Source organism: Enemella dayhoffiae (genome assembly GCF_002250625.1).
In the GTDB taxonomy this organism is placed as follows: Bacteria; Actinomycetota; Actinomycetes; order Propionibacteriales; family Propionibacteriaceae; genus Enemella; species Enemella dayhoffiae.
Genome location: NZ_NMVQ01000034.1, coordinates 56,730 through 280,103, shown reverse-complemented (window position 1 = coordinate 280,103; position 223,374 = coordinate 56,730). Strand labels below are relative to the sequence as shown.

202 protein-coding genes, 2 tRNA genes and 1 other RNA gene (1 of these 205 cut by a window edge) are annotated in these 223,374 nt (G+C 69.6%); 123 read left to right on the top strand and 82 right to left on the bottom strand.

What is annotated here, in order from left to right:
- The coding region (gene infB, locus CGZ93_RS13960; RefSeq protein ID WP_094364778.1) for a translation initiation factor IF-2 at nucleotides 1–2,014 on the top strand (2,014 nt) is incomplete at its 5' end.
- Nucleotides 2,015–2,163: 149 nt separating this feature from the next.
- Here the strand turns inward: infB and CGZ93_RS19555 are convergent.
- Nucleotides 2,164–2,253, bottom strand: coding sequence for a PspC domain-containing protein (locus tag CGZ93_RS19555; protein WP_229117457.1), 90 nt, complete (start codon nucleotides 2,251–2,253; stop codon nucleotides 2,164–2,166).
- Nucleotides 2,254–2,387: 134 nt separating this feature from the next.
- Nucleotides 2,388–2,876 (bottom strand): DinB family protein, encoded by a 489-nt coding sequence (locus CGZ93_RS13950; RefSeq protein ID WP_094364738.1) that lies wholly within the window; start codon nucleotides 2,874–2,876, stop codon nucleotides 2,388–2,390.
- Nucleotides 2,877–2,940: 64 nt separating this feature from the next.
- On the opposite strand from CGZ93_RS13950, the gene rbfA reads away from it, so the two are divergent.
- Entirely contained in the window at nucleotides 2,941–3,393 is a 453-nt protein-coding gene (gene rbfA, locus CGZ93_RS13945) for a 30S ribosome-binding factor RbfA (protein ID WP_094364737.1), read from the top strand.
- On the top strand, nucleotides 3,390–4,280 hold the full coding sequence (gene truB, locus CGZ93_RS13940) for a tRNA pseudouridine(55) synthase TruB (protein ID WP_094364736.1): 891 nt from the start codon (nucleotides 3,390–3,392) through the stop codon (nucleotides 4,278–4,280). The genes rbfA and truB overlap by 4 nt, the downstream gene beginning before the upstream one ends.
- A 567-nt stretch (nucleotides 4,281–4,847) precedes the next feature.
- Here truB and CGZ93_RS13930 read toward each other — a convergent pair.
- Entirely contained in the window at nucleotides 4,848–7,898 is a 3,051-nt protein-coding gene (locus CGZ93_RS13930; RefSeq protein ID WP_094364734.1) for a glycoside hydrolase family 70 protein, read from the bottom strand.
- Nucleotides 7,899–8,074: 176 nt separating this feature from the next.
- Here CGZ93_RS13930 and CGZ93_RS13925 point away from each other — a divergent pair, with 176 nt between their 5' ends.
- Entirely contained in the window at nucleotides 8,075–8,992 is a 918-nt protein-coding gene (locus CGZ93_RS13925) for a bifunctional riboflavin kinase/FAD synthetase (RefSeq protein ID WP_094364733.1), read from the top strand.
- A gap of 11 nt (nucleotides 8,993–9,003) precedes the next feature.
- On the opposite strand, the gene CGZ93_RS13920 is transcribed toward CGZ93_RS13925, so the two are convergent.
- Both CGZ93_RS13920 and CGZ93_RS13915 read right to left on the bottom strand, forming a co-directional pair.
- On the bottom strand, nucleotides 9,004–9,312 hold the full coding sequence (locus CGZ93_RS13920; RefSeq protein ID WP_229117456.1) for an AzlD domain-containing protein: 309 nt from the start codon (nucleotides 9,310–9,312) through the stop codon (nucleotides 9,004–9,006).
- The gene (locus CGZ93_RS13915) at nucleotides 9,309–10,028 is read right to left on the bottom strand and encodes an AzlC family ABC transporter permease (protein WP_094364731.1); all 720 of its coding nucleotides are present in this window, start codon (nucleotides 10,026–10,028) and stop codon (nucleotides 9,309–9,311) included. The genes CGZ93_RS13920 and CGZ93_RS13915 overlap by 4 nt, the downstream gene beginning before the upstream one ends.
- Before the next feature lie 107 nt (nucleotides 10,029–10,135).
- Between CGZ93_RS13915 and CGZ93_RS13910 the strand changes: the two genes are divergently transcribed.
- The 7 genes from CGZ93_RS13910 to CGZ93_RS13880 all read left to right on the top strand — a co-directional run bounded on the left by CGZ93_RS13910 (nucleotide 10,136) and on the right by CGZ93_RS13880 (nucleotide 18,088).
- Nucleotides 10,136–10,684: a helix-turn-helix domain-containing protein gene (locus tag CGZ93_RS13910; protein ID WP_094364777.1), complete on the top strand. Its 549-nt coding sequence runs from the start codon at nucleotides 10,136–10,138 to the stop codon at nucleotides 10,682–10,684.
- 11 nt (nucleotides 10,685–10,695) lie between these two features.
- Nucleotides 10,696–11,799, top strand: a complete 1,104-nt coding sequence (gene prfB, locus CGZ93_RS13905; protein WP_094364730.1) for a peptide chain release factor 2 — start codon at nucleotides 10,696–10,698, stop codon at nucleotides 11,797–11,799.
- A 506-nt stretch (nucleotides 11,800–12,305) separates the two neighbouring features.
- Entirely contained in the window at nucleotides 12,306–12,992 is a 687-nt protein-coding gene (ftsE, locus tag CGZ93_RS13900) for a cell division ATP-binding protein FtsE (protein WP_094364729.1), read from the top strand.
- 63 nt (nucleotides 12,993–13,055) lie between these two features.
- Nucleotides 13,056–13,958: a permease-like cell division protein FtsX gene (gene ftsX, locus CGZ93_RS13895; RefSeq protein ID WP_094364728.1), complete on the top strand. Its 903-nt coding sequence runs from the start codon at nucleotides 13,056–13,058 to the stop codon at nucleotides 13,956–13,958.
- Between the two features lie 161 nt (nucleotides 13,959–14,119).
- A complete protein-coding gene (locus tag CGZ93_RS13890) occupies nucleotides 14,120–15,544 on the top strand; it encodes a M23 family metallopeptidase (RefSeq protein ID WP_094364727.1) in 1,425 nt (474 codons plus the stop codon).
- 170 nt (nucleotides 15,545–15,714) lie between these two features.
- Nucleotides 15,715–16,185 carry an SsrA-binding protein SmpB gene (gene smpB / locus CGZ93_RS13885; RefSeq protein ID WP_094364776.1) on the top strand — a complete coding sequence of 157 codons (471 nt, stop codon included), beginning with the start codon at nucleotides 15,715–15,717 and terminating at the stop codon, nucleotides 16,183–16,185.
- Nucleotides 16,186–16,228: 43 nt separating this feature from the next.
- Nucleotides 16,229–18,088 carry a DUF2207 domain-containing protein gene (locus tag CGZ93_RS13880; protein WP_176451771.1) on the top strand — a complete coding sequence of 620 codons (1,860 nt, stop codon included), beginning with the start codon at nucleotides 16,229–16,231 and terminating at the stop codon, nucleotides 18,086–18,088.
- A 55-nt stretch (nucleotides 18,089–18,143) separates the two neighbouring features.
- Here CGZ93_RS13880 and CGZ93_RS13875 read toward each other — a convergent pair whose 3' ends face one another.
- Entirely contained in the window at nucleotides 18,144–18,518 is a 375-nt protein-coding gene (locus tag CGZ93_RS13875; protein ID WP_094364725.1) for an FKBP-type peptidyl-prolyl cis-trans isomerase, read from the bottom strand.
- Nucleotides 18,519–18,630: 112 nt separating this feature from the next.
- Here CGZ93_RS13875 and CGZ93_RS13870 point away from each other — a divergent pair, with 112 nt between their 5' ends.
- From CGZ93_RS13870 to CGZ93_RS19550, 11 genes are all read left to right on the top strand, one after another.
- Nucleotides 18,631–19,311: a DUF1707 and DUF4870 domain-containing protein gene (locus tag CGZ93_RS13870; protein ID WP_176451770.1), complete on the top strand. Its 681-nt coding sequence runs from the start codon at nucleotides 18,631–18,633 to the stop codon at nucleotides 19,309–19,311.
- 52 nt (nucleotides 19,312–19,363) lie between these two features.
- Nucleotides 19,364–19,732, top strand: a transfer-messenger RNA (tmRNA) gene (ssrA, locus tag CGZ93_RS13865).
- Between the two features lie 691 nt (nucleotides 19,733–20,423).
- Nucleotides 20,424–21,197 (top strand): dioxygenase family protein, encoded by a 774-nt coding sequence (locus CGZ93_RS13855; protein ID WP_094364723.1) that lies wholly within the window; start codon nucleotides 20,424–20,426, stop codon nucleotides 21,195–21,197.
- A 23-nt stretch (nucleotides 21,198–21,220) separates the two neighbouring features.
- Entirely contained in the window at nucleotides 21,221–21,775 is a 555-nt protein-coding gene (locus CGZ93_RS13850; protein ID WP_094364722.1) for a YqgE/AlgH family protein, read from the top strand.
- Between the two features lie 127 nt (nucleotides 21,776–21,902).
- Nucleotides 21,903–22,643, top strand: a complete 741-nt coding sequence (locus CGZ93_RS13845; RefSeq protein WP_094364721.1) for a hypothetical protein — start codon at nucleotides 21,903–21,905, stop codon at nucleotides 22,641–22,643.
- A complete protein-coding gene (locus CGZ93_RS13840) occupies nucleotides 22,643–23,875 on the top strand; it encodes a hypothetical protein (RefSeq protein WP_094364720.1) in 1,233 nt (410 codons plus the stop codon). The genes CGZ93_RS13845 and CGZ93_RS13840 overlap by 1 nt, the downstream gene beginning before the upstream one ends.
- A 12-nt stretch (nucleotides 23,876–23,887) precedes the next feature.
- On the top strand, nucleotides 23,888–24,916 hold the full coding sequence (locus CGZ93_RS13835) for a WXG100 family type VII secretion target (protein ID WP_094364719.1): 1,029 nt from the start codon (nucleotides 23,888–23,890) through the stop codon (nucleotides 24,914–24,916).
- A 99-nt stretch (nucleotides 24,917–25,015) separates the two neighbouring features.
- Nucleotides 25,016–25,714 (top strand): MtrAB system response regulator MtrA, encoded by a 699-nt coding sequence (gene mtrA, locus CGZ93_RS13830; RefSeq protein ID WP_267489739.1) that lies wholly within the window; start codon nucleotides 25,016–25,018, stop codon nucleotides 25,712–25,714.
- A gap of 52 nt (nucleotides 25,715–25,766) precedes the next feature.
- Entirely contained in the window at nucleotides 25,767–27,395 is a 1,629-nt protein-coding gene (gene mtrB / locus CGZ93_RS13825) for an MtrAB system histidine kinase MtrB (protein ID WP_267489738.1), read from the top strand.
- On the top strand, nucleotides 27,392–29,140 hold the full coding sequence (locus CGZ93_RS13820) for a GerMN domain-containing protein (RefSeq protein ID WP_094364718.1): 1,749 nt from the start codon (nucleotides 27,392–27,394) through the stop codon (nucleotides 29,138–29,140). The genes mtrB and CGZ93_RS13820 overlap by 4 nt, the downstream gene beginning before the upstream one ends.
- A gap of 67 nt (nucleotides 29,141–29,207) precedes the next feature.
- Nucleotides 29,208–29,996 carry a ComF family protein gene (locus tag CGZ93_RS19550; protein ID WP_094364717.1) on the top strand — a complete coding sequence of 263 codons (789 nt, stop codon included), beginning with the start codon at nucleotides 29,208–29,210 and terminating at the stop codon, nucleotides 29,994–29,996.
- On the opposite strand, the gene CGZ93_RS13810 is transcribed toward CGZ93_RS19550, so the two are convergent.
- From CGZ93_RS13810 to CGZ93_RS13800, 3 genes are read right to left on the bottom strand one after another with little or no spacing between them, the layout of a single operon-like run.
- Complete coding sequence (locus tag CGZ93_RS13810; protein ID WP_094364716.1) at nucleotides 29,886–31,646, bottom strand: [protein-PII] uridylyltransferase family protein; 1,761 nt, start codon at nucleotides 31,644–31,646, stop codon at nucleotides 29,886–29,888. The two genes, CGZ93_RS19550 and CGZ93_RS13810, sit on opposite strands and share 111 nt — an antisense overlap.
- Before the next feature lie 14 nt (nucleotides 31,647–31,660).
- On the bottom strand, nucleotides 31,661–31,999 hold the full coding sequence (locus CGZ93_RS13805; RefSeq protein WP_094364715.1) for a P-II family nitrogen regulator: 339 nt from the start codon (nucleotides 31,997–31,999) through the stop codon (nucleotides 31,661–31,663).
- Nucleotides 31,996–33,387 (bottom strand): ammonium transporter, encoded by a 1,392-nt coding sequence (locus tag CGZ93_RS13800; RefSeq protein ID WP_094364714.1) that lies wholly within the window; start codon nucleotides 33,385–33,387, stop codon nucleotides 31,996–31,998. The genes CGZ93_RS13805 and CGZ93_RS13800 overlap by 4 nt, the downstream gene beginning before the upstream one ends.
- 432 nt (nucleotides 33,388–33,819) lie before the next feature.
- Here CGZ93_RS13800 and hpf point away from each other — a divergent pair, with 432 nt between their 5' ends.
- From hpf to CGZ93_RS13765, 7 genes are all read left to right on the top strand, one after another.
- Nucleotides 33,820–34,455 carry a ribosome hibernation-promoting factor, HPF/YfiA family gene (gene hpf, locus CGZ93_RS13795; protein WP_094364713.1) on the top strand — a complete coding sequence of 212 codons (636 nt, stop codon included), beginning with the start codon at nucleotides 33,820–33,822 and terminating at the stop codon, nucleotides 34,453–34,455.
- Between the two features lie 38 nt (nucleotides 34,456–34,493).
- Nucleotides 34,494–35,624: an aminotransferase class V-fold PLP-dependent enzyme gene (locus CGZ93_RS13790; protein WP_094364712.1), complete on the top strand. Its 1,131-nt coding sequence runs from the start codon at nucleotides 34,494–34,496 to the stop codon at nucleotides 35,622–35,624.
- Entirely contained in the window at nucleotides 35,621–36,013 is a 393-nt protein-coding gene (locus CGZ93_RS13785) for a PPOX class F420-dependent oxidoreductase (RefSeq protein ID WP_176451769.1), read from the top strand. Before CGZ93_RS13790 ends, CGZ93_RS13785 begins: the two co-directional genes overlap by 4 nt.
- Nucleotides 36,014–36,022: 9 nt before the next feature.
- On the top strand, nucleotides 36,023–37,222 hold the full coding sequence (locus tag CGZ93_RS13780) for a winged helix-turn-helix domain-containing protein (RefSeq protein WP_094364710.1): 1,200 nt from the start codon (nucleotides 36,023–36,025) through the stop codon (nucleotides 37,220–37,222).
- A gap of 67 nt (nucleotides 37,223–37,289) precedes the next feature.
- Nucleotides 37,290–37,691, top strand: a complete 402-nt coding sequence (locus tag CGZ93_RS13775) for a hypothetical protein (protein ID WP_094364709.1) — start codon at nucleotides 37,290–37,292, stop codon at nucleotides 37,689–37,691.
- A gap of 98 nt (nucleotides 37,692–37,789) precedes the next feature.
- A complete protein-coding gene (gene secA, locus CGZ93_RS13770; RefSeq protein WP_094364708.1) occupies nucleotides 37,790–40,630 on the top strand; it encodes a preprotein translocase subunit SecA in 2,841 nt (946 codons plus the stop codon).
- 64 nt (nucleotides 40,631–40,694) lie between these two features.
- Complete coding sequence (locus CGZ93_RS13765; RefSeq protein ID WP_176451768.1) at nucleotides 40,695–41,630, top strand: polysaccharide deacetylase family protein; 936 nt, start codon at nucleotides 40,695–40,697, stop codon at nucleotides 41,628–41,630.
- Here CGZ93_RS13765 and CGZ93_RS13760 read toward each other — a convergent pair.
- Nucleotides 41,612–42,106 (bottom strand): Rv3235 family protein, encoded by a 495-nt coding sequence (locus CGZ93_RS13760; RefSeq protein WP_094364706.1) that lies wholly within the window; start codon nucleotides 42,104–42,106, stop codon nucleotides 41,612–41,614. The genes CGZ93_RS13765 and CGZ93_RS13760 overlap by 19 nt on opposite strands.
- A 156-nt stretch (nucleotides 42,107–42,262) precedes the next feature.
- Here CGZ93_RS13760 and CGZ93_RS13755 point away from each other — a divergent pair, with 156 nt between their 5' ends.
- From CGZ93_RS13755 to CGZ93_RS13740, 4 genes are read left to right on the top strand one after another with little or no spacing between them, the layout of a single operon-like run.
- Nucleotides 42,263–43,942, top strand: a complete 1,680-nt coding sequence (locus CGZ93_RS13755) for a wax ester/triacylglycerol synthase family O-acyltransferase (protein WP_094364705.1) — start codon at nucleotides 42,263–42,265, stop codon at nucleotides 43,940–43,942.
- Nucleotides 43,935–44,444: a DUF6912 family protein gene (locus CGZ93_RS13750; RefSeq protein ID WP_141211218.1), complete on the top strand. Its 510-nt coding sequence runs from the start codon at nucleotides 43,935–43,937 to the stop codon at nucleotides 44,442–44,444. Before CGZ93_RS13755 ends, CGZ93_RS13750 begins: the two co-directional genes overlap by 8 nt.
- Before the next feature lies 1 nt (nucleotide 44,445).
- Nucleotides 44,446–45,306: a non-homologous end joining protein Ku gene (ku, locus tag CGZ93_RS13745; protein WP_094364703.1), complete on the top strand. Its 861-nt coding sequence runs from the start codon at nucleotides 44,446–44,448 to the stop codon at nucleotides 45,304–45,306.
- Nucleotides 45,306–45,698 carry a pilus assembly protein CpaE gene (locus tag CGZ93_RS13740; RefSeq protein ID WP_094364702.1) on the top strand — a complete coding sequence of 131 codons (393 nt, stop codon included), beginning with the start codon at nucleotides 45,306–45,308 and terminating at the stop codon, nucleotides 45,696–45,698. The genes ku and CGZ93_RS13740 overlap by 1 nt, the downstream gene beginning before the upstream one ends.
- Nucleotides 45,699–45,701: 3 nt before the next feature.
- On the opposite strand, the gene CGZ93_RS13735 is transcribed toward CGZ93_RS13740, so the two are convergent.
- Nucleotides 45,702–46,493, bottom strand: coding sequence for a class I SAM-dependent methyltransferase (locus CGZ93_RS13735; RefSeq protein WP_094364701.1), 792 nt, complete (start codon nucleotides 46,491–46,493; stop codon nucleotides 45,702–45,704).
- Nucleotides 46,494–46,585: 92 nt separating this feature from the next.
- On the opposite strand from CGZ93_RS13735, the gene CGZ93_RS13730 reads away from it, so the two are divergent.
- Complete coding sequence (locus CGZ93_RS13730; protein ID WP_094364700.1) at nucleotides 46,586–46,864, top strand: hypothetical protein; 279 nt, start codon at nucleotides 46,586–46,588, stop codon at nucleotides 46,862–46,864.
- A gap of 3 nt (nucleotides 46,865–46,867) precedes the next feature.
- Here CGZ93_RS13730 and CGZ93_RS13725 read toward each other — a convergent pair whose 3' ends face one another.
- A complete protein-coding gene (locus CGZ93_RS13725) occupies nucleotides 46,868–47,335 on the bottom strand; it encodes a DUF2505 domain-containing protein (RefSeq protein WP_094364699.1) in 468 nt (155 codons plus the stop codon).
- A gap of 141 nt (nucleotides 47,336–47,476) precedes the next feature.
- On the opposite strand from CGZ93_RS13725, the gene CGZ93_RS13720 reads away from it, so the two are divergent.
- Nucleotides 47,477–52,324 (top strand): NAD-glutamate dehydrogenase, encoded by a 4,848-nt coding sequence (locus CGZ93_RS13720; RefSeq protein ID WP_229117455.1) that lies wholly within the window; start codon nucleotides 47,477–47,479, stop codon nucleotides 52,322–52,324.
- Complete coding sequence (locus CGZ93_RS13715; RefSeq protein WP_229117454.1) at nucleotides 52,321–53,178, top strand: PHP domain-containing protein; 858 nt, start codon at nucleotides 52,321–52,323, stop codon at nucleotides 53,176–53,178. The genes CGZ93_RS13720 and CGZ93_RS13715 overlap by 4 nt, the downstream gene beginning before the upstream one ends.
- Before the next feature lie 84 nt (nucleotides 53,179–53,262).
- Here CGZ93_RS13715 and CGZ93_RS20130 read toward each other — a convergent pair whose 3' ends face one another.
- From CGZ93_RS20130 to CGZ93_RS13700, 5 genes are all read right to left on the bottom strand, one after another.
- Nucleotides 53,263–53,562, bottom strand: coding sequence for an HNH endonuclease (locus CGZ93_RS20130; protein WP_094364697.1), 300 nt, complete (start codon nucleotides 53,560–53,562; stop codon nucleotides 53,263–53,265).
- A gap of 91 nt (nucleotides 53,563–53,653) precedes the next feature.
- Nucleotides 53,654–53,830 carry a hypothetical protein gene (locus tag CGZ93_RS19020; RefSeq protein ID WP_176451767.1) on the bottom strand — a complete coding sequence of 59 codons (177 nt, stop codon included), beginning with the start codon at nucleotides 53,828–53,830 and terminating at the stop codon, nucleotides 53,654–53,656.
- Complete coding sequence (locus CGZ93_RS19015; protein WP_176451766.1) at nucleotides 53,794–53,949, bottom strand: hypothetical protein; 156 nt, start codon at nucleotides 53,947–53,949, stop codon at nucleotides 53,794–53,796. Before CGZ93_RS19015 ends, CGZ93_RS19020 begins: the two co-directional genes overlap by 37 nt.
- A gap of 453 nt (nucleotides 53,950–54,402) precedes the next feature.
- Nucleotides 54,403–56,079: an AMP-binding protein gene (locus tag CGZ93_RS13705; RefSeq protein ID WP_094364696.1), complete on the bottom strand. Its 1,677-nt coding sequence runs from the start codon at nucleotides 56,077–56,079 to the stop codon at nucleotides 54,403–54,405.
- Nucleotides 56,080–56,127: 48 nt separating this feature from the next.
- Nucleotides 56,128–57,714: a DEAD/DEAH box helicase gene (locus CGZ93_RS13700; RefSeq protein WP_407643951.1), complete on the bottom strand. Its 1,587-nt coding sequence runs from the start codon at nucleotides 57,712–57,714 to the stop codon at nucleotides 56,128–56,130.
- 137 nt (nucleotides 57,715–57,851) lie between these two features.
- Between CGZ93_RS13700 and CGZ93_RS13695 the strand changes: the two genes are divergently transcribed.
- Entirely contained in the window at nucleotides 57,852–58,565 is a 714-nt protein-coding gene (locus CGZ93_RS13695; RefSeq protein WP_094364695.1) for a ferritin-like fold-containing protein, read from the top strand.
- A gap of 2 nt (nucleotides 58,566–58,567) precedes the next feature.
- On the opposite strand, the gene CGZ93_RS13690 is transcribed toward CGZ93_RS13695, so the two are convergent.
- From CGZ93_RS13690 to CGZ93_RS13635, 12 genes are all read right to left on the bottom strand, one after another.
- A complete protein-coding gene (locus CGZ93_RS13690; RefSeq protein ID WP_094364694.1) occupies nucleotides 58,568–58,792 on the bottom strand; it encodes a DUF3107 domain-containing protein in 225 nt (74 codons plus the stop codon).
- 87 nt (nucleotides 58,793–58,879) lie between these two features.
- Entirely contained in the window at nucleotides 58,880–59,818 is a 939-nt protein-coding gene (locus CGZ93_RS13685) for an FHA domain-containing protein (RefSeq protein WP_094364693.1), read from the bottom strand.
- 2 nt (nucleotides 59,819–59,820) lie between these two features.
- Nucleotides 59,821–61,101 (bottom strand): vWA domain-containing protein, encoded by a 1,281-nt coding sequence (locus tag CGZ93_RS19775; RefSeq protein ID WP_094364692.1) that lies wholly within the window; start codon nucleotides 61,099–61,101, stop codon nucleotides 59,821–59,823.
- Nucleotides 61,102–61,134: 33 nt separating this feature from the next.
- Nucleotides 61,135–62,265, bottom strand: a complete 1,131-nt coding sequence (locus tag CGZ93_RS13675) for a PP2C family protein-serine/threonine phosphatase (RefSeq protein ID WP_324252449.1) — start codon at nucleotides 62,263–62,265, stop codon at nucleotides 61,135–61,137.
- Nucleotides 62,266–62,303: 38 nt separating this feature from the next.
- The gene (locus CGZ93_RS13670; protein WP_094364691.1) at nucleotides 62,304–64,730 is read right to left on the bottom strand and encodes a serine/threonine-protein kinase; all 2,427 of its coding nucleotides are present in this window, start codon (nucleotides 64,728–64,730) and stop codon (nucleotides 62,304–62,306) included.
- On the bottom strand, nucleotides 64,727–65,956 hold the full coding sequence (locus CGZ93_RS13665; protein WP_094364690.1) for a hypothetical protein: 1,230 nt from the start codon (nucleotides 65,954–65,956) through the stop codon (nucleotides 64,727–64,729). Before CGZ93_RS13665 ends, CGZ93_RS13670 begins: the two co-directional genes overlap by 4 nt.
- Nucleotides 65,956–66,900, bottom strand: coding sequence for a transporter substrate-binding domain-containing protein (locus CGZ93_RS13660; RefSeq protein WP_094364689.1), 945 nt, complete (start codon nucleotides 66,898–66,900; stop codon nucleotides 65,956–65,958). Before CGZ93_RS13660 ends, CGZ93_RS13665 begins: the two co-directional genes overlap by 1 nt.
- A complete protein-coding gene (locus CGZ93_RS13655) occupies nucleotides 66,900–68,237 on the bottom strand; it encodes a hypothetical protein (RefSeq protein ID WP_094364688.1) in 1,338 nt (445 codons plus the stop codon). Before CGZ93_RS13655 ends, CGZ93_RS13660 begins: the two co-directional genes overlap by 1 nt.
- The gene (locus CGZ93_RS13650; RefSeq protein ID WP_094364687.1) at nucleotides 68,234–70,123 is read right to left on the bottom strand and encodes an AAA family ATPase; all 1,890 of its coding nucleotides are present in this window, start codon (nucleotides 70,121–70,123) and stop codon (nucleotides 68,234–68,236) included. The genes CGZ93_RS13655 and CGZ93_RS13650 overlap by 4 nt, the downstream gene beginning before the upstream one ends.
- A gap of 23 nt (nucleotides 70,124–70,146) precedes the next feature.
- Nucleotides 70,147–70,788 carry a hypothetical protein gene (locus CGZ93_RS13645; RefSeq protein WP_094364686.1) on the bottom strand — a complete coding sequence of 214 codons (642 nt, stop codon included), beginning with the start codon at nucleotides 70,786–70,788 and terminating at the stop codon, nucleotides 70,147–70,149.
- A gap of 3 nt (nucleotides 70,789–70,791) precedes the next feature.
- Nucleotides 70,792–72,069 carry a toxic anion resistance protein gene (locus tag CGZ93_RS13640; protein ID WP_229117453.1) on the bottom strand — a complete coding sequence of 426 codons (1,278 nt, stop codon included), beginning with the start codon at nucleotides 72,067–72,069 and terminating at the stop codon, nucleotides 70,792–70,794.
- 77 nt (nucleotides 72,070–72,146) lie between these two features.
- Nucleotides 72,147–72,773, bottom strand: coding sequence for a TetR/AcrR family transcriptional regulator (locus CGZ93_RS13635; protein ID WP_094364684.1), 627 nt, complete (start codon nucleotides 72,771–72,773; stop codon nucleotides 72,147–72,149).
- A 76-nt stretch (nucleotides 72,774–72,849) separates the two neighbouring features.
- Between CGZ93_RS13635 and moeB the strand changes: the two genes are divergently transcribed.
- Nucleotides 72,850–74,055, top strand: a complete 1,206-nt coding sequence (moeB, locus tag CGZ93_RS13630; RefSeq protein ID WP_094364683.1) for a molybdopterin-synthase adenylyltransferase MoeB — start codon at nucleotides 72,850–72,852, stop codon at nucleotides 74,053–74,055.
- Between the two features lie 79 nt (nucleotides 74,056–74,134).
- Here moeB and CGZ93_RS13625 read toward each other — a convergent pair whose 3' ends face one another.
- The gene (locus tag CGZ93_RS13625; RefSeq protein ID WP_094364682.1) at nucleotides 74,135–74,344 is read right to left on the bottom strand and encodes a cold-shock protein; all 210 of its coding nucleotides are present in this window, start codon (nucleotides 74,342–74,344) and stop codon (nucleotides 74,135–74,137) included.
- A 383-nt stretch (nucleotides 74,345–74,727) separates the two neighbouring features.
- Between CGZ93_RS13625 and CGZ93_RS13620 the strand changes: the two genes are divergently transcribed.
- From CGZ93_RS13620 to CGZ93_RS13600, 5 genes are read left to right on the top strand one after another with little or no spacing between them, the layout of a single operon-like run.
- On the top strand, nucleotides 74,728–77,961 hold the full coding sequence (locus CGZ93_RS13620; protein ID WP_094364681.1) for an ATP-dependent helicase: 3,234 nt from the start codon (nucleotides 74,728–74,730) through the stop codon (nucleotides 77,959–77,961).
- Nucleotides 77,961–81,236 carry an ATP-dependent DNA helicase gene (locus tag CGZ93_RS13615; RefSeq protein WP_229117452.1) on the top strand — a complete coding sequence of 1,092 codons (3,276 nt, stop codon included), beginning with the start codon at nucleotides 77,961–77,963 and terminating at the stop codon, nucleotides 81,234–81,236. The genes CGZ93_RS13620 and CGZ93_RS13615 overlap by 1 nt, the downstream gene beginning before the upstream one ends.
- 4 nt (nucleotides 81,237–81,240) lie before the next feature.
- Complete coding sequence (gene nudC / locus CGZ93_RS13610) at nucleotides 81,241–82,140, top strand: NAD(+) diphosphatase (protein ID WP_094364680.1); 900 nt, start codon at nucleotides 81,241–81,243, stop codon at nucleotides 82,138–82,140.
- 51 nt (nucleotides 82,141–82,191) lie between these two features.
- Nucleotides 82,192–82,974, top strand: a complete 783-nt coding sequence (locus CGZ93_RS13605; RefSeq protein ID WP_141211217.1) for a hypothetical protein — start codon at nucleotides 82,192–82,194, stop codon at nucleotides 82,972–82,974.
- On the top strand, nucleotides 82,974–83,954 hold the full coding sequence (locus tag CGZ93_RS13600; RefSeq protein WP_094364678.1) for an N-acetylmuramoyl-L-alanine amidase: 981 nt from the start codon (nucleotides 82,974–82,976) through the stop codon (nucleotides 83,952–83,954). The genes CGZ93_RS13605 and CGZ93_RS13600 overlap by 1 nt, the downstream gene beginning before the upstream one ends.
- Nucleotides 83,955–83,958: 4 nt before the next feature.
- Here the strand turns inward: CGZ93_RS13600 and CGZ93_RS13595 are convergent, their stop codons facing one another.
- From CGZ93_RS13595 to recC, 4 genes are all read right to left on the bottom strand, one after another.
- Complete coding sequence (locus CGZ93_RS13595; protein WP_176451765.1) at nucleotides 83,959–84,474, bottom strand: VOC family protein; 516 nt, start codon at nucleotides 84,472–84,474, stop codon at nucleotides 83,959–83,961.
- A gap of 254 nt (nucleotides 84,475–84,728) precedes the next feature.
- Nucleotides 84,729–86,570, bottom strand: a complete 1,842-nt coding sequence (recD, locus tag CGZ93_RS13590; protein WP_094364677.1) for an exodeoxyribonuclease V subunit alpha — start codon at nucleotides 86,568–86,570, stop codon at nucleotides 84,729–84,731.
- The gene (locus tag CGZ93_RS13585) at nucleotides 86,567–89,953 is read right to left on the bottom strand and encodes a UvrD-helicase domain-containing protein (RefSeq protein WP_094364676.1); all 3,387 of its coding nucleotides are present in this window, start codon (nucleotides 89,951–89,953) and stop codon (nucleotides 86,567–86,569) included. The genes recD and CGZ93_RS13585 overlap by 4 nt, the downstream gene beginning before the upstream one ends.
- Nucleotides 89,950–93,312 (bottom strand): exodeoxyribonuclease V subunit gamma, encoded by a 3,363-nt coding sequence (gene recC / locus CGZ93_RS13580; RefSeq protein WP_094364675.1) that lies wholly within the window; start codon nucleotides 93,310–93,312, stop codon nucleotides 89,950–89,952. The genes CGZ93_RS13585 and recC overlap by 4 nt, the downstream gene beginning before the upstream one ends.
- A 292-nt stretch (nucleotides 93,313–93,604) precedes the next feature.
- Here recC and CGZ93_RS13575 point away from each other — a divergent pair, with 292 nt between their 5' ends.
- Nucleotides 93,605–95,710 (top strand): ATP-dependent DNA helicase UvrD2, encoded by a 2,106-nt coding sequence (locus CGZ93_RS13575; RefSeq protein ID WP_267489737.1) that lies wholly within the window; start codon nucleotides 93,605–93,607, stop codon nucleotides 95,708–95,710.
- A gap of 476 nt (nucleotides 95,711–96,186) precedes the next feature.
- The gene (locus CGZ93_RS13570) at nucleotides 96,187–96,525 is read left to right on the top strand and encodes a WhiB family transcriptional regulator (protein WP_094364673.1); all 339 of its coding nucleotides are present in this window, start codon (nucleotides 96,187–96,189) and stop codon (nucleotides 96,523–96,525) included.
- 33 nt (nucleotides 96,526–96,558) lie between these two features.
- Here the strand turns inward: CGZ93_RS13570 and CGZ93_RS13565 are convergent, their stop codons facing one another.
- From CGZ93_RS13565 to CGZ93_RS13550, 4 genes are all read right to left on the bottom strand, one after another.
- Nucleotides 96,559–96,765: a hypothetical protein gene (locus tag CGZ93_RS13565; RefSeq protein WP_094364672.1), complete on the bottom strand. Its 207-nt coding sequence runs from the start codon at nucleotides 96,763–96,765 to the stop codon at nucleotides 96,559–96,561.
- The gene (locus CGZ93_RS13560) at nucleotides 96,758–98,110 is read right to left on the bottom strand and encodes an ABC1 kinase family protein (RefSeq protein ID WP_094364671.1); all 1,353 of its coding nucleotides are present in this window, start codon (nucleotides 98,108–98,110) and stop codon (nucleotides 96,758–96,760) included. Before CGZ93_RS13560 ends, CGZ93_RS13565 begins: the two co-directional genes overlap by 8 nt.
- A gap of 27 nt (nucleotides 98,111–98,137) precedes the next feature.
- A complete protein-coding gene (locus CGZ93_RS13555) occupies nucleotides 98,138–99,097 on the bottom strand; it encodes a hypothetical protein (protein WP_141211215.1) in 960 nt (319 codons plus the stop codon).
- A 118-nt stretch (nucleotides 99,098–99,215) separates the two neighbouring features.
- A complete protein-coding gene (locus CGZ93_RS13550) occupies nucleotides 99,216–99,377 on the bottom strand; it encodes a DUF5679 domain-containing protein (RefSeq protein ID WP_094364669.1) in 162 nt (53 codons plus the stop codon).
- Between the two features lie 432 nt (nucleotides 99,378–99,809).
- Here CGZ93_RS13550 and CGZ93_RS13545 point away from each other — a divergent pair, with 432 nt between their 5' ends.
- Nucleotides 99,810–100,391: a M48 metallopeptidase family protein gene (locus CGZ93_RS13545; protein WP_094364668.1), complete on the top strand. Its 582-nt coding sequence runs from the start codon at nucleotides 99,810–99,812 to the stop codon at nucleotides 100,389–100,391.
- On the opposite strand, the gene CGZ93_RS13540 is transcribed toward CGZ93_RS13545, so the two are convergent.
- Complete coding sequence (locus CGZ93_RS13540; RefSeq protein ID WP_229117451.1) at nucleotides 100,346–100,948, bottom strand: NUDIX domain-containing protein; 603 nt, start codon at nucleotides 100,946–100,948, stop codon at nucleotides 100,346–100,348. The two genes, CGZ93_RS13545 and CGZ93_RS13540, sit on opposite strands and share 46 nt — an antisense overlap.
- Nucleotides 100,945–102,357, bottom strand: coding sequence for a zinc-dependent metalloprotease (locus CGZ93_RS13535; protein WP_094364767.1), 1,413 nt, complete (start codon nucleotides 102,355–102,357; stop codon nucleotides 100,945–100,947). The genes CGZ93_RS13540 and CGZ93_RS13535 overlap by 4 nt, the downstream gene beginning before the upstream one ends.
- 238 nt (nucleotides 102,358–102,595) lie before the next feature.
- On the opposite strand from CGZ93_RS13535, the gene CGZ93_RS13530 reads away from it, so the two are divergent.
- From CGZ93_RS13530 to CGZ93_RS13515, 4 genes are read left to right on the top strand one after another with little or no spacing between them, the layout of a single operon-like run.
- Nucleotides 102,596–103,033 (top strand): molybdenum cofactor biosynthesis protein MoaE, encoded by a 438-nt coding sequence (locus CGZ93_RS13530; RefSeq protein ID WP_229117450.1) that lies wholly within the window; start codon nucleotides 102,596–102,598, stop codon nucleotides 103,031–103,033.
- Nucleotides 103,030–104,127, top strand: a complete 1,098-nt coding sequence (locus CGZ93_RS13525; RefSeq protein WP_229117449.1) for a YlbL family protein — start codon at nucleotides 103,030–103,032, stop codon at nucleotides 104,125–104,127. Before CGZ93_RS13530 ends, CGZ93_RS13525 begins: the two co-directional genes overlap by 4 nt.
- A gap of 29 nt (nucleotides 104,128–104,156) precedes the next feature.
- Nucleotides 104,157–104,753: a PPA1309 family protein gene (locus tag CGZ93_RS13520; protein ID WP_094364764.1), complete on the top strand. Its 597-nt coding sequence runs from the start codon at nucleotides 104,157–104,159 to the stop codon at nucleotides 104,751–104,753.
- Nucleotides 104,754–104,801: 48 nt separating this feature from the next.
- Entirely contained in the window at nucleotides 104,802–107,657 is a 2,856-nt protein-coding gene (locus CGZ93_RS13515) for a UPF0182 family membrane protein (RefSeq protein ID WP_229117448.1), read from the top strand.
- Nucleotides 107,658–107,794: 137 nt separating this feature from the next.
- Here CGZ93_RS13515 and CGZ93_RS13510 read toward each other — a convergent pair whose 3' ends face one another.
- Nucleotides 107,795–109,123 (bottom strand): M16 family metallopeptidase, encoded by a 1,329-nt coding sequence (locus CGZ93_RS13510; protein ID WP_094364667.1) that lies wholly within the window; start codon nucleotides 109,121–109,123, stop codon nucleotides 107,795–107,797.
- A complete protein-coding gene (locus tag CGZ93_RS13505; protein ID WP_094364666.1) occupies nucleotides 109,120–110,430 on the bottom strand; it encodes a M16 family metallopeptidase in 1,311 nt (436 codons plus the stop codon). The genes CGZ93_RS13510 and CGZ93_RS13505 overlap by 4 nt, the downstream gene beginning before the upstream one ends.
- Before the next feature lie 108 nt (nucleotides 110,431–110,538).
- On the opposite strand from CGZ93_RS13505, the gene CGZ93_RS19535 reads away from it, so the two are divergent.
- From CGZ93_RS19535 to CGZ93_RS13490, 4 genes are all read left to right on the top strand, one after another.
- Nucleotides 110,539–110,850: an acyl-CoA dehydrogenase family protein gene (locus CGZ93_RS19535; protein WP_229117447.1), complete on the top strand. Its 312-nt coding sequence runs from the start codon at nucleotides 110,539–110,541 to the stop codon at nucleotides 110,848–110,850.
- 9 nt (nucleotides 110,851–110,859) lie between these two features.
- The gene (locus CGZ93_RS19530; RefSeq protein WP_229117446.1) at nucleotides 110,860–111,195 is read left to right on the top strand and encodes an acyl-CoA dehydrogenase family protein; all 336 of its coding nucleotides are present in this window, start codon (nucleotides 110,860–110,862) and stop codon (nucleotides 111,193–111,195) included.
- Nucleotides 111,196–111,291: 96 nt separating this feature from the next.
- On the top strand, nucleotides 111,292–113,397 hold the full coding sequence (locus tag CGZ93_RS13495; RefSeq protein ID WP_141211214.1) for a sensor histidine kinase: 2,106 nt from the start codon (nucleotides 111,292–111,294) through the stop codon (nucleotides 113,395–113,397).
- A 36-nt stretch (nucleotides 113,398–113,433) separates the two neighbouring features.
- On the top strand, nucleotides 113,434–114,123 hold the full coding sequence (locus CGZ93_RS13490) for a response regulator (protein ID WP_176451764.1): 690 nt from the start codon (nucleotides 113,434–113,436) through the stop codon (nucleotides 114,121–114,123).
- Between the two features lie 641 nt (nucleotides 114,124–114,764).
- On the opposite strand, the gene CGZ93_RS13485 is transcribed toward CGZ93_RS13490, so the two are convergent.
- Entirely contained in the window at nucleotides 114,765–115,265 is a 501-nt protein-coding gene (locus CGZ93_RS13485) for a pyridoxamine 5'-phosphate oxidase family protein (protein ID WP_094364663.1), read from the bottom strand.
- 295 nt (nucleotides 115,266–115,560) lie between these two features.
- Here CGZ93_RS13485 and CGZ93_RS19010 point away from each other — a divergent pair, with 295 nt between their 5' ends.
- The 5 genes from CGZ93_RS19010 to CGZ93_RS13455 all read left to right on the top strand — a co-directional run bounded on the left by CGZ93_RS19010 (nucleotide 115,561) and on the right by CGZ93_RS13455 (nucleotide 119,798).
- Nucleotides 115,561–116,085, top strand: coding sequence for a GNAT family N-acetyltransferase (locus tag CGZ93_RS19010; RefSeq protein ID WP_176451763.1), 525 nt, complete (start codon nucleotides 115,561–115,563; stop codon nucleotides 116,083–116,085).
- Between the two features lie 591 nt (nucleotides 116,086–116,676).
- Complete coding sequence (gene istA / locus CGZ93_RS13470) at nucleotides 116,677–117,927, top strand: IS21 family transposase (RefSeq protein ID WP_141211213.1); 1,251 nt, start codon at nucleotides 116,677–116,679, stop codon at nucleotides 117,925–117,927.
- Nucleotides 117,924–118,769: an IS21-like element helper ATPase IstB gene (gene istB, locus CGZ93_RS13465; protein ID WP_094364660.1), complete on the top strand. Its 846-nt coding sequence runs from the start codon at nucleotides 117,924–117,926 to the stop codon at nucleotides 118,767–118,769. The genes istA and istB overlap by 4 nt, the downstream gene beginning before the upstream one ends.
- 91 nt (nucleotides 118,770–118,860) lie before the next feature.
- A complete protein-coding gene (gene cmtR / locus CGZ93_RS13460; RefSeq protein ID WP_094364659.1) occupies nucleotides 118,861–119,211 on the top strand; it encodes a Cd(II)/Pb(II)-sensing metalloregulatory transcriptional regulator CmtR in 351 nt (116 codons plus the stop codon).
- A gap of 11 nt (nucleotides 119,212–119,222) precedes the next feature.
- Nucleotides 119,223–119,798 (top strand): cadmium resistance transporter, encoded by a 576-nt coding sequence (locus CGZ93_RS13455; RefSeq protein WP_407643950.1) that lies wholly within the window; start codon nucleotides 119,223–119,225, stop codon nucleotides 119,796–119,798.
- Nucleotides 119,799–119,887: 89 nt separating this feature from the next.
- On the opposite strand, the gene CGZ93_RS13450 is transcribed toward CGZ93_RS13455, so the two are convergent.
- A complete protein-coding gene (locus CGZ93_RS13450) occupies nucleotides 119,888–120,829 on the bottom strand; it encodes a GlxA family transcriptional regulator (RefSeq protein WP_094364657.1) in 942 nt (313 codons plus the stop codon).
- 108 nt (nucleotides 120,830–120,937) lie between these two features.
- Between CGZ93_RS13450 and CGZ93_RS13445 the strand changes: the two genes are divergently transcribed.
- Both CGZ93_RS13445 and CGZ93_RS13440 read left to right on the top strand, forming a co-directional pair.
- Entirely contained in the window at nucleotides 120,938–121,249 is a 312-nt protein-coding gene (locus tag CGZ93_RS13445) for a putative quinol monooxygenase (protein ID WP_050670096.1), read from the top strand.
- Nucleotides 121,250–121,403: 154 nt separating this feature from the next.
- Nucleotides 121,404–121,790 carry a GlcG/HbpS family heme-binding protein gene (locus CGZ93_RS13440; RefSeq protein WP_229117445.1) on the top strand — a complete coding sequence of 129 codons (387 nt, stop codon included), beginning with the start codon at nucleotides 121,404–121,406 and terminating at the stop codon, nucleotides 121,788–121,790.
- Nucleotides 121,791–122,918: 1,128 nt separating this feature from the next.
- On the opposite strand, the gene CGZ93_RS13435 is transcribed toward CGZ93_RS13440, so the two are convergent.
- Together CGZ93_RS13435 and CGZ93_RS13430 are read right to left on the bottom strand one after the other, a co-directional pair.
- Nucleotides 122,919–122,995: transfer RNA gene (locus CGZ93_RS13435), tRNA-Met, on the bottom strand.
- A 175-nt stretch (nucleotides 122,996–123,170) separates the two neighbouring features.
- A complete protein-coding gene (locus CGZ93_RS13430) occupies nucleotides 123,171–124,301 on the bottom strand; it encodes an FUSC family protein (RefSeq protein ID WP_094364656.1) in 1,131 nt (376 codons plus the stop codon).
- A gap of 105 nt (nucleotides 124,302–124,406) precedes the next feature.
- Between CGZ93_RS13430 and CGZ93_RS13425 the strand changes: the two genes are divergently transcribed.
- From CGZ93_RS13425 to CGZ93_RS13405, 5 genes are read left to right on the top strand one after another with little or no spacing between them, the layout of a single operon-like run.
- Nucleotides 124,407–125,915 carry an ABC transporter substrate-binding protein gene (locus CGZ93_RS13425; protein WP_094364655.1) on the top strand — a complete coding sequence of 503 codons (1,509 nt, stop codon included), beginning with the start codon at nucleotides 124,407–124,409 and terminating at the stop codon, nucleotides 125,913–125,915.
- 12 nt (nucleotides 125,916–125,927) lie between these two features.
- Nucleotides 125,928–126,881, top strand: a complete 954-nt coding sequence (locus CGZ93_RS13420) for an ABC transporter permease (protein WP_094364654.1) — start codon at nucleotides 125,928–125,930, stop codon at nucleotides 126,879–126,881.
- Nucleotides 126,878–127,690, top strand: coding sequence for an ABC transporter permease (locus tag CGZ93_RS13415; protein ID WP_229117444.1), 813 nt, complete (start codon nucleotides 126,878–126,880; stop codon nucleotides 127,688–127,690). The genes CGZ93_RS13420 and CGZ93_RS13415 overlap by 4 nt, the downstream gene beginning before the upstream one ends.
- Nucleotides 127,690–128,547, top strand: a complete 858-nt coding sequence (locus CGZ93_RS13410; RefSeq protein WP_094364653.1) for an ABC transporter ATP-binding protein — start codon at nucleotides 127,690–127,692, stop codon at nucleotides 128,545–128,547. Before CGZ93_RS13415 ends, CGZ93_RS13410 begins: the two co-directional genes overlap by 1 nt.
- Complete coding sequence (locus CGZ93_RS13405) at nucleotides 128,544–129,323, top strand: ABC transporter ATP-binding protein (RefSeq protein ID WP_094364652.1); 780 nt, start codon at nucleotides 128,544–128,546, stop codon at nucleotides 129,321–129,323. The genes CGZ93_RS13410 and CGZ93_RS13405 overlap by 4 nt, the downstream gene beginning before the upstream one ends.
- Nucleotides 129,324–129,468: 145 nt before the next feature.
- On the opposite strand, the gene CGZ93_RS13400 is transcribed toward CGZ93_RS13405, so the two are convergent.
- Nucleotides 129,469–129,660, bottom strand: coding sequence for a hypothetical protein (locus tag CGZ93_RS13400; RefSeq protein WP_094364651.1), 192 nt, complete (start codon nucleotides 129,658–129,660; stop codon nucleotides 129,469–129,471).
- A gap of 72 nt (nucleotides 129,661–129,732) precedes the next feature.
- On the opposite strand from CGZ93_RS13400, the gene serA reads away from it, so the two are divergent.
- Both serA and CGZ93_RS13390 read left to right on the top strand, forming a co-directional pair.
- The gene (serA, locus tag CGZ93_RS13395) at nucleotides 129,733–130,938 is read left to right on the top strand and encodes a phosphoglycerate dehydrogenase (protein WP_094364650.1); all 1,206 of its coding nucleotides are present in this window, start codon (nucleotides 129,733–129,735) and stop codon (nucleotides 130,936–130,938) included.
- 25 nt (nucleotides 130,939–130,963) lie between these two features.
- Entirely contained in the window at nucleotides 130,964–131,782 is an 819-nt protein-coding gene (locus tag CGZ93_RS13390; RefSeq protein ID WP_094364649.1) for a hypothetical protein, read from the top strand.
- 3 nt (nucleotides 131,783–131,785) lie between these two features.
- Here the strand turns inward: CGZ93_RS13390 and CGZ93_RS13385 are convergent, their stop codons facing one another.
- The 4 genes from CGZ93_RS13385 to CGZ93_RS13370 are packed head-to-tail and all read right to left on the bottom strand — an operon-like array spanning nucleotide 131,786 to nucleotide 135,651.
- On the bottom strand, nucleotides 131,786–132,622 hold the full coding sequence (locus CGZ93_RS13385) for an inositol monophosphatase family protein (protein ID WP_094364648.1): 837 nt from the start codon (nucleotides 132,620–132,622) through the stop codon (nucleotides 131,786–131,788).
- Nucleotides 132,623–132,639: 17 nt separating this feature from the next.
- Nucleotides 132,640–133,674 (bottom strand): ribosome small subunit-dependent GTPase A, encoded by a 1,035-nt coding sequence (gene rsgA, locus CGZ93_RS13380; RefSeq protein ID WP_407643949.1) that lies wholly within the window; start codon nucleotides 133,672–133,674, stop codon nucleotides 132,640–132,642.
- Nucleotides 133,671–135,056 carry a 3-phosphoshikimate 1-carboxyvinyltransferase gene (aroA, locus tag CGZ93_RS13375; RefSeq protein ID WP_229117443.1) on the bottom strand — a complete coding sequence of 462 codons (1,386 nt, stop codon included), beginning with the start codon at nucleotides 135,054–135,056 and terminating at the stop codon, nucleotides 133,671–133,673. The genes rsgA and aroA overlap by 4 nt, the downstream gene beginning before the upstream one ends.
- Nucleotides 135,049–135,651, bottom strand: a complete 603-nt coding sequence (locus tag CGZ93_RS13370; RefSeq protein ID WP_176451762.1) for a DoxX family protein — start codon at nucleotides 135,649–135,651, stop codon at nucleotides 135,049–135,051. The genes aroA and CGZ93_RS13370 overlap by 8 nt, the downstream gene beginning before the upstream one ends.
- Nucleotides 135,652–135,740: 89 nt before the next feature.
- Between CGZ93_RS13370 and CGZ93_RS13365 the strand changes: the two genes are divergently transcribed.
- The 6 genes from CGZ93_RS13365 to CGZ93_RS13345 all read left to right on the top strand — a co-directional run bounded on the left by CGZ93_RS13365 (nucleotide 135,741) and on the right by CGZ93_RS13345 (nucleotide 140,110).
- Nucleotides 135,741–136,496 (top strand): SOS response-associated peptidase, encoded by a 756-nt coding sequence (locus CGZ93_RS13365; protein WP_094364647.1) that lies wholly within the window; start codon nucleotides 135,741–135,743, stop codon nucleotides 136,494–136,496.
- Nucleotides 136,493–137,143, top strand: coding sequence for an alpha/beta hydrolase family protein (locus tag CGZ93_RS13360; RefSeq protein ID WP_229117442.1), 651 nt, complete (start codon nucleotides 136,493–136,495; stop codon nucleotides 137,141–137,143). The genes CGZ93_RS13365 and CGZ93_RS13360 overlap by 4 nt, the downstream gene beginning before the upstream one ends.
- 233 nt (nucleotides 137,144–137,376) lie before the next feature.
- Nucleotides 137,377–138,033: a sigma-70 family RNA polymerase sigma factor gene (locus CGZ93_RS13355; RefSeq protein ID WP_094364756.1), complete on the top strand. Its 657-nt coding sequence runs from the start codon at nucleotides 137,377–137,379 to the stop codon at nucleotides 138,031–138,033.
- Complete coding sequence (gene rsrA / locus CGZ93_RS13350) at nucleotides 138,030–138,329, top strand: mycothiol system anti-sigma-R factor (protein WP_094364646.1); 300 nt, start codon at nucleotides 138,030–138,032, stop codon at nucleotides 138,327–138,329. The genes CGZ93_RS13355 and rsrA overlap by 4 nt, the downstream gene beginning before the upstream one ends.
- A gap of 151 nt (nucleotides 138,330–138,480) precedes the next feature.
- Complete coding sequence (locus CGZ93_RS20125) at nucleotides 138,481–138,555, top strand: 50S ribosomal protein bL37 (protein WP_369797015.1); 75 nt, start codon at nucleotides 138,481–138,483, stop codon at nucleotides 138,553–138,555.
- 91 nt (nucleotides 138,556–138,646) lie between these two features.
- Complete coding sequence (locus CGZ93_RS13345) at nucleotides 138,647–140,110, top strand: sensor histidine kinase (RefSeq protein WP_094364645.1); 1,464 nt, start codon at nucleotides 138,647–138,649, stop codon at nucleotides 140,108–140,110.
- A gap of 108 nt (nucleotides 140,111–140,218) precedes the next feature.
- Here CGZ93_RS13345 and CGZ93_RS13340 read toward each other — a convergent pair whose 3' ends face one another.
- Entirely contained in the window at nucleotides 140,219–140,470 is a 252-nt protein-coding gene (locus tag CGZ93_RS13340) for a WhiB family transcriptional regulator (protein WP_094364644.1), read from the bottom strand.
- 217 nt (nucleotides 140,471–140,687) lie between these two features.
- On the opposite strand from CGZ93_RS13340, the gene CGZ93_RS13335 reads away from it, so the two are divergent.
- Nucleotides 140,688–141,095, top strand: coding sequence for a hypothetical protein (locus CGZ93_RS13335; protein ID WP_094364643.1), 408 nt, complete (start codon nucleotides 140,688–140,690; stop codon nucleotides 141,093–141,095).
- 15 nt (nucleotides 141,096–141,110) lie between these two features.
- Here the strand turns inward: CGZ93_RS13335 and CGZ93_RS13330 are convergent, their stop codons facing one another.
- From CGZ93_RS13330 to galK, 4 genes are all read right to left on the bottom strand, one after another.
- Nucleotides 141,111–141,908: an amino acid ABC transporter ATP-binding protein gene (locus tag CGZ93_RS13330; protein ID WP_171196195.1), complete on the bottom strand. Its 798-nt coding sequence runs from the start codon at nucleotides 141,906–141,908 to the stop codon at nucleotides 141,111–141,113.
- Nucleotides 141,909–141,952: 44 nt separating this feature from the next.
- Nucleotides 141,953–142,912 (bottom strand): amino acid ABC transporter permease, encoded by a 960-nt coding sequence (locus CGZ93_RS13325; protein WP_094364641.1) that lies wholly within the window; start codon nucleotides 142,910–142,912, stop codon nucleotides 141,953–141,955.
- A gap of 4 nt (nucleotides 142,913–142,916) precedes the next feature.
- A complete protein-coding gene (locus CGZ93_RS13320) occupies nucleotides 142,917–143,822 on the bottom strand; it encodes an ABC transporter substrate-binding protein (protein WP_094364640.1) in 906 nt (301 codons plus the stop codon).
- A gap of 178 nt (nucleotides 143,823–144,000) precedes the next feature.
- Nucleotides 144,001–145,188: a galactokinase gene (galK, locus tag CGZ93_RS19525; RefSeq protein ID WP_229117441.1), complete on the bottom strand. Its 1,188-nt coding sequence runs from the start codon at nucleotides 145,186–145,188 to the stop codon at nucleotides 144,001–144,003.
- Between the two features lie 33 nt (nucleotides 145,189–145,221).
- On the opposite strand from galK, the gene CGZ93_RS19520 reads away from it, so the two are divergent.
- Entirely contained in the window at nucleotides 145,222–145,773 is a 552-nt protein-coding gene (locus CGZ93_RS19520) for a TetR family transcriptional regulator (RefSeq protein ID WP_171195556.1), read from the top strand.
- A 55-nt stretch (nucleotides 145,774–145,828) separates the two neighbouring features.
- Here the strand turns inward: CGZ93_RS19520 and CGZ93_RS13310 are convergent, their stop codons facing one another.
- From CGZ93_RS13310 to CGZ93_RS13300, 3 genes are all read right to left on the bottom strand, one after another.
- Nucleotides 145,829–146,014 carry a DUF6104 family protein gene (locus CGZ93_RS13310; RefSeq protein ID WP_094364638.1) on the bottom strand — a complete coding sequence of 62 codons (186 nt, stop codon included), beginning with the start codon at nucleotides 146,012–146,014 and terminating at the stop codon, nucleotides 145,829–145,831.
- Between the two features lies 1 nt (nucleotide 146,015).
- Nucleotides 146,016–149,900 (bottom strand): multifunctional oxoglutarate decarboxylase/oxoglutarate dehydrogenase thiamine pyrophosphate-binding subunit/dihydrolipoyllysine-residue succinyltransferase subunit, encoded by a 3,885-nt coding sequence (locus CGZ93_RS13305; protein ID WP_176451761.1) that lies wholly within the window; start codon nucleotides 149,898–149,900, stop codon nucleotides 146,016–146,018.
- Between the two features lie 161 nt (nucleotides 149,901–150,061).
- Nucleotides 150,062–150,136, bottom strand: a tRNA-Arg gene (locus tag CGZ93_RS13300).
- A gap of 125 nt (nucleotides 150,137–150,261) precedes the next feature.
- Here CGZ93_RS13300 and lysA point away from each other — a divergent pair.
- The 4 genes from lysA (at nucleotide 150,262) to rho (ending at nucleotide 156,265) form a co-directional block, all read left to right on the top strand.
- On the top strand, nucleotides 150,262–151,704 hold the full coding sequence (gene lysA, locus CGZ93_RS13295) for a diaminopimelate decarboxylase (protein ID WP_094364636.1): 1,443 nt from the start codon (nucleotides 150,262–150,264) through the stop codon (nucleotides 151,702–151,704).
- Entirely contained in the window at nucleotides 151,701–153,023 is a 1,323-nt protein-coding gene (locus CGZ93_RS13290; RefSeq protein WP_229117440.1) for a homoserine dehydrogenase, read from the top strand. The genes lysA and CGZ93_RS13290 overlap by 4 nt, the downstream gene beginning before the upstream one ends.
- The gene (thrB, locus tag CGZ93_RS13285; protein WP_094364635.1) at nucleotides 153,023–153,946 is read left to right on the top strand and encodes a homoserine kinase; all 924 of its coding nucleotides are present in this window, start codon (nucleotides 153,023–153,025) and stop codon (nucleotides 153,944–153,946) included. Before CGZ93_RS13290 ends, thrB begins: the two co-directional genes overlap by 1 nt.
- 282 nt (nucleotides 153,947–154,228) lie before the next feature.
- The gene (gene rho / locus CGZ93_RS13280; RefSeq protein WP_094364634.1) at nucleotides 154,229–156,265 is read left to right on the top strand and encodes a transcription termination factor Rho; all 2,037 of its coding nucleotides are present in this window, start codon (nucleotides 154,229–154,231) and stop codon (nucleotides 156,263–156,265) included.
- Between the two features lie 78 nt (nucleotides 156,266–156,343).
- Here the strand turns inward: rho and CGZ93_RS13275 are convergent, their stop codons facing one another.
- Nucleotides 156,344–156,853: a hypothetical protein gene (locus CGZ93_RS13275; protein WP_094364633.1), complete on the bottom strand. Its 510-nt coding sequence runs from the start codon at nucleotides 156,851–156,853 to the stop codon at nucleotides 156,344–156,346.
- A gap of 63 nt (nucleotides 156,854–156,916) precedes the next feature.
- Between CGZ93_RS13275 and CGZ93_RS13270 the strand changes: the two genes are divergently transcribed.
- The 20 genes from CGZ93_RS13270 (at nucleotide 156,917) to CGZ93_RS13175 (ending at nucleotide 171,648) form a co-directional block, all read left to right on the top strand.
- Nucleotides 156,917–157,474 carry a TetR/AcrR family transcriptional regulator gene (locus CGZ93_RS13270; protein ID WP_094364632.1) on the top strand — a complete coding sequence of 186 codons (558 nt, stop codon included), beginning with the start codon at nucleotides 156,917–156,919 and terminating at the stop codon, nucleotides 157,472–157,474.
- A gap of 113 nt (nucleotides 157,475–157,587) precedes the next feature.
- The gene (rpmE, locus tag CGZ93_RS13265) at nucleotides 157,588–157,812 is read left to right on the top strand and encodes a 50S ribosomal protein L31 (protein WP_094364631.1); all 225 of its coding nucleotides are present in this window, start codon (nucleotides 157,588–157,590) and stop codon (nucleotides 157,810–157,812) included.
- 111 nt (nucleotides 157,813–157,923) lie between these two features.
- Complete coding sequence (gene prfA, locus CGZ93_RS13260) at nucleotides 157,924–159,003, top strand: peptide chain release factor 1 (protein WP_094364630.1); 1,080 nt, start codon at nucleotides 157,924–157,926, stop codon at nucleotides 159,001–159,003.
- Between the two features lie 55 nt (nucleotides 159,004–159,058).
- The gene (locus tag CGZ93_RS13255) at nucleotides 159,059–159,463 is read left to right on the top strand and encodes a hypothetical protein (RefSeq protein ID WP_094364629.1); all 405 of its coding nucleotides are present in this window, start codon (nucleotides 159,059–159,061) and stop codon (nucleotides 159,461–159,463) included.
- The gene (locus CGZ93_RS13250; protein ID WP_094364628.1) at nucleotides 159,456–159,779 is read left to right on the top strand and encodes a hypothetical protein; all 324 of its coding nucleotides are present in this window, start codon (nucleotides 159,456–159,458) and stop codon (nucleotides 159,777–159,779) included. Before CGZ93_RS13255 ends, CGZ93_RS13250 begins: the two co-directional genes overlap by 8 nt.
- Nucleotides 159,779–160,273 carry a WXG100-like domain-containing protein gene (locus tag CGZ93_RS13245; RefSeq protein ID WP_094364627.1) on the top strand — a complete coding sequence of 165 codons (495 nt, stop codon included), beginning with the start codon at nucleotides 159,779–159,781 and terminating at the stop codon, nucleotides 160,271–160,273. The genes CGZ93_RS13250 and CGZ93_RS13245 overlap by 1 nt, the downstream gene beginning before the upstream one ends.
- 30 nt (nucleotides 160,274–160,303) lie before the next feature.
- The gene (prmC, locus tag CGZ93_RS13240; protein ID WP_229117439.1) at nucleotides 160,304–161,143 is read left to right on the top strand and encodes a peptide chain release factor N(5)-glutamine methyltransferase; all 840 of its coding nucleotides are present in this window, start codon (nucleotides 160,304–160,306) and stop codon (nucleotides 161,141–161,143) included.
- A gap of 17 nt (nucleotides 161,144–161,160) precedes the next feature.
- Complete coding sequence (locus CGZ93_RS13235) at nucleotides 161,161–161,880, top strand: L-threonylcarbamoyladenylate synthase (RefSeq protein WP_094364626.1); 720 nt, start codon at nucleotides 161,161–161,163, stop codon at nucleotides 161,878–161,880.
- 3 nt (nucleotides 161,881–161,883) lie between these two features.
- Entirely contained in the window at nucleotides 161,884–163,047 is a 1,164-nt protein-coding gene (locus CGZ93_RS13230; protein WP_094364625.1) for an MraY family glycosyltransferase, read from the top strand.
- 111 nt (nucleotides 163,048–163,158) lie between these two features.
- Nucleotides 163,159–163,680, top strand: coding sequence for a hypothetical protein (locus tag CGZ93_RS13225; protein ID WP_141211211.1), 522 nt, complete (start codon nucleotides 163,159–163,161; stop codon nucleotides 163,678–163,680).
- 83 nt (nucleotides 163,681–163,763) lie between these two features.
- Entirely contained in the window at nucleotides 163,764–164,078 is a 315-nt protein-coding gene (locus CGZ93_RS13220; protein ID WP_229117438.1) for an AtpZ/AtpI family protein, read from the top strand.
- A gap of 62 nt (nucleotides 164,079–164,140) precedes the next feature.
- On the top strand, nucleotides 164,141–164,875 hold the full coding sequence (gene atpB / locus CGZ93_RS13215; RefSeq protein ID WP_176451774.1) for a F0F1 ATP synthase subunit A: 735 nt from the start codon (nucleotides 164,141–164,143) through the stop codon (nucleotides 164,873–164,875).
- Nucleotides 164,876–164,936: 61 nt separating this feature from the next.
- The gene (locus CGZ93_RS13210) at nucleotides 164,937–165,158 is read left to right on the top strand and encodes an ATP synthase F0 subunit C (protein ID WP_094355383.1); all 222 of its coding nucleotides are present in this window, start codon (nucleotides 164,937–164,939) and stop codon (nucleotides 165,156–165,158) included.
- Between the two features lie 13 nt (nucleotides 165,159–165,171).
- The gene (locus CGZ93_RS13205) at nucleotides 165,172–165,744 is read left to right on the top strand and encodes a F0F1 ATP synthase subunit B (protein ID WP_094364622.1); all 573 of its coding nucleotides are present in this window, start codon (nucleotides 165,172–165,174) and stop codon (nucleotides 165,742–165,744) included.
- The gene (locus tag CGZ93_RS13200) at nucleotides 165,741–166,547 is read left to right on the top strand and encodes a F0F1 ATP synthase subunit delta (RefSeq protein ID WP_094364621.1); all 807 of its coding nucleotides are present in this window, start codon (nucleotides 165,741–165,743) and stop codon (nucleotides 166,545–166,547) included. Before CGZ93_RS13205 ends, CGZ93_RS13200 begins: the two co-directional genes overlap by 4 nt.
- Before the next feature lie 67 nt (nucleotides 166,548–166,614).
- Nucleotides 166,615–168,255 carry a F0F1 ATP synthase subunit alpha gene (atpA, locus tag CGZ93_RS13195; protein WP_094364620.1) on the top strand — a complete coding sequence of 547 codons (1,641 nt, stop codon included), beginning with the start codon at nucleotides 166,615–166,617 and terminating at the stop codon, nucleotides 168,253–168,255.
- A gap of 35 nt (nucleotides 168,256–168,290) precedes the next feature.
- Nucleotides 168,291–169,202, top strand: a complete 912-nt coding sequence (locus tag CGZ93_RS13190; RefSeq protein ID WP_094364619.1) for a F0F1 ATP synthase subunit gamma — start codon at nucleotides 168,291–168,293, stop codon at nucleotides 169,200–169,202.
- A 3-nt stretch (nucleotides 169,203–169,205) separates the two neighbouring features.
- Nucleotides 169,206–170,660: a F0F1 ATP synthase subunit beta gene (atpD, locus tag CGZ93_RS13185; RefSeq protein WP_094364618.1), complete on the top strand. Its 1,455-nt coding sequence runs from the start codon at nucleotides 169,206–169,208 to the stop codon at nucleotides 170,658–170,660.
- Between the two features lie 2 nt (nucleotides 170,661–170,662).
- On the top strand, nucleotides 170,663–171,085 hold the full coding sequence (locus CGZ93_RS13180; protein ID WP_094364617.1) for a F0F1 ATP synthase subunit epsilon: 423 nt from the start codon (nucleotides 170,663–170,665) through the stop codon (nucleotides 171,083–171,085).
- A gap of 113 nt (nucleotides 171,086–171,198) precedes the next feature.
- Nucleotides 171,199–171,648, top strand: coding sequence for a DUF2550 domain-containing protein (locus CGZ93_RS13175; RefSeq protein WP_094364616.1), 450 nt, complete (start codon nucleotides 171,199–171,201; stop codon nucleotides 171,646–171,648).
- Nucleotides 171,649–171,676: 28 nt separating this feature from the next.
- Here the strand turns inward: CGZ93_RS13175 and CGZ93_RS19005 are convergent, their stop codons facing one another.
- Both CGZ93_RS19005 and CGZ93_RS13170 read right to left on the bottom strand, forming a co-directional pair.
- Nucleotides 171,677–171,838, bottom strand: a complete 162-nt coding sequence (locus CGZ93_RS19005; RefSeq protein ID WP_171195570.1) for a hypothetical protein — start codon at nucleotides 171,836–171,838, stop codon at nucleotides 171,677–171,679.
- Nucleotides 171,835–172,443: a cob(I)yrinic acid a,c-diamide adenosyltransferase gene (locus CGZ93_RS13170; protein ID WP_094364615.1), complete on the bottom strand. Its 609-nt coding sequence runs from the start codon at nucleotides 172,441–172,443 to the stop codon at nucleotides 171,835–171,837. The genes CGZ93_RS19005 and CGZ93_RS13170 overlap by 4 nt, the downstream gene beginning before the upstream one ends.
- A gap of 60 nt (nucleotides 172,444–172,503) precedes the next feature.
- Here CGZ93_RS13170 and CGZ93_RS13165 point away from each other — a divergent pair, with 60 nt between their 5' ends.
- Entirely contained in the window at nucleotides 172,504–173,199 is a 696-nt protein-coding gene (locus tag CGZ93_RS13165; RefSeq protein WP_229117437.1) for a peptidylprolyl isomerase, read from the top strand.
- 12 nt (nucleotides 173,200–173,211) lie between these two features.
- Here CGZ93_RS13165 and CGZ93_RS13160 read toward each other — a convergent pair whose 3' ends face one another.
- The 6 genes from CGZ93_RS13160 to CGZ93_RS13135 all read right to left on the bottom strand — a co-directional run bounded on the left by CGZ93_RS13160 (nucleotide 173,212) and on the right by CGZ93_RS13135 (nucleotide 179,861).
- Nucleotides 173,212–173,871: a response regulator gene (locus CGZ93_RS13160; RefSeq protein WP_094364614.1), complete on the bottom strand. Its 660-nt coding sequence runs from the start codon at nucleotides 173,869–173,871 to the stop codon at nucleotides 173,212–173,214.
- Complete coding sequence (locus CGZ93_RS13155; RefSeq protein ID WP_229117436.1) at nucleotides 173,868–175,088, bottom strand: sensor histidine kinase; 1,221 nt, start codon at nucleotides 175,086–175,088, stop codon at nucleotides 173,868–173,870. Before CGZ93_RS13155 ends, CGZ93_RS13160 begins: the two co-directional genes overlap by 4 nt.
- Nucleotides 175,085–175,933 (bottom strand): alpha/beta fold hydrolase, encoded by an 849-nt coding sequence (locus CGZ93_RS13150; RefSeq protein ID WP_094364613.1) that lies wholly within the window; start codon nucleotides 175,931–175,933, stop codon nucleotides 175,085–175,087. The genes CGZ93_RS13155 and CGZ93_RS13150 overlap by 4 nt, the downstream gene beginning before the upstream one ends.
- Before the next feature lie 18 nt (nucleotides 175,934–175,951).
- Nucleotides 175,952–176,227 carry a hypothetical protein gene (locus CGZ93_RS13145; RefSeq protein ID WP_094364612.1) on the bottom strand — a complete coding sequence of 92 codons (276 nt, stop codon included), beginning with the start codon at nucleotides 176,225–176,227 and terminating at the stop codon, nucleotides 175,952–175,954.
- A 12-nt stretch (nucleotides 176,228–176,239) separates the two neighbouring features.
- Nucleotides 176,240–177,472: a 3-hydroxyacyl-CoA dehydrogenase gene (locus CGZ93_RS13140; RefSeq protein ID WP_141211210.1), complete on the bottom strand. Its 1,233-nt coding sequence runs from the start codon at nucleotides 177,470–177,472 to the stop codon at nucleotides 176,240–176,242.
- A gap of 100 nt (nucleotides 177,473–177,572) precedes the next feature.
- Nucleotides 177,573–179,861 carry a LuxR C-terminal-related transcriptional regulator gene (locus tag CGZ93_RS13135; RefSeq protein ID WP_094364610.1) on the bottom strand — a complete coding sequence of 763 codons (2,289 nt, stop codon included), beginning with the start codon at nucleotides 179,859–179,861 and terminating at the stop codon, nucleotides 177,573–177,575.
- 242 nt (nucleotides 179,862–180,103) lie between these two features.
- Between CGZ93_RS13135 and CGZ93_RS13130 the strand changes: the two genes are divergently transcribed.
- From CGZ93_RS13130 to nucS, 8 genes are all read left to right on the top strand, one after another.
- The gene (locus CGZ93_RS13130; protein ID WP_094364609.1) at nucleotides 180,104–180,538 is read left to right on the top strand and encodes a hypothetical protein; all 435 of its coding nucleotides are present in this window, start codon (nucleotides 180,104–180,106) and stop codon (nucleotides 180,536–180,538) included.
- Between the two features lie 34 nt (nucleotides 180,539–180,572).
- A complete protein-coding gene (locus CGZ93_RS13125; protein WP_094364608.1) occupies nucleotides 180,573–181,598 on the top strand; it encodes a ferritin family protein in 1,026 nt (341 codons plus the stop codon).
- A 1-nt stretch (nucleotide 181,599) separates the two neighbouring features.
- Nucleotides 181,600–181,923, top strand: a complete 324-nt coding sequence (locus CGZ93_RS13120; RefSeq protein WP_094364607.1) for an MmoB/DmpM family protein — start codon at nucleotides 181,600–181,602, stop codon at nucleotides 181,921–181,923.
- A gap of 2 nt (nucleotides 181,924–181,925) precedes the next feature.
- Entirely contained in the window at nucleotides 181,926–183,533 is a 1,608-nt protein-coding gene (locus CGZ93_RS13115; RefSeq protein WP_229117435.1) for a YHS domain-containing protein, read from the top strand.
- A 1-nt stretch (nucleotide 183,534) separates the two neighbouring features.
- On the top strand, nucleotides 183,535–183,864 hold the full coding sequence (locus CGZ93_RS13110; RefSeq protein WP_094364606.1) for a phenol hydroxylase subunit P4: 330 nt from the start codon (nucleotides 183,535–183,537) through the stop codon (nucleotides 183,862–183,864).
- A gap of 4 nt (nucleotides 183,865–183,868) precedes the next feature.
- The gene (locus CGZ93_RS13105; protein ID WP_094364605.1) at nucleotides 183,869–184,936 is read left to right on the top strand and encodes an NADH:ubiquinone reductase (Na(+)-transporting) subunit F; all 1,068 of its coding nucleotides are present in this window, start codon (nucleotides 183,869–183,871) and stop codon (nucleotides 184,934–184,936) included.
- Between the two features lie 91 nt (nucleotides 184,937–185,027).
- The gene (locus tag CGZ93_RS13100; protein WP_094364604.1) at nucleotides 185,028–185,669 is read left to right on the top strand and encodes an LON peptidase substrate-binding domain-containing protein; all 642 of its coding nucleotides are present in this window, start codon (nucleotides 185,028–185,030) and stop codon (nucleotides 185,667–185,669) included.
- 36 nt (nucleotides 185,670–185,705) lie between these two features.
- Nucleotides 185,706–186,416, top strand: coding sequence for an endonuclease NucS (gene nucS, locus CGZ93_RS13095; protein ID WP_094364603.1), 711 nt, complete (start codon nucleotides 185,706–185,708; stop codon nucleotides 186,414–186,416).
- 26 nt (nucleotides 186,417–186,442) lie between these two features.
- On the opposite strand, the gene CGZ93_RS13090 is transcribed toward nucS, so the two are convergent.
- From CGZ93_RS13090 to mce, 3 genes are all read right to left on the bottom strand, one after another.
- Nucleotides 186,443–187,678 carry an AI-2E family transporter gene (locus tag CGZ93_RS13090; protein WP_094364602.1) on the bottom strand — a complete coding sequence of 412 codons (1,236 nt, stop codon included), beginning with the start codon at nucleotides 187,676–187,678 and terminating at the stop codon, nucleotides 186,443–186,445.
- Nucleotides 187,675–189,099, bottom strand: a complete 1,425-nt coding sequence (locus CGZ93_RS19000) for a coiled-coil domain-containing protein (RefSeq protein WP_094364601.1) — start codon at nucleotides 189,097–189,099, stop codon at nucleotides 187,675–187,677. The genes CGZ93_RS13090 and CGZ93_RS19000 overlap by 4 nt, the downstream gene beginning before the upstream one ends.
- 66 nt (nucleotides 189,100–189,165) lie before the next feature.
- Nucleotides 189,166–189,609, bottom strand: coding sequence for a methylmalonyl-CoA epimerase (mce, locus tag CGZ93_RS13080; RefSeq protein WP_094364600.1), 444 nt, complete (start codon nucleotides 189,607–189,609; stop codon nucleotides 189,166–189,168).
- Nucleotides 189,610–189,722: 113 nt separating this feature from the next.
- On the opposite strand from mce, the gene CGZ93_RS13075 reads away from it, so the two are divergent.
- The 6 genes from CGZ93_RS13075 to CGZ93_RS13055 all read left to right on the top strand — a co-directional run bounded on the left by CGZ93_RS13075 (nucleotide 189,723) and on the right by CGZ93_RS13055 (nucleotide 194,352).
- Nucleotides 189,723–190,919 (top strand): acetyl-CoA C-acetyltransferase, encoded by a 1,197-nt coding sequence (locus CGZ93_RS13075; protein WP_094364599.1) that lies wholly within the window; start codon nucleotides 189,723–189,725, stop codon nucleotides 190,917–190,919.
- A complete protein-coding gene (meaB, locus tag CGZ93_RS13070; protein ID WP_094364598.1) occupies nucleotides 190,916–191,875 on the top strand; it encodes a methylmalonyl Co-A mutase-associated GTPase MeaB in 960 nt (319 codons plus the stop codon). Before CGZ93_RS13075 ends, meaB begins: the two co-directional genes overlap by 4 nt.
- Nucleotides 191,876–192,008: 133 nt before the next feature.
- The gene (locus CGZ93_RS18995; RefSeq protein WP_171195584.1) at nucleotides 192,009–192,164 is read left to right on the top strand and encodes a hypothetical protein; all 156 of its coding nucleotides are present in this window, start codon (nucleotides 192,009–192,011) and stop codon (nucleotides 192,162–192,164) included.
- 7 nt (nucleotides 192,165–192,171) lie between these two features.
- On the top strand, nucleotides 192,172–192,714 hold the full coding sequence (locus CGZ93_RS13065) for a PH domain-containing protein (RefSeq protein WP_324252448.1): 543 nt from the start codon (nucleotides 192,172–192,174) through the stop codon (nucleotides 192,712–192,714).
- A complete protein-coding gene (locus tag CGZ93_RS13060) occupies nucleotides 192,711–193,208 on the top strand; it encodes a MarR family winged helix-turn-helix transcriptional regulator (protein ID WP_229117434.1) in 498 nt (165 codons plus the stop codon). The genes CGZ93_RS13065 and CGZ93_RS13060 overlap by 4 nt, the downstream gene beginning before the upstream one ends.
- Nucleotides 193,209–193,221: 13 nt before the next feature.
- The gene (locus CGZ93_RS13055; RefSeq protein ID WP_094364597.1) at nucleotides 193,222–194,352 is read left to right on the top strand and encodes a DUF6716 putative glycosyltransferase; all 1,131 of its coding nucleotides are present in this window, start codon (nucleotides 193,222–193,224) and stop codon (nucleotides 194,350–194,352) included.
- Here the strand turns inward: CGZ93_RS13055 and CGZ93_RS13050 are convergent.
- On the bottom strand, nucleotides 194,324–195,553 hold the full coding sequence (locus CGZ93_RS13050) for an acylneuraminate cytidylyltransferase (protein ID WP_094364596.1): 1,230 nt from the start codon (nucleotides 195,551–195,553) through the stop codon (nucleotides 194,324–194,326). The two genes, CGZ93_RS13055 and CGZ93_RS13050, sit on opposite strands and share 29 nt — an antisense overlap.
- 69 nt (nucleotides 195,554–195,622) lie before the next feature.
- Nucleotides 195,623–197,320 carry an AMP-binding protein gene (locus tag CGZ93_RS13045; RefSeq protein WP_094364595.1) on the bottom strand — a complete coding sequence of 566 codons (1,698 nt, stop codon included), beginning with the start codon at nucleotides 197,318–197,320 and terminating at the stop codon, nucleotides 195,623–195,625.
- Nucleotides 197,321–197,470: 150 nt separating this feature from the next.
- On the opposite strand from CGZ93_RS13045, the gene CGZ93_RS13040 reads away from it, so the two are divergent.
- The 3 genes from CGZ93_RS13040 (at nucleotide 197,471) to CGZ93_RS13030 (ending at nucleotide 203,063) form a co-directional block, all read left to right on the top strand.
- Nucleotides 197,471–199,174 (top strand): acyl-CoA mutase large subunit family protein, encoded by a 1,704-nt coding sequence (locus CGZ93_RS13040; RefSeq protein ID WP_094364594.1) that lies wholly within the window; start codon nucleotides 197,471–197,473, stop codon nucleotides 199,172–199,174.
- 430 nt (nucleotides 199,175–199,604) lie between these two features.
- Complete coding sequence (locus CGZ93_RS13035; RefSeq protein ID WP_094364593.1) at nucleotides 199,605–200,924, top strand: HNH endonuclease signature motif containing protein; 1,320 nt, start codon at nucleotides 199,605–199,607, stop codon at nucleotides 200,922–200,924.
- Between the two features lie 453 nt (nucleotides 200,925–201,377).
- Nucleotides 201,378–203,063, top strand: a complete 1,686-nt coding sequence (locus CGZ93_RS13030; RefSeq protein WP_094364592.1) for an NAD(P)-binding protein — start codon at nucleotides 201,378–201,380, stop codon at nucleotides 203,061–203,063.
- 2 nt (nucleotides 203,064–203,065) lie between these two features.
- Here the strand turns inward: CGZ93_RS13030 and CGZ93_RS13025 are convergent, their stop codons facing one another.
- Together CGZ93_RS13025 and pgm are read right to left on the bottom strand one after the other, a co-directional pair.
- A complete protein-coding gene (locus CGZ93_RS13025; protein WP_229117433.1) occupies nucleotides 203,066–204,184 on the bottom strand; it encodes a YihY/virulence factor BrkB family protein in 1,119 nt (372 codons plus the stop codon).
- Nucleotides 204,185–204,233: 49 nt separating this feature from the next.
- Complete coding sequence (pgm, locus tag CGZ93_RS13020) at nucleotides 204,234–205,865, bottom strand: phosphoglucomutase (alpha-D-glucose-1,6-bisphosphate-dependent) (protein WP_094364590.1); 1,632 nt, start codon at nucleotides 205,863–205,865, stop codon at nucleotides 204,234–204,236.
- A 43-nt stretch (nucleotides 205,866–205,908) separates the two neighbouring features.
- On the opposite strand from pgm, the gene CGZ93_RS13015 reads away from it, so the two are divergent.
- Entirely contained in the window at nucleotides 205,909–206,835 is a 927-nt protein-coding gene (locus CGZ93_RS13015) for a tetratricopeptide repeat protein (RefSeq protein WP_094364589.1), read from the top strand.
- A gap of 54 nt (nucleotides 206,836–206,889) precedes the next feature.
- On the opposite strand, the gene CGZ93_RS13010 is transcribed toward CGZ93_RS13015, so the two are convergent.
- From CGZ93_RS13010 to CGZ93_RS12990, 5 genes are all read right to left on the bottom strand, one after another.
- The gene (locus CGZ93_RS13010) at nucleotides 206,890–207,708 is read right to left on the bottom strand and encodes an NUDIX hydrolase (protein ID WP_094364588.1); all 819 of its coding nucleotides are present in this window, start codon (nucleotides 207,706–207,708) and stop codon (nucleotides 206,890–206,892) included.
- A complete protein-coding gene (glgB, locus tag CGZ93_RS13005; protein WP_094364587.1) occupies nucleotides 207,705–209,639 on the bottom strand; it encodes a 1,4-alpha-glucan branching protein GlgB in 1,935 nt (644 codons plus the stop codon). The genes CGZ93_RS13010 and glgB overlap by 4 nt, the downstream gene beginning before the upstream one ends.
- Nucleotides 209,636–211,033: a maltokinase N-terminal cap-like domain-containing protein gene (locus CGZ93_RS13000; protein WP_094364586.1), complete on the bottom strand. Its 1,398-nt coding sequence runs from the start codon at nucleotides 211,031–211,033 to the stop codon at nucleotides 209,636–209,638. The genes glgB and CGZ93_RS13000 overlap by 4 nt, the downstream gene beginning before the upstream one ends.
- Entirely contained in the window at nucleotides 211,017–212,768 is a 1,752-nt protein-coding gene (gene treS / locus CGZ93_RS12995) for a maltose alpha-D-glucosyltransferase (RefSeq protein ID WP_094364747.1), read from the bottom strand. The genes CGZ93_RS13000 and treS overlap by 17 nt, the downstream gene beginning before the upstream one ends.
- 109 nt (nucleotides 212,769–212,877) lie before the next feature.
- A complete protein-coding gene (locus tag CGZ93_RS12990) occupies nucleotides 212,878–214,944 on the bottom strand; it encodes an alpha-1,4-glucan--maltose-1-phosphate maltosyltransferase (protein WP_324252447.1) in 2,067 nt (688 codons plus the stop codon).
- 125 nt (nucleotides 214,945–215,069) lie between these two features.
- Here CGZ93_RS12990 and glgP point away from each other — a divergent pair, with 125 nt between their 5' ends.
- The 4 genes from glgP (at nucleotide 215,070) to CGZ93_RS12970 (ending at nucleotide 222,185) form a co-directional block, all read left to right on the top strand.
- On the top strand, nucleotides 215,070–217,619 hold the full coding sequence (glgP, locus tag CGZ93_RS12985) for an alpha-glucan family phosphorylase (RefSeq protein ID WP_094364585.1): 2,550 nt from the start codon (nucleotides 215,070–215,072) through the stop codon (nucleotides 217,617–217,619).
- A 6-nt stretch (nucleotides 217,620–217,625) separates the two neighbouring features.
- A complete protein-coding gene (locus tag CGZ93_RS12980; protein ID WP_094364584.1) occupies nucleotides 217,626–220,544 on the top strand; it encodes an arabinosyltransferase domain-containing protein in 2,919 nt (972 codons plus the stop codon).
- A gap of 400 nt (nucleotides 220,545–220,944) precedes the next feature.
- Nucleotides 220,945–221,355 carry a hypothetical protein gene (locus CGZ93_RS12975; protein ID WP_094364583.1) on the top strand — a complete coding sequence of 137 codons (411 nt, stop codon included), beginning with the start codon at nucleotides 220,945–220,947 and terminating at the stop codon, nucleotides 221,353–221,355.
- Nucleotides 221,356–221,717: 362 nt separating this feature from the next.
- Nucleotides 221,718–222,185 carry a hypothetical protein gene (locus CGZ93_RS12970; RefSeq protein ID WP_141211209.1) on the top strand — a complete coding sequence of 156 codons (468 nt, stop codon included), beginning with the start codon at nucleotides 221,718–221,720 and terminating at the stop codon, nucleotides 222,183–222,185.
- Between the two features lie 10 nt (nucleotides 222,186–222,195).
- Here the strand turns inward: CGZ93_RS12970 and CGZ93_RS12965 are convergent, their stop codons facing one another.
- Nucleotides 222,196–223,074 (bottom strand): MerR family transcriptional regulator, encoded by an 879-nt coding sequence (locus CGZ93_RS12965; RefSeq protein WP_094364581.1) that lies wholly within the window; start codon nucleotides 223,072–223,074, stop codon nucleotides 222,196–222,198.
- Between the two features lie 75 nt (nucleotides 223,075–223,149).
- Nucleotides 223,150–223,374: the final stretch of a glycogen debranching protein GlgX gene (glgX, locus tag CGZ93_RS12960; RefSeq protein WP_094364580.1), read on the bottom strand. The gene runs 1,884 nt beyond the window's last position; 225 of the gene's 2,109 nt are visible here — the last part of the coding sequence; its start codon lies beyond the right edge, outside the window — the gene reads right to left on this strand; the stop codon is at nucleotides 223,150–223,152.

Below are 223,374 nucleotides of genomic sequence, written 5' to 3'. Positions count from 1 at the left end.
ACCCGGTGGCGGTGCGCCCGGTCGCGGCGGCCCCATGGGCGGGCCCCCCGGTGGTGGCGGCGGTCGCGGTCGTGGTGGCCGCGGCGGTGCCGGTACGCAGGGTGCCTTCGGTCGCGGCGGTCAGTCCCGTCGCGGTCGCAAGTCGAAGCGGCAGAAGCGTCAAGAGTTCGACCAGATGGAAGCGCCGTCGATCGGCGGCGTACGCATCCGGCAGGGTGACGGACAGGTCGTCCGGCTGCGCCGCGGCGCCTCGCTGACCGACCTGGCCGAGAAGATCAACGTCGAGGCCGCCCAGCTGGTCCAGGTGCTGTTCGGCATGGGCGAGATGGTCACCGCCACCCAGTCGGTGAACGACGAGACCCTGCAGCTGCTCGGCGCCGAGCTGAACTACAGCATCCAGGTCGTCTCGCCCGAGGACGAGGACCGGGAGCTGCTGGAGCGGTTCGACCTCGAGTTCGGCGAGGACGAGGGCGACGAGTCCGACCTCGAGGCCCGTCCGCCGGTGGTGACCGTGATGGGTCACGTCGACCACGGTAAAACGAAGCTGTTGGACGCGCTGCGCAAGTCGAACGTGGTGGCCAAGGAGGCCGGTGGCATCACCCAGTCCATCGGCGCCTATCAGGTGACCACCGAGGTGGACGACCGGGAGCGGCCGATCACCTTCATCGACACCCCCGGTCACGAGGCATTCACCCAGATGCGTGCCCGCGGCGCCAAGTCCACCGACATCGCGGTGCTGGTGGTCGCGGCCGACGACGGCGTGATGCCGCAGACGATCGAGGCGCTGAACCACGCCACGGCGGCCGACGTGCCGGTCGTGGTGGCGGTGAACAAGGTGGACAAGGAGACCGCCGACCCGGCCAAGGTCCGCGGGCAGCTGACCGAATATGGCCTGGTCCCCGAGGAATACGGTGGCGAGACCATGTTCGTCGACGTCTCGGCCACCACCGGCCAGGGTCTGGACGAGCTGCTGGAGGCGGTCGTGCTGACCGCCGACGCGGCGCTGGACCTGCGGGCCAACCCGACCATGGACGCCCAGGGTGTGGCCATCGAGGCGCACCTGGACAAGGGGCGTGGCCCCGTGGCCACCGTGCTCGTGCAGCGCGGCACGTTGAAGGTGGGCGACTCGATCGTCGCCGGCCCGGCCCACGGCCGGGTCCGGGCGCTGGTCGACGACCTCGGCGAAAACGTGGACGAGGCGCCGCCGTCGATGCCGGTCCAGGTGCTGGGTCTGACCTCGGTGCCGGGTGCCGGTGACTCCTTCCTGGTCGTCGCCGACGACCGGACGGCGCGCCAGATCGCCGATCAGCGGGAGTCGCGCCGCCGCGCGGCCGCGCAGGCCGCCGGTGCTCGCCGCAAGACCCTGGACCAGCTGTTCGAGCAGCTCGAGAAGGGCGAGACCCAGGAGCTACTGCTGATCCTGAAGGGCGACTCGTCCGGTTCGGTCGAGGCCCTGGAGGAGTCGCTGGCCCAGATCGACGTGGGCGACGAGGTGTCCCTGCGGGTCATCGACCGCGGTGTCGGTGCCATCACCGAGACCAACGTGTCGCTGGCCGCGGCCTCGGGTGCGGTGATCATCGGCTACAACGTCCGGGCCCAGGGCAAGGCCACCGAGCAGGCGGATCGCGAGAACGTCGACATCCGCTACTACTCGGTGATCTACGCCGCGATCGACGAGATCGAGGCGGCCCTGAAGGGGATGCTCAAGCCGATCTACGAGGAGGTGTCCCTGGGCACCGCGGAGATCCGCGAGATCTTCCGCTCCTCCAAGGTGGGCACGATCGCGGGCTGCATGGTGCAGACCGGTCTCATCCGCCGCAACGCCAAGGCGCGGTTGCTGCGTGACGGGGTGGTCATCACCGAGACCAGCATCGCCTCGCTGCGCCGCGAGAAGGACGATGTGACCGAGGTGCGGGAGGGTTACGAGTGCGGTCTGACGCTCGCGAACTATTCCGACATCCACGTCGAGGACATCATCGAGACCTTCGAGATGCGCGAGAAGGCACGCGAGTGAGCTGAGGTGTACGCCTGAAACGAGCGATCCCGCGTACCCGATTGGGTACGCGGGATCGCTCGCGTTCGGGGCTTCAGCAGATCATTCGCTGGGCAGGATCACCCACAGCGCCAGATAGATCAGGATCTGCGGGCCGGGCAGCAGGCAGCTCAGCCGGCGCTCATGCCGAACCGGCGGCCCAGTCCGGCGCAGACGCCGGCGATCATCCGGTTGTGGCGGGGACGGGACAGGGTGCTCATGGTGATGCCTTTCGTCGGTTGTCACTGCACCATGACCCGAGAACGGGTCCGAATCCAGTGTCTCGGGCCGAGTTCAGGGCAGGGCCGGGGGTTGGCGTACGCTCGGCTCCGGGACGATCCGGGGGCTGGCCCGCTCAGCGGCGGGCGAGCAGCTGCTCGCGCAGGATGTCGCCGTGACCGGCGTGCCGGGCGTACTCCCTCACCAGGTGCAGCAGGATCCAGCGCACGCTGAGCCGGCCGAAGCGGCGGTGCTCGACCTCGTCGTCCAGGGCGAGTCCCGCGACCAGCTGCCGGGACTGCGCGCAGGCCGCATCGAAGGCCGCACGAACTGAGTCTGCGGTGTCTGCCGGGTGGAGCTCGAAGCTCGGCTCCACCGTCTCGGGGAGGCCGAGTTCGCTGCGGGGGCGGCCACCGAGAGTGGCCAGGAACCAGACCCGCTCCACGAAGGTGCAGTGCTTCACCAGACCGAGCACCGTGGTCGCCGACGGCACCAGGCGGCTGCGCAGTTCCTCATCGGTGAGATCGTCGAGCAGTTGCCGGATCTCACCCCGGGAGTGCTCCACGAACCCGAGCAGGGCGTCCCGCTCCTCGGCGGTGCGTACCGCCAGGTCCGGTTCGGTCATGTCCGGCAGCCTAGCCACCGGTGAGGTACGCCGCAGCGGCGCGGGTCTGGAATAATTGAGCGCTATGAGCAACCCACGTGTGCAGAAGCTGGCCGACCAGATCAAGGTGATCACCGCCCAGATGCTGGAGCGCCGGATCAAGGACCCGCGCCTCGGCTTCGTCACGGTGACCGATGTGCGGCTGACCGGCGACTCCCGGGAGGCGACGATCTTCTACACCGTGCTGGGGGAGCAGTCCGACCTGGCCGCCTCGCAGGCCGCGCTCGACTCGGCCAAGGGGTTGATCCGCTCCACGATCGGCAAGCAGCTCGGTCTGCGGTTCGCCCCGTCGATCGCCTTCGTCGCCGACGCCATGCCGGAGAACGCCCGGCACATCGAGGAGCTGCTGGCCAGCACCCGCAACCACGACGCCGAGTTGGCGCAGCGGGCCGCCGGGGCGAGCTATGCCGGCGACGCAGACCCCTATCGCCGTCCGGAGGAGGGCGAGGAGGACCAGGCTCGCGACGGCGGCCGGTGACGGCCGTCGAGTCCGGCGTCCTGGTCGTCGACAAGCCGGCCGGGTGGACCTCCCACCAGGTGGTGGGCCGGTGCCGCCGACTGCTCGGCACCCGCAAGGTGGGGCACGCTGGCACCCTCGATCCGATGGCGACCGGGGTGCTGCTGGTCGGGGTGAACCGGGCGACCCGGCTGCTCGGTCACCTGATGCTGACCGAGAAGGAGTACGCCGCCACGATCCGGCTGGGTGAGTCGACCGTCACCGACGACGCCGAGGGGGAGGGCACTGCTCGCCCGGGCTGTGGGCCGCTCGAGCATTCCGTGCTGGAACAGGCGATGCAGCCGTTTCGCGGTGAGATCCAGCAGGTGCCGACGGCGGTGTCGGCCATCAAGATCGACGGCAAACGGGCGTACGCCCGCATGCGGGCCGGGGAGGAGGTCGAGCTGAGGGCGCGGCCGGTCACGGTGAGCGAATTCGCCTTGCTGGGCAGCGAAACCGCCGAGTCTGACGGAGTCCCCGTGCTGGATCTGCGGGTCCGCGTGCGCTGCTCCTCGGGAACCTACATCCGGGCGCTGGCCCGCGACCTGGGGGCCGCGCTCGGCTGCGGGGGACACCTGACGGCGCTGCGGCGTACCCGGGTCGGTCCGTTCGCGCTGGACCGGGCCCAGGTGGTCGACCACGGTACCGATGAGGTGTCGCTGATCGGGATCGACGAGGTGGCCGCCGAGTGCTTCCCGACCCTCGAGCTCGACCAGGCGCAGGCCCGCGCGATCTCCTATGGACAGAAGCTTTCCGGCGTACGCCTCGATGCGCTCACCGCGATGATGCACGACGGCAAGTTCCTGGCCCTGTACGCCGCGGACGAAACCGAACCAGCAGGTGCCAAGGCCGAGGCCGTCTTCTGCTGATCAGCGGCTGGCGCGGATCCCGGACCGGTCGGACCACTCGATCCAACCACCCTGGAAGCCCTGGTGACACCGGCGCTCGGCCTGGAACAGCTGGAAGCACTCACTCGGTGCAGGTCGTCCCACCGGAGGTAGCTGGCGCCCACGACGGGGGGCCGTCCGCCTTCTGGCCGGCGACCGCGCAGTCCGCAGGATTCCTGGCCGACCGGTTCCCCCAACCACTGGTTGCTGAGCCAGGTCTGCTGGATCGGGGACACCGGAGCCGGGCTGGGTGAGGTGGGGGTGGTGGGCCTCCCAGCGGCCGTGGGTGCCGGGGTTTCGCGCGGGCTGGTCACCGGCCCGGAACGTGCGGCTGACGCCGACGGTGGCGGTGACCAGCAGGCGACGCATCATCGTGGCGCTCCCGAGGCTGCGGTTGACTGAATCATGGCCGAGGAATCGCTTTCGTGCCATGGATTCCGCGAACTCTCGTGAACGGGTCGAGAGTCGACGATCGGTCAGAAGCCGCGCGGGCAAACGAAACGGGGCGGATCCGAGATCGGATCCGCCCCGTGTCACCTCAGTTGCCGGTCACCAGATTCTGCTGCCCGTGGCGGCGTTCCAGGTGATCCGGCCGCCCTGGTAGTACTGCACGCAGTCGTTGCCGGCCGCGTTGCACTGCTCTCCCGTGGTCGGGTAACCGAGGCGCCCGGTTTCCCAGCCCTGGCTGGCCCAGGCGTCCTTGATCGCACCCTTGACCACCTGGGCACCGGTCGCGGGGGAGTAGTAGATGCTGCCGTACTGGAAGTGCTGCAGGCAGCCGCCATCCCGCAGCCCGCACGCCTCATTCCCCAGCGGATAACCGATCCCGGTCTCCCAGCCCTGGGCGGCGTACGCCCCCTGGATCGCACCCAGCACCACGCCGGCACCGGTGGCCGGCGACCAGTAGATCAGGCCACCCTGGAACCGGCTGACACACCCGCCATCACGAAGACCGCAGATCTCGTCCGAGATCGGATAACCGAGCCGCGAGGTTTCCCAACCCTGGTTGGCATAGGCATCCAGGATCCGACCCTTGACCGACCAGGCTCCGGTGGCCGGCGCCCAATAGATCAACCCACCCTGGAATCCCTGCCAGCAGCCGCCGTTGCGCAGGCCACAATTCTCATCGGTGGTGGGATAGCCGAGCCATCCGTTCTCCCAGCCCTGCTGGCCCCACTTCTGCATGATCGCGCCGCGGACCCAGTGCGCGCCGGTCGCCGGCGACCAATAGATCGTGCCTCGCTCGAAGGTCTGGAAGCAGCCACCGTCGCGCAGGAAGCAGTTCTCCGGCGAGGTCGGCTGCCCCAGGATCGCCTTGTCAGCCTGCCATTTGGCGTCGATCGCACCGTGGGTCAGCTTCTGCGTCACCGTGTCCACCGGAGCCCACACTCCCAGATAACCGGACACCTCGGGCGTGGAGTCTGACCCCTTCACCGGCACGGTGAGGATGCCCTGGCCGTCGGTGGTCAGCACCTGAGTGTTCTTGCCGGTGACGTCGCGATAGCTCTGGTTGGTGTGATCGCGTCCCATGTCCACCCGGATGCTCCGGTTGATGGCCGGGTTGTTGCTGATCACGGTGGCCAGCCCGGTCGCCCGGTCCAGGCCCGTGCGTACGCTGGCGCTCAGGTCGTTGCCGAAGTCGTAAACCTTCTGGTCACCCTTGGCGTAGGACTTGCGCGCCTTCAGCAGGTTGTCGATCTCGTCGAAATAGGGCGTCTTCTCGGTCATGTAGGAGCCGTTGGTGCGGTAGAGGTCGCCGTAGTACACGGTGGGCGTGGTGGCCTTGTTGGTCAGCATCGCCGCGTAACGTGCCGGCACGTTCTTCGGCGACGTCTTCTTCTGGCTGCTCGGACGGTCCAGGTCGGCGTTCCATTCGAGCAGCGCCTGACGCTCCGCCTCGGGTGTCCAGTCCAGGGTGAACGACTTGCAGACGGTCGGCCCGCCGGTGCAGTAGTTGGTGATGCCCAGCTGCTTGAACAGGATGTAGTTCAGCCAGTGCTTCTCCTGGTCGTGGTTGTTGGAGAAGGACCAGTTGGGTCGATAGCTGCCGCCGGTCGCCCGGGAGCCGGTCACGTTGGCGTCCGAGTTGCGGTAGATGTTGCCGACCGGGGCGGTGCCCGACAGCGAGTCGTTCATGGCGTTGAAGTTCGCCGAATCCATCGCCAGGGCCCGATTTCCGGTGCTGTCGACGTAGGCGTTCTGTGCGCCGTTGTAGTACGTCTCGAGATAGTCGAGATAGCGGCTGGGGTCGTTGTTGAACTTCTTCGCGGTCTCCTGGGAGACCATGTCGAGGATCGCGGTGGGGAAGTGGGCGGCGGCGTCGACGCGGAAGCCGTCGAACCCGTACTGGTTCAACAGCCACTGCACCCAGTGCCGCTGCTCTGCCTGCACGTCGGCGCGCGCGTTGTCGAAGTCGTTGCCCACCAGGAACCCGTGGGCCGAGATCATGTTGTCGTTCAACCGTGTGTGGCCGGCGAACAGGATCTCGTCGTGATCGTCAATGCCGGTGAACGAGTTCTCCACCGACGGCTGCTCGCCCCAGTAGTTGTACTTGATCCCGGGCAGCGCCTCCGGGTTGGCCTTGTAGTCCTGGCGCGGGTCGATGAACGCGTCCCGGCAGTCCCAGATGGACTTCGAGCCGGTGCCGGTCTTGACGGCCGTCTCGTCGGCGAAGCCGCACTTCTTGGTGGCGTAGGTGACGAAGTTCGGGTCATTCACCAGGTAGGGCCGCCAGTTGCCCGGCGAGAGCTCGTAGGCCTCTCGCGCCGACAGATAGCCGTCGACCTGGTTGTGGCCGAGACTCGGGTTCATCCACGCCGGCACGTTGTTGGCGGCGGGGTCGGTCTGATCGACCCGGTAGGGCTTCCCGGTAGCGTCCTTGAGCGTGTCCCCGAACCCGATCTCCTGCAGCGAGGTGCCGTTCCAGTGGGACTTGTTGAACTCCTTGATCGCGCCATACTGCGCCTGGCCCTGGCCGCCGCCCCTGGTGTAGGGGAGGTACATCTGGTTGATGAAGTCGGTCTTCTGGCCGTCCTTCCCGACGTAGAGCGCGCCGTTGCGGTCGGTCCGGGTCGCGGTCACCGCCTCCCGACCGCTGAGGCCCATCATCTGGTTGGGCACCAGGTCCATCTGCCCCTTCAGATTGGCACCGTGCAGGGAGCTCATCAGCGACTTCAACTCGGCGGAGGTGCCGTACTTGGTCGGCACCGAGTTGTTCGGACCCTGGGGAAACTCGCCGAGGTCGTAGCGGTCGGTGACGGCGTACCCCTCCAGGTAGCGGGACATGCCGAAGGCGCGGTAGGCGGGCGGCAGCCAGACGTCGGTCACGCCCCAGGAGTTCAGCTGTCCGGTCTGGCCGGCCAGCCTCGCGTACATGTTGGACTCGTAGGGCTGGAACAGCGAAAAGGACTGGAAGATCACCCGGTCGTCGAAGCTGGTGAAGTCGGCCCGCGGCTTGGCCGGTGCCTGCGGGGTCGCGGTGGTGGCCGTCGGCTTCGCAGGCGTGGGGGTGGCGGCGGCCTGCGGGATGGTGAGCCCGAACAGCACGGCGCCGGCCAGCGCCACGGTGCCCACGGTGCGGGGCACCCGGGGTGATCTCATCTACTTCTCCTGGGGATTCGGTCATTTGGCCGACTCATCCTCTGCCCAATTCCTGATGGACTCTCAGCAACCCGTGGATCGTTGCCGACTCGTTACCGCGAATCGGCCCGTCGGCGAATCTCGCTACGATCGCTCCGAAGCATTTCGGACCGGGTGCGAACAGTGAGGATGGCCACGTGGATCAGCCCAGCGTCGTCGTCATCGGAAACTTCGATGGCGTGCACAAGGGACACCAGGAGGTGCTGCGGGCCGCGCGCACCCCGGAACCGGGTGCGCGACTGGTCGCGGTGACCTTCTGGCCGCACCCGATGTCGGTGGTCCGTCCGGGCCAGGAGCCGCTGCTGCTGTGCGACCTGTCGCACCGGATCTCCCTGCTGCGCGAGGCCGGCGCCGACCAGGTCGAGGTGATCCGGTTCACCCCGGAACTGATGGCCACCTCACCGGAGGACTTCGTGCGCGAGAAGCTGCTGCCGCTGCACCCGGTGCGGGTCGTGGTGGGACAGAACTTCCGGTTCGGGCATCGCGCGGCCGGCACCGTCGACACCCTCACCGAGCTGGGCGCTCAGGGGCTGGACGGGACCCGCCCGTTTGCGGTGAGCGTCCTCGAGTTGCTGGTCACCGAGCACCACACCACCAGTTCCACCGAGATCAGGCGACTGCTCGCCGAGGGGGACGTGGCCACCGCCGCCCAGCACCTGGGCCGGCTGTTCAGCTTCACCGGCGAGGTCGTGGTGGGCCACCAGCGCGGCCGCGAGTTCGGTTTCCCCACGGCCAACCTGCCCGTCCCGAAGGGGTTCGCCGCTCCCGCGGACGGGGTGTACGCCGGGTGGTTGCGGCGCTGCGACCTGCCGAATGCGCCCCTGTGGCCGGCCGCCATCTCGGTCGGCACCAACCCCACCTTCGACGACGTGCCGGAGGTGGTGGTCGAGGCGCACGTGCTCGACCGCGACGACCTCGAGCTCTACGGCGTACAGGTCAGCGTCGACTTCGTGCAGCGACTGCGGGGGAACGTGAAGTTCGAGGGGATCCCGCAGCTGATCGAGCAGATCGGTGCCGACGTCGAGGAGACCCGGCGGGTGCTGGGTCTGGGCTGAGCCGGGCGACCTCAGCCCCAGCCGAGCAGGCGTACGCCCGCGGCCGCCGCGGCGCCCAGCACGACCACCAGCAGATAGGGGGCGCGCAGCGCGAAGGCGATCATCGCCACCGCCAGGGCGACGATCCGGGCGTCGAGGCGGAGCCGTTGCCCGTCGGCGAAGGTGTTCATGGTGATCAACGCCGCCAGCAGCCCGATCGTCATCACTCCCGCGACCCGGGTGATCCGGGGCGACTCGAGCCGGTGCGCCGGGATCAGAAAACCCGCACCCTTGGTCGCGAACGCGATCGCACAGGCGCCCAGCACCCACCACCACATCATCGCGAACCACCGACCTCGAAGTCGGGCTCCATCCCCTCGTCGGCCGGGCCGCGGCCGAACCAGCCCACCAGGGCGGCGACGGCCGCGGCGACCAGGATCGGTACGCCGGCCGGCAGGAAGGGGATGCAGGCGGCGGTGACCACCGCGCACACCACCGCCAGCGCCACGGGTTCGCGGCCCTTGAGGCGTGGCCAGAGCAGACCGACGAAGGCGGCCACCGCGGCCCCGTCCAGCCCCCACTGTTTCGGGTCACCGAGGGCGTTGCCGGCCAGGGCGCCGACCAGGGTGAATGCGTTCCAGAGCACAAAGATTCCGATGCCGGCGGTCCAGAAGCCGCGGCGCGTCTCGACGGGTCCCTGTTGGCCGAGGGCGGTGGCGGTGGACTCGTCGATGGTCAGCTGGGCGGCCACCGGACGCCGCCAGCCGTGCGGTCGCAGCGCGGCGTTGACCTGCATCCCGTACACCCCGTTGCGAATGCCGAGCAGGCTCGCCGCGCCGAGCGCGGACAGGCCAGACCCGCCGCCGGCGAGCACCCCGATGAACGCGAACTGGGAGCCGCCGGTGAACATGAGCAGGCTGAGCGCCTGGGTCTGCCACAGGTTCAACCCGGCGGCCGCCGACAGGGCACCGAAGGAGACTCCGTAGACCCCGACGGCCAGGGCGATCGACACGCCGGCCCGAAAACCGGGGGAGCGGCGCAACGGCAGCTCGGACATGGTGGGTGAATCCTTCTCCGTGTGTTCACTACGTCGGACGAATGTTCTACAGTCTGAACAACGCCTTGATGTTCGTCAATGCGAACAGTTGGATTGGTGGAGCGAACATGTCGGACCCCGTGCAGGCGGTCGCGACCGGGTTGCAGCGCGAACGCGCCCGGGTCGGTTGGTCGATGGGAGAGCTGGCGCGGCGCGCGGGGGTGGCCAAATCGACCCTGTCCCAGCTGGAGGCCGGCAGCGGCAATCCCAGCGTCGAGACGCTGTGGGCGTTGGCCACCGCGTTGGGCATCCCGTTCTCCCGGCTGGTCGACCTCGAACCGGTCCAGGTGACCGTGCTGCGCGCGGGCGAGGGGGTGGCGTACGCCTCGGAGGCCGGCGGCTATCTGGCCACCCTGCTCTCCAGCGCGCCGCCGGGAAGCCGGCGTGACATCTATCGGCTCGAGGTCGCCGAGGGGGCACGCCGGGAGTCCGATCCGCACCCGGGAGGCACCACCGAGCACGTGCTGCTGTGCTCCGGCAGCGCGCTGATCGGGCCGGCCGACCGACCGGTCGAACTGCACGCTGGCGACTTCATCAGCTATCCGGGGGACGCCCCGCACGTGTTCGAGGGCGGCCCCGGAGGCGCGCTGGCGGTGCTGGTCAGCGAGCAGCGGTAGGCTTGTGCGCTGTGGCAGTTGACTTCGGAACCTCCCTGGCCGCCCTCGATCGCTCGCTGAGCTCGATCGAGAAGGTCGTCGACCCCGATTCCAAGAAGGCGGAGATCGCCTCCCTGGAGGAACAGGTCGCCGCCCCCGACCTGTGGGATGACCAGGAGAACGCCCAGCGGGTCACCTCCCGGCTGTCGCACCTGCAGAACGAGCTGAACCGGGTCGAGGCCCTGCGCTCGCGACTGGAGGACCTCGGCGTACTCGTCGAACTCGGCACCGAGGAGGGGGACGCGGACTCGATCGCCGAGGCCGAGCGCGAACTCACCCGGCTCAGCCGCGACGTCGAGGCGATGGAGGTGCGGACCCTCTTGTCGGGGGAATACGACGAGCGCGAGGCCGTGGTCACCATCCGCGCCGAGGCCGGCGGAGTTGACGCGTCCGACTTCGCCGAGAAGCTGCTGCGGATGTACCTGCGCTGGGCCGAGCGGCACGGCTATGGCACCGAGGTCTATGACACCTCGTACGCCGAGGAGGCGGGCATCAAGTCGGCCACCTTCACCGTGCGCGCGCCGTTCGCCTACGGGACGCTGTCGGTCGAACAGGGCACTCACCGGCTGGTGCGGATCTCGCCGTTCGACAACCAGGGCCGCCGCCAGACCTCGTTTGCCGGGGTCGACGTGCTGCCGGTGACCGAGGAGACCGACCACATCGACATCCCCGAATCCGATCTGCGGATCGACGTGTTCCGCTCCTCGGGCCCGGGCGGGCAGTCGGTGAACACCACCGACTCCGCGGTGCGGATCACCCACCTGCCGACCGGGGTGGTCGTCTCCTGCCAGAACGAGAAGTCGCAGCTGCAGAACAAGGCCGCGGCCATGCGGGTGCTCCAGTCCCGGCTGCTCGAGCGTGCCCGGCAGGAGAAGGAGGCCGAGATGAACGCGCTGAAGAGCGACGGCGGCGGCTCCTGGGGTGCCCAGATGCGGTCCTATGTGCTGCACCCGTATCAGATGGTCAAGGACCTGCGTACCGAGCACGAGACCGGCAACACCGACGCCGTCTTCGACGGAGAGATCGACGCGTTCATCGACGCCGGCATCCGCTGGCGCAAACAGCAGGACGTGTGATTGCGCGCTCCGTCGCGCGAACGGTCGCTCTGAGTTGGTTCGCTTCGGTCGAAATCCGGGTGCGGTGAGCTGACCGGCTGCGGGTCGGCGTACCGGATTTCGTCCTCGGGCTCGCCAACTCAGCCCAGGGGACGCTCCCAGCCCAGGGGAGGCTCCCAGCCCAGGGGAGGCTCCCAGGGCGCGGGGTCGCTGGGGGCCCGAAAAATGATCGGGCATCCGACTATTTCATCGGGCGGACCAATTGGTCATCGGGCGGCCGAAATTGTCACGCCATATCGGGCGCCCGATGTCGATTTGCCCTGCCCGATGAACCGATCGGATGCCCGATCACTTTCCGCGGGGCCCACGGAGGGGGAGAGGCGGTCGTTCACAGACACACCGGGCGTACGCCTAATGCGCGGCCCGCAGCGGACCGCCCACCTAGACTCACCGCAGGCCGTTCCCCTGCGCTTCCCGTTGCCGGGGCATGCCCACTGGGCATGACGTCGATCCCGGCCGGAGCAGAAGTGATTCGGTTCGAAAACGTCTCCAAGACGTATGAGGGGCAGCGCCGAGCAGCGCTGCGGAATGTCGACGTCGAGATCGACAAGGGCGAGTTCGTCTTCCTGGTCGGGGCCTCGGGGTCGGGCAAGTCCACCTTCATGCGGCTGATCCTGCGTGAATACCGACCGAGCACCGGCCGGATCTGGGTCGCGGGCAAGGACCTGTCCCGGTTGCCCGGGTGGAAGATCCCCAAGCTGCGCCGCCAGATCGGCACCGTGTTCCAGGACTTCCGACTGCTGCCGGGCAAGACCGTGCACGAGAACGTCGCCTTCGCCCTGCAGGTGATCGGCAAGTCCAACAGCACGATCCGCAAGGCCGTCCCCGAGACCCTGGAGCTGGTCGGGCTCGGCAACAAGGGCGACCGGCTCCCCGAGGAGCTCTCCGGCGGCGAGCAGCAGCGCGTGGCCGTCGCCCGCGCCTTCGTCAACCGCCCGCAGATTCTGATCGCCGACGAGCCGACCGGAAACCTGGACCCCGCGACCAGTGTCGGCATCATGAAGCTGCTCGACCGCATCAACCGCTCCGGCACCACCGTGGTGATGGCCACCCACGACTCCACGATCGTCGACCAGATGCGCAAGCGCGTGATCGAGCTCGACGACGGCGACGTCGTCCGCGACCAGAGCAAGGGGGTGTACGGCTACCAGTGAGCACCCCGACCCACACCTTCCCCGTACGCCCGAGGGCAGCCATGCCCCTGGAGGAAAGCTGAGATGCGCCACACCTTCGCCGAGACCTGGTCCGGACTCCGCCGCAACCTGACCATGACGATCGCGGTCGTCGTCACGATGTGGGTGTCGCTGTCGCTGTTCGGGGCGGGACTGCTGGCCAACCAGCAGGTCGACCTGATGAAGGGCCGCTGGTACGACAAGATCGAGATCTCGGTCTTCCTGTGCACCAAGGACACCCGCGGTGACAACTGCGAGCCGGGTCAGGACGTCACCGAGGCGCAGAAGCAGCAGATCGAGCAGACCCTGCGTACCAACCCCGAGGTCGCCGACGTCTTCTTCGAGACCAAGCAGATGGCCTATGACGAGTTCCGGCAGGCCTATGAGGGCAGCCCGATCCAGGACTCGCTGACGGTCGACCAGATGCAGGAGTCCTATCGGGTCAAACTGAAGAACCCCGAGCAGTACCAGGGGGTGGTCTCCGCGGTCGCCGGCCTCAAGGGGGTGCAGGCGGTGCAGGACCTGCACAAGGTGCTGGACCGGCTGTTCGAGTGGCTCGGCCTGCTCCAGTGGGGGACCATCATCGCCTCCGGGCTGCTGCTGCTCGCGGCGGCCCTGCAGATCGGCAACACCATCCGAATGGCCGCGTTCGCCCGAAGACGGGAGATCGGCATCATGCGGCTGGTCGGCGCCAGCAACCTCTACATCATGCTGCCGTTCCTGCTCGAATCGCTGATCGCGGGGATCATCGGAGCGGGTCTCGCGTGCGCCACACTGGCCGCAGGAGTTTACTTCCTGATCATCCGTAAAGCTGAAGTCTTGATCAAGGCTTCACCCTGGATTGGCTGGTCCCACGCGGGACTGGCCATGGCCGGGGTTGCCATCGTGGGAATTCTGCTGGCAATAATTCCCACGCTCATCGCCACCAGAAGGTACTTGAGAGTGTGACCTAAGGGGCAGCCACCAGGCCGCCCACGACCGATTGGGGACCAGCTGTGACACGGGATCTTCCCCTCGCCCTCCAGGGCGAACCCGTAGCAGTCGCTCGGCACGGTGCATCCGCAGCGGGAACGCTTCGGCGCGCCCGGGTCCGGGTCGTACGCCTGGCGGTGGCCAGCCTGACCGTTGCCGCGCTCGGACTGACCGCGTTGGCCCCTGGGGCGTACGCCGACGACCTGACCGAGCAGCGCGACCGGGTGAACCAGCAGATCGCCAGCACCGGTGCTCAGGTGACCGAATCGAGCCAGGCGCTGAACACCGCCACCGCCAACCTGTCCGCCTCGCAGAAGCAGCTCGCCGACGCCCAGGCCCAGCTCGCGGAGATCCAGCAGCAGCTGGCCGACGCGAAGAAGGCCGACGAGGAGTCCGCCAAGCGGCTCTCCAAGGCGCAGAACGACCTCGAGCAGGCCAAGGCCGCGGTGGCCGAGGGGCAGCGCAACGTGGACGCCCAGCAGATCGAGGTCGGCCAGGTCGCCCGCACCCAGTATCAGCAGCGCACGGGCCTGGTCGGGATCGGCATGCTGGTTTCCGGTGAGGGCACCTCGGACGTGTCCAACCGGGTGCAGTGGTCGACCACCGTGTTCGACTCCACCCAGGCCGAGATGGACAAGCTCAAGGAGACCCAGCGGCAGCTGACCGCGGCCAAGGACAAGCAGGCCGCGATCGAGAAGCAGATGGCCGACGAGAAGGCTGCCGCCGCGGCGAACGTCAAGCGGATCTCCCAGCTCGAGGGCGCCGCGACCCAGCAGGCCGCCGCAGTCGCCCGGCTGGTGCAGTCCAACTCCCAGTCCGAGACCGCCGCCCGCAACCAGCTCGCCGCCGACCAGCAGGCACTCGATGGGCTGAACGCCGAGCGCAGCCAGGTCGACCAGCGGATCGCCGAGCGGATCGCCCAGCAGAAGGCCGAGGAGGCCCGCCGGGCCGAGGACGCCCGCAAGGCGCGCGAGGCCGCCGCCGCGAAGGCCCGGGCCGATGCCGCGGCCGCCAAGGCGGCCAGCGACCGTGCGGCGGCTCAGGCCCGCAGTCAGGCGGCACCCGCCCCGGCGCCCGCACCGAAGGCTGCCGCGCCGAGGGCCGCAGCCAAGGCCGTCCCGGTCGCCGCTCCGGTGCAGAACGCCACGGCGCAGACCGCCGCCGCCCACCACGGCTTCATCTTCCCGACCAACGCCCCGATCACCTCGTCGTTCGGGATGCGGCTGCACCCGGTGCTCGGCTACTGGAAGCTGCACGACGGGACCGACTTCGGCGCCGGCTGCGGTACGCCGCTGCGCGCGGCCGCGGACGGGGTCGTCACCGAGAAGTACTACAACGCGGGCTATGGCAACCGGTTGATGATCGACCACGGGAAGGTCGACGGCCGCTATGTGACCACCGGCTACAACCACGCGATCAACTACAACGTGAACGTGGGGCAGCGGGTGACCAAGGGCCAGGTGATCGGTTCCGTCGGCACCACCGGCTATTCCACCGGCTGCCACCTGCACCTGATGGTCTGGCTCGACGGCGACCTCAGCAACCCGATGAGCTGGTATTGAGCTGAACCACGCGTTCCGCGCGCAAACGGTCGCTCTGAGATCGGTCCTCACCTCGGGCTCCGCCACTCAGCCCCGGGGACGTTCCCGTGCAAGGGCAGATATTGACCTGCCCTGACAACCGCACGTTGGTAGGCTGGCGCAGTTGTCCAACGAGCGAGGAGGTGGTGGAGATGGCCAAGGAGACCGGCCGCAAGATGGTGGCGCAGAACAAGAAGGCGCGCCACGACTACCACATCCACGACACCTTCGAGGCGGGGATGGTGCTCAGCGGCACCGAGGTGAAGTCGCTGCGGCAGGGCCGCGCCTCGCTGGTGGACGCCTTCGCCACCGTCGACGACGGCGAGGTGTGGCTCCGGCAGGCGCACATCCCCGAGTACAGCCACGGCACCTGGACCAACCACACGGCGCGCCGCACCCGCAAGCTGCTGCTGCACCGCCGCGAGATCGACCGGATCGAGCGCCGGCTCGCCGACGCCGGCACCACCCTGATTCCGCTGTCGCTGTATTTCAGCGACGGGTACGCCAAGGTTGAAATCGCCGTGGCAACCGGTAAGAAGGAGTATGACAAGCGTCAGACGATCCGCACCCGGGACGCCAACCGGGAGGCGGAGCGCGCGCTCGCCGAGCGACAGCGGCGCTGAGCCGCCCGAGCGAGGAACCGACCAAGGGCGGCAGGGGGACCAGATGGTGCGACGGCGTTGGCGACGACCACTCACCCTGCTCGGCCTGGTGCTGTTGCTGGGTCTGCTGGCCACCTCCGGCTGGGTGGCCGCGCCGCGGGCGTACGCCGCAGCCGGCGACTCGATCTCCAACTTCGACATCAGCTACACGGTGAACCCCGACGGGACGGTCAGGGCCACCGAGAAGATCGTCTACAACTTCGGCGGCACGGGGCGGCACGGCATCGACCGGATGTTCGTCACCCGCGAGAAGTACGACGACAAGCAGGATGCGGTCTATGAGTACGACAACTTCTCGGTGACCAGCCCGACCGGTGCACCCACCGGCATCCGCACCTCGGAGAACCGCAGCGGTTCGGACGCCAAACTTCAGGTGCGGATCGGTGACCCCAACCTGACGGTCGACCGCAGCGAGACCTACCAGATCAGCTACACAGTCCGTGGCGCGATGCGCACGTTCACCGACTACGACGAGTTCTATTGGGACAGCACCGGTTTCGACACCCAGGCGCCGATCCGGCGGGCCACCGTCACGGTGACCGTGCCCGGCGGCGCTCAGGACACCTCCTGCTTCGCCGGTCCGCCGGGCGCGAGCACCGAGTGCCAGCAGAAGTCGGTGACCGGCGCCGGGGCCGCGAGCTTCAGTCAGTCCGACCTGGCGGCCGGCAGCGGACTCACCGTCGGCGCCAAGATCCGCCCCGGACTGGTGGCGAACCCCCGGCCCATCCTGCAGGAGAACTCCGCGGCCAGCGGTCAGCGGATGGTGTACGGCGGGTTGGCCGCCACCGGAGTGAGCGCTGTCGTGGCGCCGCTGCTCGGGTGGTTGTACTGGCGGCGCAGGGGCACCGACGACCGCTATCTCGGGCTGGCCCCGGGGACCACCCCGGCGCGCGGTCAGCAGGTGCCGGTGGGGCGCAGCCCGAAGGTGAACATCCCGGTCGCGTTCTCCCCGCCGCGGATCCCGGTCGGGGAGGCCGGGCTGCTGATCGACGGGTCGATGGACGTGCAGGACACCACCGCGACGCTGATCGACCTGGCCGTCCGCGGCGCGATCAGCCTGGGCCCGGACCCGCAGCACCCCGGCGGTCGGAATTACCAGGCGACCCTGGTGGACCCGTCGGTGACCCGTGCCCCGCACGAGAACGTGCTGCTGAACGCCCTCTTCCACGGTCGACCGCCGGGCGCGGTGGCCGCGCTGGGGGCACGGGGAAGCATGGCCCGGGCGCACGAGCTGGTGTCGCGGGCGGTGCAGAATCAGGTCACCCAACGCGGCTGGTTCCGCCGGCTCTCCACCGGCAGCGGGGTCAAGCTGGGTGCCGGCTGCTTCTGGGCGGTCGCGATGATGGCGATCGGACTGTTCAGCAACGTGCTCAGCGGCGCGTTGATCGGGCTGGCGGCGCTGCTGCCGCTGGCGCCGATCGTGGCGACGGTGTTGATCGTGCGCGGGCGGATGCGCCGGGGGCAGCGCACCGCGGAGGGACGGGCGGTCTGCGACCAGGTCGAGGGGTTCCAGACCTATCTGGCCACCGCCGAGGCCAACCAGTTGCGGTTCGAGGAGGGGGAGGACATCTTCTCGAAGTATCTTCCCTGGGCGATCATGTTCGGCCTCGCCGAGCGCTGGGCCAAACTCTGCGGTGAGCTGGTTGCCGCCGGCAGGCTGCCGAACACCTCTCCGGCCTGGTACTACGGCGACTTCAGCACCTTCAACATCATCTATCTGGGCAGCGCCCTGCAGACCGCCGCGACACCAATGCCGTCGCCGAGCACCGGCAGCAGCGGCTCGGGCTTCGGCGGTGGCTCGTCATTCGGTGGCGGCGGCTTCTCCGGCGGTGGTGGCGGAGGCGGCGGGGTCGGCTCCTGGTGACCCCGCCGCCCTTCGAGACGCTCGTTCCTCGCTCGCTCAGCTCGGGGAACGAGACCTACTTGATGCCGACGAGGTCGCAGACGAAGATCAGCGTCTCACCGGGCTTGATCACCCCGCCGGCGCCCTGATCGCCGTACGCCAGCTGCGGCGGGATGACCAGCTGGCGGCGCCCGCCCACCTTCATCCCCTGGATGCCCTGGTCCCAGCCCGCGATCACGCGCTGCGCGCCGAGCGGGAAGCTCAGCGGCGTACCGCGGTTCCAGGAGGAGTCGAACTCCTCGCCCGAGGAGTACGCCACGCCCACGTAGTGCACGTGCACGGTGTCCCCGGCGCGGGCCTCGGGGCCGTCGCCCTCGCTGAGGTCGGTGATCTGCAGGTCGGTGGGCGGCGGGCCCTCGGGAAAGTCCACTTCCGGCTTCTCGTTGTTCATGCACGCGACCCTATCCAGCCACGCTGACAGATCGCCCCGGGGTGGACACTCAGGGACGGGCCCGGGGGTCACCCCATGGCGGCGAGCCGGCGAGAGGCGGAGACTTGAACACATGAGCACCGAGTTCCCGCAGTACCGCGACTACGCCGCCACCGGCACCAGCTCTCGGAGCAATTACGAGAATCCGACCGTGCCGGGTCTGGGCCTGTCCGTGTCCCCCGCCGAACGGGACCGGGCGCAGGGCTTTCTCGCCGAGGCGTACGCCGACGGCCGACTCACCGAGTTCGAGTTCGACGCCCGCTTGGAGCAGGTGCTCACCGCGAACACCCGTCGCGAGCTGAACGCAGCGTTCTATGGTCTGGTCCAGGTGCCCAGCACCAGCCAGGCGCTCGGTCTGCACCCGGCGTACCGACCCAACCTGGTCAACCAGGGCGCCGACGGGCGGACCGGTCGCGCGGCGGCGGCGATCGCGCACTTCTCGGTCTTCTTCGCCTGGATCTTCGGCCCGCTGTTCATGTGGGCCATCGCCTCCAAGGGGTCGTACGCCAAGCAGCAGGCGGCCAAGGCGTTCAACTTCCAGGTGCTCGCCTCGATCGGGTTCGTCGGCGGTGGCATCCTGACCGGGATGACCGACGGGCGTACCGACTGGATCATGGGGATCATGTGGGTGGCGTGGCTGGTGCTCACCATCATCGGCGGTGCCAAGGCGGCCAAGGGCGAGACCTGGCAGAACCCGGTCACCCGGGTGATCCCGTGGAAGCCGCTCGACGAAAAACTGCCGACGCGGCACTGACCCGGCGTGTAGACTGGGACATCCGGCCCTCAGATGCCGGGACAACTCAACAGGGGGTGATCGGTTTCGACTTGGGGCGATAGTTCCAGGAGAAGCGGGCCGAGGATCCACGGTTATCTCGTAAACGCCCCGTGGAAACCAATAAGTGCCGATTCCAAGCGCACTGACTTCGCTCTCGCTGCCTGAGCAGTGACCGAAGGGTCAGCCCGGACTAGCCTTCGGTCCGGTTCCTGGCCTCATTCAGAAGGCTTGCTCTGCTGACCTTGTTCTGGGGTCATCAGGGGACTTTCACAGAACTGGGCTCGGCTGCAACCCGCCGTTAGGAGTGCAGGAGCCAAGTAGACCGCCATAACGGCTGCGCCCGGAGAAGTCCTGAGTTCATCCTTCGAGGACCGGGGTTCGATTCCCCGCACCTCCACCCTGGGGCCCCTGCCGGTTCGCTGGCAGGGGCCTTCACCTTTTCGGGGGCCCGCTGTATGGAATCCAGGAGTCGCCGTAGCACGTGGTGCTACGCCCGGTCATGGGCGAAGTCATCAGTCAGCGTGAGTTGCGCAATGACAGCGGACGCATCATGAGCGCGCTCGACGAGGGGCGCTCCATTGTTGTCACACGGAACTCGGTTCCGGTCGGCGAACTGCGACCACTTCGCCGGCGACGCCTGGTGGATGTGCGGTTGGCGACCGAACTGTTCCGGGGTCCCCCCGGGTGGACGCTGAACAGTTCCGGCGTGATTTGGGTGCGACCGTCGACCAGTCGGTGGATCCTCGTGCCTGAGCGAGCGGCTGCGGGGCTGTTGGACACCTCTGTGGTCATCGAGCTGGATCTTCCCCGACCTGCTGATCGCGGCCACCGCGGTCGCCGAAGACCTGCCGCTGGTGACCCGGAACCCTCAGGACTTCGCCGGGCTGGACGAACTGGTGGATGTCATCGCCGTCTGAGAACTGCACGTCTCATGTGATGTGGACCCACGGGGACGTCAGCGGCCATAGCGACAATTATCCGTTTGAAGGTCCTGCGGTCTGCTGTCTGCCACGGGAAAGTGGGTGCGGCCCGAATCGCTCGTCATCGAGCGCGCCCGGGAATGAAAGTTGAAACCGAAACGTTCTCTTGGCATGACCCAGCCCGTCCTGTTCCTCTCCCACGGCGCCCCGCCGCTCGCCGACGACCCCACCTGGCCCGCCGAACTGGCGCGCTGGTCGGCCGGGCTGGAGCGCCCCGAGCAGATCCTGATGGTCTCCGCGCACTGGGAGCAGGCGCCGATCACCGTCTCCGCCACCCAGCGGCCGGTGGAGCTGACCTACGACTTCTGGGGCTTCCCGAAGCGCTACTACGACGTGCGCTACGACGCCCCGCTGGCGCCCGGGCTGGCCGACCGGGTGACCGGGCTGCTGGGTGAGGGCGTACGCCGCGACGAGCAGCGCGGACTGGACCACGGGGCGTACGTTCCGCTGGTCGAGATGTATCCCGACGCCGACGTACCGGTGCTGCAGCTGTCCCTGCCGACGCTGGCACCCACCGAGCTGTACGCGCTGGGGGAGCGGCTGGCGCCGCTGCGCGAGGAGGGCACGCTGATCATCGGGTCGGGGTTCACCACGCACAACCTGGCATGGTTCAACCCAGGTGCACCGGCCGACGCCCCCGCCCCGACCCCGTCGGTCGAGTTCGACCAGTGGGCGGCCGAGACGGTCGCCGCCGGTGACGTGGACGCCCTGCTCGACTTCCAGCACCGCGCCCCGGCGGCCCGGGCCGCGCATCCGCGGACCGAGCACTGGGCCCCGCTCTACGTCGCCCTCGGTGCCGCTGCTGCCGGCGGGTCGACGCAGAACCGGAGCACCGTGGACGGCTTCTGGTTCGGCCTGTCGAAGCGGTCCTGGCAGTTCGGCTGAACCCGCCCCGGTAGTCTTCGCGTGTGAGTCCCGTCCGCGCCGGAGACCTGCTCGTCTCCCACATCACCCTGCGCGACGGTGTGTTCGACAGCGCGGTGGTGCTGGTCCTGGACTGTGACGACTCCGGAGCCCTCGGGGTGGTGCTCAACCGTTATTCCGAGGTGGACCTCGACGCGGTGCTGCCGGGCTGGTCGGACCACGTCACCCCGCCGCAGGTGCTGTTCGACGGCGGCCCCGTCTCGCCCAACGGCGCCATCTGCCTGGCCCGGCTGGCCGGCAGCGAGGAACCGCCCGGGTGGCGCCGCGTGGTCGACGACATCGGCCTGCTGCACCTGGACACCCCGCTGGAACTGGTGGCGGGGGCGTACGCCGACCTGCGGATCTTCGCCGGCTATGCCGGGTGGTCACCCGGGCAGCTGGACGGTGAACTGGCCCGGGACTCGTGGATCGTGGCCAGGGCCACCACCGCCGACGTGTTCGGTCCCGACCAGGAGGACCTGTGGCGCCGGGTGCTGCGTCGCCAGCCGCTGGAGGCGGCGATCTATTCCACCTGGACCGACGACCCCGACGCCAACTGACGGCGATCCGGGCGCCCACGGCGCCACGGCGACAGAAGTGGAAACATCCGCTCGTTGCGCCGACGCCGAGCGGTCTCGCTGAACCAGCCACGTGTGAAACTGGATCGACCGAGCGAGAAGGGCCCCGATGACCGACTGGAACCTTGACGACGATGACGCCTGGGACGGGCTGTCGTCCCCTGCGGTCGACCCCGTGGGGGACCAGGTCGACGAACCGGAGCTGGGTGGTGACCTCGTCTCCGACGGCAGCGGGGCGGTCGCCGTGGCCGTCGACGACGAGCACCGGGTGGTCCGCGTCGTGATCTCCAACAACTGGCGCAACAAGGCCGGCCAAGGGTTGGCCGCCGCGGTCCGCGAGGCGGCGCTGCGCGCCACCGAGCCGCTCACCCTGGCCGATCCGGAGATCGCCTCCTTCTCGCTGATGACCGGGCGTACGCCAAAACCCAACGGAACGGTGCTGGACCACCCGATGAGCCAGCTCGAGGTCAACCAGCTGCTCGAGGAGACCCTGCAGACCTTCGAGCGGCTGGAGAAGCTCGACCAGCGCGGCGACGTGCGGCACCGCACCTACGACTACACGCCGGCGATCGGTCGCAGCGACAACGAGAAGGTCCGGGTCGAGCTCGACCTGCAGATGCGCCCGGACACCATCTCGATCGACCAGCCGTGGGTGGAGGGGGTGCGGGTGGAGCGCATCGTGGCCAGCCTGCAACAGGCCCTGACCCGGGCGTACGCCGAATGGCGGCCTCCGGTGGTGGTCCCGGGGGAATACGACGAGGTACGCGACCAGGCACTCGCGCTGCGCAAAAGGACGCTTCGGCCGGTGCTGATCGCCGGTGGGTGGATTTCCGAGGATGAGGAGCTGTGATGAACGAGCGGATGACGTTTCGGGCCGGGAACACCTCGATCTCGGACAAGTTCGACGACACCGACGAGGACCTCGACATCTATGAGGCGCTGATCGACCCCAACGGCGAGGGCGGCAAGGGCAAGGGCAAGGGCGGCGGTGGCGCTCCGATGATGATGCCGCCCGGCATGATGGGCGGTGCCGGGGCCGGCGGCGGTGCCGGTGGTGCGGCCGGCGGGCTCGGCGCCGGAAAGATGGGCATGGGCGCCAGCGGCATGGGTGGCGGCAGCATTGGTCCGAACTCCGGCGGCACGGCGGCTGGCGCAGGGTTGAAGGCGGACAGCCTTGGGTCTGGCGGCGCTGGTCTCGGGGGGACTCGGGCCGCGGGACTGGGATCGGGCTCGGGCGTGAAGGGCGATCTCGACGGTGACGGCATCCCCGACGACCTCGACGGTGACGGGATCCCCGACCACCTGGATTCCTCCGGGTCCGGACTGGGGTCCGATGGGCTGGGATCGCGGCCGGGCCTGGACACCAGCCGCAGCGCGATGCCCGGCCTCGACAGCAGCCGAGACCTCGGGCTGGACTCGAGTCGGAATCGTGACCTCGGATTGGACCCGAGTCGGAATCGTGACCTCGGGCTGGACCCGAGTCGCAACCGTGATCTTGGACTGGACCCCAGCCGGAACCGTGACCTCGGGCTGAACGATCGGGACAAGCTCGACCTCGACAAGGGCAAGCTCAATCCGGACGACAGCAAGCTGGATCCGACGAAGCTGGATCCCACCAAGATGGACCCCACGAAGATGGATCCGTCGAAGAACCCGTCGCTGGACCAGCCGAAGATGCCGGGTGGGCCGGGCGGCCCGTCCAGCCCCGAGATGCCGGGAGGGCCCGGTGGCCCGTCGAGTCCGAGCATGCCGGGCGGTCCGGGCGGTGCCGGTGGGGTGACCGACGTGAAGGTGAGCCTCGAGCAGCTCAAGGCGGACGCCAAGTTGTGGCGCGACTTCGCCGAGGCGTTCAAGCGCGTCGGCCAGCAGCTCAAGCAGGTCGAGCTGAAGAAGGAGGACTTCGGGTACGCCGACCAGATGTCGGACGGTTACAACAAGGTGCAGGACAAGGTGGACACCTGGGTGATCGACGGCGAGAAGACCTTCAACGACGTGGCGGACCGGCTCGAGAAGACCGCCAAGAAATATGAGCAGGGCGAGCAGGAGAACTCCGAGACCGCCAAGAACACCAAGAAGAAGTGACCGAGGAGAGCCATGCCCACCGGTGAGCAAGCGTCCTACCCGATCAAGCACTGGGAAGGGGCCGGCAAATACATCGCGGACCTCCTCAACGACGCGCTGAAGAAGAGCGGGACCAACTCCGACCAGGACAAGAAGGACCTTGACGACTCCGAATTGATGAAACACTGGAAGGAACGGGGCTCCTCCCTGCACAGCGGTGGCGACTTCCAGGTTCGGGTGTTCGACGAGAACGCCAACTGCTTCACGTCCACCAAGAAGGTCAGCTTCTGGGAACTCCCCGACGGCTGGGCCAAGTACCTGCTGGATCTCCGCAACTACCAGACGAAGGTCTGGAACGAGCTGGTCGACTGCTGGAACTCCAACTACCTGTACCACCTGAACTCGCCCAAGACCCTGTGGGACAAGGCGGAGTTGTGGAAGGAGATCAAGACCAAGGAGATGGACAACCTGAACACCGACGTCGGCAAGATGCAGCTGCAGACCAGCTGGGTCGGCTCCGGTGCCACGGCGTACGGGAACGCCATCGGCGTACAGACCCAGGCGTTCACCAAGATCACCGAGCTGGTCCAGGCTTCCGGTGGGGCGCTCAACGACGGTTCGTCGGGTCTGCAGCGCTTCTACCTGACCGTCGCCCAGTGTGCGATCCAGATGAAGTCCGAGATGGAGATGAACCAGCCGCCGACCAAGGAGGACATGGGCTATCGCACCCGGGTCGGCATCTCGGTGTTCAAGAACTGCAAGGACTACTTCGACAATGACCTGAAGGAAGGGATCCGCACCTGGTCGGGGCAGGTGGACGATGGCGTGACCAAGTTGAAGGACGCCATCGCCAACGAGCGGCCGTTCAAGGGTCAGGAGTGGCCCAAGATCGACGGCGACCTCAGTGAAATGGAGCCGGGCCCGAGCGCCCCGGGCATGCCGTCGCCGACGATGCCGACCACACCGACACCGGACACCACCACCCCGGACATGCCGGTCCAGCCCGACAACTACGGGAACACCGACATGGACGATGCGAGCTACGGAGATTCCAAGCTCTGAGTGACTTGGCGGGGGATCGGTTCGGCGCGTAATCCGGTCCGGTGAGGAACCAGTGTCTAGGATTACCGGAACTGGCCCCCACCGGAGGTGTGCACAACCGTGACCGAAGCGAAGTCCCAGGCGCGCATCCTGGTCGTCGACGACGATGCTGCGCTCGCCGAGATGCTGCAGATCGTGCTGCGCCAGGAGGGCTTCGAGACCGTGTGGTGCGGTCAGGGGGATGCCGCGCTGGGCGCCTTCCGTGACTCCCGGCCCGACCTGGTGCTGCTGGATCTGATGCTGCCCGGCCGCGGTGGGGTCGAGATCTGCACCGACATCCGCGAGGAGTCCGGCGTACCGATCGTGATGCTGACCGCCAAGTCGGACACCACCGACGTGGTGGCCGGGTTGGAGGCGGGCGCCGACGACTATGTGGCCAAGCCGTTCAAGGCCAAGGAGCTGGTCGCCCGGATCCGCACCCGCCTGCGGCGGCTGCCCGACGACACCGACACCGACACCCTGGAGATCGGCGACCTGACCATCTCGGTGTCCGGACACTCGGTGAAGCGGGACGGGCAGCCGATCCCGCTCACCCCGCTCGAGTTCGACCTGCTGCTCGCGCTGGCCCGCCGTCCCCAGCAGGTGTTCAGCCGCGAGACCCTGCTGGAGCAGGTGTGGGGCTACCGCCACGCCGCCGACACCCGCCTGGTGAACGTGCACGTGCAGCGGCTGCGCTCCAAGGTGGAGCAGGATCCCGAGCACCCCAAGATCGTGGTGACGGTCCGTGGTATCGGTTATCGGGCCGGCGAGCCTGACTGAGGGCCCCCGGGCCCGTTCGCGGCTGGGCCGGTTCCTCACCGTCCCCGCGCGGGTGTGGTGGGGGTCGTTGCCGCTGCGGGTGGTCGGTACCACGCTGCTCGCCTCGGCGATCGTGCTCGCCCTGGGCGGCTGGTTGCTGATGCAACAGGCCACCGATGGCGTACTCGCGGGAAAACGTCAGGCGTCGTTGGCCGAGGCCTCGGTCGCGGTGGAGACCGCACAGCGGCAGCTGCGCGCCGCAGACCTGAGCACCGGCTCCAGCAACGACCTGCTCACCCAGTTGACCTTCGAGGTGGCCAACCGCGGCACGCTGTCGGGGCAGTACCAGGTGATCGTGCAGGGGCCGGTCTCCGACATCCGCTCGGGCCGGGTGCTGCCCGACTCGGTGCCCGCCGAGCTGCGCGCCCGGGTGGCCCGCGAGGGCGGCAACGGGCAGCTGTGGGTGACCCCCACCGCGGTGCACTACGCTGACGGCCGCCCCAGCGAACCGGGGCTGGCGATCGGGGCGACCGTGGAGACCTCGATCTCCGCGCGCTATCCGATGTATCTGATCTTCCCGCTCACCCAGGAACGGGAGACCCTGGACGTGCTGCAGCGGGCGGCGCTGACCACCGGTGGCCTGTTGACGATCCTGCTGGCGATCATCGCCGCGCTGGTGTCGCGCCAGGTGGTGGCGCCGATCCGTGAGGCCCGGGTGCAGGCCGAGCAGATCGCCTCCGGTCACCTGGAGGACCGGATGACCGTCCGCGGTACCGACGACCTGGCCTCGCTGGCCACCTCGATGAACAACATGGCCGGCGAGCTGCACAAGCAGATCACCCAACTCGAGGAACTGTCCCGCGTCCAGCAACGCTTCGTCTCCGACGTGTCCCACGAGCTGCGGACCCCGTTGACCACGGTGCGGATGGCGGCCGAGGTGCTGCACGACGGCAAGGACGAGTTCGGTCCGCTCGAGGCGCGCTCGGCCGAGCTGTTGCACGACGAGCTGGACCGGTTCGAGTCGCTGCTGAGCGACCTGCTGGAGATCTCCCGGTTCGACGCCGGCGCGGCCGAGCTCGCCCGGGAGACCCAGGACCTGTTGCAGGTGGTGCGCAGCGAGGTCGAGGCCCAGCGCGCGTTCGCCGAGCGCAACGGCATCGAGCTGCGCGTGCACGGGGATGATCCGTGCACCGCGGAGATGGACGTGCGCCGGGTCCGCCGGATCCTGCGCAACCTGCTCAGCAACGCGATCGAGCACGGTGAGGCCCGGCCGATCGACGTGCTGGTGGCCGGGGACGACAAGGCCGTCGCCGTGGCGGTGCGCGACCACGGCGTCGGGTTCGAGGCGAGCATGGTGAAGCAGGTCTTCCACCGATTCTGGCGGGCCGATCCGGCTCGCAACCGGACCGTCGGCGGGACCGGGCTGGGGCTGTCCATCTCGATGGAGGACGCCCGACTGCACGGCGGCTGGCTGAACGCCTGGGGCCGACCCGGGCAGGGCGCCCAGTTCCGGCTCACGCTGCCCCGGACCGCCGGCGCGGTGCTGGAGATCTCCCCGCTCCCGGTGATCCCGCGGGACCTGCTCGAATCCGCCGAACGGCTGGCAGCCGAGCGCAGCGCGGCCGAGCGCGGCGCCGCCGAGCGCAGCGCCACACACCAACGCGCCGACGGAGGCGTACCCGTGCCCAAGGAGCTGCCATGAGGCGGGCCGCGGTCAGCACCGTCGTGCTGCTGGTGATGCTGGCGCTCGGCGGCTGCGTGAACATCCCCACCAGCGGGCCGGTGCTGGCCGGCGCCGGGCCGAGCCAGGGGCCCGACGTGTCGGTGGAGGTGGCGCCCGAGCCGCCCCGCCCCGGTGCCTCGCCGCGGACCATCGCCGACGGCTTCCTGCAGGCGATGGCCAGTTTTCAGCAGGGCTATCCGGTCGCGCGGGAATATCTGGCCTCCTCGGTCCGCGACGCCTGGCGTCCCGAGGACGGGGTGAGCGTGTACGCCGACGGTTACGGGGTTTCCTCGGGACCGGAGTCGGCGGTCCTGGAGGCACCGCAGGTGGGCCGGATCGGCCCCGATGGCGCCTTCCAGCATGACCAGGGCCGGCTGCGCCACGACTTCGTCATGGTCCGCGACGTCGACGGACAGTGGCGGATCTCGAACCCGCCGCGCGGGCTGCTGATCTCGCAGTATCTGTTCGGAAAGTTCTATCAGCGCAGCAACGTCTATTTCTTCGACCCGGGCTGGCGCACCCTGGTGCCGGATCCGATCTTCCTGCCGCGGGGCAACCAGACCCCGACCGCGCTGCTGCAGGCCCTCTTCCGCGGGCCGACCGACTGGCTGAAGCCGGCCGTGGTGAGCGCGGTCCCGGCGCAGGCGAAGCTCAACGTGCAGTCCGCCTTCGTGGACGACCGCGGGGTGGTCGAGGTGTCGATGAACGAGGCGGCCACCGGCCTGGCCGAGGATCAGCGGTCGCGGATGGCGGCGCAGGTGGCCTGGACCCTGGGGCAGGCGAGCGGGGTTTCCGGGGTACGCCTCAGCGTCAACGGTGTCGCCTGGGCGGTCCGCGAGCAGAACGCGGTCGGGGTGGTGCCGATCAGCGCCTTCAGCGGCTATGACCCGGTGCCGGTGTCCAGCCCCGGCTCGCTGCTCGGGGCCACCAACGACGGGGTGGTCACCGTGCTCGAGGGCGGCAACCCCGGACTCGCCCCGGTGACGGGACCGCTGGGGCGTACCAAGGGGGTGAGCGGACTCGCGGTGACCGCGACCGGGGACCGGATCGCGGTGGTCACCGAGAACGCCAGCTCGCTGCTGGTGGGCCAGTCCAACGACACCCCGCTGGAGCCGCTGATCACCGACGGCCAGCAGATCCTGCGCCCGCAATACGTGACCGCCCGCGAGCAGGAGCTGTGGACGGTGCTGGAGGGACCCCTGCGGCAGCAGGCCTGGCTGCGTGTCGGCGGTCAGGTGCGTCAGGTGCCCCTGCTCGGCTTCGAGGGCACCCGGGTGAGCGCCTTCCGGATCTCGCCCGACGGCACCCGGATGGCGGTGATCCGGGTCCGCGGCGGCGTCTCCGAGCTGGGGTTGGTGCGGATCAACCGGGCGCAGCCCGAGGTGACCATCGACGGCTGGCGGCCCGTCTCGCTGACCGACAACATGCAGCCGGCGCCCGCGCGGCTGGTGGATGTCACCTGGGAGGACGCCGCCACCTTGCTGGTGCTCGGGGCCGAGGACGACAAGAAGCCGGTGAAACCGTTCCGGGTCGACCAGTCGGCGGCCACCGTCACCGAGATCGGTCAACCCGACAACTGGCAGGCCACCAGTCTGGCCGGCACCCCGCGCCGGGTCGGCACCCGGGCGGTGGTGGTAGGCCGGAACGGCGCCTGGCGCTACGAGGACGACTATCGCTGGCCGCTACTGGTCCGCGACCTGCAGGTGGCGGCGTACACGGGCTGAATTCAGCCCTCGGCGAACAAGCGCACCGCGGGTGAACGATTCCGGAATTGCTCGCCATGGTGCAGGTGTGACCGGCATCATCCACGCCGCCGCCGACCTGCTGCTCGGCGGGCGCTGTCCGGGCTGCGGTACGCCCGGGTGGCGACTGTGCGCCCCCTGCCGCGGCGTGCTCGGCGCACCGGTGCCGGGGTTCGTACGCCGCGATCCGAGCCCTCCGCTGTTCCCGGTCACCGTGGCCGGGGCCGACTACGAGCCGATCCTGCGCCGGGTGCTCACCGCCTTCAAGGAGGATCAGGTGTTGTCGGCGGGGCCGCTGCTCGGGCAACGGCTGGGGCTGGCGGTGGCGGTGCTGCTGGCCCGGCAGGGGCGGGCGGGCGAGGTCTATCAGCTGGTCCCGATGCCCTCGGTCGCCGCGGCGATCCGCCGGCGCGGCCTGGACTGTACGCGGGCGCTGGCCCGGACCGCCGCCCGGTTCCTGGCCGGGCACGCGGGACTGCGGGTGCCGGTGGCCGCGCTGCTGCGGCACCGGGGCGCGGTCATCGACCAGGCCGGGCTGGCTGCGGCCGAACGCTGGCAGAACCTGGCCGGGGCACTGGTGGCGCGGGCCGGACCACCGGGGCGTACCGCCATCCTGGTCGACGACGTGACCACCACCGGCGCCACCTTGGCCGAGGCACACCGGGCCCTGCTGGCCGCCGGGGTGCCGGTGCTGGGGGCGGCGGTCGTCGCGGCGACGGTACGCCGCTCACCCGGCCGCGGCGCGCTGGCGATCGAGCAGGGCGGTGGTGCGCCGCATCAGGTCCCGGACGAGGCTGGCCCGGCCGCTGCTCCAGGTCCGAGATCCCGCGGCCCGTGAGTCGGCCTCGCTGAGCGCCGCCAGCAGTTGCAGGGTGTCCGGGTCGTTGCCGACGCGACGGCCCAGCTGGGCGGCCGTGGCCGGATCGGTGGTGTCACGGCCGGTGGCCAGGGCCATCAGGGTCAGGTGCTCGGCCACCAGCAGCTCCAGGGTGCGGGCGTCGGGACCGCTGAAGCCGAGCTCGCTGGCGATCCGGCGAATCATCCGGGCACCGTCGACACAGTGGTCGTCCACCCCGGGCCGCTTGCCGATGTCGTGCAGCAGGGCGGCGACCAGCAGCAGGTCGGGACGGCTCACCCGTTCGGTCAGCTTCTGCGCCTCGAGGACGGTCTCCAGGCTGTGCCGGTCGACCGTGTGCCGGTGCAGCGGGTTGCGCTGCGGTCGGTCGCGGATTCCAGCCCAGGCGGGGATCCAGCGATCCACCACGCCGGCCAGGTCGAGGGTGTTCCAGGTCTGCAACAGCTCCGGGCCACCCAGCAGCTCGACCAGCAGCCCCCGCGCCGGTTCGGGCCAGGGCGTCGTCGGCGCCGGTTGCTCGGCCAGCCGGCGGGCCGTGGCGGGGGAGAGCGGCAGCGCCTGGGTGGCCGACAGCGCCGCGGCGCGCAGCGGCAGCAGGGAGGCGTCCTCGGGCCCGCCGCCGCGAACCGGGCCCAGCACCAGCTCGCCGTCGTGGGCGTATAGACCCGGGTGCAGCGGACGCAGCTCCGGGCGCCGCGGACCGCGGCGCGACAGCCGGGCTCGCTGGGACTGCCCGGCCCGACGCAGGGTGGCGTCGATGGCCGCCGAGATCTGCCGGGCCGCGGCGCCGACCCGAGTCAGCAGCTCGTCGGCGTCGGCGAGCCCGAGCCGGTGGGCCACCTCGTCCTGGTCGCCCAGGGTGAGCAGGTTGCGCGGGCGTCGGGTGACCAGCTGCAGGGTGTCGCGGACGTCCAGCAGGAAGTGGTACGCCCCATCGACGGCTCCGTGCGGCCGGTCGGTCAGCCAGGAGGTGGTCATCGCCCGCAGCACCGACATGTCGCGCAGGCCGCCCTTGGCCTCCTTGAGGTCGGGCTCGAGCAACTGGGCGAGTTCGCCGAACAGTTCGTGCCGCTCGCGCACCTGATCGAGCAGTTCCGGGAGCCGCTTGCGGGCGTTCGCGCGCCAGTCCTCGGCCAGCTGCCTCACCGCCCGGCGGACCAGCTCAGCGTCCCCGGCGACGGGGGACAGGTCGAGCATCGCCCCGGCCACGTTCAGGTCGGCGGCGGCAACCTGTCGGCACTGCTGCAGCGAACGCACCGAGTGATCCAGCGCGATGCCGGAGTCCCAGATCGGATACCAGAGCCGCTCGGCGACCTCGGCCACGCGCTGCCGGTCGGCGCCCTTGTCGTGCAGCACCACCAGGTCGAGGTCGCTCAACGGGCCGGACTCGCCCCGGGCCAGCGAACCGGTGCAGGCGAGGGCGACCCCGTCGTCGGGTGCATCGGCGGCCCGCCACAGATCGAGCAGCCAGTGCACGGTGGCCCGGCCCAGCCCGGCCCGCAGGCGTACGCCGGCGTCCGCGGTCGGCGTACCCGGAACCGGGGCGCCCGGGGCGGAGTTGCCCCGGGCGCCGGTGCTGGTGCGGAGCCGAAGCACGTCCGCCAGGGCGAGACGGTCGTCGGCGTTGGTCACGGGTCCTCCCGGGTTCAGAGTGCGGCCGCGCCGCGCTCGCCGGTGCGGACCCGGACGACGTCGTCGACGGGCACGGACCAGACCTTGCCGTCGCCGATCTTGCCGGTCTGGGCCTGCTTGATGATCAGGTTCATCACGCTGCCGGCGTCCTCGTCCTCGACCAGCACCTCCAGGCGGACCTTGGGCACGAAATCGATCTCGTACTCGGCCCCCCGATAGACCTCGCTGTGTCCGCGCTGGCGGCCATAGCCCGAGGCCTCCGAGACGGTCATCCCGGTGATGCCGAAGGCCTCCAGGGCCTGCTTCACCGACTCGAGCTGGTGCGGCTTGATGATGGCGGTGATGAGTTTCACTTCACGTTCTCCTTGCTCGCTGCGTCGATCGACTCGGCCCGCGGGGGACCGGTCGGTGCGGTGGCCTGGCTGAAGGCGCCCCGGCCCAACCGGCCGCCCATCGGGTTCAGGTCATAGCCGGTCTCGGCGTGGGCGGCCTGGTCGATCCCTTCGGCCTCCACGTCGGCGGTGGCCCGCAGACCCATGATCGCCTTCAGCAGCAGGGCGATCAGCAGGCTGACCACGAAGGAATAGAGCAGCACCGCGAACGCGCCCACGGCCTGGCGCCAGAGCTGGTCCAGCCCGCCGCCGTGGAACAGCCCGTTCACCCGCTCGCCCTCGTCGGTGCCGACCTGCACCGAACCGTTGGCGAACAGGCCGATCAGCAGGGTGCCGACCAGGCCACCGACCAGGTGTACGCCGACCACGTCGAGCGAGTCGTCATAGCCGAAGCGGTATTTGAGGCCGACAGCCAGGGCGCAGGCGACGCCGGCGATGACGCCGATCAGCACCGCGCCGATCACGTCCACCGTGGCGCAGGCGGGGGTGATGGCGACCAGTCCCGCGACGATGCCAGAGGCGGCACCCAGCGAGGTGGGGTGGCCGTCGCGGAACTTCTCGGTGATCAGCCAGCCGATCATCGCCGCGGCGGTGGCGGCCAGGGTGTTCACCCAGGCGACCGCGGCGGTGCCGTTGGCGCCGAGGGCGGAGCCGGCGTTGAACCCGAACCAGCCGAACCAGAGCAGGGCGGCACCGAGCATCACCAGGGTCAGGTTGTGCGGGCGCATCGGGTCCTTGCCGAAACCGATCCGCCTGCCCAGGACCAGGGCCAGCGCGAGGGCGGCGGCGCCGGCGTTGATGTGGATGGCGGTGCCGCCGGCGAAGTCGACCGCCTTGATCGTGTTGGCGATCCAGCCGCCGACCACCGAACCGTCATCGCTGGAGAAGGCGAACACCCAGTGCGCCGCCGGGAAATAGACCAGCACGGCCCAGGCGATGGAGAAGGCGAGCCAGGCGCCGAACTTCATCCGGTCGGCGACCGCGCCGGAGATCAGGGCCACCGCGATGATCGCGAAGGCGGCCTGGAAGCCGACGAAGGCGAGGGCGGGGATCAGGTGCCCCTCGGAGCCGGAGGTGGCCTCGGCCAGCCCCTTCAGTCCGACGAACTCGAGCGGGTTGCCGATGATGCCCAGTCCGCCGACCGAATTGCCGAAGGCCATCGAATAGCCGAAGAGCACCCAGGTGACCCCGATGGTGCCCATGGTGACCACGCTCATCATGATCATGTTGAGGACGCTCTTGGCGCGGACCATGCCGCCGTAGAAGAACGCGAGACCGGGGGTCATCAACAGCACCAACGCGGCGCTGATCAGGACCCAGGCGGTGTCGCCGGTGTTGATGTCTGTCATGGCGACAACTCTCACCGGCCGCTGTTTCGTCGGAGTTGTTGCGGTGTTACGGCTCTGTCACCGTGTCGAGCGCCGTGTTTCGGTCTCGTTTCGGCGTACGCCGCAGACGTGCCGTCCTGCTCACACCCCGTGAGCAGGACCACACACGCGATGCACTCTTGATCTCGGTGGGCGATCAAGACTGCACAGCCTGGCGCGACCCCCTCGGGGTGCGGGCGAGGACCGCAACGAGCATGCAAAACCCGCCGCGGGGGCGCTTGGCGAAGGGCCCAGCAAACCAATGCGGCAAACCAAAGTGTTCTGTCGGTGAATCGCTGGTAAACGGCACGCGGTGCGGCTAGCGTGGAGGTATGGCACCGAAGCGCCACCGGCCCGCTCAGCGGGACCGGTAGGGGCGCGATCGGTGCCTTTTTCCATCTAGAGGAGGTTGCAATGGACGTCTCGGTGACTGGCCGACACTGCCATGTCTCGGATGATTTCCGCTCGCACGTGCTGGAGCGGATGTCCACCATCGAAAAGCTGTCGGAGAAGGTGATTCGCGTCGAGGTCCAGGTCTCGGCGTACGGAAACAAGCGCCAGCCGAGCGAATCGGCGCGCTGTGAGATCACCCTGCGTGGCAAGGGCCCGGTGGTGCGTGCGGAAGCGGCGGCGCAGGAGAAGCTGGCTGCTTTCGAACAGGCGCTGGAAAAACTGCGTTCCCAGTTGCGCAAGGCGGCCGACCGCAAGAAGGTCCATCGAGGCAATCACACCCCCAAGTCGCTGCGCGATGCCGCTCTGCAGGTTCCGCCGCTCGAGACCGAGTCGGAGCCCGAGGAGAACCAGACCCGGACGGTCGCCGGGATCCAGGTCACCGGTGACGGGCCGCTGGTGGTCCGGGAGAAGGAGCACAGCAGTGCTCCGATGACCCTGGAGCGGGCGTTGGAGGAGATGGAGCTGGTGGGCCACGACTTCTTCCTGTTCGTGGACGCCGGCAGCGGCAAGCCGAGCGTGGTCTATCGCCGCAAGGCCTATGACTACGGCGTGATCCGGATCGACGTCACCGAGTCAGAGGCGGTGCGCAGCGCCTGAGGGTACGCCGGTGGGCCGCCGGGAATAGGGTGGCGGGCATGGAACTGCCCCGCACAGACATCGATCCCGACGGCCTGCTGGAATTCTCGGTGGTATTCACCGATCGGTCGCTGAACCACATGTCGGCCCGGTTCGTGGCCGCGATGCAGCAGCTGATCGCGATCCTGCAGGACACCTACCACGCCGACACGGTGGCCGTGGTGCCCGGCGGCGGCTCCTATGGCATGGAGTCGGTGGTCCGCCAGCTCGCCCACGACAGGCGCTGCCTGGTGCTGCGCAACGGGTTCTTCTCCTATCGCTGGTCTCAGATCATCGACGCCGGCCGGATCACCGACCAGCACCAGGTGCTGAAGGCACGCCCCGTCACCGACCAGCCCAGGGCCGGGTTCGAACCGGCGCCGATCGAGCAGGTCGAGCAGGCCATCGCCGAGCAGCGCCCCGAGCTGATGTTCGCCCCGCACGTCGAGACCGCCTCGGGAATCCTGCTCACCGACGACTACCTGCGCCGCGTCGCCGAGGCCGTCCACGCTGTCGGCGGACTGTTCGTTCTCGACTGCGTCGCCTCCGGACCGCTCTGGGTGGACATGACCGAGGTCGGGGTGGACGTGCTGCTCTCGGCCCCACAGAAGGGGTGGTCGGGTACGCCGTGCGCCGGCTATGTGATGCTCAACGAGCGCGCCCGCGAAGCCGTGCAGCAGAGCAGCTCCTCCAGCTTCGCCAACGACCTGAAGAAGTGGCTCTCCATCACCGAGGGCTACCGCGACGGCAAGCACGGCTATCACGCGACCATGCCCACCGACTCGCTGCTGCACAACGCGCAGGTGATGCAGGAGACCGTCGACGCGGGGCTGGAGCGGCTGACCGAGCGCCAGCGCGAGCTCGGCACCCGGGTGCGCGAGCTGCTCGCCGAGCACGGGTTCGCCTCCGTCGCCGCCGAGGGCTGGCAGGCGCCGACCGTGGTGGTGGCCTACACCGACGACCCGGACCTGGCCACCGGGAAGAAGTTCGTCGCCGCCGGTGTCCAGGCCGCCGCGGGCGTACCGCTGATGGTCGACGAGCCCGCCGACTATCGCGCCTTCCGACTCGGACTGTTCGGGCTGGACAAGTGGGCCGACGTGGACGCGACCGTGGACCGGCTGTCGGCGGCACTGGATACGCTGCGCGGGTGAGGATCGCCGACGAGCAGTTCGTCCTGCTGACCACTTTCAAGAAGGACGGCACCCCGGTGGCCACACCGGTCTGGATCGCGGCCCTGCCCGACGGCCGGGCCGCGTTCACCACCTCGACCAGCACCTGGAAGACCAAGCGGTTGCGCCGTGACCCCAGGGTGACCGTGCAGCCGTGCAGTCGCACCGGTACGCCGAGACCGGGCTCGGCGGAGATCGTCGGCACCGGCCAGGTGGTCACCGCCGGTCCCGACCTGACCGCGGCCCGCCGGGCGATCCGCAAGAAGTACGGCATCCAGGTGCCGATCATCTTCGGGGTGCAGGCCATCATCTCCCGGTTCAGCAACCGCTTCGGCCGCAACGACGCCGCCGTGCTGCTCACCCTGCCCTGACCAGCCCTCATGACCACCACGCTGCGGATCGCGCAGGCCCGCCGGATTGCCATCGCCGCCCAGGGCCTGGCGGCGCCGCGCCCCGACGCGGTCACGATGCGCCAGGTGCAGCAGGTGATCAACCAGCTCGGTCAGTTCCAGATCGACTCGATCAACGTGGTCGCCCGGGCGCACCAGTTCCCGCTGTATTCGCGGCTGGGGGCGTACGACCCCGCACTGCTGGAGCGCGCCGCCCACCGGGCCCCGCGCCGACTCTTCGAATACTGGGGGCACGCCGCCAGCCTGATCGACGTCACCCTGGCCCCGGCGCTGCGCTTCCGGATGGAGCGGGCCGCTGATGAGGCGTGGGGTGGGATCCGGCGGATGCAGGCCGAGCAGCCCGGCCTGGTGGAGCGGGTGTACACCGACATCGCCGCCGCCCCGCGGCCGATCACCGCCCGCCAGCTCGAGCACGACGAGGTACGCCGCCGCGACCACTGGGGCTGGAACTGGTCGGAGGTGAAGACCGCCTGCGAATGGCTGTTCTGGTGCGGCCGGATCACCGCCGCGCACCGCAACAGCCAGTTCGAGCGCGCGTTCGCGCTGCCAGAGAAGGTGCTGCCCGCCGCGGTCGTCGCGGCCCCCACCCCGAGCGTGGCCGACTCGCACCTGTTCCTGGTACGCCGGGCCGCGACCGCGCTCGGGGTCGCCAGCCTCGGCTGCCTGGCCGACTATTTCCGGCTCTCGGTCGCCGAAACGAGACAGGCGGTCAGCACCCTGGTCGAGTGGGGGGAGTTGCAACCGGTGACCGTCGCCGGCTGGGGGCCGGCCTACCTGTGGCACGGCGCTCGCCGCCCGCGCACCGTGGCCGCCCGCGCCCTGCTCAGCCCGTTCGACTCGATGGTGTTCGAACGCAAACGGTTGGCCGGGCTGTTCGGCTTCGACTACCGGATCGAGATCTATGTGCCCGAGCCGAAGCGGCGCTTCGGCTACTACGTCTATCCGTTCCTGCTGGGCGAGGAGTTCGTCGCCCGGGTCGACCTGAAGGCGGATCGGGCGGCGGGGGAGTTGGTCGTGCAGTCCGCCTGGCTGGAGGCCGGCCACGACGGCACGCGCGTGGCGCGGGAGTTGGCCGCCGAGCTGGCCGAGCTGGCCGGCTGGCTCGGGCTCGGCGCGATCCGGGCGGTGCCTCGTGGTGACCTGGCCGACGAGCTGCGCAGGCACCTGTGAGCAGTGCGGTTCGTCACCGACCATAGACTCTGGGCCTCCCCGACCGGATCGATCAGGAGGTACGACGATGGCCCGCAGCAGCGACGACGAGTTCGACCCGACCGCCGACGACGGCTCCTTCGAGACCCTGGACCCCGACGACCTGGTCGACCCCGATGACGTCGACGACCCGGGCGCCGACGAGGACGACATCGAGCCCGGCTCCGAGGGCGCGTACGGCACCGGTGTGGAGGGGGCCGACCAGATCCTGGAGGACGAGCGGGTCCGCACCTCCGGTGAGGAGATCAACGAGTGGGCCGATTTCGGCGGCGAGTTCGGACAAGACGACTCGGCGGCCGCCGAACAGGGCAACCGGGACCAGGACGAGATGGTCTCCGAGGGCGACGACCCGCTGGAGGTCGATCAGCTGAGCGGCGACGCCTGGAACGTGGACGCCCTGGGTGACGGCGACGGTCCCACCGGCCGCTGAGCCGTCGCCCTGCAGGGTTGGGCCCGACCCCCTACGATGGGGAAGGCTGCCGCCAGCGGGCGGCGTACGGATGTAGAACCTAGGGAGCCAGGAGTCTCGTGGCTGTTTTCGACAAGTTGCTGCGCATGGGCGAGGGCAAGGTCCTCCGCCGCCTGAAGGCGATCGCCGACAAGGTCAACCTGATCGAGGAGGACTTCGAGGCGATGACCGACGACGAGCTGCGCGGCCAGACCGACGAGTTCCGCACGCGGCTCGAAGACGGCGAAACCCTGGACGAGATCATGCCCGAGGCGTTCGCCACGGTCCGCGAGGCGTCGCGCCGGGTGCTCGGGAAACGGCACTTCGACGTCCAGATCATGGGCGGCGCCGCGCTGCATCTGGGCAACATCGCCGAGATGAAGACCGGTGAGGGCAAGACCCTGGTCGCGACCCTGCCGTCCTACCTGAACGCCCTGTCCGGCAAGGGCGTGCACGTCGTCACGGTGAACGACTACCTGGCCGAGACCCAGTCCGAGCAGATGGGCCGCGTCCACCGGTTCCTCGGCCTCGAGGTCGGCTGCATCCTCGCCACCATGACCCCCGAGCAGCGGCGCAAGGCGTACGCCGCCGACATCACCTACGGCACCAACAACGAGTTCGGCTTCGACTATCTGCGCGACAACATGGCCCGCTCCATCGAGGAGTGCGTGCAGCGCACCCACCACTACGCGATCGTCGACGAGGTCGACTCCATCCTGATCGACGAGGCGCGGACGCCGCTGATCATCTCCGGCCCCGCCGAGGACACCCACGAGTGGTATCCCGAGTTCGCCAAGATCGTCACCCGGATGAAGCGCGACCGCGACTACGAGGTGGACGAGAAGAAGAAGACCATCTCGATCCTCGAGCCCGGCATCGAGGTGGTCGAGGACCGGCTCGGCATCGAGAACCTCTACGAGTCGGCGAACACCCCGCTGATCTCCTATCTGAACAACGCGATCAAGGCCAAGGAGCTGTTCAAGCTCGACCGCGACTATGTGGTGATCAACGGCGAGGTGCTGATCGTCGACGAGCACACCGGGCGTACGCTGCACGGCCGCCGCTACAACGAGGGACTGCACCAGGCCATCGAGGCCAAGGAGCAGGTGGAGATCAAGGACGAATACCAGACCCTGGCCACCGTCACCCTGCAGAACTTCTTCCGGATGTACGACAAGCTGGCCGGGATGACCGGTACCGCGAAGACCGAGGAATCTGAGTTCCAGAAGATCTATGGCCTGTCGGTGATCCCGATCGAGACCAACAAGCCGATGATCCGCAAGGACAACAAGGATCTGATCTATCGCACCGAGGTCGCCAAGTTCACCGCGGTGATCGAGGACGTCGCCGAGCGGCATGAAAAGGGCCAGCCGGTGCTGATCGGCACCGCCTCGGTCGCCAAGTCCGAGGTGCTCAGCCAGATGCTCACCAGGGCCGGGGTGAAGCACGAGGTGCTGAACGCCAAGAACCACGCCCGGGAGGCCGCGATCGTCGCCCGTGCCGGGCACAAAGGCGCGGTCACCGTGGCCACCAACATGGCCGGCCGTGGTACCGACATCATCCTCGGCGGCAACGCCGAGTTCCTCGCCCAGGAGAAGCTGCGCCAGCAGGGCTACGACCCGGTGGAGACCCCCGAGGAATACGAGACCCGCTGGGCCGACACTCTGCAGGCGTTCGAGGAGCAGAGCGCCGCCGAGCACGAGGAGGTCGTCGACCTCGGCGGTCTCTACGTGGTCGGCTCCGAGCGGCACGAGTCGCGCCGGATCGACAACCAGCTGCGCGGTCGGTCCGGACGTCAGGGGGACCCCGGCGAGTCGCGGTTCTATCTGTCGCTGGGGGATGACCTGATGCGGCTGTTCAAGTCCGACATCGTCGAGTGGGTGCTGCAGGCGCTGAAGATCCCCGACGACCAGCCGATCGAGAACAAGCGGGTCTCCGAGTCGATCGCCAGCGCGCAGAAGCAGGTCGAGGCGCAGAACTTCGAGATGCGCAAGAACGTGCTCAAATATGACGACGTGATGAACCGGCAGCGGCACGCCATCTACCGCGACCGGCGTCAGGTGCTCGAGGGCGCCGACGTCGAGGAGCAGCTGCGCGGCACCGTCGATCGGGTCGTCGCCCAGTATGTCCGCGGCGCCACCGGTGGCTTCGCCGAGGACTGGGACCTGGACCAGTTGTGGACCGACATGCGCACCCTCTATCCGGTCGGGCTGGACATCGAGGACTACGAGGACGTCGAGCTCGACCAGGCGAAGCTGGTCGAGGACTTCCAGGCCGACGCGCAGGAGGCGTACGACAAGCGCGAGGCCGAGCTCGGCGCCGAGAACATGCGCGAGTTGGAGCGCCAGGTGATGCTGACGGTGCTCGACAGGAAGTGGCGTGAGCACCTCTACGAGATGGACTATCTGCGCGAGGGCATCGGGCTGCGGGCGATGGCCCAGCGCGACCCGCTGGTCGAGTATCAGCGCGAGGGCGGGGACATGTTCAACGCCATGATGGAGGCGTTCATGGAGGAGGTCGTCGGCTTCGTCTTCCAGGTCGAGGTCGAGGCCCCGCCTCAGGTCGCCCAGGTCACCGACAGCGCCGGCAACGAGGTGTCCGTGGCGACGCTGGAGGCCATGCTGGCGGCCGGGTCGGGCGAGAACGCCGCCGACGGGACCCCCGAGCCCAGCAGCGAGGAGCTGGCCGAGAAGTCCGAGGACGCAGCCGCCGAGGACGAGCAGGCGAAGGAGAAGCTGCACATCAAGGGCACGGGTTCGCGTACGCCGCAGCAGCTCACCTATTCCGCCCCCGGCGAGGACGGCGAACCGGAGCGGGTGCACGAGAGCACCGAGGCGGAGTACGCCGGAACCGGACGCAATCAGCAGTGCCCGTGCGGGTCGGGGCGCAAGTACAAGCTGTGCCACGGCAAGAGGGGTTGAGCCCCGGCGATTCGCTGGGCGGGTCGCCCGGACGGTCGGCCCGTGGGCTCCTAGCATGAGGGTCATGGCTTCTTTCCCTGGTCTGCGCGTCGGCCTGTCCGCCCTGGTCCTGGTCGCGTTGGCCGGCTGCTCCGGCACGGGTGAGCAGGCGATGCCCGCCGCCACGCCGGTACCGCCGCCGGCCAGCACCCCCGCGCCGACGACCGTTGCCCCCACCACCGCGGCGCCGACCACTCCCGCCCCCGTGACCACCCCGCCGCAGGCAGCCCCCTCGACCGCCACGGCGAAACCGGGTACGCCGAAGCCCGCGTCCCCGCCCCCGCCGGCGCCACCGGCCACTCCGGCGCCACCGCCCGGCCCGGTGCAGCAGCCCGCCCCGGGCGCCAAGGTCGACTGCGCCAAGCTGAAGTGCATCGCGCTCACCTTCGACGACGGGCCGAGCAAGGACACCCCGCGGTTGCTGGAGATGCTCACCAGGGAGCAGGTGGTGGCCACCTTCTTCCAGCAGGGGGTGAACATCCGCGCCAACCCGGCGATCACCAAGCAGGTCGCCGACACCCCGGGGATGGAGCTCGGTGACCACTCGATGAGCCACCCCAACCTGGCCGGGGCCGGCAAGGACAAGCTGAACCGGGAGATCGGCGGGACGCACGCGCTGCTCAAGCAGACCACCGGGCGCGACGTGACCGTGTTCCGGCCGCCCTACGGTGCGCGCAACGCCGCCGTCGACTCGGCGGCCGCGTCGGTCGGGGAGTCGGTGATCCTGTGGGATGTGGACACGATGGACTGGAAGACCCGCAGCGCCAGCGCCACCCGCGACGCCGTCCGCAAGCAGGCGCACCCGGGTGCGATCGTGCTGATGCACGACATCCACCCGAGCACGGTCAACGCGGTGCCCGGCATCATCACCGACCTCAAGGGGCAGGGCTACACGCTGGTCACGGTGTCACAGCTGCTCGGTGGCACCTCGCCCGGCAAGGTCTACACCACCCGCGGCTGAACCGTGGGGCCGAAGTCGGCCACCAGGCACATCCACCGTCGGCCGAGCTGGTCGAAGCGCAGCGCCACCGCCTCGGACCGGTTCCCGTCGCTGATCCGCAGCACGGCCTCCACCCGGTCGTCGTTTCGCTGGAACCGCTGGGAGCGTACGCCCACCGACCGGCCCAGCCGCCGCTGCTGCCGGGCGCGCAGCACGATCTCGGCCAGGGCTCGTTCGTCGACCCAGCGCACCAACTGCTGGGGCGCCCGTCGGCCGGCGACGGTGTCGATGATCGCCGCGCAGACCGCGCTCAGCTGGCCGCGGGTGTGCTCGTCCAGCGGATCCGCGCCCGCCACCGCACAGCTCGGGGTGTCGACCAGCGGCAACGGGGCGTGGGCGAGGATCTCGGGTGTGTGCTGCCAGCTGATCACGGCGGGCCGGTGGTCGGGGGCCGGTCGGAGGTGGCTCTCGACGAGCAGTGCGGGTGCGATCGACATGCACCCAGCCTGCCCCGGCGAGTCCGGTGCGGGCCCGACCGCGGGCCCCGGCGGCCCAGATCTGTGGACAACTCGCCGTCCGCGCGGTTCTGCACTCGGCTACCGTGGTCCGCAACGAGGCGGATCTCGACGGTACCGCCGGGGACTGGAGGTGGCATGCCGCAGCGGCTGACGGCTCGTGAGGTGTCGATGTTGGCCGGGGACACCCAGCACACACCGGCCCATGTCGGGACGGTGGACATCTTCAGCGCCTCCGACGACTTCGACTATGAGTCGCTGGTGGCGCTGATCTCCCAGCGGCTGGACTTCGTCCCGCGGTATCGGATGCGGGTGCTGCAGGTGCCGGGCGCGTTGGCCGCGCCCGTCTGGGTGGACGACCAGGACTTCGACCTCACCTTCCACGTCCGGCGCTCGGCGCTGCCGCGACCGGGCACGATGCAGCAGCTGCAGGAGTTCGTCGGCCGGGTGATGGGTCGGCGGATGGACCGGGACCGGCCGCTGTGGGAGGTCTATCTGGTCGAGGGGCTGGCCGACAACCGGTTCGCACTGGTGATGAAGACCCACCAGTGCCTGGTCGACGGGGTCGACGCGGTCGACCTGGGCCAGGTGCTGCTGGACGACAGCCCGGAGGAGGGCGACGGCCCCGGCCGCTCCACCTGGGAGCCGGCCCCCGAGCCGCGTCCGGTCGACCTGCTGGTGGACGCGCTGCGGGAGGGGCTGACCGATGCCGGCTCCTTCGTGGACACCACCAGGCGCAGCGTCACCCACCTGCTCGGCACGGCACTGGCGGTCGGTGAGGCGGTCGGCGGGTTCGGCGGCGCGTTCAGCGACCTGGCCGGTTCGGCGCTGCGCGGCGGCGGGCCGCGGGCCGACTCCCCGTTGGCGGGGCTGCCGTCGGAGCAGCGCCGGGTGGCCCAGGTGGCGATGCCGCTGGCGGGGTTGAAGGCGCTGCGGATGCAGGAGCGCTACACGGTCAACGACGTGGTGCTGGCGATCATCGCCGGTGGCCTGCGCGACTGGCTGGCGACCCGCGGTGAGAGCGTACGCCGGGGTGAGCTGTTGGCGATGGTGCCGATGAGCGTGATCGATGAGGACGGCGAACCCACCTCGCTCGGTTCGCATGTCGCGCCGCACCTGATCCAGTTGCCGTTGGCCGAGCCGAACGCGCTGATGCGGCTGCACCAGGTGTCCTTCGGCACCCGCGCACACACCGACACCGGCCGCGCCGTGGGGGCACGGACGATCTCCGACATCGCCGGTTTCGCTCCGACCACGCTGCACGCGCTCGGCGTTCGGGTGGGGGAGTCGCTTTCCCGGCGGCCGCACGATCTGTTGATCACCAACGCACCCGGCCCGCAGCACACGCTCTATGCGGGGGGAGCGCCGATGGTCGCCAGCTTCCCGGTGCTGCCGTTGGCGCCCGGGCACCTGCTGTCGATCGGGGTGACCTCCTATGACGGCAACGTGTTCTTCGGGCTGACCGGCGACCGGAGCGCGTTGAGCGACCTGGAGGTGCTGGCGCAGTGCCTGCTGGAGGCCCGCGACGAACTCGCCGAGACGATGGCCCAGGCCGAGGCGTCGCGGCAGCCCACCCGGGCCGCCAAGAAGGCAGCCGCCAGGAAGGCAGCCAAGAAGGCGCCCGCGAAGAAGGCCCCGGTCAAGAAGGCCCCGGTCAAGAAGGCCCCGGCCAAGGCTGCGCCGCTCAAGCAGAGCGCCGCGGTGAAGAAGGCCCCGGTCAAGAAGGCGGCGGCAAGACGAACCACCGTGCAGAAGGCGACGCCGCCGCTGGGGTCGGAGAACGGGTCGGGGAGCGGTCCGGGGGTGGCCGATGGGTGACATGGTCTTCTGGGCGACGACCCCGGATCAGCTCCGTCAGCTGGCCGCAGCGGGCTCGCAATCCGTTATCGAGCACGTTTTCGGGGCGACGTCGGTGCTGCGCGAAGAGTTCGGTTACGGCCCCGACGAGACCGAGGAGGCCGACTTTGCCGCCCAGCTGTTCGCCTCCCTCGACTGCCTGCGCACCGGTGCCGATCGGCTGGTGCTCGCTGTCGAGGTGAGTACGCCGCTGCGTGCGGCCGCGGCCGAAGCGGCGTACGGCCGCCTGACGCAGACCGAGCTGCCGTGGCGTACCGCCCGGGCCATCTTCCGCGACGCCCCGGAAAGCCTGCCCGCCCTGCGGGTGTACGCCGAATCCCTGCACGGCAAGCAATTGCCGGAGCTGTGGGAAGACGAATCGGTGCGCGAGGCACTCAGCGAGCACGACCTGCTCTGGTTCGACCCGAGCGAGCTGGAGCAGGCGCTCGACGGGCTGCATTCCCAATCCCGAAAGGAAAACTGAGATGCCACGATCAATCTGGAAGGGTGCCATCTCCTTCGGACTGGTGACGATCCCGGTCAAGCTCTACAGTGCCACCGAGGAGAAGGACATCTCGTTTCGGCAGGTGCACCCCGAGGACGGCGGGCGGATCAAATACAAGCGGGTCTGCGAGAAGTGCGGCAAGGAGATCCCGTACGCCGAGATCGCCAAGGGTTACGAGACCGCCGACGGCCGGCTGGCGATCCTGGAACAGTCCGACTTCGACAACCTGCCGCTGAGCACCACCAAGTCGGTGGAGGTGGTCCAGTTCGTCGAGGAGTCCGAGGTCGACCCCACCTATTTCGCCAAGACCTACTTCATGGAGGCCGACGGACCCGGGGCCAAACCCTACGTGCTGCTGCGTGACGCCCTGCGCGCCTCCGGCCGCGCCGCCCTGGTCAAGGTCGCGCTGCGTTCCCGGGAATCGCTGGCGCTGATCCGGGTCAAGGACGACCAGCTGCTGATGCACACGATGATCTGGCCCGACGAGATCCGCGACGGCGAGTTCGCCGCTCCGGCCTCCGACATCACGGTCTCCGACGCCGAGGTCAAGATGGCGCAGACGTTCATCGACGCACTGGCCGGCGACTTCGACCCGGAGGAATACCACGACTCCTATCGCGAGGCGCTCGAGGAGGTGGTCACCGCCAAGCTGGCTGGCACCGAGGTTGCCGCCGAGGAGGAGGAAGCCCCCAAGGACGCCGAGGTGGTCGATCTGGTCGCCGCCCTCCGCGCGTCGGTGGAGGCCGCCAAGAAGCGGCGCGAGGAGGCCGCCGGCGGCAAGTCCGAGTCGAAGACGGGGACGAAGAGCGAGTCGAAGTCCAAGAAGTCCAAGGCCAGCTGATGATCAGTTGCGAGCTGGCCGCCCAGCTCGCCGGTGCCGGGCTGGTCTGGAGCCCGGCCAGTGGGGACCGGTTCATGATCCCCGACCGCGACCTGGACGCCGAGGTGTTCGTCGTCAGCGAGATGACGATCGAGGTGGAGCAGTTCAGCAACGGTCAGCTGATCCGGTTCAACGGCACCACCGAGTGGGCGCTGGACTCCATCCCGGCCGACCAGGTGCGCTGGCTGCCCCGGGAGGACCAGCTGCGGCGGGCGCTGGGGGAGCGCTTCGACCGGCTGGAGGCCCGCGCCGACGGCTTCCGGGTGGTGCTGGTCGACGGCCGCTTCCACGACGGGCGAGACGCCGAGGACGCGTACGCCCGGGCACTGCTGGAGGTGCTGCGCGCCGGCTGAGGGTCACACCTCGATCAGCAGCTCGCCGTGGGTCAGCGAGATCCAGCCGTCGGGGTGTTCGGCCCACGCGCGCCAGGCCTCGGAGATCTCGGCCAGTTCGTCGGAGGTGGCCAGAGAGCGGGCGTACGCCTGGTCCGCGAACCGGGACTGCAGCACCCGATCGGCCCACATTCCGCCCCACCAGGCACGGTCCGCGTCGTTGGCGAAGCACCACGCCGTCGCGGTGGGGAGCACCCGGCGCAGACCCGCCTCGTGCGCCCAGGCCAGCAGTCGTCGGCCGGCGTCGGGCTCGGTCCGGTTGGCCCGGGCCAGTCCCTGATAGATCTCCAGCCAGCGTTGCAGCGGCGGATTCTGCGGAAACCAGGTGAAGGTCGCATAGTCGACGTCGCGGACCGCCACCAGCCCGCCGGGGCGGGTGACTCGCGCCATCTCCCGCAGCGCGCCCACCGGGTCGATCAGGTGCTGGAGCACCTGGTGGGCGTGGGTCACGTCGAACGTGTCGTCGGGGAACGCCAGCGCCGACACGTCACCGACCACGAACTCGAGGTAGTCCTGGCCCTGTTCGTGGGCCTCGCGGCGGCACAGCTCCAACTCCTCGGGGCCGGTCTCGAGTGCGGTCACCGCGGCCACGTGCCGGGCCAGGTCGACCGTCAGCGTGCCGGGCCCACAGCCCACATCGAGCAGGTGCTCGCTGCCGGTGAGCCGATCGGCCAGATAGGCCGCGGAGTTGTCCACGGTGCGCCAGCGGTGCGACCGCAGGACCGACTCGTGGTGTCCGTGGTTGTAGGTGCTCACCCGTTCAGCATGCCCCGACTCGCTGCAACCTCCACATGTCAAGACGAATCATCTCTCATCGTGAGCACAGTCGGGGACGCTAGGCTGCTGGTATGGCCATTCGGATCCACTGTGAGGACGAGACGACCGCCGAGGAGTACGCCGAACTGCTGCGCACCGGCGGGTACGCCGCAGAGGTCACCCTGGAACCGGCCGTCGACCGCGACGAACCCGAACCGGTGGTGACCACCGATGCCCCGACCGAGGCCGTCGCCGAGCTGGTGGAGGGCAGCAACGCCGTGGTCGAGGTCAGCGACCCGATGTCCGGCACCTCCGCCGCGGTTCCCGCAGTGGAGCTGGCGAGCGACGACCCGGCCGAGGACGCGAGCTAGGCCTCAGCCCAGCCGCCTGCGGGCAACCCGCTCCTGCACCTCATAGCCGGCGGTCACCGCCGGTGCCGCCAGCTGCTCGATCTTCTTGCCCAACAGAGGAACCTTGGCGGTCAGCACCGCCTGCAGGTCGAACAGGGTCTTCCCGTCCCGCGGGGTCAGCCGGACGGTGCCGGTCATCGTCACCGGCTGACCGGACACGTTCACGGCGAGTCGGCCGGTGCGGGAACCGTCGCCGTCGGCCGGTCCCCAGGCGACCTCCTCGACGATGGTCAAGGTCTGCCCGGTGAACTTCTGCGCCTGGGGCGGAGCCGGCAGCGTACGCCGTGAGCTGGTGGTGTTGCTGACCACCTGGACGTCCCACTCGGTGGCCCCCTGCTCGCGGGCCACCTCCTCCAGGAAGGAACGATCGGTGAACAGGTCGAAGACGGCGAGGGGCTCGGCCGGATAGGTCGCGGCGCTGGTGATGTCCATGGCGCCATCATGCCGGAACTGGGCGCGCGACCCGGCACGGATCCGCGGACTGCTCGTCGGTATGGTGAGCCGCGGACACACTGGGGTGTCCGACAGCACACAGACGGCTCGCCGCCCACGCCGAGGAACGAGAAAGCGACAGTGTCGACAAGCGCACCGGAACTGGAAGCCAACAAGACCGAACGACTGCGCCAGGTGGCCCAGTTGGCTGAGGCCGAGATCACCGCGCTGGGGGTGCAGGCACAGCAGGTCGAAGAGTTTCTGAACCACTACTTCCGGCACGTGGACGCCACCGAGGTGCTCGGGGCGGCGGCGGACACGCTGCTCGGGATGGTGCGCAGCCACTTCAAGCTGGCCGGGCAGCGATCCCAGGGTGAGTTGAAATCGCGGGCGTGGTGGCCGACCGAGGCAAGGGACGGCTTCGAGGTGGGCCGGGCGGTGGTGCAACTGGTCAACGACGACATGCCGTTCCTGGTCGATACCGTGTCGATGGAGGTGCTGCGCCAGGGCTGGAACCTGCGCGAGGTGTTCCACCCCCAGTTCGTCGTCCGTCGCGATTCCCGCGGCCGGCTGGTGGAGGTCGTGCACACCGACCGGGCCGGCGAGCCGGATGCGGTGGCCGAATCGTGGATCCAGCTGGAGCTGGTGCCACCCCTGGGCGCGGATCCGGACAAGGCGTACGCCGAGCTGGAGAGCGGGCTTCGCGAGGTATTGGGCCAGGTGGCCGAGGCGGTGCAGGACTGGCAGCCCATGAAGCGGCGGATGGAGGAAACCGTCCAGCTGCTGCAGGACAGCCCGGTGCCCTATCCGTACGCCCACGTCCGCAGCGCGATGGAGCTGTTGAACTGGCTGAGTGAGGATCATTTCACCTTCCTCGGCTATCGCGAGTACCGGCTCGTCGACGACGGGGCCGAGCCGCGGATGGAGCCGGTGCCCGGCACCGGGCTCGGCGTGCTGCGCGGTGAACAGGAACGCGCCAACGACTTCCATGCGCTGCCGGCGACTGACAAGGAACCGCAGCTTGTGGTTGTGACCAAGGGAAATCATCTCTCCCGGGTGCACCGGCCGGCCTATCTCGACTACATCGGGGTCCGCGTCTTCGGCGATGACGGCGAGATCACCGGTGAGCGCCGCTTCCTCGGGCTGTTCTCGGCCACGGCGTACACCGATTCGGTGACCCGGATCCCGGGTCTGAAGGACAAGGCACGCCGGATCCTCGAACACTCGGGTTTCGCCGCCGACTCCCATGGGGCGAAGTCGATCCGGGCCACCATCGAGTCCTATCCGCGCGATGAGCTGTTCCAGGGCAGGGCGGAGGTGCTGGCACCGCTGATCGAGCAGATGGCCCGGTTGCGCGAACGGCGGCAGGTACGCCTGTTCATCCGGCGGGACCACTACGGACGTTTCGTGTCCTGCATGGTTTTCCTGCCGCGAGACCGTTACACCACCAAGGTCCGCACGGCCATCGAGGACATCCTGATCAAACGCCTCGGCGGCGAAAGTGTGACCTTCGAGGCCAGGGCCAACGAGTCGGTGCTGGCGCGGCTGCACTTCGTGGTGCGGATGCCGGTGGGGAGCCAGGCCGACACCGACATCGACGTAGCCGGTCTGGAGCAGGAGCTGACCGACGCGGCTCGGAGCTGGGACGACAGCTTCGCCGAGCGGGCGGCCGACAATCCCGAGGAGGCCCGCCTGGCCCCGCTGGCGGCCGCCCTGCCCGAGGGCTACAAGGAGGACTTCACCCCCCGGCACGCGTTGATGGACCTGAGCGCACTGGCCGAGCTCGGCGCCCAGGACGAGATGGCGATGGTGCTCTATGTCCCCGACGAGCCCGCCGACTGGGCCGACCTGCGGCTCAAGGTGTTCCGCCGCGGCAAGACGATGACGCTGTCGGAGGTGTTGCCGCATCTGAGTCGGCTCGGGGTGAGGGTCACCGACGAACGCCCCTACGAGATCAACCTGCCCGGCGGGTTGAACGGGATGATCTATGACTTCGGTCTGGGCATCCCCGGCGGCGGGTCGGCGCTCGACCGGTGGACTCCCCAGGCGCGGGACCGGTTCATGGCCGCCTTCCGATCCGCCTATTTCGGCGAGTCGGAGTCTGACCGGCTGAACGGGCTGGTCACCTCGGCCGAGTTGACCTGGCGCCAGGTGGAGTGGCTGCGCACCATCTCACGCTATCTGCAGCAGGCGGGATCCACGTGGTCACAGGAATACATCGCGCAGACCCTGTTGGTTGAGGTGGATCTGGCCGCCGCCCTGGTCGAGCTGTTCGCGGCCCGATTCGACCCCGCAGCGGAACAGGGCCGCGAGGAACGGGTCGCCGCAGCGGATGAGAGGGTGGGTGAACTGCTGGAACAGGTGGACAGCCTGGATCACGACCGGATCCTGCGCGCCTTCTGGTCGGTGATCCGCGCGATCGTGCGCACCAACGCGTTCCGGAAGGACCGCAAGGCGGTCGCGATCAAGCTGCTGCCGCGCCAACTCGACCTCCTGCCGGAGCCGCGGCCGGCGTACGAGATCTTCGTCTGCTCGCCCAGGCTCGAGGGGGTGCACCTGCGCTTCGGTGAGGTGGCCCGCGGCGGGTTGCGCTGGTCCGACCGCCGCGAGGACTTCCGGACCGAGGTGCTGGGCCTGGTGAAGGCGCAGATGGTGAAGAACACGGTGATCGTGCCGGTCGGCGCCAAGGGAGGCTTCTATCCCAAGCAGCTGCCCGATCCGGCGGTGGACCGCGGGGCCTGGTTCGAGGCGGGCCGCGCCTGCTATCAGATCTTCGTCAACTCCCTGCTCGACGTCACCGACAACATCGTCGACGGTGAGCTGGAACCGCCCACCGATGTGGTCCGCCACGACGGCGACGACCCCTATCTGGTGGTGGCCGCCGACAAGGGCACCGCTACGTTTTCCGACACCGCCAACGAGATCTCGGTACGCCGCGGCTTCTGGCTGGGCGACGCGTTCGCCTCCGGCGGCTCTGTGGGTTATGACCACAAGGCGATGGGCATCACCGCCCGAGGAGCCTGGGTGTCGGTGCAGCGACACTTCCGCGAGATGGGGGTGGACTGCCAGAACGAGGATTTCAGCTGCGTCGGCATCGGCGACATGTCCGGGGACGTGTTCGGCAACGGAATGCTGCTGAGCAAGCACATCCGGCTGGTGGCAGCCTTCAACCACCAGCACATCCTCCTCGACCCCGATCCCGATCCGGAGCGGACCTGGGCCGAACGTAAGCGCCTGTTCGACAACCAGGGCAATTGGGGGGCGTACGACACCTCGCTGATCTCGACCGGGGGCGGAATCCACTCCCGGCAGGCGAAATCGATCCCGATCACCGACCAGGTGCGCCACGTGCTCGGTCTCGACGAGTCGGTCACCGCGCTGGCGCCGAATGACCTGGTGAACGCGATCCTGAAGGCGCCGGTCGACCTGCTCTGGAACGGCGGCATCGGCACCTATGTCAAGGCCAGCAGCGAAACCAACGCCCAGGTCGGCGACAAGGCCAACGATTCCCTGCGGGTGAACGGAAACGAGCTGCGCTGCAAGGCGGTGGGCGAGGGCGGAAACCTCGGCCTGACCCAGCTCGGGCGGATCGAGTATGCCACCGTGGGCGGGCGGATCAACACCGACTTCATCGACAACTCGGCGGGGGTGGACACCTCCGATCACGAGGTGAACATCAAGATCCTGCTCTCCGGCGAGGTGGCCGCCGGACGGTTGAGCGAGGACGAGCGGGTGGAACTGCTCGAGTCGATGACCGACGAGGTCGCCGAACTGGTTCTGGCGCACAACTATGACCAGAACCTGGCGCTGGCCAATGCGGCCTTCCAGTCGGCCTCCATGGCGGGCATGCACGAGCGTTGGATGCAGCGGATGGAGGAGGTCGGCCTGCTGGATCGCAGGCTGGAGGCCATGCCGGACAACTCCGAGATGGAGCGCCGGATCGAGGCCGGTCGAGGGCTCACCCTGCCCGAGCTGTCGACGCTGCTGTCCTATACCAAGATCCTGCTGGAGCAGGACATCCTGGCCTCGGACCTGCCGGATGACCCCTATCTGGCCGACCGGTTGCTCCAGTATTTCCCCAAGCCGTTGCGGGACCGTTTCGCCGAGGTGATGCCGGGGCACCGGCTGCACCGGGAGATCATCACCACGGTGACGGTCAACCGGTACGTGAACTCCTCGGGCAGCACCGCCTGCCACCGGCTGTCGGAGGAGACCGGGGCCAGCCCGGCCGACGTGATTCGCGCTCAGCTCGCCGCGCGCTCCATCTTCCGGGTGGGCCTGCACGAGGTGCACATCGCACGGCTGGACAACCAGATCGACGCAGCGGTCCAGACTCGGATGCGCCTGGACCTGCGGCGCCTGGTGGAGCGGGGCACCCGCTGGTTGCTGGCTCAGCGCAACGGGAAATTCGACGTGCAGGCACGGATCGACGAGTTCGTCGACGGAGTGCAGCAGGTGAAGACCGAGCTGCCGCAGCTGTTGGTGGGTCGAGGGGCTGCCCGAAACGCCGAGGATGAGGAATCGTTGCTGTCCGGTGGCGTACCCGCGGAGCTGGCCCAGGTGATGGCCGCCACCGGGGTGCTGCACGAGTCGCTGCCGATGGCGCAGACCGCGCGGGCCGCCGGCCGTCCGGTGACCACCGTCGCCCGGGTGCACTTCCTGATGGCCGAGGAGCTGGCCCTGGACACGTTGCTGGACAGGGTTTCCGCGCTGCCGCGACTCGGGCGTTGGGACGACATGGCACGCGCGGCGCTGCGCGAGGACCTGCAGCAGGTGCGTTCACAGCTGACCGCCGAGGCGTTGGCCGCAGCTCCCGAGGAGGACGACCCGGAGCGGGTGCTCGCCGCCTGGTCGGAGCGGGTCGGCGACCTGGCCGAGGTGCGCGCCACCATCGAGTCGATCTGCGGATCCGGGCCGGACCTCGCCCGGTTGTCGGTGGGGCTGCGTCAGGTGCGCACCCTGCTGAACAACGGAACGGTGAAGGCGTGAGCAACGGAAGCGGTATCGACCTGCACAGCCACTCGACGGTCTCCGATGGCACCGACGCGCCGGAGGTCGTGGTGCAGAAGGCGAAGGCGGCCGGGCTGCAGGTGCTGGCGTTGACCGACCACGACACCTTCGACGGGTTGGCCGCGGCTGGTGCGGCGGCCGAGGTGGAGGGGATCGAACTGGTGCTGGGGATGGAGATGTCGTGTGAGCTGGGCGGCAGGTCGGTGCACCTGTTGGCCTACGGGGCCGACCGGGCGAACGCGGCCCTGGACGCCGAGCTGCGGAAGGTGCGGGCCGGTCGCGACGACCGGATGCCGCGGATGATCGCACGGCTGGGGGAGTTGGGCATGCCGCTCACCGAGGCCGAGGTGATGGTCCACGTGGGGGACGCCCCCTCGATCGGGCGTCCGCACATCGCCGACGCCATGGTCGCCAAGGGTTATGTCGCGGATCGCACCGAGGCGTTCGACCGGTTCCTGTCCGAGGGGGGACCGGCCTACGTGGATCGCTATCACACCCAGTTGGCGGACGGGATCGCCCTGATTCGGGCCGCCGGCGGGGTGGCGGTGATCGCGCACCCCTGGGGGCGGGGGAGTCGCGCGGTGCTCGGCCCCGAGGAGCTGACCCGGTTGGTCACCGAGCACGGGCTGGACGGTTTCGAGGTCGACCACGTGGACCACGGTCAAGACGACCGGGCCCGGTTGCGCGAGCTGGCGGATTCCCTGTCCGCGCTGGGAACCGGTTCCAGCGACTATCACGGTGACGGCAAACCCGGCCTCCTGCTCGGCGCCAACACCACGTCCCCCGAGGTGTACGCCCGCCTCCGCGAGCTCATGGACTCCCGCGCCGGCTGAGCCTGTCGAAGCCTCGTTCCCCGAGTAGGTCGGCCTGCGGAGCGTGGTCTCTCACGTTCCCCGTGTTGAGGGGAACCCGGTCGCTCAGGGGGCGTTGGGGTCATCGGGCCTGGGGTGTCGGAAGCGGGCATGGCGGGTGGGCTTCGGGTCCGCGTTGAAGTACTTCGGTGGGATCACGAACGGGAGGCCGTCTTCGTCGAGGCGGAGGGCCCAGCGTTCGGGGTTGTCGGCATTCCAGGGTCGGTCGCGGGCGGGTTCGACCTGTCGGTGGTGGTGTGGGCACAGCAGTACCAGGTTCCACAGTTTCGTGGGGCCGTGCGCCCACCACGGTTGGATGTGGTGGGCCTCGCAGTCCTCCGGTGGGTGCAGCCGGGGAACACACACCCCAGGTCACGGGCCACCAGAGCGGCCCGGATTTCGGGGGTGACCAGCCGCTGCGGCGTGCCGACCTCCATCGGGACGCCTTTGCCGTCCATCACGATCCGAACAGAGTCGTCGCCTGCTTGACGATCCGGCGTGCTTCGCGGCTGCTGTGGCGATGGTGCCGGGTGAGGAAGGTGGCGGTGGAGCACAGGTGGGTTCGTTCGGCGGCTTCGCGCTTCTCGGTCTCGGCGATCACCTTGGCGCGAGCCGCGGCGACCGCGGCGGCCATCTGCCCGCACGGTCCAGCAACGCGAGGATTTGTTCGTCGGTGAGGAGTGCGAGGTTGTCGAGTTCGGGCAGCATCGACACCGCGGTGATCACCGTGGGGGTGTCGGCTGCTGTGCTCATGGTTCAAGTACGCAGTCGGGTCTGACAGTCTTGCCCCGAAAACGGCCTGGAATGGCTGTGCGGGCAGAAAAGTTCGAAGAAGCTTTGGTCACTCCAGTCACAGCGTTCCGAGGGGTGAAGGGCGTTCCCCTCGACACGGTCGGCATTGCTCCGCAAGCTCCGCATGCCGACCTACTGCGGGAACGGTCAGTCGAGGGCGAGGTTGACGATGGTGAGGATCGCTGCGACCAGGAGGAATGCGGCGCCGGTGATCAGCAGGGCGCACGCGAAGACTGGAGCTCCCCTCATCGCTGGGATCTCCAGTTGGTCGGAATTGTTCGGGTTCAGGACCAGTCCGATCCGGTCTCCGATGCAGCGCGGACTGATGCTCGAAGAGCTGGAGCTCTCCTACCAGATCCGCCGGCCACCGCGGGGATGGCTATAGGAGATGAATCGGTTAGTGCGCCCACTGGTTCAGAGCCCCAGCAGTTGGGCGGCGGTGGAGCGCATCTCGACCTTGCGCACCTTGCCGGTGACGGTCATCGGGAACTCCTCGACCACCATCACATAGCGCGGGATCTTGTACCTGGCCAGCTTTCCCTCGGCGAACGCGGCCACGTCGGCGGTGTCCAGCTGCCTGCCGTCCCGGGTGATCACGAACGCGCACAGCTCCTCGCCGTATTTCTCATCCGGTACTCCGACCACCTGGACGTCGGTGATGTCGGGATGCTGATAGAGGAACTCCTCGATCTCGCGCGGATAGATGTTCTCCCCACCGCGGATCACCAGGTCCTTGATCCGCCCGACGATGTTCAGATAGCCGTCCGGATGCATCACCGCCAGGTCGCCGGTGTGCATCCACCCGTCGGCGTCGATCGCCTCGGCCGTCTTCTCCGGCTCGTTCCAATAGCCGAGCATCACCGAATAGCCTCGGGTGCAGAATTCACCGGTTTCCCCACGAGGCAGAGTTTTGCCGTCGATCGGATCGACGACCTTGACCTCGACGTGAGGGTGCACCCGCCCCACGGTTCCGCAGCGGTGTTCGACGTCGTCGTCGGGCATCGTCTGGGTGGACACCGGCGAGGTCTCGGTCATCCCATAGCAGATGCCCACCTCGGTCATGTTCATCTGCGTCATGCACTTCTTCATCACCTCGACCGGGCACGGCGAGCCGGCCATGATCCCGGTGCGCAGCGTGGAGAGGTCATAGGAGTCGAAGTCGGGCAGGTTCTGTTCGGCGATGAACATCGTCGGCACCCCGTGCAGCACCGTCGCCCGCTCGGCCTGCACCGCCTCGAGACAACTGGCCGCCTCGAACGTCGGGCAGGGCAGCACCTGAGTTGCGCCATGGCTGACACAGGCCAGCGACGACATCACCATGCCAAAGCAGTGATACAGCGGAACGGGATAGACCAGCCGGTCCTCGTGGGTCAGCTGAATCCCTTCCCCGACTAGGAATCCGTTGTTCAGGATGTTGCGGTGCGACAGCGTCGCCCCCTTCGGGAAGCCGGTCGTCCCCGAGGTGTACTGGATGTTGATCGGGTCATCGGCTGACAGCCCCCGCTCCGTCTCGGCCACCCGATCGGCCGGCACCGACTCCCCGGCGGCGAGCAGGTCGGCCCACGACAACGCCTCCTTGCCCGCTGGGGCGTACCCCTCGGGCAGCGCAGCGGCACCGTCGCCCGGTTCGCCGAACAGCACCACCTGCTTGAGGAACGGCAGGTTCGCCGACACCTGGGCGATCATCTCGGCGTACGCCGAGGTCTTGTACGCCCGGGCGGCGACCAGCATGGTGCACTCGGACTGGTTCAGCGCGTAGGCCAGCTCGTGGGTGCGGTAGGCGGGGTTGATGTTGACCAGGATCACGCCGAGCCGCGCGGTGGCGTACTGCAACAACACCCACTCCGCAGAGTTCGGCGACCAGATGCCCACCCGGTCGCCGACCGTCAACCCACGGGCCAGCAGCCCGCGCGCGACCCGCTCAACCTCGTCGGCGAGCTCGGCATAGGTCCAGCGCCGCCCGGTCCAGAACTCGACCAGCGCGTCGCGGTCGGGGTGTGCGGCGACCGTGGCCGCCAGGTTGGCGCCGATGGTCTGCTCGAGCAGGGCCGGCTCGGTGGGGCCGGCGGCGTACGACTCTGTGCCGTCCATGGCCGCATGCTACCGCTGCGGCGGCCCTGCCTAGCTGGATCGCGCGAATCAGTTCTCGGAGCCGGTCTCCTGAGCCGCATCGCCGTCGCCGCCGGCAGCTCCACGGCCGCGGCCACGAGAGCGCCGACGCCGACGCCGCGGCTTCTGCTCACCCTCGGCGCCGTTGGTCTCCGCGGCGTTGCCCTCTGCGGAACGGGCCGGCGTGGCGGCCTCCGGCGCGGGGCCGTTCTCGCCGGAGGCCAGCACCTCGCCGTTGCGGGTACGCCGCCGGTTCCGGTCCCGCTTGGGGCGCGGCTCGCGCTTGCGTTCGGTGCCCTCCTCGCGGTCCCGGTCCCGGGCAACGGGAGTGGCGGCCTTGAGCCGGCCGCGGGTGCCCTCGGGGATGCCCAGGTCGGCGAACAGGTGCGCCGAGGTCGAGTAGGTCTCCTCCGGCTGATCGAAGTCCAACCCGAGCGCCTTGTTGATCACCTTCCAGCGGGTGAGGTCGGCCCAGTCGACCAGGGTGATCGCGACACCGGAGGCGCCGGCACGGCCGGTCCGCCCGATCCGGTGCACGTAGGTCTTGTCGTCGTCGGGGCACTCGTGGTTGATCACGTGGCTGACCCCGGAGACGTCGATGCCGCGGGCGGCGACGTCGGTCGCCACCAGCACCTGCACGGTCCCCTCACGGAACTTCTTCAACGCCTTCTCCCGCGCCTCCTGACGCAGGTCGCCGTGGATCGGCGCGGCGTTGAATCCGCGGTCGACCAGATCGTCAGCGATCCGCTGGGCGGCCCGCTTGGTGCGGCAGAAGATGATCACCTTCTCCACCCCGGCGGCCTGCAGCACCCGCCCGATGATCTCCGGCTTGTCCAGGTCGTGGGCCTGATAGACGAACTGGGTGGTCAGCGGCACCGTCTGCGACTCGTCGTGGTGCTCGGCGCGGATGTTCACCGGTTGGGTGAGGTGGGTGCGGGCCAGCGAGGCGATCGCCGACGGCATGGTGGCCGAGAACAGCAGCGTCTGCCGGCTGTCCGGAGTGTTCGCCAGGATGCGCTCCACGTCCGGCAGGAAGCCCAGGTCGAGCATCTCGTCGGCCTCATCGAGGACCAGCACCTTGACGTGTCGCAGGTCTAGCGCCCGCCGGTTGACCAGGTCGAGCAGCCGCCCGGGCGTACCCACGACCACGTCGACCCCGGCCGCCAGCGCGTCCAACTGCGGATCATAGCCGACCCCGCCATAGACGGTCAGCACGCGGGCCTTGCGGATGGTGGACGCGACCTCAAGATCCTTGGTCACCTGCAGCGCCAGCTCACGGGTGGGGGCGACCACCAGCGCCTGCGGGGCGACGCCCGGCTCGTGGTCGACGGTGATCCGCTGGAGCAGCGAGATGCCGAACGCCAGCGTCTTGCCGGTGCCGGTGCGGGCCTGACCGATCATGTCGGTGCCGGCCAGCGCGATCGGGATCGACATCGCCTGGATCGGGAACGGATGGGTGATGCCGACGGCATCCAAGGCCTGGCTGATCTCCGGGAGCACGCCCAGGTCGGCGAAGGTGGTCTTCTGGTCCTCGACTGGCTCGGCGTCGGTCACCAGTTCGGCGGCCACGACGTCGCTGAGGGATTCGGTGTGGGTGTCGTTCGTGGACAGGATGATTCCTCACGATCAGGTCCCGGACCCGTCAGGACCCGGAGGCTTCGGACTCGCCCGGCGCGGCGTGCAGACTGAGCACGGGCCAGAGCAGGGCACGCGAGGACGCGTGCCGAAGGCCCAGTGTAGCTAGGGTGGGCGATATGAGTGAAACGCCGCGCGAGGTCTCGGACAGTTCCACGGCCGCAATCGACGACGACGGCGGCTATGGACAGGGCGTGGTGGACCTCCTCGGCACCCTCGCCTACGGCGAGCTGACCGCCTTCCAGCGGCTGGCCGACGACGCCGCCCACGCGCCCACCCTGGCCGACAAGGTGATGATGGCCTCCATGGCGGCCCAGCAGATCAACCACTTCGACCGGGTCCGCAGCCACCTGCTGGACCGCGACGTGGACGTGATGGTCGCGATGGAGCCGTTCCAGCAGCCGTTCGACGCCTATCACGACTTCGCCCGCCCCCGCTCCTGGCTGGAGGGCATGGTCAAGACCTACGTCGGAGACGGGTTCGCCGCCGACTTCTATCGCGAGGTGGCGGCCTACGTCGACCCGCAGACCCGCGACCTGGTCTTCGACGTGCTGGCCGACGACCGGGCCGGGGACTACATCGTGGGTCGGGTACGCCAGGCCTGCGCCGAGGATCCCAAGGTCGCCGGACGGTTGGCCCTGTGGGGTCGGCGGCTGGTGGGGGAGGCGCTCACCCAGGCCCAGCGGGTGGCCGCGGACCGGGACGCGCTGACCGGCCTGCTCACCGGCGCCGGACAGCGGCCGGGCATGCCGCTGGACGCCATCGGGCGGATGTTCGCCCGGCTGACCGAGAACCACGCGCTGCGGATGGAGCGCCTCGGCTTGGCGAGCTAGGGTCAGACCGCGCCGAAGCCCACCTTGCGCGCCTGCTCCTGACCGAGGTCGAGATAGGCGATCTGGCTGGCGCGCAGCAGCGTACGCCCGCCCTTGGCGTCGTGCAGCAGCAGGGTGTCGTTGCCGTCCAGCGCCTTCAGGTAGGCCTCCTGGACCTCTTCGGCGGTCTGGTCGGTGTCGACGGTGAGTTCGCGCGCGATGTGCTGGATCCCGACCTTGACTTCCACGGGTGCCTCCTCAGGCTTCGGTGTACGCCTCAACCTTTCCACACCGGCGGGCACGCTCCGGGGTTTGTTCGCCGACGGCGCACCGGCTCAGCCCTCGGCGTACAGCTCCAGCTCCTCGGGAGTCGAGCGACGCAGCACCAACCGGGTCCAGGCGCCCAGATAGATCCGGTCGTCGCCGTCGAGTTCGTGGCGGCGACCGGAGGGGATCGGGGTGGTGGGCAGCGGGCCGGCGGCGTCGGCGACGTAGGTGCCGTTGGCCGAGTCGAGGTCCTCGACGAACCAGCGGGTGCCGTCGGTGCTCAACTGGGCCTGGCGCCGGCTGATCCCGGAGTCGGGCTCGCAGTCGATGTCCGGGGTGATGCCGCGGCTGCGCGAGGGGCGGCCGATCAGCACCGAACGCTTGCGCAGCGGCACCACGTGCGGCAGGCCCGGTGAGGGCATCGGGTCCGAACTCTGCTGCAGGGCGTACCACTCCGGGTCGATCCACACCTCGAGCACCCATCCGGCGTCGCTGTCCGACCTGTCCGGCCTGGCCGGGGTGGAGCGGATCGGTTCGGCCCGCTCGTCGGTCTGGGGCGGCTGGGCCGGGGCGGGTTGCTGCGCCTGGGCGGGCGGGCCGACCGGCTGGGCGAACGGCACCGGCTGCGGCGCCGCAGCCGGTGCGGTCTCCTTGGCCGGGGCGGGCTCGGCCTCCTTCGACTCACTGTTGTCTCGCTCGCCAACGGAGTCTGCGGCGGGCATCGGGGTGTCCAGGTCGAGGGGGTTCGGGGTGGGGCGGGGCATGGTCCCGGTGGTGAAGTCATAGCCGCAGGCCTCGCAGAACAGCGCCTCGGCGGCGTTCATCACCGAACAGTTGGGGCATTCCAGGCCAGCCGGCGGTTTGGCGGCCGCCGGTTCTGGCCGCGACGCCGGAGCGGGTGCCGCACCGCCACTGGACATGGGCATCCCGCAGACATCGCAATAGTCGTCGGACTGGCTCGCGTGTCCGTCGGGGCAGCGCAACTGCTGTCCCGGAGAGGGGGGCATCGTCAACCTCGGATCCTCGTCGTCTTGGTGGAGGCGGTGTCCAGGGCCATCTCATCGGCCTTGTCGACGGACCGCTTCAACCTGACGGTACCGGTTTCCTCGTCCTGCACGTCGACGACCTTCCGCAGCTTGGCGGTCGCCTCGGCGTTGCCGGTCTCGCGGGCCAGCTGCACCGCCCGGCCGAGCCGGGTGGTGGCGGTCCGGTCGTCTCCGGACGCCTTGGCGGCCAGCCCCTGCTGGATCGCGTCGGCCAGCTCGGTCTGCCCGGTGTAGTGCGCCACCGCCGGGTTGATCCGGGTGGTCAGCGTGTCGTCGGAGGACCAGGTCGCCTTGACCAGCGCCTGGGTCACCACCTGGTCGTTCACCGCCAGCTGGACCCGGGCGGCCAACTGCTCCTGGCCCAGTGCGCGCGCGGCCAGGCGTACCGCGACGTGATAGTCCCGGGACTCATCACCCCAGGCTCCGGTCGGGTACGCCGTGGTGAGCGGGTTCACCTGCCGCGAGCGTGAGGTCAGGTCCTCGACGGTGGGGGAGACCTGGCGGACGAACAGCACCTGGGCGCCCTGCGGCGACCACACCCGCAGCTCGGCCTCGGCCACGCCACGACCCATCGACTTCTGCATCAGTTCGCTGAACACCGCCCCCAGCTGCGACGGGTGCGGGATCAGGTCAACGGTGCCGAGCAGCGCCTGCGCGATCCGGCGGATCTCGTTCACCTTCCAGTCCACGCCGATCCCGCGGCAGTCGCACTGGAACTGCCCGATCGAGGCCTGGATGGCGGCGTCCAGCTGCTGCGGGGTCTCGTTGTGGTTCTCCCCGTCGGTGAGCAGGATCGCGTGCCGCTGACGGATCCCCGGGACCGAGTTGAACAGCGCGCGGGTGAGGTTCAGCCACGACCCCATCGCGGTGCCACCGTCGGAGTGGAAATAGCGGATCGCCTGCGCCGCCTGATAGCGGGTGGAGGAGTCCATCCGCACCATCCCCTGACCACCGCGGGTCACCGGATAGGCGAGATAGGCCTGGTGGTTGCCGGCGACCACGGCGAACCAGGTGCCGTCGACGATGTGGTCCAGCGCGGCCGTCGCGGCGCTCTTGGCCGCCTCCATGTTCGTGTCGCCCATCGATCCGGAGGTGTCGACGATGATGATCTCTCCCGCGTCACCGCCGGCACCCTGCCCCGCTTTACCGGCCCCGCTGCAGGCGATCGTGACGATCGCGTTCACGTCGGTACCGCCGTCGGGCAGGAACTCGTTCTGGTAGACCTCGGATGTGAAATCGGCCATCTGCTCCCCCTGTTGGTGACTGGGCCCTTCAGCCTATCCGCGGACCCGGCCAGTGTGCTCGGGAGGCAGCGCAGAATCCCCGAACCGGGCCAGCGCCACGGTGATGTTGTCCTTGCCGCCCTGCTCGTTCGCCCAGGCGACCAGCCCCTCGGCCAACCCGGTGGGTTCGGCGTACGCCGGATCGGCGACCAGCAGCCGGGCCACCTGGGTCTCGAGCTCATCGGGGGTCGACGCATAGTTCCACAGCCCGTCGGAGCAGACCATCAGCCAGCCGTCACCCGGCACCTCGATCACCCCGCCGGTCGGGGTCAGGTCGGGCGCATCGCGTCCCAGCCACTTGGTGATCGCGTGCGCCTGCGGGCCGTTCTCGGCCTGCTCGCGGCTGGCGCCGGCGGCCATCTGCAACTGGGCGACCGAGTCGTCCACGCTGAGCTGGCGCGACTCGCCGGTGTCGGCCAACCAATAGATCCGTGAGTCACCCAGGCTGGCGTACGCGATCTCCCCGTCCTCCACCACGGCCGCGGCGAAGGTGCAGGAGGCCGCGTTGCGCGAGCTCGGTGCGGTGGCCTCGACGACCGCGTCGTTGGCGGCGACCACGGCGTCGGCCAGCACGGCCAGCACCGCCTGGTGCCGGGACTCGGCGACCCCCAGGCCACTCGGTCGCTGCGCGCCGAGCACGTCCCGGGCGGTCCGGGCGGCGGCCAGCGAGGCCACGTCGGAGTCCTCGGAGGAGGACACCCCGTCGCACACCACCAGCACGGCCCGGCCCCCGTCCAGCCCCAGCGCCATCGCGTCCTCGTTGCGGGAGTGCCGGATGCCGCGGTCGCACACCCCACCGAGCCAGCCGGCCGGGGTCTCGCTCCAGTGCTCCCGTTCGCTGGGTGCCTTGGCGCCGCACTGCTCGCAATAGCCGTCGGCGTCCACCGTGCCCCCGCACTCGCGGCAGGGTCGGGGCGCCGCGACCGGTTCGGGTTGGGCGGCGCGGGGCAGGTGGACCGAGCGGCTGTCCCGCGGACCGTCCGCGGACTCGGGTTCGGGGGTCGGGGGCTCGGAGCGTGGGGTGAGCTGGGCCCCGCAGCCCTCGCAATAGGCCTCCCACGGCTGCACGGTGGCGCCGCAGGAGACACAGGGCGTCGTCTCCGCGCGCGCCTCGGTGGCGGTCACGCCGGGTCCTTCGTTGGACAAGACAGGTCCTTCCTCGGTCACAGCAGGCTCCAGCGGCGCATCCGGTTGGCCCGGTCGATCAGCTCGACGCGGCGTTGCTCGTCGTGGCGGGCCAGCGACCGGTACGCCTGCTCCAGGCCGGCGCGCAGGGCGTCCTCCCGGGCCGGGTAGGCGCCCACCTGCTGCTTGGGCTGGGGTCCGGAACGGCGGACCTCGGTCAGTGCGCGTTCGAGGATGTTGACGCTGAACTCGTCGGCGTCGCGGCCGTCCAGGCGTACCCCCTCGATCGAGCGCATCGCCTCGTCCAGGTCGGCCAGCCCCTTGCCCATCGCGAGCAGGTGCCGGGCCCGCAACCGGCGCGACTCGGCGTAACCGCGGCTGGTCACCGGCACCATGTCCAGCGCGGCCACCGCCGAGGTGAGGTCGCCCCGGTGTGCCCGGATCCGGGCCAGCCCGAACGCGGAGGGGGTGACGTAGTTGGCGTCGGTGGACACGCACGTCGCATAGAGCGCCTCGGCCACCTCCGGTTCCTTGCCGCTCTCGCAGGCCATCGCCAGCGCCAGCTTGGGGGCCAGCTCACCGGGCAGCTGGCCATAGACCGCGTTGAACGCCTGCTGCGCGGTGGTCCAGTCCTTCGCCTGCAGGGCGGCCAGCCCGGACATCCAGACCGCCCGCCACTCCCACGGGTCGGCCTGCAGCAGCTGCCGGGTCTCGGCGGCCACGAGCGTGCTGTCGCCGATCTCCAGCGCCGCCTGGCAGCGGAACAGGCGTACCTCCGCCGACTCCTCGGGGGCCTGGGCCAGCACGGCCAGCCGCTCCCGCGGGTCGTCGATGTCGACGTTGCTGAGCCAGGCGTGCTGGGCGTCGGTGGTGTCGGGCCGCAGCTTCGGCAGCATGTGCCAGTCGAGCTGTTCGCCAAGGAAGGCCGGCGGTTCGAACAGCACCGAGGCGGCACTGGTCAGCGCGGTGCCGGCGGTGCGCCGGGCCACGGTCTCGCGGAGCACGCCGAGCAGCTGCACGCGCAGCTCGTCGGCGCTGGCGAACCGGTCGGCCGGGTCGGGGGCGCAGCACTTCTGCAGCAGCCGATAGAGCGAGTCGTTCTGCTGGAACAGCGGCGTCTGCTCGACCGGCGGCAAGGTGAACTCGAAACTGGTCTGGTATCCCTTGAACTCGGAGCAGAGCACCATCAGCGTGCGCCCGATGGTGAAGATGTCCGACTCCACCGACACCCCGGCCCGCGCCACCTCGGGCGCCTGATAGCCGACGGTGCCATAGATCGCCGACTCCTCGTCGTCGGCCCGGCGTACGCCACCAAGGTCGATCAGCTTGATCGCGTCACCGACCTGGATGATGTTGTCGGGCTTGAAGTCGCAATAGACCAGCCCCATGTCGTGCAGATACTGGAAAGCCGGCAGCGCCTCGATCAGGTAGGCCATCGCCTGGTCCGGCGGCAGCGGGTCGTAGTCGCCGCCGTTGGCCTCCATCCGATCCTTCAGCAGTTCCTTGAGCGACCGGCCGCCGACGTACTCCATCACGATGTAGCCGGCACCCTCGTGGGTGACGAAGTTGTAGATCTCCACGATCAGCGGATGTTCAACCTGGGCAAGGAATTGCTGCTCCGCGATGGCCGCGGCCAGGGCGTCGGCGTCACCGGAGTTGAGCAGGCCCTTGAGCACCACCCACCGGTTGGACACGTTGCGGTCCCGGGCCAGATAGATCCAACCGAGCCCGCCATGGGCGAGACAGCCGGCCACCTCGTACTGCCCGGCGACCCGGTCGCCACGCTTCAGCTTCGGCTCGAACGAGAACGGGTTGCGGCACTTGGCGCAGAAGCCGGTGGTACGCCCGGGCCGGTCGCCGCGGGACCGGCCGACCGGTGCCCCGCAGCTGGGGCAGTTGCGCCGGTTCTCGGGCACCATCGGGTCCTTCATGATGGCGCCCGACGGATCCACCGACGGCGCCGGCGGGACCCGGGTCAGCCCGGCGCCGATCCGGTTTCCGCGCATCCGCTGCGAGCCGGTTCCGGTACGCCGGGTCGAGCGCGATCCGCTGCTGGCCGCCCGCTGGGAGCCGAGCGCGGTGGAGCCGAGCCGCGAGGATCCCTTGGTCACCGTGGACAGCGCGGCGTCGTCGCCGACCGGAGTCGGTGCCGCATCCGGGGGCGAGCCGCAGATGTCGCAGTAGCCGTCGCGGATCTCCCCGCCACACCCGGGCATCGCGCAGCGACCCGTGGCGCGGGCCGCTGGCGGGGCGCCGGGGACCGGCTTGAGCCGGTTGCCCAGCGGTCGCGGCGGTGGGGTGGGCATCGTGGCATCGAGCGGGGCCTGACCGGCGGCCGGTGCGCTCGCGCTCGGCTGCGCGGGCGGTTGCGCGGCCGGCTGGGCGCTGCTGCTGGGCGGCATCCCGCACACGTCGCAATAGCCGTCGGCGATGCTGCCGGTGCAGCCCGGCTGGTCGCACTTCATCCGCGCTCTCCCTTCGGCTGCTGGGTGCGGGCCCGGTGCTGGGCGCCGAGCCACTGCACGCCCATCTCGTAGGCCTCCACCAGCTCGGTGGCCAGCGGGATGGGGGAGGGTTCGCGCTCCAGCACGTCGCGGGTGATCGAGTCGATCGCGACCAGGTCGCGGTGGTTCTCGAAGCCGGCCACGGTGGCCCGCTCGCGCTGCACCGCCATCCGCTCGACCAGCGTCGTGTGCTCGTGCAGCGCCCGGGTGTAGGACTCCTGCACCACCTGCATCGCCCGGCTGACCTGGTCCAGCTTCTTCAGATAGGCCTCGATCTTCTCGGCGGTGTTCGGCAACGGGCCGAGGGCCGCCACGTCGGGGACGGCATATTTCGGGGCCGGCGCGACCCTGCGTACGCACTGGGTGACCAGCTGGGTCAACGCCGCCTCCCGCGACTCCAGGTCGGCGCGCAGCTCGCGGGCCCGGTCGACCAGGCCGCGGGCCCGGCGCCGTTCGACCCCGCCGACGATCAGGTCCCGCTCGAACCGGGCCGCCTCGATCTCGGCCGGCCCGATCATTCCGCCCACGTCGCCGCCGCGGCTGTGCCGCTCGGTCATCTCACCGACGCGGGCGTCAAGCTCGGCCAGCCGGGTCGCCGGGGCGGCGCGCAGCGCGGCCGGTTCCAGCGCGACCTGGTCGCGGATCCGCTCCACCTGGGCGCGCAGGTCGCGCAGCCGGTTGGTCAGTTCGTCGGCCGCCGGGTCGAGCGCCAACCGGGTGCGCAGTTGGGCGGCCATCGCGTCGGAGAGCCGGCACGCCTCCGGCAGCGACACCGCGAGCCCGCTCTGGGTCGCACCCGGCGCGTGCGGGTGGGCGTCACCGGCGTCCGCGCGGGCCAGCAGGGACGGGTCGAGGGTGGCGTCCAGCCGGCCCCACACCAGCGCCGACAACCGCTCCAGCTCGGTCCGGCCGACGCGGCCGGAGTCCCAGGTGGCGAGCAGCAGGTCGAGCCGGTCCCGGACCGCCTTCCACAGTGCCATCGACAGCATCATGTCGCGGGTCAACTGGGCCCGTTGGGGGGAGCGGAGCAGGGCCGCGTCGAGCAGGTCCAGTTCGCGGCGCCGGGCGGCCGTCCAGTCGTGCAGCGCACCGAGATAGCGCTGGAGCTGTTCCGGCGGCACGGGTACGCCGATCCGGCCCGGCGCCAGCGGGGCCAGCACGGACCGGGCCCGGGACTGCGCCGTCATCACGACCTCCCGTAGGTCGGGGTGGGTGGCCGGCCGTCGCCACCGTAGGGGCGTACCCAGCGGTCGTAGCTGCGCTGCCACTCACCTGAGCCGACCCGTTGGGCGAGGACCGCGTTCACGAACCGGATCATGTCCACGTTCCGCTGCGGCGCCATCACCGCGAACTGGATCTCGCCGAGACCGGCGTCGCTGACCTTGGCGTACGGGTCCTGGCGGGCCAGCCCGCCGGCGATCGGCAGCGGCGCGACGACCACGTCCACCTCGCCGCGCTGGAACCGCATCAGGCAGTCGCTCCAGGTCCGCCCCAGGACCGGGTTGGGCACCTTGGCCCGGATCAGCTCCTGGGAGTGGGTGCCGGCCGGGACGCAGGTCGGGGTGGACCCGAGCGTGTTCGGGTTGAACTGGACCGACGGGCGGGTGATCGCCCGCAGCTCGGTCTTCAGATAGGGGGCCGACAGCGCCGCCCGCGCCCAGGTGGTGCAGCTCAGCCCGATCTGGTCGATCACCAGGTCCAGCTCGCCGGTCTCGACCTGCTGCTGCGCCTCGGCCGGACCGACCACCCGGAACTCGATCTTCCCGCCGGGGCCGAGGATCACCTCGGCGATGGCGCGGGCCAGGTCGATCTCGAAGCCGGTGATCTCCCCGGTTCCAGCTTCGCGCGAGGCCATCGACAGCGTGTCCGAGGAGACCCCCACGATCATCCGGCCGCGGTCGGCGACCCGGCCCATCGACGAGTTGGTCGGCACGCTGCCCGCCGGGGGCAGCGGCATCGGGTCATAGCTGCGCAGTGGGTCGGTGCACGGCCGCGGTGGGCTGCCGGGCGTGCGGGGGCCGGGCGGGTCCGAGGGCAGCGGAGTGGGCCGATAGCTCGCGCTGCAGCCGGTGAGCAGCAGTCCCACGGCCAGCAGCAGTCCGGTCACCCGACGGGGCAGCAGTCGACGCATCAGGCGTACTCCCTCAGCCTGGTCCGGATGCCCCAGCCGGCGCCGGCCACGGCGGCCAGCGCGCTCGCCATGCACAGTCCGGCCGCCACGAGCAGGCCGACGTACTGGTTGCGCAGGCTGGTCGTGGCCCGCTCGCCGGAGGTCTGCATCAACCGGGTCACGGACTCGTCGAAGCGGGCGAAGGTCTGGTTGGAGCCGGTCGGGGCGTCGTTGGTGGCCAGCTCACGGGCCTGGTCCCAACGTCCGGCCGCGTCGTTGTTGCGGATCGCCAGGTGCACGAACGAGTGGGTGTCCCACAGCTGGGTGAGCCGGTTCCGGTCGGTGGCGTCGGGGATCCGGCGCAGCGCATAGCGGGTCTCCCACGACGCGTCCGCCCAGGACTGCTCCAGTTCGCCACCGCCGGAACGCGAGATCAGCGTCAGGTTCTCGTACACCTTGGCGTCATAGCCGTGCGCCCGGGCGTTGGCCGCGGCCTGGGCGGTGGCCAACGACTGACTGTTCACGGTGTCGGAGGTGGTGGCGTTGTTGGCCATCGTCAGCGCGCCGGTGAGCAACCCGGCCAGCACCAGCACGGTGGCCGCACCCAGCCCGAGGTTGACCACCCGCCGGAACCGCAGCGCGGTCAGCCACATGGTGGCGATCAGCGCCGCCAGCGCGAGCACCCCGGTGACGACGATCCAGGCGCCCTGACTGGAGTGGGTCTGGTCCGACACCCGGGCGCGGTTGGTCTCGGCGAGCGAGTCCAGCACCGGCAGCATCCCGTTGCGCAGCTGGCCGCCGGCGTCGTTCAGATAGGCCTGGCCGACGGGGAAACCCTGCCGGTTGTTGTCCCGGGCCTGCTCCATGGTGCGGCTGTAGCGGCCCAGGGTGGCGTTCACCTTGACCAGCGCCACCCGGTCGGCGGGCTGCGCCTCGGCGGCCTCGACGACCAGCTGCTGGGCGTGTTCGAGGGCGTTCTGGTACGCCTGCTGCTGAGCCATCTGCTCCTGCCCGCCGAGCAGGAAGGAGTTGGACATGGTCGCGTCGGCGCGCAGCATCTCCGCCCGGATCGTCTGCACCCGCAGCAGTTGCTCGGTGTTGCGCACCGCCTCACCCATCCGGTGGTTGGCGTTCAGCAGTACCGCACCGGAGGCGCCGCCGAACAGCACCGTCGTCACCATGCACAGCGCCATCAGCAGCCGCAGCAGCTTCGGCGTGGGGACGCCGCTCGCCGGGGCGCTGGTGGTCCCGCGCGGGGCGGGCTGATAGGTGCTGCCCGGGCGCGGCGCCACCTGGCCCGGCGGCGCGGCGGCGGTGCCGGCGGTGGGGGCCTGCTGGGGAGCGGGGGCAGCGGTCACGGGCGATCCCCGGTGGGCTCATCGGGGGCGGATCGATCGGCGTCCCGCCCCGGGCCCGCGGAGCGCCGCGGCGTCGGCTCCGGGGCGCCGAAGTCGACCGTGCCGTCACCAGCGGCGGCCGGATCGTCGTCCTCGTCGTCGTCGGGGGCGGTGAGCGGCTGGCCGGGTTCCGGCTGCAGCCGGGCCAGATCGGGCAGTTCGTCGTCGTCCTCGTCGGCCTCGGCCAGGTCGTCGGGCAGCAGCGTGCGCAGATCCGCCAGCGTGGGTTCGGCCACCTCCCGCAGCCGCCAGGCGTGCGCCCCGACGGCCGCCTCCAAACAGTTGCGGGCGAACCGGCCGTTGCCGAAGCTGGAGTCGCGCACCTGCTCGCCGAGCAGCTCGCGGAACCGCTGCACGGTGTCCTCGGTCGCGTCATAGTCGGCGGCGCCGACCATCCCGGTGAAGATCTGCTCCAACTCGGCGTCGGTGTAGTCGTCGAACTCGATGGTGGTCCGGAACCGCGAGGTGAGCCCGGGGTTCTCGGCGATGAACACCGACATCGGCAGCGGATAACCGGCCACGATCACCACCAGGTCGTCGCGGTTGTCCTCCATCTCCTTGACCAGGGTGTTGATCGCCTCGGTGCCGTACTGGTCACCGGACAGCGAATAGGCCTCGTCGATGAACAGCACCCCACCGATCGCGGACTTCACCACCTCGGCGGTCTTGATCGCGGTCTGGCCCAGATAACCGGCGACCAGCTCGGAGCGGTCTACCTCCACCAGCTGGCCCTTGCTGAGCAGGCCCAGCGCCCGATAGATCCCGGCGACCAGGCGGGCCACCGTGGTCTTTCCGGTGCCCGGGTTGCCGACGAACACCAGGTGTCGGGTGACGGTGGGGGAGGACAGTCCCTGCTTGGAGCGCAGTCCCTCGATCCGCAGCACGGCGGCCTGCTTGTGGATCTCGTCCTTGACCCGGGCCAGCCCGGTGAGCCCGTCCAGCTCGGCCAGCAGTTCCTCCAGCGAGCGCGGTTCCGGCTCCTCGGCCGGTGTCTCCTCGGCCGGCTGGTCGCCGGACGAGGCAGCGGGGGCGGTCGGGGCCTGGGCCTGGCCGATGCCGGCGCGGTCGGGATCGTCAACACTGGTTGGATCTCCGACCGGCGGAGGCGGGGTGGCCGGGGAGGTGGCGGGGGGTCCGCCGGGCAGCCCGGCGAAGGCGCCGGGGCCGATCGGCACCGACGGGTCCAGATCCAGGCTGGACGCCAGCGGGTTGTGCTGGCGTACCCGATCCAGGTCGTCCTGCTGGCGCCGCACACTGTGCTGCAGCTGGTCCAGCACGTTGCGCAGCACCTCCGGCGCCTGCCGGGCGAAGTCCTGCGCCCGCGACCCGAGACCGGGCTGGTCCGTCGGCTCGTCGAGGTTGGGTGGGGTCGCCGGAATCTGCTCCGGGGAACCGAATTCCGGGCGTTGCGGGGTCGACTCGGGAGCCTTCGGCGCGCTTCCGGGGGCTGCGGCCAGCTGGGCCGCGGCGGCCGCCTGGGCGTTGCCCGCCACCCGCTGGTTCGGTTCCCCCAGGGTGCAGGCGCCGGTGCACACCTCGGCCAGCACCCGGGCGTACGCCGGAGCCTGCGCGGGCCGGGAGAGGGCCAACTCGTGCAGCAGCGCGGTCGGGGCGCCGCGCCAGCGTCGCCCGTGCTGCGCCATCGACATGAACCGCTCCGCGCTCGGCGCCTCACCCACCTGCTCGCACCAGTCCACGAACGCCTGCCGCCCGCTCTCGGCGACCGCGGCCGCCAGGGCCATACCCTCGATCCGCGCCGCCGCCGGATCGAGACCGACAGCGTCGGCGACGACCTCCAGCCTGGCCAGGGTGTCGGCCAGGGAACCGCTGGTGGCGTTCTCGGGCATCGGGTTCTCCTTGTGGGCAGGGATCAGGGCAGATCGAGCGGGTTGGCGGGCTGAGTCGGCGGAGCCGCCGGCGGGGGCGGTTGGCTCGGCGCCGCCAGCGGGGCCGGGCCCTGGGCACCCGCCTGAGGTGCCGGTCCGGACGTGTCTGCGCCGGCCGCCAGGTCGAGCTCTCCGCCGGTGGACTCGCCACCGAAGCGGGCGGTGAGGAAGCGCCCGTGCACGATCAGCGCATCGGCGTCGGAGCGGCAGACCGCGTCGAAGATCTTGTCCACGGTGGTGCCCAGCAGGTCGAGCTGGTCGATCAGCAGCATCAGGCTGGTCTTGCCGTTCTCCACCGGGCGCGAATCGGCCCAGTCCCGGGGGAGCCGCAGGTAAGCCGACAGCGCCTCCGGCAGATAGTCCGTCGCGGTCGCCATCACCGCATACGTCTCCGAGGACCCCATCCCGACGTTCTTCATCCTGGGCAGGGTTTCCCGCACTCCACCGGCCACCCGGCGCACCCGCGCCAGCACCACCGGGTTGAGTCCGGACTGGCCGGCCAGCTCCTCGGTGCGGTCGAGCGCGTTGAGGATGTCGTTCTCGCTCGGCACCACCGGAGTGGTGCTCTGATTGCCCTGCGGCTCGAGCTTCTCGTTGACGCCGCGGACCCAGTCGAGGAACCCCATCGACTAGCGCCCCTGCTGCTCGGGCGTACCACCCTCGAAGTCCATGCTGCCGGCGGCGATCCGCTGGTCGGCCTGGGACACCCGGTCGAGATAGGCCTTGGACTTGTCCACCTCGTGCTCCAGCACACCGATTGTCTGGGCCATGTTGTCCAGCGCCTGCAACTTGAACGAGTCGATCGAATCCATCGTCGCGTAGATGTTCGCGAACGCGTTCTGCAACTGCGGCAGCCCGATGGTGGAGGAGGCAGCCTGCTGCTGGATCGCCGCAGAGTTGTCCTTCAGTGCGATCGACGTCGACTCGATGATGCTCGAGGTGGTCGCGTTCAGCGCGGTGATCTGGTCCAGCACCAGCTTCTGGTTGGTCAGCGCCTGGGAGACGATGACGGCGGTCCGCAGGGCGGACATGGTGGTGGTGGCCGCCCGGTCGACCCCCTTGATCAGCTCCAGGTTGTTCTTGATGATGATGTCGATCGCCAGATAGCTCTGGATCGACACCGCCAGCTGGGTCAACAGGTCCTGGTGCTTCTGCCGGACATAGAACAGCACGTCCTGGCTCAGCGACTGGGCCTTGTCCGGGTCGGTCATCTCCAGCTCCGCGATCTGCGCGGCCAGCTTGGCGTCGAGGCGTTCGGCGATGTAGATGTACTGATTCAGCCGGCCCATGGTCGCCCACAAGTTACGCTTCTCCATGTTCAGCGCGACGTTGTCCTTGGTCAGCTCGTCCTTGCCGTTCTGCAACGAGTGCAGCAATCCGTTGAGATGGGACTGCGCCGACTGATACTTGCGGAAATAGTCGACGATCTTGTCGCCCATCGGGATCATCCCGAGGAATTTGCGCACTCCGGTCGCCTGGGCCGGGTCCAGGTCCTCGACGGTACGCCGCAGCTCCAGCAGGGTCTTGCCGATGTTGGAGCCCTGGGAGATCCCGCCCTCCTTGAGCGCCTTGACCGGCGCGTTCAGCAACCGGTTGGAGGTCTCGGCCGACTTGCGGATGTCGGCGTCACCCATGTTCCGCACCGCGGTGGCCTGCGCCTCCATCTCCGGCGACTTCGCCTGGGCGGAGGTCAGCGCGGTCATGAACGAGTCGACCTTCTGATCGAGCACGCCGACCTGTTCCGGGGCCACCTGCGGGGCCATCTTCGGGGCCTGGGTAGCGGTCACCGGTGCGGGGGCCGGGGGAGCCTCCAGGGTGAGGACGGCCTCGGCGCCGGGCGGTGGGGCGAGCGGCGCCGGCTGGGCAGCGGCGGCGCCCATGCCGCTCGGATCGGGTTGCATGCTCATCGTTTCCCCTCGCTACAGACGTTGGGGCCAATCTAGCGGGCCGGGGGTGCTGTGCACCGACCCTCGTCGGCAACGGTTCAGCGCTCGGTCCCGTGCTTGGGGAAGGTGCGGATGCCGCGCCAGGCCAGCGAGGCGACCAGGTCGGCAGCCTGTTGCACGTCCAGCTGCTGGCTCGACTCCGAGGCCCAGTGCCGGGCGCTGACCTGGGCCATCCCGACCAGGGAACTGCCGAGCAGTCGGGCCTGCTGGTCGTCCAGCCCGGTGTCCCCGGCGATCACGGCCCCGATCTCGCGGGCCATCTCCTGGTGGGCCAGCCAGAGCCGCTGCTCCACCTGGGCCTCACCGGTCAGGTCGGACTCGAACACGAACCGGAACGACCGCCCCGAGTCGGAGACGAAGTGATAGAGGGCGCTGACCGCGCCGTTCACGCGTTCCTTGTTGTCCTCGGTGGACCGCAGCGCCGAACTGACCCGCCCGACCAGCTCCACGCAGGCGCGGTCGACGAGCGCCAGATAGAGATCCAGCTTGGAGGCGAAGTGCTGATACAGCACCGGCTTGGAGACCCCGGCCGCTTCGGCGATGTCGTCCATCGCGGCGTTGTGGTAACCCTTGTCGGCGAAGACCGTGCTGGCCACATCCAGCAGCTGCAGCCGCCGCTGGTCACGCGGCAGGCGTTGTCGAGTGGGTGCGCTGCGCTCGGTCATTCCCGAATCCTACCGAGCAGTCACCTCATCGTCGGTGACCCGTCCAGCACCCGGCCCGTCGGCGTAGGGTTGCCGGGTGAACATCCCTCCCTTGGCGGCCCCCGCCGCCGGGCTGACGGCCGCGGAACAGCGCCGGTACGCCCGCCACCTCACGCTGCCCGAGGTCGGCCCGGAAGGTCAACGCCGGCTGAAGGACGCCCGCGTGCTGGTGGTCGGGGCCGGCGGACTCGGCTCGCCCACCCTGCTCTATCTGGCGGCGGCCGGGGTGGGCACCATCGGGGTGATCGACTTCGACGTGGTGGACGAGTCCAACCTGCAGCGGCAGGTGCTGCACGGCGTACCCGACCTCGGACGGCCCAAGGTGGACTCGGCCGCCGACGCAATCGCCCGGCTCAACCCGCTGGTACGCCTGATCCGCCACCACGCACAGCTCGGGACCGACAACGCGCTCGAGCTGGTCGGTGACTATGACCTGGTGGTCGACGGGACCGACAACTTCGCCACCCGCTATCTGGTCAACGACGCCTGCGCCCTGCTCGGCAAGCCCTACGTCTGGGCCTCGATACTGCGCTTCGACGCCCAGGTGAGCGTGTTCTGGGCCGGGCACGGGCCCTGCTATCGCTGCCTGTTCCCCGAACCGCCGCCGCCCGGGGCGGTGCCGAGCTGCGCCGAGGGCGGGGTGCTGGGGCTGCTCTGCGGTGCGGTCGGTTCGGTGCAGGCGGCCGAGGCGGTCAAACTGCTGCTGGGGATCGGGAAACCGCTGCTCGGGCGGGTGCTCGTGCACGACGCGCTGGCCGCCAGGTGGCGAGAGCTTCCCGTGGCCGCCGATCCCGCGTGCCCGCTGTGCGGGGACTCGCCGACGATCACCGCCCTGCTGGAGGACTACCAGGCCTTCTGCGGGATGACCCGCGGCGGCACCCCGGCCGGTGCGGCCTCCGGTGCCGCGCTGGAGGTCGAACAGCTGCGGGATCGGCTCGCCGCCCGCGAGCGGGGCGAGGACACCTTCCTGCTGGTCGACGTCCGCGAGCCGGTGGAGCGGGAGATCAGCGTCATCCCCGGTTCGGTGCTGGTGCCCAAGGGGGCGTTCGAGGGTGGGGCGGTCGACCTGGCCGAGCTCACCGCGGCGGCCGAGGGGGGCGAGGTGCTGCTCTACTGCCGCTCCGGCGTACGCTCTGCTCAGGTCCAGGAAATCTTGTCAGAACAGGGAATCCGGTCGCTCAACGTGGCCGGCGGCGTACTCGCCTGGGCCGAACGAATCGACCCCAGCCAGCCGACCTACTGACCTGCGTCGACTCCGCCCGCGGACACAGAAACGGCGCCCCGTGGGGCGCCGTTCGTGTGTGATCAGTCAGGGGTTGGGCTCAGAGAGGCCGCACCTTGTCTGCCTGCGGACCCTTCGGTCCCTGGGTGGTCTCGAACTCGACGCGCTGTCCCTCGTCCAGGGTGCGGAAGCCGTTGGTCTCGATCGCGGTGTAGTGGACGAATACGTCATCATTCGGACCTCCGCCGTCAACGGCGATGAATCCATAGCCCTTTTCGGCGTTGAACCACTTGACGGTTCCCTGTGCCATGCTCTTTCTACCTTCTCTTGAAACTCAGACCCGCGGTGCCGCGGCCCCATGACTGCTGGGCTCTCCCGGAGAAGCCCTGGATCGGGCGGGAACCGCGATACAAGCACTTCTGCAGCGTCTCCAACCCTTGCACACCCGATACCCATTCGGAATCCGATTCACCCCATTTGTCTACAAAAACACCTGTGAAACAGATGAGGATTCTCTGATCAGGGGCGACGCCCCTTGTCAGCCGGTCCTGGCTCGCGAGGCGGGCGTAGGTGCAGACACTGTGATGCTGATCACAGCATGCACCCTGTACGCCGGAATCGCACCCTCAGCGGACGGATTGTCGGTGGCCTCTGCTTGCATGGGAACGGTCGCAGAAGTGAGGGGAGGCCCAGATGGCAGGAATCGGCCTGCGGCGGAGGTCCGTCGAGGTTGCGGTGCCGCGTCTGGACGGGGATCAGCAGCGCGTGGTCGAGCACCCCGGCGGACCCCTGCTGGTGCTGGCCGGCCCCGGCACCGGCAAGACGACCACCCTGGTCGAGGCGGTGGTGGCCCGGCTGCAGAGTGGGCGCACGCCGCTGGTGCTCACCTTCTCCCGGCGCGCCGCCGCCGACCTGCGGGAACGGATCACCGCCCGCCTCGGCCGATCCACCGCCACGCCCACGGCGATGACCTTCCACTCCTTCTGCCACGCGATGCTGCGCCGCTTCGGTGCCGCCGCCGGCGAGACCGGTGGGGACCTGCGACTGCTCACCGCCCCGGAACAGGAGTTCCGGGTCCGCGAGACCCTGGCCGGTCTGGCCGACCGCGATCCCGAGCTGACCGGCTGGCCCAACGAGGTGCGCGCCGCCTATCCGACCCGCGCCTTCGCGGCCGAGGTACGCCAGGTGCTGGCCCGGGCGCGACAACTCGGGCTCGACCCCGAGGACCTGGTGGCCGCCGCCGAGCAGTCCGGGCGCCCGGAGTGGGCTGCGGTCGGCGGGTTCATGGAGGAATACCTGGAGGTGCTCGACTTCGAGCAGGTGCTGGACTATTCCGAGCTGGTGCACCGGTGCCGGATCCTGCTCACCGACCCCGAGGTGCTCGCCACGCTGCGGCGGGAGTTCGACGGGCTCTACGTCGACGAATACCAGGACACCGACCCCTCCCAGGTGGACCTGCTCGCCGATCTGGTCGGACCGGGCGGGGACATCGTCGCCGTCGGCGACCCGGACCAGTCCATCTATGGTTTCCGCGGCGCCGAGGCGCGCGGCATCCTCGACTTCCCCGACCGGTTCCGCACCGCCGACGGCGCACCGGCCCCGGTGGTGGCGCTGGGCACGACCCGACGATTCGGTCCGCGGATCGCGGACGCCACCCGACACCTCGCCGAACGGCTGCCGCTGGCCCGTTCCCTGCCGGCACCGGTCCGGGAGCGATTCCGGCAACCCGTTGCGGCGGGATCGGCCCCCGGCGGACGGGTGGACGTGCTGACCTTCGAGTCGACCGGGGCCGAGGCCGAACACATCGCCGACCTGCTCCGCCAGGCCCACCTGAACGAGGGCATCGGCTGGGCCGAGATGGCGGTGCTGGTGCGCAGCGGCCGGCGCAACCTGCCGCCGCTGGTGCGCGCCCTGTCCGCGGCGGGCGTACCGGTGGAGGTGGCCGGGGACGAGATCGCGCTCTCGGCCGAGCCGGCGGTCCGGCCGCTGCTGCTCGCCCTCCAGGTGGCGCTGCGCCCCGGCGCCCCGGACGCCGACGAGGCCGCACGGCTGCTGGTCTCGCCGCTGGGCGGGCTGGACAGCCTCGGGCTGCGTCGGCTGGGACGCCGGCTGCGGGAGTCCGAACGCCTCGAGCTGGGCGGGGCGATGCCCGAATCCTCGGCCGAGCTGTGCCGGCTGGCGCTCGGCGACCCGGGCCGCTTCGACGACTGCGAGCGGGCGCTGGGGCCGACCACCGAGCTCGAGCGGGCTCGTGAGCTGGCGCTGCTGCTCGCCGCCGCGCGCACCCGCATCGAGTCCGGCGGCACCGCCGAGGAGGTGCTGTGGCTGCTCTGGTCCGGCACCCGCTGGCCGGCCCGGCTGCGCGCGGATTCCTTTGCCGGTGGGGATCCCGCCCGGCGCGCCGACCGCGACCTGGACGCCGTGTGCGCCCTGTTCGACATCGCCGCCCGTTCCGAGGAGCTGATCGGCGTACGCGGGGTGGAGTCCTTCATGGCCGAGGTGGAGGCGCAGCAGATTCCCGCCGACACCAACCGGGAGAGCGATGTCGGTGGCCGCGGCGTACGCCTGCTCACCGCGCACCGGGCGAAGGGGCTGCAGTGGCGGCTGGTCGTCGTCGCCTCCGTCCAGGAGGGCGGCTGGCCCGACCTGCGGGTCCGCGGATCGCTGCTGCAGGCCGACCGGCTGGGCCGACTCGGCGGGGGGGTCGGGCTCAGCGAGGGGCTGTCCCTGTCCGAACGGCTGGCCGAGGAACGCCGACTGTTCTACGTCGCCTGCACCCGGGCCCGGCAGCGGCTGTACGTGACCGCCGTCGAGGGCACCGAGGGCGAGGGGGATCAACCCTCGAGGTTCCTGAGTGAGCTGCGGGTCCCGGTGCAGCCGATCACCGGGCGACCCCGGCGACCGCTGACCCTGGCGGCGCTGGTCGGCGAGCTGCGCCGGGTGGCCGTCGACCCGGAACAGCCCACCTCCCTGCGGGACGCGGCCGCGGTCCGGTTGGCCTGGCTGGCCGACGCCAGCGACGAATCGGGGGGCCCGCTGGTCCCCGCGGCCGATCCCGCGCGGTGGTGGGGGATGCGCGACACCTCGCGCGCGGACGCACCGGTGGTGCCCGCCGACGAACCCGTCCAGCTGTCCGGTTCCGCGCTGGGCAGTCTGCTGTCCTGCCCGCGCGAGTGGTTCCTGTCCCGGCGGGCGCAGGGGGAGTCCGGTCGGCACAGCGCGGCCACCGCCGGTGAGGTGCTGCACCTGCTGGTGGACCACGCCGCCCGACACGAGGTGTCCACCGAGGAATTGGTGGAACACCTCGACGAGGTGTGGCAGCAGCTCGACTTCGACGCCCACTATCTGTCGGCCGTCGAGCGGGTGGAGGCCGAGGCGATGGTGCAACGGTACGCTGCCTGGGAGAGCGCCCAGCAGCGGGAGTTGCTCGGGACCGAGGTCGGCTTCAGGCTGCAGGTCGAGGTCGACGGGGCGCCGGTGCTGCTCACCGGCAGCGTCGACCGGCTGGAGCGGATCGCCGACGGGCGGCTGCACGTGGTGGACTTCAAGACCGGCCGCAGCGAACCCGACCGCCGCGAGGTGCCCTCCCACGAACAGCTCGGGGTCTATCAGTTGGCCGCCCAGCAGGGTGCCTTCGACAGGCTCACCGGCGGCGAACGCCGGGTCAGCGGGGCGGAACTGGTCTATCTGCGGCTGCAGGAGCGCGGCGACCTGCTCTATCCGAAGGTGTTCGTGCAGGCCTCCCTGGACGACCAGCCGCACCTGGAGGGCGATGATCCCGACCAGCCCACCTGGGTGCACGACCGGATCTCGCGGGCGGCGCGGATGATCCGCACCGAGGACTTCCAGGCCCGGGTCGGCAAGAGCTGCCGCTACTGCTCCTTCGTCAGCTCCTGCCCGGCCCAGGGCGCCCAGGTGGTGGAGTGATGAGCGGACTCGCACACCTCACCCAGCTGCGGCTGAAACGACGGCTGAAAGACCCCGCGGAGCTGTCCGAGGCGCTGCGCATCCCTTTCTCCGAGCAACAGCTGCAGGCGATCACCGCACCGCTCGAGCCGGGCGTGATCGTGGCCGGCGCGGGATCGGGCAAGACGACGGTGATGGCGGCCCGCGTGGTCTGGCTGGTCGGCTCCGGCGCGGTCCGCCCCGACCAGGTGCTCGGGTTGACGTTCACCCGCAAGGCCGCCGCCGAACTGTCCTCCCGGGTGCGGGCGGCGCTGCTCGGTGCCGGGGTGCTGGACGCCGACGGCATCGACGAGGGCGGTGAGCAGGTGGTGATGACCTACGACGCGTACGCCGCCCGGCTGGTCGCCGAACACGGCCTGCGGATCGGGGTGGACGCCGAACAGACCATGATCACCGGAGCCACCCGGTGGCGGCTCGCCGCCCGCGTCGTCTCCAGCGCGGCCGGGCCGTTCGAGGCGCTCTCCCGGTTCCGGCCGGCCACCCTCACCGAACGGGTGCTCAAGCTGGACGCCGAGCTGCAGGCCCACCTGGTCGGCCGGGCCCAGCTGAACCGGCACGCGCGGGAATACCGGCTGGCCTGGGGGCAGGCGCCGCAGTGGCGGGGCAACCCCTACAAGTCGGTGCAGCAGGCCGAGGCGGCGCTGGCCGAACGCCTCGAGCTGGCCGGACTGGTCGGGGACTACCAGGCGCTGAAGCACCGCCTCGGGGTGGTCGAGTTCGCCGACCAGATGGCCACCGCGGCCCGGCTGGTGCGGTCCGCCCCCGAGGTGGGCCAGCTCGTCCGCGATCAGTTCCGGGTCGTGCTGCTGGACGAGTACCAGGACACCTCCGCCGCCCAGGTGTCGGTGCTGCAGGGCCTGTTCAGCGGTCCCGACGCCGACACCGGGCGCGGCCACCCGGTGACCGCGGTGGGCGACCCGTTCCAGGCCATCTACGGCTGGCGCGGGGCCGCGGCCAGCAACATCCTCAACTTCAGCAGCGACTTCCCCCGCGCCGACGGCGGGCGGGCTGCCCAGTTCACGCTGACGGTGAACCGGCGCTCCGGCCAGACGATCCTCGACGTGGCCAACCTGCTGGCGGCACCGCTGCGGGGCGACCCGCTGCTGGATTCCGGGCCGGTCGACCTGACCGGGACCCGTCTGGTCGCCCCGGCCAGCTCCGGGCCCGGGACGGTGCGGGCCGCCACCTTCACCACCTGGCAGGAAGAGGTGAGCTGGCTTGCCGACCAGGTGGTCGCCGCGCGGGACGGCGGGGAACTGGACGCCTGGTCCGACGTGGCGGTGCTGACCCGGCGCAACGCCGACATCGCCCCGCTCTATGGCGAACTGGTCTCGCGGGACATCCCGGTCGAGATCGTCGGCCTCGGCGGGTTGCTGCACCTGCCCGAGGTGCGCGACGTGGTGTCCACCCTGCGCCTGCTCGACGACGTCACCGCCAACCCGGATCTGATCCGGTTGCTGAGCGGGCCGCGCTGGTCGATCGGGCCGCGGGACCTGGCCCTGCTGGGCGCGCGGGCCCGTGAGGTGGTGCGGGAGCAGGGCGGCAACGCCGAAGCCGAGGACGACCTGAGCGCCGCGCTGCAGGGGGTGGTGTCCGGGGTCGACCCGACCAGCGTGGTCAGCCTGATCGACGCGGTGGAGGATCCGGGGGCGCTGCCGTTCTCGCCGGCGGCGCGAGAGCGGTTCGCCGCCTTCGCGGCCGAGCTGGCGGAGCTGCGCGCCCACTCCGACGAGCCGGTGCTCGACCTGACCCGACGGGTGATCACCACGCTCGGATTGGAGGTGGAGCTGGTGGCCACCCCGCAATTCGCGGTGACCGACCGCCGGCACCAGCTGGCCGTGTTCACCGACGCCGTGGCCGCCTATGTCGACGTCGACGGGGACGCCTCGCTGAGCGGGCTGCTCGCCTATCTGCGGGCGGAGGAGGAACGCGGCAACGGACTGGAGCGCGCCACCCCCTCGGACGCCGATTCGGTCAAGCTGCTCACCGTGCACCGGGCCAAGGGGCTGGAGTGGCGGCAGGTCTATCTGCCGGCGCTGGTGGACGGGGTGTTCCCGTCGACCCGGGTGCTGGACAACTGGGTGAAGCGACCCGACGCGGTTCCCTCCGACCTGCGCGGGGACCGGGCCTGGATCCCGCAGCTCGAGGACGCCAGCGACGCCGGGATCAAGGCGTACGCCACCGCCCTGAAGGACCAGCAGCGACTGTCGGAGGACCGCCTCGGCTACGTCGCGGTGACCCGGGCCAAGCAGGTGCTGATCGGCAGCGGGCACACCTGGCGTCCCGGCAACGTCAAGCCGATGAAGCGGTCGGACTATCTGAACGCGATCATCGAGGAGGCCACGCGTCAGGGCAACCTGCTGGCCGAGGCGCCGCTGTTCGCCGCCGATGACGTCAACCCGCTGGACGCCGCCACCGAACCGGTGCCCTGGCCGCGACCGCTCGACCCCGACGCGCGGGCCCGGCGCCGCGATGCGGCCCTGGCGGTGGCCGCGGCCCGGGAGCGGTTCCGGGCCACCGGCGATCACGAGCCACCCGACCCCGCCCCGGTGCTGCTCGACGAGGCGGAGCTGATCGCCTCCTGGGATGCCGACGCGGAACTGCTGCTGGCCGAGGCGCGGGCCGCCCGCCGGGGCCCCGCGGAGGTCAGGCTGCCCGGATCGCTGTCGGCGACCGGGCTGCTGGCGGCGGCCAACGACCCGCAGGCGTACGCCGAGGCGCTGCTGCGGCCGATGCCGCGGCCGCCCTCGCGCAGCGCCCGCTTCGGCACCCGCTTCCACACCTGGATCGAACGCCACTATGCGGTGCGCGGTGCCACCCTGCCGCTGGTCGACCCCGACGACCTGCCCGACCGGGTGGACGCCGGGGTGGGCGATGACCTGGAGCTGCGGGAGCTGTGCCAACGGTTCACCGAGGGCCGCTTCGCCGAGCGGGTGCCGGAGGCGCTGGAGGCACCGTTCACGCTGCTGGTCGAAGACCTGGTGATCCGCGGACGGATCGATGCGGTCTATCGCAGTGCGGACCCGGACTTCGACTGGCTGGTGGTCGACTGGAAGACCGGTCGTGTCGAGGGAGCCGACCCCGGACAGCTGGCGCTGTATCGGCAGGCCTGGGCGGAGCTGCAGGGCGTGCCGGTGCAGCGAGTGGACGCCGCCTTCTATTTCGTGCGCACCGACACCGTGCTCCGCCCGCCCCGACTGCCCGAGATTTCGGAGCTGCTGGACGCGCTAGCGTGAGGCCGTGGACTACTGGAACCGCGGCAGCCTGTTGGACCGAGTCGACGCCCAGCGCGCGGATCCCGAATGGGTCGCCCGGCAGTGGCGTGAGGGTGCCCGGCTGGTGCGGCTGGACAGCTCCGGTCGGGTGGCGTGTACGCCGGATCGCACCGCCCTGCGCTCGGAGGCGGCCGCTGGGGCGTACGACGGTCAGCGGCAGTTGCTGCTCGGGCAGGCTGCCGGGCAGAGCTGGTTCGCCGAGTGCGTGGACGCCGGGGAACTCGGCGAGGCGGACACGCTGCGCCGGCTGAACTCGACCCTCTCCGATGCGCAGCGCGATCTCGCCACCGCCGCTGTCGCCGTCAGCCACTGGCATCGCCTCGACCCCCGCTGCCCGGGCTGCGGGTCGGAGACCCGGGTCGCCAACGGCGGCTTCGTCCGCGAGTGCCCGTGTGGCCGGATTCTGTTCCCCCGCACCGATTCCGCCGTGATCGTGGCGATCCTGGACGACCGCAACCGAGTGCTGCTCGGCCACCAGAGGGCGTGGGACGGGGGTCGCGTTTCCACCTTCGCCGGGTTCGTCGAGGCGGGGGAGTCGCTGGAACAGGCCGTGCACCGGGAGATGGCCGAGGAGACGGGCCTGGAGCTGTCGTCGGTCGAATATTTCGGGTCGCAGCCGTGGCCGTTCCCGCGTTCGCTCATGCTCGGTTTCGTCGCCCGCGCGGTCGGTTCCGAGCACCGGGTCGACGGCGAGGAGATCGAGTATGCCGAGTGGTTCACCCCGGCGGAGCTCGAGCAGGCGGTCGCCGACGGTCGGTGCAGCGTGCCGGGGCCGGGCACGATCGCACGGCGGCTGCTGGACGCCTGGCTGGCCGGCCGGTTCGGCGGTGAAGATTCGGGGATTGTGCTGAACAGCACCTGGTGAGCAGCCCCAGCCACTAGATTTGGTCGCACAGCGGCAACCATCGGGGGGACGATGAGCACGCAGCCAGGATCTGACTGGGACGGTCGACCGCAGTGGGTGCGGCCGGACCAACTCGGCGGCTATCAGCAGGGCCCACCGGCAGCTCCTCCCGGACCGGCGCCCGGCCCGGCGTCGGCGATCCTGCCGGCCCGTTGGCCGACGGTCGTGGTCACCCTCTTCCTGGGCCTGTTCGGAATGATCCCGGCCGCGCTGGCCGGGGCCCGCGCCCAGGAGCTGGGCCACGGCGCCGGGCGCTACTGGAAGGCGTTCGGGATCGCCTTCGTCGCCCAGTTGCTGGTGCTCGGCCTGCTTGTCGCGGCACTGCTCGGCGGGATCTATCGGGCCCTGATCGACCTGACCGGTCGCGGCTCCGGAAGCGGCGGCGTAGCGGTGTCCAGCAGTGCCCCGGTCGTGCCGACGGCACCGGTGGTGAGCACCACCTCGAGCGCGTCGCAGACCACTGCCGCGAGCGCCGCAAGCACCAGCTCGGCGCCCACCCCCAGCCCCACCCCGTCGAGCTCGGCGGTCACCAGCCTGCCGTCGGGCAGCTGGATCACCGTGCTGGATTCGCTGCCGAAGAGCCAGCACGCGGAGTCGGAGGCGCGGGCCCGGGCGAATGCGCTGCGCGGTTCGGCGGCGGTGCAGGTGGTGGACAGCGATCGGATCGCCGGCCTCAACGCCGGCTATTGGGCGCTGGCCGTGACCGGGCGGAGCAGTCGGGATCAGGCCGCCGCGGTGTGCGGTTCCTTCGGCCGGGCGGTCGGTGGTCAGTGCTATCCCCGACAGGTCGGTTGATGGCGCCGCTGAGTCGGCGGGCGTTGCTCGGCAGCTCGGTGGGTGCGGCGCTGGCCGCCGGGCTGGCCCAGCCGGCGCGCGCGGAGGTCGCGCCGCCGCCGATCCGCCCCCGGTCGGAGTGGGCCGGCGGGCTCACCCCGTTGCGGCCGATGCGCTCGGAGCAGCCCGGCGACGTGCGCTTCCTGCTGGTGCACCACTCGGAGAGCCCGAACACCGACCGCGCCGGCGGCACCCCGCAGCGGCTGCGCGGGTTCTTCACGTTCCACACCTCGGTCGAGAAGGGGTGGCCCGATGTGGCGTACAACTTCTTCGTGGACCGGTTCGGTGACATCTGGGAGGGACGGGCCGGCAGCCTGGCGGGTCCGGTGATGGGGGACGCGACCGGTGGCTCCCAGGGGTTCGCCCAACTGGCCTGCTTCATCGGCGACCACGCCACCCAGCCGCCCACCGAGGCGGCGATGGCCTCGATGACCCGGTTGCTGGCGTGGTTGGCGGGTCGCTATCGGATCGACCTGGGCGCCGGTCCGAGCATCCGGTTCACCTCCCGGGGGTCGAACCGCTGGCCCGCGGGGCGGGTGGTCAGCACCGACCCGATCGCCGGGCACAGGGACATGTCGCAGACGGCCTGCCCCGGTGACGCGCTCTATCCGCTGATCCGCTCGCGGCTGCTGCCCGAGGCGCGTCGGCTGCTCGGCACCGTTCCGACGCCGGCCCCGGGAGGGGGCACCCCGCGGGCGGCCACCCCGAGTGCGTCGGCGACTCCGTCGGCCACGGCGGCACCCACCCCGGAGGGCGGTTGGACCACCAAGCCCGTGACGGTACGCCCGCCCGGCCCGCCGCCCGCGGCCGCGGCCGGCCCCGCCGAACCCGAGTCGGGGGTGTCCCCGGTCGCGCTGGCCGCCGGGGCGGTCGCCGCGGTGGGGGTGAGCGCCGGCGCGGTCGCGGCCGGGCTGCACCTGCGGCGTACCCCCCGGGAGTGAGCGGTCAGCCCGCCTGGGCCGCGGCCTCGAGGGTGGCCAGGTCAATCTTGCGCATCTGCTGCAGCGCGCGGGCGACGGCGCCGGCGTGCGGTCCGGACATCAGCGCCTCGTACTGCCGGGGCACGATCTGCCAGGACACCCCGAACCGGTCCTTGCACCAGCCGCACTGGGACTCCTGACCGCCGCCGGAGACCAGCGCGTCCCAGACCCGGTCGACCTCGGCCTGGCCGTCGACCAGCAGCACGATGGAGGCGGCCTCGGTCTGCGGGAACATCGGCCCACCGTTGAGCAGCTGATAGCGGGTACCGGCGATCGCGAGGTCGATGATCAGCGCGTCCGGCTCGGTGAAATCACCGGGAAACTCATGCCCCTCTGGATAGGCCGACGATGACAGGATCCGCGACCCGGGGATCAGGCTGGTGTAGAAGTCGGCCGCCTCGTTGATCCGGCCGTTGAACCAGAGGCAGGTGAAGGCGGTGGGCAGGCTGGGTGATTCGGACGAGTCGCGGGATTCGGTCATGGCGGGCTCCTTGCTCGGCGGCGCGGCGTACGCCATCAGGCTAGGCCGCACCGTGGGGCGTACGCTTCTCCGATCTTGCGCGAGGGTCCCCCAGCCGCCATCCAGCGAACTGTGTGGCCACTCAGCGATCCCTGCAGGGGTCGACCGATGGGGACAGGGTTCGCTGGATGGCGACCGGGAAGCGCATAGGTTCGCCGGATGGCGCGAGCCATGGCAGCAGGGGTTCGCTGGATGATGCGGGCGGTACAGGCGCGTCAGGACCAGCGCTGACCGAGGCCGGAGGCGCGGTTGGCCGGACGCTGGATGGCGCGGCGTACCGAATCGGCCTGACCGATCACCTCCACGTGGGCGCTGGCGCGGGTGACTGCGGTGTAGAGCAGCTCGCGGGTCAGCAGCGGGGATTCCGGCGGGGGCAGCACCAGCGACAGGGCCTGGAACTGGCTGCCCTGGGACTTGTGCACCGTCATCGCATGCACCGGTACCACCGCATCCAGCTGGATGGTGGAGAACAGCATCGGCTCCCCACCCCGCGCGAAGGCGGCCCGCAACCCGTGGGCGGTGTTCACCAGCACGCCGGTGTCACCGTTGTACAACCCGGCGTCGGGGTCGTTGGCGGTGACCATCAACGGCAGGCCTGGATACCAGTCGCCCTCGACCCCGTAACCCGGCAGGGCCTCACGCAGCCACTGCTCGACCTGGCGTTCCCAGTGGGCCACCCCGAACGGACCCCGGCGGTGCGCGCACAGCACCCGGTGCTGATCGAGCGCTCGCAGCGACCCGTCGACGTCACCGGCGAGCGCCGCCGCGTGCAGCCCGCGACCGGCCGAAACCGCCTTGCGGCGCAGGGATTCCAGCGAATCCGCCCCCGGCTGGCCGAGGTCGGCCTCGGTGAAGGACAGTTCCTGCGCCGAGGATCGCAGCACCGTCAGCGCGGCCTCGTCGTCACCGGCCCGGATGGCGCGGGCCAGGGTGTCGATGCCCCCGTCGAAGCGCCAGGTGTGCTGCAGGGTGACCACCTGCCCGGAGGTGGGGGTGGCCGCCGGGCGGCCGGGCGGGGCGAGCTCGGCGAGCCGGTCGGCCAGCGGCTCACCGACCGGCAGTGGAGCCCGGGTGATGTCGGCGAGCACGGCGCCGGCCTCCACGGAGGTGAGCTGGTCCGGGTCGCCGACCAGCACCACCCGCGCCTGCGGTCGCAGTGCCTCCAGCAGCCGCGCCATCAGCGTCAGCGACACCATCGACAGCTCGTCCACCACGACGATGTCGTAGGGCAACGGGTTGTCGCGGTCGTGCCGAAACCGCGTCCGCTGTCCGGGCAGCCAGCCGAGCAGCTTGTGCAGGGTGCGCGCCCGCACGGTGCCGACCCGCTCCGGCCAGCCGCCGCCCAGATCTCCCAGCGCCCCGCGGACCGCCTCCTCGAGCCGGGCCGCGGCCTTGCCGGTGGGCGCGGCCAGGGCGATCGAGGGTGGCGTCGGGGAGATGGTCGCGAGCAGCCCGAGCACCCGGGCCACGGTGGTCGTCTTGCCGGTGCCCGGGCCCCCGGCGATCACCGTCAGCGGGGTGAGGGCCGCCATCGTGGCGGCCAGCCGTTGCTGATCAGGTTCGTCGGCGGCGAGCCCGGCGCCGTCGAACAGCTCGTCCAGCAACCGGCTCAGCCGCTCCGGCGGCACCGGCGGCTCGCTGGCGCCGCTGCGGGCGAGCAGTTCGCCGCGCACGGCCTCCTCCTGCAGCCAGTACCGTTCCAGATAGAGCAGGTCCCCGACCAGCCGCAGCGGGCGGGTCTGGTCGCCCCCGGGGCTGGGGGCGGTCCCGACCTGGACCAGCTCGGAGGTGGTCAGCGCGGCCAGCCACGCCTGCGGATCCGGCCAGGGCAGGTCGGCGGTGTCGGGCGCGTCCTCGGCGTCCAGCACGATCTCGGCGAGCCGCGGCACCTCGACACACACCGACCCGGCGCGCAACGCCCGCACCGCCAGGGCCGCGGCCAGGCGTACCCGCTCGTCGGGCTCGGCCCACAACTCACCGAGCAGGGTCGCGGTGTGCACGTCGGCCGGGCCGAGCAACCCGGATTCGGTGAAGCTGTCCAACAGGTCACTCGTCATCGGGTCACCTCGCCGCCGACCAGGTCGGACAGGGCGACCACCAGCGCCGCCGGCGGCCACCAGCTGAACACCCCGCACGGCAGCTGGTCCACGACCGGGGTGTCCGCTCCGGCCATCCCACGGACGAACAGGTACGCCACCCCACCCAGGTGGGTCTCCGGTCGATAACCGGGCTGGCGCCAACGCAGGTAGCGGTGCAGCGCCACGCAGTACAGCAGCGCCTGCAGCGGATAGTGCGCCGTCATCATCGCCTCGGCCATCGCGGCGGGCGTGTAGTGCCCGAGCAGCAGCTCCGAGCCCGGCGCGAGCGGGCCGAGCCAGTTGGTCTTGTAGTCGACCACCAGATAGCGATGTCCCAGATCCCCTCGCCTGGCAGGGATTCGCAGCACGGCGTCGATCGAGCCGACCAGGAAGCCGCGCAGCACCTGCTCGTCCAGCTCGGGGGCCTCGAGACGGTCGGCGTAGCGCGCCAGCGGGTCCCCGGCCGGCAGGTGCTGGCGCAACAACTCCGCCACCTCCCGCAGCCGGACCCGGCCGGTGGGGCGGTCGCCACCGGCCAGGGGATATTCGAAGTCGAGCTCGGGCAACCGGTCCCGGGCGGGGATGTCGCACAACCGCAGGTCGTCGGCGATCGGCCCCAACGGGGTGAGGATCGCCGGCAGCAGCGCGTCGGCGAGTTCGCCGGCGGTCAGCTCGCCGGTGGGCAGCCGGAGCAGGGTCCGGGCGGCCACCGCGGACAGCTCCGCGGTCAGATCGCTGGCCCCCGGGTCGAAGCCCTCATAAACGGTGTGCACCATCGTGCCGAAGTCCGCCCCCCGCGGCAGCCCGGCCATCGGAGAAGGGGAGTCCAGCCCGGGCACAGGGGTGGCCGCGCTCGCCCCCGGATCCACCTCCAGCTCGTCGCCGACGGCGGCCAGTTCGTCGTCGAGCTCGGACCCCTCGGGCGAGGCGCCGGCGCCGGCGTACGCCTGGTCGTGCGCGGCCGCGGTCAATCCCGAATAGGAGGTGCGGCGCCACTCCAGGTCGGTGACCCGGTCGAACCGGCGTACCTGCAGGGACTCGGGGTCCTCGGGGACCCGGGCCGGGAACGGGCTGTGCAGCGGGGCCAGGTCCTGCACCCGGATGTGCGGGTGCCGCAGCCGGGGCAGCTCCCGCGGGTGGGTGCGCTGTGGATAGTGCTCGGCCGGTTCGGCTGCCCCGTCGCGGAACAGCATCCGGGTGAGCGCCCCGTGCGGGGAGTTGCTGTGGTGGTAGGCGTACCAGACCACGACCTGGCACTGGGCCCGGGTGAGCGCGACGTAGAGCAGACGCAGGTCCTCCCCGGCGCCCTCGGCGCGGTGCTGGGCGAACGCGGCCGGACGCTCAGGGGCGCGGGCGGGAAGGAACAGGGTACGCCGGGCGTCCTGGTGGTAGGTGAACGGGCGGAGGTCCTTGTGCGGTTGGGAAAGGAAGCGGTCCCACTGGTCGGGCAGATAGACGATGGGGAACTCCAGGCCCTTGGCGCGGTGCACCGTCATCACCTGGACCGCCTCGGCGTCGGTGTCCAGCCGGCGGGTGCGTTCGTCGTCGCCGGACTCCTCCTCGCGACGCTCGGCGAGCCACTCCGCGAGGGCGGTCACCCCGAGCTGGTTGCGGGTGCGCGCGGCGTGCAGGGCCTGTCCGATGTGGCGCAGGTCGGTCAACCGCCGCTCCCCGCCGGACTGGGTGAGCAGCCGGGCCGCGAGCCCCGGATGCTCGGGGGTGCCGGCGTTCAGCGCCTCCATCAGCGCGGCCACCCCGTGCCGGGCGAGCACTCGGGACCACTGCCGGACGCGGGTGGACAGGTCGTTCAGCGCCGCCTCGGTGGCCTCGGCCAACTCGGCCAACGACCAGCCGACGAAGCTGCTCAGGGCGACCCGGCGGATCGTCTGCGGACGGGGCTGTTCCAGCGCCCCGAGCAGGGTCAACCAGTCGGCCGCCTCCTGGGTGAGGTAGACCGAGCTGGCGCCGGCGTTCACCACCGGAATGCCCACCTGCTGCAGGGCGTGCCGGATGTCCTCGGCGGTCTCGTTGCGTTTGACCAGCACCGCGATGTCGTCGGCGCGCAGCGGCCGGGGTTCACCGTCGAGCTCGATCATCGCCCCGGACTGGAGCAGGGCGCTGAGGTCGGAGACCAGGTCGTCGATGATCAGCGGGCGCAGGGTGCGGACCTGCGGGCCGCGTTCGTTGGCCGGCGGGATGGCGGCCACCCGGAGTCGGAGTGCGGCGTCCTGGCCGTCGGCCAGGTTGGTCAGCCGGGCCCGCCGGTGGTGCGCGTCGACGGGCCGGACCAGGATCCTCGGGTCGCCGAGCTGGGCCCCGCCGAGCAGGGTGCCGAGCGCGCTCAGCAGCTCGGGGTCGGTGCGGTAATTCTTCGCCAGGGTGTGGAATCGGACGTCCTCGGCACTGACCGCCTCGAGATAGGCGTGCACATCGGCGCCGCGGAAGGAATAGATCGCCTGCTTCGGGTCGCCGATCAGGATCACCGTGGAGCGGCCCAGGAAGGCCCGCCGCACGACCTGCCACTGCACCGGGTCGGTGTCCTGGAACTCGTCGATCAGCACGTGGGTGAACCGGGCCGACAGCCGCCGGGCGACCTCCTCGGCGAGCGGGCCGTGGCGCTCGGGATCCAGCACGTCGCGCAGGGCGGTGAGCAGGTCGTGGAAGGTGCGCAGGCCGCGGTCCCGTTTGCGGGTGGCGAGCTCCTGCAGCAGGGCCCTGACGAACCGGCGCAGCGTCGTCGTCGCGTCGCTGTCGGGGGCCAGGTCCCCGTCGAACTCGGCGGACAACCGGGCGATCTGGTGCGCCTCCTCCCAGTTCAGCTCGGGCAGCCCGTCGCGGGCATATTTGCGCAGCCACAGGTCCGCCGCCGCCTCACGCACCAGTTCCGGCACCTCCTCGACCTGGCGTACGCCCGGGTCTGAGTCGTCCAGCACGCCGAGCCCGTCCAGCATCCGGCCACAGAACTCGTGGGTGGTGGCGATGGTGGCGGCGTCGAAGTCGGCCAGAGCCCGCCCGATCCGGCGCAGGCGCTCGGCCAACTCGTCGTCGCTCCCGTGGCAGAGCAGGTCGACCAGCGGATCCGGATCGCGCTCCACCCCGGCCAACTGGGCGCGCAGCCCCGCTTCGGCGTCGGCGAGCCGAGCCCGGATCCGGGCCCGCAGCTCCTGGGTGGCGGCCCGGGTGAAGGTGACCATCATCAGCGCCGACAGGGGTACGCCGGCCGCGACGTAACGCACCGCCAGGGTGGCGATGGTGAACGTCTTGCCGGTGCCGGCGGACGCTTCCAGCACCCAGGTACCACCGTCGGGCAACGGGCCGGACAGGTCGAAGGACGCCGGCTGCGGGGTTTCGAACGGGCTCACCGGGACACCTCCGCGGCCAGCAACGGCTCCCACACCCGGAACGCGATCGCCTCGAACCGGGAGCGCAGCCTGGTGCGGTCCTCAGGGGTGCTCGGCACCGCCCGCAGCTCCGCCAGCTGGGAGCCGACGAAGAACCCCCAGGCGTTGTCGTGCTCGAACTCCCAGCTCCGGTTCACCCCTTCCGGGCTGCCGCCGCGCAGGGTGGACTCCACGTGGGCCGCCGCGGTGTTCGGTGGGGCCGGCAGCCAGCGCCGCAGACCCTGGGCGTGGAGGATCAGCAGTTCGTTCAGCCGGGCGCGCGCGTCGGACTCCGAGATCGGTCCCAGGCTGATGCTGTGTCCGCGCCGGCCCACGACCGTGCTGCGCCAATCGGTCTCGGGGTGACTGCACTTGAGCGCGAGCAGGGTGAGCCAGGCGCGCAACCGGTGCCGCCCCTTCACCGCCGAGAAGTTCACCTCGACGGCCTGCCCGCCGTGCACCCCCGGGACCAGGCCGGTCAGCCGCCAGCGTCCCAGATCGACGTCGACCCAACGGCTCTCCGCGGGACCGACCAGGTGCTGCCGGGCGACCCGCGCGATCGCCACCACCTGCTCCGCCAGGGAGTCCAGGGCGCGGTTGCCGAGCTCGAACGGCGGCAGTCCGCCGCGCAGGACCTCGGGCATCCGCAGCGCGTCCATCGGCGCTCCGGCCAGGTGGGCGCGCAGCATCCGCTCACCGATCTGCCACTGCTGCAGCCCGTCCAGCGCCAGCGGGATCTCATCCAGCGCGGCGGCGTCCTCGGTCAGGCTGGACAGCCCGGCGCGGCGGCGCAGGAACGCGCGGGCGGGGTGGGCGAAGAACGCCTGCAGGTCGGCAAGTGGGACCTCGACGTGGTCGCCGCTCAGCTCGGGCAGGTCGGGCAGTTCACCGACCTCCGGCACCGTCGGCTCGCTGGTGCCGGCGGTCGCGCTCGCCAGCGCGGCGGCGCGCATGCTGGCGTCGAAACTGAACGGACCGGGCAGCGTGAAGTTGCTGCTGGCAAAGGGTTGCAGCGAATGCCGGGAGACCAGCCGGTGCGCGTCGGCGGGGTCGCTGAGCAACTCGGTGAGGGCGTCGCGCAGTTCGGTCAGCGGCACGCTCAGCGGCCGCGGCTCCCCGGTCTGCGGGCTGGCGCCGGAGTGCACCACCAGCAGTCGCTCGGTCGCCGACAGCACCGCGTCCAGCAGCACCTGGCGGTCCTCGCTGCGCGGGTCCCGGTCACCGACCCAGGGCTCACCGGCGAGCAGGTCGTCCCCGTCGGGGTGGGTCCGGCGGGGGAACACCCCGTCGTCGAGGCCGAGCAGGCAGACCACCCGGTGCGGGACGGTCCGCATCGGGGTCATCGTGCACAGGGTGAGCGCCCCGGTCCGGAAGTTGGCCCGCGAGGGCCGTCCGGCGAAGGCGTCGGCGAGCATCCCGCGCACCTCCGCGGGGGTGAGCACGGTGTCCCCAGTCGCCACGGTGTCACCCGCCGACTCCGGTGGGCCCGTGTCCTCGGCCAACCGGGCGAACTCGGTCCACGCGTGGGCCATTTGCCAGCGTTCGCCGGGCGGCACCTCGGTCAGCTCGGTCAACGCGTCCCGGCAGGCGGTGAGCCACTCGGCCAGGGGCTTCGGGTCGGTGAACGAGTCGACCACCCGGACCAGTCGGGACCAGAACTCGACCAGGCGCCCGACCAGGTCGACGTCACTGGAGTCGATGTCGTCGAGCGGGGAGACGGTGTCCCGATAGGGCTGGCCGTCCTCACTCAGCGCCACCCCGAGCAGCATCCGGCGCAGCCCGGTCTGCCAGGTGTTGTGCGGGAACAGGTGCATCTTGAACGGCCGCCGGTGTTCGGCGTCCAGTCCCCAGCGCACCCCGGCGGCGGGGACCAGGTCGTGCAACCGCTCCAGATCGCTGTCGGTGAAGGAGAAGCGGCGGCGTACGGCCGGATCGGCGCACAGGTCGAGCAGGGTGGAGGCGCCGCTGCGGCCGACCGGGAGCTCGAGCAGCCGGGACAGGGTGCCGAGCAGCGGGTTGACCTGCCGCAGCGCCCGGTCGGCCAGGCGTACCCGAAGCTGCTGGCCCGGGTGCGGCTGGTCGGACTCGACCCCGTCCAGGCCGAAGGTCGCCTGGATCAACGGGGCGAACGTCTCGATGTCGGGGCACATCACGATGATGTCGCGCGGCTCCAGGGTCGGATCGTCGGCGAGCAGACCGAGCACCACCTCGCGCAGCACCTCCACCTGCCGGTCGGGTCCGTGGCAGGAGTGGAAGTGCACCGAGCGGTCGTCGGCGGCGAGGGTACGCCGAAGGCTCGGCTCGGTGGCCGGGTCGAGGTTGTCCACCACCGAGCGCTGCAACCGGCCCAGCAGGGTGTCGGGACGGCCCGGTTCGGGCCGGGGATCGTCCCGGAAATCCAACGGGGACAGGGTCGTCTGCAGCTCGCGGGTGTCCCGGCCGAGCCGGGCCAGCAGCCGACTGCCGGGCAGATCGGCGGTCGGATCGCTCGCCCGCGGACCCGGCGCGGTCGGATCGGCGGCCAGCTCGCGCCACAGCGCGGGGGAGGGGTGCGGCAGGAACAGGTGCACCTCGCGGTGCAGGGCGAGGGCTCGCAGCAGGGTGCGCTGGGCCGGGTTGAGCCGGGTCGGGCCGAACACCGACAACCGCTCGGGCAGCTCGGCCAGCTCGGGGGCGGCGGCCAACCGGTCCGCGGCCAGGGCCACCCGCTGGGCGGGATGCGGGGCGCCCACCTCGGCACACCAGCGCCGCCACAGCTCCGGTTGCCACACCGAGAACGGCTCCAGCGGGGCCCCGCCCGGGCCGGTGTTGGCGCCGGCAGTCCAGGCGTTCACCAGCTCGGGCCGCTGCACCGCATAGCTGCGGAACAGGCGTACCACCCGACGGGCGGTCTGGAACCGGTGCCGGGCCTGTTCCCCGAAGCTCACCCGCAGCCCGGCGAACCAGGGCTCCCCGCGCCCGGCCTCCGCGGCCCGCAGCAGGGCCCAGACCGTACGGTCACCACGCCACGGGTCGTCGGCCGGGTCGATGCCGAGCGCCTGCCCGACGACTCGCTCCAGCAGCGGGTCGAAGCGGGCGAAGTCGATCCCGGCGCACACCCCGTCGTGCTGTCCGGCGCTGGCGCCCAACTGCATGGACAGGGTCTGGGAGAGCCAACGCTCCACCCCGGGGGCGGGTACGCAGACGATCTCGGTCGCGAACGGGTCCGGCAGCGGACGGGCGAGCACCTCGGCCAATCCTTCGGCGAGCCGATCGGCTCGCGAGCAGCGGTGCACGACGAGGCCTGTCGCCGGCGTTGCGGTGGGAGCCTCGAGGAGGGTCGGCTGGGCGTCTTCGGTCATCGTGGAATCACTCTAACGAGGGCCGCTGACAGTCATCGTGGCACGATGTGAGACATGCGGGTCGGAGTCGTGCGAGCGGAGTTCCAGTGGGACGAGCGCGCCAACGCCGCCGTTCAACTTCGGTGACGTCGACCCCTCCCACGTGACACGCCTGGTGAAGAACGCGGAAGGGCGGGGGTGGAGCTGATCCGCTCGTTCACCCCCGAGGGTGCGTTGTCGCAGATCGAGTTGCTCGATGCCGCCCGGCAGTTGCCGCGGGGGATTGTCGGCCGGGCGGACTAACCTGTGGGGCGTGTTGCCACCATCCGATCCCGAGGCCCTGCTGGATGCCCTCGACCCCGAGCAGCGGCAGGTGGCCATGGCGCTCACCGGCCCGGTCGCGGTGATCGCCGGTGCCGGCACCGGCAAGACCCGGGCGATCACCCACCGGATCGCCTACGGGGTGCGCACCGGAGCCTATGCGCCGACCACGGTGCTGGCGGTCACCTTCACCACCCGCGCCGCCGGCGAGCTGCGCGGTCGGCTGCAGCAGCTCGGCGTCTCCGGGGTCCAGGCGCGCACCTTCCACTCCGCCGCGCTGCGGCAGGCGCAATATTTCTGGCCGCGGACGATGGGCGGGGAACTGCCGCAGATCCTGGACAACCGGATGTCGCTGGTGGCCGAGGCCGCTGGCCGGCTGCGGGTCGGTGTGGACACCGGCATCCTGCGCGACCTGGTCGGGGAGATCGGCTGGGCGAAGGTGTCCAACGTGCAGGCCGCCGACTATCCGGCGATCGCGCGCAGTCTGGGCCGTGAGCTGGCCTCGGTGGAGCCCGAGACCGTCGCGCGGGTGTTCGCCGGCTATGAGGAGGCCAAGCGCAACCGCGGCCGGATCGACTTCGAGGACATCCTGCTGTGCACCACCGCCCTGCTCACCGACCACCCCGAGGTGGCCGAGGAGGTCCGGCGTACCTATCGCCACCTGGTCGTCGACGAATATCAGGACGTGTCCCCGCTGCAGCAGCGGCTGCTCGAGCTGTGGTTGGGGGAGCGGGCCGAGGTGTGCGTGGTCGGCGACCCGGCGCAGACGATCCACTCCTTCGCCGGCGCCCGCGCCGACTATCTGACCGGCTTCCCGAAGCGGCACCCCGAGGCGACGGTGGTACGCCTGGTCCGCGACTATCGCTCCACCCCGCAGGTGGTCGGCACCGCCAATGCGATCATGAGCCGGGCCCGCGGCCAGGCGATGGGGGCGGTCACCCTGCAGGCCCAACGGCCGGCCGGCCCGGCGCCGCTGTTCGTCGCCGCCCCCGACGAGGCGAGCGAGGCCGCCGCCGTGGCCGATTGGCTGAAATCCCTGCACCAGAAGGGAATCGCCTATCGCGAGATGGCGATCCTGTTCCGGATCAACGCCCAGTCCCCGGCCTATGAGCAGGCGCTGTCCGACCGCGACATCCCCTATCTGGTGCGGGGCGCCGAGCGGTTCTACGAACGTCCCGAGGTGCGCCAGGCGATGGGGGTGCTGCGCACCTCGACCCGCACCGATTCCGACGGGCTGGCGGTGGGGGAGCAGGTGCGCGCGATCCTGTCCGGGATCGGCTGGACCCCTGAGGCGCCGACCGGCGGCGGCACCACCCGGGAGCGCTGGGAGTCGCTGGCCGCGCTGGCGTCGGTCGCCGACGATCTGGTCGCCGCCGACCCCTACACGACCCTGGACGCGGTGGTCGACGAGCTGGAACGCCGCGCCGCCGCCCAGCACGCCCCGGTCGCCCAGGGGGTCACCCTCGGCACGATCCACTCCGCCAAGGGCCTGGAGTGGGATGCGGTGGCCGTCGTCGGCGCCCACGAAGGAATCCTGCCGTTCGTGCTGGCCACCACCGACCAGGCGATCGCCGAGGAGCGGCGACTGCTCTATGTGGCGGTCACCCGGGCCCGTGAGCACCTGCGCATCTCGTGGTCGCACAGCCGCAGCGGCGGCGGCGGGCACCGCAACCCTTCCCGCTTCCTCGACGGCGTACGCCCGGCCGGCAGTGAGGGCCCCCGGCCGCAGCGACCGGCCGCCGCCCAACGGCGTCGCGGCAGCCAGCAGACCGCCCGCTGCCGCGTCTGCGAAGGCACCCTCGACACCGGCGTACAACGCAAGCTCGGCCGGCACGAGACCTGCGAGTCGACCTACGACGAGGACCTCCTGGCGGCGCTCAAGCAGTGGCGCACCGGTGAGGCGAAGGAGCAGAAGCTGCCGGCGTACTGCATCTTCACCGACGCCACCCTGCTCGCCATCGCCGAATCGACCCCGGACGACGAACGGGGCCTGCTCGCGATCAGCGGGATCGGGCGGACCAAGGTGGACCGCTATGGCGATGCCGTGCTGGAGATTCTCCGCGGATCCGCGTCGGGCGCGGATCCGGAATCCGACTAGCGGCGAATTTCCTGCTGACACAGGAAAGTTCGTACGCCCCAGGGCGCCCGGTCGAGCGCCCGCGCGATCGGTGCAATAAATCGGTTGCGCCCTGAACCGTGGTGTCCGTAGTGTGATCCCTGCCTGTGTGACGCAGGTGCGTGCGCGGAAAGGCCGTGCCGGCAGCCAGATCGAGAGGAGGGGAACGACATGAACGCAGAGCTCAAGATGTGCGGTGTGAGCGTCGTGACCCGACCGGCGATGTGGGCTGCCCCCACGGATGCTCGTCCCTACGCGGAAACCTCGATGAAGGTGTCCGCAACGGTCACCAATTTTGCCCACCTGACCGCCAAGCGCACCCCACTGGTGCCACGCCCCCTCAGCAGACGCGGGTAGCTCCTCCCGCAGCCTCCGAGGCCGTGAATCCAGTACCGGGATTCACGGCCTTCGTGTTTCCCGGCCCGATCCAGGCAAACACCACCAGGGAGGAACCACCCATGAACGCGATCACCGACGAGTACCTCGTCACGGCGACCGGGCTGCCGTGCCACCTCGTCGACCCCGACGTGTTCTTCGCCGAGCTGCCGGCCGAGATCGAGTACGCCAAGACGCTGTGCGCCGAGTGCCCGATCAGGGCCCAGTGCCTGGCCGGGGCGCTGGAGCGGCGCGAGGCGTGCGGGGTGTGGGGTGGCGAGCTGTTCGTCAATGGCGTCGTGGTCGCCCGCAAGCGGCCCCGCGGCCGGCCCCGGAAGAACCCGCTGCCGGTGGTCCCGCAGGCACCCGCCGCCGTGCGGCAGCCGGTCGTGGCGGCCAAGCGGGACACCGCGGCCGCCTGAGCGCAGTGAGCCCGCCCCCGGTTGGGGGCGGGCTCACTCCCACCAGTGGTCGTCGAGTTTCGCCTCGATGCTGCGGGCGTTGCCGCGGGTGCACTCGGGACAGCGGTGGCTGACCCGGCCGTCACCGGTCTCCAGCGACCAGGTGAACGGTGCGCGTCCCGGCGCACCGGCCGCGCCGGCCTCGTCCGCCCTCGGCGTACGCCCGCAGCTCGCGCAGGCGACCGGGGCCGGGTCAGGCACCGGGGGACGCCTTCCACTCCGGCAGGTATTCGTCGAGGATGGCGGCGAACCGGGCCCGCACGTCGAGCTGGGAGAGCACTGCGATCCCGCCCAGCCAGACCCGGTGGATCAGGGCGTAGGACGGCGGCAGGTTGAGTTGCTGCACGATCGACCCGTGCACCTTGGAGTCGCCGACGCGCTTGAACTCCGCCTGCATCCAGGCGCGGTGGAAGTGGAACTCCTCGCTGGCGGCCGGCTCCAGGAACGGGCTGAGATAGTCGAGCAGCTCCTGGGGGTTGACGTTGCGGGCGTTGCGGGCGATGAATCCCTCGGCCTTGAGCCCGGCGGTGACCCGCTCGGCGTCGCGTTCGGTGGCGATCCGCATCAGTCGACCCATCGACGCGGGCAGCCCGTCGGGCAGCTTCTGCACCAGGCCGAAGTCGACCACCCCCAGCCGTCCGTCGGGCAGCACCTTGAAGTTGCCCGGGTGCGGATCGGCGTGCAGCAACCCCACCTCGGAGGGGCCGGCGAACAGGAACCGCGCATAGCGGAGGCCGATCTCGTTGCGCTCGTCATCCGGAGCGTCGACCGTCGAGCCCAGCGACTCGCCCTCGACCCACTCGCTGACCATGCTGCGCGCGGTCTGCGCGAGGACCCGCGGGACGAAGAACTCGGGGTGCCCGTCGAACCCCTCGGCCGCCTGCTGCTGGTTGGCGGCCTCGAGGTCATAGTCGGCCTCCTCGAGGATCCGCTCGGCGATCTCCGAGACCAACGGCTTCACCTCGATGCCCCCGGTCAGCGGAGCGATCACCGAGACCAGCCGGCCGAGCTGTTTCAGGTCCGACTCCAGCGCCCGATCGGCCCCCGGATACTGCACCTTGACCGCCACCGGCTGCCCGGTCGCCTTCCACACGGCCCGGTGCACCTGACCGATCGAGGCCGCGGCCGCCGGCCGGGCGGAGAAGTCGCTGAACAGCTCCCGCCAGTTCGGCCCGAGCTCCCGGGCCAGCACCGCGTGCACCCGGGAGGTGGGCATCGGCGGCGCGGTCTCCTGCAACTTCTTCAGCTGCACCGCATAAGGACCGGCGATGTCCTCGGGCAGCATCACCTCGAACAGGCTGAGCACCTGGCCGAACTTCATCGCCCCACCCTTGAGCTCACCGAGCACCCGGAACAGCTGTTCGGCCGACTCGGCGCGCAGCTGCGAACTCACCTGATCGGCGCTGCTGCCGGCCAGTCGCCGGCCCAGTCCGCGGGTCGCCCGCCCGGCCGCTCCCAGCGGCAGGGACAACAGCCGGGAACCCCGATGCAGGGCCGAGGAGTTGACCTCAGCCGGTTCCCGGTCCGAATCAGGGGTGCGCGCCATGGGCCCATTGTCGTCGCTCGGGCAACCTCAGTCCCAACCGGCACACCCACAGTCGGGATGTTGTGGCCAGCGCCGCTGCTGCAGCGTCCACGTGTCGCGGCGCAGTTCAACGGTGGCGCCAAGGGTCTCGGCGGCCCCGGTCATCGACCACGCCCGCACCTGCTGCACCACGGTCGCGGCCGCCCAACCCAGCAGGTCACCACCAGGACGTACCCGGAGTCGGCTGAGCTGGGCCAGCAGGTGCGGCCAGGCGGGATCGCTGCGCCGCACCAGGTCGGTGCACCGGGTGCAGCAGGTCTGACCGGGCACCACCAGCGGACCGATCAGCACCCCGTCGGGCAGCGGCCGCACCAGCAGGTGCGCGCGGTCCTGCCGGAGCAGGGTGTCGGTGAGCGCCCGGTCGCACTCCAGGGTGTCGCTGGCCACCACGGTCAGGTCGTGCCCGGCGGACTGCTCGTCGTACCAGTGGGCGCCGACCCGCACCGGGCCCAGCCGGCGGGCCCGCAGGTGGGCGGTCAGGCTCTCGGCGGCGGTCGGGCGCACATCGGGATAGAGGGCATGGTCGGGTGGTTCGGGGTCCACCACCTGCAGTTCGCCCGCTTCCGCGAGCAGGTACGCCTCAGCGACCGCGAGTCCGATCGCGCCGGCGCCGATCAGGCGTACTCGGTCCCCGGGCGGGGCGGGGGAATCGGGGCGTGTCAGCAGGCCGAGCCGGCCGAGCTGGTCGACGACCTCGGTCAGCGCCGCGGCCGCGACCCCGGTACGGGCCGATACTTCGGCGTACGGCGTGCGGCCGTCGAGCAGCCGCAGGGCCGCCGGCCAGTCGCCGGGGGCCGGCGGGTCGAGGATGGTGCCCGGTTCGAGACCGAGTTGCACGGTCGAATCGCCGCGGTCGAGCACCGGGACGGTGGAATCGAGGCGAGCAGGACGGGTCCGCGCGGGACGGGTCCGGCCGGGACGCGGGTGCAGAACCTTGGGTGGGGACATGCCCTCCAGCCTGCCCCAGCCGAGGGGGCGGCGGGAGGCCCGACCCGGGGTTGTCCACAGAAAGAATTGAAGCGACCCGGCCCCGCTGGTGGGCGGGACCGGGTCGGCGATTCAGGGATCAGGCCTTGCCCAGGATGCGGTTCAGGTTGGTGCCGCACTCGGGGCACTTGCCCTTGGCCATCCGGGTGCCCTTCTCGCTGACCACCACGTTGCCCTTGGCGTTGCGCTTCTCCTTGCACTTCACACAGTAGAACTCGCCCTCGTAGGTCTCTTCGGCCACATTTCCTCCTTGGTCGGCTGAGTCGCGTTTGGTTCGCTGTCCGCCGACTCTACGCGTAGTCCGCCCGGGGGCGCAGGGGGAGACCGGTTGCCGGGTGTCGCGGGGGCTTCCTGGGACCGGGTGACGAAGCGGCCTCGGGGCAGGGGAAGAGGCCCCCAGGAAATCGAACTCCGCTTGCCTTCCCCTGCGAGCGGGTCGACCATCTGAGGGCCTCGTGGGAAGAACGTAGGGGTTGGCGAGGTTGCGCGTCAAGTCCGATCCGGACCCGTTCCAGGCCCAGGTTTCCACCGCCTGTGGACAACTCTGTGGAGGGCCTGTGCACCACCGCCCGGGCGGTGTGGATCGAGGCGCCGGAACACCCTCCCACTGGGGGTCGGCTGTGGATCGAGCGGACGCTCGGGGAGTGTCAGCGCCGCGGGTTAGTTTGGTGTCATGGAGAGCGTTCCCTTGCAGGCCCGCGGCGTGCCCATCGATGGCGGGCTGACGGTTGCCGGTGAACCGGTGGAGGTGCGCCGCAGCGCCCGACGCCGACGCACGGTCTCGGCCTACCGGGAGGACGGCCGGATCGTGGTGCTGCTGCCGGCGCGGATGTCGCGGGCCGAGGAGGCACGCTGGGTCAGCGAGATGGTGCAGAAGGTGCGGGCCCGGGAGGCCCGCGTCCGGGGACCACGGCAGCCCTCAGAGCTGCTGACCCGTGCCCTGGAGCTGCAGCAGCGCTATCTGGCTCCGCAGCTGGAGGTGACCCGGCCGCCGCAGAGCGTGACCTGGGTCGGCAACCAGAACAGCCGGTGGGGTTCGTGTACGCCGGACGTGGCGACCATCCGGCTCTCCGACCGGCTGCAGTCGATGCCAGGCTGGGTCGTCGACTACGTGCTGCTGCACGAGCTGACGCACCTGGCCGAGCGCGACCACACCTCCCGGTTCTGGCGTCTGCTCGACGCCTATCCGCGGACCCAGGAGGCCAAGGGTTATCTGGCCGGGTGGGTGGACGGTCGCGCAGCCTCCCGCGACTGACCCTCCCGAGACTCACACAGCACGACTCGGGCGGCGGTGACCAGGTCGGTCACCGACGGCTCGGCGGTCGGAAGTTCGTCGGCCGCGAACCAGCCCACGGCGGTGGACTCGGCGCTGCCCGGCGGGCGCTGTCGCGGGTCGGCCACCACCAGGTGGCGCACGTCGAGGTGCCAGCAGGGTGGGATCGGCCCGCAGGGCACCTGGTGGGCGTCCAGGTGGACGATGCCGGGCAGCAGCCGGAGGTCGGTCAGCCCGCTCTCCTCGGCCGCCTCGCGGAGGGCGGCCGCGGCCAGGTCGGGATCGGCGGGCTCGAGGTGGCCTCCGGTCTGCAGCCACCGACCCAGCTTGCGGTGGTGCACCAGCAGCACGGCGGCGGCGTCGGGGGAGCAGATGAGCGAGCTCGCCGTCAGGTGGGCGCCGGCGCACTCGCGCAGCCACCCGTCGTCCGGGTGGGCCACCAGGTGGTCCAGGAACCGCTGTCGCAGCCCGGCCTGCGCCGGGTCGGTGGGGGCGTACGCCGTCAGCTCGTCCCGGCAGGATCGCCCGAGCGTGGTCACCGCGCGGAGCCGTCGCCGTCGTCGTCGCCGGGCTCCTCCTTCTCGGCCTTGCGCTCCCGTTCGGCCTGGTTCAGCAGCTTCTCCAGCTCGGCGTCCAGGTCGTCCACCTCGAGCTTCTCGGCCGCCTGCTCCCGCTCGCCGGCGACGAACCCCAGCGGGTCGTCCAGGTCGGCCGCGGTCGGCAGCAGGTCCGGGTGCTTCCACACCGCGTCGCGGCCCTCGGTTCCCCGGGCCTCGCGCAGGGCAGCCCACAGGTTGGCGGCGTCGCGCAGCCGGCGCGGTCGCAGCTCCAGCCCGACCAGGGCGGCGAAGGTGGCCTCGGTCGGCCCCTCGGTGGCGCGGCGGCGGCGTACCGCCTCGGCGAGCGCGACACTGTTCGGCATCCAGCGGCCGGTGGCCTGACCGACGATCTCGTCGACCCAGCCCTCGGAGAGCGCGAGCAGGGTTTCCAACTTCTCCAGCACGACCTTCTGCTGCGGGGTCTGGCGCGGTGCGAACAGGTTGCCCTGCAGCTTCTCGCTCAACTCGCCGAGCATCTCGGGGTTGAGCGCGTTCATGTCCAGCTCGCCGACGGCGTCCTCGACCGAGGACAGGTCGATGGTGATGCCGCGGGCGTACTCCTCGACCAGCCCGAGCAGGGCCGGGCCGAGCCACTGCACGGCGGTGAACAACCGTTGCCGGGCGGACTCGCGCAGGGTCAGATAGAGCAGCACGTCCTGATCGCTCTGTTCGAGCCCGTCGGAGAAGCCGGTCACGTTGGTCGGCACCAGGGCCACGGTCCCGGCGTGCTCATCGGACAGCGGCAGGCCGGTCTCGGCGCCGCTCACCACCGAGGTGGCGAGGGTGCCGATGGCCTGTCCTGCCTGGAGACCGAAGATGGTGGCTCCGCTGGACTTGAGCCACGGACGCAGCATCGCCTCGAGCCCGGCCAGGCCGGCCTGTTCGGCGGTGTTGTCGTTGTCCGGGGCAACCGAGTCGGCCATCGCCTGCGACATCGATTCGGCGACCGGGTCGATCAGCCGCCGCCAGGTGGGCATCGTGTTCTCCACCCACTCGGCCCGGCTCCACACCGCCACCTTGCCGGTCCCGGCGAAGCCGGTGGTCTCGTCCAGCCACATGTCGGCCAGCCGCAGCGCGTCGCGCAAGGCGGTGAGCCGGCCGTGGTCGGGGGTGGGGTCGCTGCCCTGGCCGGCGACGGTGCGGCGGGCGACGTCGCGGATCTGCTCCCAGCGGGCCTGCTCGGGGTTGTTGCCCGGTGCGCCGAACAGGCCGCCCATGCCGCCCATCTGGCCCATCCCGAACTGGGAGAGCAGCTGTTGCACCTGCTGCATCATCTGCTGCAGGTCCGGTTGACCGCCCGGCCGCGGGCCCTGACCGGGCTGCCCCGGTTGACCGGGCTGGCCCGGCATGCCGAATCCCAGGCTGGAGAACAACGCTTCGAACGGGTTCTGACCGGGATCTGGCTCCTTGTCGGGTCCCTTGTCGCGGTCGTCGTGATCGGCCATCCGTCGACTCCTCGATCTGCGTTGTGCGGTGGACCGGGTGCGGTCCTGTCCGAATCCATTGAACCGCACCCGACCAACCCCGTCACGCTGTCCACTTCCTGCGCAGGTGCACCGGGATGGTCGGCCCGGGTAACCTCGGGGCGTGCAGTCCAGCCAGCTTCCCGCCGTGTCGGCCGAGATCATCGCCGACCCGCTCAGCGTCGACCGGGTGCTGAACGCGGTCCGTGGACCGTCGGTCGGCGGGGTGGGCATCTTCGTGGGGATCGTCCGCGACATCGACGACGGTGGTCGCGGCGTGGTGTCGCTGGAATACAGTGCCCACCCGAGCGCGGCCGCCGAACTTGCCCGGGTCGCCGAGGAGGTGGCCGCCCGCCACGACGTGCTGGCCGTGGCCACCGAACACCGGGTCGGACAACTGGCGCTGGGGGAGCTGGCGGTCGTCGTGGCCGCCGGGGCTGTCCACCGGGGACCGGCGTTGAAGGCCTGCCGCGACCTGATCGACACGTTGAAGCGGCAGGTCCCGATCTGGAAGTCCCAGGAGTTCACCGACGGTCAGACCGAGTGGGTGGGCCTGCCGTGACCTCGAGCGTCGAGCCGGGAGCGCCGCGGCGTCGTCGGCTGTCGCTGACCCGCCAGACCTGGGCGGCGCTCGCCTCGGCGCTGTGCTTCGTCATCCTGGCTCTGCTGATCGCCCTGGTCCCGGTGCCCTACGTCGTCTACAGCAAGGGCCGGGCCTATGACGTGCTCGGCACCCGCGCGGACGGGCGTCCGCTCCTTGACATCACCGGCGTGCCGACCTATCCGACGACCGGGCAGCTCGACATGACCACGGTCTCGGTGACCCGCTCCGATGCGGCGACCAGTCTTCCCGAGGCGATCCTGGCCTACTGGCTGCCGCGCCGCGACGCGCTGCCGCGCGACTCGGTCTATGAGCGGGGGAAGACCAGCGAGCAGGTGCGCACCGAGGAACGCCAGATGATGGACACCTCCCAGCAGGACGCCGTGGTGGCGGCGCTGCGGGCGGCGAACCAGCCGGTCACCGAGATGGCGGTGGTCTCGGCGGTGACCGTCTCCGGCCCGGCCAACGGCCGACTCCGCCCGGGGGACCTCTTCCTGTCGGTGGACGGTCTACCGGTTCGCACCCCCGATGACGTGCGCCGGGTGGTGCAGCGGCGCAGCCCCGGCGATGTGGTGAAGCTGCAGGTGCTGCGCGACCGGGTGGAGCAGCGGGTGGACGTCACCACCACCCCGAGCCGGCGGGAGCCGAAGATCCCCGTGCTCGGCGTCGACATCGGCATCGGCTACCGCTACGAGCCGCAGGTCGACTTCGGGGTCAGCGCCGATATCGGCGGTCCGAGCGCCGGGTTGGTGTTCGCCCTCGGCATCTATGACCGGATCACCCCCGGCGACCTGATGCAGGGCCGCGAGGTGGCCGGGACCGGCACCATCACCGCCAGCGGGAGCGTCGGCCCGATCGGCGGCATCCAGGAGAAGATCGCCGGGGCCGAGGAGGCCGGGGCGTCGGTGTTCATCGTCCCCGCCGCCAACTGCCGCGACCTGACCGGGTTGCAGACCAGGCTCAACCTGATCCGGGCCGCCTCGCTCACCGAGGCGGTGGACGGACTGCGCGCCGCGGCCGACCCCGCCACCGCCGCCAGCGTGCCGCGCTGCTGAGGCGTACCGCCGTGACCTCGAAGGAGACCATGACCGACCAGCAGACCCCCGCCGAAGACCGCCGGGACGCCCTGATCGCCTCGCTGATCGAGCTGGAGCACCACGTGGGTGCTGATGGTTGGGACCAGCCGGCCCGGCTGTTCGCCCTGGTCACCACCGACGACCTGCTGGCCGCGGAGCCGCAGTTGGCCGAACACCTCGGGCTGCGCGGCAGCGCGGAGGGACATCCACCGGGTGCGCTGACCGCGATCGAGCAGGACGGGTTCCGCGGGGCGGGGGAGCACGAACACGGGCGCGGCGCCGGGCCGGATGCCGCCGACGAGACCGACCTGCCCGCGGTCCTGGGGCGGATCGCCTGGCCGGAAACCGTCGACGGCTGTGCCCTGGTGCTGGAGCGGACCTTCCTCCCGGCCGGTCACGAGGGCACCCTGCCGGAGGATCCGCAGGAGGCGGCGGCGTACGTTGCGGCCCATGAACAGCGCCAGGAGTTGCGGCTGGTCGTGGGGGTGCTGCGCGACGGTACGCGCCACGCGGTGGCCCGGTTGGTATCACAACCCGATGAACTTCTGGGCGGAGCGGAGCTCGCGCCGGGGGTCGCCGAGGTACTCGCGGCTACTCTTGCCTGAGCCGGGGCATCCCGGGGCCAGAGGACACGCAGGAACGCAGGAGGACCAGTGAGCCAGACCACCGGCGTGACCGCCACCGCCAGGCCCCGGAGGCGCAGCCCGCTGCTGATGACCGTGATCGTGGTCACCGTGCTGGTGCTCCTCTTCGTGCTTTTCACCAACATCTGGACCGACAAGCTGTGGTTCGATTCGCTCGGTTTCAGCCAGGTGTTCGCGACCACCTTCTGGAGCCGGGTCGGGCTGTTCGTGGTGTTCGGGTTGCTGATGGCCGCGGCCGTGGTCGGTAACACCGCACTCGCCTACCGGATGCGGCCCACCACCCGCAGCGGTCCGATGGCCAGCGAGCTGCTGGAGCGCTATCGAGAGACGATGGAGACGCGGCTGGTCCAGGTGATGATCGGTCTCGGGCTGGTCACCGCGCTGCTCGCCGGGGCGACCGCGGCCACCGAGTTGAGCACCTTCCTGGCCTGGCGCAACCGGACCCCGTTCGGCGTCACCGATCCGCGTTTCGGGCTCGACCTGGCGTTCTATGTCTTCGACTATCCGTGGCGGCGGTTCGTGGTGAGTTTTGCGACCACCCTGTTCGTGTTCTCCACCATCGCCGCGGCGGTGATGCACTACGTGATGGGCGCGCTGCGAGTGGCGCGGACCGAGCGTCGGCGTACCTCGGGCAAGGCGCAGGCCCATCTCTCGGTGCTGGCCGGGCTGACCGTGCTCTGTTTCGCGGTGAACGCATTCCTCGATCGGTACGCCTATCCGATCACGACCAACCGGTTGCTGACCGGCCTGTCCTACACCGACGACCACGCCCGGGTGAACGCGTCCATGGTGGTGGCGGTGATCACCGCCCTGTGCGCGCTGCTGTTCCTGGCCAACGCCTATCTGCGGCGTTGGATGCTGCCGGTGGCGGCGCTGGTGTTGAGCGTGGTGGCAAGCGTGGTGCTGAGCATGCTCTATCCGGCCGGCGTCCAGGCGCTGGAGGTGAATCCGAACGAGCCGGACAAGGAGCGCCCCTACATCCAGCAGCACATCGCCGCCACCCGGGCGGCGTACGGCCTGGACAAGGCCGAGGTGACCGACTATCAGGCCACGAACACGGCGACGGCAGGGCAGCTGCGCACCGATGCCAACGCCCTGCCCGGGATCCGGCTGATCGACCCGGCGGTGGTCGGGCCGACGTTCGAGCGCCTGCAGCAGCTGCGCAACTACTACTCGTTCCCGAACGTGCTCGATGTCGACCGGTACAACCTGGACGGTCAGGAGACCGACACGGTGGTCGCGGTGCGAGAGCTCGATCTGGCCGGATTGCCGGACAAGTCGTGGAACAACCTGCGCACCTCCTACACCCACGGCTACGGCCTGGTGGCGGCGTACGGAAACCGTCGTCAGCCGGGCGGTGAGCCCGACTGGTTGGCCAAGGACATGCCCCCGGTCGGCAAGCTGAGTGAGATGGAACCGCGGATCTATTTCGGCGAGCAGCACCGCGAATACTCGATCGTCGGGGCGCCCGCCGGCTCGGTGCCGCTGGAGATCGACACCCCGACCGGAGGCCCCGACGGGCAGGAGACCAAGACCACCTACAACGGTAAGGGTGGGGTCCCGATCGGCAACTGGGCCTCCAGGCTGATGTATGCCACCCGGTTCGCCGACGCGAACATCGTGCTGTCGCGGCGGGTGAACGATCAGTCGCGGATCATCTACGACCGGACGCCGAAGCAGCGGGTGCAGGCGGCGGCGCCCTGGCTGACGGTGGACTCGAACGCCTATCCGGCGCTGGTGGATGGGCGGATCCTGTGGATCGTGGACGGTTACACCACGACGAACAACTACCCGAACAGCCGCTCGGTGTCGCTGCAGCAGACCACGGCGGACACCCAGACGGTGCAGAACAATGTCGGCCAGACCGACACGCAGGTGAACTATCTGCGCAACTCGGTCAAGGCGACGGTGGACGCCTATGACGGCACCGTGAAGTTGTACGCCTGGGACGAGGCGGATCCGATCCTGAAGACCTGGCGCAAGGCGTTCCCGGGGGCGGTGGTGGATCGGTCGACGATTCCGCCGGCGCTGCTGGATCACCTGCGTTATCCCGACGACCTGTTCAAGGTGCAGCGGGACCTGCTGACGCGCTATCACGTGACCGATCCGCTGGCCTGGTTCCAGCAGAACGACCTGTGGGTGGTGCCGAACGACCCGGTGTCACAGAGCAACCAGAAGGAGAACCCGTATCTGCTGTCGATCCGTTGGCCGGGGGACAAGGATCCGGTGTTCTCGCAGACGTCATCGTTCGTGCCCCGCGGCCGGGACAACCTGGCGGCGTACATGGCGGTGAACGCGGACGCGTCGAGCCCGGAGTTCGGCCGGATGCGGATCCTGCGGATGGAAGGCCCGCCGATCGACGGCCCGAGCCTGAGCTTCAACGCGATGTCCACCAACGAGGCGGTGCGGAGCCGGCTGCTGCCCTATCAGCGGGATCAAGGGTCGGCGCAGGCGATCTATGGCAACCTGCTCACCCTGCCGTTGGGCGGCGGCTTGTTGTACGCCCAGCCGATCTATACCCAGCGCGGCAACGCGCAGGGGTCCTATCCGGTGCTCACGTTCGTGACCGTGCGGTTCGGTGAGAGGGTGGGGATCGGGGAGACCCTGCAGGACGCGCTGAACCAGGTGTTCGCCGGCGACGCGGGGGCCTCCACCGGGGAGCAGGCGGGTGCGACCACGCCCGGCCAGCCGACCGGGAGTCGCCCGCAGGATCTGCCGGCGGTCCGGGCCGCCCTCGACGAGGCCAACCGCGCCTATGGAGCGGCCGGGGAGGCCCTGCGCCGCGGCGACCTGGCCACCTACCAGAAGAAGAACGACGAGGCCCAGGCGGCCGTCAAGCGAGCCCTCGAGTCCATGGGCAACTGACGCTGCGCGGGCACCCCCTTCGCGGGTCGAACGTCACCTCGCGTGATGCCGGTGACACGCGAGGTGATCTTCACCACGCGAGGTGACACCGGGTACGCGAGGTGGAGCGTGGCTGGGGTGGCCCGAGATGGTTCGGATCAGCGCACGGTGATGTCGAAGCCGGCGTCGCGGATCGGGTCACCGAGCGCAGCCGCGTCGCCGACGACGACCAGGGTGAGTGCGGACAGGTCGACGATCTCGGCGTACGCCGCGGTGGCCGATTCGCAGGTGGCGGCTCTGATCCCCGTCAGGTAGTCGTTCATCCACTCCGGGCCGAGGCCCTGCTGGACGAGCAGCGCGGTCTGGTCGGCCAGGCCGTCGGCGGTGGCGTACCGCAGCGGGGCGACCCCGCAGAAGAAGTTCTGCGCGTCCGCCAGTTCCGCGGGGGTGACGGGGTTCGCGCTCAGGTCCATCAGCTGACGCGCCTCGCCCAGCGCGGCGCCCACCACCTCGGTGCGGAAGCTGCCGGTGACGGCATACGTACCGCCCGAGCGCAGCGGGGCCTGCTGCAGATTGACCCCGTAGGTGAAGCCGCGTTCCTCACGCAGCACGCGGTTGAGTCGGCTGAGGAAGGCGCCCCCGACGACGTATCCGCCGACCTGCAGGTCGGGCCACCGCGGATCGGTGCGGTCGATCCCGAACCCGCCGAGGCGGAGGTCGGCCTGCACCGCGCCCGGCCGATCCACCAGCACCGCGGTGGGTGCGGCCGGTCCGACCGGTTCGTGCACCACCGACCGCTGGTCCGGGTTGGCCCAGTCGCCCAGGGCGGCCGCCGCCTGCGGCAGCGGGTCCTCGCTGAAGTCGCCGGCCAGGATCAACGTCGCCCGGGCCGGTCCATAGTGCGCCCGGTGGAACGCCCGCACCGCCTCCGGGGTGATCGCCCGCACGGTCTCGGGTTCGCCCGCGCCCATCCGCTGGGGGCGGCTGCTCGGATCGAGCAGTACGCCGCGGAAGGTGGTCGCCGCGAGTTGGGCGGAGTTGGCGCGGAGCTGGTCGATCTCGGCCAGGCGCAGGGCGACGTGTCGCTCGACGTCCTCGCCGTTCAGCTCCGGCTCGCGAACGGCCTCGGCGAGCAACCGCAGGGCCGCGTCGAGGCGCCCGGCGGGCACGTCCACCATCGCCTGCAGACCCGAGAATCCCTGACTGGCATAGAAGGCCGCGCCCTCGGTCTCCAGCACCTCGGCGAACCGATCACCCGAGTGGGTCGCGGTTCCCTCGTCCAGCACGCGGGAACAGATGGATGCCACGCCCTCGATCGCTCGATCCTCCAGGGTGAGCGGCAGGTCCAGTGCGAGCACCGCGGACACCACCTGCTGGCCGGGGAGGTGGTGCACCAGCACCCGGATTCCGTTGTCCAGCACGGTTTCGGTCGGCCGCGGATAGTGCCACACGGCAGGTGGCCGGACGGCCGGCGGGGTGGTGCTCATCGGGTTTCCTCCTCGGCGCTCGCACTGCTGTCCCGGCGATAGGTCAACGCCGCCCGATGCTCGGGGTCGAGATGTTTGCGCAGGGCCGCTCGCACCTGGTCGGCGGTGACCGCCAGCACCTGCCGGGCGTGGGTGTTGATCCGCTCCGGGTCGTCCAGCAGGGTGGCATTCCCCGACAGCTGGTCGGCCCGGCTTTCCAGCCCGGCCAGGGATTGCAGCCAACCGCGCTCGAACTGTGCCTTGGCCCGCTGCAGTTCCTCGGCGCTCGGGCCGTCGGCAGCGAGCCGGGTCAGTTCGGTCAACAGCGCCTCCTCGACCCGTTCGGGGGGTACGCCGTCGCGACAGCGCGCGGACACGAACCCGAACGAGTTGCCGCCGATCAGCGGCAGTCCGCTGGCCGAGGCCCCGGTGGCGAGCTCGTCGCGGCGTACCAACGCCCGGTGCAACCGGCTCGTCTGGCCACCGCCCAGCACCGACAGCGCCAGGCCGACCGCGTCCTGCTCGAGGTCACCGAGGGCGGGCAGCCGCCAGCTGAGATAGACGGCGTCGGCCGGTACCGCGGCCGACAGTTCGGCGCGGGGGACGCCGGTGAGCGGCGGCAACGGCTCCGCCGGGGGATCGGCCGGGGTCGGCCCGTCGGGGATGTGGCCGAAATATCGTTCGACCAGGGCCACCCCCTCAGCCGGCTCGACGTCGCCGACCAGGCTCAGCACACAATTCCCGGGCAGATAGTGCGTCCGGAAGAAGTGGTGCACATCGTCGAGGGTGGCCGCGTCCAGATCCGCCATCGACCCGATCGTGGTGTGCCCATAGGGGTGGTCGGCCGGGAAAGTGAGCGAGACAAGGCGTTCCATCACATCGCCATAGGGCACGTTGTCGTAGCGCTGGCGCTTCTCCTCCTTGACCACCTCGCGCTGGTTGTCCAGATTCTGCTGGCCGACCGCGTCCAACAGCGTGGCCATCCGGTCGGCCTCCAACCACAGCGCCAACTCCAGCCCGCCGGTGGGCAGCGCCTCGAAATAGTTGGTCCGGTCGAACCAGGTGGTCGCGTTCACCGACGCCCCGGCCGCCTGCAGCAACGCGATGTGCTGACCCGAGGCGACGTTTGCCGAGCCCTGGAACATCAGGTGCTCGAACAGGTGCGCAAAACCGGTACGCCCCGGCTGTTCATGCCGCGACCCCACGTCATACCAGAGATTCACCGCCACCGCGGGTGCGTGGTGGTCGGGGGAGACCAGCACCCGCAGGCCGTTGGCGAGGGAGGCCTGATGGATCGGGTAGGGAGCGGGTTGCTGCGAGTCCGGCATCGGCCCATCACACCACACAGTGTCGAATGCTTGCGCCGCAACTCCCGCCCGGGCGTCAAGTCCGCTGGCTGACGCAACCATCAGGACCTGCGCGCAAGGCGAGCGTGTGTGGGCTCCGACGCGGCTGCGATCCGCACCCGAGCCACCCGCGACGGGGATGACTGGATCATCAACGGCGAGAAGACCTTCATCACCGGTGGCAACGACGCCGACTTCGTGATGGTGTTCGCCGTCACCGATCCCGAGAAGCACAAGGAGGGACGGGTTGGGGAGTCCGTCACCTGCTTCATCGTGGACCGGGATCAGGGCTGGCGCAGCGAATACATCGACACGATGGGGCAGTGGGGCCCGGCCGCCTCCTCGGCGGTGCTCGGTGAGGTCGGCAAGGGTTTCGCGCTGGCGCTGGAGTGGATCGGCTAGGGCCGCTACATGCTTCCCTCGCGGGCACTCGGTGGCTGCGAACGGGTGATCGAGATGGGCACGGAGCACGCCCGCAACCGCAAGACCTTCGGCGTACCGATCGCCGAGCGACAGGCGATCCAGTGGGTGATCGCCGACTCGGCGGTCGAGGTGGAGGTGCTGCGTTGGCTGTGCCTGGTCGCCGCCTGGCAGGTCGACCAGGGCATCGACTCGCGGCAGGCGCAGTCGATGGCGAAGCTCTTCGGTGGGGTGCACGCCAACCGGATCATCACCGGATGCGGCTGGGCTGACCGGTTAATCCCGGGAAAATTGTCGATAGTAGTTGACCGAAGAACGTTCCCGTGATCCGGGAGAGGTCCTAATGTCGGCACTGTGACGGAGGAGCCCCCGAACTCCAATTGGTCCCGCGTCATCGACCGCGGACTTCGTTGGATGTTCGTCGTGCCCATTTCCCTGTGCATGTTCGCCTATATCCAACCGGTGCGGCGCGAGCTCGGCCGGGTGGGGGCGGTGGGTGACCTCGGGCTGGTCCTGCTCGGTCTGGTGCAGGTGGCCGTCGTCATCGGGGCGCTGGTCAGCGCGCCCAGGCAGCCGGTCCGGCTGGCGCATGTGCTCGGGGTCGCCTGTGTGGGGTGCCTGGTGCTGCTGCTCCTCGGTCAGCCGCCCGGGCCCTGGCAGGTCACCTGGTGGCCCACCACTGCCTTCAACGCGGTGTTCTGCTTTCTGCTGGTGTTCGGCGGGCGCTGGCGTTGGCTCTCTGGTGCGACGCTGATGGTCGCGGCCCTCGGCGTACGCCTGATGGCGACCGCCGCGTCGGGGGAGTCGTTGCGTCTCGGGGTGGCCGAGGGGGTCTCGGGCCTGCAACTGGCGTGGACCGTGGTGCTCGCAGTGGAGGCCCTGCGCCGGGTTGGCCTGGCGACCGAGGCGTCGCTCGACGAGCGGCGTCGGGTCCTGATCACCGAGCAGCTGGAACGGGCCCAGGATCGCCAGAACCGTGCGGTGGAGCGATTTCTGCACGATGAGGTGTTGCACGCACTTCGTGCGGTCTCGCGACCCAGGTTGGCCGGCGCCGAGGCAGTGCGCGACCTGGTGAACCGGACGGTCACGCTGCTGGGACAGTCGCGAGACCGCGCCGAGCACGCTCTGGCCGACCGCATCGAAACACTTCGCGCCGAGGTTGCCATCACCATCGAGGTTTCCGGGCGTCCGCCGAATGATCTGCCCGCAGCGGTTGAGGGTGCGCTGGGGACCGCGGTCACCGAGGCGATCCGGAACGCCGATCAGCACTCGGGGGCGGATCGGGTCCGGGTGCGGTGGCTCACAGCAGGGCGCCGGGTCGAGGTGGAGGTCCAGGACTCGGGGCGCGGCTTCGACACCGCAGGAATCACCGTCGGTGGGACTCGCGATTCGATCGCCCAGGCGATGGAGGACGTGGGTGGCTGGTCGGAGATCCGTTCCAGTTCCGCTGGCACCTTGGTTCGCGTGGGGTGGCGCGGCCACTCGCGCGGTGCTGCGGTGCTGCGAGACACCTGGCGGGAGCTGCGGCGAGGCACCGTGATCGCGTCAATCCCCATCCTGGTGGGAAACGTGTGCATGTTCACGCTGCTGTTGCCCGAGCTGGGGGCTTGGGCGTCGGCCGCCGTGGCCGTGGTCGTTGCGTGCCTGATCGGGCTCTGGGCGGGGATCAAGGTGTGGCACGACCAGCCGGGGCCGGCGGTGGCGATCCTGGTTCCGCTCGGCAGCGTGACGGCGCTGTTTCTCAACGTGGCCTCGATTCCTCAGGATCTCGGCAACGGGTTCTACTACTTCATGGCCGGTGGGGTGGTGCCACTGCTGATGCCGCTCGTGGTGGCGTACCCGCTGGTGATCGGTCTCGTGCAGGTCGCGGTTGTCTGGCTGGGGCTCGTGCTCGCCGGAGCCTGGCGGTTCGGCCTGGCCCGCACGCTCACCGACTATGCCGGCGCCGTGACGGCCCCGACCCTGCTGGTGGCGATCCTGATCCTGCGACTGGTCGTCACCGTCCTTGGACGACGCAGCCTGGCCGAGCTCGGCCGATTGGACGAGTCCGAGATCCGAACCCGCGAGCTCGAGGTTCGCAACGCCGTCACCGAGGGGCGATTGCGCCGCGTCGCCGAACGGGTTGGCCCGTTCCTCGACGAGGTGGGTGCTGGGCGGCTGGCGCTGGACGATCCCCAGGTGGGCCGGCGCGCTCGCCAATTCGAGCTCGAGGTGCGTGACGAGGTGCACTTCGGGGGCCCGCCACCTGAGCTGGCGGAGCGGCTGGCCGCCGTGCGCGAGCGTGGTTGGTGGTTGGAGCTGCGGGTCGACCGCGGTGATGTGGTCGCCCAGCAGTCGGGGCTGTTGTCACTGGTCGAGGCGTTCGACCAGGAGCCCTGGAGCGATGACCGCGTGGTGGTCAGCAATCTGGGCGAGTTGGTGGCCGTGCTGCCGGGGCCCTGGCGGGGCCGGCAGCCAGAGGGGGGCCGGGTGCAGTTGGAGACCGGTGACGGGTATACGCGGCTGCTGTCGTGTCCGCCAAATCGATGACTGGGTGAGACGCTGTTGATGGCTGAGGATGCGAAGGTGACCACCCTCCACGACCCGATCCGCGTCGCGGCACTGGACGATCATCCCGTCATCCTGCGCGGGCTGCGTGCACTGGCGGGAGAGCATCCCGACAAGGTCGTGCTGACCCGTGCGGCCGCGCGCGTGAAAGAGTTGATGGCCGACGGTCTGGACGCCGACGTGGTGCTGCTCGACCTGCGGGTGCCCGACCACCCGCACCCGGAGGAGACCGTGCGTACGTTGACCAGACGCGGCATCAAGGTGGTGCTGCACACCGCCCAGGTGCAGCCGGTGCCGATCCGGGTGGCGATGGCGGCCGGTGCGGTCGGGCTGGTGCTCAAGTCCGACGATGAGGACGCCGTGCTGGAGGCGATCGAGCTGGCGGCCGCGGGCGAGTACGCTGTGACCGGAGAATTGGCGTACCTGCTCGCCAACGATCCGAAGCTGGTCGCCGATCTCGCCCCGCGCGAGGTCGAGGTGCTGCGGTTGCTGGCCCAGGGGGTGCCGAAGAAGGCGATCGGGCGGCACATGACCGGCAAGGTGATCACCTTGGCGACGGTCAACACCTACTTCTCCCGGATCGCCCGGAAGTACGCCGCGCTGCACCGTCCGGTCGGCGACGCACTCGGTGCCGTTCGCGAGGCGCAGCGGGACGGTCATCTCGACCTGGCCGCCGACGAGGAGGATTGGATCCGTCGGCTGAACTGATCTGTTCGCGGTGCAGGGCGCGAGTGGACTATTCGCGCCCTGCCGTGCGATGGCTGCGCCCAGCCTGGGACATCGGCGGTGTGGTTCAGACCAGAGCGTGTCACGACGGTCGTGGGGCGTTCGGTCAGCGGATCGTGAACGCGTCGTCGTCGAGGCCTGGGCCACACACTGCGTCACCATCCTCGCCTGTCGGCAGACATCGAGAACGCCGGTCGCGACCGCCATGAGCTGAAGGGCGAGTGGCGTCAAGGGGAGCGCCGGAGGCCTCGCTCGAACCGGCGTTGTGGGAAGGTGCCGGAAGCGATGCACCGGTCAGGCCCGGGCAACTGCCCGGGTCTGGCCGCTCGCGAACTGAACGTAGTCGTCTCGCGTGGCCTCTCGGATCGCCATCAGTTCGCCGGTCGAGGTGGCCAGGCGTGCCAGGGACCAGGTGGCTCAGCTCGCCTTACCGGACAGGGCGGAACGCCGCCTCATGTGGAAGGGCCCGCAGCCCCGACTGCGGGCCCTTCACACCCCCCGATTCAGTGCACTTCCGTGATCACGTGGTGCGCAACCTGATGGCTCCATGTTGAACCACCCTGGACTGGCTGTCCTGTCCTCGAAATGCCTGACACCGATGGGTCCGAAGAACAGCTGGTCTGTCAGAGGTCGACGGTGTCGTTGTCCCCGACGTCGGGGCGCTGGCCGGTGACGCGGGCCTTGACCATGCTGAACAGGGTGGCTGCCTTGCCGGGGGAGTCCCAATATTCCGCGGACTCGCTGTGCACCCGGATCAGCACCACCTTCGGGTCCTCGGGCTCGCACTGGAACCAGGCCTGTGCGAAGTCGTTCCACAACTCACGGTTCTTGGCCGGGTCGTGCACGATGTCGGCGGTGCCGGAGAGGGACACCCAGGCGCCCTGCCTGGTGTACGCGAGGTTGACCCGGGGATCGGCCTGCAGCTCCCGCACCTTTTCGGAGCCATCCTCGGCGAACAGCCACACGTCGCCGTCGAACTCGGTCTGTTGGGTGGCCATCGGCCGCGACACCAGCTGTCCCTGGGCGTTCCGATTGGTGAGCATCGCGGTGTGCTGGTCCTTGATCAGCTCATGCACCCGGGCGGTGGCCTCGGTATCGACATCGTGATGGGTGTGCTCGGTCATGCTGTCCTCCTGTTGGTTGGACCTGCGGAAGGGGAGCGGTGCCGACCCAGGCGACTGCTGGTCGACCCTGATGACGACCATACCGGGCTGCCTGGCTGCCCTTCCGTCCGTGTGTCCTGTCCAGCAGGCAAAGCAAAAGGCCCCTGACCAGATGTTGGATCCGGTCAGAGGCCTCTCGCCTTTGGTAGCGGGGAGATTATCTGCAAATCCCTGCCAACAGATCAGTCGATCCTCACTGGCGCGTAAAAGAGCGGGCCATGGCGGAGGTGAGGCGTCGATTATGAGTCACAGATTGTTGGCTGAGATCGAGCCAGGCTGCCGGCACTACGCGCGTGACTGCGCCGAGCTCGCGCGTGAGGCCCTGCCGGAACGCGGCCCCGTCGCCTCCGACGGTTGGTGGCTCGAACGACAAGGCACAGGTGCCAACAAGAAGCAATCGCTGTGGCTCGTAGCTCGACTGGGCGAGGAGATCATCGCAACCATCGCCACCGTGCCGCTTCCGGAAGCGCAGTCGCAGGCCGTTTGGTACATCGACGAGATCGCAACACGTGAGGAGTACCGCCGCCGCTCGGTCGGGCGGGTACTACTGGAATCCGTCCTTGAGAACGCAATCAGCGCCGGGGTCGACTGCGTCGTTGGTGAGTCACCGCAAGAAGTTGCGCCCTATTTTCTGGATCAGCGGTTCGCCCTAACGATGGCGGACTTGACTTTACGAACCCCCTCTACCGACGAACCTGTGCAACTCATCCGGCGATTCGGTGGCGTCTGGATATGGCGTCCGCTCCGCAACAACGGATTGATCGTCCCCATCTTAGGGTGATCGTTGCAGCGAGGCCCCGCTGGGAACATCTCCATGTTACGCCCCGCGAACGCGGACACACCAAAGTGGCAGGAAGAACAGTAGGGGGACGATTCGAACCCGCGACTGGACCGAAGGACGACAGGCTCACGGAGCTCAAAGGCGTCACAAGCGAATCTGGCTCTTCCCAGATGAGGGTGTAGGTCGGCCGGGCGCGTCGGTCCGCAGGTAGACGTCGAGATCTCCCGACGATGGAGGTTCCTACGCCATCCATCTGAAAGACCTCGACGTGGCCGACGCTACCCCGCCGGCCGGCTTCGGCCGCCCTGACCTGACCGCCTTCGCGTCTTATCCCAATCGGCTCTGATCGGGTCTGCTGATCCTCTCAACGAGAAGGCAGCGACATCACAGCCACCCAACCCCGACCGTCCGGGAAGCCGGGACACGTCACATGGCCTGTGCTGCGGGCGTGTCGAGTGGGTCGTCCAGGGGCGACGCAGGAGCGTCGACGCGACGTGCTGAGAGGTGGTTCTATGGCATTGTCGACGACGGGTGAAACCTATGCAGGAAACGACGGGCGAAAACTGAGCAGCCCGGAGGAACCTGTCAGGGGTGATCACTGTGGAGGACTGGGCCGAGATCCGTCGGCTGCACCGTGCTGAGGGCCTTTCGAAGGCCGCCATCGCCCGCCATCTGGGCATCTCCCGCAATACCGTCGCCGCCGCGCTCAAGTCCGACCGGCCACCCCAGTACCACCGCCCACCGTCCGGGTCGCTGGTCGACCCGTTCGAGACACAGATCCGCCAACTCCTCGCGCAGTACCCGACGATGCCCGCGACCGTGATCGCCGAACGCATCGGCTGGGGCCACTCCATGACCATCCTCAAGGACCGCATCCGCATCCTGCGCCCGTACTTCCAGCCACCAGACCCCACCGACCGGATCACCTACCAGCCCGGCGAACTCGCCCAGTGCGACCTGTGGTTCCCCGCCACACCCATCCCCGTCGGCCACGGCACCGAACGGATCCTGCCGGTGCTGACCATGACCTGCGGCTACTCCCGCCACACCAGCGCGGTGATGATCTGTTCCCGCAAGGCCGGCGACATCCTGGCCGGCATGTGGCACATCCTCACCCAGTGGGGGCGCGTCCCGCGAACGCTGGTGTGGGATCGGGAAGCCGCGATCGGCGGCACCGGCAAACCCTCGGCCGAGGCCGCCGCGTTCACCGGCACGCTGGGTGTCCGCCTCCACCTCGCCCCGCCCCGCGACCCGGAGTTCAAGGGCCTGGTCGAACGCCGCAACGGCTACCTCGAAACGTCCTTCCTGCCCGGCCGGGTCTTCACCAGCCCCGCCGACTTCAACACCCAGATCACCGACTGGCTGGCCACCCACGCCAACCAGCGCCGTATCCGCGCCCTCGGGGCCAGCCCCACCGAACGCTGGACCACGGATCGGGCCGAGATGCTCGACCTGCCACCCTTGCCGCCCGTCGTGGGTCTGCACCACCGAGTCCGCCTCGCCCGCGACTACTACATCCGTGTCGACGGCAACGACTACTCCGCGGACCCGCGCGCGATCGGCCGGTTCGTGACCGCGACCACCACCGGCGACCAGGTCCGGATCCTGTGTGACGACGCCCTGGTCGGGCTCCACACCCGCTGCTGGGCGACGGGCCAGACGATCACCGACCCCGCCCACCAGCGCATCGCCCACGACCTGCGCCACGCCTACAACCAGCGCGCCCGCCACACCCCGACCACCCGCGCCCACGACGACGGACACGTCGTCGCGATCCGCGCCCTGCCCGACTACGACGCCCTGTTCGGCGTCGACTTCCACACCCACCAAGGAGCCTCATGACCAGCAAGACCACCGCCCCGAACACCCAGCCCACCACCACCACCACCACGGGCTTCACAGCGTCTACCAGTCAGGACGGGGAACGGATCGCCTCCCAGCTCGCCTTCCTCACCCGCGTGCTCAAGATGCCCACCATCGCCAAGACCTGGTCCGAGATCGCCGACCAGGCCCGCGACCTGGGCTGGTCCCACGAGCAATACCTCGCCGCCGTCCTCGAACGCCAAGCCGCCGACCGGGAAGCCGCCGGCACCATGATGCGGATCCGCACCGCCCACTTCCCAGCCATGAAGACCCTCGAGGACTTCAACTACGACCACCTCCCGTCCCTACGCCGCGACCTGCTCGCCCACCTCGCCACCTCCACCTACGTGTCGAAGGCCGAGAACGTGGTCTTGCTCGGGCCGCCCGGCATCGGCAAGACCCACCTCGCGATCGGCCTGGGGATCAAGGCCGCGCAAAACGGCCACAGCGTCCTGTTCGACACCGCCAGCGCCTGGATCAGCCGACTCCAGACCGCCCATCAGGCAGGGCAACTCGACGCCGAACTCAAGAAGATCAAGCGGTACCGCCTGGTCATCGTCGACGAGGTCGGCTACCTGCCCTTCGACGCCGACGCAGCCAACCTGTTCTTCCAACTCGTCGCGTCCCGCTACGAACAAGGCTCCATCATCGTCACCAGCAACCTGCCCTTCGGCCGCTGGGGCGAAACCTTCTCCGACGACGTCATCGCCGCCGCCATGATCGACCGCCTCGTCCACCACGCCGAAGTCCTCGCCCTCTCAGGCGAGTCCTACCGCACCCGCGCCCGCCGAGAACTCCTCACCAAAGACCGCAACAACTAGGGGCAGAGAAGAAGATGCGTGGCTGGGGGCACCCCGCCTCGCGCCAGGGCTCACCCATCAACACGTCAGCCGCTGCTGTACTATTCAGCACATGCTGACCATTGCTTCGCGTCTTGACGCCCTGAACCGCATCGGACGGGCCCTGGCTGACCCCACCAGAGCGCGCATCCTGTTGAGCCTGCTGGATGCGCCCTCGTATCCCGCCGAACTCGCCCAGAGTCTGGACCTGACCCGGTCGAACGTGTCGAACCATCTGGCCTGCCTGCGTGACTGCGGCATTGTCGTGGCCGAGATGCAGGGGCGCAAGGTCCGCTACGACATCGCCGATCATCACCTGCGCGACGCTCTCACTTCGCTGGTCGAGGTGACACTGGCCGTGAACGACGCCGCACCCTGTCTCGATCCGGCCTGCAGCGATAGCGCCTGCCGGGAGGTCCGCTGATGTTGGCCACCATGATCCAGGCCGTCGGCCTGTTCGTCGCGACCAACATCGACGACGTCATCGTGTTGTCGCTGTTCTTCGCTCGTGGCGCTGGCCGCGCAGGAACCACGCGACGCATCGTCGTGGGTCAGTACCTGGGATTCCTGGGCATCCTTGGCGCGGCTCTCCTGATTACTTGGGGCGCGAGCCTGGCCCTGCCGGAATCCGCCATCCCCTACTTCGGTCTGATCCCCCTGCTCTTGGGGCTTCGCGCCGCGTGGGAGGCATGGCAGGGCGAGGACGATGACGAGCTCGATGACCGCAAGAAGGTCGCGCCGTTGACCGTCGCGGCTGTGACCTTCGCCAATGGCGGGGACAACATCGGTGTCTACGTCCCCGTCTTCCTCAGTGTCAGTCCAGCCAGCATCCTGACCTACTGCGCAGTCTTCCTGCTGTTCGTCGCAGTCCTCGTGGCCATTGCGAAGTTCGTGGCCACCCGGCCGGGCATCGACGAGGCCCTCGAGAAGTCCGAACACATCCTGTTCCCACTCGTCCTGATCATCTTGGGCGTCGTGATCCTTGTCCAAGGAGGCGCTTTTGGCCTGTGATCTCAGTCGGACGGCGCCCGGACCTGCTCAGTTTTCAGGCGTCGATTCCTGCTCACTTTTCGGCCGTCGTTGACAGGCATGGCGATAGGTCAGGAACGGCGTCGCCCCCTGCGCAGGAGGGAGCGCAGAGTCTCGGCGTTCGCGTAGCCGACCCGTAGCGCGATGTCGGCGGAGGTGAGGTCCGTGGTTGCTGAGAGGTGCCGAGCTCGTTCGATGCGAAGCCGTTGGACGAAGCCGAGCGGAGTGAGGTTGAGCGCCGCACGGACTCGTCGTTCGAGGGTGCGCCGGCTGGTGCCGAGCGACTGCGCGACGAAGGCGACGTTGAACGGTTCGTCCAGGCGGGAGCGCACGAAGCGTTCGAACTCGACGACGATCGGGTCATCGTGCCGGAGATGTTCGTAGGCGACGAAGGCCGCCTGCGACGGACGCTCGTCGATGATGAGGAGCTTGGCGACATGTTGGGCCAGGTCGGGGCTGATCGATCGCACGAGTGAGAGCGCGAGGTCGATGTGGGCGAACGCGGCGCCGGCGGTGACGAGGTTCCCGTCGACCACGACCATGGTGTCGAGATCGAGGGCGACGGTCGGATAGCGCTTCAGGAACTCCGGCCCCAGGAACCAGCTGGTCGTCGCCCGCCGATGATCCATCCGTCCGGTCTCGGCGACAGCGAACACGCCGGTGCACGCCGCGGCGATCCGGGTGGTCGCCTCGTCGAGGCGCCCGAGCGAGGCGATGACCGAACGAACATCTCGGCTCTGTAGGGCGTCGTTGGTAGCGGCGGCAGTGAGGGTTCCAAGCGCAGGGACGACGACCACGTCGAACTCTGCGGACTCCGACAGCGGGTGGCCCACCGACAGGGTCATCGATGCCGTCGTGGTCACTGTCCGTTTCGGTCCGAGGATGGCGAGTTCGATCGGGTCGATCCGCGGGTCGACATCGCCGCGGGCTCCGTCGGCCACCCGCACGATGTCGATGACCGACGCGACAGCCGAACCGAAGCAGCCGTCGATCGCGATCAGTCCGATACGCATGGCGCAAACAATAGCAATACTGCCGTATACGCCACTTCTCACATGCCCTTGCTCGTCCTAGGCTGAACTTGCTTCACCGGGAAACCTCGACACCTAGGAGAACCCCTCATGTCCACACCCGCATCACTTCCGTATGCCTTCGTCGCCAAGATCGTCGCGGCCGATGGACAGCACGACGCGCTCGCCGATCTGCTCGCCGGCGCTGTCGCGCTCGCCAACGAAGAAGTAGGAACGATTGTCTGGTTCGCGGTCAGGACCCACGCCGACACTTTCTGGATCTTCGATGCATTCCCCGACGAGGCCGCTCGCGACGCCCACGCCAACGGCGCCATCGTCGCAGCCCTGACGGACAATCAGCACCTCCTCGGCGCAGCACCCGAGATCATGGCGGCCGACGTCCTCGCGTCCAAGCTCCCGTAGTCCGCCAACGCACGTCCGCAACGCGAACACAACACGAGCGCTGTCGGTCACAAACTCAACAGGCAAACCAACGGGCGGCTCTGGAGCGGCTCGAGCCACAGAGCGCACGCCACATCCGAAGGAGCAATTGATGCCATCTATTCCTACATTGTCGTTGGACGACGCCAAACGTGTCATCGCGGCAGCAGAAGCTGAATCCAGCACGCAGGGTCAGCCCAGTAACATCGCCGTCGTCGATGCCGGCGGCAATCTCGTCGCTCACGTACGGATGGACGGAGCGTGGCTGGGCAGCATCGACATCTCGATCAACAAGGCTTTCACGGCCCGAGCGTTCGACACAGCCACCAAAGACCTCGGCGACCTCGCCCAACCCGGTGAGCAGTTCTACGGCATCAACGCCTCCAACGACGGTCGGGTGATGATCTTCGCCGGTGGCATCCCGCTCGAGCGCGACGGCCAGGTCGTCGGCGCCGTCGGCGTCAGCGGAGGAACCGGCGTCCAAGACCAGGCCGTCGCCGAAGCCGCCGCCAGCGCCTTCTGAGAACGACCCGCACCGAACCCGGCCCCCGGCCGGCACGGGGCTGGATGCGTGCGTCGTCGACGTAGACGGTCACGGCTCGGACCTGACGGCCAACCAGCACCTCCTCAGCGCAGCACCCGAGATCATGGCGGCCGACGTCCTCGCGTCCAAGCTCCCGTAGTCCGCCAACGCACGAGACGATCGCGCCCCTCCGAGCCGTAGCCAGGTCGCGACGCAACGCCACGCTGCGTTGCCGAGCGGTGCGAGGCCTATCGACACACGGACAGGATGCCGGCCGCGAGGGGTCCGTCGCAGAGGAGAGCGACGTCGGTGTCGGGCAGAGCCGTGAGGCCAGCGCATCGCGCGACCACCAGACCGGAACAGCCCCTGCCCTGCGTTTCCGCAGGTCAGGGGCTGTTCGCCGGAGCCCCCTGTGGGAATCGAACCGACGACCTCATCACGTCGGCTTTGCGTCTATCGCTTGATGTGCCCACTGGGCGAACGAGCCGCTGACCTGCGCAAACGCCAAGCCTGGGGGACGCCGCCATCCGGTGGTGACCGACGACGACCGACCAGTACCGACCGTTTCACCGGAGCTTGCGGCGGCGTCGAAGCCGAGCAAGCTCCATTCCTTTAGCTCACCGCGCCCTCCTCCTCGCCGGTCCCGTCGTCGTCGAAGACGTTTCAGGGGTCTTCTGAGACGACGGTGTAGGTCGGCCGGGCGCGTCGGTCCGCAGCTCGCGATCCACGGGCACCGTGGGTTCAGGGACGACCCGCTCTACGTCGCGCGAGTCGTGCGGCATCCTTGCGCGAAATGCGCTCGTCCGGGTCATAGGCCACGGGGTCCTCCATCACTTCGCGTCACCCCTGTGCAGAAGCGACGCCACCGGCAGGTCAGGAACGCTTGCTGCTGGCTTCGAGGCTGCGTTCCGTGATCGCACCGTGCAGACCTGTGCCAGCGAAGGCAGGTTGCCCGCAGAACGGCCGCGAGTGGGGAGGGTGGCGCCAGGCGGCGCGGGTCGAAACTGCATGGGCAGCAGATGGCAGGTGCCTGCCCTGGCATGCAATGGAAGTGGTGGCAGATGCACGAAGTCCCCCTGGCAATGTGCCAGAGGGACTTCGTGCGAAGACACTGAGCGCATCTTCATCTGGTAGCGGGGACAGGATTTGAACCTGCGACCTCTGGGTTATGAGCCCAGCGAGCTACCGAGCTGCTCCACCCCGCGTCGTTGTGCTTGGGCTACACTACACGGGCTGATCGAGGATTCAAAATCGACCCTTCGACTCGCTCGTTCCTCGCGGCTCCTGAGCAAGGAGCGCCAGCGACGAGTCGTAGGGCGCTTAGGGGGTGGGGTGGCCCTTCGACTCGCTCGTTCCTCGCTCGCTCAGGGAGCGTGGGGTTCAGTCCATCTCGGGGATCAGTTCGCGGGCGTCGGCGTACGAGACACCGCTGAGCTGCACCAGGTCGACCATGATCGAACGCATCTGGGCGAGCAGCACCACCGCCGACAGCGAGTTCGTCATCCGCAGGTGTGAGCTGCGCTCGCCGAGCACTTCCATCCGCTCCTGGATCCCCTCGGGCAGGCGCCGGGCCTGCAGTTCGCCGGCGCACCAGGTCATCTGCTCGGCCAGGTCACCCATCAACGACAGGTACGCCGGCGGGATGGTTTCGCCGCGATAGAGCGCCACGGCGCTGCGTCGGGCCAGCACGCGCAGGTTGCGGCTCATCCGGTCCAGCGGGTCGACGATCGCCGACAGTTCCTCCAGGTGTGGCAGATTTCCCCGCGCGAACGGAGACAGCCGCACCACGGCCAGCCCCTCGTCGACCGCGTCGTTCAACCGCTCCAACCCGCCCTCGCTCAAACGGGCCCGGGTGAGCACCCGGTCCCCGGCCTCCGGGTCCCCGTCGGTGAGCGCGTCGCGGATCTCGGTCAGGGTGCCGGCCGCCTCGCGCAGCACCTCGGCGGCCAGCTGCCGCGGCCGGGTCAGCGGCGAGGTCGGGGCGATCGTGGTCACCAGCAGCGCCAGCGCACATCCGACCAGGGCGGTCAGCCAGCGACCCAACCCCTGCTCGGCGCCCGGCAGCAGGGTCATCACGATGATCGACTGCACGCCGGCCTGGGTGATCATCAGGTTCTTCGCGCCGACCCACGTGGCCACCGACATCGCCAGCAGTACGACCAGCACGATCTGCCACACCCCGGTGCCGAAGAAGTGCACGAACAGGTCGCCGAAGAACACCCCCAGCGCCACCCCGGCGGCCACCTCGGCGGCCCGGCTGAGTCGCTGGCCGAAGCTGGACCCGATGGTGATCACCGCGGCGACCGGCGCGAACACCGGCAGCGGGTCGCCGATCAGCTTCTGCGACACCCACCAGGCGGCCCCGGCGGTCACCGCGCACTGGCAGATCATGAACAGTCGGTTCCGCCACCGTTCCACCCGGCGCCGCTGGGAGTCGCGGCCGCGGCGTACCGAACGCTCGCTGAAGTCGAACGCCCGAAGCGCCAGCCGCTGCCAGGAGAACTGAACCATAACGACATCATCCCGGTGCGCCGAGTTGCCTTCCACCCGGGCACCTGCTGGCTAGAGTGATGACCACGCAGACCCAGCCCAGGGCTGGTCCGGAAGGAGCCGAAGATGTCGCACCGCACACCCGGCCGGGTGACAGTTGTCCTGCTGACGCTGTTGGCCCTGCTGGTGACCGGATGCTCGGGTCAGTCGCAGGGTGGCCAGGGGGCCGGCGGCAAGACGCTGATCGTCGGGGCAACGGCGCAGCCGCCCACCATGGACCCGACCGCCAACGACGCCGCGGCCATCCCGCAGGTGCTGTTGTACAACGTCTACGAGACCCTGGTGAAAGTCGACAGCGAGGGCAAGCTCAAGCCGCTGCTGGCGCAGAAGTGGGACGTCTCGCCGGACAACCTGACCTACACCTTCAACCTCGATCCGGGCGCCAAGTTCGCCTCCGGTCGCCCGGTGGCGGCCAAGGACGTGGTGTGGAGCATCAACCGGATCAAGACCGGCAACGCCACCGCCACCCTGAAGAAGCAGCTCTCGGTGGTGGAGCAGGCCACCGCGGTCGATGAGCACACGCTCAAGGTGAAGCTGACCCAACCCTCCAACCTGTGGCTGTGGGACATGTCGTCGACCGCCGGCATGGTCTATGACTCCGAGGCCAACGCGGACCTGGCCAGCAAGACCGCCGGTTCTGGGCCCTTCCAGCTGAAGGAGTGGCTCCAGGGGGTGTCGGTCACCCTGGGCAAGAACACCGACTACTGGGGTACGCCGGCCCGCTTCGACGAGGTCACCATCCGCTATTTCTCCGATCCGAACGCCATGAACGCGGCGATGCTGTCCGGTGAGCTGGACATCATCTCCAACCTGCAGGCACCGGCCGCGCTGCCGCAGTTCAACGACCCGTCCCGGTTCACCGTGATCGAGGGCACGACCAATGGCGAGGTCGTGCTGTCGATGAACAACACCTCGCCGGGGCTGAACAACCCGAAGGTGCGTCAGGCGATCCGCCATGCGATCGACCGCAAGGGCCTGCGCGACACGGTCTGGGCCGGCAAGGGTGTGCTGATCGGGGCCATGGTGCCGCCGACCGACCCCTGGTATGAGGATCGCACCGGCGACTTCGCCTACGACCCCGCCAAGGCGAAGGCGCTGCTCGCCGAGGCCGGCGTACAGAATCTCAAGCTGAGGTTGCGATTGCCGACACTGCCGTACGCCACCACGGCCGGTCAGTTCGTCGCCTCCCAGCTCAAGGAGGTCGGCATCGAGGCCACCATCGACCAGCTCGAGTTCCCGGCCCGCTGGGTGGACACCGTGCTGACCAAGGGCGATTACGACATGTCGATCGTCTCCCACGTGGAGGCCCGCGACATCGTCCGCTTCGCCAACCCGCAGTATTACTTCCACTACAACAATCCCGAGTTCCAGCGCCTGGTGACCGAGGCCGACATGGGGCCGGCGGCCGAGCAGGCGCCGAAGCTCAAGGAGGCGGCGAAGCTGATGTCGACCGACGCCGCCGCGGACTGGTTGTTCCTGCTGCCCAACCTGGTGATCACCAAGCCGACGATCACCGGGGTGGCCAAGAACGCGACCACGCTGAGCTTCGACCTGACCACCATCGCCTCCCGCTAGGCCTGCTCGGGGATGACTGTGGCGCTGCGCGTCCTGCGCCGGCTGGGGGTGTTCGTCGCCTCGTTGTTGGTCGCGTCGGTGCTGATTTTTCTCGTCTGTGCGGCACTTCCGGGTGATGTGGCCCAGGTGATGTTGGGCGCCAACGCCGACCCGCGGGCGGTCGAGGCGATGCGGGAGCGGCTCGGGCTGAACCGTCCGTTGCCGGTGCGCTATCTGGAGTGGGTCGGCGGGATGCTGACCGGTGACTTCGGCACCTCGCTGCTCTCGCGGCGCCCGGTGGTCGATCAGATCGCGGCGAAGCTCGGGGTCACCCTGTGGCTGGTCGGGTTGGCGATGCTGGTCGCGATCCTGCTGGCCGTCCCGATCGGCATGTTCGCCGCGGTCCGGCGGCGCCACATCGACGGGTATGCCGCCTCCGCACTTTCCCAGGTGGGGTTGGCGATCCCGGCGTTCTGGGCCGGGATCATGGCGACCTATCTGTTCGCGGTGAAGCTGCGCTGGTTGCCGCCGAACGGCTATGTCCCGCTGACCCAGGACCCGGGGCGTTGGGCCTCGCACCTGGTGCTGCCGGTGCTGGCGTTGGCGGTGGTGCAGGCGTCGGTGCTGGTGCGCTATGTGCGCTCGGCGATCATCGAGGTGCTCAGCGAGGACTACTACCGCACGGCGCGGGCCATCGGTTGGCGTCAGATGCCGGCATTGTTCCGGCACGGGCTGCGCAACGCTTCGCTGTCGGTGGTGACCGTGCTCGGCCTGCAGCTGGCCACCCTGCTGGTCGGCGCGATCGTGATCGAGTCGGTGTTCGCCCTGCCCGGGTTGGGATCGCTGCTGCTGCTGGCCGTGTCGCAGCGCGACCTGGTGCTGGTGCAGGGGACCGTGATGCTGCTGGTCTTCGCCGTGCTGGTGATCAACGCCCTGGTCGACCTGTCCTATCTGGTGCTGGATCCGCGGCTGCGGGGCAACCGGTGAAGCGCGCGGGGCTCTACACCGGCGTGGTGCTGGTCGGGCTGGTGGTGCTCACCGCCCTGATCGCGCTGGTCTGGATGCCGTTCGACCCGACCCGGGTGGATCCGCGGGTGAGCCTGGCCAAGCCGAGCTGGCTGCACCCGCTGGGCGCCAACTTCGTCGGGATCGACAACCTGTCGATGCTGATGGCCGGTGCCCGGGTCTGTCTGCTGGTGGGGGTGATCGCGGTCAGCGTGGCCGCGCTGATCGGCGTACCCCTGGGGATCCTGGCCGGTTCCGCCAAGGGATGGCTCGGCGAACTGCTGCTGCGCGGCGCCGACGTGTTGTATGCGTTTCCGGCGCTGCTGCTGGCGATCCTGCTGGCGGCGGCGTTCGGCGGATCCACCTGGACGGCGATGACCGCGATCGGGATCGCCACCATCCCGGCCTTCGTCCGGGTGTCGCGGGCGGCCACGCTGTCGGTGATGAGCAGCGACTACGTGCTCGCGGCACGCTCGGCGGGGACGAGCTGGCTGGGGGTGGCGACCCGGCACGTGCTGCCCAACATCGCCCCGGTGATCGGGGTGCAGGCGTCGGTCTCCTTCGGTATCGCGATCCTGGCCGAGGCGGCGCTCTCCTATCTGGGACTGGGTACGCCGCCGCCCACCCCGACCTGGGGGCGGATGCTGCGCGAGGCGCAGACCTATCTGCCGATCGACCCGCTGCAGGCGCTGTGGCCGGGTCTGGCGATCGCCGGGGCGGTGCTGGGGTTCAACCTGCTCGGCGACGGCCTGCGTGACCTGCTCGACCCGCGGTTGAAGGAGGTGCGCTGATGGGGCCGGACAACCCGTTGGTCGAGCTGACCGACCTCCGCGTGGCCTTCGGCGGGCGGGAGGTGCTGCACGGTATCGACCTCACCATTGGGCGCGGCAGCCGGGTCGGGCTGATCGGCGAATCCGGGTCGGGCAAGTCGGTGACCGCACTCGCGCTGATGGGGTTGCTGCCGGAGACCGCGGAGGTGAGCGGGTCGATCCGCTTCGGCGGTGAGGAGCTCGCCCGGCGCCCCGACCGGGTGGTGGCGCCGCTGCGCGGGGACCGGATGACGATGGTGTTCCAGGAGCCGATGACCGCGCTGGACCCGACCATGCGGATCGGCCGGCAGGTGGCCGAGGTGTGGGAGCTGCACCGTGCCCGGGTGCGCGGCGGCCGGACCAGGGAGCGGGTGCTGGAGATGCTCACCGCGGTGGGCCTGCCCGATCCGCCACGGATCGCGCACTCCTTCCCGCACCAGCTCTCCGGCGGGCAGCGGCAACGGGTGGTGCTGGCGATGGCGTTGATCAATCAGCCCGAGCTGGTGATCTGTGACGAACCGACCACCGCGCTCGACGTGACCGTGCAGGCGAAGGTGCTGCGGTTGCTGGGCAGTGCACTGGACGAGGTGGGTGCGGCCTGCCTGTTCATCAGCCACGACCTGGCCGTGGTCGCCCAGGTGTGTGACGAGGTGGCGGTGATGCTGGACGGGGAGGTCGTCGAGCGGGGGCGTACCGAGCAGGTGCTGGCCGACCCGCAGCACGGCTATACCCGCGGGTTGCTGGCCACCGCGCGGATGGAGGACGTCGAGCCGGGCACCCGGCTGCCGGTGGTGGCCGACTTCTTCGACCGCGACGCCGAGGTCGGAGGCTCGCGATGAGCGGGCCGGTGTTCGAGGTGGAGCACGTGTCGCGGGTGTTCTCCGGGGCGCGGAAGGTCACCGCGGTCGACAACGTCAGCCTGAGCGTCGCGCCGGGGGAGCGGCTGGGCATCGTGGGAGAGTCGGGCTCGGGCAAGTCGACGCTGATCCGGATGATGGCGGCGCTCGACCGTCCCACCAGCGGGACGATCCGGCTGCACGGCAAGGACATCGCGCTTCCCGAATCCCGGTTGGGATTCCTGCGTTCGGCGGTCCAGCTGGTGTTCCAGGACCCGCGTTCCTCGCTGAACCCGCGGATGCGGGTGGCCGATGTGATCACCGAGCCGCTGCGCTCGCGGCTGCTGCGTACCCGCGACGACGTGCCGGCCGACCGGAGCCGGCGGTTGGCCGAGGTACTGGAGGCGGTCGGGCTGCCGGCCGACTCGGGGCGCCGCTATCCGCACGAGTTCTCCGGGGGGCAGCGGCAGCGGATCGCGATCGCCCGTGCCCTGGCGCCCAACCCGGAGGTGCTGATCGCCGACGAGGCGGTGTCGGCGCTGGACGTGTCGGTGCGCGCGCAGGTGCTGAACCTGCTGAACGAGCTGGTCGCCAACTTCGGGCTCACCCTGATCTTCGTCAGCCACGACCTGAACGTGATCCGGCACACCTGCGACACCGTGCTGGTCCTGCGGCAGGGGCAGGTGGTCGAGCGGGGGCGTACCGCCGAGGTCTACGCCAACCCCCAGGCCGACTACACCCGGGAGTTGCTCGCCGCCGTCCCCCGGCTCCCCGGCTGACCCCCCATCCCGCTCACGCTTATCGGTCAATTGTCCCGCGCACCCAATTGGGAGCGCGGGACAATTGACCGATAAGCGTGAGCGGGATGGGGCGGGGAAGGGGCAGCGGACGGGGAGGTGAGGGATGGGTCAGGCGAGGGAGGGGTCAGGCGAGGGAGGAGAAGGCGCCGATGAAACCGCCGATCCAGATGATCCCCAGGCCGAGGCCGGCGATCAGGGCGCCGCGGCGGCGGCCCCGGGATTCGGGTGGGTTGACGAAGGTCAGGCGGACGCCGATGATCGCCAGCGGCAGCCCCACCACCAGCGCGACGATGCCGATCAGCATGCCCGTGTTCACGCTGCCACCCTAGTCCGGTCGTACGCTGGACCGTCCCGGCCGGATTGTGGCGAGGTCCTAGACTGACCGCTCGTGAAGGCACTCCTGCTCGAGAACATCCACAGCGACGCCGTCGAGATCCTGCAGTCTCGCGGGTTCACCGTCGAGACGCGCGCCGGCGCGCTCGACGAGGACGAGTTGGCGTCCGCCCTGTCCGGGGTGAACGTGCTGGGGATCCGTTCCAAGACCCAGGTCACCGAGCGGGTGCTCGCCTCCGCCAAGGACCTGGCCGCGATCGGGGCGTTCTGCATCGGCACCAACCAGATCGATCTGGGGGCGGCCTCCGAGCACGGCGTGGCCGTGTTCAACGCACCCTTCTCCAACACCCGCAGCGTGGTGGAGCTGGCCATCGCCGAGATCATCTCGATGGCTCGGCACCTGACCGACAAGAACGCCTCGCTGCACAAGGGGGTGTGGGACAAGTCGGCCAAGGGCGCGCACGAGGTCCGCGGCCGGACCCTCGGCATCGTCGGCTATGGCAACATCGGATCCCAGTTGTCGGTGGTCGCCGAGTCGCTCGGTCTGCAGGTCTATTTCTATGACATCGCCGACAAGTTGGCGCTGGGCAACGCGCGCCGCTGCGGCAGCCTGGAGGAACTGCTCGGCAAGGTCGAGACCGTGTCGCTGCACGTCGACGGCCGCGACGGAAACGCCGGATTCTTCGGCGCCGAACAGTTCGCGATGATGCGTCCGCGCTCGCTGTTTCTCAACCTGTGCAGGGGCTTCGTGGTGGACCACGACGCGCTGCGGGACAACCTGCTCAGTGGCCACGTCGCCGGCGCCGCGGTCGATGTGTTCCCGACCGAGCCCAAGTCGACCGGTGACGCGTTCAGCTCAAGCCTGCAAGGGATTCCGAACGTCATCCTGACCCCGCACATCGGCGGCTCCACCGAGGAGGCGCAGCAGGACATCGGCCACTTCGTCGCCGGAAAGCTTTCCGACTATACCGATCGCGGCGTCACAACCATGTCGGTGAACATGCCGCAGGTGGTGCTCGACGAGTCCGGCAGCGGCGTACGCCTGTTGCACCTGCACCACAACGTCCCCGGCGTGCTGGCCCGGATGAACCAGGTGATCGCCGATCATCAGGTGAACATCGACCGGCAGGCGCTGTCCACCCGCGGCGAGCTCGGTTTCGTGATCACCGATGTCAGCGGGGCCCGGGTGCTGGAGCTGGCCGACGAGCTGAGGAACCTTCCGGAGACCGTACGCCTCCGCGTTGCCGGGCATGAGGACTGACACCGCACGCTACTAGCCTCGGGGGATGGACCAGAACGACTTCCAGACCCCGGAGATCTTCAAGGCCCAGGACGGGGTGTTCAAGGGCAGCCTGATCCCGATGGTGCTGCTCGGCGTGCCACTGCTGCTGATGAGTTGGTTGCTGTTCGCCCTCGTCATGAACGCGGTCAAGGCGCCGGCCGCAAACTGGCTCGGCCTGCTGGCCGCCATCGCCTTCACCGCGCTGATGGTGTGGGTACGCCTGCGCAAGACTCGGCAGAACGTGTCCGAGATCGAGCTGCTGCTGGAGCCGCGCGGCCTCACCTACACCGGTGACGCGTCGCGCCGTTTCCTGTCCTGGCAGGATCTCAGGGAGGCCAGACGGGTGCTGCCGCTGGTCGGGATGGACGCCAAGAAGGCCGCGCGCGGGGTCGGCTACGACTCGATGGCCGCCAAGGGTGGGCAGGCTGGGGTGAACGCCCTCGGTCAGGTCGGGGCCCAGCTCACCGCGGGCACCGGGCTGGTCGGGATCGGCACCATGGAGATCCTCGGGGGGGCGATGGCCCGCGAGACCCACCGGCAGAACGAGGGACGCAACGGCCGTGACCCGCAGACCGGGCAGCCCTATCTGACCGTCCCGCTGTCCCAGTTCGACACGCGTTGGGACCGGCATCGGATCGGGGAGTGGCTTGCCCACTTCCGCCCCGATCTGGCCGCGCAGGCGACGGCCTTGCACGACGGGATCGAGGCCGACTCGCAGAAGTCGCTCAAGCAGACGGCCCAGGATGCGTGGGCCGAGGGCAGGGCCGAGAGGGCTGCCCGCGAATCCAACCAGGGCAACGATCCCGGCGCCCCGCGCGGCTGAGCATCAGTTCTCGGCGCGGGTACGCCCGGCGTCCGGGTCGACCGCGTCGCCGTCGTGCAGTTGGCGTACCACCAGCTCGTGCAGCAACCCGTTGGTCGCCACCGCACCGGGGCCGAACGGGCCGGCGTCCCCGGCCACGGAGGTGAAGTTGCCGCCGGCCTCGGTGACGATGATGTCGCAGGCGGCCATGTCGTGCAGCGCCAGCTCCGGCTCGCAGGCGATGTCGACCGCCCCTTCGGCGACCAGCATGTACGACCAGAAGTCACCATAGGCTCGACTGCGCCACACGCTGCGCATCAGGTCGACGAAATGCTGCCCCCAGCCCGCGGAAACCCAACCGTGCAAGGAGGAATACGAAAGCGACGCATCGCCGATCCGGCTCACCTGGGACACCTTGATGGACCGCGCCTGGGCCAACGACCTGCCGGTGTAGGCACCGCCGCCCCTGGACGCCCACCAGCGTCGACCGAGCGCCGGCGCGGAGACCACGCCGGCCACCACCTCGTCACCCTCCATCAGCCCGATCAGACTCGCCCACACCGGCACCCCGCGGACGAAGTTGGAGGTGCCGTCGATCGGGTCGATCACCCAGCGTCGTGGCCCCCAGCCGGTGTCCTCCAGTTCCTCCCCGTGCACCGCGTCCCGAGGCCTGGCCCGCGCCAAGCTCTTGCGCAGCACCTCTTCCACGGCCACGTCGGCGTCGGTGACGTGGGACAGATCCGGTTTGGCCGACACCTGCAGGTCCTGGGCCCTGAACCGGTCCATGGTGATCGAGTCGGCGTTGTCGGCCATCAGATGCGCGAGGCGTACGTCATCGGTGTAGTCGGAGGCTGCTGCCATGGGGCCGAACCTATCGCCTAGTCATAGGGCAGTGCGCGGGCCGACACCATCCTCCGGAAGGAGTCCACCCGGGCCCGCGGCACCTCGCCGCTGCGCCACGCCTCGTCCAGGGCGCAGTCCACGGCGTCGGCACCGTGCTCGCAGCCGCGCGGGCAGTCAGCGGTGAACTCGACCAGGTCGGGGAACGCCTTGATCACGTCGGCCGGGGTGATGTGACTCAGCCCGAACGACCGCACCCCGGGCGTGTCGATCACCCAGCCGCCCCGCCCGTCCGGACCCGGCGGCAGCCGCAACGCGATCGCCGAGGTGGAGGTGTGCCGACCACGCCCGGTGACCTCGTTGACGTGGCCGACCGCACGCTCCAGCCCGGGGATCAGCGCGTTCACCAGGGTCGACTTGCCCACCCCGGAGTGCCCGACGAACACCGAGATCCGACCCTCCAGGAGCCCGTGCAGCCGGGTCAGGTCGGCCTCGGGCTCGGTGACCACCACCGGCACGCCGAGCGGGGCGTACGCCGCCTCCAACTCATCCGGCGAGGCCAGGTCGGCCTTGGTCAGACACAGCATCGGCTCCAGGCCCGCGTCATAGCCGGCGACCAGGATCCGGTCGATCATCCCGGTGCGCGGCGGCGGATCGGCCAGCGCGGTGACGATCACCAGCTGGTCCGCGTTGGCGACGATCGGGCGCTCATAGGGGTCGTCATCGTCCGCGGTACGCCGCAGCACCGTGCTGCGCTCGGTCACCTCGACGATCCGGGCCAGAGTGCCCTCGTCCCCGCTGACGTCGCCGACCAGGCGTACCCGATCGCCGACGATCACCGAGCGGCGGCCGAGCGTACGCGCCTTCATCGCGGTGACCTGGATGGCGTCGGGGTCCGCGGCCCCGTCGGAGTCCAGCAGCAGGCAGCGGTAGCGGCCTCGGTCGACGGTGATCACCAGACCGAGGTCGGCCCCGGAATAGTCGGGTCGGTCCTTGGTACGCGGGCGAGTGCGCCGGCGCGGGCGGTCGAACCCGGCGTGGTCGTCGGTGTGGATGCCACCGCGACGTATCACACGCCCTCCCGCCGGCCGTCGGACCAGTCGTCGGAGTCGCTCAGCATCTGCGCCCAGAGCAGCGGAAACTCGGGCAGGGTCTTGCTGGTACAACCGATCTCATCCAGGGTGACATCGTCGACGAGCAACCCCAGCAGGGCGCCGGCGTGCGCCATCCGGTGATCGGCGTAGGTGTGCCACTCGCCGCCGTGCAGCACCCGCGGATGGATCACCAGCCCGTCCTCGGTCTGCCTCGTGTGCGAACCGAGGTTGTTCAGCTCGGCCTCGAGCGCGGCCAACCGGTCGGTCTCGTGGCCGCGGATGTGGCCGATCCCGCGCAGGTGCGAGGTGTCGTGGGCCACCGCGGCCAGGGCGGCCACCACCGGGGTCAGTTCGCTGGCCGCGGACAGGTCGAGATCCACCCCGTTGAGCCGGCGACCGCCCCGCACGACCAGACCGTCGGCGGTGCGCTCGACCGAGGCACCGAAGGCGGCGAACACGTCGCGGGCCAGGTCGCCGGGCTGGTTGGTCCGCTCCGGCCAGTCCGGGACGGTGACCTGGCCCTGGGTGATCAACGCGGCGGCGAGAAACGCGGCCGCGTTGGACAGGTCGGGCTCCACGACACTGTCGCGGGCGGCGATCGGTCCGGGGTGCACGACCCAGCGATCGGGTTCGGGCTGCTCGATGCGCACCCCGCGCTGGCGCAGCATCTCGACGGTCATCTGCACGTGCGGGCGACTGGGCAGGGTGCCGCCGACGTGGCGGACATCCAGCCCGTCGGCGCAGCGCGCGCCGACCAGCAGCACCGCCGAGAGATATTGACTGGAGGTCGAGGAGTCCAGGTTGATCGGGCCACCGGGCAGGTTGGTACGCCCGGCGATCCGCACCGGCAGCGTGTCCCCGTCGGCCTCGACCCCGGCGCCCATGTCGGAGAGGGCGTCCAGCAGCGGTCCCATCGGCCGGCGCAGCGCCTCCTCGTCGCCGGTGAAGCGCACCTCGCCGGTCCCCAGTGCGGCCACCGCGGGCAGGAACCGCATCACGGTGCCGGCCAGGCCACAGTCGATCTCCCCGCTGCCGACGAACCCGTTGGCCGGGGGAGTGACCTGCCAGCTGTCGCCGTCGTCGTCGATCCGCACGCCGAGCGTACGCAGGCCCGCGCGCATCAACCGGGTGTCCCGGGCGTCGAGCCCACCGGTGATCCGGCTCGGGCCGTCGGCCAGCGCGGCGAGCACCAGGGCCCGGTTGGTCTCGGACTTGGAACCGGGGACGCGCACGGTGGCGTGCACCGGTTCGTTGGCGAGCGGGGCCGGCCAGCGGCCGGTGTCGACGGCGCGACGCGGCCGCGCCGACCGCACAGGGCGGTCGGCGCGGTCGGCGGCGGTGGTTGTCCCGGGGTCACCCACGATCGGCGGTGAGCTCCTTCACCTGCTTGCGGGCGGCCTTGCGGGCCTGCTTGAGCTGCTTGCGCGCCTGCCGCTTGTTGACGTCGACGTCCTTCTCCAGCTGGGCCTTGGCCTTCTCCACCTTGCGGGAGATGCGGTTGGCCTGGTCCTGGGCGCGCCAGGCGAGGCTCGGCTGGCCCTCGGTGTCCTGGGCGACGATCAGCGCGCCGCCGATCAGGGCGAGGTTCTTCAGCAGACCGTCACGGGCGGCGGCCTTCTGCTCGCTGGTCGCGCCCTGGCCGGGGCCGCTGGAGAGCAGCTGCGGCACCATCGAGGCGGCGACCAGACCGGCGCCCAGCCGACGGCCCTTGCCGAGCACCATCGCCAGGCCGCCGGCGACCTGCAGACCGCCGGAGATCCGGGCCAGGGTCGAGGCGTCGGTCGGGATCGCCGTGGCGACCTCGGCGGGGGCGACCTTCTTGGCCAACGGGACGACGGTGCTGGCGAACTTCTCCTGGCCCTCCAGATAGGGGGAGGGGTCCTTGAGCGCCTTGGCGCCGTTGTAGACGAAGTAGCCGGCCAGCATGGTCCGGGCGAGCGCGCGCGTCAGAGTCATGCCCATATGTCTACCGTGTCGCGCTGGGCTTGGAAAGACCGGGTCCGGTGTCGGGTCGTCCGCACCGGCGTTCCGCGTAGGTTGGGCCCATGTGCGGACGTTATGCGGCATCGGCCGACGTGGACGAGCTCGTCGAGGACTTCGAGGTCGACGAGGTGGCCGAGCAACCCCCGCCGCCGAGCTGGAACGTCGCCCCGACCGACCCGGTGGCCGCGGTGGTGGAGCGGCGCGACAAGCAGACCGAGGAGGTACGCCGCAAGCTGGTCCAGGTGCGCTGGGGCCTGGTGCCGAGCTGGTCGAAGAACCCCGGCGGCGGAGCCCGGATGATCAACGCCCGGGCCGAGACCGTCGCCGAGAAGCCCGCCTTCCGCAAGGCGTTTGCCGCCCGGCGCTGCCTGATCCCGGCCGACGGCTACTACGAGTGGTACGCCGAGGAGCCGCCCGCGGGCGAGGGGAAACGCGGCTTCAAGCCGGTGAAGCAGCCCTGGTTCATCCACCGCACCGACGGGGAGCGGCTGGTGATGGCCGGGATCTATGAGTTCTGGCGCGACGACGCCCGGCCCGCCGACGACCCCGAGGCCTGGTTGAGCACCTGCTCGATCATCACCACCTCGGCGACCGACTCGCTGGGTCACCTGCACGACCGGATGCCGATGGTGATCGCCCGCGAGGCGTGGGCCGACTGGTTGGATCCCGGCCTCACCGATCCGGCCCGGGCGGTGGAACTGCTGGCGGTCACCGAGGCGGAACGGCTGGGGGCGTACCCGGTTTCGAAGGCCGTCGGCAACGTGCGCAACAACAGCCCCGAGCTGGTCCGCCCGCTCGCCGAGGGGGCCGGCGAGTGAGCCAGGCGCACCCCCTCGAGACGACGCTCGGGCCGGCGCGGATGTACGCCGATCTGCCGGCCGCATCGCCGCGGGCGGTGCTGCTGCTCGGGCACGGTGCCGGTGGGGGAGTCGACGCCCCCGACCTCGAGGCACTGCGGGCGCTGGCCGAGACCGGCGTCGCGGTGCTGCGGTACGAGCAGCCCTGGCGTACCGCGGGGAAGAAGATCGCGCCCGCCCCCGCCCGGTTGGACGAGGGCTGGGCGGCCGCCCTGGCGTACGCCGGGGACCGGTTCGCCGGCGTGCCGCTGTTTGTCGGCGGGCGCAGTGCCGGGGCACGGGTGGCGGTGCGGTGTGCCGCGGTACGCCCGGTGGCCGGGGTGGTGGCGCTGTCCTTCCCGCTGCACCCGCCGGGTCGCCCGGAGAAGTCGCGGGCGCCGGAGCTCCTCGGGGCGGATGCGCCGGTGCTGGTGCTGCAGGGAGCCCGGGATCCGTTCGGTACGCCGGGCGAGGTGCGTGAGGCGGTGGTCGGGAGCGGGCGGATCGAGGTTGTCGAGGTGCCCGACTGTGCCCACGAGCTGAAGCCGCCGGCGCGGGCGGCCAGCACGCCGGAGTCGATCGCGGCGCTGCTGCGGGAGCGGGTGAGGGCGTTCGTCGGAGGTCCCTGAGCCTGTCGAAGGGATCGGGCTCCACTTCGCGTACTGAACGTCACCTCGCGGACCGGGTGTCACTTCGCGGCTCACCGGTGATCCGCGAAGTGACGTTCGCCACGCGAATTGAACTTCGAGCCGCGAAGTGGGGGGTGCCTCACCTGCGGGCGTGGGGAATATCGGCGGCGGCGCGGCGGTTGAGCCCGGTGATGGTGACCACAGCTGCTTCCTCACCGGTACTGTCGTACGTGATGCCACTACCGAGTGAGACCGACGAATTCCCCGGCGAGGCCGTGGGGACGGTTGACGACGTCCCGTTCGATCCGGCGACCGAGACCGAATCCGAGCGCACGGCCCGTTTCGGGCGGGATGCGCTGGTGCACCTCGATCAGCTCTACGGGGCGGCGATGCGGATGGCCCGCAACCCCTCCGACGCCGAGGATCTGGTGCAGGAGACGTACGCCAAGGCGTACCAGTCCTTCCACCAGTACACGCCGGGCACCAACCTGAAGGCGTGGCTGTACCGGATCCTCACCAACACCTACATCAACAGCTATCGCAAGGCGCAGCGCTCGCCGAAGCTGTCCGACGGGGAGGACGTCGAGGACTGGCAGCTGGCCCGCGCCGAGTCGCACAGCTCCACCGGGCTGCGCTCGGCCGAGATGGAGGCGCTGGACCGGATGCCGGACTCGGCGGTGACCGAGGCGTTGAACAACCTGTCCGACGACTTCCGGATGGCGGTCTATCTGGCCGACGTGGAGGGGTTCGCCTACAAGGAGATCGCCGAGATCATGGGTACGCCGATCGGCACCGTGATGTCGCGGCTGAACCGCGGGCGCGCCCAACTGCGCAGGGCGCTCGGCGACTATGCCCGGGAGAACGGCCTGCTGCCCAAGGACGCGTCATGAGCGCCGCCGAGCAGCACGCGCACGACCTGGACCCCGAAAAGCTCGGCCGGCTCGCCGAGCAGGACTGCCAGGTGGTGCTGGAGCGGGTGCACACCTTCCTGGACAACGAGCTGGACGAGGCGTCGTGCGAGGTGATCCGGCTGCACCTGGAGGCCTGTGAGCGCTGCGTCGAGGATTTCGACGCCGAGCTGGCGATCAAGCAGTTGGTGAACCGGTGCTGTCAGGGGCAGAAGGCCCCGCAGACCCTGCGGGTGAGCATCATGACCTCGATCACCACCTGGCACCGCGAGGGCTGAGCGGCCAGGGCTGAGCGGCCGGCGCGGAACTGCGCAGGGCCGAACGGGAGCACGCATTTCCGCAGCGGCGGCGCGGACGGCTAGACTGGACTCTTGGCCGCCGGAGAAGGTGGCACCGGCTGATATCGCCACACCACCGGAGGAGACTGACATGGGTAAGACCGGACGTAAGCGTCGGGCGCGTCGCAAGAAGGGCGCGAACCACGGCAAGCGCCCCAACGCCTGAGCACCAGGCCCGGGCAGCAACGCCTGGATCGAAGGGCTCGGATCCGCGGATCCGAGCCCTTCGGCGTTGGCGGAACCACTAGGTTGAACGCATGCCACTGATGTCCCGGCTGATCCGCCAGCACACCGAAATCGGCCCCGAGGACGAGGAATACCTGGTCCGCCTGGTGGCCGAGTGGCACCTGCTGGCCGACCTCTCATTCTCCGACCTGGTGCTGTGGGTACCCGACGTCGACCCGAACATCTTCTGGGCCGTGGCGCAGACCCGGCCCTCGACCGGTCCGACCGCGCTCGAGGACGACGTCGCCGGTGACGAGGTCGGCTATCAGCCCGAGCACGGGGTCCCGGAGGCGTACCTGACCGGGGAGCAGGTGGAGACCTCGGAGAACAAGCTGCAGGCCGGGATCCCGGTCGACGTGCACGCGGTGCCGATCCACCGCGACGGCCGGGTGCTCGCGGTCATCGAACGCCACACCAACCAGATGGGCGTACGCGCCCCCGGGGCGTTGGAGGACAACTATCTGGAGATGGCCGAGGTGCTCACCTCGATGGTGGCGCACGGGGAATACCCGACCGGGGCCCACACCGACCCCGTGCTCAGCCCGCGGGTCGGTGACGGCGTGTTCCGGCTGGACCGCAACCGCAACGTCCGCTACGCCACCCCGAACGCGATCACCGCGTTGCGGCGCCTGGGCCTGGAGTCCTATCCGGAGGACGAGCACCTGCCCTCGCTGCTGCGCGACCTGGCCGAGGCCGCGGGCGGCACCGCACCGCCGGACGAGGCGTACCGCACCAGCGAGGTCGCCGAGGTGGAGGTGAGCGCGGGAACGGTGTCGATCCGACTGCGGCTGGTCCCGCTGCGCGACGGCAACGGCACCGACGAGTTGATCGTGCTCTGCCGCGACATCACCGAGATCAACCGGCGCGAACGCCAGCTTGTGACCAAGGACGCCACCATCCGGGAGATCCACCACCGGGTGAAGAACAACCTGCAGACCGTGGCCGCGCTGCTGCGGATGCAGGCCCGCCGCTCCCCGGAGGCGCGGGCCGCGCTGACCGAGGCGATGTCGCGGGTGGCCGCGATCGCGGTGGTGCACGAGACGCTGTCCCAGTCCTTCGACGAGACCGTCGCGTTCGACGACGTGGCCGATCGGGTGCTGCAGATGGTGGGCGCGGTGGCCACCAGCCACGACCACCCCGAGGGGGTGATCGCCCGCCGCGAGGGCAGCTTCGGGATGGTGCCCGCCCAGGTCGCCACCTCGCTGTCCCTGGTGGTCACCGAACTGTGCCAGAACGCGATCGAGCACGGACTCAGCGGCGCGGGCGGGGGACAGGTCACCGTACGCCCGTCCGCCGGTGACGGCGCGCTGGAGGTCGAGGTGGTCGATGACGGGGTCGGTCTGCCGGAGGACTTCCTGCTCGCCAGCTCCAAGAGCCTGGGGCTGAGCATCGTCTCCACCCTGATGGCCGACCTCGGCGGCACGTTCGAGCTGACGAACAACCCCGACGGCCCGGGGTCGTTGGCCCGAATCTGCCTGCCGCTGGCCCGCGACTGAGCCCACGCGGAACGCCAACCGGACCCCGGAGACGCAACGAGCCCCGGGGAGGAATCCCCGGGGCGGTCGGTTCTGCGTCTTCCTGCGGGCACGCAGGCTCGGTGAGTCTCAGGCGGTCCTGATCCGGGAGCGAGCTGCGCGTCGTTTCATGGCGCGTCGCTCGTCCTCGGAGAGACCGCCCCAGACCCCGTGGTCCTGGCCAGCTTCGAGAGCCCACTGCAGGCACTGCTCGCGGACCGTGCAGCGCTTGCACACCTGCTTGGCCTCTTCGATCTGCAGCAGTGCGGGGCCGGTGTTTCCGATCGGGAAGAAGAGTTCGGGATCCTCGTCCAGACAGGCTGCCTCGTGGCGCCAATCCATGCCTTGGTCCACTCCTCTCAGGTTCCGGGTCCGAGTCTCCAGATCGCGGCGCTGCGGGGAAGCTGGGAACCCTGTTGATGTGACCTCACAAGACTGGCAACCATTCGGCACAAAAACAAGATCTTGACACGTCGTGTGGTTCACACCATCCCGCTCTGACTTCGGGCAATACCGATCGGTCGGGGTGGGTGCCGGCTCAGCCCACTAGGCTGTCCGGGTGTCCGAACCGCCCACCGCCGCCGAGCCCCGTCCGCAGCGCACTCCGCCCACCCTGCTGGTTGCCGCGCTGGTGCTGGCGCTGGAGGGCGTCGTGGCGCTCGTGCTGGGCGCGCTGGACGCGGTCAACGTCAACCCGAACCGGCCCGTGGTCGGCATCGGGGGCGCGATCGTCTGGATCGGGTACGCCGTCGCGCTGCTGCTGCTCGCACGTGGCCTGTTTCGGGCTCGCCCGTGGAGCCGCGGCCCGGTGACGGCCACCCAGCTGATCAACCTTCCGGTGGCGTGGTCGTTCTGGGGTGGCGACACCCGGCCGATCGCGATCGCCCTGGCCGCGGCCTCGCTGCTGGTGCTGGTCTGCGTGCTGCACCCGGCCAGCACGGCGGTGCTGGTTCGCGACCGGGACTGAGCTGCCCGGACGGGGTTACTGTTCCGGCTCGGGCTGCCGGCTCGCCGCAGCCGCCCCCTCCCGGCGTACGCGGGCCAGGAAGTCCCGCGTGCGCTGGTGCTGCGGGTCGCCGATCACCTGCTGGGGCGTACCCTCCTCGACCACTTGACCGTCGGCCATGAACACCACCCGGTCGGCGACCTCGCGGGCGAACTCCATCTCGTGGGTGACCACGATCATCGTCATCCCCTGAGCGGCCAGTTGCTTCATCACGCTGAGCACCTCACCCACCAGCTCCGGGTCGAGCGCGCTGGTCGGTTCGTCGAACAGCATCAGCCGCGGTTCCATCGCCAGGGCGCGGGCGATCGCCACCCGCTGCTGCTGACCACCGGAGAGCTGGGCGGGATAGAAGTTCGCCCGATCCGACAGGCCGACCCGGTCGAGCAGCTCGGTGGCCCGTTGCCTCGCCTCGGCCCGGCTCACCTTCTTGACGTGCACCGGGGCCTCCATCACGTTGCCCAGGGCCGTCATGTGCGGGAACAGGTTGAACCGCTGGAACACCATGCCGATCTCGGCGCGCTGCCGGGCGATGTCGCGTTCGTTGCGACGGTGCAGCCGGCCGCGCCGTTCGCTGATACCGATCAGCTCACCATCGACCCAGATCCGGCCGCCGGTGAGCACCTCCATCTGGTTGATCAACCGCAGGAAGGTCGTCTTGCCCGAGCCGCTGGGGCCGAGCAGGCAGACCACCTCGCCGGCGTACACGCTCAGGTCGATTCCCTTCAGCACCTCGTTGCTGCCGAACGACTTGGTCGCGTTCACCGCGCGGACCAGCGGCTCGCCGGTGCGGGTCGGTTCGGGCGAGGGCACGGCGGTGCTCAATGGTCCGATCCCAACATCAGCTTGCGTTGCGGTGCCTCGGTGGCACCGAAGCCACGGCCGAAGTGTCGCTCCAGCCAGGCCTGGCCGACCATCAGGATCGAGGTGGCCAGCAGGTAGTACAGCGTCGCCGAGATCAGCACCGGGAAGGTTTGATAAGTGCGGGACCCGATCGCCTTGAGCTGGAAGAACAGCTCCGCCGACAGCGGGATCGCGATCAGCAGCGAGGTGTCCTTGAGCATCGCGATCGTCTCGTTGCCGGTCGGCGGCACGATCACCCGCATCGCCTGCGGCAGGACGACTCGCCACATCGCCCGGCCGGGGCTCATCCCGAGCGCCTTGGCCGCCTCGCCCTGGCCCTGGTCGACGCTGAGGATGCCGGCGCGGGCGATCTCGGCCATGTAGGCCGCTTCGGAGGCGGCCATCCCGATCACCGCCCCGGCGAATCCGGCGAACACCTGGTTGGCGTCCAGGGTGAGGAACCGCCAGCTGGTGCCCTCGGGCAGGCCCAGCCAGGAGATGATCTTCCAGTCGAACGGGAACCCGAACGAGATCCCGTTCTGGAAGACGATGCCCAGGGCGCCCATGATGGTCAGCAGCACATAGCGCGGGATCGCCCGGAAGAACCACGTGTAGGCCCAGGAAACCCCTTTCAAGATGGGGTTGTCGCTGAGTCGCATCACCGCCAGAATCACCCCGCCGATCACCCCGAGCAGCATGCTCAGGATGGTGACCAGCAGGGTGCCCTTGATGAACCCCTCGATCACCGGCTTCTGGTTCATCGCCTCGGCGATGAATGGCCAGTCGAAGGCCGGGTTGAAGACCAGCATGTTGAGGAACATCAACACCAGCACGGCGATCACCGCGACGGCCACCCAGCGCAACGGGTGGCGTACCGGCACCGCGTCGATCCGCCCCGGGCGGTCGGCGTCCCCCTGCGGGGAGTCGGCAGCAGTCATCGGATCAGGAGGCGGGGTTGACCTGGAAGTTGTCGATCTTGCCCTTCTCGGTGCCCCACTTCTGCAGCGCCTTCTCGTAGCTGCCGTCGGCCTTGGCCGCCTTCAACGCCTCGGCGATGGCGTTGGCGAACTCGGTCTGGTCCTTGGGGACGACGATGCCGTAGGGGGCGGCGTCGTAGATGTCGCCGAGGGTCTCCAGCTTGCCCTGCGACTGCTTGGCGGCGTACGCCACCACGGGCGAGTCGGCGAGCATGGCGTCGGCCTTGCCGGAGACGACGGCGGCGGTGGCCTGGTCCTGGCCCTCGTACTGCAGCACGTTGATCTTGTTGGCGCCGCACTTCTCCTGCCGCTTGGGCAGATCCTCCTCGTCCTGCACGGTGCCGGTCTGCACGGCGATCGTCTTGCCGCAGGCGTTGTCGGCCGAGACCTGCTTGGGGTTGCCCTTGGCGGTGGCCCACTGGGTGCCGGCGCTGTAGTAGCTGACCATGTTCACCTGTTCCATCCGCTTGGCGTTGATGGTGAACGAGGAGACGCCGATGTCGTATTTCTTGCCCTGGACGCCGGTGATGATCGAGTCGAAGCTGGAGGGCTGCCACTCCACGGTCACGCCGAACTTGGCGGCGACCGCGTTGAAGACGTCCACGTCGGCGCCGACCACGGTCTTGCCGTCGGCGTCCAGGAACTCGTTGGGGGCATAGGACGCGTCGGTGCCGACGACGATCTTCTTGCTGGACTTGATCTTCTCGGGCAGCTTCGCGGCCAGCGCCGCGTCGGCCTGGGCGGGGGCGCTGCTGGTGCTGGCGCCGGCCGGGGCGGGGTTGCCGCCGCTCAGCGAGGTCGAACCGCAACCCGCCAGGGTGAGGCTGAGTGCGGACAAGGTGGCCAGGGTGGCCAGGACTCGCTTGGTCATGTCTGTCTCCAGTGCTCGGTGTCGCGGCAATATTTCCACCACCGCGGCCCCAGGGGAATCACGGATGCGTAATCGTTGCCAACGCGGCATCGTACGCCGATCCGCCGGCTGGGGTGACGTTCCTCGCCCCACTTCGCGTACCGAACGTCACTGCGCGTGGTGAACGTCACCTCGCGGATCACCGGTGGGCCGCGAGGTGGAACTCGGTACGCGAGGTGGGCCCTGGGAGGCGGTGGGCGCCCTGGGCGGGCTCGGCGGTGAACCACTGCGGGGCACCGAACCCGGCGTCGGCGAAGGCGTCGGCGACGGCCCGCGCGACCGACTCGACGGAACCGACCGGACACAGCGCGATGATGCAGCCACCGAAGCCGCCGCCGGTCATCCGGGCGCCGAGCGCGCCGGCGGAGCGGGCGGTGTCCACGGCCAGGTCGACGGTGGGCACGGTGATCTCGAAGTCCTCGCGCATCGAGGCGTGCGAGGCGTCCAGCAGCGGCGCCAGTGCGGCCACCCGGGACTCGCGCAGCAGCCCGACCGACTCCAGCACGCGCGCGTTCTCGGTGACCACGTGCCGGGCGCGCCGGCGCAGCAGCGGATCGGTCAAGGCCGCGACGGCCGACGGGTCGTCCACCTCGCGCAGGCTGCGCATTCCGAGTGCCTCCGCGGCCCGCTCGCAGCTGCGGCGGCGTTCGGCGTACGCCCCGTCGACCAGGTTGTGCGGGGTGCGGGTGTCCAGGATGAGCAGTTCGAGCCCAGAGCCCGGCAGGTCCAGCGGCACCTGCTCGCTGCTGTTGTCGCGGCAGTCCAGCAGCAGCGCGTGTCCGGCCGTGCACAGGGTCGAGGCGGCCTGGTCCATGAACCCGGTCGGTGCCCCCACGTAGTCGTTCTCGGCGCGCCGGGCGATGGTGGCGCGCTGCAACGGATCCAGGTCGAGACCGGAAAGCTCGGCCACCGCGGCGATCGTGGCGCAGCACAGCGCCGCCGAGGAGGACAGGCCGGCCCCCACCGGCAGGTCGGAGTCGAAGGCCAGCTCCATCCCGTGCACTGGGTGCCCGTCCCGCAGCAGCGCCCAGAACACGCCCGCCGGATAGGCGTACCAGCCCGGGAACTGCTCGGGTGCGGCGCCGCGCAGGGACGCCAGGTCGAGGGTGACCGGCTCGGATTCGCTGCTGGAGTTGAAAACCAGCCGTTCGTCCTCGCGTCGTCGCGCGGCCACGGTGATCCCCGAGGTGAGCGCGAACGGGAGCACGAAGCCGTCGTTGTAGTCGGTGTGCTCACCGATCAGGTTCACCCGGCCGGGGGCGAACCAAGCCCCGTCAGGGTAGGTACCGGTGAGCCGGCGGAACTGGTCTGTGATCTGCTGGGGCACGGGGGTGGTGCTCCTTTCGGGTAGGGTCCCATCATGCCGCTGAGCCGTCGGGATGTCGTCATCACCGCGCTCGGAATCCTTGACCGGTATGGACTTGCGGACCTGTCCATGCGGCGGATCGCGGCGGCGCTGGGGGTGCAGCCGGGCGCCCTCTATCACCACGTCGCCAACAAGCAGACGCTGCTCGCGGCCCTGGCCGACGAGATCCTGGCCGACCTGCCGTCCCCGACGGGTACGCCCGAGGCGATCGTCACCGACTGGGCGGCCGCCTTCCGCGGTGCTCTGCTCGCCCACCGAGACGGCGCCGAACTCGTGGCGTCGGTGCAGAGCATGCGGCTGGCCGAGGTGTCCCCGGCCCAGCACCTGGCCCGGCTGCTGCAGCCCCAGCTGAGCGACCCGCAGCCGGCGGCGCAGGCGGTGGCGCACCTTGTCCTGGGACAGGTGATCGATGAGCAGGGGCACGCCCAGTTGGTCGAGCTCGGCGTGATCGAGCCCGACGACAGCGACCCGGCCACGGCGTTCGCCGGCGGCGTACGCCTGTTGGTCGCCGGGCTGCGGGAGACCCGGGACCACCCGCAGAACTGACGATCCCGCGCACCGTGGGTGCGCGGGATCGCTGTCTGACTGTGAGAATCGCCGATCAGTCGAGGTCGTCGTCCGCATCGTCCAGCCGGGCCAGCCAGGTGGCGAACCGCTCGATCGGCGTCTCGAAGTCGGGATTGAGGTCGACGAAGGTGCGCAACTGCTCGGCCACCCATTCCAGGGAGACCTGCTCCTCGCCGCGGCGCTTCTCCAACTCCTCGATGCCGCGATCGGTGAAGTACACCTCAGCCCTCGCGCGGGGCGAGCGCCCGCTTGATCAGGTCGGCCTGCTCCAGCTGGTGCACCTTCACCGAACCGACCGACGGTGCCGAGGACGCCGGCCGGGTGACCGGGGTCATCTGCAGGTCGTAACCCGGCTGGTGCTCCGCCAATGCCACCGGCAGATGGTAGTGCATGAACTGCCAGGCGCCCTGGTTCTCCGGCTCGTCCTGCACCCAGCGGACGTCGGTGACGTGCTCGTAGCCCTTGAGCGCGGCGGCCAGTTCCTTTGCGGGCAGCGGATAGAGCCGCTCGAAGGCGAAGATGGCGACCTCACCCTCCTGCTTGTTCTTCTCCCGGGCGTTGACCAGGTCCCAACGAACCTTGCCGGAGCAGAAGATCAGCGTCTTCACCTTCGACCGGTCGACGATCGTGTCGTCGGACAGCACCGGACGCCAGCTGCCGTTGGTGAAGTCCTCCGGCGCCGAGACGGCCCGCTTGTTGCGGAGCATCGACTTCGGGGTGGCGATCACCAGCGGACGGTGCCAGTTCACGAACGCGTGGGTGCGCAGCAGGTGGAAGTGGCTGGCCGGGGTGGACGGCTGGCAGACGGCCATCGCGTCCTCGGCGCACAGCTGCAACCAGCGCTCGATCCGGGCCGAGGAGTGGTCCGGGCCCTGGCCCTCGTAACCGTGCGGCAGCAGCAGCACGATGCCCGATTTCTGTGTCCACTTGGCCTTTCCGGCCGAGATGAACTCATCCGAGATCGTCTGCGCGCCGTTGACGAAGTCACCGAACTGCGCCTCCCAGCACACCAGCGCCTCGGGTCGGGCGACCGAATAGCCGTATTCGAAGCCGAGCACGGCGTACTCGCTGAGCGGGGAGTCGAAGACCTGGAACTTCTCCTGTCCCTTCTGCATGTTCCGCAGCGGCACCCAGGGGGCGCCGGTCTCGCGATCCATCAGCGCGGCGAACCGCTGGCTGAACGTGCCGCGGCGGGAATCCTGGCCGGTCAGGCGTACCGGACGGCCATCCAGCAGGAGCGAGCCGAAGGCGAGGATCTCCGCGGTCGCCCAGTCGATCGGACCGTTCACGATGGCCTTGGCGCGACGCTCCAGCTGGGGCAGCACCTTCGGGTGACCGGTGAACCCCTCGGGCGCGTTCAGGTGCGCGTCGGAGATGATCTTCATCATCTCGGCGGTGATCGAGGTGCCCTCGTCGCGGCCGCGCTTGGCCGGATAGTGCGGCACCCGCTGGTATTCCGGCGAGTCGTCCTTGTCCTCGCGGACCTCGTTGAACACCTCCTCCAACCGGTGCTGGAAGCGGCTCATCGCGGCCTCGGCGTCCTCGGTGGAGATGTCACCGCGACCGATCAGCGCCTCGGTGTACAACTTGCGGGTGGAGCGCTTGCGCTCGATCAGGTTGTACATCAGCGGGTTGGTGAAGCTCGGATCATCGCCCTCGTTGTGACCGCGGCGGCGATAGCAGATGACGTCGATCACGACGTCCTTGTTGAACTCCTGACGGAAGTCGAACGCCAACCGGGCCACCCGGACGACGGCCTCGGGGTCGTCGCCGTTGACGTGGAAGACCGGGGCACCGATCGACTTGGCCACGTCGGTGCAATAGACCGAGGAGCGGGACTGGTCGGGGGCGGTGGTGAACCCGATCTGGTTGTTCACCACGACGTGGATGGTGCCGCCGGTGCGATAGCCGCGCAACTGCGACAGCTGCATCGTCTCGAACACCACGCCCTGACCGGCGAAGGCCGCGTCACCGTGCATCAGCACCGGCAGCACCGGGAAGTCGGTGCCACGGTTGAGCAGGTCCTGCTTGGCGCGGACGACACCCTCCAGCACCGGGTTGACCGCCTCCAGGTGGGACGGGTTGGCGGCCACCGAGGTGAGCACCGTGTTGCCGGACAGCGCCTTGAACTCGCCCTCGGCGCCGAGGTGATACTTCACGTCACCCGATCCCTCGACGCTGCGCGGGTCCAGGTTGCCCTCGAACTCGCGGAAGATCTGGGCGTAGGACTTGCCGACCACGTTGGCCAGCACGTTCAGCCGGCCACGGTGCGGCATGCCGATGCACACCTCGTCGAGCCCGGCGTCGGCCGCGGCCTCGCAGATCTCGTCCAGCAGCACGATCGCGGATTCCCCACCCTCGAGGGAAAAGCGCTTCTGACCGACGAACTTGGTCTGCAGGAAGGTCTCGAAGATCTCGGCCTCGTTGAGCTTGTCCAGGATCCGCAGCTGTTCCTCGCGCGGGGACTTCTCCGACTTGCGCTCAACCCGGTCCTGGATCCACTTCCGCTGGGCCGGATCCGGGATGTACATGTACTCGATGCCGACCTGGCGGCAGTAGGAGTCGCGCAGCACACCGAGAATGTCGCGCAGCAGCATGAACGGCCGGTCACCGCCGAAGGACCCGGTGGCGAACTGCCGGTCGAGGTCCCACAGGGTCAGCCCGTGGCTCTCCACCTCGAGGTCGGGGTGGTGCCGCTGCACGTATTCCAGCGGGTCGGTGTCGGCCATGAAGTGACCGGAGGTGCGATAGGCATTGATCAGCTCGAACACCCGCGCCTGCTTGCCCACCTGCGCCTCGTGGCTGACCGAGGTGTCGGTCGACCAGACGATGGGGGAGTAGGGGATGCGCAGGGCCCGGAAGATGTCGTCATAGAACCCGTCGGCACCGAGCAGCAGCTCGTTCAGCTTCTTCAGGTATTCACCGGACTGGGCGCCCTGGATCACCCGGTGGTCGTAGGTCGAGGTGAACGTCATCGTCTTCGACACGCCCAGGTCCGCCAGGCGCTCTGGGTCGGTACCCGCGAACTCCGGCGGATAGTCGATCGAGCCGATGCCGATGATGCAGCCCTGACCCTTCATCAGCCGCGGGATGGAGTGCTGGGTGCCGAGGCCGCCCGGGTTGGTCAGCGTGATGGTGGTGTTCTGGAAGTCCGCGACCTCCAGGCGGTTCTCCCGCGCCTTGCGGACCAGGTTCTCGTAGCCGGCCCAGAACTGGGCGAAGTCGAGGTCCTCGGTCGCCTTGATGCTCGGCACGAGCAGCTGCCGGGTGCCGTCGGACTTCGGCACGTCGATGGCCAGACCGAAGTTGATCGAGGTCGGCTCGACCAGGGTCGGCTTGCCGTCGGTCTCGTCGTAGGAGTTGTTCATCGCCGGGACGGCCTTCAGCGCCTGCACCATGGCGTACCCGATGATGTGGGTGAACGACACCTTGCCGCCGCGGGCGCGCCGCAGGTGGTTGTTGATCACGGTGCGCTGGTCGATGACGAGCTTCATCGGTACCGCGCGGACGCTGGTGGCGGTGGGGATGGTCAGCGACGCATCCATGTTCTTGGCGGTACGCCCGGGCGCGCCCTTCATCACCGTGCGCTTGGCCTCGCCCTTGCTCTCGCCCGGCCGGACGGTCGGGTTCGGCGGGTCGGCCGGCAGGCCACCGGGGTTACCGGGCTTGGCCGGACGCAGGTCCCGGACGATGTTCGGCTGCTCGACGGTCGCCTTCGGCGCGTTCGCCGGACGCTCCGGGGCCTTCTTGCCCGACTTCTTAGACTCGGCCGGCTTGTCCTCGGCAGGCTTCTTGTCCGCAGGCTTCTTGTCCGTCGGCTGCTTCTCGGCGGGCTTCGCGGCCTGCTTGGCCGGCTTCTCGGCCTGCTTGGCCGGCTTCTCGGCCTGCTCAGCCTTCGGCTCCTCCTGCTTCTTGGCCGAGTCCTGCCCCTGCTTGGGGGCCTGCTCCTGCTTGGCCGGTACGCCGGCGGGCTGCTTCTCGGCGAAGTACTTCTGCCAACTGGGATCGACCGAGTCGGGATCCTGCTGATAGCGGTCGTACATCTCGTCGAGGAGCCAGTCGTTGGCGCCGAAGTCGGATTGCTCTTGGTCGGGCGCGGGGGCCACAATCGCCTTCTTCCGGTGGTGTCGCTGCGGGACGTGTGAGGCTCAGTGCCTTCGCACGATGCTACCCAACGATTGATACCACTCCGCAACTGGTTCGTCGGGGTGCAGCGCCGCAACTCGGGACGCATCGGGCGATCGGTCATGACGACCGGTTGGATCTGTGGCGCCCCCGCTAGGATTCGAACCTAGGCTCCCGCCTCCGGAGGGCGGTGCTCTATCCCCTGAGCTACGGGGGCGTGGCCCGCATTCGGGCCGACGAGAACTATAGCAGCCCGGGCCGGTGGGCCGCATTCTCGCAACCGGGTACGCCTGCCGCGGAACGAAATGTCGCCCTCGCAGGCGATCTGGCACAGTTCCACCCATGACCCATATGCACGTGGCCGGCTCGATCCATGCCGACACCCTGACCCCGGCGCCCAAGTGGCTCCAGGTCCCTGCGGACGTCAACCGGTTGGAGACCAAGCTGTGGTCGTCCACGGTACGCCGCGGCGAGGACGGCGTGCTGCGGGTCGGCCGGGTCGCGGTGACCGAGATCGCCGAGCAGGTGGGCACCCCGGCGTACGTGATCGACGAGGTCGACTTCCGGGCCCGCGCGCGGGCGTACGCCGACGCCTTCGCCGGCTGGGACGTCTACTACGCCGGCAAGTCGTTCCTGGCCGCCGGCGTGGTCGGCTGGGTGGCCGAGGAGGGACTCTGCCTGGACGTCTGCTCGGGCAACGAGCTGATCGTGGCCCTGGCCGGCGGGATGGACCCGGCGCGGATCGGGCTGCACGGCAACAACAAGTCGGTCGCCGAGCTGGAGCTGGCGGTGGACAGTGGGGTGGGGCGGATCATCGTCGACTCGCTGACCGAGATCGACCGGCTGGCCGAGATCTGTGCGCAGCGCCAGAAGCGGGCCAAGGTGCTGGTCCGGGTGACCGCCGGGGTCGAGGCGCACACCCACGAATACATCGCCACCGCGCACGAGGACCAGAAGTTCGGGCTGTCCATCTCCGGGGGACAGGCGCTGGCGGCGCTGCGCCGGTGCGCGGAGAACCCGCACCTGGACCTGCGCGGGATCCACTCCCACATCGGCTCGCAGATCTTCGAGACCGCCGGCTTCGAGGTGGCCATCCGGCGCACCCTGGAGCTGCACAAGCAGCTGGCGGAGGACACCTCGGTGACCCTTCCCGAGCTCGACCTCGGCGGCGGCTTCGGCATCGCCTACACCTCCGCCGACACCCCGCGCTCCCCGGAATACCTGGCCGGGGCGTTGCAGTCTCTGGTGGCCCGGGAGTGCCGCGGCCTGGAGATCGAGATGCCGCACCTGTCGATCGAGCCCGGCCGGGCGATCAGCGGGCCGCCCGGGATGGCGCTCTACACCGTGGGCACGGTGAAGCAGGTGGAGGTGGCCCCCGAGGCGTTCCGCTGCTACGTGTCGGTGGACGGCGGGATGAGCGACAACATCCGCCCCGCCCTCTATGGCAGCGAATATTCGGCGACCGTCGCCGATCGGCGCTCCGAGGCCGGGCCGATGCTGTGCCGGGTGGTCGGCAAGCACTGCGAGTCCGGCGACATCCTGGTGCGCGATGAGTTCCTGCCGGCGGACATCGCGCCCGGTGACCTGATCGCGGTACCGGCCGCTGGGGCGTACAGCCGCTCGATGGCCAGCAACTACAACCATGCGCTGCGCCCGCCGGTGGTGTCGGTGCGCGACGGCAAGGTGCGTACGCTGATCCGTCGGGAGACCCTGGCCGACCTGCTGGGGCTGGACCCGGGCGTCGACCTGGCCAACCTCCCGGCAGTCGAAAGGAATGATCGATGATGAACGCCGCAACCGACCGACCGTTGCGGGTCGCCCTGTTGGGCTGTGGGGTGGTCGGCTCCGAGGTGGCCCGGCTGATCACCGAGCAGTCCGCGGACCTGGCGGCCCGGATCGGGCGGCCGATGGAGCTGGCGGGCATCGCGGTACGCCGAACCAACCTGGAGCGGCCCGGGCTCGACCCGGCGCTGTTCACCACCGACGCCGAGGCACTGGTCACCCGCGAGGACGTCGACCTGGTCGTGGAGGTGATCGGCGGGATCGAACCGGCGCGCGGGCTGATCCTCGCCGCGCTGCGCGCTGGGGCGTCGGTGGTCACCGCCAACAAGGCGCTGCTCGCCGAGGACGGCACCACCCTGTTCGCCGCGGCCGAGCAGGCCGGGGTCGACCTCTATTTCGAGGCCGCCGTCGCCGGTGCGATCCCGATCATCCGCCCGCTGCGCGAGTCGCTGGTGGGTGATGAGATCACCTCGGTGATGGGCATCGTCAACGGCACCACCAACTACATCCTGGACAAGATGCACCGCGAGGGCGTCGGCTTCGACGACGTGCTCGCCGAGGCCCAGTCCCTGGGGTACGCCGAGGCTGACCCGACCGCCGACGTGGAGGGGTTCGACGCCGCCGCCAAGGCCGCCATCCTGGCCGGGCTCGCGTTCCACAGCCGGGTCACCGCCGCCGACGTGCACCGGGAGGGGATCACCGAGATCAGCCCCTCCGACATCGCCGCGGCCGAGGGGATGGACTGCACCGTCAAGGCGCTGGCGATCTGCCGGCTGGAGGACGGGCCCAACGGTGCGCAGGCCATCTCGGTGCGCACCCACCCGGCGATGATCCCGAACAGTCACCCGCTGGCGTCGGTTGGCGGGGCGTACAACGCGGTCTTCGTGGAGTCCCGCAACGCCGGCCGGCTGATGTTCTATGGCCCCGGCGCCGGCGGCTCGCCGACCGCCAGCGCGGTGATGGGCGACCTGGTCACCGTGGCCCGCAACCGGGTCCGCGGGGCCGCCGGGCCGGGTGAGTCGACCTATGCCCAGCGCGAGGTGGTGCCGATCGGACAGGTGTCCACCCGCTATTTCCTCAGCCTGGATGTGGTCGACCAGGCCGGTGTACTGGCCGAGATCGCCGGCTGCTTCGCCGATCACCAGGTGTCGGTGCAGACCCTGCGCCAGGAGATCTCGCCGCGCGCCGACCTGCAGGGGGCCCGGCTCGTCGTGGTCACCCACCGCGCCGACGACGCCGCGCTGAGCAGCACCGTGTCGGCTCTGCGGGAGCTCCCCTCGGTGCACGAGGTGCTCTCGGTGATGCGGGTCGAGGGCGAGTGATGGTCGAGCCGGGGGAGATGCTCCCGGCCGGGCGTCGGGCCAGGGTCCGGGTACCGGCCAACAGCGCCAACCTCGGCCCGGGCTTCGACGCCCTCGGGCTGGCGCTGGCCTGGTATGACGAGTGTGAGCTCGAGGTGCTCGCCGAGGGAGTCCGGGTCGAGGTGACCGGGGAGGGGGCCGGACACGTGCCCACCGACCGGTCGCACCTGGTGCTGGCCTGCCTCGACCAGGGCCTGACGGCCCTGGGGGCGTACGCCCCGGGGGTGCGGCTGAGCGCCCACAACACGATCCCGCACACCCGCGGACTGGGCTCCTCGGCGGCCGCCGCCGTGGCCGGGCTGCTCGCCGCTTGGGCGCTGGCCCGCCCCGGCCAGCCGGCGGACCGCGACTGGCTGCTGGAGCAGGCGTACGCCGTGGAGGGGCACGCCGACAACATCGCCGCCGCCATCTGGGGCGGGTTCGTGCTGACCTGGGTGGACGAGGGCTCCGGATCGGGGCGGGTACACGCCGTGGCGGCCCCGGTGCACCCCGACGTGCGGGTGCTGGCCTACGTCCACCACCGGCCGGTGGCCACCCGTTCGGCCCGCAACGTGTTGCCCGATCGGGTGCCACACGCCGAGGCGGCGAGCAATTCCGCGCGCGCCGCGCTGCTCTCGCACGCCCTGGCGTACGCCCCGGACCTGCTGCTGCCGGCCACCCGGGAGTGGCTGCACCAGAACTATCGGACCGAGCTGATGCCGGCCTCCCTGGAGTTGGTGCGATCCCTGCGGGACAAGGGATTCGGCGCGGTGATCAGTGGCGCCGGACCGACCGTCCTGGTGCTCACCGATGCCGCGCGGGCGCAGACCCTGGACGGGTCGGAGGCTCCGGAGTTCACCCGGCACGAACTGGCGATCGGCCGCGCCGCAGAAGTGCTTTCCTGAGGTTCGGTTGGCCGACTTGTCCCAGACGGTGGTAGCCTCGATCACGAAGAGGGCCCGTTCGGTGCTCTCGAGCGCCTCGCAGGTCGGGCGCGACGATCCTTGCGCATCATCCCCGTTGTTGCGGGTGTGACCGGCACGGATCGCCACAGGCATTCCCGTACGCCGCCGTCGGTGGAGCCGCTGGAATCCGTGGCCTGTTCCGAAGGTCACCCAAGAGCTTTGTGACCTGTACAGCCGAGCGAGTTCACGAGGAACGACGCGGCTGGCCGGGAAAGGAAATCAGTGACAGAAACCACCGAGACGCCGACCACCGGAGCCGAGCAGGCGCCCACCGGTCGGCGTCGCAAGGGCTCGGGGCTGGACGCGATGGTGTTGCCCGAGCTGAAGCAGCTGGCCGCCTCACTGGGACTGAAGCGCACCGGCGCGATGCGCAAGGGGCAGCTGGTCGAGGCGATCAGGGCCGCGCAGTCCGGGGGTACGCCGCAGGCGGCGCCCGGCGGGTCACGCCAGAGCGCGCCCGCCCAGAGCGCCCCGACCGAGAGCGCCCCGACCCAGAACGCGCCCACCCAGAACGCGTCGCAGGCGTCGAGCGAACAGCCCCGCGGAGAGCGGCAACCGGCCCGCGATGAGCAGCAGACGCAGCGGCAGGCCAGCAACGGGCAGCGCTCCGAGCAGCAGGAGCTGCCCGCCGATGACACCCGCCGGGAGCTGGGCCGTCGCCTCGAGGCCGAGCGCCGGCAGGCCGAGAGCCGCACCAACGGCGCCGAGTCCGAGCAGGGCGAGCGTGCCGCGCGCCAGGACCGCGGCGACCGGCGCGAGGACAACCGTGACCGGGACGAGGACCGGAACCGCGACAACGGCAACCGTGACCGCGACGACAACCGGAATCGCGACAACGGCCACCGTGACCGGGACAACGGCAATCGGGACCGGGACGACAACCGGAACAGGGACAACGGCAATCGCGACCGGGACGACAACCGGAACAGGGACAACGGCAATCGCGACCGCGACGACAACCGGAACCGGGACAACAATCGCGACCGCGACAACAACCGCGACCAGGACGATGACGGCGGTTCGCGGCGCGGCCGGCGTCGCCGCAACCGCGACCGGAACAACCGGCGCAACAACCGCGGCTCCGGGCTGGACCGGCTCGAGCAGGAGCCCGAGGTCTCCGAGGACGACGTCCTGATCAACGTCTCCGGCATCCTCGACGTGCTCGACTCCTACGCCTTCGTGCGCACGACCGGCTATCTGCCGGGCCCCGAGGACGCCTACGTGTCGCTGTCGATGGTCCGCAAGTTCGGGCTGCGCAAGGGCGACGTCGTCGCCGGTGCGCTGCGCCAGCCGCGCGAGGGTGAGCGCAAGGAGAAGTTCAACCCGCTGGTCCGGATCGACTCGATCAACGGGGCCGACCCGGAGCAGGCCAAGGGGCGTGCCGACTTCAACAAGCTGACCCCGCTCTATCCGCAGGAGCGGCTGCGCCTGGAGACCACGCCGACCAACATGACCGGCCGGATCATCGACATGGTGTCCCCGATCGGCAAGGGCCAGCGTGGCCTGATCGTCTCGCCGCCGAAGGCCGGCAAGACGATGATCATGCAGAACATCGCCAACGCGATCACCATGAACAACCCCGAGGTGCACCTGATGGTGGTGCTCGTCGACGAGCGACCCGAGGAGGTCACCGACTTCGAGCGCACCGTCTCGGGTGAGGTGATCGCCTCCACCTTCGACCGCCCGGCGAGCGACCACACCACGGTGGCCGAACTGGCGATCGAGCGGGCCAAGCGGCTGGTCGAGCTGGGCCACGACGTGGTCGTGCTGCTGGACGGCATCACCCGGCTGGGCCGGGCGTACAACATCGCCGCACCGGCCTCGGGCCGGATCCTGTCCGGTGGTGTCGACTCGGCCGCGCTCTATCCGCCGAAGAAGTTCTTCGGTGCCGCCCGCAACATCGAGAACGGCGGTTCGCTGACCATCCTGGCCACCGCGCTGATCGAGACCGGTTCGAAGATGGACGAGGTGATCTTCGAGGAGTTCAAGGGCACCGGCAACATGGAGCTGCGACTGCGTCGCGAGTTCGCCGACAAGCGCATCTTCCCGGCCATCGACGCGGTCGCCTCCGGCACCCGTCGCGAGGAGCTGCTGCTGAGCCGCGAGGAGCTCAACATCATCTGGAAGCTGCGCCGGGTGCTGTCCGGTCTGGACGGGCAGCAGGCGCTGGAGATGCTGTTGAACCGGATGAAGAAGACCCGGTCCAACAACGAGTTCCTGCTGCTGATCTCGAAGACCACACCCGGTCGCGAGGACTGACCTCTCGCCGGTGGGAACGGCCTCGATCCGGTTCGCCGGGTCGAGGCCGTTTCGCGTCTGCCCATCCGGCGACGGCGCTCAGCCCCGTCGATCCATCAGCCAGCGACGCAGACGCACGCCGACCGGGAACCGACCGCGCCGCAGCGGCCGCCCGACCAGCTCCGCCTCGACCTGGTCGAGCAGGTCCTCCAGGCACGCGTCGTGCAGCGGCAGGACCACCCGGGCTCGGACCGGATCGGGGTGCTGCAGGGTCATCGTGTGGGTCCAGGTGACCCGGCCGTCCGACTCCTCGGTGAGCCGCAGGCCGTGCCCGCCCCGCATCGGAGGGTGGAACTCGAAGCCCACGGCGTCCTCCGTCGCCTCCGTCACGCGGTAACGGATCGGGCCGTGACCCCCGTCCGCGCCCGGCTGCACGCCGCAGTCGCCGAACCAGATCCGGGGCCAGCGGTCGGTCGGCCAAACCCGGTCGCGCTGGGTGGCCAGCGTGGCCAGCAGGGCACGGGAGCGGGCCAGGTCTCCCGGCACGGTGCGCTGGTGGATGTTGGTGGCTCCGTCGGGGGTGGTTGTGGTGAACGGTGTGAAGCTCATCTGCTGCCTCCATACGGTTGCGTATGGTAAAACCATACGGCAGCGTACGGTAGACTGGCAACCATGACCCAAGGCGCCCGGTTGACCCGTGACGACTGGGTGGCGGGTGCCCTGCTGCTGTGCGCCGAGGAGGGGTACGCCAAGGTGGCCGTGGAGCCACTGGCCGCGCGGCTGGGTGCCACCAAAGGCAGCTTCTACTGGCACTTCCGCTCCCGTGACGACCTGCTCTCCGCCATGCTGGCGGCCTGGGAACGCGAGCACACTATGCGGATCATCGATCAGGTCGAGGAGGCCCCGCCGCCGGATCGACTGCGCCGGCTGATCGCCGACACGTTCGGGGTGGGCCCCCGGGATCGCGGCAGCCGCCTCGAGCGGGCGATGCTCGCAGCAGCGGATCGCCCGGAGGTGGCGCCGGTCGTGGCGGGGGTGCACCGGGCGCGGATCGGCTACCTGGACTCGCTCTTCCGTGCCCTGGGATTCCCTGCGCAGAAGGCCCGCATCCGCGCCCGGACGGCGTACGCGGCGTTCCTGGGCGACCTGCAGCTCAGCACGGACCGGCAGCCGACCTCAAAGATCGACACCCTGGTCGACGAGCTGGTGGTGCTGTTCTCCAGCCGCTGAGCCGACGGGGAACATTTGGCGTACCCGCGGCGTTGCGGCAGAATAGATCGTCGGTCCGGTTCACCCCAGCTCTCCAATCGGGGACCCGGACATCAACAGACCAAGGAGACATCATGAAAAAGGGGATCCACCCCAACTACGGTGAGACCCGGGTGACCTGCACCTGCGGCAACACCTTCCTGACCAACAGCACCGCCGAGAACGGCACCATCCGCGCCGAGGTGTGCTCGAACTGCCACCCCTTCTATACCGGCAAGCAGAAGATCCTCGACACCGGTGGTCGCGTGGCCCGGTTCGAGAAGCGCTACGCCAAGGCCAAGGACGCCAAGAAGAAGTAGCTTCCGCTCAGGCGCCGGGAGTCGGACGGGTTCCGACTCCCGGCGTTTGTCGTTCCCTTCGACTCGCTCGTTCCTCGCTCGCTCAGGCGGCGTCGTACACAGGAGAAACCATTGTTCGAGTCGGCCGAGCCGCTGCGCGCCGAATATGCCCAACTGGAGGCCGCGCTTGCTGACCCCGAGGTGCACGCCGACCCCGCGCGGGCCCGGCGTACCGGGCGGCGCTATGCCGAGCTCACCGGGGTGGTCCGCGCCCTCGATGAGTACGCCGCGACGCGCGATGATCTCGAGGCGGCGCGCGAGCTGGCCGACGAGGACCCCGCCTTCGCCGCCGAGGCCGAGCAGCTCGGCGTACGCCTGGCCGAGGTGACCGAGCGGCTGACCCGGCTGCTCGCCCCGCGCGACCCGAACGACTCCGCCGACGCGCTGCTGGAGATCAAGTCCGGCGAGGGCGGTGAGGAGTCGGCGCTGTTCGCCGGCGACCTGCTCAAGATGTACACCCGCTATGCCGAGTCCCGCGGCTGGTCGGTCGAGGTGCTCGACTCCCAGGAGACCGACCTGGGCGGGTTCAAGTCGGTCACGGTCGCGGTCAAGGCGCGCGGCGACGCCGACCCGGACAACCTGCCCTACGGGGTGCTCAAGTTCGAGGGCGGGGTGCACCGGGTGCAGCGGGTGCCGGTCACCGAGACCCAGGGCCGGATCCACACCTCGGCCGCCGGGGTGCTGGTGATGCCCGAGGTCGAGGAGGCCGACGTCGAGATCGACGAGAACGACCTGCGGATCGACGTGTTCCGCTCCTCCGGCAAGGGCGGCCAGGGGGTCAACACCACCGACTCCGCGGTGCGGATCACCCACCTGCCGACCGGCACCGTTGTGTCGTGCCAGAACGAGCGCTCCCAGCTGCAGAACAAGGCGCAGGCGATGCGCGTGCTGCGTTCCCGGCTGGCCGCGGCGGCGGCCGAGCGGGCCGCAGCCGAGGCGTCCAGCGCGCGGGCCTCCCAGGTGCGCACGGTGGACCGCTCCGAGCGGATTCGCACCTACAACTTCCCGGAGAACCGGATCGCCGACCACCGGATCGGGTTCAAGGCGCACAACCTCGACCAGGTGCTCGCCGGCGACCTGAGTGACCTGGTCGCCGCCCTCCAGGCCGCGGAACTTTCCGAGCGGCTGGAGCGGGCGGGTGCGAACCCGTGAGCCGGTAATCTCGATGCTCCAGCACGCATTCCGGTGTGCCTGACCAGGAGGGTTGATGACCGCCGACTTCGAGGACGTGCTCTCCCGGCTCAACGACACCGTCGACCAGGCCGCCCGGGGAGAGCGTCCCAGCCAGCTGCCCGAGGTCGAGGGTGAGGCCACGGCGTACGACGACCGGATCACGGTCAAGGTCCGGGCCGGCAAGGTGACCGGCCTGGAGATCCAGCCGCTGGCGATGCGGCTCAGCAACGTCGAGCTCGCCGAACAGCTCAGCACCGCGGTGAACGAGGCGCTGGTCGACTATGCGGACAAGGTGACCGCCGCCCTGATGGACTCCGACACCGATTTCGGATCGCTGGGCCGCTCCACCCGACAGATCCAGCAGGACGGGCTCAAGGCGATGAAGGCCTACGCCGACTCCCTCTTCGACGCACTGAATCAGGTGAAACGAAATGGCTGAGGAAACACTGCGCTACAACACCAAGGACCTGCGCTCCGGAGGTACCGGCGTCTCGGGCGCCGGCGATTCGCTGGAGCAGAAGTTCCAGGCGCTGCTCGGCGAGTGCAGCGACATGTCGGTGTTCGGTCCCGGTCACGACACCGTCGGTCCGATCGCCCAGATGATCTATCAGGCGGTGCTGGAGCGGGTGACCGAGACTGTCGACGGATCCGTCGGGGCCTACCGCGACTTCGGGGACAAGATGCACACCGCCGCGGACATCTATGACCGCGGTGAACAGGACAACAGCGACATCGCCCAGAGGAGGCCCCACTGATGGCCGTCATGCTGCCGGGAGAGGTCTCCCACCTGCTCAACCTGCTGGGCTTCGAGTGGCCCGAGGTCAACGAGGACAAGATGTTCGACTGGGGCGGCCGCTGGGTCGGTTTCAATGGTGAGGTGCAGGGCACCCACTCCGATGCCGACGGCGGCGCCCGGACGGCCCTGATGGAGAACCGCGACGCCGGCATGGAGGCGTTCAAGAAGCAGTTCTATGAGTCCAAGGACAACGTGATGGAGGTCGTCCGCGACCTCGGCTCGGCCTCCGGAATCATCGGCGGGTGCCTGTTCGTGATCGGCGGTCTGGTGATCGCGCTGAAGATCCTGGTGGTGATCCAACTGGTCATCCTGGCGGTGCAGATCGCCTCGGCCATCGCCGCGGCGATCCCCACCTTCGGCGCGTCGATGACGCTGATCCCGCTGTTCGAGATCATCGCCCAGCGCGCCATCGCCTTCGCCATCAACTTCACCATCGAGCAGCTTCTTGCCTGAGCCGGAAGCACCCGAGCCTGAAGCAGTGGTGTGATCCCGCCGTTGCTGCGTGACGCCGCCGCACGGTTGCCCGGCGAGTCGGGAGCGGCGGAGGCGCGCACGCTGCTGGCGTACGCCCTGGGGGTCGAGGTGAACCGGCTGCTGCTGGCCGCCGACCCGACCCCGGAGCAGGTCCGGCGTTTCGGGGAACTCATCGAGCGGCGGGCCGCCGGCATCCCGTTGCAGCACCTGACCGGCGAGGCATATTTCCGCACGGTCCGGCTTGAGGTGGGGCCCGGGGTGTTCGTGCCGCGGCCGGAGACCGAGGTGATGACCGGCTGGGCGCTGGAACGCATCAGCGAGTGGCGCGCCGCCGGCACCGAACGCCCGGTGGTGGTCGAGCTGTGCACCGGTTCCGGGGCGATCGCCCTCGCCCTGCACACCGAGGCGCCCGGTTGTGAGCTGCACGCCGTCGAGTTGTCGGAGCAGGCGTACGCCTATGCCGCGCGCAACCTGGCCGGTACCGGGATCGACCTGCGCCAGGGGGACCTGGCCACCGCCTTCGATGACCTCGCCGGCGCCGTCGACCTGGTCGTCTGCAACCCGCCCTACATCCCGCTCACCGCCTGGGAGGGCGTACCCGCCGAGGTCCGCGACCACGATCCCGAGCTGGCGCTGTTCTCCGGCAGCGACGGGCTGGACGCGATGCGCGTGCTCGCCGTTCGGGCCGCGCTGCTGCTGCGCCCGGGCGGTCTGGTGTGCGCCGAGCATGCCGAGGTGCAGCAGCACAGCGCGCCGCAGGTGTTCGTCGAGCACGGCGATTTCGAGCAGGTGCGCGACCACCGCGACCTGACCGGGCGGCCGCGCTTCGTGACGGCCCGTCGTCGCTGAGGTGGCAGGATGGGCCCGTGACCGAGCAGGAACAGGGCCCACCAGCACCCGAGCCGAGCGAGCCGGCTTACCGGCGTTTCGACTGCACCGACAGCGACCAGCGCGCCGAGGCGCTGGTGGCCGCCAAGGGCGCGGTCGACGCGGGGGAGTGCGTCGTGCTGCCGACCGACACGGTCTATGGGATCGGTGCCAACTCGTTCTCGGCGGCGGCGGTGCAGCGACTGCTGGACAGCAAGGGCCGCGGTCGCGACATGCCGCCACCGGTGTTGATCGCCGACCCGGCGGTGATGATGGCGCTCGGCCGCGACATCCCCGAGGCCGCCAAGAAGCTCGCCGAGCAGCACTGGCCCGGTCCGCTGACGATCATCGTGTACGCCCAGAGCTCGCTGCAGATGGACCTCGGCGAGACCCGCGGTACGATCGCGCTGCGGGTGCCCGACCACGAGCTGGCCCGCGAGCTGCTGCAGACCACCGGGCCACTGGCGGTGTCCAGCGCCAACCGCACCGGCCAGCCCGCGGCGACCGACGCCGACGCGGCGATCGAGCAGCTGGGGGACCGGGTCGCGGTCTATCTGGACGGCGGCGCGACCCCGGGCCAGATGCCGTCCACGATCGTCGACTTCACCCACTCCGACTATGGCGCGGTGGTTCGGCACGGCCGGATCGACATCGCCGAACTGCGCGCCACCGTGCCCTATCTGGATGACCGCACCGAACCGGACATCGAGGCCGGCTGAGCGATGCGGGCCTATCTGCTGGTGCTGCTGATCACCGCCGCGACGACCTACCTGCTGAGCGGGTTGGCGCGACGGGTGGCGCTGCGTACCGGTGCGGTGGCCCGGGTCCGGGATCGCGACGTGCACGCCATCCCGATTCCCTATTTCGGTGGGGTGGCGATGCTGTTCGGGGTCGGGGCCGCCTATCTGATCTCGACCAACATGCCGTTCCTGGGCCGCAATCCGCTGATCCAGCACGACTTCCGCGCCATCCTGATCGCCGCCCTGGTGATCTGTGCCGTCGGCGTGCTCGACGACCTGTTCGAGCTCAACGCGGTGGCCAAACTCGCCGGTCAGGTGCTCGCCGCGGGGCTGGTGGTGGCCAACGGCGTGAAGATGTTGTGGATCCCGCTGCCCAACAGCATCATCTCCCTGGACGACTCGGCCTCGATCGCGATCACGGTCTTCTTCATCGTGCTCTGCACCAACGCGGTCAACTACGTCGACGGCCTGGACGGGCTGGCCGCGGGGGTGGTCGCGATCGGGGCGCTCGCCTTCTTCACCTACTCCTATCTGCTGGTGTCGGACCTGGACCTGCCCCGCGCGCAGACAGCCAGCCTGTTGACGGTCGCGATCGCCGGGGTGTGCATCGGCTTTCTGCCGCACAACTACTTCCCGGCCCGGATGTTCATGGGCGACTCCGGGGCGATGCTGCTCGGGTTGATGCTGGCCACCTCGACGATCTCGTTGACCGGTCAGATCGACTCGTCCAGGTTGACCGACGAGGGGAGTGGGCTGATGGCGGCGTACCTGCCGCTGATTCTGCCGCTGGCGATCATGGTGCTGCCGCTGCTCGACTTCGTGCTGGCGTTCCTGAGGCGAACCTACGCCGGGACCTGGTTCTGGGTGGCGGACAAGCAGCACCTGCACCACCGGCTGCTGGAACGCGGTCACTCGCACCGGCGCGCCGTGCTGCTGATGTACATCTGGACCGCGCTGATCTCCTTCGGGGTGATCGCGGTCGGGCTCGGGCCGCGCTGGGAGACCATCGCGGCGGTGGTCGGGTTGATGGGGGTGGCCACCTTCTTCACCCTGGGGGCGCCGACGGGGACGCCCGCCGAGGACGCCCGGCAGCGGCGCGTCGAGCGCGAGGCGGAGGCCAAGATCCAGGAGCGGCCCCAGGGATAGCCCGCCCCCCGGGCGACCGCAGCACCCGCGGGCTATTTGTGCTAAGTTTCACAAGCAATCCCCCGAGCCCGGCATAGCTGTCGGGTGCCCAACCTCGAGACTGCGGAAACGATGACGACTGTGACCGGCGCGCTGCCCTCTGGGCCCACCCCCTCGGCGGGGGTCGGTTCGGGCAACCCAGCGATCGTCCGGGCCCGCACGCTGCTGATGGCGGGGGTGCTCGGCGCCCACGCCGGAGCGCTGCTCGCGGTCGGCGGCTCGGCGGTGCTGCTGGGCCGCCGGGGCCTGTTCTCGGCCCTCTTCGGGGCCGCCCTGGTGATCGTCTTCCAGGTGATCGGGCAGTCCGTCCAGGTGCGGTTCGCCACCGCCCATCCGCGCACCCTGATGGCCGCCAGCCTGGCCTCCTTCGGCTTCCGCGCCGCGTTGCTGCTGTTCGTGCTGTACGCCTGGTTCAACCTGGCCAGCGACCCCGACAGCCTGGCCCGCGGGCCCCTGGTCGCCGGGGCGGCGCTCACCCTGGTCGGCTGGCTGGGCGCCGAGGCGTACGCCCTGCATCGCCTGCGCGTCCCCAACTTCGACGAGCCCACCGACGGCCCGCAGGGGTCCGCCCAGGGCGGGGGGACGGCGAAGTGACCCGCAGCGGAACGACTGATAATCTCTCGCTCCGAAGCCCGATCGGCGACCTCGCCACCGGGCCAATCGCTCAGGAGGGATCGGTGACCTTGGCCACCGCACGCGAGGACAGTGCCGCCCAGGCACGCACCGCTCGCGACCGGTCCCTCTCCGCCCGGGGGCAGGATGACGCGATGCGGGCCCTGTCCTATCTGCTGGCCGGAGTGCTCGGTTACGGCGGTCTCGGCTGGCTGCTGGACCGCTGGCTCGCCACCTCGTTCCTGCTGCCGATCGGCATCGTGCTCGGCGCGGGCCTGGGCATCTACCTCGTGATTCGTCGCTTCGCCGTCGAGCGGGGCGTCACCACCAAGTCCTCCGATGGCACCGGAGCTGAAACAACTGGGAAGGAGCGCCGGTGAGCCCGATCCTGCCGCTGGTCCCGCTCGAGGGTGGCTACAAGCCGCCCAGCGTGAGTGACTTCATGTTCGACGGCATGCACGGCTGGTGGGACAGCCCCGCATGGGTGAACAAGCCGCTGATCCAGGCCGTGATCGGCGCGATCCTGGTGATCGTGGTCTGGCTGATCGCCTCCCGCAACCTGAAGGTGCTGCCCAGCAAGGGCCAGTTCTTCTGGGAGTACGTCTACGACTTCATCCGCAACGGGGTCGCCCGCGACGCGCTGGGTCACGATTTCCGCCGCTATCTGCCCTATCTGCTCGGGCTGTTCTCCTTCATCTGGGTGAACAACGTGTTCGGGTTGTTCCCGCTGTTCATGTTCCCGACCTTCTCCAACATCGGGTACGCCTGGGGCCTGGCCCTGCTCAGCTGGCTGATCTACAACGGCGCGGGTATCGCCCGCCACGGCGCCAAGTACTTCAAGAACAGCCTGATCCCGGCCGGGGTGCCGGTCTGGCTGTGGCCGATCATCATCCCGCTGGAGTTCCTGTCCAACTTCATCGTCCGCCCCGTCACCCTCGGTCTGCGACTGTTCGGCAACATGTTCGCCGGCCACCTGGTGGTGCTGGTGTTCGTCGTCGGCGGCGGCTACCTGCTGACCGAGGCGCACGGGGCGTTCAACAAGTTCGCCGGCGGCATGTCCATGCTGTTCAGCTTCGCCATCTTCGCCCTCGAGCTGCTGGTGGCGACCCTGCAGGCGTACATCTTCACCGTGCTGACCGCACAGTACGTCGCCTCCTCGCTGGCCGAGGACCACTGATCCATCCCCCTGAAACCACCCAAAGACCGTCACTAAAACGGAAATCCGAAAGGAAACCCACATGACCCCCATGGAAATCGCCGGCTCGGTGAACATGATCGGCGCTGGCCTGGCGGCCATCGGCTCCGGCATCGGCGTCGGCCTGATCTTCGCCTCCGTGATCCAGGGCACCGCCCGTCAGCCCGAGGCCCGCGGCGCCATGATGGGCACCGCCTGGATCGGTATGGCGATCGTCGAGGCGCTGTTCATCCTGGCGCTGGCCTTCGCCTTCGTCATCAACTGATCCGGAGGATCACATGCTGATCATCCCGCTGGCAGGAGAAGAGGGCGGCGGTCCACTCGGACCCCTGTTGCCGCACCACCTCTCCGAATTCATCATGGGCATCCTGCTCATGATCATCATCTGGCTCGTGCTGCGGGCCAAGGTGGTGCCCGCCTTCGAGAAGATGTACGCCGAGCGTGCGGCGGCCATCCAGGGCGGGATGGAGAAGGCCGAGAAGGCCCAGGAAGAGGCCGAGGCGGCGCTCCGGCAGTATCAGGAGCAGCTGGCCGAGGCTCGCCAGGAGGCCGCCCGGATCCGCGAGGACGCCAAGAACGAGGGCGCACGGATCAAGGCGGAGCTGCGCGAGCAGGCCGAGGCCGAGGCCAACCGGATCGTCACCAACGCGACCACCCAGATCGAGGCGGAGCGGGTACAGGTGGTCAACCAGCTGCGCACCGAGGTCGGTGGCCTGGCCACCACCCTGGCCGGCCGGATCGTCGGGGAATCCCTCGACGACGACGACCGGGCGCGGCGCACCATCGACCGGTTCATCGCCGACCTGGAGTCGCAGCCCGTCGGTGACAAGGCGGAGCAGGGGCAGCGATGACCCGCACCGTGAGCTCTGCCGAGGAGGCCCGCCTGGGCTCGGTGGATCGGGTCCTGGACAACCAGGAGCCGAACTCCACGCTGGCCGGTGAGTTGTTCGCCGTGGTCGACGCGGTCGAGGCGCAGCCGTCGCTGCGCCGCGGCTTCACCGACCCGGGAATGCCTTCCGACCAGCGCAAGGGTCTGGTCTGGCAGCTGCTCAACGGCAAGGTGTCCGGTGCGGCGGTGCACGTCACCGAGGAGACGGCCGCGCTGCGCTGGGGTGGGGGTCGCTCGTTCACCGCGGCGCTGGAGCGGCAGGGCGTGCGCGCCGAACTGCGCGCCGCCCAGGCCGAGGGCAAGCTCGACGAGGTCGAGGACGAGCTGTTCCGGTTCTCCCGGACCGTCTCCGGCGAACCGGCCCTGGCCGAGGCGCTGGGGGACCGCGGGGTCCCGCTGCAGAAGCGGGAGCAGCTGGTCACCCAGCTGCTCGACGGCCGCGCGCACGAGGCGACCGTGGTGCTCGCCCGCCGTGCGGTCGGTGCCCGGGACCGCAACTTCGTGAACACGGTCGAGGGCTATCTGAGCCTGGCCTCCGCGCTGCGCAACCGGGGCATCGCCACGGTGCGGGTGGCGCGGGAGCTGACCTCCGAGCAGTATGAGCGGCTCCGGGTGGCGCTGAGCCGCCAGGTGGGTCGCGAGGTCGACCTGCACGTGGTGGTCGACCCCGAGGTGATCGGCGGCGTCCGGGTCGAGCTGGGCGACGAGGTCATCGAGGGCACCGTGGCCGGCCGGCTCGCCGAGGCGCGCAGGCGCCTGGGCTGAGGCGTACGCCTCCCGACAACAGAACTTCAACCAACGCAACTTGGGAAACGAGAGCAGGGACGCAACGATGGCGGAACTCACAATTCGTCCGGAGGAGATCCGGAACGCGCTGGACTCCTTCGTCCAGAACTACACCCCGGAGACCTCCTCGCGCGAAGAGGTGGGCATCGTGGTGACCTCCGGTGACGGTATCGCCCGGGTCGAGGGCCTGCCGTCCTGCATGGCCAACGAGCTGCTGGAGTTCGAGAACGGCACGATGGGCATCGCGCTGAACCTCGACGTCCGCGAGATCGGCGTCGTGGTGCTCGGCAACTCCGAGGGCATCGAGGAGGGCTCCAAGGTCAAGGGCACCGGCCAGGTGCTCTCGGTGCCGGTCGGTGACGGCTTCCTCGGTCGCGTGATCGACGCGATGGGCAACCCGATCGACGGGATGGGCGAGATCAACGGCGTCGACGACCGTCGTCCGCTGGAGCTGCAGGCCGCCGGCGTGATGGATCGCCAGGAGGTCCGCGAGCCGCTGCAGACGGGTCTGAAGGCGATCGACGCGATGATCCCGATCGGCCGCGGCCAGCGGCAGCTGATCATCGGTGACCGCAAGACCGGCAAGACCGCCATCGCGATCGACACGATCATCAACCAGAAGAGCAACTGGGAGTCCGGCGACCCCAAGAAGCAGGTGCGCTGCATCTACGTGGCGATCGGTCAGAAGGGTTCCACCGTCGCCGAGGTGAAGGGCACCCTCGAAGAGGCGGGCGCGATGGAGTACACCACCATCGTGCACGCGCCGGCCTCCGACCCGGCCGGCTTCAAGTACATCGCCCCGTACGCCGGTTCGGCCATCGGTCAGCACTGGATGTACCAGGGCAAGCACGTGCTGATCATCTTCGACGACCTGACCAAGCAGGCCGAGGCCTACCGCGCGATGTCGCTGCTGCTGCGCCGCCCGCCGGGCCGTGAGGCGTACCCCGGTGACGTGTTCTATCTCCACTCCCGCCTGCTGGAGCGCTGCGCCAAGCTCTCCGACGAGCTGGGCGGCGGTTCGATGACCGGCCTGCCGATCATCGAGACCAAGGCGAACGACGTGTCGGCGTTCATCCCGACCAACGTGATCTCGATCACCGACGGTCAGATCTTCCTGCAGTCCGACCTGTTCAACGCCAACCAGCGGCCCGCCGTCGACGTGGGCATCTCGGTGTCCCGAGTCGGTGGCGCCGCGCAGATCAAGGCGATGAAGTCGGTCGCCGGCACCCTGAAGCTGGGTCTGGCCCAGTATCGCGACATGCAGGCGTTCGCCATGTTCGCCTCCGACCTGGACGCCACCTCCCGGCGCCAGCTGGATCGCGGTGCGCGGTTGACCGAGCTGCTGCGTCAGGGCCAGTACGCCCCCTATGCCGTCGAGGACCAGGTGGTCAGCGTGTGGGCCGGCACCAACGGTCACTTCGACGACGTGCCGGTGGACGACGTACTGCGCTTCGAGCAGGAGCTGCTGGATCACCTGCGGCACAACTCGAACGTGCTGCAGACCATCTCCGAGACGCAGAAGTTCGACGACGACACCGCGAACGCGCTGGAGCAGGAGATCAAGAAGTTCAAGCAGGGCTTCCAGACCTCTGACGGCAAGATGCTGCAGGCCGGCCGCGAGGAGCATGACGCGCTCGAGGCCGACGAGGTCGGTCAGGAGCAGATCGTCAAGCAGAAGCGGGGCTGATTCTGTGTTGAACCCGAGCAGAGCGGAGCGCTGAGATGCCAGCAAGCCTGCGTGAACTTCGCCAGCGGAAGAACTCGGTCTCCACGACCAAGAAGATCACCCGCGCCATGGAGCTCATCGCCGCCTCGCGGATCGTCAAGGCCCAGCAGCGGGCCAACGCGGCGGCGCCGTATGCCCGGGAGCTGACCCGGGCGGTGTCGGCGGTGGCGACGTTCTCCAACATCGACCACCCGCTGACCACCGAGAAGGAAAACCCGACCCGGGCGGCGATGCTGCTGATCACCTCCGACCGCGGTCTGGCGGGGGCGTACAGCTCCTCGGTGATCAAGCAGGGGGAGCAGCTCACCGAGCTGCTGCGGGCCGACGGCAAGGAGGTCGTGCCCTTCCTCTGCGGACGCAAGGGGATCGGTTTCTACCAGTTCCGCAAGCGGCACGTGGAGCAGACCTGGGAGGGTTTCTCGGACTCCCCGAACTATGCCCACGCCCGCGAGATCGCCGACGCGCTGATCAAGGCGTTCCTCACCCCGACCGAGGAAGGTGGGGTGGACGAGATCCAGATCGTCTACACCCGGTTTGTGTCGATGATCACCCAGAAGCCGGAGGTGATCCGACTGCTGCCGCTGGAGGTGGTGGAGTCGGACGAGGCGATCGAGAGCCACGAGGTGTTCCCGCTCTACGACTTCGAGCCGGACGCCGAGGCCGTGCTGGACGAGCTGCTGCCGCTGTACGTGGCCAGCCGCATCCAGTACTGCCTGCTCCAGGCGGCGGCCTCGGAGCTGGCGAGCAAGCAGCGGGCGATGAAGTCGGCCACCGACAACGCCCAGCAACTGATCGAACGCCTGACCCGGGAGGCCAACCAGGCCCGGCAGGCGCAGATCACCCAGGAAATCAGTGAGATCGTGGGTGGCGTGAACGCGCTGGCCGACGCGAACGCAGAGAGTGAGTGAGAGATGACTGCGACTGTCAACGACACCAACCAGACCAGTGGTGAGGCCCAGATCGGTCGGATCGCCCGGGTCATCGGCCCGGTGGTGGACGTCGAGTTCCCGCCGGATCAGATGCCCGACATCATGAACGCGCTGCACGTCGACATCGACCTCGGCGGCGAGCAGCGCACCATCACCCTCGAGGTGGCGCTGCACGTGGGCGACAACATCGTCCGCGCCATCTCGCTGAAGCCGACCGACGGTCTGCGTCGCGGCCAGGAGGTGCGCGACACCAACGCCCCGATCACCGTGCCGGTGGGCGACATCACCAAGGGCCACGTGTGGAACGCCACCGGTGACGTGCTGAACGCCGACCCGTCCAGCCTGGAGATCTCCGAGCGCTGGCCGATCCACCGCGAGCCGCCGAAGTTCGACGCGCTCGAGTCGAAGACCGAGATGCTGGAGACCGGCATCAAGGTGCTCGACCTGCTGACCCCCTATGTGCAGGGCGGCAAGATCGGCCTGTTCGGCGGCGCCGGTGTGGGCAAGACCGTGCTGATCCAGGAGATGATCTATCGCATCGCGCACAACTTCGGTGGCACCTCGGTGTTCGCCGGCGTGGGCGAGCGGACCCGTGAGGGCAACGACCTGATCAACGAGATGGAAGAGGCCGGGGTGTTCAAGGACACCGCCCTGGTGTTTGGCCAGATGGACGAGCCGCCGGGCACCCGGCTGCGGGTGGCGCTGTCGGCGCTGACCATGGCGGAATACTTCCGCGACGTGCAGAACCAGGACGTGCTGCTGTTCATCGACAACATCTTCCGGTTCACCCAGGCCGGCTCCGAGGTGTCCACCCTGCTGGGCCGGATGCCGTCGGCGGTGGGTTATCAGCCCAACCTGGCCGACGAGATGGGCCAGCTGCAGGAGCGGATCACCTCGGTCCGCGGTCACTCGATCACCTCGATGCAGGCGATCTACGTGCCCGCCGACGACTACACCGACCCGGCTCCGGCGACCACCTTCGCCCACCTGGACGCGACCACCGAGCTCTCCCGTGAGATCGCCTCGCGTGGGCTCTATCCGGCCGTGGACCCGCTCACCTCGTCCTCGCGCATCCTCGATGCGCAGTACATCGGCCAGGAGCACTATGACACGGCCGTCCAGGTGAAGCAGATCCTGCAGCGCAACAAGGAGCTGCAGGACATCATCGCCATCCTCGGTGTCGACGAGCTGTCCGAGGAGGACAAGATCGTCGTGAACCGGGCCCGTCGGATCCAGCAGTTCCTGTCCCAGAACACCTACATGGCCGAGAAGTTCACCAACATCCCGGGCTCCACCGTGCCGCTGAAGGACACCATCGAGGGGTTCCAGATGATCTGCAAGGGCGATGTCGACCACATCGCCGAGCAGGCGTTCTTCAACGTCGGTGGCATGGACATGGTGATGGAGAACTGGGACAAGATGCAGAAGGAAGGCTGAGCATGGCCGACGTCCTGCAGGTCAACGTCGTCGCCGCGGACCGGGTGGTCTGGTCCGGGGAGGCCAGCCAGGTCATCGCCCGCACCAGCGAGGGGGACACCGGCATCCTGCCGAACCACTCGCCGCTGCTGGCGGTGCTGGTACCGAGCGGGGTCGAGGTGTTCTCCACCGGTGGCGAGCGCGAGGTCGTGGCCGTCGACGGCGGGTTCATCTCGGTGCAGCACAACCGGGTGTCCATCCTGTCGGAGTACGCGTCCCGGGGCGAGGAGATCAGCCTGGACGCCGCCGAGAAGGAACTGGCCGAGGCCAACCGGCAGCTGGACGCGGGTGACGACTCCGAGGAGACCCGCAAGCACTACCAGCGTGCCGCCGCCCAGGTGAAGGCCGCGCAGAAGCGCCAAGGGAACTCCGGCCTGGGGCACTGACCTTCCCCACCGCTGCGAAGGGGTCCGACCACGACGTGGTCGGACCCCTTTCGCGTACGCCGCAGCGGCCTCGCTGGTTTGAGTCTTCTTGGACGTTTGGCTAAATTTCTTTCATGGAGTGGCTGGTCGAGGTGGTGGGGCTTACAATCCTGCTCGCCCTGATCGTCCCGCTGCTCTGGCTCTATCTCCGCCGCCGTTGGCTCTCCCGCCAGGGCGGCATTTTCGACTGTGCGATGCGCCCGGTCGAGCACACCGAGTGGGCCCTCGGTCTGGCCCGCTACGAGGGCGAGCACCTGGAGTGGTACCGCGCGCTGTCCCTTTCGCTGCGCCCCAAGGTGCGCTTCCGGCGTACCGCCACCTCCGCGGTGGAACAGCGGGAGGCCGAATACGGCGAGGTGGAGAGCCTCTACGGCAATCCCCGGGTGGTACGCCTCAGCAGCTCCAGCAGGGTCCCGCGGGACCCGGCGGGGGACTGGGAGTTGGCGATGGCCCCCGAGAGCAGCACCGGGCTGCTGTCCTGGCTCGAGGCCGCGCCGCCCAGTGTCGGGCGCTTCCGCCAGTGAGTTGTGCGGGTGCGCCGGTGGGTCGGGTTCAGGATCGGAACAGCTGGCGGCCCGCGGCCCAGTAGAGCGCCAGCATCACCGCGAAGATCGCCGGACCACCCCACCAGTCGGTGCGGCCCGAGGCCTGCACCAGCAGGCACAGGACGAGGAACAGCGCGGTCAGCACCACACCGAGGCCGAGGTGGTTCACTCGCCACGCTCCCCACCGGGCACCCACAGCACCTCGTCGGCGGTCCCGTTCACCGCGCGGCTGCAGATGAACAGCAGGTCCGACAGCCGGTTCAGATAGGTGACCGCGACCGGGTTCACCCCGCCCGGGGTGTCCGCGTCAGGGGCGACCTGCGTGCCGTAAACCTCCACCGCCAGCCAGGCCGAGCGCTCGGCCCGCCGACAGATGGTCCGGGCCACGTGCAGCTGGGCGCCGGCGGGGTTACCACCGGGCAGGATGAACGAGCGCAGTTTGGGCAGCGGGTCGCCGAACTCGTCGCACCAGGCCTCGAGCCGGTCCACCGACACCTGCGCGATCCGCAGCGGTGGATATTTCGGGTCCGGTTGCAGCGGGTTGGACAGGTCGGCGCCGAGGTCGAACAGCTCGTTCTGCACGATCCGCAGGGCGGCCGCGATCGGCTCAGCGATGCCGCCGGTGGCCAGCGCGACCCCGATCACCGAGTTCGTCTCGTCCACATCACCGTAGGCAGCCACCCGCGGATCGCTCTTGCGGGTGAGCGACATGTCCGACAGGCGGGTGTCGCCCCCGTCGCCGGTGCGGGTATAGATCCGGTTCAGCACGACCATGTCGGTGACTCTAGCGCGCGGAACCCGCGGATCCGGTCCGGCGGTGGCTATGCTGCACCGGTGATTCGTCCCCTGCGTCCCGTGGTTCTGCTGTCCGCCCTCGGTCTGGCCGTTGCGCTGGCCGGTTGCGGAGGTGGTGGCACCGGCGGTGACGCGGCGAGCGCACCGCCGCCCGCGAACGCCCCGGCCGGTTCCGGCGGTTGCCAGTATCAGCCCAGCGGTGAGCCGGCGCGCCCGGTCGATCCGCCCTCGCCGAACGAGGTCCGGCGGACCGGTGAGGCGAGGTGGACGCTGGACACCAACCAGGGCCCGGTGACCATCACCATGGACCGCTCGCGGACCCCCTGCACCGTGCACTCCTTCGAGTCCCTGGCCAAGCAGAAATACTTCGACAACACCCAGTGCCACCGGCTGGTCGACAGCGGGATCTTCGTGCTGCAGTGCGGCGACCCGACCGGCACCGGCCGCGGCGGGCCCGGTTACAAGTACGCCGACGAGCTCTCCCGCTCGGAGAAGTATCCGGCTGGCACGGTGGCGATGGCGAACGCCGGGGCCAACACCAACGGCTCCCAGTTCTTCCTGGTGTACGCCGACTCTCCGCTTCCGGCGAAGTACACCGTCTTCGGCACCCTGGACAAGGACTCCCTCGGCGTGGTGGCCCGGATCGCGGCCGAGGGGCAGGACGGTTCCAACCCCGACCGCTCCGGAAAGCCCAACAACGAGGCGCGGATCCGCACGGTCACCGAGCAGAAGTAGCCGGCCGCCGGCTCAGCGCAGGATGCGTCGCTCCCGGGCCACCTGGACCGCCTGGGTGCGGTTGTCCACGCCCAGCTTGTCGAAGATGTGCACCAGGTGGGTCTTCACCGTGGCCTCGGAGATGAACAGGCTGCGGGCCACCTCCCGGTTGCTCCGGCCGGTGGCGATCGCGGTCAGGATCTCCAGCTCGCGGGCGGTCAGCGCCAGGTCGGGGGCGGCGGCCCGGCGTTCCATCCGCCGCTCCAGCTCGGGGGCCAGGGCGCGCCGGCCGTGCGCGGCGGCGTACGCCGCGGCAATGATCTCGGTGGCGGCGGCGTCCTTCAGCAGATAACCGGAGGCACCGGCCTCGATCGCCGCGGCCAGGTCGGCGTCGGTATCGAACGTGGTCAGCACCAGCACCGCCGGGTGCGGGTCCTCGGCGGTGATCCGCCCGGTCGCGGTCACCCCGTCCATCACCGGCATCTGTAGGTCCATGAGCACCACGTCGACCGCCAGCGCCCGTTCTGCCCGCAGCAGGTCGAGGGCCTGCTGGCCGTCCCCGGCCTCGCCGACGACGAGCACCTCGGCCAACTCCGGTACGCCGGACCGCGCGGCCGGGTCGGTGCAGACCGCGCGCAGACCGCGGCGTACCACCGGATGGTCATCGACCAGCAACAGCCGCAGGGTGTTCATCGGTGCTCCTCCTCGTCGTGGACCGGGACCCGGAGCCCGATCACGGTGCCGGCGCCGGGGGCCGACTCGATCTCGATCCGACCACCCAGCTGCTCGATCCGGTGCCGCACCCCACGCAGGCCGAAGCTGGCCGAACCGGGGGAGGTGGCCGGGTCGAACCCCACCCCGTCGTCATAGATGTCGAGGGTGACCTCCCCGCTCAGGAAGCCCAGGGTGAGCACGGCCAGGCCGGCCCGGGCGTGCTGCTGCACGTTGGCCAGGCTCGCCTGTGCCGCCCGCAGCAGTCCGGTGGCGACCGGGCCGGGCAGCGGCCGCGGCTCTCCGGTGACGCGCAGCTCACACGGCTGCCGGGCGACCGCGCGGTGCCGGTCCACCACCCGCCGCAGCGCCGACACCAGGTCGCCGCTGGTCAGGTCGGGTGGGGTGAGCTCGCGGATGAACCGGCGGGCCTCGCCGAGGTTGTCCCCGGCCACCTGTTCCATCTCGGTGAGGATTTCGGCCGTGCGCTCGGTGCCCGCCGGGTCGCCGGTGGCGAGTTCGCTGCGGGCGCTACGGCTCAACAGCACCAGCGAGCCCAATCCCTGGGCGAGGGTGTCGTGGATCTCCCGGGCGAGTCGTTCCTGTTCGCCGAGGCGCCCCGCCTCGCGTTGGCTCCGGGCGAGTTCGGCCCGGGTGGCCTCGAGCTCGGCCAGCGAGGCCGCGCGGGCCGCCGACTCGGCGTACAACGCCTCGTAGGCGAGCGCGACCACCACCGACACCGCGGCACCGAACAGCGGGCCGAGCACCATCGGCACCTGCAGGCGCCCGACGTGGTAGGCCTGCGCGGCGATCACCATGGCGGTCATCACCACGATCGCCACCACCGCGTGCCCGCGCCGGAGCAGATGCAGGTGCAGGAAGAACAGCGGGAACGCCAGCCAGGCGAACTCGGCGGCGAAGAACATCAGCAGCACCCAGGTGCTGGTCACCCCGGCCAGCCACCAGCGGGCCGGCCGGGTGGACCGGAAGCGGCCGGGGCGGGATCCCCAGGCGTACGCCATCGCGAACAGCACCGCCACCGCGCAGCCGAGGGCGATCCGCCAGCCGCCGGCCTGCGGGTCGCGCAGCATCCGGACCAGACCGACCACCAGCAGCGCGGCCACGGCGGTGTGCAGGGAGCCGCGGAGCAGCCGCAGGGTGCCTGTGCCGGCCGCCATCAGCGGCGGGGCGGTGCTCACCGGGACCCCGGTAGCTCCAGGAACCGCCTGAGCACGGCGGTGAAGATGTCCGGCTGGTCGGCGTGCACCCAGTGCGCCGCATTCTTGATGGTGACCAGGCGGGCCGCGGGGAAGAGCTCCCGCATCCGTGCGGCGTATTCGGGCTGGACATAGTCGGAGTCGCCACCAGCCACCCACAGCACCGGCCCGGGCCACGGCTCCTCGGTCGGCTCGACCCATCCGCCCAGGGACTCCATCTGCTCGTGGATCAGCGCCAGGTTGGGCTGCCAGTGCCACCGGGTCTGCCCGTCGACGCGCTCCCGGCGCAGGTTCTGCAGCAGGAAGGAGCGGACCGTCGGGTCGTCCACGCCGTTCTCGGCGAGATGTCGTTCGGCCTGCTCGCGACCGCTCAGGGCGGCCAGGTCGAGGCCGGCCATGGCGCGGGTGAACGTGTGGAAACCGCGCATCGACCCGTAGGCGACCGGGGAGATGTCGGCCACGCACAACCGCTCGACGAGCTCGCGGTGGCGCAGGGTCAGGTGCATCGCGATCTTGCCGCCCATCGAGTGTCCGACCAGCGCGACCGGGGCGCCGTTGCGCGCCGGCTCGGCGTCGATCGCGTCGGCCACCTGGTCGGCCATCGTTCGATAGTCCAGGCTGTCGGACCACTCGGAGCGGCCGTGGTTCGGCATGTCCAGGAGCAGACAGCTGACCCCTGAGCCTGTCGAAGGGGTCCCTGAGCCTGTCGAAGGGGTGGCGAGCGCGCGCGCCACCGAGGTCCAGTTCTTGCCCTGGCCGAAGACGCCGTGGCAGAACACCACCAGCGGGCCGTCGCCCTCACCGATCAGGGTGCGGTTGAGCTGCATCAGATCTCCGTCCTCGACTCAGCGTCGTTGCCAACAGTGCCGGTGCCAGTGCCGGCGTTCCTCGATCGCCGACGGGCTGGCGATGGAGGCCACCCGTGGCCACACCACCACGTGTGCGGTCCCCGCCGGGATCGTGCCCCCACAGCCCGGACAGGTGTACGCCTTGGTCGCGCGTTCGGCGGTCACCCCGCGGACCAGCCACTCGCCGTCGGCGCGGGTCTCGCTCACCGGGTGGGCACCGGACAGTGGCCGGTGCTCCCGGGTGTGCTTGGACCGACGCCGACGGTTGGGCACGCGAACAGCGGGTCAGGCGCGGGCGGTGGCCCGGCGCAGCTCCGCCACCGCCGCGGCGGCGTCGTCGGAGCCGGCCAGCTGCACCAGCAACCGCGACGGTCGGTGACCCGGCTCGCCGGACTCCTCATAGAGCCGGCGCTGCACGTCCAGCACGTGGGTCGGCGTGAGTTCGACCAGCACCTCGAAGGGACGCGGCATCCGACAGCCCTCGGCCATCCCGGTGTCGATGTCGTCGAGCGAGGCGTAGTTCTCCTCGACCATCCGCAGCGCCTGGTTCAGGTAGTTGCAGACCAGCCGGTCGGGCAGTTCGTGCGCCCGGGACACCCGGGGCGGACGGACCACGCCCGGTTCGTCGGTGGCCTTCCCGTCGGCGTAGGTGTAGAGGCCACGGCCGGTCTTACGGCCGAGCATCCCGGCGGTGACCAGCTGGTGCAGCAGCTCCGGGGTGGAGCGCAGCCGGTCCTTGCTCTCCTGGAACATCCGCTCCAGCACGTCCTCGCAGACGTCGACCCCGACCAGGTCCACCAGGGTGAGCGGGCCCATCGGATAGCCGGCCTTCTCCACCATCGCGGAGTCCATCTCCTCGCGCGTGCAGAATCCGTTGGAGTACAGGCGTACCGCCTGACCGAGATAGGGCACCAGCAGCGCGTTGACGATGAAACCGGCGCGGTCGCCGCAGACGATGGGGGACTTGCCGAGCGAGGTCATCAACCGGGTCATCCGGTCGATCGCGGCGTCGGAGGTGTGGATGGCGCGGATCAGTTCGACCAGGGTCTGCACCGGCGCGGGGTTGAAGAAGTGGACGCCGAGCACCCTGCTCGGGTCGGTGACCACCGTGGCGATCGAGGTGATCGACAGCGAGGAGGTGTTGGTGGCCAGGATGGCGTGCGCCGGCGCGGCCTCGTCGACGGTGCGGAAGATCTGCTGCTTCAGCTCCAGCTTTTCGCTCACCGCCTCCACGACCAGGTCGGCGTCCTTGACCCCGACTGCGGTGTCGGTGGTGAAGTCGATCCGGCCCAGCAGCGCCGCCTGATCCTCACTGGACAGCTTCCCCCGGGAGACGGCCCGGTCGGTCGACTTCTGCAGGACCCCGCGGCCCCGGTCCAGCGCGTCCTCGTTGTACTCGATGCCGCGGACGGTCAGGCCGGCCCGGGCGAACACCTCGGCGATCCCGGCGCCCATGGTGCCCAAGCCGATCACGGCGACGGTACGGATGGTGTTCTCGTTGTTCGGATCAGTAGTCACCCGCACGAGTCTATCCGTGCTCCGCGTGGTGGGGAGGTGGTTCGACCGGGGGTCAGACCATGATGGTGGTCACCCCGAGGACTGCTGTGCCGGGTGCCTCTCAGCGGGTGCGCTGGCTGAGCACCTGGGCGGCAACCTTGGCGCGGGAACGCACCCCGAACTTGTGCAGGATGTTCTCCACGTGTCCGTCGACGGTCCGGGTGGAGATCGTGAGCTGGTGGGCGATCTCCTTGTTGGACAGCCCATCTGCGACCAGGTCGGCGATCTGGGCCTCGCGCCGGGTGAGGCCGACAGGGTTGGGTGCCGGCGTACCGCAGATCTTCGCGACCTCGTCGAGACCGGCGTGGACCGCACCGAGATGGTCCAGGCCGTTTGCCTCGCGCACGGCGCGCTGCCACGCGTCCGCCCCGAGCGCGGAGCGGGCCCGCTGCACGGCGGCGTTCCGATCCCCCTCGAGACCGGGACCGAACGAGGCGACGTGGGTGCCCAGGGTGCACCAGACCGCCTCGGCCAGGCCCTGCAGCCGTGCTGCCCGCTCGAAGTCGTGGGAGTCGACCGCGATGCACGAACCGAGGGTGAGGGTGTGCGCGATGCAGATCCCGTCGAGGTTCTCGGCCTGGATTTGTAGCGTCTCCAGGGTGGCCGTGCGCGCCGCGTCCAACTCACCCTGGTGCCACAGGGCGATCCCGCGAACCCAATAGACGTACGCCCGGAACCAGGACTCCCCGTTGCGGTCGCTGATCGCGATCAACCGCTCGGAGGTGCGCAGGGCCGCGGCGGGGGAGTCCCCATAGATCTCGGACAGCCCGAGCTGGAACAGCGCGGTCTCCAGCGCCGCTTCGTCCCCCAGCTCGGTGAAGATGGCGGCGGCCCGCCGGTAGTGCCGCACCGCCTCGGGGCCGTTGCCCCGGAACAGGTGCAGCAGCCCCGTCCAGTTGGCCACCTGACCGCGCAGGAACGCATCCGCCAGTTCCGCCGCCAGCGGCTCGGCCTCGCTCAGGTGCTCCTCGGCCAGTGCGTGGTCACCGCTGATCAGCGCCACCCAAGCGGCCACCCAAAGGGCCTCGGCGCGGTCGCGCCCGGTCACCTCGGGGGAGGCGAGCACCTGCTCCAGCCGGTGCCGTCCGGCCGGCAGAAACGCCCCGGACACCCAGTGGTAACGCAACAGGGCGCCGAGCTCGGCCGCTCGGTTCCCCTCGCCCGGGGTTGCCAGGGACCACTCCATCGCGGTGATCGCGTCGGCATGGTCGGCACGCATCAGGGCCAGACTGCGCTGCTGGTCGGGCCCCGCCCAGGTCCGCACCATGCCCCGAGCCCGCTCGAGCATCAGGTCGCGGTGACGCCGGTGCAGTTCTCCCGTCTCTGCGGCCTTGGCGGCCAACTCCGCACCGTAGTCACGAATGGTGACCAGCTGGCGATAGCGCATCCCCAACGGTGTCTGTTCGGCCAGCACGATCGACTTGGCGACCAGCGCATCGAGCAGGTCCAGCACCTCCTCGCGGCGGAGGGAACCGAAGCCGGCCACCGCCTCTGCGGCGTCCAAGTCACAGCCTGCGGTGAACACCGACATCCGGGCCCAGAGCAACTGCTCCGCCGGTGAGCACAGCTCGTAGCTCCAGTCGACCAGATTGCGCAGGGTCTGGTGTCGGGGGAGCAGCCCGCGGCCGTTGCGCCGCAGCAGGAGGAACCGGGCGTCGAGCCGGTCCAGGATCTGCTCCGCCGAGAGGCTGCGCAGCCGCACGGCCGCCAGCTCGATGGCCAGCGGCATCCCGTCCAGGCGCCGGCACAACTCGGCGATGGCGGCGCAGTTCTTTTCGGTGACCTCCAGCGGGCTGCCGGCCTGGGCGGCCCGCTCCAGCAGCAGGGCGACTGCCTCGGCTCGGGTGACCGTGGCCGGGTCGCTGTCCCGCTCCGGCAGCTCCAGTGGCGGCACGGTGAGCACGTGCTCGCCCTCCAGCCCGAGCGGTTCGCGCGAGGTGGTCAGCACGTGTACGCCCGGGCAGCGGGTCAGCACGGTGAGCACCAGGTCCGCCGCGGATTCCAACAGGTGCTCACAATTGTCCAGCACGAGCAGCAGCTGCTTGCGGCCGAGGAAGTTGGTCAGCCGTTCGGTCGCATCCCGGTTGGTCAGGTCGGCGATCTCCAGGGCGGAGGCGACCCCCCACGGCACGTCGGTCGGATCAACCACCACCTCCAGGGCGGCCACGGCACAGCCGTCGGCGAACTGATCGTCGAGGCGTCCGGCCAGCTCCAGCGCGAGCCGGGTCTTGCCGATGCCGCCGGGGCCGATCAGGGAGACGAGCCGGTTCTCGCAGATCAGCGACTCGGCCTGGGGCACGGTGCGGCCGCGCCCGATGAACCGGGTCATCGGAGCCGAGAGCTGCCCCATCGCCAACGGATCCACATCCTGTAGTGCTCGCGGCCCCCGGGCCGCACGGCCCCACCTCGGACCGCGTGCAGAGAATACGCGACCAGCCCCACCTGGGCGAGGGGTCGTTCCGTAGCGGGGCACGCGGATCCCACGCCGCTACCCGGGGCCACGGTCGAACAAAGACGGGTAGTTCTACGGGTACTCCTCCCGCACCCGGTACCGTAACGTCAGTGTGAGCGAACGACTCAAGGAGGAGTCCCGTGACGTTCTTCATGAATCGTCTGGCTCAGGTGCTGAGCGGCGAGGAATCGACCGAAGAGGTGCCGACTCCGACCCTGCGGCCGAGTCGGCCCGGCGCCGTGAACGAGGGTGTGGACAGACAGGTCGCACTGCGTTCGCTGGCCGAACAGCTGGTCTGCGAGGCCAATGCAGTGATCGATGACCCGGCAGCACATCTCACCCTGTATGACGAGGTGGGCGGCAATGAGTTGTCGTTCACCATCCGGTGCGGTGTGCACGCGGCGCGGGTCACCACCGTGATCGACTCGGCCGGCGCGCACGGGCAGATCGTCTCCGACAACCTGCCGAACGAGGAGCCCTACGAACTGATCGGCCCCGAAGCCCTGCCCGATCTCATCATTCGACTCTGCCTGGTGGCTGATCTGCGTAACCACCACAGAGCTCACCTGATCTGACAAATCGACCAACCCAAGGAAAGGAGGTCGGCGCATGCAGTACGAGCTGAAGACACAGGTCATCACGCCGCAGCGCCAGACATTCGACCACGTGGCCAAACGGTTCGGCGACAAGCCGGCCACCCGCTACCAGGAGGGCAGCTACTACCTCCAGCCGGTGGAGAACTTCCACTACCGGCCCACCTGGGCTCCGGACAAGGAGTTGTACGACGCGGACTTCAGCCGGTTCAAGCTGGTCGATCCTCACGACTACGCGGATCCACGGCAGTACTACTACACCCCGTATGTGACCAACCGTTCCCAGATGCACGAGGCGTTCGCGCGTTCGCTGGACTACGTGGGCGACCACGATCTGCTGGATCGCATGCCGCAGCCGTGGCGCGATCTGATCGCCCAGGTGGTGGTCCCGCTGCGGCACCTGGAGTCCGGCGCCCAGATGATCTTCTCCGGTGCCTGCCGGTTCTCCTACGGAACGACCATCGCCCAGTGCCTCGGCTACGAGGGGTTTGACCGGATTGGCAACGCGCAGTTGATCAGCCGGGTCGGCCTCGCGCTCGACGACGGCACCGCCACGGTGCTCAAGTCGGCCAAGCAGGCATGGGTCGAGGACGACAGCCTGCAGGGGCTGCGGCGGATGGTGGAAATCCTGCTGGTCGAGCAGGACTGGGCGGTCGCCGTCATTGGCATGGACGTGCTCGACATGCTGCTGGACGCCCTGATCTACCGGCACCTGGACGAGGAGGCGATCATCGGCGGCGCCGGTGCCTACTCGCTGCTCGCCCAGCACATCGCCTCCTGGTACCCCGACCACCGCAAGTGGCTGGACGCGCTGTACAAGACGTGGCTGGCCGACTCCGAGCACGGCGACGCCAACCGGGCGGCGCTCAGCGAGGCGGTCTCTACCTGGCTGCCGCAGGCGGTGGACGCGGTCCGTGCTCTGGCCGAGCATGCGGACACCCTGGTAGACGTGGGCTGTGCGGGGGCCGTCACCGTCGCTGCAGAGAAGGCCGCCGAGCACTTCCGCGCCCTGGGCGTGGACGTCGACGGGCCGGGGGCCTGAGATGGCGGTGGATGCCTCCGAGCGCATTGTCAGCGTGGATCTGCAGGAGAACGAGGAGAACCGCGCGGTGATCGAGGCCATCGAGGCCGACAACGATCAGTGCATCGCACAACACATCCCGGGACTGGTCAAACTGCGGGCGCCGGGATACCTGGAGATCAACCGGGCCTCCGTGGAGGAGCGCCTCGGGCGGACCTGGGAGACACACGCATTTCAAATGGCCATCGTGAGCCTGGCCGGCAACATCAGCGAGTGGGATGAGGATCGGATCGTCATCTCCTGGGGCCGGCCGGTCGAGGACGACGACGAGGATGAGGAGTACTGATCATGACCGATATGAAGGAAGCACCAGCTCGCAAGCCGGCCAAGAAGCTGTCGATGAAGCAGCGCTACTCGGCACTGACCCGGGACCTGGACTGGACCCCCAGCTACGTCTCCGAGGACGAGATGTTCCCGCACACCAAGTACGAGGGCATCAAGATCCACGACTGGTCCAAGTGGGACGACCCGTTCCGGCTCACCGTCGACGCCTACTACCGCTATCAGGCCGAAAAGGACAAGCGTCTCTACTCGGTGCTGGACGGGTTCGCCCAGGGACAGGGACATCTCACCCTGTCCGAGGCCAACTACCTGAACGCGATGAAGGTGTTCCTGAGCGGTGTGACCCCGCTGGAGTACGCGGCGAACCGCCACTTCTCCTACCTGGCCCGGCACTTCAACGGCCCGGGCCCCCGCTTCGCCGCGCTGTGCCAGTCGATCGACGAGCTGCGGCACGCGCAGACCGAGATCCACACGCTGTCGAACTACAACAAGTACTACTCCGGGTTCCACAACTTCCCGCAGATGTTCGACCGGGTGTGGTACCTGTCGGTGCCGAAGTCGTACTTCGAAGACGCGCTGTCCGCGGGACCGTTCGAGTTCCTGATCGCGATCGGGTTCTCCTTCGAGTACCTGCTCACCAACCTGCTGTTCGTGCCGTTCATGTCGGGGGCCTCCTTCAACGGAGACCTGCCCACGATGACCTTCGGCTTCTCGGCCCAGTCCGACGAGTCTCGGCACATGACCCTCGGTCTGGAGGCGATCAAGTTCCTGCTGGAGCAGGACGAGGACAACGTGCCGATCGTCCAGGAGTGGGTGGATAAGTGGTTCTGGCGCGGCTACCGCGTGACCTCGCTCATCGCGCAGATGCTCGACTACATGCTTCCGCGTCCGGTGATGAGCTGGAAGGAGGCCTTCGAGCTCTACTTCGAACAGCAGATGCTGAACGGGCTGTTCCCCGATCTGGCGTACTATGGGATCCGCCCGCCGAAGCATGTGGAGCAGGCGATCTGGGAGAAGGACCACCTTTCCCACGCCACCCACAACGCGCTGTATCAGTTCTCGTTTGCGGCGAACTTCACCACTTCCACCCCAGACGCTGAACACTCCGCCTGGTTGGCGAAGTCCTATCCGGACAGCTACGACCAGCTGTACCGGCCGCGTTACGACAAGCAGGCCAAGATGGCCGCCGAGGGGAACCGGTTCTTCTACCCGGGTCTGCCTCAGCTCTGCCAGGTCTGCCAGGTCCCCATGCTCTTCCCCGAGCACGGTGACCCCACCAAGATCTGCCAGCGCAGCAGCGAGTACAAGGGTGAGCACTTCAACCTGTGTTCCGATGGCTGCCAGTGGATCTTCGAGCGCGAGCCGGAGAAGTACATCCAGGCCTGGATGCCGGTGCACCAGATCATGCTGGGCAACTGCGGTGGGCCGTCGGTGCCGGAGGTTCTCGACTGGTACGGCATGACCGAGGGCGACAACGGCGAGTACATCGGCTCGGTGGACCACCAGAACTGGCAGAAGTGGCACGCGCAGGTCGAGGACGTCGTCGGCGACTCCGAAAAGACCGAGGACGTGTCGGATCAGGAACCGTTCGCCACGTCCGTGAAGGAGGCCTGACATGGCGGTCAAATCATTGGGCACCTACGAGTTCGACTCCCGTTCCGCTCAGGCGTTGTACGGCGACGACATGCTCGTCCATGTCCTTCGTCGAGACAGCATGTTCTACGCCTCCGCGGTCGCCCTGCGGGTGCCGCAAACGATGTCCTGGAAAGAGTTCGTGGACACCCAGGTCATGCCCTGGGCCAGCGCGGACCCGGACTTCAAGGCGGAGGGGCCGTTCGTCTGGAAGCTGATCGAGGAGGACTTCGAGCCGGAGGATGACAAGTCCCTGGCCGAGCTCGGCATCCGGCACAAGAACACCGTCTCGCTCGACCTCGCGAAGGGATGAACCGATGACCGAGACCCACACCATCAGGGTGGAGCCGCTCGGTCGCGAGGTCCAGTGCCGAGAGGATCAGACGATCCTCGACGCCTGCCTGCGTGCAGGAGTGTGGCTGCCACACTCCTGCACGCACGGCACGTGTGCGACCTGCAAGGTGGACCTCCTCGACGGGGACGTCGATCAAGGCGAGGCGTCCACCTTCGCCCTGATGGACTTCGAGCGACTGGAAGGGAAGACCCTCACCTGCTGCGCCAAGCCCGAGTCCGATGTCACCCTCGAGGCCGACATCGACGTGGACGAGGAGCTGGAAGTCTTTCCGGTGCAGGATTTCACCGGGACGATCGTCGAGCTCACCGACATCTCCGCCGACGTGAAACGGCTGAAGATCGAGCTCGACCGGGAGCTGGGCTTCAACGCAGGGCAGTACATGCGCGTCGAGGTGCCCGGAAGCGGCGGCATCGACCGCACCTGGTCGATGGCCAACTCGCCCACCGAGAACAAGATCGTGGAGTTCCAGGTGCGCCTGGTCCCCGGCGGACTTGGCACCGAGGGCTGGTTGTGGAAGAGCGCCGCGGAGGGCGACGAGGTCAAGCTGTCCGGCCCCTACGGACGGTTCGTGCTGCGCACCTGGGAGGAGGACAAGCCGATCGTGATGCTCGCCGGGGGGACCGGGCTGGCCCCATTCGCCTCGATGATCAAGCACGCACTGCAGAACGAGGCGTACGAGGGCGAGATCGTGCTCTACGCCGGGGCGCAGACCAAGGAACACCTCTATGACGTGGAGTTCTATCGCGAGCTGGCCGAGGAGTATCCCGATCAGTTCACGTTCCACCCCTGCATCGACACCGGCGAGGAGACCGACGGCTATCGGGTCGGCTTCGTCAACCAGGTGATGGAGGCGGATTTCGAGCACCTGAAGGGATATCAGGGCTACATGTGCGGGTCGCCGCGGATGGTCGAGTCCTGTCTGAAGTCGATGATGGGCCGGCGGCTGTTCCCCCGCGACATCTTCCACGAGGACTTCTTCAACGAGGGTGACAAGGCCAGCGGGGTGGGCTCCCCGCTGATCAAGCGCTGACCCCACGTCGGCTGAGCCTGTCGAAGCCCAGCGGTCCCGCGTACCCCCGGTGCGCGGGACCACTGCTTCCGTGCGGTCCTATCGTGGACCCATGCAGATCCCGCTCTTCCCGCTCGGCACCGTGCAGGTGCCCGGAATGGTGCTCAACCTGCAGGTGTTCGAGCCGCGCTACCGCGAGCTGGTCGCCGACCTGCTGCGGCGGCCGGAGTCCGAGCGGGAGTTCGGGGTGGTCACCATCCGCTCCGGGCACGAGGTGGGAGAACAGAACCTGCACTCCATCGCCGAGGTCGGCTGTGCGGTGCGGGTCACCACCCTGCGCGAGGCCGAGGGTCGAATCCTGCTGCAGGCCGTCGGACGCTGGCCGTTCCGCGTCCGGGAGGTGCTGGAGAGCGAGCACCCCTACCTGACCGCCGAGGTGGAGCCGGTCGGACTGACCGAGGCGACGGACCAGCGGCTCGCCGAGTCCGGTGCCGGTCTCGTTGCGGCCCTCCAGGCGTACGCCCGGCAACGCGGGGGAGAGCTGGGCGCGCTGCCGACAGACCCCGAGCAGCTCGGTTGGCTGGTGGTGGCGCAGGGGCCGCTCGAGCTCGCCGACTCCCTGGCCGCGCTGGCCGAGCCGGACCCGGTCGCCCGATTGGACCGGTTGCGCCGCCGGGTGCGCCAGGAGACGGTGCTGCTGGGGCGTACCGCAAGCGTGCCTTTCGCCGCGGATCGCAACCCCTCCAGCAACTGAACTCGCCGGATGCGCCGTCTCCGGTACCGTGGCCCGGTGCGCCTCGTGATTGCCCGTTGTCAGGTCGACTATGCCGGTCGGCTCACCGCCCACCTGCCGCCGGCGAAGCGGTTGATCCTGGTCAAGGCCGACGGCTCGGTGTCCATCCACGCCGACGACCGGGCATACAAGCCGCTGAACTGGATGAGTCCGCCGTGCACGCTGAGGGTGCGTGAGCCCGAGGTCGACGAGGCCGCGGTCACCGCCGAGCTGGACGACCAGGTCACCGAGGTCTGGGAGGTGACCGGCAAGGACGGGGACACCCTGCAGATCTCGCTGTTCGAGGTGCTGCACGACTCCACCCACGAGCTCGGCGTCGACCCTGGGCTGCAGAAGGACGGGGTGGAGGCGCACCTGCAGGAGTTGCTGGCCGAACAGCCGGGCACCTTCGGTGCGGGCTGGCAGCTGGTACGCCGGGAGTTCCCGACCGCGATCGGTCCGGTGGATCTGATGTATCGCGACGCCGACGGTGCGCACGTGGCCGTGGAGGTGAAGCGGCGCGGCGAGATCGACGGGGTGGAACAGCTCACCCGTTATCTTGAGCTGCTCAACCGCGATCCGTTGCTGGGCAGGGTTCGCGGAATCTTCGCCGCCCAGCAGATCAAGCCGCAGGCCAAGGTGCTGGCCGCCGACCGGGGGATCGACTGCGTCACCGTCGACTACGACGCCCTGCGCGGTATGGACGACGCCGAAGATCGATTGTTCTAGTGGGTGCCCTCCGCGTGCTGGTCTGACTAACTACGGTCGAGGCGGGGGAGCAGGACCTCGCGATAGAGCAGCAGCAGCGCGGCCGCGGTGGGGATGGCGATCAGGGCGCCGACGATGCCGAGCAGCACACCACCGGCCAGCGCCACGACGATCACCACGGCGCCCGGCACGTCGACCGAGCGCTTCATCACCCGCGGCTGGATGAAATAGGCCTCCAGCTGCTGATAGAGCAGATAGTAGCCGATCGTGACCAGCGCCTGGACCGGGCCGAGCACGGAGAATGCGACCAGCGCGACCAGGATCATCGAGATGTTGGTACCGATCAGCGGGATGAACGCGAACAGCGCGGTCAGCACGGCAAGGGCCAGGGCGTACTTCCCCAGTCCGAGGATGTTCATGAAGATGAACGCGCAGGTGCCCGAGCACAGCACCACCACGAACATGCCGCTCAGATAGCCGCCGATCCGGCGGAACATCTCATCGGCCAGATAGCGCACCCGGGGCCGTTGCGAGGCCGGCGCGAGCCGATAGATGGTGTCCTTGATCGACGGCAGGGAGGCCAGGAAGTACAGCGTCAGCACCAGGGTCACCACGATCGAGAACACCGCGTTCGCGACCACCTTGCCCGCGCCCAGCAGCCCGCCGAGCACGTTGTTGACCAGGTTCTCCCCGGACAGGAACTTGGTCACCTTGTCGATCACACCGAAGCGCTGGTCGAGCGTGTTGATCTGCTGGTTCTCGCGCAGTCCGCGCAGGTACGCCGGGGCGTTGGTGGCCAACTGGGTCACCTGCTCGGTGAACACCGGGAGCACGGCGATGCCGATCAGGACGATCCCACCGAGGGCGAAGAGGGCGACCACGAACACGCCGATCCCGCGCCGCAGTCCGCGGCGGTTCATCAGCTCGACCACCGGGTTGAGACCCAGCGCGAGATAGAGCGAGACCAGCACCAGCACCAGGATCGACTGGACCTGCCCGAGCATGTTGGCCAGGGCCACCGCGACCAGTGCGCCCAGGGTGCCGAAGAAGCCGATCGCGAACGGGGACATCCGAGCCAGCCGGAAGCCGCGGTCGGTCTCCTCCATCGGCACCAGCGGGGGCGGTTCCGTGGCCGGTTCGGGCTCGGGGCGACGCGGCCCCTCCACCGCGGAGCGGGCCCTTCGGGTCAGCCGAAGGATCCAGCCGCGGCGGCCGTGCTGACCGGTCGGCTCCGGTGTCGAGGTTTCCGGCGGCGGCGCCGGATCAGCGGGTTGGTCGGTCATCGACGCCCGTTGTCGGCCGGTCCTGGGCCGGTACGCCCCTGAGGGCCCGGTTTCTGACCGGTTCCGGGCTGCGCAGCCGGCCCGGAGGGGCTGGCCTGCCCCGGCTTCGACGCCTTGGGCGAATTCGCTGTCTGGGCAGGTTTTGGTGCCTGGCCCGCGGACCGCTGCTGGGCCGGCGCCTGCCCCTCACGTCCTGACGCAGGCTGCTGACCGCCTGCGCCGGGCCGGTTCTGCTGATTCTGCGGTGGCTGGTTCTGCTGCGGTCGATTCTGCTGCGGTCGGGGCTGGTTCTGCCGGGGCGGCGCGGTCGGCGACTGGGCCGAACGGGGTACGCCCGAGGTGCCGCCCGGAGGCTGGGTCGGGGTCTGCACCGGGGGCTGGTCGACGTCGGGCAGGTCGGGCCGGGGAGGCTCGGCCATCGTCTGCCCGGCCATCGCGGACAGGCTGTTCAGCTGCGCCAGGATCGATTCCTTGCGCTGCAGCAACCGCTCGTTCTCCCGGTTCAGCTCCTCGGCCCGCCAGGCCGCCTTCTGCTCGGTCTTCTGCAGCAACTCCGCCGCGCGCTGGCGTACGCCCGCCAGGTGCGCGTCGCCCTCGCGGGCCGCCTGGATGCGTACCCGCTCCGCCTCGGCCAGGGACTCGGTGCGGACCCGGGTGGCGTGCTCGATCTCGGTGCTGAGCAGGCGCTGGGCCTCCTCGTGCTGACGGGTGCTCTCGGCCAGCAGCTGCTGGGTACGCTGGCTGGCCTCCTCGTGCTCACTGGCCAGTCGGGCCAGCAACTGGTCCCGCTCCGTGGCGGAGGCCGCTCGCTGCTGGGCGGCCTCCCGCTCGGCCGTCTGGCGGATCGAGGCGGCCTCCCGGCGCGCGGCCTCCAGCATCGCCCCGGACTTGCGCTGGGCCTCGCGGACGACCGCCTCGGCGTGCTGCTGGGCGCCGATGACGAGCTTTTCACCCTCGGCCCGGGCCATGCTCACCTGTTCGCCCACCTGACGTTCCAGGTTGGCGCGCAGGGTGCGCAGCTCGCCGATCGAGGTCATCCGCAGATCCTCGGCCTCGCGCTCGCTCAACTCGCGCGAGCGCTGGCCTTCCCGGCGGGCCTGCTCCTTGATCCGCTCGGCGTCACCGTGCGCGCGGTCGACCAGCTCCTTGGCCTGCACCTGGGCGATCCGCAGGATCTCGGTGGCGTGCCCACCCAGGTGGGTGTAGTCGGCGTCCTCGGGACGCGGCTCGGGGCGATTGGCGAGCTCGCGCACCTCGGACTGCAGTTGGGCCACCTGTTCGCGCAGTTTTGCCCGCTGCCCCTCAAGATTGAGCACGTATTCGTCGACGGCCTCGCGGTGGTACCCCCGCATCTGGGTGGGGAAGTGCCCCGCCGCACTGGCCGCGCTGTCGAACAGGCTCAGTCCCGACTCGTCGCTCACGATTCCTCCTCCTGGCGAGCTGGCCGACCTCAACGGGGAAAACCCTACCCGGCTGGTCGAGCAGGATCAGGCGTGACGTGCCGGTTCCACCAGCTCGAGCAAGACACCCCCGGCGTCCTTGGGGTGCACGAAGTTGATCCGGGAGTCCGCGGTCCCGCGGCGCGGTTGGTCATAGAGCAGGCGTACGCCCCGCTCACGCAGGGTCGCCGACACCTGATCCAGGTCGCGAACGCGATAGGCCAGCTGCTGCAGGCCAGGCCCGGAGCGGGCCAGGAACTTGCCGATCGCCGAGTCCTCCCGCAGCGGCGCGAGCAGTTGGATCTGGGCGTTCTCGGGGCCCTGCTCGCCGGTGCCGATCATCGCCTCCTCGACACCCTGCTCCTCGTTGGTCTCACGGTGCAGCAGCCGCCAGCCGAACGTCTCGGTGTGGAACCGGATCGCCTCGTCCAGGTCGGGGACGGCCAGGCCGACGTGGTCGATGCAGACGAACAGATCAGTCATCTTCTCCATGGCACAACACTTTCACGGAGCCCGTGCCGGCACAGCGCTAGGGTGGAGGGTGAATCCGAGTTGTCGGGAAGATTACAGGTGGCGGGCGAGGGCGCCCGGGAGGAGCGTTGAGCATGGGATCGGTCATCGTCGGGGGCGCGCGTACGCCCATGGGCAAGTTCTCCGGTGCGCTGAAGTCGCTCAGCGGGGTCGAGCTCGGTGGGATCGCCATCGCCGGGGCCCTGGAGAAGGCCGGGGTCAAGCCCGAACAGGTCGACTATGTGGTGCTCGGCCAGGTGCTGCAGGCCGGCGAGGGGCAGATGCCGTCACGCCAGGCCGCGATCAGGGCCGGCATCCCGATGGACGTGCCGGCGATGAGCATCAACAAGGTGTGCCTGTCCGGGCTCAACGCCATCGCCCTGGCCGACCAGCTGATCCGCGCCGGCGAGTGCGAGGTGGTGGTCGCCGGCGGCATGGAGTCGATGACCAACGCTCCGCACCTGCTGCCCAAGTCCCGCGAGGGCATCAAGTATGGCGACGCCGTGCTCCGCGACCACCTCGCCCACGACGGGCTCTGGGACGCCATCACCGACCAGTCCATGGGTGCGCTGACCGACAAGGTCAACGCCGAGGGGGAGTTCAACTTCACCCGCGAAGAGATGGACGCCTTCGGGGCCCGCTCCCACCAGCGCGCCGCGGCCGCCAGGGACAAGTTGGCCGAGGAGATCGTCGAGGTCCGGATCCCGCAGCGCAAGGGTGATGACGTCGTGGTCGACGCCGACGAGGGGATTCGTGGTGACACCACCGCCGAGGGGCTGGCCCGGCTGCGGCCCGCCTTCGGCAAGGACGGCGCCATCACGGCCGGTTCCTCCTCGCCGATCTCCGACGGCGCCTGCGCCGTCGTGGTGATGAGCCGGGAGAAGGCCGAGGAGCTGGGCTGCGAGATCCTGGCTGAGATCGGCGCGCACGGCATGGTCGCCGGGCCCGACTCCTCGCTGCAGCTGCAGCCGTCGCGGGCGATCATGGCGGCCGCCAAGAAGGAGGGGGTGGACCCGGCCGGGTTCGACCTCTATGAGGTGAACGAGGCGTTCTCCGCGGTCGGCCTGTCCTGCGGCCGCGACCTCGGCCTGAGCGACCAGCAGGTCGACGAGCGGGTCAACGTCAACGGCGGCGCGATCGCGCTGGGGCACCCGATCGGCATGTCCGGGGCGCGGATCGTGCTCACCCTGGCCAACGAGCTGAAGCGCCGTGGCGGTGGCACCGGGGTTGCGGCCCTGTGCGGTGGCGGCGGTCAGGGCGACGCCCTCATCATCAAGGTCCCGCAGGCGTGACCGACGCCTCCTCCCGGGTGGCCGAGCTGGTCGAGGCCGCCCGGGCCGGGCGGGTCCGGGCGATCGCCCGGCTGATCACTCTGGTCGAGAACAACGCGCCGGAGCTGCCGGAGGCGCTGCGGCTGATGGCTGGCTCGACCGGTCACGCCCACGTGATCGGTCTCACCGGCTCGCCCGGGGTGGGCAAGTCGACCACCACCACCGCCCTGGTGGGGGCGTACCGGGCACAGGGGTTGCGGGTCGGCGTCCTCGCCGTCGACCCCAGCTCGCCGTTCTCCGGAGGTGCAGTGCTGGGCGACCGGGTGCGGATGCAGAAGCACTCCACCGACGCGGGCGTCTACATCCGCTCGATGGCCTCCCGTGGCCACCTCGGTGGACTGTCCACTGCCGCCCCGCAGGCGCTGCGGGTGTTCGATCTGGCCGGTTTCGACGTGGTGCTGGTCGAGACCGTCGGCGTGGGCCAGTCGGAGGTGGAGATCGCCGCCACCGCCGACACCACCCTGGTGCTGCTCGCGCCCGGGATGGGGGACGGGATCCAGGCCGCCAAGGCGGGGATCCTCGAGATCGGCGACCTCTTCGTGGTCAACAAGGCCGATCGCGACGGCGCGCAGAACCTGATCCGTGAGCTGCGCACGATGATCGCGATGGACGACCACTCCGACGGCTGGAAGCCGCCGATCGTGAAGACCGTGGCCAACGTCGGTGAAGGGATCGCCGACGTGGTGCAGCAGATCGCGGCCCACCGCAGTCAGGGTGAGGAATCCGGCCGGTGGTCCGAGCGACGGCTGGCCCGTTCCCGGGCCGAGATCGAGGCGCTGGCCCTGGCGAGCGTACGCCGACGCTTCCTGAATGGGGGACGCGAGGGACTGGACGAGTTGGCGACCGCGGTCCGCGACGGTGACCTGGACCCGTACGCCGCAGCGGGCCGGCTGCTGGAGCAGGTCACCGGCGCCTGAACGCGGGGATGCCGCTCGGGTCACGATCCAGGCGCACCGGCGTGCCCTCACCGCCCCCGAGGCGCCCCTGCGGTAGAAAGGGGCACCGGGGTCGCGGTCCTTCCCCATCAACGCGGCCACAGACGGAGGGTTTATGTCTGGCTGGATCAAGAAGGTCCTGTGGTTCCTGGTGATCGGCTTCTGCCTGTTCTATCTGGTGACCCGGCCGGAGGATGCCGCGCACGCGGTCCGCGGATTCGTCGGAGCCTTCGAATCGCTGTTCCGCTTCTTCGGCACCCTGGCCAAGTGAGGCGGCGGTGGCGATCCCGGGCCTGGGTCGGTTCTTCGACCCGCAGGTCGAGCGACATCTGATCGCAGATCAGGGCGAGATCATCGTCGACGAGGTCCGTCGGCATCCGATGGCGATCCTGCGTCCGGTGCTCGGTCTGTTCGGCTGCATCGCTCTGTTCGTCTCCATGCCCTATCTGGGGCGGGCGTGGTGGGTCACCTGCGTGCTCGGCCTGGCGCTGTTCGGCTATTGCCTGTGGCGGATCCACTCCGAACACATGGACCGGTTCGTGATCACCAACATGCGCGTGTTCCGGGTGCACGGGGTGTTCTCCCAGCACACCGCAACCATGCCGATGCAGCGGATCCTCGACATCGCGGTGCACAAGCCGTTCATCGGCCGGATCTTCAACTACGGCCACTTCATCTTCGAGTCCGCGGCCCAGGACCAGGGGCTGCGCGACATCCGCTATGTCGGGCGCCCCGATGAGCGCGACCTGACCATCCAGCGCGTGATCCAGCGCTCCGGCGCCCGCAAGAGCTTCAGCAACGTCGGGGGTGAGGGCTGGTGAGCCGGGCGGCGCTCCCGTTCGACCCGATCGAGCGGGGCGCGCGGCTGTGGGAGAAGGCCTATCCGGAGACCTCGCGGATGCACGCGGCCACCTCGCTGATGCGGGTGCACCAGCTGCTGCTCACCGAGTTGGACGAGGTGGTGCGGCCGTTCGGGCTGACCTTCGCCCGCTATGAGGTGCTGGTGCTGCTGTCGTTCTCCCGGACCGGTTCGCTGCCGCTGGGCAAGATCGGGGAGCGGTTGCAGGTGCACGCCACCTCGGTCACCCCGTTGGTCAAGCGCCTCGACGCGGCCGGGTTGATCGAGCGACGCCCGCACCCCGACGATGGCCGGGCGGTGCTGGCCAGCCTCACCGATGCCGGCCGCGAGGTGCTGGAGCAGGCGACCGCGGCCGTGGTGGCCGCCCAGTTCGGGCTGGGGTCGATCACCGAGGAACAGTGCGACGAACTGAGCCACATCCTCGCCGCCGCGCGTTCGGCCGCCGGCGATTTCTGAACAGGTGAGCCGAATGCGGATCCTCACCGTCAGTGACTCCGACTCCTATCTGAAATGGGTGGTGAGCACCTTCGAGGACGCTCCGGCCGACTGGCGGGTGCGGCATCTGGTGCTGGAGAACGTGATCGCGCCGTCCCCGGCCCAGGTGGCGGCGGTGCAGGGCGGCTATCCGATCCAGCGGGGGAGCGTACGCCGTCTGCTCGCCCTGGCCGCCGAGCGGCCCGAGGTGATCGTGCTCGCCTGCACCGGGCCGGCGCTGGAGGTGGCTCTCTCGGTGCTGGCCGCCGGTGGCGCGCTGCGGCCGCACCCGGGCCGGCCGCGGCCGGTGCTGGTCGGTGGTCTGCCCGGGATCTCCTATCCCGCCAACGATCTGGCGATCCGCCATCGTCGTCACCTGGACCTGATGCTGCTGCACTCGCACCGGGAGATGGCCGCCTACGCCGAGGTGGTCCAGCGGTTGCGGGCCGCGGGGGAGAGCGGGCCCGAGCTGGCGCTGGCCACGTTGCCCTATCTGCGTGAGGTGGCGGTCGGGCGGGGTGGCTCCGACGTGGTGTTCGCGGCGCAATCCCTGGTGCCGGCGCTGCGGGAGGATCGGGTGCGGGTGCTCGACGCCCTCGCCGCGGTCCCGCCGGAGCTCAACCCTGTCGTGAAAATCCGGGCCGTTGGCGGGGAACGCCAGGCGCACAACGAGGCGTACCCGTATGCCGAGCTGTGGCAGCAGCGCCCGCGGGCGGGGCGCCGTGAGGTCGAGTTCCGGGCGGGGCGGATGGCCGATGCCCTGGCTGAGGCGTACGGTTTCGCCACCGTCTCCTCCACGGCGGCGATCGAGGCCATTGCTGCCCGCGTCCCCTTGCTGATCCTCGGTGACTTCGGGGTGGGGGCGGAGCAGATCAACCAAGTGTTCGCCGACTCCGGCCTGGTCGGCGACCTCGACGATCTGCGGACGGCGAGCTTTCGCCACCCGGAGCCGGATTGGCTGCAGCAGAACTATTTGCACGATCCCAGCGAGAACACCTGGCGGGGTCGGCTGGCGGCACTGGTGGCGACCCGGGAGGAGTTGCCGCCAGTCCGGTTCCGCGGCTTCGGCTCGGTGCCCAGACGGACTCGGCGATTCCTCAGGCTCGTCCCTCGCCGACCTGGTTGACGATCTCGGCGTTCTCCGGTCGGGCGGCCAGCACCCGTTCGCACAGCTCGCGGACCGCGCCCTCGCCGCCGCGATGGTGCAGCACCACCCGGGCGACGCCGCGCACCGTGGTGTGCGCGTCGGCCACGGCGACCGGCCACCCCACCAGCCGCATCGGGCCCAGGTCGTTCACGTCGTTGCCCAGATAGGCGATCCGCTCCAGCGGGACCCCGTTCTGCTCGGCCCAGCTGCGCACCGCCGTGGTCTTGTCGTCCACCGCCTGCAGCACCTCGACCCCCAGCTTTCTCGCGCGGGCCGTGACGACCGGATTTCTTTCCCTGGAAAGGATCAACATCGGTACGTCGGCCCGGCGCAGGAAGGACACGCCCATCCCGTCGGAGCGGGACACCCGGACCAGCTCGCGGCCGTCCTGGTCGATGTAGGCGGTGTCGGGGGTGTGCACCCCGTCGAAGTCGGTGATCACCGCGTCCACGTCGATGCCGATCCCCGCCTCGTCGGCCGGTGCCCGGTCGAGCACCCCGGCGAAGGCGTCGGCGAGCGCCAGCTCCTCGGCGGTGTCGATCTCCAGCGAGGCCAGTTCGGACACCTTGACCACTGCGGTACGTCCGAAGAACCGGTGCCGGGCCCGGCGGAATCCCTCGGTACGCATCACATAGAAGGCGCCGGTCTCGCGATAGTCGGGGCGCCGATCCTGGCGGCGCGGCCGGAACGAGGCGTCGTGGTTCTGCCCGACCATGGTGCCGCTGCCGGGATCGGTGCCGGTGTCGGCGTCGCGCCACAGGAAGTCGTAGGTTTCCACACCGGAGAAGGCGGAATCGGCCTTTCCGCTGTTGACCAGCTCGACCGCGGTGTCCAGATCCCGGCCGGAGATGAACGGGCTGGTGCACTGCACGAAGGCGAGCACCTGGGCGTCGATCCCGCGGTCGGCGACCTCGTCGAGGGCGTGCAGCAGGGCCGACTCGCTGCTGGCGGTGTTTCCGGAGAGGTCGGCCGGGCGGCGGATGATCTCGGCGCCCGCATCACTCGCCACGGCAGCGATCCGGTCGTCATCGGTGCTGACGAAGATCTCGTCGATGCGTCGGGCGGCCCGGCAGGCGCGGACGGCGCGGGCGACCAGGGGGATGCCGCCGATGCTGCGCAGGTTCTTGCCGGGCACGCCGACCGAACCGCCGCGGGCAGGGATGATGGCGACCACACTCATGGGTCCCGATCCTAGTGAGGTGTGGGCGCGGCCGAGGGTCGGCGCACCGGGCGTACGCCGATCGCGGAGTCAGCGCAGGGAGTCGTCGGTGAACTCGGCCCGGTTGCCGCCCTGCTCCTCCTTGGCCCGCAGCTCGACCCGGCGGATCTTGCCGGAGACGGTCTTGGGCAGCTCGGTGAACTCGAGCTTGCGGATTCGCTGGAAGGGGGCGAGTCGTTCCCGGGCGAAGGCGAGGATCGACAGTGCCGTCTCCTCGGTGGGCTCGTGACCCGCCGCGAGCTGGACGTAGGCCTTCGGGACGGCCAGGCGTACGGGATCGGGGGCCGGCACGATGGCCGACTCGGCCACCGCGGGATGCTCGATCAGCACCGACTCGAGCTCGAACGGGCTGATCTTGTAGTCGGAGGCCTTGAACACGTCGTCGGTGCGGCCGATGAAGGTGATGTAGCCGTCGGCGTCGCGGGCCGCCACGTCACCGGTGTGATAGAAGCCGTCGGCCAGCGCCTCCTCGTTGCGTTCGAGGTCCCCCACGTAGCCCTTCATCAACGACACCGGGTGCTGTGACAGGTCGAGGCAGAGTTCGCCCTCGCCGGCCCCTTCGACCAACTCCCCGGAGGCGGGATCCACCAGCACCGAAGGGATTCCGGGCAGGGCCCGTCCCATCGAGCCGGGGCGGACCGGCTGGCCGGGGGTGTTCGCCACCTGGGCCGTGGTCTCGGTCTGCCCGAACCCGTCACGCACCGTCAGCCCCCAGCGCTGCTCGACCTGGCTGATCACCTCGGGGTTGAGCGGTTCACCGGCGGCGAGCGCCTCGCGCAGGGCCCGGGGGCGATCACCGAGGTCGGCCTTGATCAGCATCCGCCACACGGTGGGCGGGGCACAGAAGCTGGTGACGGCGTGCTGGTCGAGCAGCCGCGGCAGGGTGTTCGCGTCGAGCCGGGTGTAGTTGAACACCAGGGCAGTCGCCTCGGCGATCCAGGGCGCGAAGAAGTTGGACCAGGCGTGCTTGGCCCAACCCGGCGCGGAGATGTTGAGGTGAACATCACCCGGCTGCAGGCCGAGCCAGTACATCGTGGACAGGTGGCCGAGCGGATAGGACACCTGCGTGTGCTCGACCAGCTTGGGGCGATTGGTGGTGCCCGAGGTGAAGTAGAGCAGCAGCCGATCGCCCGGTGCGGTGTCCGGGTGCGGGACCGGGCTCTCATCGCCCTGCCGCGAGTCGGCGTACGCCTGACAACCGTCCGCCTCGCTGGTGCAGATCCGCAGCAGCTGCTCGGCCAGGCCGTCGAATTTCTCGACGTCGCCGGGATTGCAGATGATCGCACGCACCTCGGCCCGCTCCAGCCGGTCGGCCAGGTCGGCGCGGCCCAGGGCCGTGGTCGTGGGCAGCACGACCGCGCCCAGCTTGAACACCGCGAGCATCACCTCCCACAGCTCGACCTGGTTGCCCAGCATCACCAGCACCGCGTCGCCGCGGCGTACGCCCAGTTCCGTCAGCCAGTGCGCGACCTGGTTGGAGCGCCGGGCCAGGTCGGCGAAGCTGACCGAGGCGGCGGACAGGTCCTGCTCGACGATGGTCAGGGCGGTCGCGTCGTTGTCGACGGCGATCCTGTCGAACCAGTCGTGGGCCCAGTTGAAGCGCGGGCCCAGGTCGGGCCAACGGAACTCGGCAGCGGCCCGTTGGTGATCTGCGCGCAACCGCAGCAGCAGGTCTCGCGCTTCCCGACAGGCGGTGGTGGGATCGGTGCTGACGTCGTTGTCGCTCACGGATTCATCCTGACACGGGAGGGCCGTCGCGGTCTGCCGTGTGGCCGGATTTAGTAGGGTGTCCTACTATTTTCCCAGGGGTGCGCATTGCAGCGGCGTCCCGCACACTGGACGTGAGAGCGCACGGCTGTTCAACCGACGGAGGCAGTGATGGCTGACAACACCGGACACGACCGCTGGCTCGCGGCCTGGCAGCAGGCCGTCGACACCGGCAAGGTGCGCGACGCGGACTTCACCACGTTGTCGGGTCTGGAGCTCGAGCCCGTCTACGGGCCGGCCGACGAGGCCGCCGATGAGCGGATGGAGCGGATCGGCTGGCCGGGGGAATATCCGTTCACCCGCGGCCTGTACGCCACCGGCTATCGCGGGCGGCCGTGGACGATCCGGCAGTTCGCCGGCTTCGGCAACGCCCAGCAGACCAACGAGCGCTACAAGATGATCCTCGGCGCCGGCGGTGGCGGGCTCTCGGTCGCGTTCGACATGCCGACGCTGATGGGGCGCGATTCGGACGACCCGCGCTCGCTGGGCGAGGTGGGGCACTGCGGGGTGGCGATCGATTCGGCGGCCGACATGGAGGTGCTGTTCGACTCGATCGACCTGGAGCAGGTCACCACCTCGATGACCATCTCCGGGCCGGCGGTACCGGTGTTCTGCATGTACCTGGTGGCGGCCGAGCGGCAGGGCCGGGACATCTCGAAGCTGAACGGCACCCTGCAGACCGACATCTACAAGGAATACATCGCCCAGAAGGAGTGGCTGTTCGCCCCCGAGCCGCACCTGCGGTTGATCGGCGACCTGATGGAGTACACCTCGCGCGACATCCCGGCGTACAAGCCGTTGTCGGTCTCGGGCTATCACATCCGCGAGGCCGGGGCGACGGCCGCTCAGGAGCTCGCGTTCACCCTGGCCGACGGGTTCGGCTATGTGGAGCTGGGGCTGTCGCGCGGGCTGGACGTGGACGTGTTCGCGCCCGGGTTGAGCTTCTTCTTTGACGCGCACATCGACTTCTTCGAGGAGATCGCCAAGTTCCGCGCGGCGCGGCGGATCTGGGCGCGCTGGATGCGGGACCACTTCGGCGCGAAGACGGCCAAGGCGCAGTGGTTGCGGTTCCACACCCAGACCGCCGGGGTGTCGCTGACCGCCCAGCAGCCGTACAACAACGTGGTGCGCACCGCGTTGGAGGCGTTGAGCGCGGTGCTCGGTGGGACGAACTCGTTGCACACCAACGCCCTGGACGAGACCCTGGCGCTGCCGAGCGAGCGAGCGGCCGAGATCGCGTTGCGCACCCAGCAGGTGATCGCCGAGGAGACCGGGGTGGTCAACGTGGCCGATCCGCTGGGCGGTTCCTGGTATGTGGAGGACCTCACCGACCGGATGGAGGCCGAGGCGGAGAAGATCTTCGCGCAGATCCTCAAGCTGGGGGAGCAGGCGGTGCCGGACGGTCAGCACGCGGTCGGTCCGATCACCTCCGGTCTGCTGCGTGGGATCGAGGAGGGCTGGTTCACCGCCGAGATCGCCGACTCGGCGTTCATCCACCAGACCCTGCTGGAAAAGGGCGAGAAGCGGATCGTCGGCGTCAACTGCCACACCTCGTCGGTGACCGGCGACCTGGAGATCCTGCGGGTATCGCACGAGGTGGAGCGGGAGCAGGTGCGCACGCTCACCGAGCGGCGCAGCAACCGCGACCAGGCCCGGGTCGACGCGGCTCTGCAACGAATGCTGGGCGCCGCCCGCGGTAGCGAGAACATGATCGAGCCGATGCTCGAGGCGGTCCGCGCCGAGGCCACCCTCGGCGAGATCTGCGGCGTCCTGCGCACCGAATGGGGCGAATACACCGAACCCGCCAACTTCTGAACCCATACGATCCGTCGAAGCCCTACGCTGGCTGAGCCTGTCGAAGCCGTATGGTGGCTGAGCGTGTCGAAGCCTGCTGATTGTGGTCACCTCCGGTGGTTGCGGCGGAAAGGGCGTCCCGCCCACCTCGCTGGTGGTCTGGGTTTGTGCTGCCGCCGGTCTGGTCTTCAGCTCGGTACGCCCGACCACGCCCCGACGCCCTTTCCGCCTCCACCACCTCAGCGCCCAACGTCCAGTTTCCAGGCCTGCGGTGGCTGAGCTTGTCGAAGCCACCCGCCGTGGAACATTGGCTGAGCGAGCTTGTGAATCGAAGTCTCTCGGGAGGGCTGTGACTGGAGTGGCCAAAGTTTCTCAAACTTTTTTCGTGCACACAGGCGTTTCGGGCCGTTTTCGGGGTCGGACTGTCAGACCCGGCTGATGTACTTGGTTCATGAGCACAGCAGCCGACACCCCCACGGTGATCACCGCGGTGTCGATGCTGCCCGAGCTCGACAACCTCGCCCTCCTCACCGACGAAGAAATTCTCGCACTCCTCGATCGCGCGGATGCGATGGCCGCGGCTGTCGCGGCCGGGCGTGCCAGGGTGATCGCCGAGACCACGAAGCGCGAAGCGGCCGAGCGAGTGCACCTGGTGTCGACGGCCACGTTCCTGACCCGGCAGCATCGCCACAGCAGTCGCGAAGCCAGCCGGATCGTGAAGCAGGCAACGACCCTGCACAGCCGGTTCCCTCTGATCGCCGACGCCGCGTGCGCAGGACTGCTGTCGGACAGCCAGGTCCGCGGAATCCTCAACGGGCTTCAGGAGCTGCCCGACACCCTTGCCACCGCGGAGTTGGATCGGGCCCAGGAGTTGATGGTCGGGTTCGCCGCCGACTTCGCCCCCGATGACCTGCGCAAACTGTCCCTGCACGTGCGCCAGACGATTGATCCCGAGGGAACCGAGGTGGCTGAGGCGGCGCGGTTGGAGGCGGAGCGTCTGCTGGCCGAGAAGAACCGGCGGCTGTCGTTGGCGCCGGATCATCACGGCTCCTACCTTCTGACCGGCAAACTCCCCCTTGCTGATGGTGAAGAGTTGGCTGCGTTGTTGAAGGCGCACGAGTCGGCGCTGTGGCGAGAGGTCACGGGAACCGATGCGGTCCCGCCGACCCGGGCGCAGCTGCGGGCGGATGCGTTGATGATTCTCGTCCGCCGGGCCGCGAAGGTCGGAGACGCCCCAAAGAATGGTGGCGATCGTCCCCGGATCTCTGTGCTCGTTGACCTGGACACGTTGCGTACCGGTCTGGGGACGGCGCAGGTGTCGTGTGGGGAGCACCTGTCGGCGACCGAGCTGCGCCGGCTGGCGTGCGATGCCGACATTCTCCCGGTGGTGATGAACGGCAAGGGGGTGCCGATGGAGGTCGGTACGCCGCAGCGGCTGGTCACCCCCGAAATCCGTGCCGCCCTCGTCGCCCGCGACAAAGGCTGTGTGTTCCCCGGCTGTACGCACCCGCCCGAGGACTGCGAAGCCCACCACCTCCAACCGTGGTGGGCGTACGGGCCGACGAAACTGTGGAACCTGGTGCTGCTGTGCCCGCATCATCACCGCCAGGTCGAACCCGCCCGCGACCGGCCCTGGAACGCCGACAACCCCGACCGCTGGGCCATCCGCCTCGACCCCGACGGCCTCCCGTTCGTGATCCCACCGACGTGTTTCAACGCAGACCGCACACCACGCCGTCATGCCCGCTTCCGAATACCCCGACCTGGTTGACAATCCCGTCGACGTGAAGATCCGTGGCAAGTTCCCCTCGACACGGTCGGCATCGCTCCGCGAGCTCCGCATGCCGACCTACTCGGGGAACGTACAGGGGCTTCGACTCGCAAGCTCGCTCAGCCAACGTGGGGACGGGACGTTGGGCGCTGAGGTGGTGGAGGCGGAAAGGGCGTCGGGGCGTGGTCGGGCGTACCGAGCTGAAGACCAGACCGGCGGCAGCGGAAACCCGACCCGCCAGCGAGGTGGGCGGGACGCCCTTTCCGCCGCCACCACCGGAGGTGACCACAACCAGCAGGCTTCGGCTCAGCCAGCGTGGGGCTTCGACAGGCTCAGCCAGCGTGGGTGGCTTCGACAGGCTCAGCCAACGTCCTGGGCGGGCCTCGACAGGCTCAGCCACCGAGAGGGCTCAGCTGCCGCGTGGAGACCCCGGGGAACCCTTAGAGTGCCTGCGTGAACCCAGCAGCGGCCCCGCAGCGCCGTGACCACGTCGTGGTCGTCGGCGGCACGACCACGGCCCTGCGGCTGGTTGAGGAGCTGGAGCGGGCGGGCGAGCAGGTGCAGGCGCTGGTGTTGAACACCCCGGGCTCCGATCCGGGCGTGGTCGCCGACATGGCCGAGCTGGGTGCTGAGGCGTACCCGGTCACGCAGGTGCGCGAGGCGGAGCTGCGTCAGGTCGGCGTCGAGCGCGCCCGGTGCGTGGTCGTCCTCGGTTTCGACGACGTGTTCTGCACCCGGGTGGCGCTGCTGGTCGAGGAGCTGAACCCGGGCGTACGCCTGGTGCTCGAGCTGTCCAACCCCAACTTCCGCGAACGGCTGTCCAACCTGCTGGGGGAGTGCGTGGTGCTCTCTTCGGCCCAGCTCGCCGCGCCCGCCTTCGTCGCCGCCGGCGTGTCCGCCGGTGAGGTGCAGACCTTCGAGCTGGGGGGACGGATGGTGTCCGCCGGACCGCGCGCACGCGTCGGCGGGGAGTTGCTCGCGGTCCTCGGCGACTCCGACCGCCCCGGTATCGAGGCCGTGCTGCCCGACGACGGTGACCTGGTGCTCGGCACCAGCAGCCTGGGCCGCGACCGCGCCCCGCGCCGGGTGCGCACCGCCGGGCTGGTCGGCGCCGTCGGCTCGGTGTTCGACCGGCGGCTGCGCTGGGTGCTGCTCGGACTGCTCACCCTGATGGTGATCTCGGTCGTCTACTTCCGCGTCGTCGGCGAGGTGACCTGGGTGCTGGCGATGTACCTCGCGCTGTCCGCGTCCACCCTGACGGGGATCGGTGACACCGAGCTGCCGCTGGCGGCGCGCTTCGGCGGGGTGATCATCCAGCTGCTCGGGCTGGTTCTCTCCTCCGGCATCACCGCGGTTGTCGTCGACGCGTTGATCAAGCTGCGGATCAGCGACCTGACCGGCGGCGTCCGCGGAAAGCCGCATCATCACGCCGTCGTGTGCGGCCTGGGCCGGATCGGCACCTCGGTGCTGGAACACCTGCACCAACAGGGAATCCCGGTGGTCGGCATCGAACAGCGCGAGGACCGACCCGGGGTGCTGCGGGCCCGCCGACTGAAGATCCCGGTGATAATCGCCGAGGCGACCGACACCCCCGCACTGGAGCAGGCGGGTATCGACACCGCCGACGCCGTGCTCGCCGTCACCGACTCCGATGCGGTCAACCTCGAGATCGCGCTGGTCGCCAAGCAGGCCCAGCCCGACGTGCGGGTGGTGACCCGGCTGTTCGATCACGACCTGGCCTATCGGGTGGAACGACGCCTCGACCTCGGGCCGACCCGCTCGGTGTCGATGCTCGCGGCCCCCGCGTTCGCCGCCGCTGCCATGGGCCGCCGCCGCGAGGTGGTTTATCCGGTCGGTCGTCGCGTCCTGCTGTTCACCGAGCTGGAGGTGAAGGCCGGCTCGGCCGCCTCGCACGGCATCGCGATCTCCGAGCTGGTGCGCCCCGGCGCGGTTCGGGTTCTTGCGGTACGCCGCGGAGACGCGGACTGGGCCTGGCATCCGGCCGCCGCCACCATCGTGCAGACAGGGGACCGGATCGCCGTGGCCGCCACCCGCGACGGGCTCGGCGGGCTGCTGCTGCGGATCAAGCGCCCCGGCGAGCTGCCCCCGGAACCCGTGTCCAGCCAGGGAATTCTCTGAGTTCAGTCGGCGTCCTTGGAGCGCAGTTCCGCGGTGTCGTCGCGCGCCTCCTCGGGGGTGAACTCCACCTCGCCGCGGGCGTACGCCGCCTCGCGGATCGCCCGGCCCTCGGCGATCAGCTGCTCGCGCTTCTCCCGCTGCTTCTCGCTCGCCTTCGTGTCCCGCGGTGGCAGTTGCAGCGACTCCTCCGCGTGGATCCCGGCCTGCAACTGGCGGGAACGCTCCAACTCCGAGTCGATCTCGGCGCCCATCACCAGCGCACAGTTGGTGATCCACAACCACAGCAGGAAGACGATGATGCCGCCGAGCGCGCCATAGCTCTTGTTGTAGGAAGCGAAGTTTCCAACGTAGAGACCGAACGCCAGCGAGAGCAGGATCCACACCAGCAACGCCACCAGGGCGCCCACGCTGAGCCAGCGAAACTTCGGCTGCCGCACGTTGGGGGTGAAGTAGTAGAGCACCGCCACGAGGATCACCGCGAGCAGCAGCAGCAACGGCCACTTGACGATGTTGAACACCTGACGCCCGAGCACCCCCAACCCGATCAGCCAGGTGAACCGCTCGGCGACCGGCCCGGACACCACCAGACCGACCAGCAGGACCGCGGCGAGCACCAGCACCACCACGGTGATCACCAACTGCTGCAGGCGCAGCTTGACCAGGCCGCGGCCCTCGTCGACCTCATAGACGCGGTTCATCATCCGGGAAAAGGCGCCGACATAGCCCGAGGCCGACCACAGGGCGCCGAGCAGACCGGCCACGAAGGTGATCCCCGAGGCCCGGGAGGTGGCCATGCTGGTCAGCGGACCGCGCGCCTGGTCGACCAGCTCGCGGGGAGCGACCGCCGCGAGCAGCTGCAGCACGGTGTCCACGGTCTGCGCGGCCTGTCCGACCAGACCGAGCAGGGAGAACACGGCCAGCAGTCCGGGGAAGATGGCCAGCACTCCGTAGTAGGTCAACGCCGCCGCCAGGTCGGTGCCCTGGTCCCGGAAGAATTCGCTGAACGCGTTCTTGGCGGTGAGCCGCCACCCTCGGCGCCGCAACTGGTGCGGGTGGGCGGGCTTGCGCGGATCATCCGGGTCTGGGGTGTCGGCCTTGGCCGCAGCGGTTCCCTCTGTCACCAAACCAGTTTGTCACCACTTCGGCGGAGCGGGGGTAGGACCGGGCCGATCAGCCGTTGAGCGCCTGCTCCACCACCGACTTCGCCTCGGCCTGCACCTGGGCCAGGTGCTCCGACCCGGTCAGCGACTCGGCATAGATCTTGTACTTGTCCTCGGTGCCCGAGGGCCGGGCGGCGAACCAGGCGTTCTCGGTGCACACCTTGAGGCCACCGATCTTGGCGCCGTTGCCGGGCGCCTCGGTGAGGATCTGGGTGATCGGCTCCCCGGCCAGCTCCTTGGCGCTGACGTCACTGGGGGACAACGCGGCCAGCCGCGCCTTCTGCTCCCGGTCGGCCTCGGCGTCGATCCGGGCGTACGCCGACGCCCCGTGCCGACGTTCGATGTCGGCGTACCGCTCGCTCGGTGACGACCCGGTGACCGCCCTGATCTCGCTGGCCAGCAGGGCCAGCAGGATGCCGTCCTTGTCGGTGGTCCACGTCTTCCCGGCCAGCGTCAGGAAGGATGCCCCGGCGGATTCCTCACCACCGAAGCCGATCTCGCCCGACTGCAGTCCCGGCACGAACCACTTGAAACCGACCGGCACCTCGACCAGTCGACGCCCCAGCTCGGCGGCCACCTTGTCGATCAGGCTGGAGGACACCAGCGTCTTGCCCACCCCGGCCTCGGCCGGCCACCGGTCGCGATGGCTGAACAGATACTCGATCGCGACCGCCAGATAGGAGTTCGGGTTCATCAGCCCGTAGTCGGGGGTGACGATGCCGTGCCGGTCCGAGTCGGCGTCGTTGCCGGTGGCGATGTCGTAGGCGTCCTTGTTGTGGATCAGGCTGGCCATCGCATCCGGGGAGGAGCAGTCCATCCGGATCTTGCCGTCGGTGTCGAGGGTCATGAACGCGAACCGCGGGTCAACCCGCGGGTTCACCACGGTCAGATCGAGCCCGAGGTGCTCGGCGATGTGGCCCCAGTATTCGACCGACGCCCCACCCATCGGGTCGGCACCGATGTGTACGCCGGCCTCGCGGATCGCGTCGAGGTCGAGCGCGTTCTGCAGGTCGGTGCAGTACGCCCCCAGGTAGTCGAAGGTTTCCACCTCGGCGTACGCCTGCTCGAACGACCGGCGCCTGATCGCGCCCGGGTCGGCCAGCAGCTCGTTGGCCCGATCAGCGATCCAGCCGGTCGCGTCGGAGCCGGCCGGGCCACCGTGCGGCGGGTTGTACTTGAATCCGCCGTCCCGCGGCGGGTTGTGCGAGGGGGTGACCACGATCCCGTCGGCCTTTCCGCCCCGGCCGGAAACGTTGTGCACGATGATCGCCCGCGACACCGCTGGGGTGGGGGTGAACTGGTCCTCGCGCTCGGCGCGGACCGCGACCCCGTTGCCGACCAGCACCTCGATCGCCGTCCGCCAGGCCGGGTCGGACAGGGCGTGGGTGTCCTTGCCCAGGTACAGCGGCCCGTCGATGCCCTGACCGGAGCGGTATTCGACGATCGCCTGAGTGGTGGCGGCGATGTGCGCCTCGTTGAATTTCGTGTCCAGACTGGCACCCCGGTGACCGGAGGTGCCGAAGACCACCCGCTGGTCCGGATCGTCCGGGTCGGGGGTCAGGTCATAGTAGGCGGCGAGGACGGCGTCGACATCGATCAGGTCCTCAGCAAGGGCGGGCGTGCCAGCGCGATCGTGTGCCATGGCACGATCCTAGGACTTCGTGGTTGCTGCAAGAATAGGCCCCATGACTGCTGCGAGTTTCAACCGTCCCGGTGCCGTCGACCTGTCCGGGCTCAAGGCCAGGGCCGCCGCGCCGGCTTCGGCCGGCGGGGCCGGCGGGGGACCGGGCGGGGCATACGTGACCGACGTGAACGACATCGCCGAGTTCGAGGGTGTGCTGCGCAAGTCCCTGCAACACCCGGTGGTGGTGGAGTTCCACAGCCCGCGTGCCCAGGGCGCCGGCCAGCTGTCGGCCGATCTGGCCTCCCTGGCCGACGAATACGCCGGGAAGTTCCTGCTGGTGCGGGTCGACGCGACGGCAGCCCCGGACATCGCCCAGGCGCTCGGCGTACAGGCCGTGCCGACCGTCGTGGCGGTGATCGGCGGACAGCTGGCCCCGTTGTTCCAGGGCGTGCAGCCCAAAGAGAACGTGCGCAAGGTGCTCGACCAGGTGCTGCAGGCGGCCGCCGCCAACGGGGTGATGGGCAAGGCCGACCCGGTCGGTCAGCCCGCCGGAGCGGCCGAGGACGAGCAGCCCGCCGCCGATCCGCGCTTCGCCGCCGCCGACGCGGCCCTGGAACGGGGTGACTTCGCCGCAGCCCGCGACGAGTTCGACAAGGTGCTCACCGCCACCCCGAACGACGCCGAGGCGCTCGCCGGTCGCGCGCAGGCCGGGCTGCTGGACCGCTCCTCGAAGCTGGACGGTTCCGAGGTGGTGCGCGCGGACGCCGAGCCGAGCAACGTCGAGGCCCAGCTGGCCGCCGCCGACGCAGAGCTGGTTGGGGGCAACTCCGAGGCCGCCTTCGCCCGGTTGGTGGACGCGGTCCGGGTCACCTCGGGTGACGAGCGGGAAACCGTACGCCTGCGGCTGCTCGAGCTGTTCGAGACCCTCGGCAACTCGGATCCGACGGTGCTGAAGTATCGGCGCAAGCTGGCCACCGCGCTGTTCTGAGGGCGTTGCGTGTGTGGGGGGTGCATCTCGACACGCACCGCGGCGCCGGCGGTGCTACTCGGTGAACGTCTGGCCGTCCTCGGAATAGGCGATCTGACCCGGGTCCAGGGCCAGGGCTGCGCGTAGCCGTCGGGCGCCGAGGGCGGACAGATGATCTCCCAGCCGCTCGGTCTCGACCCAGTGCACGGCGACGATCTCGCTGTCCTGCTTGACGATCCGCGCGATCTGCTCGTCGGTCAGCGTGCCGCCGTCGAAGATGAACTCGAGCGCGTCGTCCCACCCCAGATGGGGCGGCATCCAGTCCACCACCCGCAGCCGCAGCCCGGTCACCGTGAGCGACAGCTCCTCGGCAACCTCCCGGATCGCACCCGCCTGCGGCGACTCGTGCGGCTCGACCACGCCACCGGGCAACTCCCAGTCGGCCTTGAAATGCGTGTCACACAACAGAATCCGGCCGGTGTCGTCGCGGAACACCACGTGGGCGATCACCCGCTTGGTCGCCAGCACCGAGTTCATCACCCCCGAGAAACCGGCAGGCCCGGTGCTGAGGTCGTCGACCAGTCGGGCATACAGCGCCACGTCGCCGAGCGACCCGTCGGGCAGCCGGATCGCCTGTCGGCGTACGCCTTCGCGCCGGAACCCGGACCGGTGCAGCGCACGCAGCGCCATCGTGTCCCGGAGCGGCAGCGCGACCTCGACCCGGCGCAACCCGCGCCCGATCAGCGCGTCGTCGGTGGCCAGCCCGATCGCCCGGGTGAGCGTCTCGAGGTTGGTCGGCGCGTTCCACTGCAGGACGCCGATTCCGTCACCCACCACCTGCAGGTTGATGGTGAACTCACCGGGGTGCTCGGGCTGGCCGCCCGGCTGGGTCACTGCAACCCCGGGTCACCGGGGATCTCGGCGGTCTGGGTGGGATCCCACTGCAACCAGATGGCACCGAGCGGCGGCACGGTCACCTCGGCGCTGTGCTGCATCCCGTGGGCGGGCAGCTCCAGCGCCTCGACCCGGCCCAGGTTGCCCCATTCGCCGGAGCCGTCATAGTCGGCCGAGTCGGTGTTCAGCACCTCCCGCCAGATGCCGGGGTGCGGCAGCCCGAGGGTGTAGCCGGTGCGCGGGACGGGGGAGAAGTTGACCGCCACCGCCAGGTGCCGGCCCTCACCGTCGGAGCGCAGGTAGGAGAACACGTTGCCCTGGGAGTCGTCGGCGTTGATCCAGCGGAAGCCGGCCGGGTCGTTGTCCAGCTTCCACAGGGCCGGGGTGTCCCGGTAGCGGTGGTTGAGGTCGCGGAACAGCTTCTGCAGCCCGTCGTGTCCCCACAGGTCGGACACCCACCACTCGAGCCCCTTGGACTCGTCGAACTCCGAACGCTGCCCGAACTCGTTGCCCATGAAGATCAGCTGCTTGCCGGGGTGGGACCACATGAACGCGTAGTAGGCGCGCAGGCTGGCGAACTTCTGCCAGTCATCACCCGGCACCTTGTTCACCATCGATCCCTTGCCGTGCACGACCTCGTCGTGGCTGATCGGCAGCACGAAGTTCTCCGAGAAGGAATAGACCATTGCGAAGGTCATCAGGTGGTGGTGATACTGCCGGTGGATCGGCTCCTCCTCCAGATAGCGGAGGGTGTCGTTCATCCAGCCCATGTTCCACTTGAAGCCGAAGCCGAGGCCGCCGTGGTGCACCGGCTTGGTCACCCCCGGCCAGGAGGTGGACTCCTCGGCGATGGTCATCACGCCGGGCTCGCGTTCGTAGAGGTGCTTGTTCACGTATTGCAGCAGCTCCACGGCCTCGAGGTTCTCCCGGCCGCCGAAGCGGTTCGGCACCCAGTTGTCGCCGCGGGAATAGTCCAGATAGAGCATCGAGGCGACCGCGTCGACGCGCAGGCCGTCGATGTGGAACTCCTTGATCCAGTAGAGCGCGTTGGACACCAGGAACGACTTGACCTCGTTGCGGCCGAAGTTGAACACGTAGGTGCCCCAGTCGGGCTGCTCACCCTGGCGCGGGTCGGCGTGCTCATAGAGCGCCGTGCCGTCGAACCGGCCCAGAGCCCACTCGTCCTTGGGGAAGTGACCGGGCACCCAGTCCATGATCACACCGATCCCGGCCTGGTGCAGGGTGTCCACCAGGTAGCGGAACTCGTCGGGCGTACCGAAGTTGGACAGCGGCGCGAAGTAACCGGTCACCTGATAGCCCCAGCTGGGGGCGTACGGGTGCTGGGCCAGCGGCAGGAACTCGACGTGGGTGAATCCCTGCCAGGTCACGTATTCCACCAGCTCGTGGGCCAGCTCGACGTAGGTCTTGCCGGGCCGCCAGCCGCCCAGGTGGATCTCGTAGACGCTGAGCGGTTCGGCGTGCGGCTGGCTCTTGGATCGCCGCTCCAGCCAGTCGTCGTCGTTCCAGGAATAGTCGCTCTCGAAGACGATCGAGGCGGTCTCGGGTGCCGACTGGGCGAACCGGGCCATCGGGTCGGCTCGGTCGATCCAGCGGCCATCGGCCCCGTGCACCCGGTATTTGTAGACCGCCCCGGCCGGTACGCCCGGGATGAAGGTCGCCCAGACGCCGGTGCCGGGGACCAGCTCCATCGGGTTGGCCTCACCGTTCCAGCCGTTGAAGTCGCCATAGACGCGCACCTCGCGCGCGTTCGGTGCCCACACGGCGAAACGGGTCCCGGAGATGGTGCCGCCCTCGCCGTCGGCCACCTCCATCACGTGGCTGCCGAGGCGGCGCCACAGTTCGGTGTCACCCGCGCGGTGGAACCCCTCCAGGTCGGTGCCGGTCAAGCCTCCAAATCGGTCAAAGCTCATCGTGCTGCCTCCCGTGAATCGTCGGTGGGGCGCGAATCGGCGAGTATGCCGAGCGCAGCCAGTGGGATGTCCAACCAGGCCGGCCTGTTGCGGGCCTCGTAGACCACCTCGTAGACGGCCTTGTCGCCGAGGTAGGCATCGACGACACTGCGGTCGCCGGGCGCCAGAGACTTTTCGCCGGAATCTTCAGCGAGACCGGAATATCCGGCCAGAAAGGCGGTGCTGGTCGCGGCCACCCAGGCGCGTGCGTCCTGCGCAGGGCTGCCCGCGTTGCGCACGGCGAACCCGCCGGCATAGTCGAGCGAGCGCAACATCCCGGCCACGTCGCGCCAGACGGTGTCCGGCTCGCGTCGCTCGGCCAGGGTCTTCAGCGGTTCACCCTCGAAGTCGATGATCCGCCAGTTGCCCGCACCGTCGCGCAGGGTCTGGCCGAGGTGGAAGTCGCCGTGCACCCGCTGGGTGACCAGCTCGGTCCCGGCCAAGGTGTCGAACAACCGCTGCAGGCCGGCGCGATGGGCCGCAAGTTGTGGCACCACGGCGATTGCGGCGTCCAGCCGTTCGGACATGCCGGTCGCCGAATCTGCTCCGGGACGCCGGCTCTCACCGAAGGCGACGGCCAGGCCGGTGTGCACCCGCCGCAGCGCCACCCCGAGGCTGTACGCCTCCGCGGTGAAGTCGCCGCCGGCCGTCGCCGACTCCACGGCCACCTCCCAACCGTCGGTGACCCCGCGCAGCTGTTCCACCAGCATCCCCGCGTCCGCGCGGCAGGTCTGACCCGAAGAGTCGCGCCACTCGACCTCCAGCCAGCCGAACAGCTGGGCCACCTCGTCGGCCGCGGGTCCGTCGGCGAGCGCCCGGTGCACGTCGATGTCGAGGTTGCGGCCCAACTCGAGGCGGCGGAACAACTTGAGCATCGCCACGTCGCCATACATCACCGAGGTGTTGGACTGCTCACCGCCGAAGATGCGCGGCTCCAGGGCGGCGCTGACCGCGTCGGCGTCGAGCAGGTGGGCGGCCACCAGCGCGTCGTCGGTGGTCTGCTCCGCACCGCCCAACAGGACCGCCAGCAGCAGTCTCTGGGCGTGCGGGTCGCGGGTGGCGTCGTGCAGGGTCACCTCGCCCAACTCGGGGTCGGCATAACTGCCGATCTCCACCCCGCCGCCGGGGGAGTCCGCGCCGCGGTGGCTGAGCGCCAGCAGGTAGTGGTGGGTCTCGGACGCGCCGTCGTTGTTGCGCACCTCGGCGATCTCGAACCGGACGGCCAGTTCGGGGGTGGGCGGGGCCAGCCAGGGCAGCGGGTGGATCGCGACGAGTTCGGCGTCCCGGCCCTTCCCGGCGTACCAACGGGCGGACTGGATGTGCTGCCAGAGCAGGGAATCACGCGATGTCGTCATGATCCTCCTCGCGTTCGTGCTGGGCGATCTCCTCGGCGTGGGCCAGGTCGGGGTCGTCGGCCATGATTCGCAACCAGAGGAAACCGTGCCCGGCGACGTCGATCGAATAGTCGTGCGCGGTCTCGGTGTCGATCGGATGGTGATCGTCGTCGCGGAGCAGGTCGAAGGGGACCAGCCCTCGGAAGCGGGAGAGGTCCAGCTTCGTGGTCTGCGGTTCGGCCGACAGGTTGTTCACGCACAGCACCGAGATCCGCTGTCCGGACTCGTCGCGATGCGAACGCAGGAAGGAGAACACCTTCTCGTTGTCCCCGCCCAGGTCGGTGAAGTCGCCCAGCCCGAACACCGGATGGTTGCGCCGGATCACCAGCATCGCGCGCAACCAGACCAGCAGCGAACCGGGGTCCAGCATCTGCTGCTCGACGTTCACGCCCTCCTTGGCGTACCGCGGATCCTGGATCAACGGGAGATAGAAGGAATCCTCGTCCGCGGTGGAGAATCCGGCCCCGTCCTCGGCGGACCACTGCATCGGCGTACGCACCCCGTCGCGGTCGTGCAGCCAGATGTTGTCGCCCATCCCGATCTCGTCGCCGTAGTAGAGCACCGGCGAACCGGGCAGGCCGAGCAGCATGGCGTGCAGCAGGTGCACCCGCTTCAGGTCACCGTCCACCAGCGGAGCCAGTCGGCGACGGATGCCGATGTTGCACTTCATCCGCGGGTCCGGGGCGTACTCGGTCCACATGTACTCCCGGTCCTCGTCGGAGACCATCTCCAGGGTCAGCTCGTCGTGGTTGCGCAGGAAAGTGCCCCATTGGCAGCCGGTCGGGATCGGTGGGGTGTCGGCGAGGATGTCGGAGATGCAGGCCCGGGACTCCTGACGCAACCCCATGTAGAGCCGCGGCATCACCGGGAAGTGGAACGCCATCTGGCACTCGTCGTCGTTGCCGAAGTATTCGACCACGTCGTGCGGCCACTGGTTCGCCTCACAGAGCAGGATCCGGCCGGGGAATTCGGTGTCCACCATCCGGCGCACGGCCTTGAGGATGCGGTGGGTGCCGTCGAGGTTCTCGCAGTTGGTGCCGTCCTCCTCGATCAGGTAGGGGACCGCGTCCAGCCGGAACCCGTCGATGCCCATCCGCAGCCAGAACCGGATCGCGTCCAGCATCTCGGCCAGCACCTTGGGGTTCTCGAAGTTCAGGTCGGGCTGGTGGGAATAGAAGCGGTGCCAGAAATACTGCCCGCGCACCTCGTCGTAACTCCAGTTGGAGGCTTCGGTGTCCACGAAGATGATCCGGGCATCGGAGTACGCCTCCGGCACCTGGCCCTCGAGCGGGCCGCCGTCGGACCACACGTAGTAGTCGCCGTAGGGGCCGTCGGGGTCGCTGCGGGACTGCTGGAACCACGGGTGCTGATCGGAGGTGTGGTTCATCACGAAGTCGATGATGATTCGGATGCCGCGCTCGTGCGCCCCCTCGATGAAGGCGCGGAACTCCTCGACGGTGCCGAGCACGGGAAGCACTCCGGTGTAGTCGGCCACGTCGTAGCCGCCGTCGGCCAGCGGTGAGGGGAAGAACGGCGGCAGCCACAGGCAGTCGACTCCCAGCCACTGCAGGTAGTCCAGCTTTTCTGCCAGGCCGGCGAAATCCCCCACGCCGTCGCCGTTCGAGTCGCGGAAGCTGCGCACCATCACCTCATAGAAGACCGCCTTCTTGAACCATTCGTGGTCCTCGGGGTCCATCCCCGCGTCAGCGGGGAGCAGCGGCTCCTCGGCGGGATGGGTGCGGTTGTCGATGGTTTCTGTCACCGTTCCTCGAATCAGTCTTCTGGGTACGCCTGAATCGCTGGGCTCAGCCCTCACGGACCACCAGCACGTGGGCAGGGTTGGCCGGGGTCAGCCGGACGTAGTTGCGCGGTCCCCAACGGAAGTGCTGTCCGGTGATCGCGTCGTGCACCTCCAGCACCGACGCCTGGGTGCGCCCGAGCGCGGTCAGATCGAGATACACCTCGGACTCCTGGGTGTTGTGCGGGTCCAGACTGCACACCACGATCACCGTGGAATCGCCGTCGGTCTTGGAATAGGCGATGATCTGCGAGTTCGGCACGTGGTGGAAGGTGATCTGGCGCAACTGCTGCAGCGCCGGCTGCTCCTGGCGTACCCGGTTGAGCAGCCGGATCAACTGGTTGAGGTTGCCCCGTTCGCCACCGGACCAGTCCCGCGGCCGATACTGGTACTTCTCCGAATCGAGGTATTCCTCACCGCCGACGCGCAGCGGCTCACCCTCGAACAGCTCGTAGCCCGAATACATCCCCCAGCTGGGCGACATCGTCGCGGCGAGCACGGCGCGGATGGTGAACCCCGCCGGCCCGGAGGTCTGCAGGAACTTCGGGTTGATGTCGGGGGTGTTCACCCAGAAGTTGGGGCGATAGAACGAGTCCATCTCGGTGGTGAGCTCGCGCAGGTATTCCTCGAGCTCCCACTTCTCGTTGCGCCAGGTGAAGTAGGTGTAGGACTGCTGATAGCCGACTTTTCCGAGCAGGTGCATCATTTCCGGCTTGGTGAACGCCTCGGCCAGAAACAGCACGTCGGGGTCGGTGCGGCGTACCTCGCCGAGCAGCCAGGCCCAGAACTCGACCGGTTTGGTGTGCGGGTTGTCCACCCGGAAGATGCGCACCCCGTGCGACATCCACAGCTTGAGCACCCGCAGCGATTCGTGATAGATACCGGCGCGGTCGCGGTCGAAGTTGATCGGATAGATGTCCTGGTACTTCTTCGGCGGATTCTCTGCATAGGCGATGGTTCCGTCGATCCGCTCGGTGAACCACTTCGGGTGCTCGGTGACCCACGGGTGGTCCGGAGCTGCCTGCAGGGCGAAGTCGAGGGCGACCTCCAGGCCCAGCGAGTTCGCCTTCTCCACGAACCGGTCGAACGCGTCCCAGTCACCCAGATCCGGGTGCAGCGCGTCGTGGCCACCTTCAGTGTTGCCGATCGCCCATGGCGAGCCGGGATCACCCGGACCGGGGGTGAGCGTGTTGTTCGGCCCCTTGCGGAACTGGGTGCCGATCGGGTGGATCGGAGGCAGATAGACGACGTCGAACCCCATCTCGGCGGCCGCCTCCAGCCGCTCGTGGGAGGAGTCGAAACCGCCGGACACCCAGCTCTTGCTGGCCTGGTCGTAGTGCGCCCCCTGGGAGCGTGGGAAGAACTCGTACCAGGCGCTGAACAGGGCGCGGCGCCGGTCCACGAACAGCGGATAGTCCGGGGTCGGGGTGACCAGTCGGCGCGGGCCGAAGCGCTCCATCAGGCGGCCCACGTCCTTGTGGAGCAGCTGTTCCAGGCGGTTGTCGACCGAGCTCTTCGGGTCGCACAACGGCTCGAGCTGCTCCAGTCGACGAGCGGCCTGCTCATCGCCGGCCTGCTTCGCCGCAGCCGCGGCCTCGGCGTACAGCAGTCGTCCCTCGCCGAGCACCAGCTCGACGTCCAGACCGGCCGGGAGCTTGATCTCGGCGTGGTGCTCCCAGGTGTGCCAGGGGTCGTCCCACCCCTCGACGCGGAACTTCCAGGCCCCCATCCGGTCGGGGCGGATCCACGCCTCCCACCGGTCGAAGCCGACCGGCTCGCAGGGGTGCATGTCGATCCGCTGCTCGGTGCCGTCGGGGTCGGTCAGGATGACCGACGCGCTCACCGAGTCGTGCCCCTCGCGGAACACGGTGGCGCGGATCGGGATGCGCTCTCCCTCGGTCGCCTTGGGGGAGTAGGCGCCCCCCTCGACCACGGGCTCGACCTTCGTGACCGGGATGCGTCCGGTGACCTGACCGATCTCGGCGGTCACGGTGGTGGTGCCGGCATCGGCGGCCCGGCGTGGTTGGTTCTGGTGAATCGGCGAAACAGGCTGACTGGGCGTGTTGGCTGTCACAGTTCCAACGTAGCGGCACTGCGTTTGCCTGTCAGCGGGCCCCCGGGTGGGCGATATTCGCTGACCGGCGGTAGCGACGCGCGCGGTGCCGCGGAACGGCCGACAACCCGGTAAGGTTCAGGCACGTGCGTGCTATTCGTCGTTTCATCGTGCAGCCGGTGCTGCCCGACTCGCTCAAGCCGCTCGATGAGCTGGCCACCAACCTTCGCTGGGCCTGGCACGAGCCGACCCGTGAACTCTTCCGTGCAGTCGACCCCACCCTGTGGGACACCGTCGGCCATGACCCGATCAGCCTGCTCTCCCAGGTCGACCCGGCCCGCCTGCAGCGCCTGAGCCAGGACCCGAAGTTCGTCCGCAACCTGGATCGGGAACGCGCCGACCTGGCCGAATACCTTTCGGCCGACCTGTGGTTCCAGCAATATGCCGCGGCCAACGACGTGCCGTCGGCGATCGCCTATTTCTCCGCCGAGTTCGGCATCTCCGAGGTGCTGCCGATCTATTCCGGTGGCCTCGGCATCCTGGCCGGCGACCACCTGAAGGCCGCCTCCGACCTGGGCGTACCGATCATCGGGGTCGGTCTGCTCTATCGGCATGGCTATTTCCGGCAGTCGCTGGATGCCAGCGGCTGGCAGCAGGAGCGCTATCCGACCCTGGACTCGAACGCGCTCCCGGTCACTCAGCTGACCGAGGACGGCAACCCGGTGACCATCGAGGTCAGCGTCCTCAACCGGACCATGAAGGCCACCCTGTGGGTGGCCCACGTCGGCCGGGTGCCGCTGCTGCTGATGGACGCCGACGTGGAGGGCAACACCGACGACCAGCGCGCGGTCACCGACCGGCTCTATGGCGGCGGTACCGAGCACCGGTTGGCCCAGGAGGTGCTGCTGGGCATCGGCGGCGTACGCGCGGTGCGCGAGTTCTGCCGGATCACCGGGCACGCGACCCCGGACGTCTATCACGCCAACGAGGGACACGCCGGATTCCTTGGCCTGGAACGAATCCGTGAATATCTCGCCGAGGGGATGGACTACGACGCTGCCGTCGAGCGGACCCGCGCCGGCAATGTGTTCACCACCCACACCCCGGTGCCGGCCGGCATCGACCGTTTCCCCCGCGAGCTGGTCGTCGACCAGTTCCACGACTTCGACGGGCTGCCGCTGGACCGCATCCTCGCCCTGGGCGAGGAGGACTACGCCGGTGGCGACCCGGGTCGGTTCAACATGGCGGTGATGGGGTTCCGGCTCGGGCAGCGGGCCAACGGCGTCTCCGAGCTGCACGGCGAGGTGTCGCGGGAGATGTTCCACGGGCTGTGGCCGGCCTACGACGTCAGCGAGGTGCCGATCGGCTCGATCACCAACGGCGTACACCATCGCACCTGGATCCACCCCGAGCTGCTGGAGCTGCTGCACAGCCCGACCGGGGACTCCGACACGGTCCTCGACGGCTATGACTGGTCGGGCCTGGACCGGGTCGACGACAACACCATCTGGGCGCTGAAGCGGCAGATGCGCGGTGACCTGATCACCATGGCCCGCGAGCGGCTGGCCGCCAGTTGCCGCAACCGCGGCATCTCCGCCGACTGGGTGGCCAACGCCCTCGACCCGAAGGTGCTCACCCTCGGCTTCGCCCGCCGCGGCGCCTCCTACAAGCGGCTCACCCTGATGCTGAGCGAGCCGGAGCGGCTGAAGAAGCTGCTGCTCGATCCGCAGCGGCCGATCCAGATCGTGATCGCTGGCAAGTCGCACCCGGCCGACGACACCGGCAAATCGCTGATCCAGACCATGGTCCAGTTCGCCGACGACGAGGAGATCCGGCACCGGATCGTCTTCCTGCCCGACTATGACATCTCGCTCGCCCGCCCGCTCTATCCGGGTTGCGACGTGTGGATGAACAACCCGCTGCGCCCCTATGAGGCCTGCGGCACCTCCGGGATGAAGGCGGCCCTCAACGGAGCTGCCAACCTGTCCATCCGCGACGGCTGGTGGGACGAGTGGTACGGCCCCGACTGGGGCTGGGAGATCCCCTCGGCCGAGGGGATCACCGACCCCGCGGCCCGCGACGCGGCCGAGGCGAAGGCGCTCTATGAACTCATCGAGAACGAGGTCGTGCCGCGCTTCTATGACGTGGACAGCAACGGGTTGCCCAAGCGCTGGATCCAGATGATCCGCGACACCATCTCGGGTCTCGGCCCGAAGGTGCTCGCCTCGCGGATGGTGCGTGACTACACGACCGAGTTGTACGCCCCAGCGGCGGTCTCGGCGGGCACCATCGACGCCGCCCGGGCCGCCGAGCTGGCCGTCTGGAAGCGCCGAGTCCGCGCGGCGTGGCCGCAGGTGCGGATCGAGCACGTCGAGTCGAGCAACTCCGGCACGGTGCAGGTCGGTGAGCCGATCCACATGTCGGCCCAGGTCAGGCTGGGGGAGCTCACCCCCGAGGACGTGCAGGTGCAGCTGGTGGCCGGTGCGGTCGACGCCAACGACGAGATCCACGACGTGCGGACCTACGAGATGGGTCTGGTCGGTGACGTCACCGACGGCTATCGGCGCTATGAGATCACCCGGGACGCCCGCCACACCGGGCTGGTCGGGTTCACCGTGCGGGTCGTGCCGAAGCACTCGCTGCTGCTCACCCCGGCCGAGCTGGGCGTTGCGGCGTTGCCACTCGGCACCATGTGAGCCCGGATGGCGGTGACGGCAGCCGACGAGGCCACTGCGTCGACGAGGCTGTTGCGCCGTCGTTGGTGGGCGGTGCTGGTGCTGTCGCTGCTGGCCGGGGTTTCGACTCTGTTCGTCCCGCTGGCTCCGGTGGTGCAGCACACGGCCACCTATCACTGGCGTGGTGCCGACGGTGAGGTGGCGCTGCCGCTGAACCCGTATCGGCCCGAGCGGCTCACCCTCGGTTGGGAGTGTGCCGCGATCGGTCCGGAGGCGGGCCCGGTGCTGACCACGGTGCGGGCCACTGACGAGGGGTTGCTGGCGAATCGGCTCGATCTGGCGGTGGGTGGCGGCGAGGTACGCCTCATCACGCGCGGGGTGACGATGGCGCTCGCTGGGGCGTACCCGTGTGGGCGGGCGCAGGTGGTGTTCGACGGTTCCGGGGTGCGGTTGTTCCGCGACGGGGTCGAGGTGGCGCATCGGGCCGGGGACCTGCGGCCGGTGATGGACGGGCTGTCCGGCCCGGGGCTGGGCGCGGTGACCGCGGAGGTGGTGGCCGACACTCAGTGGGACAGCTCGCCGACCGTGCTCAAGCAGGTGCTGATCGGGCTCACGGTGGTGCTGCTGCTGGCCGCGGTGGTGCTGGCGGTCTTGACCGACCGGCCGCGGCGAGCGGTGCGGCGTACCCGCTGGGTCGGGGGTGGCTCGGTCGGGGGCGAGTGGTGGCGCCGGCACTGGGACGACGTGGCGCTGGTACCGGTGATGGTGTTCGGGGTGATCGCCGGCGGCGCGACCGATGACGACGGGTTCATCGCGCAGATCCTCGGTACGCGGACCACCAGCGGCTATCTCGGCAACTACGTGCGCTGGAACAACGCGCCGGAGGCGCCCTTCGGCTGGTTCTATGAGCTCTATTCGCGCTGGGGCGTGATCTCGATGGAGCCGGTCTGGTTGCGGCTGCTGCCGGCGCTGCTGGCGGCGTTCGGCTGGGTCGTGCTGCGGCACGCCCTGCTGCCGCGGTTGCTGGGCCGGTCGCTGCTGGGCAGGTCGGGCGGGGCGTTGTGGCCGCGGCTCGCGCTGCTGGCCGGATTCAGCGGCTTCTGGCTGGTGTTCTGCAACTCGTTGCGCCCAGAGATCTGGTTCGGAGTCGGGCTCGGCGTGGTGATGTGGTGCGTGCTCGACGCCCTGCACCGGCGCCGCGCGTGGCCGCTGCTGGTCGGGGGACTGGTCGCGGGTCTGACGGTCGGGACCGGGCCGACCGGGCTGGTGGCGCTGGCCCCGTTCGTGCTGCTGCTCCGGCCGCTGTGGCGATGGCTGGGGCGCGACCGGGTGCGCGCGGCGGCGTTGGGCGTGTGTTGGCTGGCCTGTGTCGGCGCGGTCGGGTTGCTGGCGTTCGCCGACCAGAGCCTGGCGGCGGTGGTCTCGGCGACCGACGCCCGCAACGCCTTCGGGCCGACCTTCCCGTTCTGGCAGGACCCGATTCGCTATTGGCGGTTGTACATGTCGTTCGCCGCCCGGCAGTGGACGGTCTATCTGGCCGGGGTGGCGCTGCTGCTGCTCGGCGTACGCCTGATCCGCTGGCGGGGGCGGGGCCTGCTGCCCGGGCTGAACCGGCGGGTGGTGTGGCTGGTGGTCGGCTCGGCGCTGGGCCTGGTGGTGGCGATGGCGATGTCGCCGACCAAGCTGCCGCATCACTTCGGGGCGCTGGTGCTGATCGGGCCGTTGGCGATGGCGGGGGTGACGCACCTGCTGCAGCGGCACCGGGGTCGGGCGTGGGCCGGGGTGCTGGTCGGGGCGTCCATCGCCGTGTTCGGTGTTTCCCTGCACGGCAACAACACCTGGTGGAAGTTGTCCACGCTGGGGCTGGTCGCCGACCGCGACCTGCCCCCGGTTGCCGGGGTGTCGATCGCGAGCTGGTTGGTCGGTCTCGGAATTGTGATCGGGGTGCTCGTCTGGGCGGTGCCCCTGCTTGCTCGGTCCCGTGCGGGCGGCCGGTTGCGTACGCGCGGACGGACCGCTGCGGCGTACGCTCTGGCGCTGACGCTGCTGACCGGGTCGCAGTACGCGAACTTCGCGGTCGCCGCGGTGAAGCGGGGACCGGAGCGGTACACGATGGCGTCGGCGGCGCTCTCGGCCATGTCGGGGGAGGGTTGCAAGCTGACCCGGTCGCTGGCGTACGAACCGGATCCGGTGGCTGGGCTGCTGCCGGTCGCCGAAGGGCCGAACCTGTTCACCGACGGACCGGTGTGGGGGATTCCGACCTGGCAGAGCCACAACGATCGGGTGGCGATGACCAGTGGATGGTACGCCCTTTCGGACAGTGTGCGCAGTGGGCAGTGGCCGGTGGTGATCGGTGTCTCCGGCATCGACGCGGGGCATCGGGTGCGGGTGGAGTTCGATCGCGGTGGGGCGCGGCAGCTGATCGCGGAAGGAAAGACGATCGGCATCAACGGGCTGGTCGACGAGCGCGTGCTCCCGCCCAAGGCAGCGACCCGGTTTCGGGTGGTGCTCGAGTCGGACGGCCCGAGCGCTGCGGACGCGCCGTTCGTGATCGGTGCGCCGCGGGTTCCGGTGACGCGGCCTCTGATGGAACTTGCCCAGAGCGAGCGGATCGCGGTCGCGTGGAACCTGGCGTTCTTCGCCCCGTGCCTGACCGCGCCGGTCGAGTGGCGGGGGACCGTCGAGATCGCCGACTACATCCTGTCCGACTCGGTGCAGCCGGGTAACACTTCCTACAACTCGCGCACAGGTGGTCCGTTCGCCGGGGTCCTCGGGCTCACCACCGCCAACCGCGTTCCGCTCTATGCGCCGCATGACTATGAAGAGTGGGAGATGGAGGGTCTGGACCTGATCCGCCTCGACCCGCGCTACGGAAAGCCGCCGCCGGCGGCGGTGATGGGCTCGCGGGTACGCTCCGGCTGGGACCCCGTCCCCACCGTTCCCTGAGCGAGATGCTCCTATTGGTTGAAGGGTGAAGCCACCTGTCCCTTGGGTGTTGTGCGTGGGGCTGTTGCAGTTTGCTCCCGTAGTGGGAGCAGTGTGGGACACGGTCTGGTGCGTTCGGTCTGGGTGAGCGGTGGCGCGGGTGGGCTGTGGATAAAGGGGTGTTGCTGGCTCGAAGTCGTTGGCAGAATGTTGGTCATCCACTCACCCCCTTGTGGAGGCCCGGATGGCTCGGTTTCGCGGTGTTGCGTTGGCAGGCATGGTGCTGCCTGTGGTTGTGGTGGCGGGCTGTGGTCCTGGTGGGGGTACGCCGGGGTCGGTGAGTCCGGAACCGACGTCGGTGTCGCCGATGCCGAGTCCGAGTCCGAGTCCGACGGGGAGTCCGACGCCGAGTCAGGAGCAGTTGACCAAGCAGGTTCAGGCCGCGTATCAGATCGCGTTCGACGAGTTTGAGCGGTTGTCGCGCGAGGGTGGGGCTGATCAGCCGTCGGCCAAGATGCTCGAGGTTGAGGAGCCCGGGTATCTCGACCAGGACATGGCTTTTCTTCGCGATCAGAAGGCCACCGGATACAAGGTGGTGGGGGAACCTGCCATCACCAGGAGTCGATCGGTCCCTAGCGTCGAAAAGAGCGGGTCTGATCGCCGACTCACTCTCCAAGTTTGCGAGGACCGGCGTGGTTCTTCGGCGGTATTCCGTGACGGAAAGACTGAGCGAAATCGGCTGTGGCAGGGCTTCGTCTACGCCAAGGCTTTCAGCGGTCGGGTCAAGCTGGTAGACATCGATACCTCCGAGGTCGAGCGATGCGACTGGTGAGCCTTGGAGCCGTGCCGCTCGCACTGATCCTGCTGGGAGGAACGGCTCCTGCCGAGGCCGCGGGACCGCAGGGTAAGGGAGGAAACAAGGGTGCGACTACGGCGGAGCTCACTCCCACGGGTGCCCGGTTGACGGGTGAAGATGCCACATCGCCGGTGTCCGTCCCACCTCCAGATACGCGATACAACCCGCCCGGGTCGGGCGATCGCGACAAGGTGCGTCCGAGTTCGAACGGCCAGTCCGCAATGGCAGCTGGACCGCCGTGTATTCCTGAGCCCGGAGTTTCGTGCGAACAGTGGGTTCCCGATCCGGCCGTGGCGGCTCCGGGGGCGGTGGTTCCTCCTCCGCCGGATCCTCGGGTGGTGGCGCAGCGGGCGGTGTTGCAACTGCGGGTGCCGGCGCCGGTGGCGCGGGTGGGGCCGGATCCGTCTGTGAATGAGTGGAAGATGGCGGTGGTGGGTTATCCGTTGTGGTTGTGGGCCGAGGGTCAGGATCGGTATGACGCGACGGTGACTGAGCAGGGGATCACGCTGATGCTGTCGGCGCGTCGGACGAGCACGCGGTTTGATCTGGGTGATGGGACAGTGAAGTTCTGTGGGTGGACCACTCCCTATCACTCGGGGGTGGCTCCGGCCGCCCCATCCCCGAGTTGTGGTCATCGGTATCTGAGGCCGTCGCCGAAGGGCGGCAGCTATGCGGTGTCGGCGACGACGTTTTGGGAGGTGACGTGGTCGGGGTTGGGTCAGACGGGCACGTTGCCGTTGGAGCGGGTTGGTCCGACGATGCGGCTTCCGGTGGGTGAGTTGGTGTCGGTCCGCACGGGCGGCTGATCGGCCGCCCTCAGGGAGTCACGTCGAGCACCAGTTCGTGGGCGGTCCCGTCGCTGCCGACCTGGCGCAGCGTACGCCCGATCGCCGAAAGGCAGTGCTCGGACTCATATGCTTCCAGAGCCAGAGCCGGCCCCAGCCCCGCCGCCATCAGCGCGGCTGGCTCGGCATCTCCCTCGGGGAGGTCCGCGCGGCAGGCCAGTTCTCGCCGGCGGGGGAGCACTCCCGACACCGCACTCATCCTGTCGGCCAACGGGGCGGACACAGCCTTTCTGGTCGCGGTCCCCAACTCGGCCAGTTCGCCGACGGCCAATTCGCGCGGGATCGGCCAGCACAGTGACAACGCGATGCTCCCTGCTTCCCGCCCCTCGCCCATGGCGGTCCACCACGACCCGTTGGGCCTGGCCGAGTGGTCGGCCAACCACGTGAACATGGCGCCGAAACAGGAGTTCGCCGCCTCGACGTCCTCGAGCTCGGCCAGGGCTTCATCGGAGCTGGCGTCGTCCGGGACGCCGATCGCCACCGTCATCCCCACCCAGGCCTGGGGCTCGGCCGCACGCTCCGTCACCGGCCAGTCGCCCGGGTCGAAACCGTCGATCACCTCGGCCAGGGCGAGCGCCTGGTCCTCGGCATCCCGACGGAGCTGCAGCCGTTGCCGGTGTTCGGCCACCGAGAACGCGTCGAGGTCGACCAGCTCGGCCATCGGCACCCCAGCCTCGCGCAGGGCCTTGACCAGATGACCCGTCCTCACCTGGCTGGGGGAATAGCGGCGATAGCCGTTGAACGGGTCGACCGCGGCCGGCACCAGGATGCCGCGCTCGTCATACAGGCGCAGCGCGCGCTGGGTGATTCCGGTCTGCAGGGCGAACTCGCCGATGGTCAGTTCTCGCATCAGTGATCCTCTCGTTGGTGGCTACCAATACGGTCAGCCCTGACGAAAGGTGAGGGTCAAGCAACCTGGCGAGGCTCAGAGCTCGGCCTGCAGCACCACGACGCTACGCCCCGGTACGCCCAGGGTGGAACCGGCGTCCAGAACCTCTTCCGCAGAGGGGAATTCGCCGTCGAAGCCGGAGTGCACGACGACCCGCCAACCCTTCGCCCACGAGTCGCCGGGCAGGGTCACCTCGATCCCGCTCGGGTCACCGTGGAACCAGATCAGGAAGGCCGAATCGGCGTCCGAGGTGTACATCCC

What these genes read in the sequence shown, in the direction of transcription:
- CGZ93_RS19555 (WP_229117457.1), bottom strand. Translation starts at nt 2,253, where the DNA reads ATGAGCACCCTGTCCCGTCCCCGCCACAACCGGATGATCGCCGGCGTC.
- CGZ93_RS13950 (WP_094364738.1), bottom strand. Translation starts at nt 2,876, where the DNA reads ATGACCGAACCGGACCTGGCGGTACGCACCGCCGAGGAGCGGGACGCC.
- rbfA (WP_094364737.1), top strand. Translation starts at nt 2,941, where the DNA reads ATGAGCAACCCACGTGTGCAGAAGCTGGCCGACCAGATCAAGGTGATC.
- CGZ93_RS13930 (WP_094364734.1), bottom strand. Translation starts at nt 7,898, where the DNA reads ATGAGATCACCCCGGGTGCCCCGCACCGTGGGCACCGTGGCGCTGGCC.
- CGZ93_RS13920 (WP_229117456.1), bottom strand. Translation starts at nt 9,312, where the DNA reads ATGATGTGGTGGTGGGTGCTGGGCGCCTGTGCGATCGCGTTCGCGACC.
- CGZ93_RS13915 (WP_094364731.1), bottom strand. Translation starts at nt 10,028, where the DNA reads ATGTCCGAGCTGCCGTTGCGCCGCTCCCCCGGTTTTCGGGCCGGCGTG.
- CGZ93_RS13910 (WP_094364777.1), top strand. Translation starts at nt 10,136, where the DNA reads ATGTCGGACCCCGTGCAGGCGGTCGCGACCGGGTTGCAGCGCGAACGC.
- ftsX (WP_094364728.1), top strand. Translation starts at nt 13,056, where the DNA reads ATGCGCCACACCTTCGCCGAGACCTGGTCCGGACTCCGCCGCAACCTG.
- smpB (WP_094364776.1), top strand. Translation starts at nt 15,715, where the DNA reads ATGGCCAAGGAGACCGGCCGCAAGATGGTGGCGCAGAACAAGAAGGCG.
- CGZ93_RS13880 (WP_176451771.1), top strand. Translation starts at nt 16,229, where the DNA reads ATGGTGCGACGGCGTTGGCGACGACCACTCACCCTGCTCGGCCTGGTG.
- CGZ93_RS13875 (WP_094364725.1), bottom strand. Translation starts at nt 18,518, where the DNA reads ATGAACAACGAGAAGCCGGAAGTGGACTTTCCCGAGGGCCCGCCGCCC.
- CGZ93_RS13870 (WP_176451770.1), top strand. Translation starts at nt 18,631, where the DNA reads ATGAGCACCGAGTTCCCGCAGTACCGCGACTACGCCGCCACCGGCACC.
- CGZ93_RS13855 (WP_094364723.1), top strand. Translation starts at nt 20,424, where the DNA reads ATGACCCAGCCCGTCCTGTTCCTCTCCCACGGCGCCCCGCCGCTCGCC.
- CGZ93_RS13845 (WP_094364721.1), top strand. Translation starts at nt 21,903, where the DNA reads ATGACCGACTGGAACCTTGACGACGATGACGCCTGGGACGGGCTGTCG.
- CGZ93_RS13840 (WP_094364720.1), top strand. Translation starts at nt 22,643, where the DNA reads ATGAACGAGCGGATGACGTTTCGGGCCGGGAACACCTCGATCTCGGAC.
- CGZ93_RS13835 (WP_094364719.1), top strand. Translation starts at nt 23,888, where the DNA reads ATGCCCACCGGTGAGCAAGCGTCCTACCCGATCAAGCACTGGGAAGGG.
- CGZ93_RS13820 (WP_094364718.1), top strand. Translation starts at nt 27,392, where the DNA reads ATGAGGCGGGCCGCGGTCAGCACCGTCGTGCTGCTGGTGATGCTGGCG.
- CGZ93_RS13800 (WP_094364714.1), bottom strand. Translation starts at nt 33,387, where the DNA reads ATGACAGACATCAACACCGGCGACACCGCCTGGGTCCTGATCAGCGCC.
- hpf (WP_094364713.1), top strand. Translation starts at nt 33,820, where the DNA reads ATGGACGTCTCGGTGACTGGCCGACACTGCCATGTCTCGGATGATTTC.
- CGZ93_RS13790 (WP_094364712.1), top strand. Translation starts at nt 34,494, where the DNA reads ATGGAACTGCCCCGCACAGACATCGATCCCGACGGCCTGCTGGAATTC.
- CGZ93_RS13780 (WP_094364710.1), top strand. Translation starts at nt 36,023, where the DNA reads ATGACCACCACGCTGCGGATCGCGCAGGCCCGCCGGATTGCCATCGCC.
- CGZ93_RS13775 (WP_094364709.1), top strand. Translation starts at nt 37,290, where the DNA reads ATGGCCCGCAGCAGCGACGACGAGTTCGACCCGACCGCCGACGACGGC.
- CGZ93_RS13765 (WP_176451768.1), top strand. Translation starts at nt 40,695, where the DNA reads ATGGCTTCTTTCCCTGGTCTGCGCGTCGGCCTGTCCGCCCTGGTCCTG.
- CGZ93_RS13760 (WP_094364706.1), bottom strand. Translation starts at nt 42,106, where the DNA reads ATGTCGATCGCACCCGCACTGCTCGTCGAGAGCCACCTCCGACCGGCC.
- CGZ93_RS13755 (WP_094364705.1), top strand. Translation starts at nt 42,263, where the DNA reads ATGCCGCAGCGGCTGACGGCTCGTGAGGTGTCGATGTTGGCCGGGGAC.
- CGZ93_RS13750 (WP_141211218.1), top strand. Translation starts at nt 43,935, where the DNA reads ATGGGTGACATGGTCTTCTGGGCGACGACCCCGGATCAGCTCCGTCAG.
- ku (WP_094364703.1), top strand. Translation starts at nt 44,446, where the DNA reads ATGCCACGATCAATCTGGAAGGGTGCCATCTCCTTCGGACTGGTGACG.
- CGZ93_RS13740 (WP_094364702.1), top strand. Translation starts at nt 45,306, where the DNA reads ATGATCAGTTGCGAGCTGGCCGCCCAGCTCGCCGGTGCCGGGCTGGTC.
- CGZ93_RS13730 (WP_094364700.1), top strand. Translation starts at nt 46,586, where the DNA reads ATGGCCATTCGGATCCACTGTGAGGACGAGACGACCGCCGAGGAGTAC.
- CGZ93_RS13725 (WP_094364699.1), bottom strand. Translation starts at nt 47,335, where the DNA reads ATGGACATCACCAGCGCCGCGACCTATCCGGCCGAGCCCCTCGCCGTC.
- CGZ93_RS19020 (WP_176451767.1), bottom strand. Translation starts at nt 53,830, where the DNA reads ATGGCCGCCGCGGTCGCCGCGGCTCGCGCCAAGGTGATCGCCGAGACC.
- CGZ93_RS19015 (WP_176451766.1), bottom strand. Translation starts at nt 53,949, where the DNA reads ATGAGCACAGCAGCCGACACCCCCACGGTGATCACCGCGGTGTCGATG.
- CGZ93_RS13705 (WP_094364696.1), bottom strand. Translation starts at nt 56,079, where the DNA reads ATGGACGGCACAGAGTCGTACGCCGCCGGCCCCACCGAGCCGGCCCTG.
- CGZ93_RS13695 (WP_094364695.1), top strand. Translation starts at nt 57,852, where the DNA reads ATGAGTGAAACGCCGCGCGAGGTCTCGGACAGTTCCACGGCCGCAATC.
- CGZ93_RS13685 (WP_094364693.1), bottom strand. Translation starts at nt 59,818, where the DNA reads ATGCCCCCCTCTCCGGGACAGCAGTTGCGCTGCCCCGACGGACACGCG.
- CGZ93_RS19775 (WP_094364692.1), bottom strand. Translation starts at nt 61,101, where the DNA reads ATGGCCGATTTCACATCCGAGGTCTACCAGAACGAGTTCCTGCCCGAC.
- CGZ93_RS13670 (WP_094364691.1), bottom strand. Translation starts at nt 64,730, where the DNA reads ATGAAGTGCGACCAGCCGGGCTGCACCGGCAGCATCGCCGACGGCTAT.
- CGZ93_RS13665 (WP_094364690.1), bottom strand. Translation starts at nt 65,956, where the DNA reads ATGACGGCGCAGTCCCGGGCCCGGTCCGTGCTGGCCCCGCTGGCGCCG.
- CGZ93_RS13660 (WP_094364689.1), bottom strand. Translation starts at nt 66,900, where the DNA reads ATGCGTCGACTGCTGCCCCGTCGGGTGACCGGACTGCTGCTGGCCGTG.
- CGZ93_RS13650 (WP_094364687.1), bottom strand. Translation starts at nt 70,123, where the DNA reads ATGCCCGAGAACGCCACCAGCGGTTCCCTGGCCGACACCCTGGCCAGG.
- CGZ93_RS13645 (WP_094364686.1), bottom strand. Translation starts at nt 70,788, where the DNA reads ATGGGGTTCCTCGACTGGGTCCGCGGCGTCAACGAGAAGCTCGAGCCG.
- CGZ93_RS13640 (WP_229117453.1), bottom strand. Translation starts at nt 72,069, where the DNA reads ATGAGCATGCAACCCGATCCGAGCGGCATGGGCGCCGCCGCTGCCCAG.
- CGZ93_RS13635 (WP_094364684.1), bottom strand. Translation starts at nt 72,773, where the DNA reads ATGACCGAGCGCAGCGCACCCACTCGACAACGCCTGCCGCGTGACCAG.
- CGZ93_RS13625 (WP_094364682.1), bottom strand. Translation starts at nt 74,344, where the DNA reads ATGGCACAGGGAACCGTCAAGTGGTTCAACGCCGAAAAGGGCTATGGA.
- CGZ93_RS13620 (WP_094364681.1), top strand. Translation starts at nt 74,728, where the DNA reads ATGGCAGGAATCGGCCTGCGGCGGAGGTCCGTCGAGGTTGCGGTGCCG.
- CGZ93_RS13615 (WP_229117452.1), top strand. Translation starts at nt 77,961, where the DNA reads ATGAGCGGACTCGCACACCTCACCCAGCTGCGGCTGAAACGACGGCTG.
- CGZ93_RS13605 (WP_141211217.1), top strand. Translation starts at nt 82,192, where the DNA reads ATGAGCACGCAGCCAGGATCTGACTGGGACGGTCGACCGCAGTGGGTG.
- CGZ93_RS13600 (WP_094364678.1), top strand. Translation starts at nt 82,974, where the DNA reads ATGGCGCCGCTGAGTCGGCGGGCGTTGCTCGGCAGCTCGGTGGGTGCG.
- CGZ93_RS13595 (WP_176451765.1), bottom strand. Translation starts at nt 84,474, where the DNA reads ATGACCGAATCCCGCGACTCGTCCGAATCACCCAGCCTGCCCACCGCC.
- recD (WP_094364677.1), bottom strand. Translation starts at nt 86,570, where the DNA reads ATGACGAGTGACCTGTTGGACAGCTTCACCGAATCCGGGTTGCTCGGC.
- recC (WP_094364675.1), bottom strand. Translation starts at nt 93,312, where the DNA reads ATGACCGAAGACGCCCAGCCGACCCTCCTCGAGGCTCCCACCGCAACG.
- CGZ93_RS13570 (WP_094364673.1), top strand. Translation starts at nt 96,187, where the DNA reads ATGAACGCGATCACCGACGAGTACCTCGTCACGGCGACCGGGCTGCCG.
- CGZ93_RS13560 (WP_094364671.1), bottom strand. Translation starts at nt 98,110, where the DNA reads ATGGCGCGCACCCCTGATTCGGACCGGGAACCGGCTGAGGTCAACTCC.
- CGZ93_RS13555 (WP_141211215.1), bottom strand. Translation starts at nt 99,097, where the DNA reads ATGTCCCCACCCAAGGTTCTGCACCCGCGTCCCGGCCGGACCCGTCCC.
- CGZ93_RS13545 (WP_094364668.1), top strand. Translation starts at nt 99,810, where the DNA reads ATGGAGAGCGTTCCCTTGCAGGCCCGCGGCGTGCCCATCGATGGCGGG.
- CGZ93_RS13535 (WP_094364767.1), bottom strand. Translation starts at nt 102,357, where the DNA reads ATGCCGGGCCAGCCCGGTCAACCGGGGCAGCCCGGTCAGGGCCCGCGG.
- CGZ93_RS13520 (WP_094364764.1), top strand. Translation starts at nt 104,157, where the DNA reads ATGACCGACCAGCAGACCCCCGCCGAAGACCGCCGGGACGCCCTGATC.
- CGZ93_RS13510 (WP_094364667.1), bottom strand. Translation starts at nt 109,123, where the DNA reads ATGAGCACCACCCCGCCGGCCGTCCGGCCACCTGCCGTGTGGCACTAT.
- CGZ93_RS13505 (WP_094364666.1), bottom strand. Translation starts at nt 110,430, where the DNA reads ATGCCGGACTCGCAGCAACCCGCTCCCTACCCGATCCATCAGGCCTCC.
- CGZ93_RS19530 (WP_229117446.1), top strand. Translation starts at nt 110,860, where the DNA reads ATGCTTCCCTCGCGGGCACTCGGTGGCTGCGAACGGGTGATCGAGATG.
- CGZ93_RS13485 (WP_094364663.1), bottom strand. Translation starts at nt 115,265, where the DNA reads ATGACCGAGCACACCCATCACGATGTCGATACCGAGGCCACCGCCCGG.
- istB (WP_094364660.1), top strand. Translation starts at nt 117,924, where the DNA reads ATGACCAGCAAGACCACCGCCCCGAACACCCAGCCCACCACCACCACC.
- cmtR (WP_094364659.1), top strand. Translation starts at nt 118,861, where the DNA reads ATGCTGACCATTGCTTCGCGTCTTGACGCCCTGAACCGCATCGGACGG.
- CGZ93_RS13455 (WP_407643950.1), top strand. Translation starts at nt 119,223, where the DNA reads ATGATCCAGGCCGTCGGCCTGTTCGTCGCGACCAACATCGACGACGTC.
- CGZ93_RS13450 (WP_094364657.1), bottom strand. Translation starts at nt 120,829, where the DNA reads ATGCGTATCGGACTGATCGCGATCGACGGCTGCTTCGGTTCGGCTGTC.
- CGZ93_RS13445 (WP_050670096.1), top strand. Translation starts at nt 120,938, where the DNA reads ATGTCCACACCCGCATCACTTCCGTATGCCTTCGTCGCCAAGATCGTC.
- CGZ93_RS13430 (WP_094364656.1), bottom strand. Translation starts at nt 124,301, where the DNA reads ATGGTTCAGTTCTCCTGGCAGCGGCTGGCGCTTCGGGCGTTCGACTTC.
- CGZ93_RS13425 (WP_094364655.1), top strand. Translation starts at nt 124,407, where the DNA reads ATGTCGCACCGCACACCCGGCCGGGTGACAGTTGTCCTGCTGACGCTG.
- CGZ93_RS13420 (WP_094364654.1), top strand. Translation starts at nt 125,928, where the DNA reads ATGACTGTGGCGCTGCGCGTCCTGCGCCGGCTGGGGGTGTTCGTCGCC.
- CGZ93_RS13410 (WP_094364653.1), top strand. Translation starts at nt 127,690, where the DNA reads ATGGGGCCGGACAACCCGTTGGTCGAGCTGACCGACCTCCGCGTGGCC.
- CGZ93_RS13405 (WP_094364652.1), top strand. Translation starts at nt 128,544, where the DNA reads ATGAGCGGGCCGGTGTTCGAGGTGGAGCACGTGTCGCGGGTGTTCTCC.
- CGZ93_RS13390 (WP_094364649.1), top strand. Translation starts at nt 130,964, where the DNA reads ATGGACCAGAACGACTTCCAGACCCCGGAGATCTTCAAGGCCCAGGAC.
- CGZ93_RS13385 (WP_094364648.1), bottom strand. Translation starts at nt 132,622, where the DNA reads ATGGCAGCAGCCTCCGACTACACCGATGACGTACGCCTCGCGCATCTG.
- CGZ93_RS13370 (WP_176451762.1), bottom strand. Translation starts at nt 135,651, where the DNA reads ATGACTCTGACGCGCGCGCTCGCCCGGACCATGCTGGCCGGCTACTTC.
- CGZ93_RS13365 (WP_094364647.1), top strand. Translation starts at nt 135,741, where the DNA reads ATGTGCGGACGTTATGCGGCATCGGCCGACGTGGACGAGCTCGTCGAG.
- CGZ93_RS13355 (WP_094364756.1), top strand. Translation starts at nt 137,377, where the DNA reads ATGCCACTACCGAGTGAGACCGACGAATTCCCCGGCGAGGCCGTGGGG.
- rsrA (WP_094364646.1), top strand. Translation starts at nt 138,030, where the DNA reads ATGAGCGCCGCCGAGCAGCACGCGCACGACCTGGACCCCGAAAAGCTC.
- CGZ93_RS13345 (WP_094364645.1), top strand. Translation starts at nt 138,647, where the DNA reads ATGCCACTGATGTCCCGGCTGATCCGCCAGCACACCGAAATCGGCCCC.
- CGZ93_RS13340 (WP_094364644.1), bottom strand. Translation starts at nt 140,470, where the DNA reads ATGGATTGGCGCCACGAGGCAGCCTGTCTGGACGAGGATCCCGAACTC.
- CGZ93_RS13325 (WP_094364641.1), bottom strand. Translation starts at nt 142,912, where the DNA reads ATGACTGCTGCCGACTCCCCGCAGGGGGACGCCGACCGCCCGGGGCGG.
- CGZ93_RS13320 (WP_094364640.1), bottom strand. Translation starts at nt 143,822, where the DNA reads ATGACCAAGCGAGTCCTGGCCACCCTGGCCACCTTGTCCGCACTCAGC.
- CGZ93_RS19520 (WP_171195556.1), top strand. Translation starts at nt 145,222, where the DNA reads ATGCCGCTGAGCCGTCGGGATGTCGTCATCACCGCGCTCGGAATCCTT.
- lysA (WP_094364636.1), top strand. Translation starts at nt 150,262, where the DNA reads ATGACCCATATGCACGTGGCCGGCTCGATCCATGCCGACACCCTGACC.
- CGZ93_RS13290 (WP_229117440.1), top strand. Translation starts at nt 151,701, where the DNA reads ATGATGAACGCCGCAACCGACCGACCGTTGCGGGTCGCCCTGTTGGGC.
- thrB (WP_094364635.1), top strand. Translation starts at nt 153,023, where the DNA reads ATGGTCGAGCCGGGGGAGATGCTCCCGGCCGGGCGTCGGGCCAGGGTC.
- CGZ93_RS13275 (WP_094364633.1), bottom strand. Translation starts at nt 156,853, where the DNA reads ATGAGCTTCACACCGTTCACCACAACCACCCCCGACGGAGCCACCAAC.
- CGZ93_RS13270 (WP_094364632.1), top strand. Translation starts at nt 156,917, where the DNA reads ATGACCCAAGGCGCCCGGTTGACCCGTGACGACTGGGTGGCGGGTGCC.
- rpmE (WP_094364631.1), top strand. Translation starts at nt 157,588, where the DNA reads ATGAAAAAGGGGATCCACCCCAACTACGGTGAGACCCGGGTGACCTGC.
- CGZ93_RS13255 (WP_094364629.1), top strand. Translation starts at nt 159,059, where the DNA reads ATGACCGCCGACTTCGAGGACGTGCTCTCCCGGCTCAACGACACCGTC.
- CGZ93_RS13250 (WP_094364628.1), top strand. Translation starts at nt 159,456, where the DNA reads ATGGCTGAGGAAACACTGCGCTACAACACCAAGGACCTGCGCTCCGGA.
- CGZ93_RS13245 (WP_094364627.1), top strand. Translation starts at nt 159,779, where the DNA reads ATGGCCGTCATGCTGCCGGGAGAGGTCTCCCACCTGCTCAACCTGCTG.
- CGZ93_RS13230 (WP_094364625.1), top strand. Translation starts at nt 161,884, where the DNA reads ATGCGGGCCTATCTGCTGGTGCTGCTGATCACCGCCGCGACGACCTAC.
- CGZ93_RS13225 (WP_141211211.1), top strand. Translation starts at nt 163,159, where the DNA reads ATGACGACTGTGACCGGCGCGCTGCCCTCTGGGCCCACCCCCTCGGCG.
- atpB (WP_176451774.1), top strand. Translation starts at nt 164,141, where the DNA reads ATGTTCGACGGCATGCACGGCTGGTGGGACAGCCCCGCATGGGTGAAC.
- CGZ93_RS13210 (WP_094355383.1), top strand. Translation starts at nt 164,937, where the DNA reads ATGACCCCCATGGAAATCGCCGGCTCGGTGAACATGATCGGCGCTGGC.
- CGZ93_RS13205 (WP_094364622.1), top strand. Translation starts at nt 165,172, where the DNA reads ATGCTGATCATCCCGCTGGCAGGAGAAGAGGGCGGCGGTCCACTCGGA.
- CGZ93_RS13200 (WP_094364621.1), top strand. Translation starts at nt 165,741, where the DNA reads ATGACCCGCACCGTGAGCTCTGCCGAGGAGGCCCGCCTGGGCTCGGTG.
- atpA (WP_094364620.1), top strand. Translation starts at nt 166,615, where the DNA reads ATGGCGGAACTCACAATTCGTCCGGAGGAGATCCGGAACGCGCTGGAC.
- CGZ93_RS13190 (WP_094364619.1), top strand. Translation starts at nt 168,291, where the DNA reads ATGCCAGCAAGCCTGCGTGAACTTCGCCAGCGGAAGAACTCGGTCTCC.
- atpD (WP_094364618.1), top strand. Translation starts at nt 169,206, where the DNA reads ATGACTGCGACTGTCAACGACACCAACCAGACCAGTGGTGAGGCCCAG.
- CGZ93_RS13180 (WP_094364617.1), top strand. Translation starts at nt 170,663, where the DNA reads ATGGCCGACGTCCTGCAGGTCAACGTCGTCGCCGCGGACCGGGTGGTC.
- CGZ93_RS13175 (WP_094364616.1), top strand. Translation starts at nt 171,199, where the DNA reads ATGGAGTGGCTGGTCGAGGTGGTGGGGCTTACAATCCTGCTCGCCCTG.
- CGZ93_RS13170 (WP_094364615.1), bottom strand. Translation starts at nt 172,443, where the DNA reads ATGGTCGTGCTGAACCGGATCTATACCCGCACCGGCGACGGGGGCGAC.
- CGZ93_RS13160 (WP_094364614.1), bottom strand. Translation starts at nt 173,871, where the DNA reads ATGAACACCCTGCGGCTGTTGCTGGTCGATGACCATCCGGTGGTACGC.
- CGZ93_RS13150 (WP_094364613.1), bottom strand. Translation starts at nt 175,933, where the DNA reads ATGCAGCTCAACCGCACCCTGATCGGTGAGGGCGACGGCCCGCTGGTG.
- CGZ93_RS13135 (WP_094364610.1), bottom strand. Translation starts at nt 179,861, where the DNA reads ATGGGGCAGCTCTCGGCTCCGATGACCCGGTTCATCGGGCGCGGCCGC.
- CGZ93_RS13125 (WP_094364608.1), top strand. Translation starts at nt 180,573, where the DNA reads ATGCAGTACGAGCTGAAGACACAGGTCATCACGCCGCAGCGCCAGACA.
- CGZ93_RS13120 (WP_094364607.1), top strand. Translation starts at nt 181,600, where the DNA reads ATGGCGGTGGATGCCTCCGAGCGCATTGTCAGCGTGGATCTGCAGGAG.
- CGZ93_RS13115 (WP_229117435.1), top strand. Translation starts at nt 181,926, where the DNA reads ATGACCGATATGAAGGAAGCACCAGCTCGCAAGCCGGCCAAGAAGCTG.
- CGZ93_RS13110 (WP_094364606.1), top strand. Translation starts at nt 183,535, where the DNA reads ATGGCGGTCAAATCATTGGGCACCTACGAGTTCGACTCCCGTTCCGCT.
- CGZ93_RS13105 (WP_094364605.1), top strand. Translation starts at nt 183,869, where the DNA reads ATGACCGAGACCCACACCATCAGGGTGGAGCCGCTCGGTCGCGAGGTC.
- CGZ93_RS13100 (WP_094364604.1), top strand. Translation starts at nt 185,028, where the DNA reads ATGCAGATCCCGCTCTTCCCGCTCGGCACCGTGCAGGTGCCCGGAATG.
- CGZ93_RS13090 (WP_094364602.1), bottom strand. Translation starts at nt 187,678, where the DNA reads ATGACCGACCAACCCGCTGATCCGGCGCCGCCGCCGGAAACCTCGACA.
- mce (WP_094364600.1), bottom strand. Translation starts at nt 189,609, where the DNA reads ATGGAGAAGATGACTGATCTGTTCGTCTGCATCGACCACGTCGGCCTG.
- CGZ93_RS13075 (WP_094364599.1), top strand. Translation starts at nt 189,723, where the DNA reads ATGGGATCGGTCATCGTCGGGGGCGCGCGTACGCCCATGGGCAAGTTC.
- CGZ93_RS18995 (WP_171195584.1), top strand. Translation starts at nt 192,009, where the DNA reads ATGTCTGGCTGGATCAAGAAGGTCCTGTGGTTCCTGGTGATCGGCTTC.
- CGZ93_RS13055 (WP_094364597.1), top strand. Translation starts at nt 193,222, where the DNA reads ATGCGGATCCTCACCGTCAGTGACTCCGACTCCTATCTGAAATGGGTG.
- CGZ93_RS13050 (WP_094364596.1), bottom strand. Translation starts at nt 195,553, where the DNA reads ATGAGTGTGGTCGCCATCATCCCTGCCCGCGGCGGTTCGGTCGGCGTG.
- CGZ93_RS13040 (WP_094364594.1), top strand. Translation starts at nt 197,471, where the DNA reads ATGGCTGACAACACCGGACACGACCGCTGGCTCGCGGCCTGGCAGCAG.
- CGZ93_RS13035 (WP_094364593.1), top strand. Translation starts at nt 199,605, where the DNA reads ATGAGCACAGCAGCCGACACCCCCACGGTGATCACCGCGGTGTCGATG.
- pgm (WP_094364590.1), bottom strand. Translation starts at nt 205,865, where the DNA reads ATGGCACACGATCGCGCTGGCACGCCCGCCCTTGCTGAGGACCTGATC.
- CGZ93_RS13015 (WP_094364589.1), top strand. Translation starts at nt 205,909, where the DNA reads ATGACTGCTGCGAGTTTCAACCGTCCCGGTGCCGTCGACCTGTCCGGG.
- glgB (WP_094364587.1), bottom strand. Translation starts at nt 209,639, where the DNA reads ATGAGCTTTGACCGATTTGGAGGCTTGACCGGCACCGACCTGGAGGGG.
- CGZ93_RS13000 (WP_094364586.1), bottom strand. Translation starts at nt 211,033, where the DNA reads ATGACGACATCGCGTGATTCCCTGCTCTGGCAGCACATCCAGTCCGCC.
- treS (WP_094364747.1), bottom strand. Translation starts at nt 212,768, where the DNA reads ATGGACCCCGAGGACCACGAATGGTTCAAGAAGGCGGTCTTCTATGAG.
- CGZ93_RS12980 (WP_094364584.1), top strand. Translation starts at nt 217,626, where the DNA reads ATGGCGGTGACGGCAGCCGACGAGGCCACTGCGTCGACGAGGCTGTTG.
- CGZ93_RS12965 (WP_094364581.1), bottom strand. Translation starts at nt 223,074, where the DNA reads ATGCGAGAACTGACCATCGGCGAGTTCGCCCTGCAGACCGGAATCACC.